The 208,526-nt window shown below is 42.5% G+C and carries 191 protein-coding genes, 5 tRNA genes, 5 pseudogenes and 3 other annotated features; of the genes and pseudogenes, 44 read left to right on the forward strand and 157 right to left on the reverse strand.

Annotation, left to right across the window (positions count from 1 at the left end; all coding sequences use genetic code 11):
- Positions 1-126: 126 nt before the first annotated feature.
- The 6 genes from PGU50_RS01945 to PGU50_RS01970 are packed head-to-tail and all read right to left on the reverse strand — an operon-like array spanning position 127 to position 4,860.
- A complete protein-coding gene (locus PGU50_RS01945) occupies positions 127-765 on the reverse strand; it encodes a hypothetical protein (protein WP_270246053.1) in 639 nt (212 codons plus the stop codon).
- Positions 766-816: 51 nt separating this feature from the next.
- Entirely contained in the window at positions 817-1,059 is a 243-nt protein-coding gene (locus tag PGU50_RS18065) for a helicase-related protein (RefSeq protein WP_334304137.1), read from the reverse strand.
- Positions 1,060-1,785 (reverse strand): hypothetical protein, encoded by a 726-nt coding sequence (locus tag PGU50_RS01955; protein ID WP_270246054.1) that lies wholly within the window; start codon positions 1,783-1,785, stop codon positions 1,060-1,062. It lies immediately after the preceding gene.
- Positions 1,786-1,798: 13 nt separating this feature from the next.
- A complete protein-coding gene (locus tag PGU50_RS01960; protein WP_270246055.1) occupies positions 1,799-3,262 on the reverse strand; it encodes a hypothetical protein in 1,464 nt (487 codons plus the stop codon).
- 5 nt (positions 3,263-3,267) lie between these two features.
- Entirely contained in the window at positions 3,268-4,359 is a 1,092-nt protein-coding gene (locus PGU50_RS01965; protein WP_270246056.1) for a hypothetical protein, read from the reverse strand.
- A 21-nt stretch (positions 4,360-4,380) separates the two neighbouring features.
- A complete protein-coding gene (locus PGU50_RS01970) occupies positions 4,381-4,860 on the reverse strand; it encodes a hypothetical protein (RefSeq protein ID WP_270246057.1) in 480 nt (159 codons plus the stop codon).
- 410 nt (positions 4,861-5,270) lie between these two features.
- Between PGU50_RS01970 and PGU50_RS01975 the strand changes: the two genes are divergently transcribed.
- The 5 genes from PGU50_RS01975 to PGU50_RS01995 are packed head-to-tail and all read left to right on the forward strand — an operon-like array spanning position 5,271 to position 10,480.
- On the forward strand, positions 5,271-5,810 hold the full coding sequence (locus PGU50_RS01975; RefSeq protein WP_173687711.1) for a helix-turn-helix domain-containing protein: 540 nt from the start codon (positions 5,271-5,273) through the stop codon (positions 5,808-5,810).
- Between the two features lie 21 nt (positions 5,811-5,831).
- Positions 5,832-6,905 carry an ABC transporter ATP-binding protein gene (locus PGU50_RS01980; RefSeq protein WP_117556198.1) on the forward strand — a complete coding sequence of 358 codons (1,074 nt, stop codon included), beginning with the start codon at positions 5,832-5,834 and terminating at the stop codon, positions 6,903-6,905.
- Positions 6,895-7,713 (forward strand): ABC transporter permease, encoded by an 819-nt coding sequence (locus PGU50_RS01985; protein ID WP_022220522.1) that lies wholly within the window; start codon positions 6,895-6,897, stop codon positions 7,711-7,713. The genes PGU50_RS01980 and PGU50_RS01985 overlap by 11 nt, the downstream gene beginning before the upstream one ends.
- The gene (locus PGU50_RS01990; protein ID WP_175305291.1) at positions 7,713-9,596 is read left to right on the forward strand and encodes an extracellular solute-binding protein; all 1,884 of its coding nucleotides are present in this window, start codon (positions 7,713-7,715) and stop codon (positions 9,594-9,596) included. The genes PGU50_RS01985 and PGU50_RS01990 overlap by 1 nt, the downstream gene beginning before the upstream one ends.
- Entirely contained in the window at positions 9,596-10,480 is an 885-nt protein-coding gene (locus PGU50_RS01995; RefSeq protein WP_270246058.1) for an RluA family pseudouridine synthase, read from the forward strand. The genes PGU50_RS01990 and PGU50_RS01995 overlap by 1 nt, the downstream gene beginning before the upstream one ends.
- 248 nt (positions 10,481-10,728) lie before the next feature.
- On the opposite strand, the gene PGU50_RS02000 is transcribed toward PGU50_RS01995, so the two are convergent.
- The 7 genes from PGU50_RS02000 to pap all read right to left on the reverse strand — a co-directional run bounded on the left by PGU50_RS02000 (position 10,729) and on the right by pap (position 19,488).
- Positions 10,729-12,402 carry a nucleoside kinase gene (locus PGU50_RS02000; protein WP_270246059.1) on the reverse strand — a complete coding sequence of 558 codons (1,674 nt, stop codon included), beginning with the start codon at positions 12,400-12,402 and terminating at the stop codon, positions 10,729-10,731.
- 70 nt (positions 12,403-12,472) lie between these two features.
- Entirely contained in the window at positions 12,473-13,270 is a 798-nt protein-coding gene (locus PGU50_RS02005; RefSeq protein WP_044999230.1) for a Nif3-like dinuclear metal center hexameric protein, read from the reverse strand.
- A 10-nt stretch (positions 13,271-13,280) separates the two neighbouring features.
- A complete protein-coding gene (locus PGU50_RS02010) occupies positions 13,281-13,997 on the reverse strand; it encodes a tRNA (adenine(22)-N(1))-methyltransferase (RefSeq protein ID WP_118198414.1) in 717 nt (238 codons plus the stop codon).
- 4 nt (positions 13,998-14,001) lie between these two features.
- Positions 14,002-15,117, reverse strand: coding sequence for an RNA polymerase sigma factor RpoD (gene rpoD, locus PGU50_RS02015; protein ID WP_008374891.1), 1,116 nt, complete (start codon positions 15,115-15,117; stop codon positions 14,002-14,004).
- A gap of 39 nt (positions 15,118-15,156) precedes the next feature.
- The gene (dnaG, locus tag PGU50_RS02020; protein ID WP_270246060.1) at positions 15,157-16,932 is read right to left on the reverse strand and encodes a DNA primase; all 1,776 of its coding nucleotides are present in this window, start codon (positions 16,930-16,932) and stop codon (positions 15,157-15,159) included.
- An 84-nt stretch (positions 16,933-17,016) separates the two neighbouring features.
- Complete coding sequence (locus PGU50_RS02025) at positions 17,017-18,021, reverse strand: deoxyguanosinetriphosphate triphosphohydrolase (protein WP_055155673.1); 1,005 nt, start codon at positions 18,019-18,021, stop codon at positions 17,017-17,019.
- Between the two features lie 3 nt (positions 18,022-18,024).
- Positions 18,025-19,488, reverse strand: a complete 1,464-nt coding sequence (gene pap, locus PGU50_RS02030; protein ID WP_270246061.1) for a polyphosphate:AMP phosphotransferase — start codon at positions 19,486-19,488, stop codon at positions 18,025-18,027.
- Between the two features lie 278 nt (positions 19,489-19,766).
- Between pap and PGU50_RS02035 the strand changes: the two genes are divergently transcribed.
- Positions 19,767-19,851: transfer RNA gene (locus tag PGU50_RS02035), tRNA-Leu, on the forward strand.
- A 39-nt stretch (positions 19,852-19,890) separates the two neighbouring features.
- A tRNA-Leu gene (locus tag PGU50_RS02040) sits at positions 19,891-19,975 on the forward strand.
- A gap of 435 nt (positions 19,976-20,410) precedes the next feature.
- On the opposite strand, the gene PGU50_RS02045 is transcribed toward PGU50_RS02040, so the two are convergent.
- The 10 genes from PGU50_RS02045 to PGU50_RS02090 all read right to left on the reverse strand — a co-directional run bounded on the left by PGU50_RS02045 (position 20,411) and on the right by PGU50_RS02090 (position 28,129).
- Positions 20,411-21,169 carry a prolipoprotein diacylglyceryl transferase gene (locus tag PGU50_RS02045; RefSeq protein ID WP_270246062.1) on the reverse strand — a complete coding sequence of 253 codons (759 nt, stop codon included), beginning with the start codon at positions 21,167-21,169 and terminating at the stop codon, positions 20,411-20,413.
- A 322-nt stretch (positions 21,170-21,491) separates the two neighbouring features.
- Entirely contained in the window at positions 21,492-23,564 is a 2,073-nt protein-coding gene (locus tag PGU50_RS02050; RefSeq protein WP_270246063.1) for a heavy metal translocating P-type ATPase, read from the reverse strand.
- A gap of 14 nt (positions 23,565-23,578) precedes the next feature.
- Complete coding sequence (locus PGU50_RS02055) at positions 23,579-23,899, reverse strand: DUF6110 family protein (protein WP_008374872.1); 321 nt, start codon at positions 23,897-23,899, stop codon at positions 23,579-23,581.
- 306 nt (positions 23,900-24,205) lie between these two features.
- Entirely contained in the window at positions 24,206-24,598 is a 393-nt protein-coding gene (locus PGU50_RS02060; protein ID WP_117823083.1) for a Fur family transcriptional regulator, read from the reverse strand.
- 27 nt (positions 24,599-24,625) lie between these two features.
- The gene (locus PGU50_RS02065; protein WP_117556224.1) at positions 24,626-24,994 is read right to left on the reverse strand and encodes a heavy-metal-associated domain-containing protein; all 369 of its coding nucleotides are present in this window, start codon (positions 24,992-24,994) and stop codon (positions 24,626-24,628) included.
- A gap of 1 nt (position 24,995) precedes the next feature.
- Positions 24,996-25,127 carry a hypothetical protein gene (locus PGU50_RS02070; protein ID WP_270203598.1) on the reverse strand — a complete coding sequence of 44 codons (132 nt, stop codon included), beginning with the start codon at positions 25,125-25,127 and terminating at the stop codon, positions 24,996-24,998.
- Between the two features lie 14 nt (positions 25,128-25,141).
- Positions 25,142-25,315 (reverse strand): FeoB-associated Cys-rich membrane protein, encoded by a 174-nt coding sequence (locus PGU50_RS02075; RefSeq protein WP_117823082.1) that lies wholly within the window; start codon positions 25,313-25,315, stop codon positions 25,142-25,144.
- A gap of 84 nt (positions 25,316-25,399) precedes the next feature.
- Complete coding sequence (gene feoB, locus PGU50_RS02080) at positions 25,400-27,577, reverse strand: ferrous iron transport protein B (protein ID WP_270246064.1); 2,178 nt, start codon at positions 27,575-27,577, stop codon at positions 25,400-25,402.
- A gap of 49 nt (positions 27,578-27,626) precedes the next feature.
- On the reverse strand, positions 27,627-27,845 hold the full coding sequence (locus PGU50_RS02085; protein WP_055260881.1) for a FeoA family protein: 219 nt from the start codon (positions 27,843-27,845) through the stop codon (positions 27,627-27,629).
- Positions 27,846-27,919: 74 nt separating this feature from the next.
- Positions 27,920-28,129 (reverse strand): FeoA family protein, encoded by a 210-nt coding sequence (locus PGU50_RS02090; RefSeq protein ID WP_022220531.1) that lies wholly within the window; start codon positions 28,127-28,129, stop codon positions 27,920-27,922.
- Between the two features lie 297 nt (positions 28,130-28,426).
- Here PGU50_RS02090 and PGU50_RS02095 point away from each other — a divergent pair, with 297 nt between their 5' ends.
- The gene (locus PGU50_RS02095; RefSeq protein WP_008374860.1) at positions 28,427-28,792 is read left to right on the forward strand and encodes a metal-dependent transcriptional regulator; all 366 of its coding nucleotides are present in this window, start codon (positions 28,427-28,429) and stop codon (positions 28,790-28,792) included.
- Positions 28,793-28,921: 129 nt separating this feature from the next.
- Here the strand turns inward: PGU50_RS02095 and PGU50_RS02100 are convergent, their stop codons facing one another.
- From PGU50_RS02100 to PGU50_RS02160, 13 genes and pseudogenes are all read right to left on the reverse strand, one after another.
- A complete protein-coding gene (locus PGU50_RS02100; protein ID WP_270246065.1) occupies positions 28,922-29,698 on the reverse strand; it encodes an ATP-binding protein in 777 nt (258 codons plus the stop codon).
- A 180-nt stretch (positions 29,699-29,878) separates the two neighbouring features.
- The gene (rplT, locus tag PGU50_RS02105) at positions 29,879-30,235 is read right to left on the reverse strand and encodes a 50S ribosomal protein L20 (protein ID WP_117556230.1); all 357 of its coding nucleotides are present in this window, start codon (positions 30,233-30,235) and stop codon (positions 29,879-29,881) included.
- Positions 30,236-30,269: 34 nt separating this feature from the next.
- Positions 30,270-30,467, reverse strand: coding sequence for a 50S ribosomal protein L35 (gene rpmI, locus PGU50_RS02110; RefSeq protein WP_022220532.1), 198 nt, complete (start codon positions 30,465-30,467; stop codon positions 30,270-30,272).
- Positions 30,468-30,500: 33 nt separating this feature from the next.
- Positions 30,501-30,995, reverse strand: coding sequence for a translation initiation factor IF-3 (infC, locus tag PGU50_RS02115; protein ID WP_270246066.1), 495 nt, complete (start codon positions 30,993-30,995; stop codon positions 30,501-30,503).
- A gap of 350 nt (positions 30,996-31,345) precedes the next feature.
- Entirely contained in the window at positions 31,346-33,868 is a 2,523-nt protein-coding gene (locus PGU50_RS02120; protein WP_270246067.1) for a heavy metal translocating P-type ATPase, read from the reverse strand.
- Between the two features lie 91 nt (positions 33,869-33,959).
- The gene (locus PGU50_RS02125) at positions 33,960-34,268 is read right to left on the reverse strand and encodes a metal-sensing transcriptional repressor (protein WP_117833980.1); all 309 of its coding nucleotides are present in this window, start codon (positions 34,266-34,268) and stop codon (positions 33,960-33,962) included.
- Between the two features lie 225 nt (positions 34,269-34,493).
- Complete coding sequence (locus tag PGU50_RS02130; RefSeq protein WP_118198424.1) at positions 34,494-35,852, reverse strand: RNA-binding domain-containing protein; 1,359 nt, start codon at positions 35,850-35,852, stop codon at positions 34,494-34,496.
- Between the two features lie 114 nt (positions 35,853-35,966).
- Positions 35,967-36,764: a carbon-nitrogen hydrolase family protein gene (locus PGU50_RS02135; RefSeq protein WP_270246068.1), complete on the reverse strand. Its 798-nt coding sequence runs from the start codon at positions 36,762-36,764 to the stop codon at positions 35,967-35,969.
- Positions 36,765-36,925: 161 nt separating this feature from the next.
- A complete protein-coding gene (locus PGU50_RS02140; protein ID WP_173824579.1) occupies positions 36,926-37,078 on the reverse strand; it encodes a hypothetical protein in 153 nt (50 codons plus the stop codon).
- A gap of 308 nt (positions 37,079-37,386) precedes the next feature.
- On the reverse strand, positions 37,387-37,821 hold the full coding sequence (locus PGU50_RS02145; RefSeq protein ID WP_195250758.1) for an NUDIX hydrolase: 435 nt from the start codon (positions 37,819-37,821) through the stop codon (positions 37,387-37,389).
- Positions 37,815-38,003 carry a hypothetical protein gene (locus PGU50_RS02150; RefSeq protein WP_147326313.1) on the reverse strand — a complete coding sequence of 63 codons (189 nt, stop codon included), beginning with the start codon at positions 38,001-38,003 and terminating at the stop codon, positions 37,815-37,817. Before PGU50_RS02150 ends, PGU50_RS02145 begins: the two co-directional genes overlap by 7 nt.
- Before the next feature lie 117 nt (positions 38,004-38,120).
- Positions 38,121-38,597, reverse strand: a complete 477-nt coding sequence (locus tag PGU50_RS02155; protein ID WP_270246069.1) for an adenylate kinase — start codon at positions 38,595-38,597, stop codon at positions 38,121-38,123.
- Positions 38,598-38,881: 284 nt separating this feature from the next.
- A pseudogene (locus tag PGU50_RS02160) lies at positions 38,882-39,103 on the reverse strand (AAA family ATPase); the annotation flags it as partial.
- A gap of 210 nt (positions 39,104-39,313) precedes the next feature.
- Between PGU50_RS02160 and PGU50_RS02165 the strand changes: the two are divergent.
- Positions 39,314-39,514 carry an aldo/keto reductase gene (locus tag PGU50_RS02165; RefSeq protein ID WP_179976194.1) on the forward strand — a complete coding sequence of 67 codons (201 nt, stop codon included), beginning with the start codon at positions 39,314-39,316 and terminating at the stop codon, positions 39,512-39,514.
- Positions 39,515-39,597: 83 nt separating this feature from the next.
- On the opposite strand, the gene PGU50_RS02170 is transcribed toward PGU50_RS02165, so the two are convergent.
- Positions 39,598-40,011, reverse strand: a complete 414-nt coding sequence (locus PGU50_RS02170; protein WP_117556244.1) for an EamA family transporter — start codon at positions 40,009-40,011, stop codon at positions 39,598-39,600.
- A 35-nt stretch (positions 40,012-40,046) separates the two neighbouring features.
- Positions 40,047-40,385 (reverse strand): winged helix-turn-helix transcriptional regulator, encoded by a 339-nt coding sequence (locus tag PGU50_RS02175; protein ID WP_008374833.1) that lies wholly within the window; start codon positions 40,383-40,385, stop codon positions 40,047-40,049.
- A gap of 539 nt (positions 40,386-40,924) precedes the next feature.
- Here PGU50_RS02175 and PGU50_RS02185 point away from each other — a divergent pair.
- Entirely contained in the window at positions 40,925-43,093 is a 2,169-nt protein-coding gene (locus tag PGU50_RS02185; protein WP_330672437.1) for a TaqI-like C-terminal specificity domain-containing protein, read from the forward strand.
- 74 nt (positions 43,094-43,167) lie between these two features.
- On the opposite strand, the gene PGU50_RS02190 is transcribed toward PGU50_RS02185, so the two are convergent.
- Together PGU50_RS02190 and PGU50_RS02195 are read right to left on the reverse strand one after the other, a co-directional pair.
- The gene (locus tag PGU50_RS02190) at positions 43,168-43,896 is read right to left on the reverse strand and encodes a restriction endonuclease subunit M (protein WP_117556247.1); all 729 of its coding nucleotides are present in this window, start codon (positions 43,894-43,896) and stop codon (positions 43,168-43,170) included.
- A gap of 25 nt (positions 43,897-43,921) precedes the next feature.
- Positions 43,922-44,788 (reverse strand): DegV family protein, encoded by an 867-nt coding sequence (locus PGU50_RS02195; RefSeq protein WP_117556249.1) that lies wholly within the window; start codon positions 44,786-44,788, stop codon positions 43,922-43,924.
- A 256-nt stretch (positions 44,789-45,044) separates the two neighbouring features.
- Between PGU50_RS02195 and PGU50_RS02200 the strand changes: the two genes are divergently transcribed.
- A complete protein-coding gene (locus PGU50_RS02200) occupies positions 45,045-46,403 on the forward strand; it encodes a spore germination protein (protein ID WP_117835228.1) in 1,359 nt (452 codons plus the stop codon).
- Positions 46,404-46,752: 349 nt separating this feature from the next.
- Here PGU50_RS02200 and PGU50_RS02205 read toward each other — a convergent pair whose 3' ends face one another.
- From PGU50_RS02205 to PGU50_RS02235, 7 genes are all read right to left on the reverse strand, one after another.
- Complete coding sequence (locus tag PGU50_RS02205; RefSeq protein ID WP_008374818.1) at positions 46,753-47,268, reverse strand: deoxyuridine 5'-triphosphate nucleotidohydrolase; 516 nt, start codon at positions 47,266-47,268, stop codon at positions 46,753-46,755.
- Positions 47,252-47,749: an anaerobic ribonucleoside-triphosphate reductase activating protein gene (gene nrdG, locus PGU50_RS02210; protein ID WP_008374816.1), complete on the reverse strand. Its 498-nt coding sequence runs from the start codon at positions 47,747-47,749 to the stop codon at positions 47,252-47,254. The genes PGU50_RS02205 and nrdG overlap by 17 nt, the downstream gene beginning before the upstream one ends.
- Positions 47,750-49,882, reverse strand: coding sequence for an anaerobic ribonucleoside-triphosphate reductase (gene nrdD, locus PGU50_RS02215; protein WP_117823054.1), 2,133 nt, complete (start codon positions 49,880-49,882; stop codon positions 47,750-47,752).
- 341 nt (positions 49,883-50,223) lie between these two features.
- Complete coding sequence (locus PGU50_RS02220; RefSeq protein WP_008374812.1) at positions 50,224-50,997, reverse strand: ABC transporter ATP-binding protein; 774 nt, start codon at positions 50,995-50,997, stop codon at positions 50,224-50,226.
- Positions 50,984-51,871, reverse strand: coding sequence for an ABC transporter permease (locus PGU50_RS02225; RefSeq protein WP_270246070.1), 888 nt, complete (start codon positions 51,869-51,871; stop codon positions 50,984-50,986). Before PGU50_RS02225 ends, PGU50_RS02220 begins: the two co-directional genes overlap by 14 nt.
- A gap of 30 nt (positions 51,872-51,901) precedes the next feature.
- Positions 51,902-52,921 (reverse strand): ABC transporter substrate-binding protein, encoded by a 1,020-nt coding sequence (locus PGU50_RS02230; protein ID WP_055158460.1) that lies wholly within the window; start codon positions 52,919-52,921, stop codon positions 51,902-51,904.
- Positions 52,922-53,103: 182 nt separating this feature from the next.
- Positions 53,104-53,354: a binding site (T-box leader), on the reverse strand.
- A gap of 71 nt (positions 53,355-53,425) precedes the next feature.
- Positions 53,426-53,719, reverse strand: a complete 294-nt coding sequence (locus PGU50_RS02235; RefSeq protein WP_117823050.1) for a hypothetical protein — start codon at positions 53,717-53,719, stop codon at positions 53,426-53,428.
- A gap of 125 nt (positions 53,720-53,844) precedes the next feature.
- On the opposite strand from PGU50_RS02235, the gene PGU50_RS02240 reads away from it, so the two are divergent.
- Positions 53,845-54,192 (forward strand): helix-turn-helix domain-containing protein, encoded by a 348-nt coding sequence (locus tag PGU50_RS02240; protein WP_117556257.1) that lies wholly within the window; start codon positions 53,845-53,847, stop codon positions 54,190-54,192.
- A gap of 150 nt (positions 54,193-54,342) precedes the next feature.
- Here PGU50_RS02240 and PGU50_RS02245 read toward each other — a convergent pair whose 3' ends face one another.
- The 8 genes from PGU50_RS02245 to PGU50_RS02280 form a co-directional block, all read right to left on the reverse strand.
- Positions 54,343-55,215, reverse strand: a complete 873-nt coding sequence (locus PGU50_RS02245) for a bifunctional 5,10-methylenetetrahydrofolate dehydrogenase/5,10-methenyltetrahydrofolate cyclohydrolase (RefSeq protein ID WP_117556259.1) — start codon at positions 55,213-55,215, stop codon at positions 54,343-54,345.
- Positions 55,216-55,240: 25 nt separating this feature from the next.
- On the reverse strand, positions 55,241-55,870 hold the full coding sequence (locus PGU50_RS02250; RefSeq protein WP_055246961.1) for a cyclodeaminase/cyclohydrolase family protein: 630 nt from the start codon (positions 55,868-55,870) through the stop codon (positions 55,241-55,243).
- A gap of 115 nt (positions 55,871-55,985) precedes the next feature.
- Entirely contained in the window at positions 55,986-56,912 is a 927-nt protein-coding gene (gene metA / locus PGU50_RS02255) for a homoserine O-acetyltransferase MetA (protein ID WP_118198437.1), read from the reverse strand.
- A 6-nt stretch (positions 56,913-56,918) separates the two neighbouring features.
- Positions 56,919-58,301, reverse strand: coding sequence for an AI-2E family transporter (locus PGU50_RS02260; RefSeq protein WP_270246071.1), 1,383 nt, complete (start codon positions 58,299-58,301; stop codon positions 56,919-56,921).
- Positions 58,302-58,608: 307 nt separating this feature from the next.
- Positions 58,609-58,929: a DUF1540 domain-containing protein gene (locus tag PGU50_RS02265; protein ID WP_117556263.1), complete on the reverse strand. Its 321-nt coding sequence runs from the start codon at positions 58,927-58,929 to the stop codon at positions 58,609-58,611.
- Positions 58,930-59,005: 76 nt separating this feature from the next.
- Positions 59,006-60,937, reverse strand: a complete 1,932-nt coding sequence (thrS, locus tag PGU50_RS02270; RefSeq protein WP_270246072.1) for a threonine--tRNA ligase — start codon at positions 60,935-60,937, stop codon at positions 59,006-59,008.
- A 37-nt stretch (positions 60,938-60,974) separates the two neighbouring features.
- A complete protein-coding gene (locus tag PGU50_RS02275) occupies positions 60,975-61,838 on the reverse strand; it encodes an aldo/keto reductase (RefSeq protein WP_270246073.1) in 864 nt (287 codons plus the stop codon).
- Positions 61,839-61,889: 51 nt separating this feature from the next.
- Positions 61,890-62,100: a binding site (T-box leader), on the reverse strand.
- Positions 62,101-62,169: 69 nt separating this feature from the next.
- Positions 62,170-62,679 (reverse strand): SEC-C metal-binding domain-containing protein, encoded by a 510-nt coding sequence (locus PGU50_RS02280; RefSeq protein ID WP_022220547.1) that lies wholly within the window; start codon positions 62,677-62,679, stop codon positions 62,170-62,172.
- Between the two features lie 136 nt (positions 62,680-62,815).
- Here PGU50_RS02280 and PGU50_RS02285 point away from each other — a divergent pair, with 136 nt between their 5' ends.
- On the forward strand, positions 62,816-63,037 hold the full coding sequence (locus PGU50_RS02285) for a hypothetical protein (RefSeq protein ID WP_022220548.1): 222 nt from the start codon (positions 62,816-62,818) through the stop codon (positions 63,035-63,037).
- Between the two features lie 4 nt (positions 63,038-63,041).
- Here the strand turns inward: PGU50_RS02285 and PGU50_RS02290 are convergent, their stop codons facing one another.
- The gene (locus tag PGU50_RS02290; RefSeq protein ID WP_008374787.1) at positions 63,042-63,200 is read right to left on the reverse strand and encodes a hypothetical protein; all 159 of its coding nucleotides are present in this window, start codon (positions 63,198-63,200) and stop codon (positions 63,042-63,044) included.
- A 268-nt stretch (positions 63,201-63,468) separates the two neighbouring features.
- Between PGU50_RS02290 and asnA the strand changes: the two genes are divergently transcribed.
- The gene (asnA, locus tag PGU50_RS02295) at positions 63,469-64,479 is read left to right on the forward strand and encodes an aspartate--ammonia ligase (protein WP_008374783.1); all 1,011 of its coding nucleotides are present in this window, start codon (positions 63,469-63,471) and stop codon (positions 64,477-64,479) included.
- A gap of 86 nt (positions 64,480-64,565) precedes the next feature.
- Here asnA and PGU50_RS02300 read toward each other — a convergent pair whose 3' ends face one another.
- Positions 64,566-65,849: an adenylosuccinate synthase gene (locus PGU50_RS02300; protein WP_117823944.1), complete on the reverse strand. Its 1,284-nt coding sequence runs from the start codon at positions 65,847-65,849 to the stop codon at positions 64,566-64,568.
- A 218-nt stretch (positions 65,850-66,067) separates the two neighbouring features.
- A complete protein-coding gene (gene cls, locus PGU50_RS02305) occupies positions 66,068-67,654 on the reverse strand; it encodes a cardiolipin synthase (protein WP_181974492.1) in 1,587 nt (528 codons plus the stop codon).
- Positions 67,655-67,904: 250 nt separating this feature from the next.
- On the opposite strand from cls, the gene PGU50_RS02310 reads away from it, so the two are divergent.
- Positions 67,905-68,234 carry a hypothetical protein gene (locus tag PGU50_RS02310; protein WP_270246074.1) on the forward strand — a complete coding sequence of 110 codons (330 nt, stop codon included), beginning with the start codon at positions 67,905-67,907 and terminating at the stop codon, positions 68,232-68,234.
- 152 nt (positions 68,235-68,386) lie between these two features.
- Here the strand turns inward: PGU50_RS02310 and PGU50_RS02315 are convergent, their stop codons facing one another.
- The 11 genes from PGU50_RS02315 to PGU50_RS02365 form a co-directional block, all read right to left on the reverse strand.
- On the reverse strand, positions 68,387-70,051 hold the full coding sequence (locus PGU50_RS02315; protein WP_195250380.1) for a glutamine--tRNA ligase/YqeY domain fusion protein: 1,665 nt from the start codon (positions 70,049-70,051) through the stop codon (positions 68,387-68,389).
- A 205-nt stretch (positions 70,052-70,256) separates the two neighbouring features.
- Positions 70,257-70,329 (reverse strand) — tRNA-Thr (locus tag PGU50_RS02320).
- A 72-nt stretch (positions 70,330-70,401) separates the two neighbouring features.
- On the reverse strand, positions 70,402-71,040 hold the full coding sequence (locus PGU50_RS02325; protein ID WP_117556275.1) for a sigma-70 family RNA polymerase sigma factor: 639 nt from the start codon (positions 71,038-71,040) through the stop codon (positions 70,402-70,404).
- Positions 71,041-71,052: 12 nt separating this feature from the next.
- On the reverse strand, positions 71,053-71,802 hold the full coding sequence (rlmB, locus tag PGU50_RS02330) for a 23S rRNA (guanosine(2251)-2'-O)-methyltransferase RlmB (protein WP_117556277.1): 750 nt from the start codon (positions 71,800-71,802) through the stop codon (positions 71,053-71,055).
- A 1-nt stretch (position 71,803) separates the two neighbouring features.
- Positions 71,804-72,271 (reverse strand): Mini-ribonuclease 3, encoded by a 468-nt coding sequence (locus PGU50_RS02335; protein ID WP_117823947.1) that lies wholly within the window; start codon positions 72,269-72,271, stop codon positions 71,804-71,806.
- Positions 72,256-73,662, reverse strand: coding sequence for a cysteine--tRNA ligase (gene cysS / locus PGU50_RS02340; RefSeq protein WP_270246075.1), 1,407 nt, complete (start codon positions 73,660-73,662; stop codon positions 72,256-72,258). The genes PGU50_RS02335 and cysS overlap by 16 nt, the downstream gene beginning before the upstream one ends.
- Positions 73,663-73,682: 20 nt before the next feature.
- Positions 73,683-74,357 (reverse strand): serine O-acetyltransferase EpsC, encoded by a 675-nt coding sequence (gene epsC / locus PGU50_RS02345; protein WP_008374760.1) that lies wholly within the window; start codon positions 74,355-74,357, stop codon positions 73,683-73,685.
- Positions 74,358-74,409: 52 nt separating this feature from the next.
- Positions 74,410-74,650 (reverse strand) — a binding site (T-box leader).
- Between the two features lie 59 nt (positions 74,651-74,709).
- On the reverse strand, positions 74,710-75,840 hold the full coding sequence (locus PGU50_RS02350) for a GNAT family N-acetyltransferase (RefSeq protein WP_270246076.1): 1,131 nt from the start codon (positions 75,838-75,840) through the stop codon (positions 74,710-74,712).
- 37 nt (positions 75,841-75,877) lie between these two features.
- Complete coding sequence (gene ispF, locus PGU50_RS02355; protein ID WP_008374755.1) at positions 75,878-76,429, reverse strand: 2-C-methyl-D-erythritol 2,4-cyclodiphosphate synthase; 552 nt, start codon at positions 76,427-76,429, stop codon at positions 75,878-75,880.
- 3 nt (positions 76,430-76,432) lie between these two features.
- Positions 76,433-76,960, reverse strand: coding sequence for a hypothetical protein (locus tag PGU50_RS02360; protein ID WP_270246077.1), 528 nt, complete (start codon positions 76,958-76,960; stop codon positions 76,433-76,435).
- A 103-nt stretch (positions 76,961-77,063) separates the two neighbouring features.
- Positions 77,064-77,408 (reverse strand): winged helix-turn-helix transcriptional regulator, encoded by a 345-nt coding sequence (locus PGU50_RS02365; RefSeq protein WP_270203336.1) that lies wholly within the window; start codon positions 77,406-77,408, stop codon positions 77,064-77,066.
- Positions 77,409-77,539: 131 nt separating this feature from the next.
- Between PGU50_RS02365 and PGU50_RS02370 the strand changes: the two genes are divergently transcribed.
- Entirely contained in the window at positions 77,540-78,112 is a 573-nt protein-coding gene (locus PGU50_RS02370; RefSeq protein WP_118217288.1) for a flavin reductase family protein, read from the forward strand.
- An 82-nt stretch (positions 78,113-78,194) separates the two neighbouring features.
- Here the strand turns inward: PGU50_RS02370 and PGU50_RS02375 are convergent, their stop codons facing one another.
- The 9 genes and pseudogenes from PGU50_RS02375 to PGU50_RS02415 form a co-directional block, all read right to left on the reverse strand.
- The gene (locus PGU50_RS02375; protein ID WP_270246078.1) at positions 78,195-80,591 is read right to left on the reverse strand and encodes a glycoside hydrolase family 2 TIM barrel-domain containing protein; all 2,397 of its coding nucleotides are present in this window, start codon (positions 80,589-80,591) and stop codon (positions 78,195-78,197) included.
- A gap of 16 nt (positions 80,592-80,607) precedes the next feature.
- Entirely contained in the window at positions 80,608-81,072 is a 465-nt protein-coding gene (locus PGU50_RS18070; RefSeq protein ID WP_270203355.1) for a fibronectin type III-like domain-contianing protein, read from the reverse strand.
- Positions 81,046-81,330, reverse strand: a pseudogene (locus PGU50_RS18075) (MFS transporter); the annotation flags it as partial. The gene PGU50_RS18070 and the pseudogene PGU50_RS18075, both read right to left, overlap by 27 nt.
- Positions 81,331-81,534: 204 nt before the next feature.
- On the reverse strand, positions 81,535-82,758 hold the full coding sequence (locus PGU50_RS02390) for a helix-turn-helix domain-containing protein (protein ID WP_270246079.1): 1,224 nt from the start codon (positions 82,756-82,758) through the stop codon (positions 81,535-81,537).
- A 70-nt stretch (positions 82,759-82,828) separates the two neighbouring features.
- Positions 82,829-82,902: transfer RNA gene (locus PGU50_RS02395), tRNA-Met, on the reverse strand.
- Between the two features lie 28 nt (positions 82,903-82,930).
- Positions 82,931-83,003 (reverse strand) — tRNA-Val (locus PGU50_RS02400).
- Between the two features lie 179 nt (positions 83,004-83,182).
- The gene (gene gdhA, locus PGU50_RS02405) at positions 83,183-84,517 is read right to left on the reverse strand and encodes an NADP-specific glutamate dehydrogenase (RefSeq protein WP_008374749.1); all 1,335 of its coding nucleotides are present in this window, start codon (positions 84,515-84,517) and stop codon (positions 83,183-83,185) included.
- A 311-nt stretch (positions 84,518-84,828) separates the two neighbouring features.
- A complete protein-coding gene (locus PGU50_RS02410) occupies positions 84,829-88,587 on the reverse strand; it encodes a phosphoribosylformylglycinamidine synthase (protein WP_270246097.1) in 3,759 nt (1,252 codons plus the stop codon).
- Positions 88,588-88,737: 150 nt separating this feature from the next.
- The gene (locus PGU50_RS02415; RefSeq protein WP_118217292.1) at positions 88,738-89,442 is read right to left on the reverse strand and encodes a TIGR01906 family membrane protein; all 705 of its coding nucleotides are present in this window, start codon (positions 89,440-89,442) and stop codon (positions 88,738-88,740) included.
- A gap of 128 nt (positions 89,443-89,570) precedes the next feature.
- Here PGU50_RS02415 and PGU50_RS02420 point away from each other — a divergent pair, with 128 nt between their 5' ends.
- On the forward strand, positions 89,571-90,449 hold the full coding sequence (locus PGU50_RS02420) for a LysR family transcriptional regulator (RefSeq protein ID WP_008374739.1): 879 nt from the start codon (positions 89,571-89,573) through the stop codon (positions 90,447-90,449).
- 8 nt (positions 90,450-90,457) lie between these two features.
- On the opposite strand, the gene PGU50_RS02425 is transcribed toward PGU50_RS02420, so the two are convergent.
- The 26 genes from PGU50_RS02425 to argC form a co-directional block, all read right to left on the reverse strand.
- Positions 90,458-92,830, reverse strand: coding sequence for an ATP-dependent DNA helicase (locus PGU50_RS02425; protein WP_270246080.1), 2,373 nt, complete (start codon positions 92,828-92,830; stop codon positions 90,458-90,460).
- A 156-nt stretch (positions 92,831-92,986) separates the two neighbouring features.
- Positions 92,987-93,823 (reverse strand): Mrp/NBP35 family ATP-binding protein, encoded by an 837-nt coding sequence (locus tag PGU50_RS02430; RefSeq protein WP_117823958.1) that lies wholly within the window; start codon positions 93,821-93,823, stop codon positions 92,987-92,989.
- A gap of 35 nt (positions 93,824-93,858) precedes the next feature.
- Positions 93,859-94,236: a RidA family protein gene (locus PGU50_RS02435; RefSeq protein WP_117556305.1), complete on the reverse strand. Its 378-nt coding sequence runs from the start codon at positions 94,234-94,236 to the stop codon at positions 93,859-93,861.
- Between the two features lie 84 nt (positions 94,237-94,320).
- Positions 94,321-95,685 carry an MATE family efflux transporter gene (locus tag PGU50_RS02440; RefSeq protein WP_270246081.1) on the reverse strand — a complete coding sequence of 455 codons (1,365 nt, stop codon included), beginning with the start codon at positions 95,683-95,685 and terminating at the stop codon, positions 94,321-94,323.
- Between the two features lies 1 nt (position 95,686).
- Positions 95,687-96,871, reverse strand: coding sequence for an iron-containing alcohol dehydrogenase (locus PGU50_RS02445; protein ID WP_181974493.1), 1,185 nt, complete (start codon positions 96,869-96,871; stop codon positions 95,687-95,689).
- Positions 96,872-96,945: 74 nt separating this feature from the next.
- Positions 96,946-97,494 carry a DUF6465 family protein gene (locus PGU50_RS02450; RefSeq protein WP_070097332.1) on the reverse strand — a complete coding sequence of 183 codons (549 nt, stop codon included), beginning with the start codon at positions 97,492-97,494 and terminating at the stop codon, positions 96,946-96,948.
- 351 nt (positions 97,495-97,845) lie between these two features.
- Complete coding sequence (gene dnaJ, locus PGU50_RS02455; protein ID WP_008374725.1) at positions 97,846-99,033, reverse strand: molecular chaperone DnaJ; 1,188 nt, start codon at positions 99,031-99,033, stop codon at positions 97,846-97,848.
- Between the two features lie 218 nt (positions 99,034-99,251).
- On the reverse strand, positions 99,252-101,126 hold the full coding sequence (gene dnaK, locus PGU50_RS02460) for a molecular chaperone DnaK (protein ID WP_008374721.1): 1,875 nt from the start codon (positions 101,124-101,126) through the stop codon (positions 99,252-99,254).
- A gap of 88 nt (positions 101,127-101,214) precedes the next feature.
- On the reverse strand, positions 101,215-101,862 hold the full coding sequence (gene grpE, locus PGU50_RS02465) for a nucleotide exchange factor GrpE (protein WP_022220706.1): 648 nt from the start codon (positions 101,860-101,862) through the stop codon (positions 101,215-101,217).
- Positions 101,863-101,898: 36 nt separating this feature from the next.
- Positions 101,899-102,960 carry a heat-inducible transcriptional repressor HrcA gene (gene hrcA, locus PGU50_RS02470; protein WP_008374717.1) on the reverse strand — a complete coding sequence of 354 codons (1,062 nt, stop codon included), beginning with the start codon at positions 102,958-102,960 and terminating at the stop codon, positions 101,899-101,901.
- 376 nt (positions 102,961-103,336) lie between these two features.
- A complete protein-coding gene (locus PGU50_RS02475; protein WP_008374709.1) occupies positions 103,337-103,783 on the reverse strand; it encodes an RrF2 family transcriptional regulator in 447 nt (148 codons plus the stop codon).
- A gap of 3 nt (positions 103,784-103,786) precedes the next feature.
- On the reverse strand, positions 103,787-104,719 hold the full coding sequence (cysK, locus tag PGU50_RS02480) for a cysteine synthase A (RefSeq protein ID WP_055157569.1): 933 nt from the start codon (positions 104,717-104,719) through the stop codon (positions 103,787-103,789).
- Positions 104,720-104,833: 114 nt separating this feature from the next.
- A complete protein-coding gene (gene hemW / locus PGU50_RS02485; protein WP_055157567.1) occupies positions 104,834-106,015 on the reverse strand; it encodes a radical SAM family heme chaperone HemW in 1,182 nt (393 codons plus the stop codon).
- A 209-nt stretch (positions 106,016-106,224) separates the two neighbouring features.
- A complete protein-coding gene (gene lepA, locus PGU50_RS02490; protein WP_008374702.1) occupies positions 106,225-108,036 on the reverse strand; it encodes a translation elongation factor 4 in 1,812 nt (603 codons plus the stop codon).
- A gap of 38 nt (positions 108,037-108,074) precedes the next feature.
- Positions 108,075-109,064 carry a DNA polymerase III subunit delta gene (gene holA, locus PGU50_RS02495; RefSeq protein WP_055157565.1) on the reverse strand — a complete coding sequence of 330 codons (990 nt, stop codon included), beginning with the start codon at positions 109,062-109,064 and terminating at the stop codon, positions 108,075-108,077.
- A complete protein-coding gene (locus tag PGU50_RS02500; RefSeq protein ID WP_270246082.1) occupies positions 109,061-111,295 on the reverse strand; it encodes a DNA internalization-related competence protein ComEC/Rec2 in 2,235 nt (744 codons plus the stop codon). Before PGU50_RS02500 ends, holA begins: the two co-directional genes overlap by 4 nt.
- A 4-nt stretch (positions 111,296-111,299) precedes the next feature.
- On the reverse strand, positions 111,300-112,226 hold the full coding sequence (locus PGU50_RS02505) for a GerMN domain-containing protein (protein WP_147356964.1): 927 nt from the start codon (positions 112,224-112,226) through the stop codon (positions 111,300-111,302).
- Positions 112,227-112,231: 5 nt separating this feature from the next.
- Positions 112,232-113,713: a sensor histidine kinase gene (locus tag PGU50_RS02510; protein WP_270246083.1), complete on the reverse strand. Its 1,482-nt coding sequence runs from the start codon at positions 113,711-113,713 to the stop codon at positions 112,232-112,234.
- Positions 113,658-114,347, reverse strand: a complete 690-nt coding sequence (locus PGU50_RS02515; RefSeq protein ID WP_008374691.1) for a response regulator transcription factor — start codon at positions 114,345-114,347, stop codon at positions 113,658-113,660. Before PGU50_RS02515 ends, PGU50_RS02510 begins: the two co-directional genes overlap by 56 nt.
- 13 nt (positions 114,348-114,360) lie before the next feature.
- The gene (locus PGU50_RS02520; RefSeq protein WP_270246084.1) at positions 114,361-115,023 is read right to left on the reverse strand and encodes a helix-hairpin-helix domain-containing protein; all 663 of its coding nucleotides are present in this window, start codon (positions 115,021-115,023) and stop codon (positions 114,361-114,363) included.
- A gap of 81 nt (positions 115,024-115,104) precedes the next feature.
- Entirely contained in the window at positions 115,105-115,536 is a 432-nt protein-coding gene (locus tag PGU50_RS02525; RefSeq protein ID WP_008374687.1) for a DMT family transporter, read from the reverse strand.
- 78 nt (positions 115,537-115,614) lie between these two features.
- Positions 115,615-116,796 (reverse strand): aspartate aminotransferase family protein, encoded by a 1,182-nt coding sequence (locus PGU50_RS02530; protein WP_118217300.1) that lies wholly within the window; start codon positions 116,794-116,796, stop codon positions 115,615-115,617.
- A 29-nt stretch (positions 116,797-116,825) separates the two neighbouring features.
- Positions 116,826-117,713: an acetylglutamate kinase gene (gene argB, locus PGU50_RS02535; RefSeq protein ID WP_008374684.1), complete on the reverse strand. Its 888-nt coding sequence runs from the start codon at positions 117,711-117,713 to the stop codon at positions 116,826-116,828.
- A 12-nt stretch (positions 117,714-117,725) separates the two neighbouring features.
- A complete protein-coding gene (gene argJ / locus PGU50_RS02540) occupies positions 117,726-118,949 on the reverse strand; it encodes a bifunctional glutamate N-acetyltransferase/amino-acid acetyltransferase ArgJ (protein ID WP_117823967.1) in 1,224 nt (407 codons plus the stop codon).
- Positions 118,950-118,964: 15 nt separating this feature from the next.
- The gene (locus tag PGU50_RS02545; protein WP_044999341.1) at positions 118,965-119,414 is read right to left on the reverse strand and encodes a GNAT family N-acetyltransferase; all 450 of its coding nucleotides are present in this window, start codon (positions 119,412-119,414) and stop codon (positions 118,965-118,967) included.
- Between the two features lie 43 nt (positions 119,415-119,457).
- On the reverse strand, positions 119,458-120,498 hold the full coding sequence (argC, locus tag PGU50_RS02550) for an N-acetyl-gamma-glutamyl-phosphate reductase (protein ID WP_022220715.1): 1,041 nt from the start codon (positions 120,496-120,498) through the stop codon (positions 119,458-119,460).
- Positions 120,499-120,849: 351 nt separating this feature from the next.
- On the opposite strand from argC, the gene PGU50_RS02555 reads away from it, so the two are divergent.
- The gene (locus PGU50_RS02555; RefSeq protein ID WP_270246085.1) at positions 120,850-122,181 is read left to right on the forward strand and encodes an MATE family efflux transporter; all 1,332 of its coding nucleotides are present in this window, start codon (positions 120,850-120,852) and stop codon (positions 122,179-122,181) included.
- Between the two features lie 81 nt (positions 122,182-122,262).
- On the opposite strand, the gene PGU50_RS02560 is transcribed toward PGU50_RS02555, so the two are convergent.
- From PGU50_RS02560 to PGU50_RS02570, 3 genes are all read right to left on the reverse strand, one after another.
- Positions 122,263-122,769, reverse strand: a complete 507-nt coding sequence (locus tag PGU50_RS02560; RefSeq protein WP_008374672.1) for a methylated-DNA--[protein]-cysteine S-methyltransferase — start codon at positions 122,767-122,769, stop codon at positions 122,263-122,265.
- Between the two features lie 269 nt (positions 122,770-123,038).
- A complete protein-coding gene (locus PGU50_RS02565; RefSeq protein ID WP_173685029.1) occupies positions 123,039-123,224 on the reverse strand; it encodes a hypothetical protein in 186 nt (61 codons plus the stop codon).
- A 293-nt stretch (positions 123,225-123,517) separates the two neighbouring features.
- The gene (locus PGU50_RS02570; protein WP_270246086.1) at positions 123,518-123,721 is read right to left on the reverse strand and encodes a hypothetical protein; all 204 of its coding nucleotides are present in this window, start codon (positions 123,719-123,721) and stop codon (positions 123,518-123,520) included.
- 319 nt (positions 123,722-124,040) lie between these two features.
- Between PGU50_RS02570 and PGU50_RS02575 the strand changes: the two genes are divergently transcribed.
- Positions 124,041-125,261, forward strand: a complete 1,221-nt coding sequence (locus tag PGU50_RS02575) for an argininosuccinate synthase (RefSeq protein ID WP_008374664.1) — start codon at positions 124,041-124,043, stop codon at positions 125,259-125,261.
- Between the two features lie 519 nt (positions 125,262-125,780).
- Here the strand turns inward: PGU50_RS02575 and PGU50_RS02580 are convergent.
- From PGU50_RS02580 to PGU50_RS02590, 3 genes are read right to left on the reverse strand one after another with little or no spacing between them, the layout of a single operon-like run.
- Positions 125,781-127,289 (reverse strand): ATP-binding protein, encoded by a 1,509-nt coding sequence (locus tag PGU50_RS02580; RefSeq protein WP_117556331.1) that lies wholly within the window; start codon positions 127,287-127,289, stop codon positions 125,781-125,783.
- Positions 127,286-128,590, reverse strand: coding sequence for a vWA domain-containing protein (locus tag PGU50_RS02585; protein WP_270246087.1), 1,305 nt, complete (start codon positions 128,588-128,590; stop codon positions 127,286-127,288). Before PGU50_RS02585 ends, PGU50_RS02580 begins: the two co-directional genes overlap by 4 nt.
- Positions 128,591-128,614: 24 nt before the next feature.
- Positions 128,615-129,604: a leucine-rich repeat protein gene (locus PGU50_RS02590; protein ID WP_117823971.1), complete on the reverse strand. Its 990-nt coding sequence runs from the start codon at positions 129,602-129,604 to the stop codon at positions 128,615-128,617.
- 203 nt (positions 129,605-129,807) lie between these two features.
- On the opposite strand from PGU50_RS02590, the gene PGU50_RS02595 reads away from it, so the two are divergent.
- Positions 129,808-130,143: a sporulation initiation factor Spo0A C-terminal domain-containing protein gene (locus PGU50_RS02595; protein ID WP_117556335.1), complete on the forward strand. Its 336-nt coding sequence runs from the start codon at positions 129,808-129,810 to the stop codon at positions 130,141-130,143.
- A 176-nt stretch (positions 130,144-130,319) separates the two neighbouring features.
- On the opposite strand, the pseudogene PGU50_RS18080 reads toward PGU50_RS02595, so the two are convergent.
- Positions 130,320-130,544 (reverse strand): annotated as a pseudogene (locus PGU50_RS18080) (manganese catalase family protein); the annotation flags it as partial.
- A gap of 228 nt (positions 130,545-130,772) precedes the next feature.
- On the opposite strand from PGU50_RS18080, the gene PGU50_RS02605 reads away from it, so the two are divergent.
- The 13 genes from PGU50_RS02605 to PGU50_RS02665 all read left to right on the forward strand — a co-directional run bounded on the left by PGU50_RS02605 (position 130,773) and on the right by PGU50_RS02665 (position 143,160).
- Positions 130,773-131,087 carry a YdcP family protein gene (locus PGU50_RS02605; protein ID WP_117514221.1) on the forward strand — a complete coding sequence of 105 codons (315 nt, stop codon included), beginning with the start codon at positions 130,773-130,775 and terminating at the stop codon, positions 131,085-131,087.
- Between the two features lie 21 nt (positions 131,088-131,108).
- Positions 131,109-131,486 carry a YdcP family protein gene (locus PGU50_RS02610; protein WP_103900070.1) on the forward strand — a complete coding sequence of 126 codons (378 nt, stop codon included), beginning with the start codon at positions 131,109-131,111 and terminating at the stop codon, positions 131,484-131,486.
- A 2-nt stretch (positions 131,487-131,488) separates the two neighbouring features.
- Positions 131,489-131,734, forward strand: coding sequence for a hypothetical protein (locus tag PGU50_RS02615; RefSeq protein WP_103900071.1), 246 nt, complete (start codon positions 131,489-131,491; stop codon positions 131,732-131,734).
- Between the two features lie 23 nt (positions 131,735-131,757).
- The gene (locus PGU50_RS02620; protein ID WP_103900072.1) at positions 131,758-133,155 is read left to right on the forward strand and encodes an FtsK/SpoIIIE domain-containing protein; all 1,398 of its coding nucleotides are present in this window, start codon (positions 131,758-131,760) and stop codon (positions 133,153-133,155) included.
- 151 nt (positions 133,156-133,306) lie between these two features.
- Positions 133,307-134,530, forward strand: coding sequence for a MobT family relaxase (gene mobT / locus PGU50_RS02625; RefSeq protein ID WP_118514885.1), 1,224 nt, complete (start codon positions 133,307-133,309; stop codon positions 134,528-134,530).
- 51 nt (positions 134,531-134,581) lie between these two features.
- Positions 134,582-134,803, forward strand: a complete 222-nt coding sequence (locus tag PGU50_RS02630; protein ID WP_002570387.1) for a hypothetical protein — start codon at positions 134,582-134,584, stop codon at positions 134,801-134,803.
- Between the two features lie 129 nt (positions 134,804-134,932).
- Positions 134,933-135,427 carry an antirestriction protein ArdA gene (locus PGU50_RS02635; RefSeq protein ID WP_103900082.1) on the forward strand — a complete coding sequence of 165 codons (495 nt, stop codon included), beginning with the start codon at positions 134,933-134,935 and terminating at the stop codon, positions 135,425-135,427.
- Positions 135,428-135,452: 25 nt separating this feature from the next.
- The gene (locus PGU50_RS02640) at positions 135,453-135,941 is read left to right on the forward strand and encodes an antirestriction protein ArdA (protein ID WP_390586778.1); all 489 of its coding nucleotides are present in this window, start codon (positions 135,453-135,455) and stop codon (positions 135,939-135,941) included.
- 91 nt (positions 135,942-136,032) lie between these two features.
- A complete protein-coding gene (locus tag PGU50_RS02645; RefSeq protein WP_005427021.1) occupies positions 136,033-136,425 on the forward strand; it encodes a conjugal transfer protein in 393 nt (130 codons plus the stop codon).
- On the forward strand, positions 136,409-138,859 hold the full coding sequence (locus tag PGU50_RS02650) for an ATP-binding protein (protein WP_103900076.1): 2,451 nt from the start codon (positions 136,409-136,411) through the stop codon (positions 138,857-138,859). Before PGU50_RS02645 ends, PGU50_RS02650 begins: the two co-directional genes overlap by 17 nt.
- Positions 138,859-141,234 (forward strand): CD3337/EF1877 family mobilome membrane protein, encoded by a 2,376-nt coding sequence (locus tag PGU50_RS18085; protein ID WP_106999710.1) that lies wholly within the window; start codon positions 138,859-138,861, stop codon positions 141,232-141,234. Before PGU50_RS02650 ends, PGU50_RS18085 begins: the two co-directional genes overlap by 1 nt.
- Positions 141,231-142,235 (forward strand): bifunctional lytic transglycosylase/C40 family peptidase, encoded by a 1,005-nt coding sequence (locus tag PGU50_RS02660; RefSeq protein WP_011861916.1) that lies wholly within the window; start codon positions 141,231-141,233, stop codon positions 142,233-142,235. Before PGU50_RS18085 ends, PGU50_RS02660 begins: the two co-directional genes overlap by 4 nt.
- 16 nt (positions 142,236-142,251) lie before the next feature.
- Positions 142,252-143,160, forward strand: a complete 909-nt coding sequence (locus PGU50_RS02665; RefSeq protein WP_103900078.1) for a conjugal transfer protein — start codon at positions 142,252-142,254, stop codon at positions 143,158-143,160.
- Between the two features lie 74 nt (positions 143,161-143,234).
- Here the strand turns inward: PGU50_RS02665 and PGU50_RS02670 are convergent, their stop codons facing one another.
- Positions 143,235-143,795 (reverse strand): TetR/AcrR family transcriptional regulator, encoded by a 561-nt coding sequence (locus PGU50_RS02670; protein WP_103900079.1) that lies wholly within the window; start codon positions 143,793-143,795, stop codon positions 143,235-143,237.
- 179 nt (positions 143,796-143,974) lie between these two features.
- On the opposite strand from PGU50_RS02670, the gene PGU50_RS02675 reads away from it, so the two are divergent.
- The 4 genes from PGU50_RS02675 to PGU50_RS02690 all read left to right on the forward strand — a co-directional run bounded on the left by PGU50_RS02675 (position 143,975) and on the right by PGU50_RS02690 (position 146,797).
- A complete protein-coding gene (locus tag PGU50_RS02675) occupies positions 143,975-144,670 on the forward strand; it encodes a hypothetical protein (protein WP_055058894.1) in 696 nt (231 codons plus the stop codon).
- Between the two features lie 285 nt (positions 144,671-144,955).
- On the forward strand, positions 144,956-145,867 hold the full coding sequence (locus tag PGU50_RS02680) for a DUF2268 domain-containing protein (RefSeq protein WP_074133956.1): 912 nt from the start codon (positions 144,956-144,958) through the stop codon (positions 145,865-145,867).
- Entirely contained in the window at positions 145,860-146,627 is a 768-nt protein-coding gene (locus PGU50_RS02685; protein ID WP_055058896.1) for a MerR family transcriptional regulator, read from the forward strand. Before PGU50_RS02680 ends, PGU50_RS02685 begins: the two co-directional genes overlap by 8 nt.
- Positions 146,628-146,632: 5 nt before the next feature.
- Positions 146,633-146,797: a cysteine-rich KTR domain-containing protein gene (locus PGU50_RS02690; RefSeq protein ID WP_308464100.1), complete on the forward strand. Its 165-nt coding sequence runs from the start codon at positions 146,633-146,635 to the stop codon at positions 146,795-146,797.
- A gap of 86 nt (positions 146,798-146,883) precedes the next feature.
- Here the strand turns inward: PGU50_RS02690 and PGU50_RS02695 are convergent, their stop codons facing one another.
- On the reverse strand, positions 146,884-147,240 hold the full coding sequence (locus PGU50_RS02695) for a helix-turn-helix domain-containing protein (protein ID WP_103900081.1): 357 nt from the start codon (positions 147,238-147,240) through the stop codon (positions 146,884-146,886).
- Between the two features lie 593 nt (positions 147,241-147,833).
- Between PGU50_RS02695 and PGU50_RS02700 the strand changes: the two genes are divergently transcribed.
- The 4 genes from PGU50_RS02700 to PGU50_RS02715 all read left to right on the forward strand — a co-directional run bounded on the left by PGU50_RS02700 (position 147,834) and on the right by PGU50_RS02715 (position 150,787).
- Positions 147,834-148,256, forward strand: a complete 423-nt coding sequence (locus tag PGU50_RS02700; RefSeq protein ID WP_022615780.1) for an RNA polymerase sigma factor — start codon at positions 147,834-147,836, stop codon at positions 148,254-148,256.
- Positions 148,253-148,492, forward strand: coding sequence for a helix-turn-helix domain-containing protein (locus PGU50_RS02705; RefSeq protein WP_009255079.1), 240 nt, complete (start codon positions 148,253-148,255; stop codon positions 148,490-148,492). The genes PGU50_RS02700 and PGU50_RS02705 overlap by 4 nt, the downstream gene beginning before the upstream one ends.
- Before the next feature lie 501 nt (positions 148,493-148,993).
- Positions 148,994-149,137 carry a hypothetical protein gene (locus PGU50_RS02710; RefSeq protein WP_005427045.1) on the forward strand — a complete coding sequence of 48 codons (144 nt, stop codon included), beginning with the start codon at positions 148,994-148,996 and terminating at the stop codon, positions 149,135-149,137.
- A gap of 78 nt (positions 149,138-149,215) precedes the next feature.
- Complete coding sequence (locus PGU50_RS02715; protein ID WP_055058898.1) at positions 149,216-150,787, forward strand: recombinase family protein; 1,572 nt, start codon at positions 149,216-149,218, stop codon at positions 150,785-150,787.
- Positions 150,788-150,871: 84 nt separating this feature from the next.
- Here PGU50_RS02715 and PGU50_RS02720 read toward each other — a convergent pair.
- From PGU50_RS02720 to ltrA, 32 genes and pseudogenes are all read right to left on the reverse strand, one after another.
- A pseudogene (locus PGU50_RS02720) lies at positions 150,872-151,279 on the reverse strand (manganese catalase family protein); the annotation flags it as partial.
- A gap of 3 nt (positions 151,280-151,282) precedes the next feature.
- The gene (locus tag PGU50_RS02725) at positions 151,283-151,555 is read right to left on the reverse strand and encodes a spore coat protein CotJB (protein ID WP_117556436.1); all 273 of its coding nucleotides are present in this window, start codon (positions 151,553-151,555) and stop codon (positions 151,283-151,285) included.
- Between the two features lie 5 nt (positions 151,556-151,560).
- Positions 151,561-151,878, reverse strand: coding sequence for a spore coat associated protein CotJA (locus PGU50_RS02730; RefSeq protein ID WP_243002763.1), 318 nt, complete (start codon positions 151,876-151,878; stop codon positions 151,561-151,563).
- Positions 151,879-152,140: 262 nt separating this feature from the next.
- On the reverse strand, positions 152,141-153,424 hold the full coding sequence (locus PGU50_RS02735) for a S1C family serine protease (protein ID WP_117835292.1): 1,284 nt from the start codon (positions 153,422-153,424) through the stop codon (positions 152,141-152,143).
- A gap of 160 nt (positions 153,425-153,584) precedes the next feature.
- A complete protein-coding gene (gene glmS / locus PGU50_RS02740) occupies positions 153,585-155,423 on the reverse strand; it encodes a glutamine--fructose-6-phosphate transaminase (isomerizing) (protein WP_117835294.1) in 1,839 nt (612 codons plus the stop codon).
- 129 nt (positions 155,424-155,552) lie between these two features.
- Positions 155,553-157,010, reverse strand: coding sequence for a hypothetical protein (locus PGU50_RS02745; RefSeq protein ID WP_117835296.1), 1,458 nt, complete (start codon positions 157,008-157,010; stop codon positions 155,553-155,555).
- A 179-nt stretch (positions 157,011-157,189) separates the two neighbouring features.
- Positions 157,190-159,142, reverse strand: a complete 1,953-nt coding sequence (locus tag PGU50_RS02750; RefSeq protein ID WP_182420302.1) for an LTA synthase family protein — start codon at positions 159,140-159,142, stop codon at positions 157,190-157,192.
- Positions 159,143-159,279: 137 nt separating this feature from the next.
- On the reverse strand, positions 159,280-159,504 hold the full coding sequence (locus tag PGU50_RS02755; RefSeq protein ID WP_207659767.1) for a hypothetical protein: 225 nt from the start codon (positions 159,502-159,504) through the stop codon (positions 159,280-159,282).
- 382 nt (positions 159,505-159,886) lie between these two features.
- The gene (locus tag PGU50_RS02760; RefSeq protein ID WP_201866714.1) at positions 159,887-160,300 is read right to left on the reverse strand and encodes an acyltransferase family protein; all 414 of its coding nucleotides are present in this window, start codon (positions 160,298-160,300) and stop codon (positions 159,887-159,889) included.
- A gap of 15 nt (positions 160,301-160,315) precedes the next feature.
- On the reverse strand, positions 160,316-161,062 hold the full coding sequence (locus PGU50_RS02765) for a hypothetical protein (RefSeq protein WP_117835297.1): 747 nt from the start codon (positions 161,060-161,062) through the stop codon (positions 160,316-160,318).
- A gap of 466 nt (positions 161,063-161,528) precedes the next feature.
- Complete coding sequence (gene glf / locus PGU50_RS02770) at positions 161,529-162,626, reverse strand: UDP-galactopyranose mutase (protein WP_117556348.1); 1,098 nt, start codon at positions 162,624-162,626, stop codon at positions 161,529-161,531.
- A 17-nt stretch (positions 162,627-162,643) separates the two neighbouring features.
- Positions 162,644-163,642: a glycosyltransferase family 2 protein gene (locus PGU50_RS02775; protein ID WP_117823974.1), complete on the reverse strand. Its 999-nt coding sequence runs from the start codon at positions 163,640-163,642 to the stop codon at positions 162,644-162,646.
- A gap of 22 nt (positions 163,643-163,664) precedes the next feature.
- On the reverse strand, positions 163,665-164,345 hold the full coding sequence (locus tag PGU50_RS02780; RefSeq protein WP_117556352.1) for a sugar transferase: 681 nt from the start codon (positions 164,343-164,345) through the stop codon (positions 163,665-163,667).
- Between the two features lie 9 nt (positions 164,346-164,354).
- Positions 164,355-165,548: a DegT/DnrJ/EryC1/StrS family aminotransferase gene (locus tag PGU50_RS02785; protein ID WP_055156569.1), complete on the reverse strand. Its 1,194-nt coding sequence runs from the start codon at positions 165,546-165,548 to the stop codon at positions 164,355-164,357.
- A 42-nt stretch (positions 165,549-165,590) separates the two neighbouring features.
- Entirely contained in the window at positions 165,591-167,420 is a 1,830-nt protein-coding gene (locus PGU50_RS02790) for a glycosyltransferase family 2 protein (RefSeq protein WP_117835299.1), read from the reverse strand.
- Between the two features lie 3 nt (positions 167,421-167,423).
- Entirely contained in the window at positions 167,424-169,229 is a 1,806-nt protein-coding gene (locus PGU50_RS02795; protein WP_270246088.1) for a glycosyltransferase, read from the reverse strand.
- Between the two features lie 12 nt (positions 169,230-169,241).
- A complete protein-coding gene (locus PGU50_RS02800; RefSeq protein WP_055156532.1) occupies positions 169,242-169,982 on the reverse strand; it encodes an ABC transporter ATP-binding protein in 741 nt (246 codons plus the stop codon).
- Between the two features lie 11 nt (positions 169,983-169,993).
- The gene (locus tag PGU50_RS02805; RefSeq protein WP_022220079.1) at positions 169,994-170,782 is read right to left on the reverse strand and encodes an ABC transporter permease; all 789 of its coding nucleotides are present in this window, start codon (positions 170,780-170,782) and stop codon (positions 169,994-169,996) included.
- A gap of 14 nt (positions 170,783-170,796) precedes the next feature.
- Positions 170,797-171,801 carry a glycosyltransferase family 2 protein gene (locus tag PGU50_RS02810; protein ID WP_022220080.1) on the reverse strand — a complete coding sequence of 335 codons (1,005 nt, stop codon included), beginning with the start codon at positions 171,799-171,801 and terminating at the stop codon, positions 170,797-170,799.
- 172 nt (positions 171,802-171,973) lie between these two features.
- The gene (locus PGU50_RS02815; protein ID WP_117835302.1) at positions 171,974-173,929 is read right to left on the reverse strand and encodes a polysaccharide biosynthesis protein; all 1,956 of its coding nucleotides are present in this window, start codon (positions 173,927-173,929) and stop codon (positions 171,974-171,976) included.
- Between the two features lie 66 nt (positions 173,930-173,995).
- Positions 173,996-175,573 carry a glycosyltransferase family 39 protein gene (locus PGU50_RS02820; RefSeq protein ID WP_147339263.1) on the reverse strand — a complete coding sequence of 526 codons (1,578 nt, stop codon included), beginning with the start codon at positions 175,571-175,573 and terminating at the stop codon, positions 173,996-173,998.
- 138 nt (positions 175,574-175,711) lie between these two features.
- Positions 175,712-179,047, reverse strand: coding sequence for a glucosaminidase domain-containing protein (locus PGU50_RS02825; RefSeq protein ID WP_117835305.1), 3,336 nt, complete (start codon positions 179,045-179,047; stop codon positions 175,712-175,714).
- A 159-nt stretch (positions 179,048-179,206) separates the two neighbouring features.
- The gene (locus PGU50_RS02830; protein ID WP_117835307.1) at positions 179,207-181,468 is read right to left on the reverse strand and encodes a GH25 family lysozyme; all 2,262 of its coding nucleotides are present in this window, start codon (positions 181,466-181,468) and stop codon (positions 179,207-179,209) included.
- A 32-nt stretch (positions 181,469-181,500) separates the two neighbouring features.
- Complete coding sequence (locus PGU50_RS02835; protein WP_055156542.1) at positions 181,501-182,295, reverse strand: glycosyltransferase; 795 nt, start codon at positions 182,293-182,295, stop codon at positions 181,501-181,503.
- Between the two features lie 5 nt (positions 182,296-182,300).
- The gene (locus tag PGU50_RS02840; RefSeq protein ID WP_117556366.1) at positions 182,301-182,717 is read right to left on the reverse strand and encodes a GtrA family protein; all 417 of its coding nucleotides are present in this window, start codon (positions 182,715-182,717) and stop codon (positions 182,301-182,303) included.
- Positions 182,718-182,724: 7 nt separating this feature from the next.
- Positions 182,725-183,669, reverse strand: coding sequence for a glycosyltransferase family 2 protein (locus PGU50_RS02845; protein ID WP_055246627.1), 945 nt, complete (start codon positions 183,667-183,669; stop codon positions 182,725-182,727).
- A gap of 18 nt (positions 183,670-183,687) precedes the next feature.
- On the reverse strand, positions 183,688-184,599 hold the full coding sequence (locus PGU50_RS02850) for a nucleotidyltransferase family protein (protein ID WP_117835308.1): 912 nt from the start codon (positions 184,597-184,599) through the stop codon (positions 183,688-183,690).
- Between the two features lie 154 nt (positions 184,600-184,753).
- Positions 184,754-185,365, reverse strand: a complete 612-nt coding sequence (gene rfbC / locus PGU50_RS02855) for a dTDP-4-dehydrorhamnose 3,5-epimerase (protein ID WP_055156550.1) — start codon at positions 185,363-185,365, stop codon at positions 184,754-184,756.
- Positions 185,366-185,380: 15 nt separating this feature from the next.
- Positions 185,381-186,322 carry a dTDP-4-dehydrorhamnose reductase gene (gene rfbD / locus PGU50_RS02860; RefSeq protein WP_117835310.1) on the reverse strand — a complete coding sequence of 314 codons (942 nt, stop codon included), beginning with the start codon at positions 186,320-186,322 and terminating at the stop codon, positions 185,381-185,383.
- 22 nt (positions 186,323-186,344) lie between these two features.
- Positions 186,345-187,364, reverse strand: a complete 1,020-nt coding sequence (rfbB, locus tag PGU50_RS02865; RefSeq protein ID WP_117835319.1) for a dTDP-glucose 4,6-dehydratase — start codon at positions 187,362-187,364, stop codon at positions 186,345-186,347.
- 19 nt (positions 187,365-187,383) lie between these two features.
- Positions 187,384-188,280 (reverse strand): glucose-1-phosphate thymidylyltransferase RfbA, encoded by an 897-nt coding sequence (gene rfbA, locus PGU50_RS02870; protein WP_055156554.1) that lies wholly within the window; start codon positions 188,278-188,280, stop codon positions 187,384-187,386.
- Between the two features lie 257 nt (positions 188,281-188,537).
- On the reverse strand, positions 188,538-189,827 hold the full coding sequence (gene ltrA / locus PGU50_RS02875) for a group II intron reverse transcriptase/maturase (RefSeq protein WP_117824797.1): 1,290 nt from the start codon (positions 189,825-189,827) through the stop codon (positions 188,538-188,540).
- A 671-nt stretch (positions 189,828-190,498) separates the two neighbouring features.
- Between ltrA and PGU50_RS18090 the strand changes: the two are divergent.
- From PGU50_RS18090 to PGU50_RS02895, 3 genes and pseudogenes are all read left to right on the forward strand, one after another.
- Positions 190,499-190,726 (forward strand): annotated as a pseudogene (locus tag PGU50_RS18090) (ATP-binding protein); the annotation flags it as partial.
- A gap of 199 nt (positions 190,727-190,925) precedes the next feature.
- Positions 190,926-192,536 carry a class I adenylate-forming enzyme family protein gene (locus PGU50_RS02890; RefSeq protein ID WP_117836246.1) on the forward strand — a complete coding sequence of 537 codons (1,611 nt, stop codon included), beginning with the start codon at positions 190,926-190,928 and terminating at the stop codon, positions 192,534-192,536.
- A gap of 113 nt (positions 192,537-192,649) precedes the next feature.
- A complete protein-coding gene (locus PGU50_RS02895; RefSeq protein ID WP_117836245.1) occupies positions 192,650-194,134 on the forward strand; it encodes a hypothetical protein in 1,485 nt (494 codons plus the stop codon).
- Between the two features lie 70 nt (positions 194,135-194,204).
- Here PGU50_RS02895 and PGU50_RS02900 read toward each other — a convergent pair whose 3' ends face one another.
- The 12 genes from PGU50_RS02900 to uvrB all read right to left on the reverse strand — a co-directional run bounded on the left by PGU50_RS02900 (position 194,205) and on the right by uvrB (position 208,131).
- Complete coding sequence (locus PGU50_RS02900; protein WP_117836243.1) at positions 194,205-195,386, reverse strand: MerR family transcriptional regulator; 1,182 nt, start codon at positions 195,384-195,386, stop codon at positions 194,205-194,207.
- Between the two features lie 7 nt (positions 195,387-195,393).
- Positions 195,394-195,657, reverse strand: a complete 264-nt coding sequence (locus tag PGU50_RS02905; RefSeq protein ID WP_008374578.1) for an HPr family phosphocarrier protein — start codon at positions 195,655-195,657, stop codon at positions 195,394-195,396.
- Positions 195,647-196,846 carry a CdaR family protein gene (locus PGU50_RS02910; RefSeq protein WP_167531630.1) on the reverse strand — a complete coding sequence of 400 codons (1,200 nt, stop codon included), beginning with the start codon at positions 196,844-196,846 and terminating at the stop codon, positions 195,647-195,649. The genes PGU50_RS02905 and PGU50_RS02910 overlap by 11 nt, the downstream gene beginning before the upstream one ends.
- A gap of 58 nt (positions 196,847-196,904) precedes the next feature.
- The gene (gene cdaA / locus PGU50_RS02915) at positions 196,905-197,792 is read right to left on the reverse strand and encodes a diadenylate cyclase CdaA (protein WP_117836241.1); all 888 of its coding nucleotides are present in this window, start codon (positions 197,790-197,792) and stop codon (positions 196,905-196,907) included.
- 55 nt (positions 197,793-197,847) lie between these two features.
- Complete coding sequence (locus tag PGU50_RS02920; RefSeq protein WP_117836239.1) at positions 197,848-199,014, reverse strand: hypothetical protein; 1,167 nt, start codon at positions 199,012-199,014, stop codon at positions 197,848-197,850.
- A complete protein-coding gene (locus PGU50_RS02925) occupies positions 199,014-199,409 on the reverse strand; it encodes a hypothetical protein (protein ID WP_117836238.1) in 396 nt (131 codons plus the stop codon). The genes PGU50_RS02920 and PGU50_RS02925 overlap by 1 nt, the downstream gene beginning before the upstream one ends.
- A gap of 54 nt (positions 199,410-199,463) precedes the next feature.
- On the reverse strand, positions 199,464-199,613 hold the full coding sequence (locus PGU50_RS02930) for a ComF family protein (RefSeq protein ID WP_270246089.1): 150 nt from the start codon (positions 199,611-199,613) through the stop codon (positions 199,464-199,466).
- A gap of 76 nt (positions 199,614-199,689) precedes the next feature.
- Positions 199,690-199,869 (reverse strand): double zinc ribbon domain-containing protein, encoded by a 180-nt coding sequence (locus PGU50_RS18100; RefSeq protein ID WP_270246090.1) that lies wholly within the window; start codon positions 199,867-199,869, stop codon positions 199,690-199,692.
- Positions 199,870-199,907: 38 nt separating this feature from the next.
- Positions 199,908-202,130: an SF1B family DNA helicase RecD2 gene (recD2, locus tag PGU50_RS02940; RefSeq protein ID WP_270246091.1), complete on the reverse strand. Its 2,223-nt coding sequence runs from the start codon at positions 202,128-202,130 to the stop codon at positions 199,908-199,910.
- Between the two features lie 61 nt (positions 202,131-202,191).
- Entirely contained in the window at positions 202,192-203,181 is a 990-nt protein-coding gene (locus PGU50_RS02945; protein WP_270246092.1) for a rod shape-determining protein, read from the reverse strand.
- Between the two features lie 96 nt (positions 203,182-203,277).
- Complete coding sequence (uvrA, locus tag PGU50_RS02950) at positions 203,278-206,118, reverse strand: excinuclease ABC subunit UvrA (RefSeq protein WP_270246093.1); 2,841 nt, start codon at positions 206,116-206,118, stop codon at positions 203,278-203,280.
- A 27-nt stretch (positions 206,119-206,145) separates the two neighbouring features.
- On the reverse strand, positions 206,146-208,131 hold the full coding sequence (uvrB, locus tag PGU50_RS02955) for an excinuclease ABC subunit UvrB (RefSeq protein ID WP_270246094.1): 1,986 nt from the start codon (positions 208,129-208,131) through the stop codon (positions 206,146-206,148).
- Between the last annotated feature and the right edge of the window lie 395 nt (positions 208,132-208,526).

The raw sequence follows: 208,526 nt of genomic DNA on the forward strand, positions 1-208,526 counted from the left end.
CTCAAAGTATCAACTCCTTTCAATAATATTCTAGTCTAATATCTTATAAAACTCAATATTTACTTATATGATTTTATAATTTATCTTTAACTGTTAATGACCCTCGTTCTATCCTTTGTTTAACACCTACTCAGCATACTTTTCAATCCAATTTTCGCCATCATATTCGTTAATTTGTTTTTCTAATCTTGCAAGATAATCTTGCAACCTGCTATCCTCTTCACTGGCATACCATACATTTGCCCGTCCAAATCCATAAGCCCAACCATTTGATTTTCTTGGGACTTCCCACTGAACCTTTCTTGATCTGATGCCCGCAGGAAGTAGAACACAATCAGACGAATTTGCAATTGCATTGTAATATTGTATATCTTCCGGAGCAAACACTGCCTCTTGATAATGTCTGAAAACTGTAGCATGTTTATACCATCCCACGACCGTCGTAAACTTATGTGCTGGATGTTTTGCACAATACACAACAAGCACATCATCTACTGATTCTTCTTTTTTTAATAGCTCACACCCCGCAATATTCTCAATTCGCATTTGATTGACATCTTTACCATTATGTGATTTTGTCTCGAAGAACCCCAGACAATATAACCCTTCCCTACCCTCCATATTCACCGGCGTAAAATTGTATTTTTCATGTGCGTCTCCTGTCTCGTCAACAAAACTTCCACCATTTAACGGAATATCCTTTCCATCTTCATTTCCTCGATACTCCTTCATCCACGCTATGTTACAAAAAAGTACTCTCATCATATCAACCTTCTTTCCCCTTTGAAAATGGACTCAAGTCGATAAACAGTTTCTTCAATCCGCTTGTGTCCTTGAATAAATACTCCAGAAATTCTTCCTGCCTTCTCTTTGTTCCAAATCTATGGGATTACTTGGAAGATTCCAGTGCATAATCACACAGCAATAATTATGAAAATCCAGACCCTCCTGACCAATAGACGTTGTGGCAAGCACAAATGGACGCATTGGTGAGTTAAAGGCATTTCTGATATTTTCTTTACGCATGACTACCTTGGAATTATCGCCTGCATATCTCATTTAATTTGGAATAATGTGGTATTTCATATGTCTGGCTTTAAACCAGCAGTATTCATCTGTAATTTCATTCACTTCGAGTTCTTCATCTACAAAATACACATATCCATCGAATAATAGTAGCGTAGAACATGACCAATATGGATCCCAGTATTCTGGATTTCTGCTGTCCGTACAATACTCCAAGTCATCCCAAAACCAAATTTCAACTTGACATCCCCATATCCCGGTGAACCTCAGATACAGTTCTCCACCATCTGATATTTTTTGTTCTTCAATACATGCATCATGAAAATTTCCGGTTGCCCAATCAAAGTCTTCAATATCTTTTTTCGTTTTAATCTCACGATACTCTTCATATGTATAAGATTCTTCAAATTTTATACATTGCTGCATAATATCATCAGGAACAACTCCTTCTGAAATAATTTTGTCTGCCAGTTCTCTTGGAAGGAATTCTACACCACCCGTGTCATCTTGTTCGTTTATAATCCACCCACTCTCATCAGAATCTATGATCAGTACCTGTTTTATTAAATATTCTGTATCGGGCTGTATCTTAAACCATTTTATCAATTTCGTTTTTTCTTCATTGAATACTACATAGTATGTGCTATGGATTCTTTCAAGATAACGCTGATAGTCATCTTCTGATTTTACATCACTATAATAGCCGAATACCGATGAAATATAATATTTTCCATTGCCTTGTCTTATTATTGCGTGCATATTACGCCTTCTTTTAATCCATAAAATATGATGCTATTTTTTCTTTGCTATCTAATATCTCGTCTACTGGTACGCCACATGATTTTGCCAAATCAATAGAACCTTCAAAGGCTACACGAATGTCTGGTGCAAATGCCCTGTGTAATAATTCCATGAACAGCTTCGTATCCTTACCAATTTCATCAACAAATTCCTGATACTGATCCTGTAATGAAACATCCAGCTGACGTACTGCTTCTGCATATTCTTCAAATATCTTCTGTTCTCTGGCTGACAGATTATCTTTTGCGATTTGATACATCATAGTTCCTACAGTATTGCCAATCACTGCACCAAGTACAGGAACTGGAATCAATATTTGACCTGCAAATGAAGAAAGTGCACTAACTGAAGCATCTAAACATAACATTTCTGTATTCTCAATAAATCTCTGTTCATTTACATTTCCCTGCTTTAATTGATATGCCTGTTCCGCAATACCAAATGTTGCTGTTACTATTGCGCTTGCTACAGCTGCCGGAGTTGCAGTAAAATTTGTCAATGTATAAATAGATGCTCCTCGTATACTACCTTTCAAGGTTCCCTTTCCTGTAGTAGCTGCAATCTCTTTCCAATCTTCCTCATCAAAAGCATTGAATTTCTTACCAGACTTTCTTTTTTCAGCTATTCCCAGGCACAACGCCATAGCACCTTCAATTGCAGCTGCGGCTGCTGTTGCTTTCGCTCCCTCAGATAACGTAGGTTTACTTTTATTATATGCCTGTTCTTTTCTTTCCTGATTTCGTTTTCTTAAACTATCCTTTTCTTTTGAAAAAGTTTGTTCATATGTGCCTTTCTGGACTTCAGAATATTTTAATTTAGACGGTTCTACTTTATCTAATGGAATATCACCATTTTTAAAAAATTCATGTACTTCCCTCCACTGTTTCAGAGAAAAATCGCCTGTTGAAGTCGGCATTTTATTTGCTTCTTTTTCTGAAATCGAAAGCAGCCACTTGATTTTCTCGTAATGGTCTTCCGGAATCTGATATACTCCGCCATTATCAAGGAAATCAGGATAAGCATTTAAATGCATACGAATTGCCTGTAGTGATAAATGCCCACCTCCGTTTACAAATTTCTGCTGGATTAGTGTTGCTCCCCTTCTCAAATCTTCAGGCCCATTATCATTAATCCATTCGTATATTGGTGCTTTTCCTTCTATCTGTTCTCTGGCATTTCCAATACCACATTCTGCAACTTCAGCAATAAATCCGTGCATTCCATATTGACCGCCTCGTCCTTTTCCATTATTCACGATATCTCTGCTAATAGTTTTAAGTGTTTCACCAATGGTAGACATCGCTTCGTTCAGATTTAATTCTTCTTTCTGCAATACTTCCATCAATCTGTCTAATCGCACCTGATTCAGGTAATTAATCCATGAAGCAACAGCTTGTTCTTGCCCACTTTTAATCATCTTTTTAGCTTCTATCATTTACTTTATTCCTCCACAGTTTCACCAAGCGTTGCTGCTAAAGATTTTGCATTGTTCACAAGTGTTCCCAATAACATTTGCCCTTCATCTGCTATTTCTATAAAGTTCTTTCCATAATAAGTCATACAATTTCCGTACTGATCATTCAACATACTTCTTAATTTGTCCGTCTTATCTAATAATGACTTCATTTTGACATTAACTTCACTAACTAATTCAACATTGTGTAATACTGCCTCAATCTCTTCTTTTTTTTCTTTACCAAGTTTGATTTTTTTATTTGCAAACAGAACAATTGATGCTAATAATGTAGCTCCTCCAATTGTCCAGCCTACTGGACCGGCCATTGCCAAAAATGCAGTTCCAGATACCATTCCACCTCCCCCGGCAGCGGCTGCGCCACCTCCAAGCCATGCTAAAGCTGCATTAGTAGCGGCTGCACCTGACAATGTTGATATAGCAGTTCCTGTAGAAGCTGTACCAAATGTAGTTGCTACCCACATAGCTGCACTCGGAGCCAAGCTGGCTACAGCCATACCGCCGGCTACTCCTGCACCTACACCTGCCATGGATTTCTTTGCTGCATCGAGTTCTTGTGTTGCATAATCACATACATCTTTGAATTCTTTTTTATAAAGTTGGATCTCCTTGAAATCTGCATCAAAATTCTTTGGATGATTTGCAATACTGTTTACTAAGTTTTCAACATTTTCCAGTAAGTCCACAGATCGTTCTCGCTGTCTAAGAATCGCTGAGCCGTTATTCTCAAACTCTGCATATGCCGCATTATACCTGTTTACTGCATCATGAAGTTGGTCATCAAGACTTCCCTGCTTTTCTTTGTTATTGTCTTGTATGCCCTGTTTTTTATGTTCAGCCACTACATTTTTTATCGTATCAGCACTTGTTTTTGCTCCATTTGTAATCTTTTCAGCTCCGTCCTTTACTCCGTTTGATACAAACACAAGACCATCTTTCGTCCCTTTAGAAATCTTCTCAAGCACCTCACTATCTTTTGCCTGTTTTTCTACCTCTGCAATAGTTCCACTAATAAAATCTCCTACATTTTTCAATTTATCTTTAAATGGTTTTCCCATAACAATTATCCTTCTTTCTTGTCAAAATAATGTTGGATCTGCTCCATACCATGTCTGCACGTCGTTTTCTGTTGTAACATTTTCAATCCATGCAATACCAAATACATACTTTATTGTCTTAGTTTCTTTCATAACCAAATATAAAACACCGTCTTCCATATACTCGTTATCGTAATCATATATATCTGAGATGCACATACCATCCGCATAATATCCTGATTCGCCTTCCATGCCTATTGACAATTTAGTATTGTCTTTGTAAAACGATTTCAATTCTAATCGCTCTCCTGGTTCTATTCCATCCTTTTTAGATGAAACATGTCCCTTTATTTTACAAGAGATTGTATGTATTTTTCCATCTGGGATAAAATCAATTTTAATGGCATATCTCCCACTAACGTCAGGACATAGTTTGTCTGACACTCTAATACTCTTTTCCATATATTCAACCTTGTTGTCATCTACATATATTTCAATATCTCCTAATGGTGTGGTTAGCATTAATTCTCCTCCAATCTGCTTCTATTATAACATTCAATCATTTTTTACGCACTAAAAAAGGATGTAGGAATCAACTTCCCACACCCTCATTAGTATCTTATCATTTGTCGCTTCCAAACATATGGAATCGACAAATCAAAACTTTCCGGTAATCAGCTAAAATCCCTCGAATTTTCTTTCGATTCGGAGGATTTTTTCATGCAATTTTTCAAAAGCGATCTGAAGATAATCTAAACTAAAATTAGTCATTTCTTACCCGCTTTTTATTTTTCAAAAAAACCTCTATTTTCCTTATAAAACGGTTGCTTTTTCTATAAACTATAGTATAATAAACCTTGTCGTGTGTATAGAAATACTAAACTCTAGGTTTATTTTTATTTTTACAAACAATTTACAGAAAGGAGCTATTTATGAACATCGGACAGAAAGTAAGGGAGCTCCGTATTGCGAAAAATCTTACCCAGGAAGAACTTGCAGACCGGAGTGAGCTTTCGAAGGGATTCATTTCCCAGCTGGAACGGGATCTTACTTCTCCTTCTATCGCCACACTGGTTGATATTTTGCAGTGTCTCGGCACCAATCTGAATGAATTTTTCAGCGATGACGAGGAAGAACAGGTTGTCTTCGGTGATGAGGATTATTTTGAAAAAAAGGATACTGATCTGAAGAATACGATTGAATGGATCATTCCGAATGCCCAGCGCAATATGATGGAACCGATCCGTCTTACCCTGGCTCCGGGCGGTGCAACCTACCCGGATCTTCCACACGAAGGTGAGGAATTCGGATATGTGCTTCAGGGTTCCGTCAAAATCCACGTAGGCAATAAGGTCTACAAAGCTAAAAAGGGAGAATCCTTTTATTTTACTCCCCGCGCAAAGCATTATATAGAAGCATCGTCTTCTTCCGGGGCACGCCTGATCTGGGTCAGCACTCCCCCAAGTTTTTAAGTACACAGGAGGATTATACATATGCCAAACAAACTGATTGACATTGTTGGTGTTTCCAAATCATATGGAGACAATCTGGTTCTGGACGACCTGAACCTTTATATCAGAGAAAATGAATTTCTCACACTTTTAGGACCTAGCGGCTGCGGAAAGACAACGCTTCTGCGTATCCTCGGCGGATTCGAAAATCCGGACTCCGGAAAAGTAATTTTCGATGGAAAGGACATTACATCCCTTGCACCGAATAAACGACAGCTCAACACTGTTTTCCAGAAATATGCGCTTTTCACCCATATGACCATTGCTGAAAATATTGCTTTTGGTCTGAAGATCAAAGGAAAATCAAAATCTTACATCGATGATAAGATTCATTATGCATTAAAACTGGTCAATCTGGAAGGTTACCAGAACCGTTATCCGGATTCTTTAAGTGGTGGTCAACAGCAGCGTATTGCCATCGCCCGCGCCATTGTAAATGAACCAAAAGTTCTTCTTCTGGATGAACCTCTCGGTGCCCTGGATTTAAAGCTCCGCCAGGACATGCAGTATGAACTGATCCGTTTAAAAAATGAGCTGGGAATTACATTTATCTACGTTACCCACGATCAGGAAGAAGCCCTCACCATGTCTGACACGATTGTTGTCATGAATCAGGGATACATCCAGCAGATCGGTACACCGGAAGATATCTACAACGAGCCGGAAAATGCTTTCGTAGCCGACTTCATTGGCGATAGCAACATTTTCAATGCCATCATGGTACGCGATAAGCTGGTCAATATTGTCGGTGCCGAATTCCCGTGTGTGGATACCGGATTCGGAACCAACAAACCGGTCGATGCGGTCATCCGTCCGGAGGACATCGATCTTGTAAAACCAGAAGAAGGCACATTAAAGGGTGTCGTTACCCATCTGATTTTCAAAGGAGTCCACTATGAAATGGAAGTCCTTGCCAACAACTATGAATGGCTGGTACACAGCACCGATATGTTCCCGGTTGGCACTGAGGTTGGAATCCATGTTGACCCGTTTGATATTCAGATCATGAAAAAACCGGAATCTGAAGATGAGGAGGCTGTAGGAATTGAAGAATAGCAAACGCCTCCTGGCAGGGCCATACCTTTTCTGGGCAGTTTCTTTCATTATCATTCCTCTGATCATGATCTTCTATTATGGTCTGACTGACAATGACGGAAAATTCACTTGGATGAACCTTGCCAAAATCACAACACCTGAGAATTTAAAGGCTCTGGGGCTTGCACTTCTGCTTGCATTTGTCAGCACAGTGATCTGCCTGATCCTTGCCTATCCTCTGGCAATGATCCTCGTCGGAAGAAATGTAAACCAGTCCAGCTTCGTAGTACTTGTTTTCATCCTTCCGATGTGGATGAACTTTCTGCTCAGAACTCTTGCATGGCAGAACCTCCTGGAGAAAAACGGTGTCATCAACTCCGTTCTCCATTTCTTCGGGCTGCCTTCATGGAACATTATCAACACACCGACAGCGATCATCCTCGGTATGGTCTACAACTTCCTGCCGTTCATGGTGCTGCCGATTTACAATGTACTTGTAAAGATTGACAAAGATGTTATTTCCGCAGCCAGAGATCTCGGTGCCGGAAATATCCAGACATTTACCAAGATCATCCTTCCGCTTAGTGTTCCGGGTATCATCAGTGGAATCACTATGGTATTTGTACCTGCACTTACAACCTTCGTCATTTCCAACCTCCTCGGTGGAAGCAAGATCCTTCTGATCGGAAATGTCATCGAACAGGAATTCCAACAGGGAAGCAACTGGCATGTAGGAAGTGGACTTTCACTTGTCCTGATGATCTTCATCATTGCAAGTATGGCTCTGATCGCCAAATACGATAAAGACGGGGAGGGCACAGCATTCTAATGAAAAAGAAATTACAGAATTTATATTTACTGCTGATCGTGATCTTCCTCTATGCTCCGATCATGACACTGATGGTTCTGTCCTTTAACAGTTCCAGAACCCGTGCCAAATGGGGCGGATTTACCGGAAAATGGTATGTATCCCTTTTCCAGGATGAAGCGATCATGAGCACCTTATACAACACCCTGATCATCGCACTTCTTTCTGCGCTGATTGCAACCGTGATCGGAACTTTGGCTTCCATTGGAATCCAGAGTATGAACCGCAAGTTCCGTACCTTTATGCTGGGTGTCACCAACATTCCGATGCTGAACGCAGATATTGTGACTGGTGTATCTATGATGCTGCTGTTCATCGCATTCCGTATGACCATGGGATTTTCGACAATCCTGATTGCACATATAACCTTTAATATCCCATACGTCATTTTAAGCGTCATGCCAAAACTAAAGCAGACCAACCGGCGAACCTATGAAGCCGCACTAGATCTGGGTGCTTCCCCGATCTACGCTTTTTTCAAAGTCGTATTTCCGGATATCCTTCCAGGAATTCTTTCCGGTTTCCTGCTTGCATTTACCATGTCGCTGGATGATTTTGTGATCACCCACTTTACCAAAGGACCTGGAATCGATACCCTGTCCACCAAAATTTACAGTGAAGTACGAAAAGGAATCCGTCCGGAAATTTACGCACTCTCAACGATCATGTTTGTAACGGTGCTCTTCCTTCTCTTCCTGATCAATTTAAAACCGGAAAAAGAAGTTCACGAAAAAGACGGCACGATCCGCAAGCCATCCCGTGCACGCCACACGATGCGTCTCGTCGTAACACGTGTCGTACCGGCACTGCTCGTGATCGTCATTACAGCCGGAGGATTTTTCTACAATTCAAAGACAAAGATTTCTGGCTCCGAAAAGGTAATTGTCTACAACTGGGGCGAATATCTGGATCCGGATGTTCTGGATATCTTTGAAGAAGAAACCGGTATCCAGGTAGTTTATGAAGAATACGAAACCAATGAGATCATGTACCCGAAGGTGCAGTCCGGCGCCATTTCCTACGATGTGGTCTGCCCTTCTGACTATATGATCCAGCGTATGATCGAGAATGATCTCCTCGCCGAGATCAACTGGGATAATATTCCGAATATCAAAAATATTGGACAGACTTACATGGATCAGTCCAAAGCATTTGATCCAGAAAATAAATACTCTGTTCCTTATTGCTGGGGAACTGTCGGGATCCTTTACAACAAAACCATGGTAGACGAACCAATTGATTCCTGGTCTGTTCTCTGGGATCCAAAGTACAAGGACAGCATTCTGATGCAGGACAGCGTCCGCGATGCATTCGGTGTTACCTTAAAATATCTTGGATATTCCCTGAACTCAACCGACCTGGACGAGCTGAACGAAGCGAAGAATCTTCTGATCAGACAGAAACCACTGGTTCAGGCATACGTCGTTGACCAGGTGCGTGACAAGATGATCGGAAACGAAGCAGCCATCGGTGTTATTTACTCCGGTGAAGCCATTTACACACAGAAAGAAAATCCAAACCTGGAATACGTGATCCCGAAAGAAGGATCCAATATCTGGATCGACTCCTGGGTAATTCCGAAGAATGCAGAGCATAAGGAAAATGCAGAAAAGTTCATCAACTTCCTCTGCCGTCCGGACATCGCACTGAAGAACTTTGAGTACATCACCTACTCGACTCCAAATGAAGCAGCACGGGAACTGATTGAAGACGAGTCCATCCGCAACAGCAAGATTGCATTCCCGGATGCAAGCGAGCTCTCCGGATGTGAGACCTTCAAATTCCTTGGAGATAAAAACGATGCTGTCTACAATGAATTATGGCGGGAAGTGAAATCAAAGTAATGTGGGAAAGAATTCTGAATTATACAATAACCGAACAGAAAACTTCCAATATCCATGAGTTTTTAAAAGCTCATGGATATTCTTCTTCTCTGATCCGGGCAATCAAAGAAGATCCGGAAGGAATCCGTCTGAACGGGGAACCAGTACTGGCACGCACCCTTCTTACTCCCGGCGACCAGCTTGCTATCCGGATTACCGAAACAAAATTCTCCGAAAATATTGTTCCGTCAGATCTGCCTCTTTCGATCGTATATGAAGATCCGGACCTGCTGGTCATCAATAAACCTGCCGGAATGCCAATTCACCCTTCCCAGGGAAATTATGACAACACACTTGCCAATGCCTGTGCATGGTATTTCAAAGAGAAAGGCGAGCCTTTTGTCTACCGCTGCATTAACCGGCTTGACCGGGATACCACCGGTCTTCTGATCATTGCCCGGCATCTTTACAGTGCCTCTCTCCTCTCTGCCATGATGGCACGCCGGGAAATCCACCGGGAATATCTGGCACTTGCCACGGGAATCGTCCCGGAAGACGGAATCATCACTGCTCCAATTGCCAGAAAAGAGGGTTCTACCATCGAGCGCATGGTTGATTTTAAACATGGTGAATATGCCTGCACCCATTACCGCAGGCTTTCCATCACAAATACAGATCCGGTCTACTCTCTGGTTGCCTTAAAGCTGGATACCGGACGCACTCATCAGATCCGGGTGCATATGAATTACATCGGTCATCCGCTTCCGGGAGATTTTCTCTATAATCCGGATTACAGCCATATCAGCCGTCAGGCACTGCACTCACATCATCTGCGTTTCCGGCATCCAATCACAGGAGAAGAAATGCATTTCACAGCGCCTGTGCCTGAAGATATGTTACTCTGATAAATATATTTAAGTGATTCCCATCCCCGGCACATAATACTCTTTTTATGGAAGAATTTTCCATATGTATTTTCCGGTCAAACAGAAGAAGAGCTTCTGAGAGAACAAAGATATTCATTCTCCCAGAAGCTCTTCTTCTGTTTATTTCTTATTTCTGACGACAAATCACACTAAAAAAACAGCGGAACAGATTCAAACTGCCTCTATAATCTATATCGCTCTCTTACCATGTGACCAGCTTCAACATTCTACAAATCGAAACATCCGCCTCCAATAAATTCCCTCAAAATCGAATTCTGCGGAACATACTCACTTCCGATCCCCACAAAATAATCCAGGAATTTGAGCAGTCTCTTCGCTTCCTGATATTCAGCGCAGTCCTTCTCAATTCCGAACAGGATCGGTTCTGCATAAGCTTTCAGAACTGCCAGCTCATAAAGAAGAGCTGAATTGAACATCACATCCGCGTCTTCCTGATACGGGAAAATATTGTTCTCTTCCCCTCTTCGCACCGACTGCCACATAGCGATCGTCTGCTTTGCCGAAGTACCTCTGGTTCTTGCATCACGCACCATCCGGCGGATCAGACGTCCATCTGTTGATGCGATCCGGTTATGCTCATCGATATTCAGCTGGGTCAGTGCACTGATATAGATCTTGAATTTATTTTCTTTTGGCAGATCATGAGTCAGCGCATCATTCAGACAGTGAATGCCTTCGATCACCAGAATATCCTGCTCGCCAAGCTGCATATGATGTCCGTTATATTCCCGTTTTCCGGTCTTGAAATTGAACGTCGGAAGTTCAATCCGTTCGCCTGCAAGCAGCTTTTTCAGATCGTGGTTAAAAAGTTCCACATCCAGCGCTTCCAGACACTCATAATTCGGCTTTCCTTCTGCGTCCAGCGGTGTATCCACACGGTTCTTAAAGTAATCATCCACCGAAATCGGATGCGGGACCAGACCGCTTACCCGGAGCTGGATGGAAAGCCGTCTGGAAAATGTAGTCTTTCCTGACGAAGAAGGACCGGCGATCAAAACAAACTTCTTCTGCGGATTTCCTGCAATCTGCTCTGCGATCTGCGCAATTTTTTTCTCCTGCATTGCCTCCTGTACCAGAAGCAGTTCCTTTGGATTGGCGCTGCCGCCTGTCACATAATCATTCAGTGCCCCTACCGTCTCAATTCCAAGCATATCACCGCCACGCGTAGACTCTTTCAGCACATGGAACAGCTTATTCTGAGGCTGAAACGGAGGTATCTTTTCCGGTTCAGCTGCCTCCGGCATCTGCACTACAAATCCCTCATCATATAAATATAATTTAAAATATTTTAGATAGCCGGTTGACGGAACCATATAGCCGTAATAGTAGTCCTCAAATTCATTGATACTGTAAATATTGACAGTAGACACTCTGCGATACCGGAACAAACGCTCTTTATCCTTCATACCGTACTTGCGGAACATTTCAACCGCTTCATCGGTATGAACCGATCTCTTCCGGATTGAAAGATCCATATCTGCCATTTCATGCATCCGTTCTTCAATCCTTGCAAGCAGTTCCTGATCCGGCTTCTGATCTCCTTTTATTGTACAATAATACCCTTTATCTACAGAAAAATGGATTCTCACCTGTTCTATCTTATCGTGTCCGATTGTATCATATACTGCCTTCACCAGCAGAAAACTTACACCACGGCGATAGGTAAGATTTCCAATGGTCTCGCCTGTCGTCACAAAATGGAGCGCACAGTCCTTTTTCAGCTTCTTTCCAAGCTCCTGAAGCTTTCCATTTACATATACAAGAACAATATCATGTGGGTATCTTTCCTGATATTCCCCGGCAATCTGCAGATATGTGGTTCCTGCCGGAAAACTTCTCTCTTCCCCGTCAATCTGTACTTTGTACATCTGCTGTTCCATATTTACCGCCTTCTTTCTGCCTTACGGCGCTTTGACAAATCTGTCTGTTTTCTCCCCGCTCCCAAACACCTTACGTCAAAACCCAGAATGGCTGCCGGATCTTTGCTGTCCGGATCTCTGCCTCTGGAAATTTCTCCCGGCAAAAATGTTCCATATCTGCAATAAAGATATGCTCCACGCCATAGTGTCCGGCATCAATTACTGCCATTTTTTGCGCAACCGCATCAATCCCCTCATGGTGATCAATGTCACCTGTCACCAGTACATCCACACCTTTTTCCAAAGATACGGAAATTGCGCTCTTCCCGGAGCCCGGAAAAACACCAAGGCGATGTACCTGCATATCCGGCTCTCCAAATATTTTCACATTCGGAAGATCAAATGCTTTTTTTACCATTTCCGCACAGGATTTTAAATCCATCGGCTGTGCCAGATCAGCAACTCTTCCGATTCCAACCGGAACTTCACCGGATTCTGAATGCATGCTTCCCGTCACTTCCAGAACCTCCGGTTCACTCAGTTCAAGTACCTTCCCAGCAAGCTCTGCCATTCCCATTACATCATAATTGGTATGCATCGCATAGTAAGAAATGTCATCCCTGATCAACTTCAGTACTCTTCTGCCAATAAAATCCTCGTCATTGATCTTTTTCATTGCTTTAAAGATCATCGGATGATGTGTGATCAGCATATCTGCGCCCCAGTCTGCTGCTTCTTCGATCACTTCATCCGTCGCATCCAGTGCAAGATAGATCCGCTTTACTTCTTTATCGCTTCTTCCGACCTGCAGTCCTACATTATCCCACTCCATAGCATAGTGCTTTGGAAAACGTGCTTCTATTTCTTTTATAATTTCTCTGCAAATCATCATTTTCCTCCTAAAAATACCGGTCAAGCAGGTCTTCTGCTCTCTTTATCATATGCAGAACCTCTGCACTTCTCTCCTTCGTGCGTTCACTCTCCTGCACCCGAAGCTTTTCATACACGCCCTGATTCACAGACAGTTCCTTTTTCAGATATTCTCCCATCACCGGGTGAGCCTTCTCTAATAAATATTTTCCATATTCAAGCTCTTCTTCTGCTGCCGGAACACCTTCCGCATAAAGACCTTTCTGCTCTGTCGGGATCACCTTCATCATCGGATAGTATTTGCCATCCTCTTCCACCATGTCCTCTGCAACGATACGAAATCTATGTTCTTCCAGATAACGGCGGACTTTCGCAAGCTCTGACTGCGGCTGCAGGACCAGTTCCTTTAAGCTTCTGGTTTTTGCCGGATCCTCATTCAAAATGTGTATGACAAGACCGCCGCCCATTCCGGCGGCGATCATTGTGTCAGCTTCTTCCATTTTCAAATTCACCAGACCATCAGAAAGACGGGTAGCGATCTTCCCATCCAGTCCATGTTCAAGGATATGTGTATCCGCTCTCTCTAATGGTCCTTTGTTAATATCCATGGCAATTGCGGATGGAACCAGCCCGTTCTGTGTCAGATAGATTGGGATGTAAGCGTGATCTGTTCCCACATCCGCAAGACGCATTCCCGGTGTGACAAGATCCGCCACTGCCTGTAATCTTTTTGATAATTCAGCCATCTTCTTAATCCAAATAATCTCTTAATTTTCTGCTGCGGCTTGGATGACGAAGCTTGCGGAGTGCTTTTGCTTCGATCTGACGGATACGCTCACGGGTGACATCGAACTCTTTTCCGACCTCTTCCAGTGTACGTGCTCTTCCATCACTCATACCAAAACGCAGGCGGAGAACCTTCTGCTCTCTCTCTGTCAGTGTACTTAAAACTTCATCCAGCTGTTCTTTCAGAAGTGTCTGCGCTGCTGCTTCTGCCGGAACAGGTACATTGTCATCCTGGATAAAGTCGCCCAGGTGGCTGTCCTCTTCCTCACCGATCGGAGTCTCAAGAGAAACCGGTTCCTGGGAAATCTTTAAGATTTCACGCACACGGTCTACCGGCATGTCCAACTCTGCAGCGATCTCTTCCGGCGTAGGTTCACGTCCAAGCTCCTGCAGTAACTGTCTGGATACACGGATCAGTTTGTTGATCGTCTCTACCATATGAACCGGTATACGGATGGTTCTCGCCTGATCAGCAATCGCACGTGTGATTGCCTGACGGATCCACCATGTTGCATAGGTACTGAACTTAAATCCCTTCTGATAATCAAACTTCTCTACCGCTTTGATAAGTCCAAGGTTTCCTTCCTGTATAAGATCCAGAAACAGCATACCACGTCCCACATAACGCTTTGCAATGCTGACTACCAGTCGCAGGTTGGCTTCTGCAAGACGCTTTTTCGCTTCTTCATCACCATCTGCCATTCTCTTTGCCAGCTCGATCTCTTCTTCTGCTGAAAGAAGCGGAACCTTACCGATCTCCTTCAGATACATACGAACCGGATCTTCGATGCTGATTCCGTCCGGAACAGACAGGTCGATCTTCTCCATATCCACTTCGTCTTCATCCGAAAGCATGATCTCCAGATCATCATCATCCACATTGGAGTCATCATTCATCTGAAGCACATCGATCCCATTGGCCTCCAGGTACTCAAATACCTTGTCCATCTGTGTCGGTTCCAGCTCCATATCCCGGAATGCATCATTGATTTCCTGGATTTCAAGAATGTTCTTCTTTTTCTTCGCAAGGGCAACCAGATTTTTTAATTTTTCCTGAAACTTTACTACGTTCTCTTCCATGTAGTGTCCTTCCTCTCATCGCTTGTTTATATTCTATCCCTAATTAATGGAAATATGCAGTTTATGAAGGTCCTGCACTGCCTTCTTCGCATTCATAAGCCTTTGCAGCCCCTGAATGTCTGTCGGATCCAGATTCCGGGTTGCGGTTTCGATACTGTACTCCTTTACCCGTAGAATCGTCTCCTTGATCGCTTTTTCCTGCTCTCCCGCAGTCGTCAGCTCTTTGATTCTCGTATTGAAAAGTGCTGCCACCGCGCGGTGTTCCTCTTCCTCTGTAAAATAATTCATGATCTGCGCAGGATTCAGTTCTCCTTTTGCATGCTGTTCATACAGAAGTTCAGCAACTTTCCGGTACAGCTCCACCGTAAAATCCTCCGGCGTAACATAACGGCTTACCTGATCAAACAGCTCTTCCCTGTCGATCAGCCAGGTAAGCAGAATCTTCTGTGACCGGATATGACCATCCTCTTTTGGCGTTTCCTGGCGGATCGTCTGTCTCGGCTTTGTGGCCGGAGCTGCCATTCCGCTCTGAACTGCTACCTTGACAACCAGCTTCTTAAGTTCTTCGTAGCCGACGTGATAAGTCTTTGCCACCGCTTCTATGTAATTGTCACGTTCAATTTCTTCTTCAAAACGTGCCAGCCTTCTCGCCGCCTCTCTGAGGAATTCCGTCTTTCCTTCCGGTGCATTCAGGTCATAACCTTTTTCCAGCATCTCAAGACCGAACATAAAGCTGTTCCTTGCTTTCCTGATCCGCTCTTCAAATGCCTCAGCTCCAAGATTCTTGATGAATTCATCCGGATCCTTGTACGGTTCCATCCGGATCACGCGGGTCGTCACACCGGCCTCCCGAAGGATCGGATCTGCCCGGAGTGCCGCTTTAGTTCCGGCTTCATCACTGTCATAGGTCAGATAGACTTCATTCACATACCGTTTGATCAATGCTGCATGTCCTGCTGTAAGTGCAGTTCCAAGTGATGCAACTGCATTGGTAAATCCCGCCTGATGGAGCGAAATTACATCCATATAGCCTTCACATACAATAAAATACGGCTTTCTTGATGTTCTCGCCCGGTGAAGTCCGTACAGATTCCGGCTCTTATCAAAGATCAGAGTCTCCGGTGAGTTCAGGTACTTTGGCTTCCCGTCACCCATCACACGCCCGCCGAATCCGATCACACGGTTATTCACATCCATAATCGGAAACATGACACGGTTCCAGAATTTGTCGTAAACTCCGTGCTTTTCATCGACATTTACCAGACCGGCTTTGATGATCATCTCTTCACTATAACCCTTCATCTTCAGGTATCGAAACAGATCATCACTGTATTTGCTGGAATATCCAAGTCCAAATGCGGTGATCGTCTCCTGGCTCAACTGACGGTTCTGCAGGTATTCTCTTGCCTGCCTTCCGCCCTCCGTCTTCAGCTGCGCATAATAATACTTGGCCGCCAGCTTGTTCATCTCAAGCAGCGCACTTCTCGTATCTGCTCTTTCTTTCGCTTCTTTTGAATATTCCTCTTGCGGAAGCTCCACGCCGGCACGCTGTGCCAGAAACTTGAGTGCTTCTACAAAAGAATAATTCTCATACTCCATAATGAAGGTAAATACATTTCCTCCCGCTCCGCAGCCAAAGCAGTAATACATCTGCTTATCCCTGCTCACAGAAAAAGAAGGAGATTTCTCACTGTGAAACGGACAAAGTCCAAAATACGAACTTCCCTGCTTCTTCAGCTTCACATATCCGGAAATCACATCTACGATATCATTTTTCGATCTTACTTCTTCTATAATCTCATCTGAATAATACATTATGTCCTACACCTTCCTGGCAGGGTTCGCGCACCTTGCGCAACCCCTACATAATATATATTCGACAAAACTTTTTTATTTCCTTTAAAATTTCCAAGATTGTGGAATAAAAATTTCTTCAAACTTTTTTACGGCAAAATTATCCGTCATTCCTGCTATGTAATCACACACTGCGATCTCCGGCATTTCCCCCTTCTGCAGCTGTTTCAGATACTGCTCCGGCATCTTTTCCATGTGCGTTTCATAATAAGAATACAGATCTTCGACCATTCGGATTGCTTTGTCCTCTTCGCCCTTTGCAAGTGGATTCTCATAAACATGGGTAAACATATATGCCCGCAGCTCCATCAATGCTTCACGGACTTCCTCTGACATGCAGATCTTCGGTTTGTCCATGCTGTTTACGATCACATCATGGGTAAGTGTGTTCAAACGCTCTCTTTTACTGTTGCCCAGAACTTTTCGCAGCTCTTTGGGCAGTTCCTCTTCATTCATGATCCCCGCCCTTACTGCGTCATCAATATCATGGTTCACATAAGCAATCTTATCAGACAGTCTGACGATCTGCCCTTCCAGTGTCGCAGGCATTCCCGCACTTTTGTGGTTGCGGATTCCATCGATCACTTCCCAGGTCAGGTTCAATCCCTCCCCCTGTTTCTCCAACACCTCTACTACACGGACACTTTGTTCATTGTGTTTAAATCCACACGGACACACATTGTTCAGAGCTCTCTCTCCTGCATGTCCAAACGGAGTATGTCCAAGATCATGCCCCAGTGCAATTGCCTCCACCAGATCTTCGTTCAGCCTGAGCGCCTTTCCGATCGTCCGGGCGTTCTGTGATACTTCCAGCGTATGCGTTAGCCGTGTCCTGTAATGGTCTCCGATTGGTAGGAGAAACACCTGCGTCTTCTGCTTCATGCGCCGGAATGCCTTACTGTGCAGGATCCGATCTCTGTCCCTCTGAAAAACCGGTCGGATGTCACACTGTGGCTCATTTCTCTTTCTCCCCCGGGAAGCCATGCTTAATGTGGCACAGGGGCTTAGATATTCCTTTTCTCTTTCTTCCATCTGTTCCCTGATTGTCATTTTTTATTTTCTCTCTTCTTTCAGTCGTTTCTCGATTGCTTCTGTCACGCATTCCAGAACTTTAATACGTGCATAGTATTTATCATTTCCTTCCACTACGATCCACGGTGCATGTGGCATAGAAGTCTTTTCCAGCATTTCTTCTACCGCCACCTCATACTGATCCCATTTTTCCCGGTTTCTCCAGTCTTCATCGGTGATCTTCCACTGTTTTTTCGGATTTTCCTGTCTGGCTTTAAACCTTCTCGCCTGCTCATCCTTGTCAATCTGCATCCAGAATTTCAGCACGATTGCTCCTGCATTTACCAGATCCTGCTCCATGGCATTGATTTCCCCATAAGCTCTCTTCCATTCTTTTTCGGTGCAAAATCCTTCAATCCTCTCTACCATCACTCTTCCGTACCAGGTTCTGTCAAATATCGCAATATGACCGGCTTTCGGCATTGCACGCCAGAAACGCCACAGATAATGATGTGCTTTCTCTGTATCACTCGGTGACGCTGTCGGATTCACCACATATCCCCTCGGATCCATATGTGAAGTCAGACGTTTGATCGCACCGCCTTTTCCTCCGGCATCCCACCCCTCAAAGCCAAGGACAACCGGGATTCTCCTGCGATAAAGCTCTCCATGCAGATGTTCCATCTTTTTCTGAAGCTCTTTTAAGCGTTCCTCATAAACCTCTTTTGGCATGGATTTGGAAAGATCCGTCTTTGCCAGAATGGATTCTGCTGTTTCCCTTTTCATTTCCGTTTTCTTTTCCAGACTGCCTTTTTCTTCCAGTTCCTTTCTTGCGACTGCTTCTTCCATTGCCTGGATCACCGCCTGATAAACAGCCACTTTGGCTTCTTTCTTCTTTGTAGCATTGATCACTGTCCACGGTGCGTAATCTGCATCCGTTTTCCGCAGCATCTCTTCATTGATTGCTTTATACTCTTTAAAATCATGGTTCCGCTTCAGATCGCCTTTGCTTACCCGCCATGCAGTATCCTTGGAAGCAAGCAGTTTCTCAAAGCGCTTTTTCTGTTCTTTCCAGTCAATCTTTAAAAACAGTTTGATGATCACCATTCCATCATCCGTCAGCTGTTTTTCAAACGCACGGATCGATGCAAAATCCTTTTCTAGCTCTTTTTCCGGTGTTTTTCCTTCAAAACGTTCAATCATAACTCTCCGGTACCAGCTGGTATCAAAAATCGCAATTCTTCCCTTTTCCGGGATCTTCGTCCAGAAACGCCACATAAAAGGATGCATCCATTCCTCTTCCGTTTCATTTTTTACCGCATATACTTTAAAGCCTCTTGGATCGAGTGCCTGGATCAGATTGCCAATCTGAAGTCCTTTTCCTGCTGCTCCATAACCCTCAAACGCGATCATCACCGGGATTTTTTTCTCCCTGCACACTCTTTGCAGTTCTCCAAGCTGCTCTCCCAGTTCTTTTATATCCTTCATTTTTATATTTTTATCCATAAAATGCCTCCATTTCACCAGTTTCTGCTCTTATTATCCCCAAATCCATTGATAAAACGCGCAATTAACGCATACAATTATATATCATATTACTATATTTTCTCATAATAAGAAAGTGGATTTGTAAAATTATTGAATTATTTATCTTTTCGATATTTTTCGTAATATATTGCGAATTAAAATTTCTTTTAAATTTTTGTTGACTTTGTGTTTGGAATATAGTATTATAGCTTTTGTCAGCGGCGAGCAGTTAAAAAATAAAGCTCACTGAGTGATATGCGGAAGTGTCGGAACTGGCAGACGAGCAAGACTAAGGATCTTGTAGGCATTGCGCCTGTGTGGGTTCAAGTCCCATCTTCCGCATTCGGATTTATCCGAATCCGGTAATTAAATATTGTTTGTGCGGAAGTGTCGGAACTGGCAGACGAGCAAGACTAAGGATCTTGTAAGCATTGCGCTTGTGTGGGTTCAAGTCCCATCTTCCGCATTATAAAAAGGAACCTCTGATTTTATCAGAGGTTCCTTTTTATAGTAGCGAAGCGTGACCTGAACCCATGGTTCAGGTCTTCGCTTCGCTACGGTCGGCGCAGGGCATTCGTCCACTGGACGAATTGCGCCCCATCTTCCGCTTCCTTCATTTTTCAAATTCTCCGTTTTTGTTAGAAATTCTTTTTTTATACCAACGTACAGCTTAAACCCATGGTTCAGGTCTTCGCTCCGCTACGGTCGGCGCAGGACATTCGTCCACTGGACGAACCTGGCCCCATCTTCCGCTTCCTTCATTTTTCAAATTCTCCGTTTTTGTTAGAAATTCTTTTTTTATACCAACGTACAGCTTAAACCCATGGTTCAGGTCTTCGCTTCGCTACGTCGGCGCAGGGCATTCGTCCACTGGACGAATCTGGCTCCATCTTCTGCTTCCTTACCTTTTATGCCTTTTTTTATTTACCAGATACAATACAATTCCACCTGCTACGATCACCATGGAGATCCACTGGGAGGTTGAGAACATCCCAACTCCCCCTCTGTTATCATTTCTTAAAAACTCAACAAGGAATCTTCCTACACCATACAGCAGCATATACAGAAAACCTACACTTCCCGGTGTACCGTCTTTTTTATTCTTTCTATAATATAGAAGTAACACGATCATGATCAGGAAATCGCCTGCAGACGAAATAAGCTGTGTAGGAATCAGTTTTACACCTGCCGGAGCAAGCCCGCCTTCCGGGAAGATCACACCAAATCTGGAGGTTGTCTCCCTTCCATAGCAGCATCCTGCAAGAAAACATCCGATTCTTCCAAATCCCTGTGCCATCGAAATACTTGCCACAGCGAGATCAAAATATTCCAGAAAATAAAGCTTCTTGATTCTGCAATATACAATTGCTGTCAGAAAACCGGCAATAATTCCACCATATACGACAAACCCTTCTGAACCGAGTACCGTCTTCGGATCCCTGATAAATGTCTTAAACTCCACGATCACATATAGAATTTTTGCACCTAAAAAACCGCCGATTACACCATAAATTCCAATATCCACAATTGCTTCCGGATCCAGTCCATTCTTTTTTGCGCGATAAGAAGCCATTGCCACACAACAAAGGATACCGATTGCGATCATCAGTCCATATCCATGTATCGTAAACTTTCCTATTGAAAACAGATCAATTTTCACGCTTTTTTCTTCCTCCCTTTTATCAATCTATTTATCATTGTATGGATTATCCCTTCATTTGTCAATCTTATCCTTTTAGATACTATCTGCTATTTTGTTACTGTTCACAGTACCTGCGACCAGCAACGCATCTCGCCATTTTAAATCGCCTTTGGCGATGGGCGAGATGCCATTCAAGATAAAACGTGCATCCTCCGTGCCAATCAGCGTAGTGATTGACACGGGAGTGAACAGTAACGCTATTTTGCCTCTTAATCCAGCAATGGGGCATGATTCAGAGAATCACCCCCCACGTTTAGAGCTATCATTACATTGTTCTGCCTTACAGAAGATTCTTCATACTCTTCAGCCCAATTGCCAGGGTTGAAGTATTGTGTAAAAGTGCTGATGTCGTCGGCTGAATCACACCGGTTACTCCAAGTACGATCAGACCGGAATTGAATCCAACGATAAAGCGGTAATTACTTTGAATTCTCTTCATCAGCTTATTGCTGAGACGTCTTAAGGTCACGATCTGTCCAAGATCATCTGCGCCTACCGTAATATCTGCAATCTCACGCGCAATCTCTGCGCCATTGCTGATCGCAATTCCCACATCTGCCGCAGAAAGCGCCGGAGAATCATTGATACCATCGCCGATCATAATAACTTTTCTTCCGGCTGCTTTTTCTTTTTCTACAAACGCAGCCTTATCTTCCGGCAGTACTTCTGAATAATATTCATCTACACCGACACGCTTTGCGATCGCCGAAGCTGTACGGTCGCTGTCACCTGTCATCATAACAATCTTTCCAAATCCTGTTTTCTTGAGCTCGGCAACTACTGTCTTCGCCTCTTCTCTCAATGGATCTTCAATACAGATCACTCCTGCAAGCTGATTCTCGATTGCAAGATACAGATGTGAATATTCTTCCGGAAGACTGTCAAATAACTCCTGTTTTCCTTCCGGAATTGTACATTTTTCATCTTCAAATACAAAATGAGAGCTTCCGATAATTACATTTCTATCATCAATCGTTGTAGAAATGCCATGTGCAACCACATACTCTACCTTGGAATGCATTTCCTCATGATCCAGATTTTTCTCTTTTGCTGCATTTACTACTGCTTTTGCCATAGAATGTGGAAAATGTTCTTCCAGACACGCTGCAATACGGAGCAGTTCATCCGGTGTTCTTCCATCAAAGGGAACCACATCCACCACGGTAGGTGTTGCTTTTGTAAGTGTACCAGTCTTGTCAAATACGATCGTATCTGCCTCTGCCACAGCTTCCAGATACTTTCCGCCCTTTACGGTAATATTGTAAAGGTTTGCTTCACGAATTGCAGACAGCACCGAAATCGGCATTGAAAGCTTAAGGGCACACGAAAAATCTACCATCAGGATTGAAAGGGCCTTTGTGACATTTCTCGTCAGCAGATAGGTAAGAGCTGTTCCACCAAGTGAATACGGTACAAGCCTGTCTGCAAGATGTTCTGCCTTGCTTTCTACTCCTGATTTTAACTTCTCAGATTCTTCAATCATCGTAACGATCTTATCAAAGCGGCTGTTTCCGCTTACCTGTTTGACTCCGACTGTGATCTCACCTTCTTCGACCACCGTTCCTGCATATGCATAGCTTCCAACCGTCTTGCGGACAGACACTGACTCTCCGGTAAGAGATGCCTGATTGATCATCGCTTCACCATCCACGATATCGCCGTCAAACGGAATCACAGTTCCCATACGAATCACAATTCGGTCTCCAGCTTTTATCTTGGATGCAGGAACCAGAACTTCCTGATCTTCTGTCTTCAGCCATACCTTACTTACGTTCAGAGACATGGTCCTTGCCAGGTCATCTACGGATTTCTTATGTGTCCACTCTTCCAGAATCTCACCGATTCCAAGCAGGAACATGACGGATCCGGCTGTACTGAAATCCCCACGTGCAACGGATACACCGATTGCAGTCGCATCCAGCACCGGAACCTCAATTTTGCGTGCCCACAGACACTTGATTCCCTTCCAGATATACTTCAGTGACATGACCGATGTATAGCATGCATTCAGTGGATACGGAAGGAACCATTTTCTTGCATAATGAAATACTACTTTATTGAACAGCTTTTCCTGATACTGCGCATTCACTTCACGACCGGAAGTTGCAAGTACGTCTGCCGGAACTTCCACTGTCTGATAGTGAAATTCCTGCAGAAGACGGATTACCTCTTTTTTGTCGCCGGTATAATTAATGACTGCATCACAGGTTCTGTCATATACCTTTGCTAATTTGACTGATTCATTGCAGAGCAGATAATACTGTAATATATCAGCCTGTTCATATGTCATTCTTTTTTGAGAAAGCCGGACTCTCATCCGGCCTTTCATTTCATGTTTAATTGTAAACTTCACGTTCAGTGCGCCTCTTACTCTGTTACTTCGTTGAACTCTGTATTTTCAGCTTCTTCAGCCTCTGCTGCTGTATCTGCATCAGAAAATTCTTCCATTTCAGCAGCTCTTTCTTCGTTGATGTTCTTAGCTTCAGCGTAAATATCCTCTGCATTTTCCTGGATATTTGTAGCTGTTTTCATAACACAGTCTTTTGCGCGAAGAACTGCTGCTGTGCAATTTGTGTACACGTTCTTAGCATCCTTGCTTGAAAGCGCTTTGATTCCAGCTGTTCCAAAAAGAACTCCTGATGCAAAAATTCCAACCTTTTTCCAATTTACTTTAGTAATATCAAACATATCTATGTACCTCCTGTTTTTTCATTAACGCCTATTATATGACACGAATCTGAAAATTTCCAGTCTTTTTTTGCTTCTGATAAATTTTCTCACTTTTGCGTAAAATCAGTTTTGTCAAACTTTTTTTCATTATATCTGACACGAATTCGCTATTTTCACCTTAATTTTTACACAACTTTTCACAGTTATCTATATCCATATTTATATAGAAGAAACTCATTTCCCGGTATCTTAAAGAGACAGATACAACCACGGTACCTGCCTCCATATCCGAACCGTTCCGTTTCAGAACGTTTTTTTACAATATTATGCTTCTTTGAGTGTGATGTTTCTCACATTCTGTCCACCCGAAAATCCACAGGCATCCAGACCAGATTTGATCACTGCCGTCCATTTATCCTCCGGAAGATCAAGAACTGTTCCGTCCTCCAGCTCGATCATGTATTCCATTTTACAGCCCTTATCCGAAATACGGTACATATTCTTGCGACTGATTGCTCCGATCTGTTCCAGCGTATTGACCATACGGTATACCGTCGCCGGTCCGATACTCGGATCCTTCTGAGACGCCTGATAATAAATTTCCTTGCAGCAATTACATTTTCCTTCCAAAATAATATCGATCAGCATGAGCCGCTGCTTCGTAACCCTGCAGCCACTTCTTTTCAGCTGCTCGATTATTCTTTCTTTCGCGTCCATGATAGCCCCTTTCCATGCTGTCACCTGTTAGGCTCTGATATCAACTACCTTAAATCCTGCTTCCTCGACAGCTTTTTTCAGATCATCATCATCGATTTCTCTGTCATAGCTTACAACCGCTTCTTCTTTTTTGAGATTCACCTTTGCAGATGCACCTTCGATTTTGTTGATCGCTTCCGTTACACATTTTACACAATGCTCACAATGCATACCGGAAATCTTCACTGTCTTTTTACCGATTGCCGGGTTATCCAGCATCTTATCTTCAATGTCTGTCACGATCGTTTCGGATCCGCCACCACAGCAAGGACTTTCCCCTTTAAAATGTTTCAGCGTACCCTTTAATGCAAAAATAAGAAGTACGATCACGATCAGAATAATAATTGCATCAACCATGTTATTCCTCATCCTTCCGGCGTTCACGCCATTTCTTTATCCACAAGACCAATTGATAAATACTGACTCCTACGAGATAAATGATCAGGATTGCACCGAAAGCATAGAACATAGAGCCTGATGAATTTCCCATATTCTTCCCGCCTTTCAGTCTTCCTTCTTCGGTGCGGTCTTACTGCTGCATCCGCTGCAGGAACTGCAATTTCCGCTACAGCCCGCGCATCCGACAGGTTTCCCTTCTTTATGGTTTTTATATCCTTTACGGATCAGAAAAATACAATATCCTGCAATCAGTGCGAGTATCACAATATTAGCGATCATAAACCTTCACCTGTTCTTTCTTTTACACTGGAAGCCGGACACAGGCTTCTGCATCCGGCTTCCGCCTTAAAGTTCTTATAAATCTTATGCGTTTACAGAACGTTTTGAATAAACTTTCTGATTTTTATACGGATCTGGTCTGAACAGCATGAAAAGGATTACGATAAGGAAAAGGAATCCAACTGCTGTACCAACTCCGAATGCTCCGCCTGTTACGAATGAACCGATCTGATATACACAGAGGCATACGATGTAAGCGAAGATGTTCTGGAAGAGAATTGCGAACCAGAACCATTTTCTTGACTGCATCTGCTGTGCCATTGTAGCAATTGCTGCAAGGCAAGGAGAATCAAGAAGGTTGAACATCAGGAATGTAAATGCTGCAATTGAGCTTGGGAACCAAGATGCAACACCAGCTGCTACGTTCACTGCATCTTCTGTATCACCAGATACATTTGCAAGTACACCCATTGTTGAAACAATTGCTTCTTTTGCTGTAAATCCAGAGATAGAAGCTGCTACCGGCTGCCACTCGCCAAATCCAAGTGGTGCAAAGAGCGGTGCGATCACGCCACCAATCATTGCCATAAGACTGTCTGCGCTGTCTTCTACCATGCCAAAGCTTCCGTCTACAAATCCGAATCCGCCAAGGAACCACATTACGACGCAGGCAAGGAACAGGATTGTTCCGGCTTTGATGATGAAGCCTTTCAGTCTTTCCCATACATGAAGGAGAACTGTCTTAGCCTGTGGAATATGGTACTGTGGAAGTTCCATTACGAACGGTGCCGGTTTTCCTGAGAACGGTTTTGTCTTCTTCAGAATGATCGCAGCCACAAGTACTGCAACAATTCCAATGAAATACATAAGCGGTGCGATAAATGAACTTTCCTGATATCCTGCTACTTCACCGGAAATAACACCACCCATCAAAGCGATAACCGGAAGCTTAGCTCCACACGGGATAAAAGTTGCTGTCATAATTGTAAGACGTCTGTCATTATCCTGTTCAATAGTCTTAGAAGCCATGATTCCAGGAATACCGCAGCCTGATGAAATCAGAAGCGGGATAAAGCTCTTTCCCGAAAGTCCGAAATGTCTGAACACACGGTCCATGACGAATGCGATACGAACCATGTATCCACAGTCTTCAAGGATAGACAAGAAAAGGAACAGAATCGCCATCTGTGGAACGAAACCAAGAACGGCTCCAAGGCCACCGATGATACCATCAACAACAAGTCCCATAACCATGTCACCGGCACCAATCGCTGAAAGTGCGCTTGTTGCTGCATCCTGAATTGCTACTACAAATACATCATTTGTCCAATCTGTTACAAAGGTACCGACTGTCGTTACAGAAACATAATATACGATCCACATTACCAGCATAAAGATCGGGATTCCGAGGAACCGGTTGGTAACGATACGGTCGATCTTGTCAGAAGTTGTAAGTTTTTCTTTTCCCTTCTGAACAGTTGTTGAAACAATCTTCTGGATGAATTTGTAACGTTCGTCTGTTACAATACTTTCCATATCATCGTCATGTTTCTTTTCAAGAGCTTTTCTCTGTGCTTCCACCGTCTGGGCTGCCGCACCGGAAAGTTTCATGCTCTCTACTACCTTGCTGTCGTTCTCAAGGAATTTAACAGCGTACCATCTCTTCTTCTCTTCTGAAACAGAATCCGGAAGAACACTCTTAACTTCTGCCACAGCACCTTCCAGTTCTGCCGAGAAGATATCTTTCGGAAGATCGATTTCTGACTTCTTAGCAACTTTTACTGCTTCATCAATCAGTTTGTCAAGTCCTTCACCTTTCAGCGCAGATGTCTCGATGATCGGACAGTCGAGTAACATTGAAAGTCTCTTCACATCAATCTTAATTCCTCTCTTCGCAAGAAGATCTGCCATATTCAGCGCAATAACAACCGGAACACCTGTCTCGATCAGCTGAGTTGTCAGATACAGGTTACGTTCAATATTGGTTGCATCCACCAGATCAATGATCACATCCGGATTTTCTTTCAGCACATAATCACGGCTGACAACCTCTTCCAGTGTATATGGAGACATTGAATAGATACCCGGAAGGTCAGTTACGATAACTTCTTCCTTTGTCTTTTTACTTTTTAATTTACCCTCTTTTTTCTCTACAGTAACCCCTGGCCAGTTACCAACATACTGGTTGGCTCCTGTGAGTGCGTTAAACATGGTAGTTTTACCGCAGTTCGGGTTTCCGGCAAGTGCAATTTTAATTGCCATTCCTTTTTACCTCCTTGTTGTACTACTCTCATGCATAATTATGTATATGCTATTTTACCTGCACACACTGTGCATCATCCTTTCTTACTGTAAGTTCATATCCTCTTACAGTAATCTCAACAGGATCGCCGAGAGGCGCAACTTTTCTGATGTACAGCTCGCTTCCTTTTGTTATGCCCATGTCCATAATACGGCGTTTGTAAGCTCCGTCTCCTTCAATCTTGGTCACAACAACAGTGCTTCCAACCTTTGCATCACCTAAAGTCATTGTTGTATATCTCCTTTCCTTTAAGCTTCGTAATACAGAATATATATACAGCGGACCCGCCGACCAGCCAGAGGCTAGATCATAATATGCCGCGCCATATCAGAATTAACCGCAACACGTGAATCCTTGATGTTCACGATCACGTTACCACCGATTGCAGAAACAACTGTAATCTCTGCACCTGCTACAAATCCGAGATTCGCAAGGAATCGCCTTGTTTCTTCATTTCCACCAATTCTCTTGATCTCATTTACTTCACCAATATTCGCCATCGTTAAAGGCATAATCCCTACCTCCTGTTCTTTTGCGTATTTGGAATTTCGAATGATAATTTTTTTCATTACCAACTTCGGTTCAATAGTTAGTATATGCTAACATTTGTGCGTTGTCAAGTGTTTTTTTAAGTTTTAAAAAACCTTTGTTTTTCCTTTCTCATTTTTACTGTTTAATGCTTACTTTTAATAGTTATAACTTCTACTTTTGCACAAAAAGCGCATTTACAGAACAATATTATTTGAAAAAAAATACAATCCATGGTATCCTATAAGGTATAAGAATGAATAGTGAGGTGACCGGAATAAATGGCTAAAAATGAATCATCCGAAAATTATCTTGAAGCAATATTGATGTTAAGTAAAAAATTACCTGTCGTACGCTCCGTAGATATCGCAAATGAACTTGGTTTCAAAAAATCAAGCGTCAGTATCGCCATGAAGAAACTTCGTCAGGAGAATCATATTACCGTAACAGATGCAGGTTTTATCTATCTGACCGATTCAGGAAAAGAGATCGCGAACATGATCTATGAACGGCATGAATTTATTTCAAAATGGCTGATCGAACTCGGTGTCCCAGAAGAAATCGCTACAGATGATGCCTGCCAGATGGAGCACGTGATCAGCAGAGAAAGCTTTAACGCAATCAAAGAATATGTACGAACACATTAGTAAATGCGTCAGAAAAGGCCGAAAAGTTTATAACTTTTCAGCCTTTTTCTTTGCCCTTTTGCAGACTCTACAAATTTACCGCAACATATTTCATATGCTGTTTTCCGTAATGAAATTACTTTACTGATATTATTCATCAAGGATCTGTCCGTCAAGCGATAAGGTCACGACCTGCCACGGAATAAATTTACCGCTTTCCTGAAGCGCTTTCTTAGCCGCCAGCTCAAGTCCGCCACAACAAGGTACTTCCATCCGCACAATCGTCACACTCTTAATATTATTATTCTTAATAATCTCCGTCAGCTTCTCCGAATAATCCACATTATCCAGCTTTGGACATCCGATCAAAGTCACATGCCCTTTAATAAAACGATTATGAAAATCTCCATAAGCATAGGCACTGCAGTCTGCGGCGATCAGAAGCTTCGCCCCGTCAAAATACGGTGCATTTACCGGTGCAAGCTTAATCTGTACCGGCCACTGGGAAAGCATACTCTTATTCACACTTTTCGCCGTCTCCCTGCCTTTCTCTTCGCTCTCCGCATTCTGCGTACTTCCCCCTCTGTTCATCATACGCATACGGGATCCAGGACATCCCCCTGCAAATGGTTTTACCGGTGCTTTCGGTCCTTCTCCCGCATTCTGCTTTGCAGCCTCTTCCTGCTGCTTTTTAAGCATATTCTGCTTCACAGCCTCCGCATCATAAGCCGCCGCCTCACGCTCTACAAAATGAATGGCATCCACCGGACAATTCGGCAAACAGTCTCCCAGCCCGTCGCAATAATCATCTCTCATCAGCTTTGCTTTCCCATTTACCATAGAAATAGCCCCCTCATGGCAGGCCTTTGCACAAGCTCCACACCCGTTACACTTCTCCTCATCTATCTGAATAATTCTACGAATCATATTCCTTTATATCCTCCTATTCGAAAAATTTGTATTCCTTTAACTTTACCAACTTATTTTAGCTTACAACCGCATTCTATTCTGTTGTTATAACAACAATCCACGTAAAAAAACCTTGCGGATTCTCTCCACAAGGTTTTCCCTCTTCTCTCAAACTCTATACGAAATCGTCTGATTTAATTATGCAAGTGCCTTTTTAGCAACTTCAGCTACAGCTGCGAATCCAGCTGCATCATTAACTGCCATTTCAGCGAGCATCTTTCTGTTCATATCTACACCGGCAACTTTAAGTCCGTGCATAAGCTTGCTGTAAGAAAGACCATTCATTCTTGCAGCTGCGTTGATACGAGCGATCCAAAGCTGACGCATCTGACGTTTTTTCTGCTTTCTTCCTGCGTATGCTGATGTAAGGGCTCTCATTACAGACTGTTTTGCAACTCTGTACTGTTTAGAGCGAGCTCCTCTGTATCCTTTAGCCAGTTTTAAAGTTCTATTGTGTTTCTTCTTAGCGTTCATTCCGCCTTTAATTCTTGCCATTACTTAATCCTCCTTCTATCTTTCCTGCCAAATCTTAGAGATATGGTAAAACTTTCTTCATGTTCTTTACATTTGTAGAATCTGTGATAGTTGACTGTCTAAGATTTCTTTTTCTCTTAGTAGACTTCTTTGTTAAGATATGGCTCTTGTAAGCTTTGTTTCTTTTAAGTTTACCTGTAGCTGTTGTTTTGAAGCGCTTTGCAGCAGCTCTATTTGTTTTAATTTTTGGCATGATGTTTTCCTCCTTAATATAGATAATTTATTTTTAACGTTTTTCAGTTAAAACCATGCTCAGGATTCTGCCTTCAAGTTTTGCCGGCTTTTCAATGACAGCAACATCTTTCATCTTCTCAGCAAAATCGTCAAGAATATGTTTACTCTGCTGCATATGAGCCATCTCTCTACCACGGAAACGAAGTGTAACCTTTACTTTATTTCCTTTTGAGATAAATTTTCTAGCATTATTCATCTTCGTGTTCAGGTCGTTGGTGTCAATATTTGGTGAAAGACGCACTTCCTTAACCTCGACAGTTCTCTGTTTTTTCTTTGCTTCTTTTTCTTTTCTTGCCTGTTCGTATCTGTACTTACCATAATCGATAATCTTACAAACCGGCGGTTTCGCTGTCGGAGCGATTTTAACCAGATCCAGTTCCGCTTCCTGTGCCAGCTTCATAGCCTCTCTTGCTGACATTATTCCTAACTGTTCCCCACTCTCGCTAACCACGCGTACCTCTCTGTCGCGGATTTGTTCGTTAATCATTAAATCGCTAATTGTTGTGCACCTCCAATAAATAAAAAATAGTGAATAGCTGCAGACTATCCACTATCTATTGCATACAATACTTATATTCGGTATTATAAATTCAATATCAAACCGTTAGTCGCCCGATTGCGCTAAGGTGAGAGTGGATACTCTTCTTTGTTGTTCGCTTTACGCAAGTTATAATTTACCACAGATTTTATATGGTGTCAACACTTTTTTTATTTTTTTATGAACCATTATTTTGATTGTTTTTTTCATAATAAATCAATCAAAATAATGGTTTTCTCCATGTTTTTCTTCTTTATAGTATTGTAATTTCTAACAATCTTTATTTTTCAGACTTAAACCTACTCAATCCCTGTCACCTTGTAATCTTTGTCTTCAACAGCTTTTTTCAGTACCTCATCAGCTACTTCTGCCGCAAGTGTTACTACCGCTGTTCCATTTTCATGGCTTACTTCTGCCGCCTCTACTCCTTCGATTGCTTCCAGAGTTTTCTTTACGGTTGCCTCACAGTGTCCACACATCATACCTTCGATTTTCATTGTTTTTGTCATTGTCTTTTCCTCCTCTATTTCTTTGACTTTTGACTTTATCTTCTTATCTTTGCTGGCATCATACATTTTAAACCAGTTCAGACGAAGTGCATTGGTTACGACACAGAAGCTTGAAAGACTCATAGCTGCTGCGCCAAACATCGGATTTAATTTCCATCCGGAGATTGGATACCAGATACCTGCTGCAAGCGGGATTCCGATCACATTGTAGAAGAATGCCCAGAACAGGTTCTCATGGATATTTCTTAAAGTTGCTTTACTCATACGAATGGCTGCCGGTACATCACTTAAACGGCTTTTCATCAGAACAACGTCTGCTGCATCGATCGCGATATCGGTTCCTGCACCAATCGCAATTCCCATATCGGCTCTGGTAAGTGCCGGCGCGTCATTGATTCCGTCACCAACCATGGCAACTTTTCCTTTTTTCTTTAATTTCCGGATAACGGCTTCTTTTCCGTCCGGAAGAACGTCTGCGATGACTTCATCTACACCCGCCTGACGTCCGATCGCTTTTGCGGTTCTCTCATTGTCACCGGTCAGCATTACCACATGGATTCCCATATTCTGCAGTTCTTTGACTGCCTTTGGACTGTCCTCTTTGATGACGTCTGCTACCGCAATGATTCCGATCAGCTGATCTTCTTTCGCAAAGAACAAAGGCGTCTTTCCTTCTGCCGCCAGATCTTCTGCCTTTTTCAGCGTTCCTGCATCCACAGAAGTCTTTGTCTGGATAAATTTCTTATTTCCACCATAAATCGTCTTTCCTGCAAGAACTGCGGAAAGTCCGTTTCCAAGTACTGCCTGGAAGTCTTCTACTTCCTCCGCATCCAGTCTGCGCTCTTGGGCTTCCTGCAAAATTGCATGTGCCAGTGGGTGCTCGCTCTTTCTTTCCAGTGCATAAGCAAATCCCAAAAGTTCTTCCTCCGAGATACCCTCTGCCGGTATCATATCCGTTACTTTCGGTTCCCCGCTTGTGATGGTTCCGGTCTTGTCCAAAGCTACGATCTGCATTTTACCGGTCTCTTCCAGAGATACCGCCGTCTTGAACATGATTCCGTTCTTTGCGCCCATTCCGTTACCAACCATAATGGCAACCGGTGTGGCAAGTCCCAGTGCGCAAGGGCAACTGATAACGAGTACGGAAATACCTCTTGCCAGTGCGAATCCAACACTCTGACCTGCGATCAACCATACGATAATTGTAATCACTGCAATCGTAATAACCGCCGGCACAAATATCCCGGATACACGGTCTGCAATCTTTGCGATCGGTGCTTTGGTTGCCGCCGCATCACTGACCATCTGAATGATCTGTGAAAGTGTGGTATCTTCCCCAACTCTGGTTGCCTCGCATTTGAGGAAACCGGACTGGTTCATGGTTGCAGCAGATACCTTGTCACCTTCTGCTTTATCAACCGGAATACTCTCTCCGGTAAGTGCTGCTTCATTGACTGCACTGGTTCCTTCCAGCACGATACCGTCTACCGGTATATTTTCACCCGGTCTTACTACAAAGATATCGCCTTTTTTCACCTGATCGATGGAAACCTCTGTCTCCACACCATTTTTCAGGACAACAGCTGTCTTCGGAGCCAGCTTCATCAAACTCTTTAATGCATCTGTTGTCTTTCCTTTGGAATGCGCTTCCAGCATCTTTCCGACTGTGATAAGCGTCAAGATCATGGCTGCTGATTCAAAATAGAACTCATGCATATAAGACATGACGCCTTCCATATCCATCTTCATCTGTGCATCGGTCATTGCAAACAATGCATAGGTGCTGTATACAAAGGATGCCCCTGATCCCAGTGCAACCAGAGTATCCATGTTCGGTGCACCATGAAGGAGTCCCTTAAATCCATTGATGAAGAACTTCTGGTTGATCACCATGATAATTCCGGTAAATAACAGCTGGATCAGTCCCATTGCTACATGATTGCCAGCCAGAAATCCCGGCAGTGGCCAGTTCCACATCATATGACCCATGGAAATGTACATCAGTGGAATCAGAAAACACAGTGATGCGATCAGACGACGCTTCATAATCGGTGTCTCCCTGTCTTTCAGGGCATCCTCGTCCATTGCTGCGCCCTTTTTGGCTCCTGCATCTGCTCCTTTTACCGAAGCACCGTATCCTGCTGCCTCAACAGCCGCAATGATCTCCGACTGGGATGCGGTCCCTTCTACTCCCATGGAATTCGTCAGAAGACTGACCGAACAGCTGGTAACTCCCGATACCTTCGATACTGCCTTTTCCACTCTGCTGCTGCATGCCGCACAGCTCATTCCTGTTACTGTATATTGTTCCACAAAAATCCACCTCACTTTTTGGCTTTATCTGCCATTTTTATATTGTAAAAATTTTCCTGCGCTTTTCACCTGAAAATCTATAACAATCCTGTTATTTCATCAGTTTCTGAAGCGTTACAACCAGCTCATCGATCGTCTCATCTTTTCCCTCGCGGATATCCTCTGCCACACAGGTACGGATATGATTCGCCAGAAGGACTTTATTAAAACTGTTGAGCGCCGCATTGATTGCCGACACCTGAATCAGAATATCCGGACAGTACGCATCTTCTTCTACCATACGCTTCACACCTCTGACCTGCCCTTCAATCCGGTTCAGGCGGTTGATCATGTCCTTGTATTCCTTTTCAGAACGCTCTTTCGTCTTATGACAGTGACAACATTCTTTCTTTTCTTCCATGCGTCTCACCTCTTATCTTTCCTCTTTACGAGGGTCATTATATACCCCATCAGGGTATATTGCAAGAAGAATTTTTCTCATTTTAAAATTTTATATATACAACAATGAATGCATCCTGGCACGTAGTATCTTTTACTTAACAGAAATTTTCTCAAGATTTCCTATGAAAGCCAAAAGAGAACCTGCAAGCTTTTCATCCACAGGTTCTCTCGTATTGTTTCTATTTTAATATTTTTGAAGTGTATAATAGGTGCTTCTCGCTTTTCCATTCCGTTTCAGGAAATTCTTTTCCACAAGTCCTCTTATCACTCTTGCTGCAGTTGATGCACTTACTTTAAGCAGACTCACAACATCGTTCTTTGTAAAATCCTCACAATTTTCGGCATACTCCAGAACTTTTTCTTCCTCATCGCTTAATTTCTGTGTATCCTCCTCATCCGTTTCTGGATTCTTTTCATCCTTCACTTCCGACTCCGGCGTATCTGTTTTTTCACATAGCACATTGATATTCGGTAATACAATTTTAAAAGTATTTCTCGTCGTCTCAATAACAGGTTTTTCTGCCATATCAGCGTAAGCCCCTATAATCTTACTGATTCCAGTACCATATGCTTCGATTAAATGCAACCGGTAAAAGACATTTGCAAGATCCGGATTTCTGCATATAGAAATACCTGCCATCACATCCTCCAGCTCAATTCCAGGCATCAATCCTCCGATTGATATAAATTCCATCCGGTCTTCATAAATACTGATCAATGCACTTGCACTAAACGCATAATCCCTGTGAACCAGCAAATTTAACAATGCTTCTCTGACAGCGATTTCAGGATAATCCCTGACATCTATCCGCAGCAACTTTTCAATTGTTGCATGTGTCTGATTATGAAAATCAATATAATCGTAGACATCATTCATCTGTTTCATCAATGCCCCTGAAAATTCTCTACGGTCTTTAAATACCGTCTGATCCTTTCCCTGAAAAACAGCTACTTTAATCGTGTGTACACACTGATCCGATAAAAGCATTGCAAGATTACTGTAAAGTCCATCCTTATCAATCAGTTTCAATGTCCGCATCTGCTGTATCCCAAACTCAACCTTACGAAGCTGAAATTCTTTCTCTGCCACTTCAAAAGTCAGTTCCTGATTCAGACTACGCATAGATTCAAAACGATCTCCATCTGTCTCTTTAATCATCTGGCGGATTGCCGCATCTGTAGCAGGAACAGCTGAATATCCCTGTCTGACATAGACTCCTTCTGGTCGCATTCCTTTTTTTGCAATATAATAAGGGCGATCCGTTCCACGTTGAATATCTACAACAACAATCTTTTTTCCATCTTCTTCTAATGTCTCATAATGTAAAAACATTGTGATATCCGGTTTGATCGCATCTCTGACCATATTACTGATCTGCAATGCAGTGCCATCTGGATTATCAAGACCAACTACCGTACCATCATCCTGTACACCAATATATAACTTGCCACCATTACAATTTGCAAAGGCAATAATTTCTTTTTTTATGTCATCAACTACTACTTCTTTAAGCTCTACTGTTTCACTTTCCCGAAAAATCATTTTATGCCCTCCTCAAATCATATAATATATTTATATTATATACAATCGTGTCAATTGTGTCAATCGTGTCATTTTTTAATGCAAGCAATCATATTTTGACACGATTCCGCCACATTATACATAAAACTCTTTTCTCCTAAGCCGAGTATAAGGTCTTTTCTCCCGCACTTTCCCGGATTTCTCCAAGTTAATATCCACATACACAATCTGCTCTGTGTCATCTGCCCGGGCAAGAATCTCTCCATTTGCATCGACAGCCATAGACTCCCCAGCAAAATCCATCTCCCCTTCCACCCCAACACGGTTACACATTGCGATCGCCACACTGTTCTGAAATGCCTGTACACGTACCTCCCATTCAAACTTTTCCGAAGGCTCTGCTTTGGTATTCACCGTCGGGATCAAGATCAAATCTGCCTCCTGCAGGCTTTCCGTCCGGATGCTTTCCGGGTAATGTCTGTCAAAACATACCACAATCCCGATCTTTCCGAATTCCGTGTTAAAGACATGAAATCCATCATCTGACGGGGTATAATAATCCTGCTCATAAAACTGCTCTACCTGCGCAACATGCACCATTTTCTGTATTCCTATGACTTCTCCACTGCGGTCGATCAGAATACTCGCATCGTATGTACCATTTGCTTCCCGCAGATATAAGTTTGGCACTGCCATAATCTGATGCTTTTTGCAGGCATCACAGAATTTTTTTACAATCTCATCTTCTATAGATACGGAATAACTGCTTACATCCCTTCCTAGATATTGCGGAAAAAATTCCGTAAGCTGCACTTCCGGGAACAGCACAAGCTCTGCTCCCTTTTCTGCTGCTTCTGCAATCGCATGCAGACTTTTTTCCATATTCTTTTCTACACTTCCCGAATTTGACATTTGTATCATCGCAAGCCTCATGTTAAATATCCTCCTTACCTCCTTTTACTCCAAAATCAGATATTTCTTCTTATCTGCTGAAGTAAGATTTTTTCCGTTAAGCAAAAAACGAACAGCGAGTTACCTCTTCACGATTTTTGTCGTTACAAGCGGCAACTCCCTGTCTTTTATCTTCTTACTGTTTATTTAAAAGAAACATTCTCAATAATCACCTGATCAAACATCCTATGAAGTACTCTGCCCTGTTCATCTTCTCCGTTTCCATTCTGATAAACATTTGCTGCATAAACATCATACAAAACTTCTGCTCGCTCCGCATCATCCAGTCCATTCAAGAATTCTGCGATTCCTTCATAAATGGCTCCTGCCAGATCTCCTTCCTGCGGATTATTTTCAACATACCACTCATAGTTTGTCTCGTTTTGTTCCTTCGCACTTTCTTTCTCTTCATCTCTTTTTCTCCCTGTTCATTACACTTCACCTTTAAATAAAAGCGTAAGCTTATTATACCCCCGGTAATTTTCGTCAATTTCTTATTATTTACAAGGCAAAAAGATTTACCACGGAATATTCTTCCATTGTAAAAGAATCCCGATTTCCTATATCGTAAGACAGGATCGCATATCTGCATGCAGCTACATTATCAAACGTGCCCTCTTCTTGCCGCTTCTTCAATCAGCTTCGGCTGAATTAAAGGATATGTCCAGTCTTTTATCAGTTCATCGCATATGACAATTTTCTCAATTTCACTATGTATCTCTTCAAATGAAAAAATATCTGCCACATAAAGCATTCCAAAGGTCTCTTTTTCTTCATCTTTGTTGACTCTCGTTTTCCCTTTTACGGAATATACGCAAACTGGCTCGATCTTAAAGTCCACCGCTCCTGTTTCTTCTTTTAATTCTCGATTTGCCGCTTCTTCAATGGTCTCTCCTGCTTCTCTGTGTCCTCCAGGCACTTCGTAGGTATCCCTTTCTTTGTGTTTGCAAAATACCCATTTTTCGCCAGTTCTGGCAATGATTACAGCAAAATCTAATTGCGAATCTTCTATTTTGTCATAAAATCTGACCTCTAGCATATTTCTTCCTCACAATTCCATTCAAGCATAAATTCTTCTATGTATGTCGTCATGAATTTTTCTCTTCTTTCTGCAATTTTTCTGGCACTATCCGTATTCATTAAATCTTTCAGTAAAAATAATTTTTCATAAAAATGATTGATCGAAGTCGTAGTTCCATTTTGATATTGTACTTTATTCATCCCAATCCTTGGAAGAATATCAGGATTATACATTTCCCGGTTATGATTTCCTCCATACGCAAATGCTCTCGCAATACCGATTGCTCCAAGCGCATCAAGTCGATCTGCATCCTGAACTCATTTCCATGCATCTATCTCTTCCCGCGATTTGAATATAATAATATTTTTATTCTTATATTTTCTTAACATCTCATTGATTTCCGGTATTTCATCCCTTGAAAAATTGATAATAAAATCTCTGAATTCTGCTGACAGTTCTTCTTCCTGCCATGGCATATCTTCTCTTTCACTTCCAATACGCCCTTCCGCGCCCGCAAGACACACATTTGTTGGCAGATCTAAAAAGAATACCGTATCACATTCTTCAAAACGCCTTTCAAGTGTTCTTCCATAATTACCATCGATAATCCATTCTTCCTGCTTTATAATCTCAGATAATTTTGCATCGAATTCCTGCTTTGTTATCGTTGTCCTGTCCGGCTTATGCCAGATCATATCAAGATAATACAATGGAAGTCCTGTTTTGTCTCTGATTTTTCTTGCAAATGTACTTTTCCCCGCACCGGGACACCCAAGTATCAGAACTTTTTTCATATTTATTTATCTCCTAATCCTTTTCCTAATTAAATGTTAGACTCGTTGATTCATTTTTTATTTTTGAAGTTTATAGTCATCATACACCGTTAAAGAAGCCAAACTCAGTATATCACAAATCCCCAGCGGCATTCCCCCACATATCTACTCTGGACATATGAACCATTTCCTTCATTCCGTACATATATCCGCCACTATACCATAAAATAAGCGAGCAAAACGAAATATTATAGCAATCTGATGCATGAATAATTTTAGAATCCTGTAATAAAACTGCACTTTTTTTAGAGTTGTTCAATCTTACATTCATGTTCCTTTGTCTTGCTGTTATAACTGATTCCAACAGCAAGAATGTGTCCTGTATATTCCTTTCTTTCTGCTGTTTTTCCCTGAAACCGCAAAGCGTACTCTTTTTCTTTTATCTGCGCAATTGCCTCTTCCGGCTTATGATCTACTTTCAGTTCCAGTATCATACAATCCTGATCATATCTGATTGGATAAAAAATATTTTGAATCTGATCCACATTATATCGGATATAAGTAAACACCGTCTTTCTTTTTTCTAACATTACGCCGTCTTTTAATTAGTCTTAACTAATTTCATTATATATAACCTCTTTATCCTGGCTTTTCAGCTCAATTCTTCGACATAAAATGTCACCTTCGCATGGGGACCATTTGCGGAAGGACGCAACGATATATTCACCAATCCGGTTCTGACAAAGATTGATGAAAAATACGGAAAAACTGCTGCACAGACAGCCCTTCGTTTCCTCCTTCAAAATGATGTGGTTATCATTCCGAAATCTGTTCACAAAGATCGTATGCAGCAGAACTTTGACCTCTTCGATTTCACACTGACCGCAGAAGAAATGGCAGAAATTGAAGTTCTGGATGGTGGCGAAAACTTCCATTAATAATTACAGTTTTCATATATCCTCCAACTATCGAATTATATACCCTTTTTATTTCACCAAATCTGTCCGATTTAATTAAAAATTTATAACACCATTATCAATGTACCTGCTCCTATCAAAATACAGCCAATGAGTGATTTTGTAGTAAACTGTTCATGTAAAAACACAAATGCCAATATAAGTGTGATTACCACACTCAGTTTATCTATTGGTACAACCTTTGATGCATCCCCCATTTGTAAAGCTTTATAATAGCACAGCCACGAAGCTCCTGTTGCTAATCCAGATAAGATTAAAAAAATCCAGCTTTTCTTACTGATTTCTGCCAGTCCATTCTGCGCATGAGTAAGAAAGACCATGCCCCATGCCATGATTACTACAACAATGGTTCGGATTGCAGTTGCCAGGTTGGAATTCACTCCTTCTATACCTATCTTGGCAAGAATTGAGGTTAACGCAGCAAATACCGCTGATAAAACAGCAAATATCATCCACATAATAACACCTTCTTTTCACACAAAATAAGAATTGATCATTTCACCAATCTGTTCTCTTCTCCCCAAATGCAAAGTTGATCCAGTACAGTCATCAATGACTTCCCTCTTTCTGAAAGGCTGTACTCCACCTTCGGCGGGATCTGCGGATATTCCGTCCTGATAATCAGGCGGTCTTTCTCCAGCTCTTTGAGATTGGTACTGAGCGTTTTGTCGGAAATAGTTTTCAGATACCGTTTTAATTCATTGAACCGTACCGTTTCAAACTCCATCAGACAGTATAGAATAACCATCTTATGTTTGCCGGAAATCAGGGACAATGTATAGGCAAATCCTGTATCTTCAAAATTTGCATTTTCGATATAGTTCTTTATCATAACACTTTCTCCTTAGATAGTACCTGTCTTTTTTGTTAGTACTTGAATTTAAAAATTGCTTGTATATAATTATAAGCAGAATAAATCATACTGTCAAATAAATTTCAAGGAGAATTTATTATGAGAGCGAAACTAGTTACTATTCACAGTTAATGTCATTTACTTAGGAAAATTTCTTATCAGAAAAGGAATTTTCCTTTTTTTACCTGTAACTCAAAAATCTCTTGACATTACATCAATTCACCTTCCAATAATCAGCATGAGTCAAACAATCGTCCAGTCCAAATTTGAATCCTTTTAAATTAATATTGCTTTCATTCGTATCGCCGTATATAATATTTATTATATGATACTTATTGACACGCCGAACACTGAAAACGAAATAAAATGATATGAACACGCCATTTTATGGGAGTTTGAGGTGTTCGAGGATTGCAGGAATCGCTTCGCAATGGAGCAATCCGATTACACCAGTGAGCGGCAAAATTTACTTTTGACACTCACATCATTATTATACAAAAAAAGGAGTCTGCACGACTATGGATTATATTTCTGTAAAAGAAACTTCGAAGAAATTCCATTTATCTGAACGCCGCATACAAAAACTCTGCGAAACCAACCGGATTGAGGGTTGCAAAATGGTCAGCGGCATCTGGTTGATCCCTGCCACGGCCATCAAACCTTCCGATGAGCGAATGACGAATTCCCCGAAAGATTCCGATTATCTCTCTTTAAAAGAATTATGTGATATACTTTCCATTTCGACCGCAACCGGGCGCAACTGGATCAAGCTTGGCAAACTTATTCCTGAATATACGGATAAAAGAAAGCCTTATTTTACAAAACAATATACCGAAAAGTTGAAAGCCGAATTGCAATCAGGCAAAAATCAATCACTGAAAAGCAGACGTAACAAGAAATTTGTCTGTGGAAATTCTCTTTACAGCGCCTATGTTTCTGAAAATTGTCAGAATATCGAACCACTGCAGCAGATTCTCCGAATTGTAACCAATGAATCCATTGCTCTTTCATCGGATGTGATTCAATATTTCATTGCTGACTGTGCCCTGCATTTGCTCGCCCAAAAATATGATCTTTCTTTCAAGCATGAAAAAGCGTTGCTGAGCAGATTTTTAAAAAAAGAAATCACCCTGTCTCTATACGACGAACTGATCTATGCTTTGATTGCAGATTCCGAGCATGCTCTGCTTTTCTGTGAAAAATATTCTCCGCTTTTTGATTTTGATTATGTATACGAACCTGCTGAAGATATTCTTGGTCTCATTTACATTTCCTGTAAAAATATCGGCAGCCGCAAAGCAACCGGCTCCTACTATACGCCTACCAAAATCGTCAAAAAGCTGATTGAGAAGCTGGATATTGCATCAGATGCCAGAATTCTGGATCCCTGCTGTGGAACTGGAAATTTTTTATTGCAGCTTCCAGCACATGTTCGTTTTGACCAGATTTATGGCAATGACACCGATACAATCAGTGTAAAAATCACCCGGTTGAACATGGTTTTGAAATATGACATTCTTTCTGTCAAAACTCTGTACGAGCATATAACCGAAGCCGATTATCTTGCATCTGATTTAAAAGCTTCTTACCAGTATATCATCGGCAATCCGCCATGGGGATATGAATTTTCCGAGTCGGAAAAGGAAAAGCTTCGCAAAAACTATCGGACTGCTTCCGGGAAAAATATAGAATCTTATGATTTGTTTATTGAAAAAGCACTACGTAATTTGTCCATAAACGGACAACTCTCTTTTATTCTTCCAGAGGCAATACTTAATGTAAAGGCACATACACCGGTCCGTACTGCCATTATGGAAAGTAATTCCATCCGATATCTTAATTTTTTGGGAAATGCCTTTGATAAGGTTCAGTGTCCCTGCATTATATTGCAGCTCATTCACACCGGAAAGCCACTTTCGACAGTCGGAATGGAAGTATCCGACTGTAGTCACTGTACAACCATTCTGACAAACCGTAAAATTTCAGCCGAATATTTCAGCTTTCATACAACGGATGCTGAATATCAGCTGCTTGAAAAAATTCGGCATATTCCTAAAACAAAATTCCTTGCCGGAAACGCCGATTTTGCTTTAGGAATCGTAACCGGAAATAATAAAAAATATATTTCTTCCGTGAAAAACAAAGATAACGAAGTTATTTTAAAAGGCTCCGATATCTTTAAGTACCATACTAATCCGAACTCAAACTATATCGTGTTTAACCCACAGAATTTTCAGCAGGTAGCACCTATAGAAATGTACCGTGCGCCAGAAAAGCTTTTGTATCGTTTTATCAGCAGCCAGCTTGTCTTTGCTTATGATGATAAACAAACACTTTCTTTGAATAGCTGCAACGTGGTCATCCCCAAGCTTGAAGGACTGCATATAAAATATATTCTTGCCATCCTTAATTCCAGAATTGCACAGTTTATTTACAAAATGGAGTTTCACTCCGTGAAGGTATTGCGTTCTCATATTGAAAATATTCCGATTCCGGATGTTAATGCCGGCATGCAAAACAGTATCATCCAAGCTGTCGAACCACTAATTAACGGACTGCCTCCTGAGGAAGCACAAATTGCCTACGAGCAACTTGACCAATTGATTTTTAAATTATTTAATCTTACCTCTAAAGAGCAGGATATCATTAAGCATGCAGTAGATGGAGAAAACAAATTTCTGTTCTGACAAACATAAAACCAGAGATATTCCTGGCTTCCCCTATTCAACAATAGGATTGCCAGGTCTGCTCTGGTTTTTTCTTATCTTCCTTTCTTCTTAACGACATTAAGGACATCTTTTTCAGCAACCCAAAATGGTCTTAGCTCCTCTTCTGTCATAAAAACCTGGCCTTCAAATACATCTGCTCCCGCAATTCCTGTATTTTCATTCCTATGCTGAGATCCAAGCTTTCCTGTTCTTTGAAGTTCCTCACTTGTAAGTACCCAATAAATCAGCTCATCACGGCAAACACCAATCCAGATAAACACATCACAGCATGATGGCTTCAACTGCTGATAATGATACTTAAACCCATTTGCAATTGCTTCTGAATGCAAATACGCTCTGCTGACAAGACTTCCACCCGCTTTTGTATCATTTGCCCTACACGCTTTAACTTCTACTCTTATTTCAGGAATCCACAGATCAAATTCTCCATCAAAATCAGGATAAACCGAAACCATATTCTCTTTTGTCGCTTTTACAAAAGCCGGAAACAATTTTAAAATATGCTGCTCACCCCAGGTTTCTCCGAATGTTCTTGGTACCATCTCAAACAAATACAGATATTGGTTTCTTTTCATATAACTTTCATATATTTCCTGATACTGTTCATATGTAATTGCCTGAGCATTCATCAGATACATCAAAATTCTGCTTTCCGCACTAAATGGAAACACTGCATTTTCCTGACTAAAAGCTTCTAAAACTTCAGCATCTGCTCCCGCCTGTTGCAGTAGCTCTTTCAATTGTCTCCGTAATTCTTTCATTTGTATGCCTCGTCTTCACAAAGTCTTATCTCTTATTCCCCATACAGAACACAGCCACAACCCCCGGACCTGTATGTGACCCAATCACCGTTCCAATGCAGTTAATCAAAATATTGTGGACTCCCATCTTCTTCTCCACCTGTCTTGCCACAAATTCCGCATCTTCTTTGCAGTCACCGTGTGTGATCATCACAATATCATTATCCCAACCTTCGGACTGCTTCACTGCCATATCCACGATATGCGTCAGTGCTTTTTTCCTTCCACGCTCTTTTCCGATAACCTTCAATTCGCCGTGATCGTCCATGTGGATGATCGGCTTGATCTGGATCATCGTTCCAACGATCGCAGAAGCCTTTGATACTCTTCCACCTCTATGTAAATGGAATAAATCATCAATCGTAACGTTGTGCATGATGTGAAGCTTGTTCTCCTCCACCCAGGCAGCCACTTCTTCCAGACTCTTTCCTGCACGCTTTAACTGAACAGCTTTGTACACAAGAAGTCCCTCACCCATGCATGCACAAAGCGAATCAATTATAATCAGCTTCTGCTCTGGATACTCTTCCTGCAATTCTTCTGCTGCCATCCGGATACTGTTATAAGTTCCGCTAAGTCCTGACGAAAAAGCAATATATAAAATATCCTTTCCCTCTTTCAGATACGGTTCCAGTGCTTCTCTTGCCTGCTCCGGATTGATCTGAGAAGTAGTCGGCATCGACCCTGCCCTGACTTTTGCAAAAAATTCTTCCCCGGTAAGTCCAATCATATCCTCATAAGACTGTCCATCGATCAGATAAGTAAGAGGAATATATGGAACCCCAAGCTCCTCGGTCAGGTATTCCTTCGGTAAATCCACTGTGCTGTCTGTCATGATCATATATTCACTCATAAGTGTGTCCTCCTTCATCCCTTTAGGGATTTATATATTACTTATAATTATGTACAGTATACCCTCTTTTCCGCAAGATAGCAAAATCTTTTTCCCATGCTAAAAAAATCTTAAGTTTCTTAATAACTTTTGTCATAATCCGGTATATTTTCCTTTTTTTGTGAAATGCTAAATCTATGCAGAATCCAGGCAGTAAAATATTTCCGGGATTCCAGATTTTCTTAACTTTAAATTATCTCTGAATGGAGGATTCAATATGGAAAAACATACTGTCAGTGCTTCCCTCACCGACAATACAAAATATATGAACCGGGCTCTTCCCGTAAAAAAAAGCTTTGATATTATCGAACGAACTCTGATCATCGGCGGACAAAATAGTGCCTTTTATTTTATTGATGGTTTCACCAAAGATGAAATCATACTGAAACTTATGGACTCCTTCCTCAATATTTCTGCCGATGATATGCCAGAGGATGCAACTTCCTTTTCTACAAGCTGCATCCCCTATGTAGAAGTTGATATTCTCGGTGACTTTGACAGCATTTTCAAAAATCTTCTGTCCGGTGTCACCTGTCTTTTTATTGACGGCTATGAAGCCGCTATTGCCATCGACTGCCGTACTTACCCGTCCCGCAGCATCGAGGAACCCGATAAAGACAAATCCCTGCGCGGTTCCCGTGATGGCTTTGTGGAAACAATCGTATTCAATACTGCCTTGATGCGCCGCCGGATCCGCGATCCGCATCTGATCATGGAAATGTATGAAGCCGGCACTTCCACACGCACCGACGTAGCTCTCTGCTATATGTCCGACCGTGTAGACCGCGAACTTCTGACCACGATCCAGAACAAACTGGAAGAAAGCAAATCCCAGGATCTGAAAATGAGCCAGCAATCTCTTGCGGAAGCTCTCTTTCAGCGCAAATGGTACAATCCATTTCCAAAATATAAATTTACCGAACGTCCAGACACAGCCTGCGCCTGCCTGATGGAAGGAAAAGTGATCATCCTTACTGATACCTCCCCATCTGCACTGATCCTGCCAACCTCCATCTTTGATATGATCGAAGAGGCAAATGATTACTACTTTCCGCCAATCACCGGAATCTACCTGAAAATATCCCGTGTACTGATCACACTGCTGACTGTCTTCATGGTTCCACTCTTTCTGCTCTTTATGCAGAACCCGGCATGGATACCGGAGATCTTCCGCTTCGTTCTGATCGAAGATACGGTCAACATCCCCCTGATCTTCCAGATCCTGATCCTGGAGCTTGCCATCGACGGACTCCGCCTCGCCGCCCTCAACACCCCCAGCATGCTCAGCACACCACTCAGCGTCATCGCCGGTATCGTCATGGGGGAATTCTCCGTCGAATCCGGCTGGTTCAACAGCGAGATCATGCTCTACATGGCATTCGTTTCCATCGCCAACTACACCCAGCCAAACTTTGAACTAGGCTACGCATTAAAATTCATGCGTCTCCTGCTCCTCATCCTCACCGCTATCTTCAACCTCCCAGGATTCCTCACAGGCTGCCTCATCGTCATCCTCTGTATCACCTTCAACAAAACCCTCTCCGGCCGTAGTTACCTGAACGTAAAATTAAACTAATCCCCTGTAGCCTGCAACAAAATTGCAGGCTACACCTACATAACCTTCACCTTTCCACAACTCCCCCTTCCCACCACTACCTAAATCTCCTCAACCGGTTATCAGTCCAGCCTTGTAAAAAAAACGCCTCTCTAATACAATAAATCCGGCAACCGGGATCAAAAAAATAGTGTTCAATTCACTTATTCTGCAATGGAGATGAAACTCAAAAATTGTGGAAGCCTTTGCTGACACAATTTTCGCTCTCAGAGGTTCATCGTAATGCCCTTGCACAATGGAATTGGACACCATTTTTTAATCCCGGTTGCCAATACAACCTATAATACCTTAGTCTCTCTTTTTTACACCCCTACTTCGTCGTACTTCCAAATCCCCCGTTTCTGACTGCTGTCGCATCGTCATCCACAGTAATTCCATACTCAACAAAAATCCCCTGCATAAAGCCTGTCCCTTTTCCAAGCTCTACCGTTTTATTCTCATTGGTATCATTCGTCAGTTTCGCAAAGATATGACCTTCATTATCAGAATAGAAATAATCGCTGTCAATAATTCCTACCGTATTATTCAGCTGCAGACGGAACTTGAATCCAAGTCCGCTTCTCGGATAGCATTTGAGCACCCAGTTTTCTTCCATTTCCACACGGATCCCTGTCGGGATCTTGATCGTCTTTCCCGGCTCGATCACAAAATCATCCGGTGCATAGAAATCATATCCTGCACTTCCTGCTGTTGCACGCTTCGGCAATTTGATTTCTTCATATAAAGCCTTGATCTGATCCTCTGTATACTGCTCACCAAAGGTATCCTTCCATCCTTCCATAAACTGTTCCAGACTTACTTTGTGAAATTTAGCAATTCTCTTCATGTAATACAATTTCTCCTTTTCCTAATGTCTCCGGTACGTTAATGACCATCTGGTTCGCGCTGCCTTTCCAGTGCAGATCCAGTTCTTTCTTCTCAACCTCGAATTCTCCGTCCACCAGAACGTCCAGATAATTTACAATATCCATATTCTTGATATCTTTCCATTCATAACCGGTGTAAAGCCAGATCGTCTTTGACGGAAATTTTTCTTTAATCTCTTTTGCCAGCATCATGACCTCATAGGCATTTGCCGAATGCAGCGGGTCGCCTCCACTGAATGTGATCCCACTGATATAATCCTTCTCCAGTTCTTCAAAAATCTCTGCCTTCGCCTTTTCATCGAAGAAAAGCCCACCATTTGGATCCCAGGTCACCGGATTGTGGCATTCCTTACAGCAATGGTCACATCCTGCAACCCAGAGGACAACCCGCAAGCCATCCCCGTTGAGCATATCATCTTTTGTTATATTATGGTAACGCATTTACATACTTTTCCTTTCCGCAATTTCTGCCATCTTGGCATCATTGAGTCTGGTATCTCCCTTGACTCTCGAATAAGACAGATATCCGTTCATACGGTCAATCTTTGTCAGATTCTTACTTCCACATACCGGACACACATCCATAGACAGCTCTTCATGACCGCAGTCATCACAGTAGGCAAGTGACAGATTAACACCCTCATAAAATCCCATATCCATTGCACGGCGTACCAGTGATTTGATAGCCTCTTTGTTATAATTGATCGGGTATTTTACATACTGGATCTTTCCACCGTTACACAGATCCCAGAAACGGTTTTCCAGATCCTGCTTTTCGATCGGTGTAATATCCTCGGTTACATGGCAGTGAAAACTGTTGCTCACATACGCCCTGTCCGATACATTTTCCACGATTCCATATTTTTTACGGAACTGCTGCACCTGCACACCACACAAATTCTCAGCCGGTGTTCCATAAATCGCATACAGATAGCCGTCTTCTTTTTTAAATTCATTGACCTTCATGTTGATATATTCCATGGTCTTGATGGCAAATGCTCCATCCTCTACCAGGGACTTTTTATTATAAAGCTGCTGGAATTCATTGAGCGCTGTAATTCCAAAGGAAGCGGTTGCCGATTTCAGCACCGGTTTAATCTTGTCATGGATCTTCAGATGTCCGCCATAGAAACCACCCTCACAGTAGGCAAGCGGATTCGTAGAAGCACGCAGCTCTCCGAGGTATTCGTAAGTACGGATATGAAGCTTCCGGATCAGTTCCAGGTAATAATCCAGTACTTCAAAGAAATCTCGGTTCTCCTGTCTGGATTTGGCAAGGATCATCGGAAGATGGAGACTGACCGCACCGATGTTGAACCTTCCGACAAATACCGGCTCATCCTTTTCGTCCACCGGATTCATACCGCCTCTTTCATACCATGGAGATAAGAATGCACGGCATCCCATCGGACTGATGACTTTTCCGTAGCGCTTGTAAATACTCGGCACATAGCCTTTTCCGGTAAGGCTGAGCCAGTCCGGATACATAGTCTTTCTGGAGCACTCAATTCCGGCTTCAAAAAGATCTTCTCCCGGCTTTCCAGGTCCATGTAAATTTTCATCATAAAGGAACACGATTTTCGGGAAAAGTACCGGTTTTTTATGTCCCGGCTTTCCCTGTCCTCCTGCTCTTACTTCCAGCATCGTCTTTGTGACAAGCTTTCCGTATTCGCTGATATCGGTTCCGCTGGTCATGGTAATAAATGGATAGTCTCCACGGCTTGAGGATACGGAGTTGAACTTATACTCCCATCCCTGGAATCCCTGCTCCATCTCTTTTTCCAGATCCTTCCAGGCAATCTCCTGTGCTACTTCTTCTGAAAGTCCGAGGCTTCTGTATTTGTTCAAATGATTTTCATGGGAACGCTTCGCATAAGGCTCCAGGATCTCATCTACGCTCGGCACGGTAAATCCTCCGTACTGCTGGCTTGCCGCACTCAGTACGATATCTCCGATCACATCAAATGCCGTATCCAGTGTCTTTGGCTCATTGTACCACAGATTTCCCATCTCAAATCCACCGGTCAGTACGCTTTTCACATCAAAGAGACAACAATTCATCGTATCTCTTCGGGCTGACATATCATGGATATAAATATATCCTTCCCGGATTGCCTGTAATTCTTCCACCGTCAGGAAAAATTTCTTATATAATTCTTTGTTCAGCTCATTGAAGATCAGGCTTCGCTTGGTCGATACCAGTGCACTGTCTGTATTACTGTTCTCTTTGTCCCCGATATACATGATCGACTGGCTTTTCTTATAAACCTCGTCAAGCATCTGCACAAAATCCTGCTTGTAATTCCGATAGTCCCGGTAACTTTTTGCCACGATCGGATTCACTTTCTCAAGCGCTCCCTCTACAATATTGTGCATCTCCGGAATCCGGATCTCATGCACTCCGAGTTCTTCTACCTTTTCTTCTACAAAATGACAGATAAAATCAATATCTTTCTGTGAAAATTTGATCAGTGCACGATATGCAGACTTATTGACTGCCACAACGACTTTTTGCACGTTAAATTCTTCTTTTGTCCCGTCTTTTTTTACAACTTTCACATTGTTTAAGCTCATCTTGTTCTCCTTTCTGATAACTACAATATATTGTATTCTATTTAAAATGTATACTATATCTTGACCGTTTTCCTCTATTTTAGCACTATCACAGCGAGAGCGTCAATCTGTGAAAATAACCAATTTTCCGACAGCCAGACAACCAAATCTTCTACAGGCATATTCCTGAAAATCCATTGACATTTTATACCGGACAGGCTTCTCCTTCTGTATTCAGACAATAGCCTTTCATTTTGAAAATCCTCGAATAATTTTTCCAAAACCTTTGGAGATACAAAAAGAGATAAGCCGAAACTGTTTCCTTTTCTGCTTATCTCTTTAATTCATAATCTTGTATTTTTTTAGTTTCCACACTCAATACTGATTTCATTGAACATCGTCAGGATTTCATCGATCGAGGTATCCTCTTTATCTTTTCCTGCCTTATCCATCACACAATGTCCCTGATGCATCATGATCAGACGATTACCGTATTCTACTGCATAGCGGAGATTGTGTGTGACCATAACCGTTGTCAGATTTTTTTCTTTTACAATCTTATCGGTCAGCTCCATGATCAGTTCTGCTGTCTTTGGATCCAGCGCAGCAGTATGCTCATCCAGGATCAAAAACTCGATTGGTGTCATCGTAGACATCAGCAGTGCCATCGCCTGGCGCTGTCCTCCGGAAAGTGATCCGACTTTGACATGAAGCTTATCTTCCAGTCCAAGACCAAGCTGGGCGAGCTGTTCTCTGTAATAATCAATACGTGCCTTATTCGTTCCCCGTCCAAGTCCGTAGAACCTTCCTTTATTGTCCGCAAGAGACATATTTTCCAAGATCGTCATGGACGGACAGGTTCCCATAGATGGATTCTGGTACACGCGTCCGATCTTCTGGTTTCTCTTGTATTCTTTTACCCTTGTGATATCTTTTCCATCGATCAGGATCTGTCCGGATTCTACCGGAATACTTCCGCAGATGATATTCAGCATCGAAGTTTTACCGGAACCGTTACTTCCTACTACGGATACAAATTCGCCCTGATTGATCGTCAGATTGAAGTCCTCAAAAAGACACATCTCATTGACTGTACCCGGATTATAATATTTGTGGATATTTCTAAGCTCCAGCATTCTTCTTCACCTTCTTCTTTCTCTCCATACTAAGCACCAGAATTACCAGGAATAATACGGCTGTGATCAGCTTCATATCCTGCGGTTCGAAGTTCTTCAGTGCGATTGCCACACAGGCCTTGTAAATGATAGAACCGATCAGTACAGCTGTCGTTGTTTTTACAAAACTGATTTTTTTGAAAATACTGGTTCCGATGATAACACTTGCAAGACCGATTACCATCGCCCCTGTACCACTGGAAATTTCAAATACACGTTCTTCCTGACAGAAAATACATCCCGCAAGCGAACACAGCCCGTTTGCGATCGCAAGTCCCAGGATTTTCACATTTCCTTCATCCTTTGCCATTGCAGTTACCAGTTTATCGTTATCTCCGACTGCGCGGAGCAGGTATCCGGACTTGGTATTCAGATAAAGGTCGAGAATGATTTTCACAATTAACGCAATGATCAGAATGATGAGCAATGTAGAGTAAGCGGAAAATCCTGACGGAAGCAGCTTATCCAGTGTATCATTTTTAAAGATTGTCTTCTGAGAAAACAATGGTACATTGGCTGTTCCTGCCACACGAAGGTTGATCGTCCAGAGCGCTGTCATCATAATGATACCTGAAAGCAGATCTCTTACCTTGCATTTGACATGGATCAGTCCGGTACAGATACCGGCTGCCACACCTGCTGCAAATGCAGCCGGAAGGGTCAGATACGGGTTCGCTCCTTTTGTGATCATAAGCGCCGTTATGGCAGCTCCTAATGGAAAGCTGCCATCTACGGTCAGATCTGGAAAATCCAGAATTTTGTATGTTATATAAATTCCCAATGCAAGGATTCCGTAAATCAGTCCCTGCTCCAAAATCGATACTGCAAAGCTCATTGCATTGCTCCTCACTTTTCTAATTCAAATTTAGTTTTCGCTGATAGAATCGTATGTCTCTACTGCGCTGTTTTTCAGATCGTCTTCCACTGTGATTCCAAGATTTTCTGCTACTTTTGTATTCAGGTAAAGTCCTGCTTCTGTGATCGTCTCAAATGGCATTTCAGATGCTTTCTTTTCTCCTTTGAGAACCTTTGCTGCCATCTTACCTGTCTGTTTGCCAAGTGCTACATAATCAAGACCTTCTGCTGCCAGGCATCCAAGCTTCACCTGTTCGATCTCACTTCCGAATACCGGGATATTTGCTGCATTTGCCTTATCCAGAATGGTTGCAAGCGAGCTTACTACCGTATTATCTGTCAGGTTGCTGATGCAGTCTACCTGTGACAGAAGATCGTCTGTTGCAAGTGCGATTTCTGATGTATTTGTAATTCCCTTTTCTACAAGTTCAAATCCATAGTCACCGACTTTTTCTTTGTATTCAGCAATTGCAGATACGCTGTTTGCCTCACTTGTTGTATAGAGGATACCAATCTTCTTCGCATCTGGAAGAAGTTCACGGATCATTTTCAGCTGTGCTTCAATCGGAAGTTTATCACTGGTTCCTGTGACTTCTCCAACCGGGTTCCCTTTATCATCTGCAAGCTCTGCTGCTTTCGGGTCTGTAACTGCAGTATAAATAACCGAAATATCCGTATCCATCGCAGCATTGTATGCTGTCTGTGCACTTGGTGTTGCGATTCCGCAGATCAGATCTACTTTATCGGATACAAAGCTGCTTGCGATCTGTGATGCAGTTCCCATATCTGCTGCCGAGTTCTTGTATTCAACATTCAGATTCTTTCCTTCCTCGATACCTTCTTCTTTCAGTCCCTCTAAAAATCCTTCACGGCAGTTATCTAAAGATCCGTGCTCTGCAAACTGGGAAATACCGATTGTATAGCTCTTTTCTCCATCTGCTGTCTTGGAATCCGACTTGCTTCCACATCCTGCCATCATTGTTGCTGCCATTGCCATTGTTAATAATACTGCGATTGTTCTCTTTTTCATAATTTTGTTCTCCTCTTCTTGATAAATAATTTTCTTTGTTAGCTTTCAAGAGAAGGTGTTTCTTGATTCCGCGCCGTACCACAACAGGAATACATATGTAACATCCTGCCGGAGACTTTTTATTTATTAGGAAGTCCCTTCGGAATTTCCTATGAAATAAAAAACGCCTCAATCCTTCTACGGATTGAGGCGACTAATATCTTCTACTAACGCGGTACCACTCAACTTTAACAGTTTCCTGTCCTCTTTTATGTACTAACATACATCCCTTATTGATAACGGGTTTGGTTCCCGACAAACCATACTCTCAATTGTCTGATTTCAGGCTGTCCTCGAAAGTCCATTCAATTATCAACTCCATACAGCAATCCCACCGCCTGCTGCTCTCTGTGATATCATTCGATAATCTACTCCTCTTTCTCAACGGTTTTACAATTTATGGTTAATATATTACCTCTTTATTCTCTGTTTGTCAACCTGATTTTTGGAATTTTTCAGATTTTTCTACTCTATTTCCTCCGCTCCCTGAAAAATATCCTGATAACATACTCCATAATTATCTAAAATCAATGAAAAGATTTTACGGTTCTTTTCATATTCCATCCCCAGTTCAAGATAGGCCTTAAGATGCAATAATGCCCCCAGAAGATAGACTCTGTCGTCTTCTGTTTTATAAAATTCATACAGACGGTAAATACTGATTATGAGGAGTTCTTCTTTATCCACTCCAAGTCTTTCACATTCATTCACCGCAAGCTTTATCGCCTCAAGATCTGTTCTGTACGATTCCCAATCCATTTCTCTACCCCCCTTTTTTTAATCATATTCTATCATGGCGTTTTTGTAAAGTTAACTTGCGTATAATATCATTCTTTTTTCAAATTGAAATGCTACACTACTTTTATGAAGGAGAGATAAACAGCATGGAAAAGAATTTCGGTATACGCGTTCGGCAGGCACGTCACAAAGCCGGTCTTACACAGGCAGCACTAGCAGAAAAACTAAATCTTGACGAGACAACGATAAGCCGGATTGAAAATGGCAGCCAGGCAACATCCTTTGCAACCATGCTTAATTTTTCAGAAGCATTAGATGTCAAATTTGATTATCTGATCTGTGACTACCTGGATGATTCAATTCATTCAAAGGATCCGATCAATGCCGAGATCCTGGATATGATCACACCGCTTCCTGATAATTATAAACGACTGATCCGTGATAATATCCGACAGTTGTTAGAAAAGATTCCACCAGAGATGGGCGAAAAATAAATGTAGTCTATGCCACCCCGGAGCCGGAGGAGAAAAAAATCCTATAGATTCAAGTTGAATCTATAGGATTTTTTCTCTTCCGGGGCGCTCTGGGTTACCGGTTGTAACTGTTCTTCGCCCATTTGTATTGTGTTCGACAGAGAGGCGGTGTTACCCTCTGCGTTGTCCGGGTTCGTTCTGACCTGTACGGGCGGCACGCAGCACGTGAGAGGCGAGTACAGAGGTTGTGACGTTTCCTACTCCTCCCGGAACCGGTGTGATATGGGATACTTTTTCCCGGACATTTTCGTAGTCCACATCTCCGCAGAGGGTTCCGTCTTCCAGTACGTTGATTCCGACATCCGCTACCACCGCTCCTTCGGCGATCATATCGGAGGTGATATGGTTTGCCCGTCCGATCGCAGCTACTATTATCTCTGCTTCGCGACATCTGTCCGCCAGATCTTTTGTGCGTGAATGGCAGATAGTTACAGTTGCATTCTGTCCAAGCATCAGCATGGAAAGCGGTTTTCCAACAACCATGCTTCTTCCGATGACGGTCACTCTTTTCCCCTGGAGTTCAATTCCATAGTGATTCATAATGTGCATCACTGCCTCAGAAGTGCAAGGCGCATAAGCAGTTCTGTCACCTTCGAATATTTTTGCAAGATTTACAGGACTCATTCCATCCATATCCTTTGCCGGGTCGATCATCTGTCTGATCTTCTCTACATCGAGCTGCTCCGGAAGCGGCTGGAACAAAAGAATCCCGTGAACCTCCGGATCTTTATTGATCTTACAGAAAGCATCCTCAAATTCTTCCTGTGAAATATCTTCTGGCAGTTCCGCAATGCGGCACTCGATTCCGATCATTTCCATTCTCTTTTTTGCTCCACGTTCGTAGGCAAGATCATTTTCTTTCGCTCCTACCCGAATGATCGTAAGGCATGGATTTACTCCCGCCGCATTCAACTCTTCTCTTTCTCTGATCAACTTTTCTTTCATGGCTTTTGCCACTTCAGCTCCTCGCATCTGTATGCTCATGTCTTCCTCCTGTCTGTCTTATCTGTTATGGTCTGATACCCTTAAGTACAGCATCATAAGTTGTCTCTTTCAGTTCTTTGCCTGTCGCAATCAGTTGATCAGCCAGATAATTCAGTCTTTCAGCTTCTTCCTGATCCTTCATCATCTTTGTATTGATAAAAATATTAAGAGAAGCTCCTTCAAGGGCTGCCTGTGCAAAGAGGATTGCAACTCCTGCATCGCTGACAGCAAGCCTGCTTCCTTTTTCCCCCAGCACCCGGATCATCTCCATAGTATCTACAATTGTTTTCATGATACACAGTGGTGCTTCTGCCGCATTTTTAAGTGCGGCCTCCATAACTTTTTCCTTCTCTGCCTGTTCTTCCTCTGTCTCTTTTGGCATTCTGTAAGCCTTTGCCAGTGGTTCAAAAGCCTCGGCATCTTCATCTACCATCCGGACCAGATCCTGCTTCTTCTGCTCAAGTTTTTCTCTTATCTCTAGAATTTCTTCTTCAACATCCGCATATTTCTTTTTTCCGACAGTCAGATTTGTAACCATAAGTCCCAAAGCTGATGCGAACGCTCCGACTGCTGCCGATGCACCGCCACCTCCCGGAATCGGTGCTGACGATGAGAGCTGTTCCAAAAAATCAGTTGTTTTCTGCTCCAATAACATATTTTTCCTCCCGCTTATTTTTGCTTTCCTATTATAGCAAAGGATTTCTCTTCTGAAACATAGTACTTTCTAATATGCCTTTCAGGATATCGGTATATGAAATTCTATCTGAATCCTAATGAAAATCCGGTGTCCCCACCATATCATACGGGGTTGCCTGGTAAACATAGTAATTCAGCCAGTTTGCATACATACAGTTACCATGTGCTCTCCATGTAAGAAGTGGCTTCTGTGTGCTGTCATTGTCTGGATAATAATTCTCCGGCATTTCAATCGGAAGTCCTTTGCTCAGATCCCGCTTATACTCCTGATCCAGTGTCACCCGGTCGTACTCCGGATGTCCCATCACAAAAATCTGTCTTCCATCCTGTGCCATGATAAGGTATGCTCCTGCCTTTTCCGACTCTGCCAGAATCATCAGTCTCTCATCTGCACGGATCTTCTCAATCGGCACATCTGTATGTCTCGAATGCGGTGCATAAAATACATCATCAAATCCACGTACCAGAGGAATCTTACGGTTCATAACCTTATGTTCAAAGATACCGAAAAGCTTTTTGTCCAGCTGTACTTTATTAATCCCATAATGATAATAAAGTGCTGCCTGTGCTCCCCAGCAGAGATGGATCGTTGAAGTAACATGCGTCTTTGTCCACTCCATGATCTCTACAAGCTCTTCCCAGTAATCCACCTCTTCAAAAGGCATCTGCTCTACCGGTGCTCCGGTTATGATAAATCCGTCAAATTTCTGATCTTTTACATTTTCAAAATTCTCATAAAACCGGTTCAGGTGATTCGCTGAAGTATTCTTTGAAACATGATTTTTCACTGCCAAAAACACAATGTCAACCTGCAGCGGTGTATTGGAAAGGGAGCGCAGAAGCTGAAGTTCTGTATCCTCTTTCAGTGGCATAAGATTCAGAAGTCCGATCTTGATCGGACGAATGTCCTGATGAACCGCACGGTTCTCATCCATTACAAATATATTTTCTTTTTCCAGTATTTCTTTTACCGGAAGGTCATTCTGTACACGAATTGGCATTTCTGCTTACTTCCTCTCTTTTTTATTTTCCCCGTTTTTTACCGCTGTATCATTTTCTTCCGGATTTTCTCTGACAAATCTTCCGCTATCATCCACATAACTCTTTTCCCCATACTCCGAAGTCTGAAGCGGAAGCTTTTTCTTCTCCAGCAAATGATTGATCAGCATTGTAATAATATAATAAACTACTGCAAATGTAGGCACGCCCATGATCATTCCTACAAATCCAAACAGACCGCCTCCGAGCAGGATTGAAAATACAACCCAGAATGCAGATAATCCGGTCGAATTGCCCAAAATCTTCGGTCCGATCACATTTCCATCAAGCTGCTGCAGCACAAGAATGAAGATCAGGAAATACAAGCCCTTGATCGGATCATTCAGCAAAATCAGAACGGCACTCGGAATAGCACCGATATACGGTCCAAAGAAAGGAATGACATTGGTCACACCAACGATTACACTGATCAAAAGTATGTACGGCATCTTCAGGAGCGTAAGTCCAAAGAAGCAAAGCACCCCGATAATCATGGAATCAATGATCTTTCCAATAATAAATCCACCGAAAATCTCATTGCTTTTCTTTGTCAGATGCAGGATCATATTGGCATGATCTGTACGTAATACTGCATAGACGATCTTTTTACTCTGTGCAGAAAATGTTTCCTTACTGAACAGAATATAGACTGATACAATAAGACCAATCAGAAAATTCAGGATCTCACTGACAAAATTGATGATCCCAACCGTCAGGTTTGACATCACTTCATTAACTTTGGTTAAAAGATCCTGTTTGATCCAGTTCTGTAATGCATCCGATCCCTTTTCTAACAGGTTACGTGCCATGACTCCGGCAGGACTGGTATCTTTCTGGATACTTATGATCTTCGTAACCATATCACTGATCTGTCCCGGCAGAGTCTGAACCATGTCACGGATACTTTTATAAAGTTCCGGAATCAGCATATTGCACAGTGCCAGGATCAAAGCAAGCAGCATAACCAGCGCTGCAAAAACACCGACACTACGCGAAACCTTCTTTGCCTTTTCCTGAGACATTTTCTTTTTTAATTGTGGAATCAGCCACCGGTCAATCTGCTTTACGATTGGATTCAGCAAATATGCGATCACCATTCCGTATAGGATCGGCTTTAACACATCAATTACTTTACTGACACCTACTGATATATCATCTATTCGGAGTAACAGAAAATAAAAGATCACACAAGCTGCAATTACAAGAAAAAAGGTAAGCCCCTTCCTGAAATGAAGCAAAATCTTTGATGGTCCTCTGTTACCAAATTCCGGACGCTTCTCATAATACGCCGCCGATTTCTTCTCTTCCGGCTTCTCCGAAACCTCTTTCTCTACATTGTCTTTTTTTTCCATTTAATTTCCCTGTCTTTCTTCAAAAGTCTAGTTTTTATTATACCTTCTTTCTAACACCCCCGTCAACCTTCCCAACCATCCTTTTCACACCTTTTCTCTCAATCTTGCTCCGTCTTTTCTGAATCACGCTCCCACTTGCAGCTCCACAGCCCGAAGATGGCTGTGGAAACCGTCCTCCTCCCAAATCATTCAACTCTCTTTTGGTTAGTGCAATGAAGTCCTATCGATTTGTTTTCCATTTTCTTCGTCCCTTCCTCACAAACAAAAACGGGTGCAGGAGAAACTCTCCCACACCCATCAATCTCATCTACGCACATCCGCAACTGAAAGTTGCACATTCCGTCTCATCACAGCTGCATGCCTGGCTGCCCTCCACACTGATCTTTCCTGCATGGCACTGGCATTCCTTATTATACTGGCACTCCGTGGCCTTGCAGTCGATCTTGCTTGTCGGACCCGCCTCACCGGTCACATTGCTGTAGGTTCCGCTTTTTCTTTCTTCAAAGCTGTCACAGCTTGTCTCTGCAGCTTTCCGTGCAGATTTTCCTCCCACCGTAATTGCGTTCAGATCACAATAAAAATCTTTGTTGTGCATACATGTCTGTACTGTACATTTTAATTCAGGCATAATGTTACCTCCTTTTTGAAAATCAGTATCATTATGCCCGAAAATTTTATTTCTTATTCAGATTTTATTTAAATCTCTATTTGTCGTCTTCTTTTTTTACTTCTCTTGCTGTCTTGGCCTGGATCTCCATCTTGATTGCCGCAAGGAAGTCAGCCAGTGTCTTCTTTCCTTCATCCCCTTCAAAACGGCTTCTTACAGATACCAGTCCGTCCTCTTCTTCTTTTGCTCCGACAACCAGCATGTACGGGATCTTCTTCATCTGTGCTTCACGGATCTTGTATCCGATCTTCTCTGCACGTGTATCAATCTCTGCACGAACACCTGAATTGTTCAGTTCATCCAGAACCTTCTGTGCATAATCCATATATTTGTCTGAAATCGGAAGTACCTTAACCTGTACCGGTGCAAGCCATGTCGGGAATGCTCCCGCAAAATGCTCGATCAGGATACCGATAAATCTTTCGATCGATCCGAAGATTACACGGTGGATCATGATCGGACGATGCTTCTCACCATCTGCTCCTGTGTATTCAAGGTTAAATCTGAGCGGAAGCTGGAAATCAAGCTGGATGGTTCCACACTGCCATGTTCTTCCGATAGAGTCTTCCAGATGGAAGTCGATCTTCGGTCCGTAGAACGCTCCATCTCCTTCATTTACTACATATGGAAGTCCCAGATCATCCAAGGCTCCGCGAAGAGCTTCTGTAGCCATATCCCAGTCTTCATCACTTCCCATGCTGTCTTCCGGCCTTGTAGAAAGCTCTACATGGTATTTAAATCCAAAGAGGCTGTAAACTTCATTAATCAGTTTTACAACTCCTTTGATCTCATCACGAACCTGTTCCGGTGTCATGAAGATATGTGCATCATCCTGTGTGAAGCATCTTACACGCATCAGGCCATGGAGCTGTCCTGATTTTTCGTGACGGTGAACCAGACCAAGTTCTCCCATACGAATCGGAAGATCACGATAAGAACGTGGTTCTGATTCATATACAAGAATTCCACCCGGACAGTTCATCGGTTTGATTGCAAAATCTTCATCATCGATCACAGTTGTATACATGTTGTCTTTGTAGTGATCCCAGTGTCCTGATGTTTCCCAAAGATGACGGCTTAACATGATCGGTGAGGAAATCTCCACATAGCCTGCTTTTTTGTGGATCTCTCTCCAGTAATCAAGCAGCTGGTTCTTCAGTTCCATTCCTTTTGGAAGGAAGAATGGGAATCCTGGTCCTTCTTCTCTCATCATGAAAAGTCCAAGTTCTTTTCCAAGTTTTCTATGATCACGCTTCTTTGCTTCTTCCATCATATGCAGATATTCTTCAAGTTCTGCTTTCTTCGGATAAGAAGTACCATAAACTCTCTGAAGCATCTTATTTTTTTCACTTCCCCGCCAGTAAGCTCCTGCAAGGCTTGTAAGTTTGAATGCTTTTACCGGTTTTGTGCTCATCAGGTGCGGTCCTGCACAAAGATCTGTAAATTCTCCCTGTGAATAGAAACTGATCACAGCATCTTCCGGAAGATCTTCAATCAGTTCTACTTTATATGGTTCATCTTTTTCTTTGAAATATGCAATTGCCTCAGATCTTGGCATTGTATACTGCTTGATTGGAAGATCTTCCTTCACGATCTTCTTCATCTCAGCTTCGATTTTTTCCAGATCTTCTGCTACAAGTGGAGTCTCACGATCGATATCGTAATAGAATCCATCCTCAATAGAAGGTCCGATTGCAAGCTTTGTATCCGGGTACAGTCTCTTGATCGCCTGTGCCATAATGTGGGATGTTGTGTGACGGAATGCACCTTTTCCTTTTTCATCATTGAATGTAAGAATGTTCAGCTCACAGTCTTTGTCGATCACAGTTCTTAAATCAACAACTTCTCCGTCAACTTCTCCTGCTGTTGCAACCCTTGCAAGTCCTTCACTGATATCTTTTGCAATATCAATTACAGACATGCTCTGTGCATATTCTTTGCTTGATCCATCTTTTAATGTGATTTTCATAGTCTTTTTGTTCCTCTCTTTATTTTATAATTTCTGATTATACAACATTTTTCTGTGCAAGCTCCGGATCCGGATGTTCTCCTGACCATCCTGCCTGTGGCATAGTTGCCAGTCTCGATACATCCTCTTCGCTGATCTCAAAATGGAACAGATCCATATTCTGTTTCATCCGCTCCATCGAAGATGATTTCGGAAGCGGAATGATATCATTCTGAAGCAGGAATCTCAGACACAGCTGCGCCGGTGAAACCTGATACTTTCCGGCAAGTTCAAGGATCAGTCCATCTTCCAGAATCCGCCGTCTTCCGATCGGGCTCCATGCCTGCATCTGAATACCATGCTCTTTACAATACTGCACAGCTGCCTGCTGCATATAACCCGGATGCAGTTCCAGCTGATTGACAACTGGTTTTACAGTTCCATTCTCCAGAATGTTCTTAATATGGTGCGGAAGGAAGTTGCTGAGTCCAAGTCCCCGGATTTTCCCTTTTTTCTGAAGTTCTTCCATCGCCCTCCAGGTCTCAAGATCCAGTTCTTTCCAGTTCTCACAGTCAGCCGACGGTCTTGGCCAGTGGATCAGATAGATGTCCAGATAATCGGTACCAAGTCTTTTCAGACTCTTTTCTAATGCATCCTTTGTCTGCTGATATCCCATTTCATCTTTCCACATCTTGGATACAAGGAAGAAATCCTCTCTTGGAAGATTGCTTTCACGGATCGCCTGACCTACAAACTCTTCGGTCTGATAAAAGGATGCGGTATCAAAATAGCGATATCCTGCTTCTATGGCAGTCTTTAAAATCTCCACGTTATTCCCTTCTGCCGCTTTGTAGGTTCCAAAACCAACGCATGGGATTTTCATATCATTGTTCAACTTGAAACAATCGTAAATACTTTCCATCAGATCATCCTTTCTGTAAACTAAAAAACCTCTGCAACAGAAATATCTGCTGCAGAGGACGAGTTACTTTGTATACCCGCGGTTCCACCCCGCTTGTCCTGATTTCCAGGACCTCTTTGTGGATGATAACGGTATCCAGCCGGACTGTTTTACAGCCGCTCGGAGGTGGTCTTCAAACGCTTCTGTAATAAGAGGCTCTCAGCCTAAGACCTCTCTCTCTGGGATTCTTCCTGCGTTCTACTCTTCTCTTCATCGCATTTGCTAACATTATACCATGGGATTTTCATTTGTCAACACGTTCAAAAAATGTATTGAAAATTTCTATCAGAACCTATTTGTTCTTACCACAGCATTTTTTATATTTTTTACCACTTCCGCACGGACATGGATCGTTTGGATAAACTTTCTTTTCCACGTGGATTGTACGTGCGTTTTTCTGTTCTTTGTAAAGGACTTTTTTCTTTTCTTCTGTAAAGATCTTATCCCACTGTGGCAGTTCATACAGCCAGTCAGCTTTTGCATCTACCATATTCTTGTAAAGCAGTTCTTTATCAAAAGCAAGACTTACCTCAGTGTCCTCATCCATTGTCTCAATTGGATTAGCCACTTTCAGGCTGTCGTTGATTCCATCAAGGAATCCTGTCATTGTAAATACATTAATGCCATATTTTTCAGCAAGTTCCTTTACAGTTCCTTTTACTTCTTCGTCTGGATTCTCAAGCAGCTTTTCATAGATCTCTTTTTCAGTCTGGAAATAGGTTCCCCAGAACTTCTGCAGAGAAGCTTTATCCATCTCTTTCGAGTAAGCGGTATCTCTCCACTGTTCTAATAATGTACTCATACTGTAAATTCTCCTTTTTATTCTTTATCACTCCATATATCATACAGCATTTTTCGACTGTTTGCAAAACATTTTCTTGTAGAAATTGTTTTTTATCTATATAATAGAGATAAAGTATAGTACGAAGGTGGTTGTTATGAAAAAATTCAAGCGTTTTGCAGCTCTTATCTGTGCAATTCTTCTGTTCCTGATGTACGTCAGCACTCTGGTATTTGCATTTATCGACAAATCCAGATCATTAGGACTTCTGAAAGCATCTGTTGCCTGCACGATTCTTGTGCCGGTTATGAGTTACGCCTACATCCTGGTTTATCGTCTGATCCACAGGAATGATGACGACTTTCACAGTGAATATTAACATCTCATACATAAAGCTCTGCCATCATCCAGGCAGGGCTTTTCTCTTCGCCGAATCTGCCACCGAATCGTTTTTTCTCCTGTTCTCTGATCTTCTGTCTCTTATTTAGATATTCTTCCATGGAAATGACTTCCTGTGTGCTGATATTCTTCTCTTTCTGCATATCTTGTTACCTCCTGTCTACAGTTTTTTCGTCTGTCTGCCTTCTGGTATAAGCCTCATCCGGCATTTCCCCGACATCTTTAATATATGTTCTTATTTTCTGATTTATGACTTTTTCTTTTTTATTTTAAGAGTATAGCCGTGTTCTGTGACCTTACTATGGAGATTCTCTAAAAAAATCATAAGTTGTTTCTTAAGAAAATATGATTGACAACACCACGTCAATTCACTAAACTAGACATAGTGAGTAGTAAGAAAGGAAGAACATCATGAACAATTTGCAGATACCGGAGAATTACCATTCTCCACTTACGATCCGCGAGACTGAAGTGGCTATCAAAGAAGTAAAAGACCACTTTGAACGCGCACTTGCCAAATCTCTGCATCTGACGCGTGTATCCGCTCCTCTTTTCGTCCGCCCGGAATCCGGACTGAACGATAACCTGAACGGAGTAGAACGCCCGGTTGCATTTGGCATCAAAGAACAGGAAGACCGCGAAGTTGAGATCGTCCACTCTCTTGCAAAATGGAAACGTTACGCCTTAAAGCGCTACGGCTTTCATTCAGGAGAAGGACTTTATACTGATATGAGCGCTATCCGCCGAGATGAAGATACTGACAACATCCATTCCATCTATGTTGACCAGTGGGACTGGGAAAAAGTAATTTCCAAAGAAGAACGCAACATGGAGACACTGGAATACACCGTAGGAAAAGTATACAGTGCACTCAAAGAAACCGAAGCCTACATGGCACGCCGTTACAATTATATTGAAGAATTCCTTCCGGATGAAATCAGCTTCATCACATCCCAGGAACTGGAAACCATGTATCCTGACAAGACACCAAAGGAACGTGAATACCACTTTGCCAAAGCCAAAGGTGCCGTATTCATCAAACAGATCGGTAAGACCCTTGCCTCCGGACAGCGTCATGACGGACGTGCACCGGACTACGATGACTGGGAACTGAACGGTGATATCATCGTCTACTATCCGGTACTCGATATCGCACTGGAGCTTTCTTCCATGGGTATCCGTGTCGATGAAGATGCACTCCGCCGTCAGTTAAAGGAAGCCGGCTGCGAAGAACGCGCCGAGATGGATTTCCAGAAAGCATTACTGAACGGAAAACTTCCGTACACAGTCGGAGGCGGAATCGGACAGTCCCGAATCTGTATGTTCTATCTCCGCAAAGCCCACATCGGAGAAGTCCAGTCCTCCATCTGGCCGGACGACGTCCTCGAAGAAGCCGCATCCCGCGGAGTGTACTTACTGTAATACATAACCAACCATTATCACAATTTGATAATTCGCCATAAAAAAATGAGGCAGGACTAAAAAAGTCCTGCCCTATTTTTACATTCCTATTTATTTCTGAAGATGATATCATGTCTTCCCGGTCCATTAGAAACCATTGTGATCGGATATCCGATCTCTTTCTCGATAAATTCGATGTAGTTTCTGCAGTTCTCCGGAAGATCTTCGTATTTCTTGATTCCTCTGATGTCGCATTTCCATCCCGGAAGTGTCTTGAGTACTGGTTTTGCTTTCTCAAGAAGATGTGTTGTCGGGAATTCTGTTGTAACTTCTCCGTCAATCTCGTATCCTACACATACCGGAATTTCATCCAGGTATCCAAGTACGTCGACAACAGTAAATGCTACATCTGTAGTTCCCTGCATACGGCATCCATATTTGGATGCTACACAGTCAAACCATCCCATACGTCTCGGACGACCTGTTGTTGCGCCGAATTCTCCGCCGTCTCCACCACGTCTTCTAAGTTCATCTGCTTCTTCGCCAAAGATCTCACTTACAAAGGCACCTGCTCCTACTGCACTTGAGTAGGCTTTACATACTGTAACGATCTGTTTGATCTCATACGGCGGGATTCCGGCACCAATTGCACCGTAAGCTGCCAGTGTAGAAGAAGAAGTTACCATTGGGTAAATTCCATGATCCGGATCCTTTAATGTTCCAAGCTGTCCTTCAAGAAGAATTTCTTTACCTTCCTTGAGTGCTTCGTTAAGATACAGAGAAACGTTACATACATACGGTGCTACCATTTCTTTGTATTCCATCAGTTCCTTATATAAATCATCAGGATTGATTAACGGTTTGTGATACAGATGTTCCAACATGACGTTCTTCTGTTCTGCTATGCGGTTTACCTTTTCTCTAAGTTCAGCTTCATCCTCGAAAAGCTCACTGATCTGGAAACCAATCTTTGCATACTTGTCTGAATAGAACGGTGCAATACCAGACTTTGTAGATCCGAACGACTTTCCGCCCAGTCTCTCTTCCTCATATGCATCAAAATTCTTGTGATAAGACATCACCATCTGTGCACGGTCTGACACCAGAATCTTCGGCATCGGAACATCTCTGTCAATGATTGACTGGATTTCCTTGAAAAGAACCGGGATATCTACAGCGACACCATTGCCGATGATACTGGTTGTATGTCCGTAGAAAACTCCTGACGGTAATGTATGAAGAGCGAATTTGCCGTAATCATTGATAATTGTATGTCCGGCATTTGCTCCACCCTGGAAACGAATGATAATATCTGCTTTTTCGGCAAGCATATCTGTGATCTTACCTTTTCCTTCGTCTCCCCAGTTCGCACCTACTACTGCTTTAACCATAATAAATCCTCCTGCGTGTTCTTGGCTATCTGTGAAATATCTCCACAGTGTCATCCCTCTTTTCATCGGGATAACTCCTACTTATAAATATAATCAATGTCCCTTATAAAGACACCGATTGAATTATACTACATTTCAAATAAAAAGTACACTCTTATTTTCAGCTACTTCCCGAAAATTCCGTATTTTTCTTGATTTTATGCTCCGTAACAGTCTTGCTACATCAGCGGTGCCACAAGTCTTAAAACCTGACCGTATATTTTCACAAAAGTACTCCGGTTTCTGACCTCCGTCATCGTCACCTTCTGACATTTTGCCAGTGTATCCTGGAAGTCCTTTTCAATATCACGCACAACCGGATTGCGGTAAATGAAAACACCGCATTCAAAATGCAGATAAAGACTGCGGTAATCCAGATTGATACTGCCTACTGTCGCCGTATCATCGTCTGAAGTAAATACTTTTGCATGAACAAATCCAGGCGTATATTCATAGATCTCTACCCCACCTGCGATCAGTTCCTCATAATAAGTCTTCGCAAGATAAAATGCATACGGCTTATCTGGAATATGTGGCATAATAATCTGCACTTCTATTCCACCTTTTGCAGCTCTTGTCAGCGCATCAATCATCTCATTGTCCAGGATCAGATACGGTGTCATAATATGCACATACTTCTTCGCATGATTCAGAATGTGGAAATACACTTCTTCTCCTACATTTTCATGATCGAACGGACTGTCTCCGTATGGGATGATATAACCATCTTTGCGGCTGAATCCCGGCTGCTTTTCTGTCAGATACTTTGCATAATCCTCCGGCTGTCTCTCCGTAATATTCCACATCTGCAGGAACATCATGGTAAAACTCTGCACGGCATCACCTTCGATTTTGATCGCTGTATCTTTCCAGTGTCCGAACCGGACTTTCTTGTTGATATATTCATCTGCCAGATTGACACCTCCGGTAAATGCAACCTTTCCGTCAATCACACAGATTTTCCGGTGATCCCGATTATTCTGGCTGGTAGAAAGGATGGGTACGATCGGTCCAAATTCCTTGCACTGGATTCCATATTCCCGGAGCTGCTTCGGATACTCATACGGCAAAAGGCTGATACTGCAGGTTCCGTCATACATCAGGCGTACTTCCACGCCCTCTTTCACCTTTTTACGCAGAACCTCCAGAACAGTGTCCCACACATATCCTTCTCCGATAATAAAATATTCCATGAAAATAAATTTTTCTGCCTTATTCAGTTCTTCGATCAGAACCGGAAATTTGTCATCTCCCAGTGGAAAATACTGTGCCTGTGAGTTCCCATAAGTCGGAAATCCCACCTGGTTATAAAGGAAATGTGACAGATTGGCGTTTGCAACCCTTCCACCTTTCATCGCATGGACGACATATTCATTCTGCTGCATATAAGGTTCAGTCTCCACTCGAAGCTTCTCCAGTCTGGCACCCAGATATTTGGTTCCGATTCCTGCTTTTGTAAACAGATAAAATCCAACTCCGACCACCGGGACAAGGAACACAAACAGGATCCACGTCATCTTAAACGCCGGATTCCCTTTTTCATTGAAAATATAAATCGCTGTGATAAAAGAAAGAAGCGATATCACTCCGTTCATATAGGTACTGTAATTTCCCAGATATGTAAAAGTGAGAACCATAATACCAATCTGAAGAAGAATCAGCAGAAGAATAATCGCGGTATGGCTGTACACTGCACCAAATACTTTTGTCTTGGCACGTTCTTTGACTGTCTTACTGGTATCATGGTATTTTGTAATTTCTCTCATGCGCGGTCTTCCTCTCTTTAGATACTATTTTATATCGTAACACAATTTTTATTCTTTCACAACATTCCAGCTGCTTATAATCGTACAACACTTCCTTATTTTTGTTGTTTTTCTGGTTCTTTTATAAATATTTTACTTTCCCTTTTCAAATAAAAGTATTACAATAAAATTATTCATGTATACTATATTTCATGACGAACTATCTCATCTGCCATATCTGACAGGACGAGATCAAGAAAGGAGCAGCAACATGGCTAAAAATTTTGGTAAAATCCTGCTCGGACTGACTGCCGCAGGCGCAGTTGGTGCCGGTGCATATTACTGGTTAAAGAACCGACATAATGAAGAACCGGAAGACGAGTTCGATGACTCTTTTGAAGAGGATGATTTTGAACTGGATGATGATCTTGGCGAAGTGCCTGAGCGTGGTTACACAACTCTTACTCCATCTTCTGCAAAGGAAGAAACCTCTGAAGAGTCTAAAGAAAAAACTGACGATGCAGAAGCCGGACCAGAAGCCGCTTCCCAGACACCGGAAACTGATTCCGAAGAATCCGATCCGGCTTCAGAAGAAGTTTAAGAAAGAACTTTTCTTACAGCTTATCATTTTCTGCATAAAACCAAAACCCGGAAGAATTTTTCATTCTTACCGGGTTTTTCATTGCCATTTCTTTTCAAAAACTGTCGACTAACACATTATTTACAATTAAATTCTGAGCAAGACTGCTTTCTTTATTTTGGCAGCTTGAATGAACTCTTCAGCGAAACGATTCTGTTAAATACCAGATGTTCTTTAGACGAATCATGAGAATCCACGCAAAAATATCCCTGACGTACAAACTGGAAGCTATCATATGCTTTTGCATCTGCAAAATTTGATTCTACAAAGATTTCTTTCTCTGCAAGAGAATTCGGATTCAGGTTCAGGGAACCGTCTTCTTTATTGTAGACACCCTTTTCTTCGTCGATCAGGTTCTCATACAGTCTTACGGTTGCCGGAAGTGCTGTACTTGCCTCTACCCAGTGGATCGTTCCTTTTACTTTTCTTCCTGTGAATCCGGAACCACTCTTTGTCTCTGGATCATAAGTACAATGTACAACAGTTACATTACCGTCTTCATCCTTTTCAAATCCTGTACAGGTTACGAAGTAAGCATTCATCAGACGTACTTCGTTGCCTGGGAACAGACGGAAATATTTCTTCGGAGGCTCTTCCATAAAGTCTTCTCTCTCAATATAAAGCTCTCTTCCAAATGGAAGCTGACGGCTTCCAAGTTCTTCATTCTCAAGATTATTCGGTGCATCCAGATATTCAATCTGTCCTTCCGGATAGTTATCGATCACAAGCTTGATCGGATCAAGGACTGCCATCATACGTGCTCTCTTAAGCTTCAGATCCTCACGGATACAGTATTCGAGCATTGCATAATCTACAGAGCTCTGCGCTTTGGAAACTCCGCACAGGTCAACGAACATCTTGATAGATTCCGGTGTGAATCCACGGCGACGAAGTGCTGCGATGGAAACCAGTCTCGGATCATCCCAGCCATCCACAATCTTATCTTCTACAAGTTTCTTGATATAACGCTTTCCTGTAACTACGTTCGTCAGATATAATTTTGCAAATTCGATCTGACGCGGTGGATTTGCAAATTCACATTCTCTTACTACCCAGTCATAAAGCGGTCTGTGATCTTCAAATTCCAGTGTACAGATAGAATGAGTGATTCCTTCGATCGCATCCTCGATCGGATGTGCAAAGTCATACATCGGGTAGATGCACCACTTATCACCGGTATTATGATGTGTCATACGGGCTACACGGTAGAGGATCGGATCTCTCATATTGATATTCGGTGATGCCATATCTATCTTCGCACGGAGAACCTTCTCTCCGTCTGCATACTTGCCTGCACGCATATTTTCAAAAAGCTCCAGGTTTTCTTCCACACTTCTGTCACGGTACGGGCTGTCCTTTCCCGGCTCTGTCAGAGTTCCTCTGTACTCTCGGATCTGATCCGCTGTCAGGTCACAGACATAAGCTTTTCCTTTCTTGATCAGTTTGATCGCATACTCATACATCTGATCAAAATAATCAGATGCAAAGTAAAGGTGATCTCCCCAGTCAGCACCCAGCCACTTGATATCCGCTTTGATAGACTCAACGAACTCTGTCTTTTCCTTTGTCGGGTTGGTATCGTCAAAACGCATATGGAAAGTTCCGTTATACTTCTGTGCAAGTCCGTAGTTTAAAAGGATAGACTTTGCATGTCCGATGTGAAGGTATCCGTTCGGTTCCGGTGGGAAACGGGTACATACATGATCGTATACGCCTTCTGCAAGATCTTTTTCAATTTCCTGTTCTATAAAATTCTTTGATACAGCTTCTTCTGCCATTGAAGTTCCTCCTCGCATCTCTCTATTACTTCATAATCTGCCATTATATGGCAGTCTTTTTTTGTCATGCATCTCAATCATTGTCCTGTGGACAGTTTTGATTCATGTCCTTTAGTTTATCACACTTTCTACACACGGACAAGTGAAAAAAAAGCAGACATTGTACCTTCCAACCGGAAATACAACTCTGCTTCTTAAATATATAAGCTGCCTAGCGGAATCGAACCGCCGACCTCCGCCTTACCAAGGCGACGCTCTACCGACTGAGCCAAGGCAGCCTGCGCATTTTCGCGACTCATTTAATATAGCACATCACTGCTTTGCTTGTCAATATTTTTAAATTTTTATTTTTACTTTTTTTCAGACCGGCGTTTTTCTTCCAGAAGCTGGCGTGCTTTCGCTTTGATCCGCTGCAGGGCATTGTCGATCGTCTTCGGACTTTTGTCCATAAATTCTGCAATCTTCAGATATTCCATTCCCTGCAAATGAAGATACAGCACCTTTCGCTCCAGCTTACTTAATTTTTCTTTCAGTTCCTCTTCAAATGCATTCGTATACTCTTCTCCAAGAATCATCAGCTCCGGATTACTCTCTTTCCCTGCTTCGATCGTATCTACTATGGAAAGCCCGTTCTCCTCCGGATTGTCACTGGCAGATGCGTAAATCGACACATAGGAATTGAGCGGCAGATGTTTTTTCCGCTGTGAAGCCTTAATCGCCGTATACATCTGGCGTGACACACAAAGTCCGGCAAAACTTGAAAAGCTTGCACCTTCTTTCGGCTCATAATCCTGCACCGCTTTAAAAAGACCGATCATCCCCTCCTGGATCAGATCATCATTTTCTCCGCCCCACAGATACATGGCACGCGCTTGTTTGCGTACCATGTCTTTGTATTTTTCCATCAGATAATCCGTGATCTCGGTCTTACCTTCCCGAAGCAGTTCAATCAGCTGCTCATCCGTCATTTTCCCCAGATCCATTTTCATTCTCCGATTTTCCTAACTCATGCGCTGACGCACGATCTCATAGGCAAGGACACCTGCTGCCACAGACGCATTCAGGGAGTCAATATCTCCCTTCATCGGAATGGCTGCCGTCATATCACAGGTTTCTTTTACCAGACGTCCAACACCTTCGCCTTCGTTTCCGATTACCAGACCAATCGGTCCTTTCAGATTCACGCGGTACATCACATCCCCATCCATATCTGCACAGACGAACCAGAGTCCCTTTTCTTTCAGTTCTTCCATGGTTTTCACCAGATTGGTGACTTTTGCTACCGGTGTGTAATTCAGCGCACCTGCTGATGTCTTTGCAACGATTGCAGTAAGACCTGCTGCGCGGTGCTTCGGAATGATCACACCATGCGCACCTGCAAGATTGGCAGTACGGATGATCGCGCCGAGATTATGTGGATCCTCAATATTGTCCAGAAGGATCAGGAAAGGATCTTCCCCTTTCTGTTTTGCAAGCTCCAGCATATCTTCCACCTGCGCATACTCGTAAGCCGCTGCCTGTGCAATGACCCCCTGATGTCTTCCGGTCTCTGAAATCTGGTTCAGACGTTCTTTGGTTACAAAATTCAGGATCGTATCATGCTTTTTTGCTTCTCTTACGATACTTCTGATCGGTCCGTCCTGACATCCGTCAAGAATATATACTTTGTCAATCGGTTTCCCGGAGCGAAATGCTTCCATTACTGCATTTCTTCCCTCAATCTGCTGACTGTTCATCTTTTTTTCTTCCATTCTATTTCTCCTGCTTCTTTTCTTCTTCGCATTCGCTTAAGTGATCCAGACCGATCTTGATCAGATCTGCCATTCTTTTCCATTCTCTTTTCAGGTAAAGCCATCCCATCAACGCTTCAAATCCGGTTGCACGTCGGTAATCGGTCAGTGACTGGTTCTTTGCCGGCGATACTGATTTAGCATTTCGGCCTCTTCTGTAAACAGCATGCTCTTCTTCAGTAAGCAATGGCTGAAGGACACGCATCATCTCTGACTGGGCAGACGCCTGCACCATACTGCTTGTCTCCTGATGTAATTTTTTTACCTGTTTATTGCCTTCGCTGATCACCTTTGTCTTGATGACCAGATCATAAATGCTGTCCCCTATATAAGCCAGGGTAAGAGGTGAATAGCCTTCCGGCTCCACCTCTTTCATCTCAAGCACTTCTTTTATATAGTCAGCAATTTCAAATTCTACGCTTTTTTCCATTGTACTCCTTCTCTGGTATCCTTCAGGATAATTCCCTTTTCCAGAAGCTCGTCACGGATCGCATCGGCTCTTGCAAAATCTTTTGCTTTTCTTGCTGTCTGACGCTCTTCGATCAGTTTCTCAATATCTGCATCCAGAAGTTCTTCCTTCTTATCCAGGATCAGTCCCAAGACATCACCGAGTTTTACGATTCTGTCCAGTAATCCCCGGAGATATTCCTTTGAGCTTTCTGCTGTCGCAGTGGTATTTGCATATTTTACAAGTTCAAAGATTGCTGCGATTGCGTCTGCTGTATTGAAATCATCATCCATTGCTTTTTCAAATTCTTCTACATATGCATCAGTTTTTGAAAATGCTTCTTTTTCTTCGGCACTCATCTCTTCTGCTGCCACAGAAGCGATAAGATGTTTCAGATTATCGGTTGCATTGAGAATTCTCTCCAGACCGTTCTTGGATGCTTCCATCAGCTCTGCACTGAAGTTCAGCGGGCTTCTGTAATGTGCGCTCAGCATGAAGAAACGAAGCACCTGGAGGTCATACTGCTCGCTGATCTCTCTTACCGTACGGAAGTTTCCGAGTGATTTTGACATCTTGCGGTTGTCAATGTTCAGGAATGCATTGTGCATCCAGTATCTTGCAAATTCTTTACCGTTAGCGGCTTCGCTCTGTGCGATTTCATTTTCATGATGTGGGAATATCAGATCTTCTCCACCTGCATGGATATCAATCTGTTCGCCAAGGTATTTCCTCGACATCACAGAACACTCAATATGCCATCCCGGACGTCCATCTGACCAAGGTGACTTCCAGAAAGGTTCTCCTTCTTTTTTCGGCTTCCAGAGTACGAAATCCAGCGGATCTTCTTTTTCATCCTCACCGCTTACCAGAAGAGAACGTCCACCGGAACGGAGATCATCCAGATTCTTGTGGGATAATTTTCCATAGTCTTTAAACTTTCTTGTGCTGAAATAAACGGTTCCGTTTTTCTCGTAAGCATAACCTTTTTCAATCAGCTCGGAAATCATCTCAACCATGCCGCAGATCTCCTCTGTTGCAAGCGGATGCTTGGTTGCAGGCTTTACATTCATTCCTGTCATATCCTTTTTGCACTCTGCAATATAGCGCTGTGAAATTTCCTGCGCGGATACCTGTTCTTCGATTGCCTTTTTGATGATCTTGTCGTCAACATCCGTGAAGTTCGATACATAATTGACATCGTATCCTTTGTATTCAAAATAACGGCGGACGGTATCAAATACGATCATCGGTCTTGCATTACCGATATGGATGTAATTGTATACGGTTGGTCCGCAGACATACATTCTTACCTTTCCTTCTTCCAGAGGAACGAATTCTTCTTTCTTTTTCGTAAGTGTGTTAAATACTTTCATAAAGCTACTCCTTCTTTTTTCTATGCTTCCTCGATTATTTTTTCTTTCGCGAGTTTTTCTTTCAATGCTTTCAGTTCTTTCTTCAGACGGATATTGTCAGTCTGAAGCTGACGGATATCATTCAATACCGGATCTGGCAGATGGATCTGATCCAGGTCAGCACTCGGAACTTTCTGGTCACCCATGCGGACAATTCTTCCCGGGACACCGACAACAGTACAGTTCGGAGGTACTTCCTCTATAACAACAGATCCTGCTCCGATCTTGGAATTCTTTCCGATCGTAAAGGAACCGATGACCTTCGCACCGGCACTGACCATGACGTTGTCTTCCAGCGTTGGATGGCGCTTGCCCTGCTCTTTTCCTGTACCACCCAGGGTTACTCCCTGATACAGTGTAATATTATCGCCCAGGATTGCAGTCTCGCCGATGATAACGCCGCTTCCATGGTCGATGAAAAGTCCTTTTCCAATGGTTGCTCCCGGATGGATCTCGATTCCTGTTTTTCTTACACCACGCTGCGATACCCAGCGCGCCAGAAAATAATGCTTTTTCAGATACAGCTTATGTGCGATCCTGTAATGAAGCATTACCTTAAAGCTTGGATACAGAAGTACTTCTATATCCGATTTGATAGCCGGATCTCGTTCTTTTACTACTTTGATTTCTTCTTTGATATAGGAAATAACTCCCATTTCATTCACCTCTGATTTGGAATTTCCTGTGAAATAAAAAAACTCCGTCTCAAAAAGAGACGAAGTTTCCGCGGTTCCACTCTAAATTAAAAGCAGCTCTCCTGCTTTTCTCTCACGGCCTGTAACGTCTGCCACACGTACCCGGCTACTTGTGAAATCTTCACTTTCACGTTCGCCCGGTCAACTCCCGAATGCACTTCATCATCCCTGCTCCTGGATCTGCTTTCAGCCGATGACAGATCCTCTCTGATGGAACTCTGAGGATAACTACTCTTTTCGTTCTCCGTCTTTTCAGTTTTATTCATATCTAGTACATATAGTATGCGATTTTTTCTTTTTTGTCAACCGCTTATCAGACAATCTCGTTGATAAAAACAGGAGAAAACGGCATCAGTTTACTGATTTCTTCTTTGAATTCTGCTGAAAAAATCTCCTTTTCTTCCTCTTCAATCTTTTCCAGCTCTTTATAGCCAAATACGATCGATGTAAGCGCATCAACACTAATCTTCTGCACAGCATCATCTTTGCCGGTGTGCGCTGTCCTTGTCCGGACTACAAGATGTTCTTCATTGCCTTTTAGCATAAACAGACGGTTATTCTCCCGGATAACCGGATCATACAGAACAAACTCCAGATTCATCTCTTCTCTGCACACCATTGAAGACAGAAGACTTTCTATATTCAAAAGCCGTGCCATAATCAACGGTTTTTTCTTTTCTTCTTTTTTGAGGATGACTCCTGCCTTATCAAAAACATCTTCATATCCTTTTCGGATCAATGGCTCTCTTACTGCAAGCCCATCTTCTTCATCAAAAACAAGGATTCCTCGCATCTCTCCATCCTGCTCTGCGATCAGGATTCCGCCTTTTTCACTTTCCTGTTCCTTCAAAAGGCGCATATAATAAGCTGCATCCCGTTTGGTATATACCTGTATTTTCTGTTTTTCCAGAACTTCTTCCGCAAAATCCCCCAGCTTTTTACAGTCTTTTCCCTCTGCCTTTCTGAGTGTCACGCCAGAATCGTTCTGTAATTCCACGATCTTCTGTATTGTCAGTTCTTCCCCGTCTGTTCCTTTTACACTCCACACATCGGCTGCATAGATAAACCGGTAATTATGTGGATAATAAATTTTCTCACTTGCGGGCATCAGGAAAAAGAATGGCATTTTTTGCTGATACAGATCTCTTGCTGTCTTGCTTAATAATTCCGCCATATAACCTCTGTGCCGGTAAAGAGGCTCTGTTGCAACTGCAACAATGTATCTGCTCTCTATTGCCTTTTTCCCCATCTGTATTACATAAGGATTCAGCTGCATCATCGCCCGGATATCGTGATCCGTCTCGATCACATAGATTTCGTTATTCTTCGTCTTTTCTGTGTAATAATAGTCCAGAAATTCTTTTGTATCTTCTGTAAATACTTGTTCCCACAGTGTTCTTGTAAGCCCACGCTCTTCCGGCTTCAGTTTTTTCAGTATCTTCATTTTACTTTTTCGCCGTACCTTTCCATTCAGACTTGATCTACATCTGTCTTGCTGCACAACCTCCACAGCCTGCGCAGCCACCTGCAGGTGCTGCTACGTCTACACTGCTGAAATTAGTCAGTTTTTCGATTGCACAGATTGCCTGGGAAGAAATTCCTTCCCCACTTCCGGTAAATCCAAGACCTTCTTCCGTCGTTGCCTTGACATTTACCTGATTCGTTTCAATATGCAGTGCTTCTGCAATATTCTTTTCCATCTGCTCGATATGCGGGCGCATCTTCGGTCTCTGCGCAATGATCGTCGCATCAATATTCTCAATTACATACATATGATCATCCAGCAGCTTTCCTACATGCTCCAGAAGCTTAATACTGGAAATTCCTTTGTATGCAGGATCTGTATCCGGAAAATGCTTTCCGATATCTCCAAGTGATGCCGCCCCAAGCAGAGCATCCATGATCGCATGCAGAAGTACGTCTGCATCCGAATGTCCAAGAAGTCCCTTTTCGTATGGGATCTCCACTCCGCCAAGAATCAGTTTTCTTCCTTCCGTCAGTTTATGAACATCATATCCCATTCCAACTCGCATTTTCTATTCTTTTTCCTCCTGTTTTTCATCTGATGAATCAGTTTCTTCTGATATCTTCTCTTCACCAGACTTTTCTTCATCCTCATTGTCTTCCTGTTTTTCATCTGATGATAGTTCTGATTCAGACTCTGCATTTTTTTCTTCTGAACTCTGTGCTTTTCCAAGATCAACTTCTACTTTTTTCTCTGTCTTATCAGATTCCTTTGTACCTGCTCCCACCTGAACATCTACAACACCTTTTCCTGTCACAGATTCCTTTTCTGTTTCTTCGCTTTCCTCGGCATCCGTATCGGAATTCTCCTCTGTTTCTGCTTCCGTAGCTTGGATCTCTGCCTTTGTCGCCTTTACGATAATTCTGATATTATGAACAATCGTAGCCAGTCCGAATATTGCAAAAAATACTCCCGCCAGAATAAACAAAATCTGGTTCTTCGGTTCCCCGTCTATCGTCTCACGCACCAGAGATACGCCGGTATACACCAGATACGCTCCAACCGCCGCCATGATCACCTGCTTTGATTTTGATGTCATATGATAGTCCTCCATTTTGTCGTAATTTAGTTGTATTTTATCACATATTGGAGAAATTGACTACTTATCAGAAAGCGCAAGTTTTCATTTTCTCCGCAATATTTTATTTTCGATTCTCCGTTCCCCAAATACAAAGCTGGTCCAAAACCACCATCAGAGATTTTCCACGCTCTGTCAGAGAATACTCCACCTTCGGCGGAATCTGCGGATACGCTTCCCTGTGGATCAATTCATCTTTCTCTAATTCCTTCAGATTCTGACTTAACGTCTTATCCGAAATCTTCCCCAGATAACGCTGCAGCTCGTTAAACCTGACCGGCTGATATTCCATCAGACAGTAGAGAATGATCATCTTATATTTACCAGAAATCAAAGACAAGGTATAACTAAACCCCGTCTCTTCAAAATCTGCATTTTCAATATAATCTCTCATTTTACACTCTTTCATTCTTTATCTACACTTCCTTTCAGGTAAGTACCTAACCTAAAAGATGGTACTTGTTATTTCTTCACATCTTTACATAATTATAAATAGGAGCTCTTAAAAAAGCAAGCGAATCATAGTACGGAGGTATGAAAATGAAAAAAGATTTAGGTGTCGTTCCTGCAGTTTATCCTATGCCGGTGCTGATGGTAGCTGCATATGACGCAAATGAAAAAGTAAACGTAATGAATGTTGCCTGGGGACAGATCTGCGATATGGATAAGATCATCCTTTTCATCGGAGAAGGCAAAAAGACCTGGTTAAATATCAAGGAAAGCAAGGCATTCACTGTAGCACTTGCTGACGAAGCGCATGTAGACGTGGCAGATTTCTTCGGAATCGCTTCCGGCAATAAAATCGATGACAAATTTGAGCGTACCGGATATCACGCTGTAAAAAGTGATAAGGTACACGCTCCGATCATCGAAGAATTTCCTGTTGTAATGGAGTGTGAGCTTTTGGAATTCGTCGATACGGAGCACATCTCAGGAATCGTTGGCAAAATCGTCAATGTAAAAGCTGAGGAATCTGTTCTCTCCGAAAATGGAAAGGTAGATCCGAAAAAACTGCAGGCTCTGATGTTTGATCAGTTCCAAAGTGGATACTATTCTACCGGAAAGCGCGTTGCTACCGCCTGGAAAGCCGGAGCGGGATTGATGAATAAATAATTTCACCTAAAAAGAGGACATCTCACTTTTTCTCAAAGTGATGTCCTCTTTTCTTATTTCATCTATACATACAAACAGGTATTTATACCACTTCAATCACAGCTTCTCCGCGGGAATGTTCTCCTTCTGCTTCCACACGGATTGTTCCGGTTTCTGGCGTATAGACGACCGCCTGTGCCCTTCCATAATATGTCTTAAATTTTCCTGTATCATATGCCTCTGTGGTACATGGATCTGCACTTCCAAATCCCAGAAGCACGCCTCCCTTTACCCTGCAGTTCAGCTGCTCATCAGCTGCCGACTCTACCACGCCATTTGCGCCTTTGACAGAGATATCCACATAGACAATATCTCCTACTTTCACCTGCTTCTCTTCCGGGCAAACCGAAATTCGCTTTTCCCCCTCTGCCGAAAGGAGTCTGCTTCTTCCGATTTCTTTTCCCTGCGCGTCGTATTGGATGGCACATAAGCTTCCGGACTTATATTTTACAGAGAACAATGCCTTACACTGCTTCAGCTTCTTTTTGCCGATCAGTTTGTTATTCAGATACAATTTTACCGTCGCACCGTTTCCGTAAACCTCTACGATCGTCTTATTCCCTTCACAGCCTGACCAGGACCAGCTTTCTATCGCATTCGTCCCTCTCCAGACCGACTTGCTGACACGTACTCCCGGATGATTTGCCGGTCTGACTCCGATGACTGGTTTACTATTTTTCTCCCAGACGACTGCCGCATACCGACATGAGGCATCTGGATTTCCAAGAATATCGATCACCCCGGCACCTCCGAGCAGCCACGGATACGGACGGTTAAACGGCATACCTCCGGTATAGCTCCACGCTCCGATTCCTGCTTCACCAAGATAATCCCATGCTGTCCACATAAAATCACCGATCAGATACGGATATTTTTTTACCATTTTCCAGTTTTTCCAGATATCCTGTGGAAAAGTCTCGCTTCCAAACACAATTCTCTCCGGATGTGCTTTCCCTTCCAGCGGATATCTTCCGGAGCCGTAATTATAACCTGCTATATCCAGACAATCCAGGAACGGACTGGAGATCGCATCCACCTTTTTTGAATTTCCGCCCTTATTCATGCCGCTTCCGATAAACGAAGCCATAATATTAAACGCCAGGCTGTTATTGCTTTCTTTCTTTTGTTCTTTGGATGAGGATGTCGTATTTGTCTCGCCATCCTGATAAATCCCCTGCCCCTTTGCAGCTCTGCCCATCACCATCAGATTGGTTCCACAGGTAACCGGACGAGTATGGTCATGACTGTGTATGCATTCTATCATAGCACTTCCAACCTGAAGTCCCTTCTTTTCACAAGGTTCTGCAACCTCATTTCCGATCGAATATAGAATGACCGAAGGATGATTATAATCTCTCTCGACCATGGCAGTCGTATCCGCTTCCCACCATGCTTCAAAATCACATCCATAATCATATTTATTTTTTCGGTTGTACCAGGTATCAAAGGTTTCATCCATAACATACATTCCCAGTTCATCACACGCTCTCAGCATTGCTTCACCGGCAGGATTATGAGAGCTTCGGATGGCATTAAATCCGGCTTCTTTCATGATCTTCACACGTCTTCTCTCACTTTTTTCCCAGCTTGCCGCTCCCAGGATCCCATTGTCATGATGGACACAGCCGCCTCTCAGAAGCGTCGCTTTTCCATTTACAAAAAATCCCTTCGTACTCCAGGAAAGCTTACGGATACCAAACCTCTCTTCTGCTGTATCCAGTATTTTTTCGCCCTCTTCAAGTATGATCTTAGCAAGATAAAGATTCGGAGATTCCCCATCCCAGAGCCTTGCCTCTGGCAGCTCGATCTCTGCTACAGCAGTCGCTTTTTCATTCCCTGATTGCGCAGCATTTACCTTTACAAACTTTTCTGCTATGGTAGTTTCTCCGTCCTGTATCTGCATACGGACACCATATTCTTTCGCACTGTCAATTCCTTCCAGCTTTCCTTCTATCCTTATCTTTGCCGGTTTGCAGGACAGCGTCGTGATTTTTACCCCTTGATAACTAATATGTGTCCTCTCAGACAGATACAGATTCACCGGACGGTAAATTCCGCTTCCTGTATACCACCGGCTGTTCGGAAGCTTCGAGTTATCTGCAATTACAGTCAGAAGATTCTCCTCCCCATAGTTTGCATTCTCATCTAATCGTACCAGAAACGGAACATAACCATACGGTCTTTCATAAAGCTTTTTCCCATTCAGAAAGACCTCTGCGTTTTTGTATACGCCCTCAAACTCTACCGCCAGATATTTCTCCTTCCACTCTGCCGGAATAAAGAATTTTTTCTCATAGGTATATATCCCTCCCGGAAAATATCCGTGCGCACTGCCCCCTGCTGCATCTGCAGTTCTCTTTTCATGGATCATCGCATCATGCGGCACGATCACAGACGTCCCATTACATGTCCAGTTTTCAGTAAATGCTGCTTTTTTCATTATTTCACCCCGTTTGTTAATCTACGATATTACTCTTGGCATAAAAGCCTCTTGTTTTTCCATCAATCACTGCAGTATCTGTGATCACAAATTTTCCGGTGAGCTGTATCTCTTCCGATGAACCACCCACTCCAACCGTGATTTCTCCGGCTTCCACGATCCACTGCATATGCGAATCTAAAAATGCCGTCTGATCGGTATTCATAGAAAAATGAATTCGTTTGCTCTCTCCTGCTTTGATAAAGACTCTGCAAAATCCTGCCAGCTCCTTCGCAGGTCTTATCATGCTTGCCACTTCATCTGTAAAATATAGCTGTACGACTTCCTCTCCATCTCTTTTTCCTGCATTGGTAAGTGTACAGAACACATCAACCTTTCCCCGGCTGTCGGTCTCTTCTGTAACAGAAAGATCCGAATAAGTAAACTCTGTATAGCTCTTTCCTTCGCCAAAGTAAGCAAGCGGTATTGCCGAAAAGAACATCCACGGTCTTGCCTTTCCCATTTTGCTGTGTGTCTTATCGATCAGACTGCCGAAAAAGACATCAGTAACCCCATCCAGCAGTTTACTCACCATCATAAGCGTTCCTACAACGCCTGCATTTAATCCGACAGAATCTGTCAGATACAGCATCATAAACGATGAAACCAGCATATAAAAGAAATTCGATCCAAAGTCCCCCGAACCATATGCTATTTTCTTTGGAACTGATAAATATTTTTTGTTTGCTTCATTCTCCATCCGTATCTCTCTCCTTTTTTTCATGATCATTTCAGTTTTCTCTTCTACAAAAGGTTTCCGGAATACACTTTTATAGTTATGCAATCAAAATTGGTTCACTGAACCAATTATTGATATGCTTGGCAATAAAAAACATCCATTGGATACGATTATCATAACCGTATCCAATGGATGTTTCTGTCATATATGTTGCTTTTTTATCATTTATGTCTGTTTGCTTAAAAAATGTATATTTTTATTCTGTTTCCGATATTCGGACGGAGAAATCCCGTTTTTCTTTTTAAACTCTCTGCCAAAATGACTCTGTGATGAAAAACACAGATAATCTGCAATGTAAGAAATCGAAGCCTCAGAATATTTCAGCATATTCTCAGCCGCTCGGATTCGTATCAGAATGCTATACTGTGAAATGCTCATCCCAACCTGTTCGGAAAATTTTCCGGACAAATAGGTTCTGTTTACCCCTATCTGTTTTGCCAGTTCTTCCACCGTGATTCTTTTATGGAAATTTTGTGTCAGATAATCCTTGCACTGTTCGACATAATTTGAATTTTTCTTCTCTTTCTTCCGTTCCTGAACCATTTTCACATAGGTTCGCTGTATCTCAGAAGAGAGCTGATACATCTCTTTCTGTGTTTTACACTTTTCCAGCCTTTGATAAAACACATCGCTCACCGCATAAGCTTCTGTCGGCGATACGCCTCCTTCCATTGCTGCCCGTGAGATCAACGCAAGTCCTGCCGCAACCATATACTCCGCCTGCTTAAGGCCTCCCTCAGCCAGCTTTCCAATTTCATCATACAGATGCAGCTTGTCATACATCGGACCTTTGAAATAATCACTATCTCCTCTTTTTATCGCATCGTAGTATTTTTTTTCATATTCATATGTTACATGCTTTCGTTCATTTTCTGAAGAATCAAATTTATAGTTAACCAGTTCCCCTTCTATTTCGCTTTTCTTACCTGTTTCAATCCGACTTAATTCCATCAACTCTGCTTCACTTATTTCAAGACCACACAGAGAAAAAAGAGACATAGACAAAATACCGGCAAGTTTCATGATCGACATTCTGGGGATATTCAATTTATGCTGCGAAAGCTGATGTCTGCGCCTGTAATGATACAGTCCGCTTTTTTCTTCCTTATCCGTCGCCAGACTCACCGGTCCTCCGATATAAAAATTGTTCTCTGCATCAGAAAATGCCATGTAAGCCACCCAGCCGTCTTCTATCGTAAGGACAGGCGCCCTTTTTTCTTCATACATCTTACGCAGATTTTCTTCTAAATACGGATCTGTCAAGAACGGATCCTCTTCATTTTCTCCGATGCCGATAACTTCCAGTATATCTTTCTCGGCATAATAAATGTGCGAGGAAATCTTACTATTTACATAGAGTCTCTCCGCCCAGAATCGTGTCTTATCCATCTTCCTTACTCCATCACTTCATTTCTCATATAGTAAAAAAGAAGCCCTACACAAGGACTCCTTCTTCAAGTAGCGGGAACTGGATTTGAACCAGCGACACCGCGGGTATGAACCGCGTGCTCTAGCCAACTGAGCTATCCCGCCATATTCAATTATGCAACTTTCATTGCAATGGGACCAATAGGGCTCGAACCTATGACCCTCTGCTTGTAAGGCAGATGCTCTCCCAGCTGAGCTATGATCCCATATGTTTGTCCGTCTCACAACCGACTTTGTTATTATACAATTATAATCACTGAAATGTCAACTGTTTTTTTACTTTTTTTGACACTTTTTTTAACAGATTTTTACCCTTCCTAAGCAAAAGCCCCCGGAATTTACTTCCGGGGACTTTTGGTTTATATTTTTACATAGAGGATATGTCTTATACAATTCCCTGAGCCTGCATTGCGTCTACAACTTTTTCAAATCCGGCAATGTTAGCACCTACTACATAGTTTCCTTCTGCTCCGTAACGTTTTGCTGCGTCTGCTGCGTTGTGGCAGATATTTACCATGATGTTCTGAAGTTTTGCATCAACTTCTTCGAATGTCCAGCTGAGACGTTCGCTGTTCTGTGACATCTCAAGTGCTGATGTGGCAACACCACCTGCATTAGAAGCTTTACCAGGTGCAAATAATACACCGTTCTCCTGCAGATACTGTGTAGCTTCCAGTGTGGTAGGCATGTTAGCTCCTTCTGCTACTGCGAAGCATCCGTTTGCAACAAGCTGTTTTGCATCTTCCAGATGAAGTTCGTTCTGTGTTGCACAAGGAAGAGCAATATCAACTTTTACTGACCATACACCACGTCCTTCATGATATTCTGAATTTGGACGGTAGTTCTTGTATTCTGTAAGTCTTGCTCTCTTCACTTCTTTGATTTCTTTCAGTGCTGCAACATCGATTCCTTCCGGATCATAAACCCATCCAGTAGAATCGCTGCATGTTACAACTTTGGCACCCATCTGCTGTGCTTTTTCGATTGCGTAGATTGCAACGTTACCTGCTCCAGAAACAGCAACTGTCTTGCCAGCGATGTCTTTTCCTGCAAGTTTGAGCATCTCGCGTGTGAAATACAGAAGTCCGTATCCTGTAGCTTCTGTACGTGCAAGGGATCCACCGTAGCTGAGTCCTTTACCTGTCAGAACACCTTCTGATAATCCACGGATTCTCTTGTACTGTCCGTACATATATCCGATCTCTCTTGCACCTGTTCCGATATCTCCGGCTGGTACATCTGTGTCTGCTCCGATATATTTGCAAAGCTCTGTCATAAAGCTCTGGCAGAATGCCATAACTTCACGATCTGATTTTCCTTTCGGATCGAAGTCTGATCCACCTTTTCCTCCACCGATTGGAAGTCCTGTCAGAGAGTTTTTGAAGATCTGTTCAAATCCAAGGAATTTGATAATTCCGATATTTACTGAAGGATGGAGACGTAATCCTCCTTTGTATGGTCCAATTGCACTGTTAAACTGTACACGGTATCCTGTATTAACCTGAACCTGACCTTTATCATCTACCCACGGTACGCGGAATTTGATCTGTCTTTCCGGCTCAACGAGTCTTTCAAGAAGAGCGTCTCTTCTGTATTCTTCTTCATGAGCTTCTACAACTGCACGAAGAGATTCCAGAACCTCTTTTACTGCCTGATGAAATTCTGGTTCATCTGGGTTTTTCTTTACTACAAGTTCAATTACTTCATCAACATAAGACATACTACTCAATACCTCCTGAATGTTCTTTTACAAAAATGTGACTTTGCACACTTCTTTGCTAAAAAAAGAGGGACAAACAAATGTCTGTCCCTCCGGAACACCTTTGTTCTTTAACAGAGTAAAGCATTCAGGCGCCTGTGTCAAGATTTTTTTGCATATTTTTCAATTTTTATGAATTTCCACTACATTTTTGTTTCAAATACAGCTGATTTTCATTTTTTTTCTTGATACTTCTTCTCTTTTTTGCAAGTTTGTGTCGACAATCTTGCATTTTCGTCTCATTCGAAGCATTTTATTCCAGATTTCCCGTCTTATTTGAAATATTTCACACCGGATTCAAAGATCTTCATATCCTGCTCACCATAAATATTGATTGCCACGGAATCTGCACGACGTTCTGAATGTGCCATCTTACCAAGCACACGGCCATCCGGACTTGTGATACCTTCAATTGCGCGATAAGAGCCATTGACGTTCCATTCTTCGTCCATAGATACATTTCCGTCAAGGTCACAGTACTGTGTTGCAACCTGTCCGTTTGCAAAGAGCTTGTCAAGCCATTCTTCACTTGCAACAAAACGTCCCTCTCCGTGGGATGCCGGATTGGTATAAACTCCGCCAAGCTCTGCTCCCTGCAGCCATGGTGACTTGTTGGTAACAACTTTCGTGTAAACCATCTTGGAAATATGGCGTCCGATGGTATTGTAGGTCAGTGTCGGAGAATCCGGTGTCTGTCCCACAACTTCTCCGTAAGGAACCAGACCAAGTTTAACCAGTGTCTGGAATCCGTTACAAATACCAAGTACAAGACCATCTCTTTCGTTCAGAAGTTTTTCTACTGCTTCTTTGAGTTTTGCATTCTGGAATGCAGTTGCAAAGAATTTTGCTGAACCATCTGGTTCGTCACCAGCTGAGAATCCGCCCGGGAACATGATGATCTGGGATTTTGCAATTTCTTTTTCAAATGTATTCACAGAATCTACGATATCTGCTGCATCCATGTTACGGAATACTTTTGTGATGACCTTTGCACCTGCTCTTTCAAATGCTTTTGCACTGTCATACTCGCAGTTTGTTCCCGGGAATACCGGGATAAATACAGTCGGCTGTGCAATCTTGTGTCCACAGATTACAATGTCTTTTGTATCATACAGCGGAGATTCTACCTTTTCGTCAGAAGCTTCGTCAGATACCGTACGGAATACCTGTTCCAGAGTTCCTGTCCATGCATCTTCTGCTTCTTTCAGTGTGATTTCTGTATCTCCAAATGCGAATTTCGCATCATCTGTCACTTCACCAATCACAGTGTAAGAAATGGAGAGTTCTCCAACCTTGTCTGCTGGAACTTCTGCTACGATGTCACCGAATGCAGGTGCAAAAAGTTCTCTTGCATCCATGCTGTGTTCGATCTTCACACCCATTCCGTTACCGAATGCCATCTTGCTGACAGCTGCGATCACTCCATGGCGGTCAAGTGCGTAAGCCGATACAATCTTTCCGTTGTGGATATCATCAGCGAACTTACCGTACTGATCCATTACCTGTTCATATACCGGAAGCTCATATTCATCTTTTTCAATCTTCATCCATACAAGTTTATTACCTGCTTTTTTCAGTTCCGGAGTAATGATATCTCCTTCTTTGGCAATGTCAACTGCAAAGGATACCAGTGTCGGCGGTACATCGATATGTTCAAATGTTCCGGACATGCTGTCCTTTCCTCCGATTGACGGAAGTCCGTAAGCAATCTGTGCCTTATATGCACCAAGCAGTGCTGCAAATGGCTGACTCCATCTTTCCGGATCCTCTGTCATTCTGCGGAAATATTCCTGGAATGTAAAACGGATCTTGCTGTAATCTCCACCACAAGCCACGATCTTAGCCATAGACTCTGTGACAGCATAGACAGCTCCGTGATACGGACTCCAGCTTGACAGATACGGATCAAATCCATAACTCATCATCGTAACGGTATCGCATTTACCATGCATAACCGGAAGCTTTGCAACCATACTCTGCGTCTCTGTCATCTGGTATTTTCCACCGTGAGGCATGAAAACCGAACCTGCTCCGATGGATCCGTCGAACATCTCAACCAGACCTTTCTGCGAGCATACATTCAGATCTTTCAGAGTATCCAGCCATTTTTCTTTTACATCGCCAACCTCAACCTGTTTCTTAAGGATGGTATCTTCTCTTGAAGGAATATCAACTTTAACCGTTGTCTCCTGGTGTGCACCGTTGGTGTTCAGGAAGGCACGGGAAATATTTACAATCTCTTTTCCTCTCCAGGAAAGAACAAGTCTCGGATCTTCGGTAACAACTGCAACCTTTACCGCCTCCAGATTCTCTTCTTTTGCATAGCCAAGGAATTCATCTACATCCTTCGGATCTACCACAACAGCCATACGCTCCTGGGATTCAGAAATTGCAATCTCTGTTCCGTCAAGACCTGCATATTTTTTCGGTACTTTGTCCAGATTGATCTGAAGACCATCTGCAAGTTCTCCGATTGCAACAGATACTCCGCCTGCTCCGAAGTCATTACACTTCTTGATCAGCTTGCTGACTTCTTCTCTGCGGAACATTCTCTGGATTTTACGTTCGGTCGGCGCATTACCCTTCTGAACCTCAGCTCCACATGTCTCGATGGATTCTTCGGTATGAACTTTGGAAGAACCGGTTGCTCCACCACAGCCATCACGTCCGGTACGTCCTCCAAGAAGAATGATGATATCTCCCGGATCCGAATTTTCACGGATAACTGCACGTCTCGGAGCAGCACCCATAACCGCACCGATCTCCATTCTCTTTGCCATATAATCCGGATGATAGATCTCTTTTACCAGTCCGGTTGCAAGTCCGATCTGATTACCATATGAGCTGTATCCATGTGCTGCACTACGCACCAGTTTCTTCTGCGGCAGTTTTCCTTTCATCGTCTCTTTTACAGATACGGTCGGATCTGCTGCACCGGTTACACGCATTGCCTGGTATACATAAGTACGTCCTGACAGCGGGTCACGGATTGCTCCACCAAGGCAGGTAGCTGCACCACCAAATGGTTCGATCTCGGTCGGATGGTTGTGCGTCTCGTTCTTGAAGTTGACAAGCCACTCTTCTTCCACACCATCTACTTCAACCGGGACAACGATACTGCAGGCATTGATCTCATCGGATTCTTCCTGATCCTGAAGTTTGCCTTCTTTTTTCAGCTTCCGCATTGCCATCAATGCAAGATCCATCAGGCATACAAATTTGTCTTCGCGTCCTTTAAAGATCTCACTGTGTGTCTGAAGGTATTCTTTATAAGTATCTTCCATCGGCTTTCTGTAATCGCCATCACCGAAGGATACTTCTGTAAGTTCTGTTGAGAATGTAGTATGACGGCAGTGGTCAGACCAGTAAGTATCCAGAACACGGATCTCTGTCATAGATGGATCTCTGTGTTCCTCCCCTTTGAAATAATTCTGGATGTGCTGGAAATCCTTGAATGTCATAGCAAGTCCAAGAGAACTGTATAACTCTTTCAGTTCCGCTTCCGGCATATCTTTGAATCCGTCAAAAATCTTTACATCTGCAGGTTCCTCGAATTTCGTAACCAGTGTCTCCGGTTTTTCAAGTCCTGTCTCTCTGGAATCCACCGGGTTAATGCAGTGCGCCTTGATAGCTTCCATCTCTTCTTCGCTGATCTCACCTTCGATCACATAAGTGGTCGCTGTCTTGATAACCGGCAGCTCATCCTCTTTGATAAACTGTACGCACTGAACAGCAGAATCTGCTCTCTGGTCAAACTGTCCAGGAAGAAATTCTACAGAAAAAATGTGGTCACTTTCTTCGCGCGGGAAGTCCTCTCTGTAAAGCACATCTACCGGTGGTTCTGCAAACACACCGTTGCATGCTCTTTCAAATGTTGCATCAGAAAGATTTTCCACATCATAGCGGATCAGTACACGTACATTCTTCACCGTCTTAATTCCAAGATAACTCTTCACCTCATGGCGAAGTTCTTTAGCCTGTACTGCAAATTCTGGTTTTTTCTCCACATATACACGTTTTACGCCCATAATTTCCTCCATTAGCTTTGGTAGTAATATTGAAACCGCATGCCTTGATCCGGCATAACGGCAGTTTCCTCGATTTTTATTTTACCACATCACCTTTTATAAGTACAATAAATATAACTAAATCTTTTTATAAGTATATCTTATTTATTACAATTACCGTGAACCGCATCTCTTATTTATCTTTTTCTGAACAATACTGCAGACAAGAGATATGATTAAAAACACAGCAAAAATACTTCCGATCCTCATCACCATATCATAGAAAAAGCCCTCCGGAAGCATCCGGATCATATAGTCTTCTGCCGGATCAAGGATCCATAAGTTATTGTTAAAGAAAATATGATGAAAGATCACGAAATATTTGTTAAAGTCTCTTGAGAACAGAAATCCTGCCACCGCGGTAAGTGCCAGAAATACCGCCAGCACCCGCTGATACATCTGCGGGATCAGTCTCTTCCAGTCTGCTTTCATAAGCACAAGTGCCGCCATTGAAAAAAGCAGTACGATGATCGCTCCCCTCCGGATTGCAAGTCCGCCAAGAAAAAGTCCCTGCACATCTGCCATATGAAGCCGGTCCTTCTCATTGAAAAAATCCTGTATATTTCCTTCCACTTCCGTCTCGATACTCAGTTTCTTCTCGTTGCCCCGCAAATAAGACATCATGAATTTTGTCACCTTCATAATATCCGGCATCTCCATATAAAGTTCATCCGCTACCTTATATTTTTCATATTCTTTTTCATAAAAATTCCAGTCTCCGTATGCACCAATCTCAAAACTGCTGATCAGCAGGATCACGATCAGTGAAATACTCGGCAAAATCGCCAGGATTTTATGCAGCCATTTCTTTTTTGCCATCCTTTTTCTCCTTCTCTTTTTTGTCTATAGTTTAGCAACCCTGTCTTCATTTGTCAAAAATGGTTTTCTCTTGAAATTTCATTTTTTATCACTTATAATACTAATAGGTTTTATAAGGAGGACTAATAATGGATATCAACTATGAATTATATAAAGTATTTTATTATGTTGCAGACACGCTCAGCTTTTCTGAGGCTTCCAAGCAGCTCTTTATTTCACAGTCCGCTGTCAGCCAGTCCATTAAAGCACTGGAAAAGAAACTGGATCAGGTTCTTTTCATCCGAAGCACAAAAAAAGTTCAGCTCACCCCGGAAGGCGAGATCCTTCTGCGTCATATCGAACCGGCGATCAATCTGATCAAGCGCGGGGAATCCCAGATCATGGAAACAGCCTCTACCGGCGGTCAGATCCGCATCGGTGCCAGCGACACCATCTGCCGGTATTTTCTGGTCCCTTATCTGGAACGTTTCCACAAAGCTTTCCCTAACGCACATATAAAAGTGACCAATGCCACTTCGATCAAGTGTACGGAACTTCTGGAGAACGGTCAGGTAGATCTCATTGTCGCTAACTATCCGAACGTTTACCTTGGCAGTCTTGCCTCCTTCCGAAAGATCCGTGATTTTCACGATGTCTTTATCGCAAACCAGTCCTTTGCGGAACTGCAGGGGAAAAAGCTTTCCCTCAAAGAACTGCAGCGTTATCCGATCATCATGCTGGACAGAAAAAGTACAACCAGTGAATTTCTGCATTCTCTCTTCCAGCAGCATCAGTTGGATCTGGTTCCTGAAATCGAGCTGAGCAGCAACGATCTTCTGATCGATCTCGCACGGATCGGACTTGGCATCGCTTTTATTCCGGACTACTGTGTACCAAAGAATTCCGACCAACTCTTTGTCGTCCAGACCGAAGAACAACTTCCAAAGCGTCAGCTGGTTGCCGCGTGGAACGGACATGTTCCGGTTTCCCGCGCGACACAGGCATTTCTGGATTACTTTAATGCATAAAAAGTTTCTTAATTATCCGTCTGTTTTTCCCAGAACAGACGGATTTTTTCTTCCACAATGTCTAACCGGCATCTTTCACAGTCCGCCCATTCTTTCGGGAAAATCTCTTTCCCCTTCTCCCTCTGAAAACGCTCATCCAGAAGAAGTATCACTCCGCGGTCATCCTCTGTGCGGATCACCCTTCCTGCTGCCTGCAAAACCTTGTTCATCCCCGGATACCGGTAAGCATAGTCAAATCCGTAAAGTCCCTTCTGGTCAAAATAGCTTTTCAGGATTTCCCGCTCATTACACACTTGCGGCAGCCCTGTTCCGATGATCAGTGTCCCGATCAGCTTCTCATTTGTCAGATCGATTCCTTCTGAGAAAATCCCGCCAAGAACTCCAAAACCGATCAGACTTTTCTCTCTTCCCATTTCAAATGCACGCAGGAAATTTTCCCGTTCTTCTTCATCCATGTGCTTCTGCTGAATAACCAGTTCCATCTCTTCTTCATCTGATGCAAGAAGCTGTGTAAATTCCTGATACACATCTTCCATAAACCGGTAAGACGGGAAAAAGATCAGATAATTCCCCATTTTTGCTTTCACTACCCGGAAAATGTATGTCGCATATCGTTGATACATTTCCCTGGAACGCATGGCGTAACGGGTACTCACATCCACACCATTCATAAGCAGTCTCTTCTTTGTATCAAACGAAGAATCAATGTAGACCGCATAGTTATCTTTTTCCGTACTCAGAAGTCTTTTGTAATACTGGATTGGCAGAAGTGTTGCCGAAAAGAATACAGCACTGTTCCCCTTATCCAGACATTTCTGCAGATTTGCCGCCGGGTTAACACAAAACAACTTCAGAACAAATCTTCCATTCTCCTGATACTCCGTATAGATGACATAGTTCTCATCCAACCCATCATATATATTCAGGAAAGATCTCACTTGAAAATAAAAATCCAATACGGTTTCCCGGACTTCTTTATCCACACATTCCTCGAGATACCGGTCTGTCTCAGATAGTACATTCATAAGCTGGATTCCAAAATGCGAAATATTGTCCAGCACCTTATAGTTTTCACACTCTTTTTTCATTGCCAGAAGAATCTTATTGCATGCCTCCAGTCTTTTTGCAAACCGCGGTGCTTCTCCCTTTACCAGTTTCTTCACCGCAAGAAAGTCCTCCTTGCATAACTCTGCACTGTACATCTGCCGTCCACGTTCTACCAGATTGTGTGCCTCATCGATCAAAAACAAATATCCTCCAGCGCCACCTTCTGCAAAGAAACGCTTGAGCCGGGCATCCGGATCAAACACATAATTATAATCGCAGATCACACCATCCACCCAGGTTGACACATCCAGTGCCATTTCAAATGGACAGACCTTATGTTTTCTTGCCTGCGCTTCCAACACTTCCCGGCTCATCACATCTTCCTGCATCAAAAGCTCATAGACCGCATCATTTACCCGATCAAAATGCCCTTTGGCATATGGGCAGTCATCCGGATTGCAGCTTGTCTCCTCACAGAAACAGATTTTTTCTTTCGCCGTTAAAGTGATCACTTTGAACTTCAGATTCTGTTCCCGCAAGGTTTCGAATGCCTGCTCCGCCACCGTCCGGGTGATTGTTTTTGCCGTCAGATAAAAAATCTTCTCGCCCAGTTCTTCTCCAACCGCTTTCACTGCCGGAAATACCGTTGAAATCGTCTTCCCCACTCCGGTTGGTGCCTGGATGAACAACTTTTTCTTCCGAAGAATCGTCCGGTAAACAGATACCGCAAGATCTCTCTGCCCTTTACGATATGGAAACGGAAATTCAATCCCTTTAACAGATGCATTTCTTGCCTTTCTCCATTCAATCTGGAACTTTGCCCATTTTTCATACTGTCGGATCACTTCATCGAACCAGACTTTCAGTTCATTACTCCGATAAGAATACTGAAACCTTTTCACCTCTTCCGTCTCCATCTGGCAATAGGTCATCTGTACCCCGATCTCATCCACCCCTTCCTGTTCTGCTACCATGCTGGCATAACATTTTGCCTGTGCCAGATGAATGCCTGCCGGCTCCTGCACCCGGTCAAGTTCCCGCAGAACACCCTTGATCTCATCTACCATGACCTGCTCTTTTGTATGAATCAGTCCGTCGGCACGTCCTTCTATTTTCAAAGTAAACCCATCACAGACGATCTCTGTCTTAAGAGGTACCTCCGCCTGATAATCCGATCCCATCTGTCTCTGGATCTTCCGGTGAATCCGGCTTCCCATCTGCATATTCTCCGGATCTTGTCCGCCTCCTGTTCGATTGTCAATATTCCCTTCTCTTAAAATAAACTCCACAAGGTTTCGCACCGAAATCCGGATCATCGGGAGATTCTCGTCCATGTTCTTTCTGCCTCCGCTTTTTGCTACCTGTTATCATACCATAAACACATGTTCCTTGCCAATTGTATCCGTCCTGTCATGATATGGCTTTTCACATTTTCCGTACCTCTATAGCTAAAAAGCCCCGGCGATCATCATCTCGCCGGAGCTTTCTTCTTAATTGAACTTGTCAATGATGTTTTTAAGATACTGGTTGTCTGCCTCATAGAACTTCTCCTGTTCTACAATTTCGGCAAGTTTCGGATCGATCGGCATCTTTCCGAGTACTTCTACCCCAAGTTTTTCTGCAATCTCGTCAATGTGGCTTTCCCCAAATACAGATATTTTCTTTCCACAGTCCGGACATTCCAGATAACTGTAGTTTTCCACCAGTCCGAGAACCGGTATGTTCATCTTCTTTGCCATATTGTAAGCTTTCTCTACGATCATCTGTACCAGATCCTGTGGCGAAGTCACGATCACAACGCCGTCTACCGGAAGTGACTGGAATACCGTAAGAGGAACATCCCCTGTTCCCGGCGGCATATCAACAAATAAGAAATCCAGATCTCCCCACATTACATCAGTCCAGAACTGGGTTACTACTCCTGCGATCACCGGTCCTCTCCAGATGACAGGATCTGATTCGTGTTCCAGAAGCAGATTGACCGACATGATCTTCGTGCCGTCTTTTGCAACGCACGGGAACATTCCCGCCTCGCTTCCGACTGCACTTCCATGCACTCCATACATCTTCGGGATAGATGGTCCTGTGATATCCGCATCCAGAATACCAACTGAATATCCCTGCTGTACCATCATACGTGCAAGAGATGCTGTCACCATTGATTTGCCGACTCCACCTTTACCGCTGACTACTCCAATTACTTTTTTTACCTGTGAATACGGATTTGCCGGTGCTTTCAGATCTTTCTTCGCACTGCTGCATGAACCCGCATGCGCACAGGAAGAACACGATTCCGGCGAACATCCGCTGTTCTGCTCTTCTGCCATAACGCCATCCTCCTAATTTTCAGGATTTATAAATCCTATTCTTCTACTGCTGCTATCACTTCAATTTCGCAAAGAAGGTTCTTTGGAAGTGTCTTAACAGCAACACAGCTTCTGGCTGGTTTTGATGTGAAATATTTCGCATAAACTTCGTTAAATGCGGCAAAATCTCCCATATCAGCAAGGAAACAGGTTGTCTTTAATACTTTGTCAAAAGAAGTTCCTGCTTCTTCAAGGATTGCTCCGATGTTCTTACATACCTGGTCAGCCTGTCCTTCGATGGTATCAGCTTCTACAGTATCTGTAGCCGGATTGATCGCAATCTGTCCTGCTGAATAAAGGATTCCCCCATGTACATATCCCTGGGAATACGGTCCAAGTGCTTTTGGTGCTTTTTCTGTTGATACTAATTTCATGTTGCAAATCTCCTTTTCAAATATATTCTTTCTATATCATATCACATCTGCCTCAAAATTCCAAATTTATTTTCGCATACAATGTTATGCCAGCTCTGCTTTTTCTCTCGTCACATTCTGAATCCATTTATAGCTTCGGTAGCGCATGACTGTGATCGGTACTTTGATCACCTCATCACTCATCAGAAGGATATAAACAACCTGCACCGGCGCATGAAAGACAAAGGCAGCGATCATACCCAGCAGAATAGAGCATCCCCACATGGTAGACACATCCAGGATCAGACCAAACCTGGTATCTCCTCCTGCCCGGAATACACCCACCACAAGGGTCGTATTGATCGCCTGGCAGAGTGTAAAGTAAGACATAACAAAAAACATAAAATAAAGATACCCCTGCGCTTCCTTTGAGAGTGTCATCACATGATTTGCAATCGGAGCAGCTATCAGAATGATGCCGCCTCCTACCGCACCAGTAATAATACTCAGCCACAAAAATCTTTTTCCATACTCTTTTGCCAGATGAAACTCTTTTGCACCGATGGTCTTACCAAGATAAATGGCAGTCGCATTGGATACACCAAAGGCAACCACCGTTGCCAGCTGTCTTGCAACCTGAGCAACAGAATTTGCTGCCACCGCAGCACTTCCCAGATGACCGATCACTGCTGTATTCGCTGTAGAACCAAGTCCCCACATCATTTCATTCAAGATCACCGGACTCGCATAAATCAGAAAGTCTTTTAGAAGCACCTTGTCGATCTTACGCATATAGACCGGGTGAAATCTAACGTCATGGTTTTTTACTTTTGCATACCAGATTACAATGATAAGTTCTACGATCCTTGCTGTCAGAGTTCCGATTGCCGCACCCATAATTCCCATCTTCGGTAAACCAAATAAGCCAAAAATAAGAAGCGCATTTACCAGGACATTACAAACTAGTGACGCGCTGTAAACAACCGTTGCGATCACAACCTGCTCGATACTCCGCATAATGTAAAGATAGACCTGCGTTGCCGCCATCAGAACATAGGAAAGCGCCACGATCCGCAAATATTTCACACCTTCTGCGATCACGGCCGGGTCACTGGTATAGATATGAAGCAGCACTTCCGGAATGATTTCCGCAACAATGGTAAAAAGAGCTGCACAGCTGACACCGATGGTCATTCCCATTCCAAGGATTTTTTCAATCGTCTGTGTATCTTTCTTTCCCCAGTACTGTGCAGTCAAAACCGTTGCACCTGATGTTGTACCAAAAAGGATCAGTGTCATGACAAACTGTATCTGCCCTGCAAGGGATGCACCTGAAAGAACTTTTTCGCTGACTCTTCCAAGCATCAGCACGTCTGCCGCCGTCACACCCACATTGATCAGATTCTGAAGTGCCATTGGGATTACAAGTGCGAACACTTGTCTGTAAAATTTTCTCTTATTTATTTCCATCTTATTTTTCTGCCGCTTTCCGGAAAATCTGGTATACATCTTCGGCAGTAAGTTCTTTGATTTTTGAAAGTTTTACGGTATCATTTAATGTCGCAGCCATAGAAAGTTCCCGCAGATCTTCCTCTGATACTTCTCCGATCTCCAGTTCCTTTAAATTTGTCGGCATATGAATCTCACGGAAATATTCTACAGTCCGGCGAATTCCCTCTTTTGCGGCTTTCGCCACATCTTCTTCCTCTACGCCCCATACTTTTTTTGCGTAATGCGCAAATCTTTCTTCATCGTTTTTATAGACATATTCTGCCCAGGATCCCCAGACAGCTGAAAGGGTTGCACCATGCGCCTTATCATATTTTGCACCAAGTGCATGTCCGAGCTTATGTACAGAAAAATCTTTTGCTCTTCCGAGACCTGTCAGACCATTATGGGAAAGGCTTCCTGCCCACATGATTTCACTCATGGCATCGTAGTCTGTCGGATTCTCCAGACCTTTCTTTCCATTTTCAATCACAACCCGCAGAACTCCCTCTGCAATCTCATCTGTTATCTGATTTCTCGTATTTGGAATAAAATATCGCTCCAGTGTATGCATCATGATATCCACGATTCCGCACGCAATCTGATATTTTGGAAGCGTATAGGTAAGAACCGGATTCATAATCGCAAACTTCGGGCGGTTCAGGCTAGTGCTGATTCCTCCCTTTTTCCTTGTTTCTTCGTTTGTCAGAACTGCGGAATCGCTTGTTTCACTTCCTGCTGCCGCAATCGTAAGTACGCATCCTACCGGTGTCGATCTGGTAAGTATGATTTCACCTCCCCAGATTTCCTCCAGAGACCAGTCCGGGTTTGCCACACCATGGGCGATTGCCTTTGCTGTATCAATAGAACTTCCACCGCCTACTGCAAGAAGAAAATCCGCACCGAACTCAATTGCTTTCTCAACGCCTTCCTGTGCATATGCCATCCGGGGATTTGGCTTTACTCCGCCAAATTCCGCATAAGCAAGTCCTTCTTTTTCCAGGGCTTCTTCTACCTGCGCAAGAAGTCCGCTTTTCTTTACACTTCCACCGCCATATACGATAAATACACGGCTTCCGCCCCATTTCTTAACTTCTTTCCCAACTTCTGCCTGTGTGTTTTCTCCAAACAGGATTTCTGTCGGGGTATACTGTATAAACTTTTGCATTTTACCTCTCTCCTTAAAAAAATCCGAACCGTTCAATAAAGATTGCGGTTCGGACTAAATCTTTCAGTCTTATCTTATAACCATACTTTTCCGGTATGTTCGCCATTGATTACATAGTATACTGCATAATCTTCCGGTTTTACATAAAGCTCAATACTCTTGATCTCGGAAATTTTATGTTTCTGTTTTGTCCAGTCTTTTTTTACTGAAGCAATCATATCTTTTGTGTTTACTTCTTTTTCACCATACTGAAGAACAACTTCTGTTTTGATTTCTTTCTTTGCCGCAGATTTTTTTGCTGTTGTTTTTGGTGCTGCTTTCTTTACTTCTTTTGTAACTTTCTCTGCAGTTTTCTTCACTTCTTTTGCAGCTTTTTCAGCTGTTTCTTCTACTGTTTTTTTCACTTCTCCTGCAGCTTTTTTTACCTCCTGCGCTTTCTTTTCAACAGTAGCCTTTACTTCTTTCGGCTGTGCTTCTTTTTTAGCAGTTTCTTTTACTTCTTCTACTTTTTCGCTGACTTTATCTTCTGCTGCTTTAACTGCTGTTTTTACTTCTTCTTTAGTTTCTGCCGCTGCCTTTACCTCTGCTGCCTTTGTTTCTTTTATCTGTTTTTTCAGTGCCATATTGGTTTGCCCTCCTTAACCGCTAAGCCTTACTATTTTAAATCCGCAAAACTGACAATACGCTGTGTTATCATTTGCTCTTTGACATTATAGCATACTAAATGAAAAAAGTCACATTTTTTCATTTAATTTTACTTGCCTCCGTGTTATACTATAAAAAGACGAGAAAAGGAGGTACGTGTTATGGGTATTTTAGTAGCACTGATCGGTGTAGCAATCATCGCCGCTGTCGTTGTTGCTTCTTTCACTGCCGTTCTCGGAGGTGTCATCGGAGGAGAACTGGAAGACGAAGAAGAATAAAAAAAGGTGGCTGTGAAAAATTCAATCGAGTTTTTCACAGCCACCTTTTTATTATTCTTCAAATGTTTCTTTTAACTTATCCATGAACCCTTTTTTCTTAGCTTTACCCTTCGATTCAGAAGCCGGCTCTTCCTGGTTCAGTGTATTTCCTGTCAACTGATCAAAATGTCTAAGCACTTCTTTGGCTTCCGGACTTAATTTTTCCGGAGTCTGAATAACCAGCGTCACGTAATGATCACCTCTGACCTGAGGATTTCTCAAAGAAGGTACCCCTTTTCCTTTCAGGCGTACTTTTGTATCAGTCTTAGTTCCCGGTTTTACGGTATAGATCACATCACCATCAACCGTCTTGATTCGCACATCACCACCAAGTGCTGCCTGCGCAAACGAAATTGGTGCAGTTGAGAAAATATGAACATCCTGTCTCTGGAAGATTGGATGTCTGGAAACCGTAACTTCTACCAGAAGGTCTCCCCTCGGTCCGCCATTCACACCCGGTTCACCTTTTTCACGGATTCTTACGCTCTGACCATTGTCAATACCTGCCGGGATTGTGACTTTGATCTTCTTGCGGCTTGAAGTATAGCCTGTTCCACCACAGTCCGGACATTTCTCACGAATGATCTTACCCGTTCCATGACAGTCCGGACAGGTCTGCACATTCTGCACCGTTCCGAAGAACGACTGTGATGTATAAACAACCTGACCTTTTCCACCACATTTTGAACAGGTCTCCGGACTTGTTCCCGGTTTTGCTCCTGTTCCGTTACACTTTGTACATGGATCTTTCAGAACGATATCCAGTTCCTTCTCGCATCCAAAAATTGCTTCCTCAAATGTAATCCGGACACCTTTACGGATATTGGCGCCTTTCATCGGACCATTGTTCGCACGTCCGCCTCTTCTGCCACCGCCAAACAGATCACCGAAGATATCACCAAAAATATCACCAAAGTCTGCCCCGTTAAAATCAAAACCGCCATATCCACCGGCTCCGCCTGCACCGCCTTCAAACGCTGCATGACCAAACTGATCGTACTGACGCCGTTTGTCTGCATCACTCAGAACAGCATAGGCTTCAGAAGCCTCCTTGAACTTCTTTTCGGCTTCTGCATCTCCTGGATTCATATCCGGGTGATATTTTTTCGCCAAAGCTCTGTATGCTTTTTTCAGAGTCGCATCATCCGCATCTCGTGATACGCCCAGGATCTCATAATAATCCCTTTTTGCCTCTGCCATAATCCTACCTCACTTAGATATTTCTCAAAGTATTTTAATACAGAATGTACCCTGGCACATTCTCATGCCCGCGCCGGCTCTCTGCAACATCTTCTTTGCACATGCAGTTCACCTAACCGGAGGCTTTTTATGTCATAAAAAACTATTTTTATTTATGATACATGAAATCTGCAAGACGGTATAATGCCGCCTTGCAGTTTCTCATCTTATCTTACGGATTAAACTTCTTTGTAATCTCCGTCAACTACGTCATCTCCGTTAAATCCTTCCGGAGCCGGTCCTGCTTCTGGTGCAGGTCCAGCCTGTGGTCCTGCCTGACCAGCCTGTGCGCCTGCCTGTTCGTAAACCTTTGTGAACAGTTTCTGAGCGCTTTCCATCAGTTTTTCTTTTCCTGCTTTGATTTCTGCAACCTGAGCATCTGTAAGTTCTTCTGTATTCGCTTTCGCAAGCAGATCTTTCAGAGCCTGTACGTCAGCTTCTACTGCTGCTTTGTCTGCTGCATCGATCTTATCTCCAACTTCGCCAAGTGCTTTTTCTGTCTGGAATACCATAGCGTCGGCATCGTTCTTAGCATCGATTGCTTCTTTACGTTTCTTATCCTGAGCTTCAAATTCAGCAGCTTCTTTTACAGCTTTGTCGATATCTGCATCAGACATATTAGATCCTGCTGTAATTGTGATGTGCTGTTCTTTTCCTGTTCCCAGATCTTTTGCAGATACATTTACGATACCGTTTGCATCAATATCGAATGTAACTTCGATCTGTGGGATTCCACGTGGAGCCGGCGGAATTCCATCCAGTCTGAACTGTCCGAGGGACTTGTTATCTCTTGCAAACTGTCTTTCACCCTGTACAACATTGATGTCAACGGCTGTCTGGTTATCAGCTGCTGTAGAGAAGATCTGGCTCTTCTTTGTCGGGATTGTTGTGTTTCTCTCGATCAGTCTTGTAGCTACACCACCCATTGTTTCGATAGAAAGTGAAAGTGGAGTTACATCAAGAAGAAGGATGTCGCCTGCGCCTGCATCTCCTGCAAGCTTACCACCCTGGATAGAAGCACCAAGTGCTACACATTCATCCGGGTTAAGAGATTTACTTGGTTCTTTTCCTGTCAGACGTTTTACTTCTTCCTGAACTGCCGGAATACGTGTAGATCCACCAACAAGAAGTACCTGACCTAAGTCTGCTGCTGTAAGTCCTGCATCAGAAAGTGCACGTCTTACCGGTTCCTGTGTCTTTTCTACAAGGTCACGTGTCAGTTCATCGAATTTAGCTCTTGTAAGAGTCATATCAAAATGCTTCGGTCCTTCAGCTGTTGCTGTGATGAACGGAAGGTTGATGTTTGTTGTTGTTGCAGAAGAAAGTTCTTTCTTTGCTTTTTCAGCTGCTTCTTTCAGTCTCTGAAGTGCCATTCTGTCTGTTGACAGGTCTACGCCTTCTTTTGCCTTGAAATCTGCAAGCATATAATCTGTGATCTTCTGGTCGAAGTCATCTCCACCAAGTCTGTTGTTACCAGCTGTAGAAAGAACTTCGATAACGCCGTCACCGATCTCGATAACAGATACATCAAATGTACCACCGCCAAGGTCGTATACCATGATCTTCTGTTCTTTTTCATTGTCAAGTCCATATGCAAGAGCTGCTGCTGTAGGCTCGTTGATGATACGTTTTACATCAAGACCTGCAATCTTACCTGCATCTTTTGTAGCCTGACGCTGAGCATCGTTGAAGTAAGCCGGAACAGTGATAACTGCTTCCGTAACTTTTTCTCCAAGATATCCTTCTGCATCTGCTTTCAATTTCTGAAGGATCATAGCTGAAATTTCCTGTGGAGAATATTTCTTTCCATCGATGTCTACTTTATGATCTGTACCCATCTCACGCTTGATAGATGAGATTGTCTTTTCTGCATTTGTTACTGCCTGACGTTTTGCAGGTTCACCTACAAGACGTTCTCCTGTCTTTGTAAATGCTACTACAGATGGTGTAGTTCTTGCTCCTTCTGTATTTGCGATTACGACCGGCTGTCCACCTTCCATAACCGCTACACAACTGTTTGTTGTACCTAAGTCAATACCAATGATTTTGCCCATTATGAAGACCTCCTGTTAATATAATAAAAATTGTATTTTGCTTTGTTATTTATATAAAGTGTATCGTAAATGCGGTACACGGTATATCTTAGTTTGCTACCTTTACCATGCTGTGTCTTACGACTGAGTCACGGTACATATATCCTTTCTGGAATTCCTCAGCTACTACATTTTCACCAAGTTCTTCATCCTCCACATGCATCACTGCATTGTGGAAATTCGGATCGAATTCCTGACCAACTGCTTCGATCGGTTTTACTCCGATTCCTTCCAGTGTGCTCATCATTTGTTTATAGATCTTATCCATTCCATCTACGAACGGATCATCTTTCTTTTCTTCCGGTACGGACTGAAGTCCGCGTTCAAAGTTGTCTACAATCGGAAGAATTTTTTCTACAACATCTTTGGCTCCGATCTCATACATCGCTGACTTTTCTTTTTCAGTACGCTTTCTGTAATTATCGAACTCAGCCATGTGTCTCGTAAGTTTGTCTGTCAGATCTGCGATCTGCTCATCCTTTTTATCTTTTTTATTTTTCTTTTCAAACAACTTCTTTTTCTTTGGTTCTTCAGCATCTTCGGAATTCGTCTCTTTACCAACAGCTTCTTCCTCTGTTGCTTCGGTTTCTTCCGCGTCTTCCGGTTCCTGCCCTTTTGCCTCCTGCTCTTTGGCTTCTGCCTCCGCAGCTTTCTTTGCTTCTTCCACTGCTTCTTTTACCATTTCTTCATTACTCATCTTTTTATCCAATGGTTCTTCCACCTTTCTTACTTCTTATTCGAGCTTTTTCGGCTCATCCCTGTGGAATATGTCATCCAGCTCTGCCATCAGTGTCTTAAGCGTCTTCATGACATGTTCATAATCCATTCGCTTCGGTCCGATGATTCCGATGGTTCCCTGCATGCCCTCGCCCAACTCATATGTTGCTGTGACTACGCTGCAGTCTTTCATGTTCTCCACATTCGATTCATCTCCGATGTATACCTGGATGTCTCTGTCTTCACCGCCGTTTGCCATTGACTTTGTTACCAGAGCGGCAAGCTGCTGCTTTTCTTCAAAAGCACTGATGATCTCCTGTGCGCTCTGCTTATCACTAAGCTCCGGATACTTGAAAATATTCGTCGCGCCACTGGTGTAAATCTCCATGTCGTCATCCAGCTGGATCACATTCGCTACTGCATCCAGAACACTGCTCATCACACCACTGTGGATCCCTGCCTGTTCTTTCAGTCTTGCGATCACTCCCAGATTGATCTGCTCTAGTGAAGTTCCGTTCAGCGAAGTATTCAGAAGCATATTCAGCTTCAATAGTGCTTCATTGCTGAGCGGCTCATCCAGTGTCACGATCTGGTTCTTTACAATGTTGCCTTCCATCACGATCACAACGATCAGCTGATGGTCATCAACCTGTGAAAGCTGGATAAATTTTAATTTGTTCCCGTTGTAAGTCGGAGTCGAAATCATCGTCGCATAATTCGTGTTGTTCGCAAGAACCTTTGCAACCTGCTTCAGAAGTTCTTCCATCTTGTCAGCCTTCTCAAGCATCTGACCTTTGATTTCGGTAATCTCCTGTTCTTTCTGGCTCATCAGCATATCCACATACCATCTATAACCTTTATCCGACGGAATCCTTCCTGCTGATGTGTGAGGCTGCATGATATAACCAAGCTCTTCGAGATCTGCCATCTCATTTCGGATTGTTGCCGAACTTAAATTCAGATCCGTATACTTGGAAATCGTTCTGGATCCCACAGGCTCTCCGGTCTCAAGATAGTTCTTAATGATTGCATGTAAGATCTTCGTCTTCCGCTCACTAAGTTCCTGTATGGCTTCCATATGCTACCTCCTTTTTGTTATTAGCACTCGTTATGTATGAGTGCTAATATTTTCTACGCTTATAAATGTACCACTTACTATTCACTTTGTCAACAGGGTTTATGATTTTTTTATTTTTAGTCCGGTTCCACCTGGATATGCTGTCGGATTCCAATTCAATCGGCAAACCATTCCGATGAGACTCAAATCATTGTGGAAGCCATTGCTGACACAATGATTGTTTTCGGAGGCTCATCGGAATGGTTTGCCGATTGAATTGGAATCCCTTCTTTTCTGCCTGAACCGCCTGCTCCCTTCCTCCCAAACTCCCCACCCGACCGTCAAACCAAAAAATACACACCCCAGCCTCCCGGTCTGATGGTGTGCATTTCTTCTATTATATATAGTACATATCCTGACTGTATTCACTGTATTCCTGATATTTTTGTTCGAGGTCAGAGAGAAACAGATTCTCAAGGATATCCTGTAGTCCTCTGTTCAGACGTTCGATAACTTCACTCTGTACAGCCTGAGCCGCAGCTCTTCCGTTCTCGGCGCCTTCTACATCCTCTTCTTCGATGAGATAATCACCTTCCAGCGCACGTAATATTTCCGCAACCGAAATCTTTGTGGCAGGCTTCGCCAACAGGTATCCCCCCTGCGGTCCTTTCACGCTTTTAATGATTCCGGCTTTTCTGAGTGCCGCAAATACCTGTTCCAGATACTGCGGTGAAATACTGTTACGCTCTGCAATTGCTGCAAGTGCAACATGGGATTCTTTCGAGTATACGGACAGGTCGATCAGTGCCCGAAGTCCGTATCTGCTTTTCTTTGAAAAATTCATATTCTACTCCGTGAAGAGCGGTGTGGAATAATATCTGTCTCCGGTATCCGGAAGCAGTGCCACAATCGTCTTTCCTTTGTTTTCCGGACGTTTTGCAAGTTCGATCGCTCCATAAAGTGCGGCTCCCGAAGAAATTCCTACCAGGATTCCCTCTTTCTTTGCAAGCAGCTTTCCTGTTGCAAAAGCGTCATCATTTTCTACAGTAAATATTTCATCATATACAGTTGTGTTGAGTACGTCCGGTACAAATCCTGCTCCGATTCCCTGAATTTTGTGAGGACCACCTTTTCCTGTAGAAAGTACCGGTGAACTTGCAGGCTCCAATGCAACGATCTTCACATCCGGATTCTGAGATTTCAGATATTCGCCGACACCGGTCAGTGTTCCACCTGTACCAACACCTGCGATAAACAGATCTACTTCTCCGTCTGTATCCTTCCAGATCTCTGGTCCGGTTGTCTTTCTGTGTACTTCCGGATTAGCCGGATTAACAAACTGTCCAGGGATATAGCTGCCCGGGATCTCTTTTGCAAGTTCATCTGCTTTTTCAATCGCACCCTTCATTCCCTTTGCGCCTTCTGTCAGAACAATCTCTGCTCCGTATGCTTTCAGGATGTTTCTTCTTTCTACACTCATTGTCTCCGGCATAGTAAGAATGATACGGTATCCTTTGACTGCTGCAATCGATGCAAGACCGATTCCCGTATTTCCCGAAGTAGGCTCAATGATAACAGAACCTTCTTTTAATAATCCTTTTTCCTCAGCATCCTCGATCATTGCTTTGGCAATTCTGTCTTTTACACTTCCGGCCGGGTTAAAATATTCCAGTTTCACAAGGATTCTTGCCTCTAATCCTAATTCTTCTTCAATATTTTTCACCTCTACAAGAGGAGTATTTCCAACAAGCTCTAAAGCACCATTATAAATTTTTGACATCGTAAGTTCTCCTTTCTTTCCTACTGTTTTGATAGGTTTAACTCGATGATGTCATTATATGCCTATAAAACCTATTTGTCAAGTATACTTTATATTTTTCTGATTTTCCAAATTTTACTCTTCCAGCAGAAACTCTACAAACACACTGTTGCTGACATCGATCCCCCGTTTTGTAAGCCATACTCTGTCATCATCCTGCTCAAGAAGCTTTAAGCTTTCCAGTTTGCAGATCGGTTCACCGTAAATATCCTCCAGACTCTTCCCAAAATACTCTGAAAATTCTTTTTTTGAGATTCCGTTCATTTTCCGCAGTCCAAGAAACATAAATTCCTCCATCTCCTCAGTTTCTGTCAGAAGCTCTGCTTGAAATTTGTTCCTGTAGGAATGTGCATACTCCCTTAACTGATCCGGGTTCGTGTAGCGACTCATTTTTCCTTCCAGCTTCCTGCATTTTCCAATCAGATCCCCGGGAACCAGGGATGCCGCACCAATTCCAAATCCCAGATACGGAATTCTCTCCCAATATCCCAGGTTGTGCCGGCAGGCATATCCCTCCTTAGCATAATTGGAAATCTCGTAACGGTGATATCCGTTCTTCTCCATCAGCGTTTCCGTATCCCAGTACATCTGACGCTCCGCATCCTCATCCGGAAGCTTTGGCCCTTCTTTTGCCTCGTCTTCTACATATTTTTTATAGAAAGTTGTTCCCTCTTCCAAGATCAGACTATATGCAGAAATATGCTCCGGGGAAAGTGCCATTACCTGCTCCAGTGTACGCCTCCAGCTTTCCACCGTCTGCCCCGGAATTGCCGAGATCAGGTCTACATTGATATTTGAAAAACCATTGGCTCTCGCCAGATGATATGCTTCCCGAAATTCTTCATAAGTATGGATTCTTCCAAGCAGACGAAGTTCCTCATCATTGACCGACTGCAGACCGATACTCAGACGGTTCACCCCTGCCTGTCTGTACTTTCGCAGTTTTTCTTCCGTTACCGTTCCCGGATTCATTTCCATAGTGATCTCTGCGTCCTCATCCAACGTAAATATTTCCCTGACCGTATCCATCAGCCGCCCAATCTGCTCACCGGTAAGAAGAGATGGGGTTCCGCCTCCGAAAAAAATGGAAATCACCCTGTAATTCTGCACTGTATCCGGACAGTTTCTGATCTCGTCGACCAGCATTTTCACATATTCCTCTTTTTCCTTTTCTCCGGCCGGACCGGAAAGGAAATCACAATATGCACATTTTTTCACACAAAACGGAATATGAATATATAGTTCTAAAGGCTGCATCTGCTTTTCTCCTTTTCTGTGCAAAAGGCAGGAACTTTTCCCTCGGAAACCGCTCCTGCCTTTTTGTGTATACGATGAGCCAAGTACAGATTTGTGCTTGCACAAGAATCTGTACTTGGCGAATGTACATCATCGAGCTGTTAAGCGAGATAGTGTACAAAGTATACGAATCGAGTAGGAGTCAGCCTGCTCGATTATCCTTTGTCTGTCTATTTGTCGTCCAGTTTTAATACACTCATAAATGCCTTCTGTGGAATTTCTACATTTCCAACCTGGCGCATACGCTTCTTTCCTTCCTTCTGCTTTTCCAGAAGCTTCTTCTTACGGCTGATATCACCGCCGTAGCACTTGGCAAGTACGTCCTTACGCATGGCTCTTACTGTTTCACGGGCAATGATCTTGCTTCCGACAGCTGCCTGGATCGGAATCTCAAAAAGCTGTCTCGGAATCTCTTCTTTGAGCTTCTCACACATCTTTCTTCCTCTCTCATAAGCACTTCCCGCAAATACAATAAAGGAAAGAGCATCCACTTCTTCTTTGTTGATCAGGATATCCAGCTTGACCAAATCAGATTTGACATAGCCGAGCATTTCATAATCAAAAGACGCATAACCGCGGGATCTGGATTTGAGCGCATCAAAGAAATCATAGATGATCTCATTCAGAGGCAGGTGGTATTTCAATACCGCTCTGGTCTCTTCGATGTATTCCATTCCCTGATATTCGCCACGTCTTTCCTGACACAGATCCATGATCGCACCGATAAATTCGGATGTCACCATAATCTCTGCTTTTACCATCGGCTCTTCCATAAAATCAATTTCTGACGGATCCGGAAGATTAGACGGATTGGTCAGGTCGATCACTTCTCCGTTGGTCTTGTGCACCTTGTAGATAACGCCCGGCGCAGTTGTCACCAGATCCAGATTGTATTCTCTTTCCAGTCTCTCCTGAATGATCTCCAGATGCAAAAGTCCAAGGAAACCACAGCGGAAACCAAATCCCAGCGCAAGAGAGGTCTCCGGTTCAAACTGAAGTGCCGCATCGTTGAGTTGCAGTTTTTCCAGTGCATCTCTCAGATCCGGGTATTTGGAGCTGTCTGCCGGATACATTCCGCAGTACACCATCGGGTTGACCTTTTTATATCCCGGAAGAGGCTCAGAACATGGATTTTCCGCACCTGTTACGGTATCACCCACACGGGTGTCCTTTACATTTTTCAGGCTGGCTGTAAAATATCCAACCATTCCTGCTGAAAGCTCATCACAAGGGATAAACTGTCCGGCACCAAAATATCCAACCTCCACAACATCAGCAGTTGCACCTGTCGCCATCATATGAATCGGCATTCCTTTCGTGATACATCCTTCTTTGATACGGCAGAATACGATAACACCTTTATACGGATCATAGAGGGAATCGAAAATCAGTGCCTGAAGCGGTGCATCCGGATCTCCTGTCGGAGAAGGGATCTTTGTCACGATCTGTTCCAAAACCTGATCTACATTAAGCCCTGTCTTTGCCGAGATCAGTGGTGCATCCTGCGCTTCAATTCCGATCACATCTTCAATCTCTTCGATCACACGCTGCGGCTCTGCGCTTGGAAGATCGATCTTGTTGATAACCGGCATGACATCCAGATCATGGTCCAGTGCCAGATATACATTTGCCAGTGTCTGCGCTTCTACGCCCTGTGCCGCATCAACGACCAGGATCGCTCCATCACAGGCTGCAAGACTCCGTGACACTTCATAGTTAAAGTCTACGTGTCCCGGAGTATCGATCAGATTAAAGATATATTCCTCCCCATCCTTTGCCTTATAAACCGTGCGGACTGCCTGTGATTTGATTGTGATACCACGTTCTCTTTCCAGATCCATGTTATCCAGCACCTGTGCCTGCATCTCTCTGCTGGTCAGAAGACCTGTCTGTTCGATAATACGGTCCGCCAGTGTGGATTTTCCATGGTCAATATGTGCAATAATACAAAAATTCCGAATCTTTTTCTGATCCATATGCATATTTTCAGTCTCTCCTTTTTCTTCTTATCTATATCTGATTACTTTTCCCGTTTGCTACTATACTGCACCAGAAAGAGTTCCACCGAGAGGATATCTCCCATCTTTCCGGTTTTTACATCTTCTTCCGTCTGTACACCGGCTTCTACGATCCCACGCAGCTCTTTCCTGGTAAATGCCTTCGCCTGTGCCCGGTACTTTCCTACCAGGAATGGCATGATTCCCACCTTGGCGGCAATCTCTTTTGGCGGAACCCCAGTACGGTCCATCTCTTTTACCTCCATCAGGATACGGAACTGTCTGGTCAGCAGGTAGAGGATCCGCATCGGCGGTTCCTTCAGTGTCAGAAGATCATAATAGTAATCCAGCGCTTTTTTCTGCTCTTTTGCCGCAACCGCATCTACCATATCAAAAATATGGTTTCCGATCTGCGTAGTACAGATTTCATCAATATCTGCTGCCGTGATCTCCGTGTGGTTCATGCAGTAACAGAATAATTTTTCCAGCTCCTGCCCGAGATTCTCCATGTCATTACCAGTCTTTGCAAGCAGATAGCGCACTGCTGCCTCCGACATCTGAAGCTTCTCCTTTTTCGCCATCCCAAGGATCCAGCGGATCAGTGTCTTTTCATCCTGCCGCTTCAGTTCTACAATATGACCTTTCTCCTTGATCGCTTTGTAGAGCTTTCCTCTCTTATCCAGCTCTGATTCCACAAAGATCATATAAGTGGTCTCCGGCATGTTCTTCAGATATTCTGCCAGCTCCGGTGTCGCATTTTTCAGAAAACCGGTATTTTCCAGAACGATCAGCCTGCGCTCTGCAAAAAAAGGTAAGGTCTCGGCAAGGTCGATAATCTCCTTCGGGTTCGTGTTCTTTCCCTCAAAATAACGATAATTCATCGTGTCACCTTCCGGAACCATCGCTTTGACGAAACGGTTTTTATATAATTTTTTCAGATAAGCTTCTTCGCCGTACAGAAGATAAATCTGCTTAAACTGTCCTGTCTTTAAATCTTCATTCAAACTTTTCATGGACTTTGGATACCATATTCCCTTCCATCTGTATACATACTGACAGCACCTCTGTCTTTCGTATTATATAGGCTTACGCCCCATTTTGCAAGTCTTTCCAGTGTTTCCGCATGCGGATGTCCATAACGGTTTTCTTTTCCGGATGAACAGAATGCTACCCGTGGTCGGATCACTTCCAGAAGCTCTTCGCCGGTCGCATTTCTTGATCCGTGGTGTCCGACTTTCAGCAGATCATAACACGCCGGAAGTTCTCCTTTTTTCCGGAGATTCTTTATTCTCTCTGCCAACAGCTCTTCTCCGGTATTTTCCAGATCTCCGGTAAAAAGCATGGTAATTTTTCCATATTGCAGGTGAAGTACCAGAGAATTTTCATTTCCATTTTCAGATGGCTCACCTTCTCCAGGCCAGAGACAACGCATCTTCAATTTTCCAGACAGAAAAATAGTATCCATCTCCATTACCCGTACCTTCGTTCCTGCCTCTTCTGCCAGATTACATAATTTAATAAGCCTTTCATCCCAATATTTCTGTTCCGGAAAAATCAGATACTGGATTTCTACTCCATACTTTCTCCGTTCCAGAAGTTCTTCCACTGCATTTAAGTGATCCACATCCCCATGCGTCACCCACACATAATCCAGCCTCTTCACGCCCCGGAATTTTAAAAATGGTTCCAACCGGTATCTTCCTGCTGCATCTACCGAACTGCTTCCGCCGTCGATCAGGTAATTTTTTCCGTTTCCGTCCCGAAAGAAAAAACAGTCGCCCTGTCCCACATCCAGCATAGTCAGCTCCATCTGCCCTCGTTTCCACTTTGGGATCCCGAGCAGGATGAGCAGGATCCCAGCTGTCACAAGCTGTCTTACCACCTGTTTCCCGGTTTGTCTACCCTCTTTCTTTTCCTTCCTTTTTCTCCACAAATAAAGTAGAAGAACCCCATAATAACAGGCAATCTGCCAGAGCCGTGGTCTTCCCGGAATCCACCTTGCCCCCGGAAGTTCCAGGAGCAGACCGCTCCCTTTTTCATAAAAAAGCAAAATCCACTCTGTTATTTTCCAAAGTGCGCTCTGCATTATATCTCCTGCCCCACACGGAATCAGCATGACTGCCATCCCTGCACTCCCGCAAAACAGAAGCACGGATGCCATCGGAATTACCAGAAGATTCCAGGCTGGCGCATACAGGCAGGTTTCATAATAGTGCCACAATGTAACTGGCAGCAGAAAAAGCCAGAGCCTCACCGACATCCGGACACTGTCTGAAAATCTGCCTTTTTTATTTCCCAAACCAATCAGATAGATACCGAGAACCGCAGCAAAAGAAAGCTGGAACCCTGCCGTAAAAAGCCGCAACGGATTTGCCAGAAGCAAACCAATTTCCGCAATCCCAAGTGCCGTCAATCCATCGTATTCCCTTCCTGTCAGCTCTGCTCCCATCCGGATCAGAAACATGGTAAACGCCCGCAGTGCCGAAACACTCATTCCAGTCATCACCACATAGCTCCCAAGAAGCAGACTTCCCACTACACCGGCCTGTAAAATAGAAAATCCGGTTTTCCTAAGCCCCCGGTAAAGTCCGTTGCCAAAAAAAGAAATATGCAGACCGGATATAGCCAGCAGATGCCCGATCCCTGCCACCCGGTAAAGTTCTTTCACTTTCTCTTCTGTATAAAAAGAATCTCCCAGAAGAACCGCACACAAAATACCCCCTCGACGCTTTCCCATCTCTCTGCAGATCTCATCTGCGGTCCGGTTCCTAAACTGCCACAGCTTTTCGCGGAAGGAAGTCTTTTTCACCTGTTTTTCCAGAACCTTCCCTTTCCATAAGACTGCCTGGATATTCTGCTGCTTATAATAATTTTTCTGGTCAAAATTGCCCGGATTGGCCGCCGGATCAAAAAATCCCACATTGCCTTTAACCAGAATCCGCTGTCCGATTTCCGGACCATTTCCCTTTTCATCCAGATAGACAAGCAGCCTCTCGTCAGCGACTGCTTTTCCATTCCCCATCTCTCTGATCTGTATTTTTTTCAGATACAGGATCAGTTTTTCTTCTTTTCTGGTTTTCTGATAAACCTCTCCTTCCACCATCACTTCTTCCGACTCTTTCCAGAGCTTCTCACACCTTGACACACCGAGTCTTCCAAAAATCTTTCCTCCCCCTGTCAGATACAGTACCAGAATCAGTCCTGCCAGAAGTATTCCGGCAAAACCAAGTCTTCGCTTGATCAACCGATCAATCCTCCTTTATCATTTCCTGGTTTCTGCTCAGAGGTTCATCCAGCTTTATACTCTCCTGATATACAATACTGCTGTCTCCGTTGATTGAAATCTGTACTTCAGAGACATTTCCACCATCGATCACTGAATTTACGATGGAATAGATCACCGTCTCCGGACTGACTCCCGGAGCAATGTTCCGAAGTCCTTCATCAAAATTCAGATAGCAGATATGATCTTTGATCGACACACCCAGCAGCTTTGTTCCTTTTGGTATGGTAGCAAGCAGTCTGTTATTGGATGGTCCTCGCATCAGCTGTTCCACTACAACCCGTTCCTTCGACTCATTGCTGTTATACCGCACCGTATCCTCTTCCTTTTGCAGCTTTTCTCCAGATGAATCTGCATAATACAGCGTAAGCTTCATCTCCTGGAAAGAGTTAATAGAAGAGCCTGTGTTCTGTACAAAATCTTCTGCCTGCTGGTATCCATAAGTATTCCCCTTTTTATCCGTAAGTGGCGTTCCATCTACACAGATCATCACCAGATCCACTCCGTCGATCTGCGTCAGTGAACGGACAAGCGCTGCCCTGCACAGAACCTCTCTTACCGTATCCATCTTTCCGTAAACAGCATTATAGTACAGGATCAGCTTTTCATCCTCCAGAGTGTATCTCTCCAGTTTTACCTTTTTCGGCAGTGCCGCCTGTGCCTTCACCTCGTCATCACACTTCTGCAGCGCAGACAGCATTCCTTTTACTTCTTCGTCCGCCGACTTTCCTGTTCCATCATAGCCGTTCGGAACCAGCGCCGTTCCGCTCTGGTTAATCTGGTAAATCGTGTATTTTGCATCTGCTTTCTGCTCCTTTTTTCTGCATCCCACAACGCCTGTAAGAAGACACACTGCAAGAAGAATGCTTATGATCTGGTAATTTTTTTTCATTCTTCTCACCCTTCCCTCTTGATATAAGTAAGCGGGATCCGGACTGTAAATGTCGTTCCCTCTCCCGGTTCACTGTAGACCTTGATCGCACCGCGGTGCATGACAACCGCATTTCTTGCAATCGAAAGCCCAAGACCAGTTCCGCCGATCTCACGAGAATGGGATTTGTCCACACGGAAAAACCGCTCGAATATATGATCCGTATCTTCTTTCGGAATCCCGATTCCAGAATCCGCAACCTTCAGATAAAAATACTTATGATCCGCATTTAAAGACACGTGTACCCATCCGTTCTCTTTATTGTACTTGATCGCATTTTCCACCAGATTCGTGATCACAAGTGCAATCTTTACCTCATCAATCTCCGCTGTCACCGGACGAAAACTCTCAAATACCAGTTCAATATTACTTTTTGCCGCAAGTGGCTGTAATCTTTTGAGAATCCGTTCTACCAGTTCATTAACATCCTGACTCTTAATATTTAAGTTTGCACCCTTCTTATCCAGTTTTACAAGATCCAGAAGGTCATTGATGATCTTATTCTCCCGCTCGATTTCTTCGGACAAATCACCCATGAATTCCCGGTAAATCTCCGTCGGTGCATCCGGCTGCATCAACAGTGAATCCGCCAGCACCTTCATAGAGGTCAACGGTGTCTTCAACTCATGGGATACATTTGCCACGAACTCTTCTCTCGATGCATCCAGTACTTTATAGCGGTCCCACAGCTTATTAAATGCATTGGAAATCCGTTCCGTTTCATCATAAGCATTTTCATGGAGATAATTATCTCCATAGCCTCCTGCCATCTCCTCGATCGATTGAGACATCCTTTTCAGCGGCCTTACAAGCAGCATACCGATGATTGCTGATAAAAAGATCCCGATAATACTGATTGCAACCGTTGCAATTCTTGCCTTTGACTGCAATGCCTCTACATTGTCACGCAGACTGTCTGTAGAAACACTGACCAAAATCATTCCTTTTACCGGCTCTTCCCCTTTTTTGACCGGGACTGCCACTTCAATGTACCGGCTCTTTCTGTCATAACTTGCCGGCTTCTCGCCGCGGAAGCATTTGACTACATCCTCGGAAATGATCGTCTTTCCCTCCTCCAGATCATAGGTATCTTCCACAATCCGGAATTCATCATCAATAACAAGCACTCTTCCATTGTAAATATTGGATAATTGTGATAGTTCTGTATCGATCACATCAGAAACTCCCGTTTTCAGATAATCAGAATTGACCAGCTGATTACTCAGAATCATACACTGGTTTTGAATCTCTGCTGTGCGCACGGATACGGTTCTCTGATCATAGCTTTGCAGAATCGCATTCATCAGGATCACACTGGATAATATGACAAATACGCTCAGGATCACCGTTACCCGCACTTGCAGACTTTTTATGAATTTTGGTACAAAAAATTTAACCCCTGAAATAATAGCCAACTCCCCACTTTGTGTAAACGTATTTCGGATCACTTGGATTTACTTCAATCTTCTCGCGCAGTCGTCTGATATGTACATCTACCGTTCTTGCATCTCCCGGATACTCATATCCCCAGACAATATTCAAAAGACTTTCCCTGCTGTAAACCTTGTTCGGATTCATCGCAAGAAGCTCCAGAAGATCAAATTCTTTTGCGGTAAGATTCAGTTCCCTGTCCCCGGAAAAAACTCTCCGACTTTCACAGTCGATCTTCAGATCTCCCTTTACCACAACTTTACCGCTCGCGCTCATCCCGTCTTTTTTAGCGACCCTGCGCATGATTGCCTTCATTCTGGCCTTAACCTCAAGAATGTTGAACGGCTTTGTGATGTAATCATCTGCGCCATATTCCAACCCGAGGATCTTGTCCATATCCTCGCCCTTCGCAGTGAGCATGATGACCGGTACATCTGAGAAATCACGGATCTGTCTGCATACTTCAAATCCATCGTATTTTGGAAGCATGACATCCAGAAGAATCATATCATACTCTTTTCTTTTTACCATCTCAAGTGCTTCCTCACCGTCGTATGCGCAGTCAACTTCCATATCATCCTGTTCCAGGCTGAATCTCAGTCCTTTCACGATCAGCTTTTCATCATCTACTACCAATACTTTTCTGCCCATCTTGCGCACTCCTCTACTCTACCGTTATCTGCTCCCGGATCTTCTGAAAGATTCCTTCCTTGATCCCGTCCACTTTCTTCAGATCCTCTATCTTCCTGAATCCACCGTTTGTCTCTCTATAAGCAATAATTGCTTCCGCGCGGGACTCGCCAATCCCGCTTAAGCTTAAAAGTTCAGCCTTTGTCGCGGTGTTCAGGTTTATTATTCCTGTGTCTTTTCCCATCCCGGCATCTGCCATATCCGATGGTGAACCTTCTTCTTTCAAAGTCTGTTCTTCTTCTCTGGATGGCACATAAATCCTTTGTCCATCTGCCAGATGTGCTGCCTGATTCAGATAAACCTGTCCTGCTGCCTCCGTCAGACCTCCCGCTGCTTCTATGGCATGCGTGATGCGGTCTCCTTCCTGCAGTTCATATACACCGGGTGATGCCACCTCGCCACATACATACACCCAGATCGAACCTTCTTTTTCTTCACCACCCGGATCTGCTTTTGCCTTATCCGGCTTTTCTTCGGCAGCCTTTGATTCTGCCTCGTTTTTCTTATCCCCGGCATCCGCTTCTGCAGCAGCCACACTGGTAAAGGTCTCTTCTTTTTCATGGCATGCTGACAGCATACAGCTGATTCCAAGGAAAATTCCACATATTTGATATAAAATCCGTCTTCTTTTCCGCATACATACTCCTTTTCCGCAGAGCATGTCCCCTCGTACTTCCAAGACATGATTATTGTAACGAATTTTTTTCCAAAAGACAACCTATTTCCACTGAAAAATTGTCGTGCCGATCAGAGCGATCCCCATACCGATCACTTTTCTCCAGGAAAATGGCTCTTTTTCCACACCAAATAATCCCACCAGTTCAATCAGATACGCCACAATAAGCTGAGACATAACGATCAGAAGTGCCGCCTTTGCAGGCCCGAGCTGCGCCATACTTTTGATCACGGTCCAGGTGATCCCTGCTCCGATCACACCGCCAAGCAGCATATATTTAGGCTGCACCTCTCCTATCGTGGCAATACTGTCCCTTCCCATGATCAGCCACATTACCAGGCAGATGGCAAATGCACTAAGCTGCACCCAGGCATTGCTCACCCACATTCCTGTCGTCTTTGTTACCTGGGTGTTAAATACCCCCTGCACACTCATCAGCGCTCCCGACAGCAGGGCAATAAAAAATCCGGTCATCTTTCATACCTCCTTTTCTTCTGAAAGTATATCCGATGACCGGCTCTTTTATTCTCTTATTTTTATCAGGCACCGACTTTATGCAAGTGCTTTTTTCAGGATCTCTGCCATCTCATCTACCTGTTCTTTACCGATAACAAGCGGTGGGATCATTCGGATCACATCTGTTCCAGCTCCGATGATCAGAAGTCCTTCTTCCAACGCTTTGGCTGTCACTTCACCCAGCGGCTTGGTGATCTGAAGTCCCTGGATCAATCCTCTTCCCTTTACTTTAACGGCTGCATCGCAGGTATCCACGATTTCCTGCAGTTTCTGTGTCAGATATGGTGCGATTTCATTGACATGATCGAGCATATGCTCTTTTTCAAAGATCTCAATAGTCTTGCTGACCGCTGCACAGCAAAGTGGGTTTCCACCATATGTAGTTCCGTGATCTCCCGGTACCAGCGAATTATCTGCAACTTCTTTTGTCATCGCAAATGCGCCGACCGGAACACCGCTTCCGATTGCTTTCGCCATTGTCATGATATCCGGTGTGATTCCCATCTGCTGCCATGCAAACCATGCACCGCTTCGTCCCATACCACACTGTACTTCATCGCAGATCATCAGGATTCCGTTCTCATCACAGATCTTACGGATTCCCTGCATAAATTCTTTTGTCGCTGCGTTGATTCCGCCTTCGCCCTGGATTGTTTCCAGAATGATCGCGCAGGTCTTATCATTTACCAGTGCTTTTACACTGTCAAGATCATTGTAGATTGCAAAATGTACACCAGGCATAACCGGTTCAAATGGCTCTCTGTATTCTTTGTGTCCGGTAAGTGCAACTGCACCCATACTTCTGCCGTGGAATGAATTCTCCATTGCAATAAATTCATAACGTCCGGTTTTTTTTGTGTACGCATATTTTCTTGCAGTTTTGATCGCACCTTCGATTGCTTCTCCACCACTGTTTGTGAAGAATACCTTGTACATACCGGTGATCTTTTTCAGATCTTCTCCTGCTTTACCGCAGGTTGTATTATAATACAGGTTTGATGTATGGATCATCTTGTCAATCTGAGCCTTTAATGCATCATTAAATTCCTTGTTATTATATCCCAGAGAAGATACTGCATATCCTGCTGAGAAATCCAGATATTTCTTTCCTTCCGGATCATAGAGGTATGCGCCGTCTCCATGGTCCAATACAACCGGATAACGGTTATAAGTTTTTAAAATCGCGTCGTCCTCTTCCTGCATATACTGATTTGCCATAAGAATTACCTTCTTTCTTTGTCTTCCCTTTAATCTTCTTCACCGTTTCTTAAAATTGCAGTTCCGATACCCTTCTTCGTGAAAATCTCAAGAAGCAGGCAGTGCGGAATTCTTCCATCCAGAATATGGACTCTGGACACTCCGTTTTCAATCGCTCCTACACAGTTCTGCAGTTTCGGAATCATTCCTCCGGAAATTGCTCCGCTTTCGATCAGTTCATTCGCCTGATCTACAGTAAGAGCTGTGATCAGAGAAGATTTATCCTCGTAGTCTCTATATACCCCTTCAATATCAGAGAGGAACGCAAGCTTCTCAGCATGAACCGCTTTTGCGATTGAATAAGCCGCATCATCCGCATTGATATTATAAGTGTTGTAATCATCATCGATTCCGACCGGGCATACGATCGGGAGAAAATCTTTATCCAGAAGATCCAGAAGAACCTCTGCATTGACCTTCTTGATATCTCCTACAAATCCAACGTCCTGTCCTGTCATGGAAAGCTTTTTATCAACTCTTAAAAGTCCGCCGTCTTTTCCACTGACACCGATAGCACGGACACCAAGTTCTTCGACCATACGAACCAGATTTTTATTAACCTTGTTCAGTACCATCTCTGCAATTTCCATGGTCTCTGCGTCCGTCACACGAAGTCCGTCGATGAATTTCGGCTCCATTCCGGCTTTACTTACCCATTTACTGATCTCTTTTCCACCGCCGTGAACGATGATCGGTTTGAATCCAACCAATTTCAAGAATGTAACATCCTTGATGACATTTTTCTGGAGTTCTTCGTCCAGCATTGCACTTCCACCGTATTTTACAACGATGATCTTACGGTTGAAACGCTGAATATAAGTAAGCGCCTCAATCAGAACTTCTGCTTTGTCCAGATACTGCTGCATATCCTGATCCATTTTGCTTACCTCCTAGCTTCTGTAATCTGCATTGATGTCAATATATCCGTGAGTCAGGTCACATCCCCATGCTGTTGCGCTTTCGCTTCCCATCTTCACATCAGCAACTGCTTTTACTTCTTCCTGTGAGAGGATCTCCGTTGCTTTTTCTTCACTGTAATCTACCGCTGTACCATTTTCGATGATCTGGATCTTTCCTGCCTTGCTCTCGAAGAACAGATCCACCTTTTCCGGGTCAAACTGTGCTCCGGAATATCCCATTGCACAGAGGATTCTTCCCCAGTTTGCATCATGTCCTGCAATTGCTGCCTTGGTAAGATTTGAGCATACAATTGATTTTGCAAGTGTCTTTGCAGTCTCTTTTGTATCTGCACCAACTACAGTTACTTCAAATAAAGCAGTTGCTCCTTCTCCGTCCCCTGCGATCTTCTTTGCAAGGTATTCGTTGATCTCATGCAATGCTTCCGCAAAGGTCTTATAGCTTTCACTGTCTACCGTGATCACTTCATTTTCAGCCATTCCGTTTGCAAGAAGAACTACAGAATCATTTGTAGAAGTATCTCCGTCTACGGAAATCATATTGTATGTATCATTGACATCATCACTGAGGGCTTTCTGAAGTGCCTCTTTTGTGATTGCTGCATCTGTTGTGATAAAGCTGAGCATGGTGCACATATTCGGATGGATCATACCAGATCCTTTTGCCATACCACCGATGGTAACGGTCTTTCCGGCAACCTCGATCTCTACTGCGATCTGTTTTTCACAGGTATCAGTCGTCATGATTGCTTTTGCTGCCTCAGTTCCGTTTGCCAGTGTATCATTTTTCTTTTCAGCAAGAGCCTTTACCCCTGCCACGATGCGATCAATTGGAAGCTGCTTTCCAATGACACCGGTCGATCCGATCAGTACACCGTCTGCATTAATTCCAAGAGCTTCTGCTGCCGCATCTGCTGTGTCCTTGCAGTAGCCAAATCCTTCCGCACCGGTACATGCATTGGCAATTCCGGAATTGACGATCACAGCCTGTGCTTTCGCACCACTCTTTACAACCTGCTGATCCCATTTTACGCATGCTGCCTTTACAACGTTTGTAGTAAATGTTCCTGCACATTCACATGGAACCTGGCTGTAGATCATTGCCATGTCGGTTCTGTCCTGATATTTGATCTTTGCTGCTGTTGATGCTGCCTCAAATCCTTTTGCTGCGGTCACACCGCCTTCGATAATCTTCATCGTATATAGCCTCCTTTAGCCCTCTTCGATAAATGCTGTAATATTTTCCTCATTTAAAACAAACTCATAGTAGTTGACATCCGGTCTCTTGGTCCATCCGATCGTATTCCAGAACGTATTGCCGATATCATTCTTGGTAAATGCGATCAGTGTGATCTTGTTGATATGTTCCTCTTTCAGAGCTGACATTGCATAGGCAACCATGCTCTTTCCGATCCCATGACAGCGGTACGCCGGATCTACACATACATGATAAAAACATCCGGTTCTTCCGTCGTGTCCGCAGAGGATTCCTCCTACTACTTTTCCGTCTATTTCGGCGATCACACTGGTTGTCGGATTCCTTTTCAGGAATCGTTCCACGCCTTCTTTTGAATCATCTATGCTCCGGATTCCAAATCCTTTGATCCGCATCCAAAGTGCATGAAGCTGGTCATAATCTTCTACTGTCATCGCACGAATAATTGTTGTCATATATTTTCCATTCCTTTTCTTTTTCTGCCATGTTCTACGGGAACATCGGAACCAGATCAAGACCTTCACTTTCCGGAAGTCCAAAGATCAGGTTCATGTTCTGTACAGCCTGTCCTGCTGCACCTTTTACCAGGTTGTCGATCGCACCCATCATAATGATACGGTTTGTTCTCGGATCGATCTTAAATCCGATATCGACATAATTGCTTCCTTCTACCCATTTTGTTTCCGGGTAAACATCTTTCTCCAGAACGCGGACAAATTTTTCATTTGCATAATATTTATCGTAAACTGCTTTTACTTCTTCCCAGGTAACATCCTTTGTAAGCTTCGCGTACTCTGTTGCCAGGATTCCTCTGTTCATCGGAACCAGATGCGGTGTAAAGTTAATCACAACCTCTTTGCCGCTCGCATATCCAAGCTGTTCCTCGATCTCCGGTGTATGTCTGTGTGTTGCCACACCGTATGCTTTCATATTCTCATTGACTTCACAGTACAGGTTCGGAACCTTTGCCCCTCTTCCTGCTCCGGATGTTCCGGACTTGGCATCAATGATCAGCGTATCCATATCGATCAGTCCTTCTTTTGCCAACGGATAAGCAGTCAGGATGGAGCATGTTGTATAGCATCCAGGATTGGCGATCAGTCTTGCGCCTTTGATATCTTCTCTGTTCACTTCACACAGTCCGTAAACTGCTTCTTCGATAAACTGCGGGCTCTTGTGCTCAATACCGTACCATTTTTCGTAAGTCTTGACATCTTTGATACGGAAATCTGCGCTCAGGTCGATGATCTTAACCTTTGATAAGATTTCTTCATTAACTAATGATGCGCACAGTCCCTGTGGAGTTGCTGTGAAAATCACATCTACCTGATCTGCAAGTTGTTCCATATTATCATCTAAACATACCGCATCTACGATCTGAAACATATTGCGGTATACATCTGCATATTTCTTATCGATATAGCTTCTTGAGCCAAACCATTTAATTTCTACGTCTTTATGTCCTGTTAAAATGCGAACCAGTTCTCCTCCGGCGTAACCGGTAGAACCGATGATTCCTGCTTTAATCATGTAAACCATCCTTTCGTAAATGCCGTATTTGTGTATAGATAGGCATAATCATAAATACTATAAACCCATTAATCCCTATTGTAAAGGGGTTCGCGGTAATTGGGGGAATGTTTTCCGATTGGTTCAGTATACATGGTTTTATTTTGGAAAGCAAGTGGTTTTTTGATTTTTATGCATGTTTCTGTGTATTTTTATGTATAATTTCTTATTTTTATGCATTTATATTTATTTTTATGCATTGTTATGCATTTTTATTATTATAAGATGTATTAAGTCTGTATTCTTTTTATTGACTATTTTAGGAAAATTCAATTAGTATTAAGGAAGTGATTGTAAAGGAGTTGTTATTTTATGGAACGGGATCTTACTTCGGGGAGTGTTTTTCGGAATGTGATTTATTTTTCGCTGCCTTATTTTTTATCTTATTTTTTGCAGACGCTTTATGGGATGGCGGATCTTTTTATTGTTGGGCAGTTTGATGGGGTCGCCAGTACAACAGCGGTTTCGATTGGGAGCCAGGTGATGCATATGTTGACGGTGATGATCGTGGGGCTTGCGATGGGGGCTACAGTTTCAATCGGGCAGTCTATTGGAGCGGGCGATAAGAAAAGGGCTTCTGTGTTTGTGGGAAATACGGTAATTTTGTTTATGGGGATTTCTCTGGTGCTGGCGGTTTTGCTTCTGTTTTTTGTGAAGCCGGCTGTTGCCGTGATGTCTACACCTGCGGAGGCTGTGTCAGAAACGGCAGCTTATCTGACGATCTGTTTTCTCGGGATTCCTTTTATTACGGCGTATAATGTGATCAGTTCGATTTTCCGCGGACTGGGGGATTCTAAAAGTCCGATGTATTTCATCGCAGTTGCATGTGCGGTGAATATTATACTGGATTATCTGTTTATCGGATTTTTCCATCTGGGAGCTTCCGGTGCTGCGCTTGGCACAACACTTTCCCAAGCGTGCAGTGTTCTGTTTGCACTGATTGCCATTAAACGTAAGCAGACCGGACTTTCTCTTTCCGGAGACTGTTTCCGCCCACAAAAAAAACCGCTTGGCAAAATTCTGAATATTGGGATTCCGGTAGCACTTCAGGACGGATTTATTCAGATTGCTTTCATTATTATTACGATCATTGCCAACCGGCGCGGACTGAACGCAGCCGCTGCTGTCGGCATTGTGGAAAAAATCATCAGCTTTCTGTTCCTGATTCCGTCTTCCATGCTTTCGACTGTTTCTGCACTCGCAGCTCAGAATATCGGTGCCGGAAAGTATGACCGTGCAAAGCAGACGCTTCGCTATGCCATGATGATCGCCATTGGATTTGGTCTGGTCGTCTCTATATTGATCCAGTTTATCGCAGCTCCGGTTGTCGGACTTTTCACTGCAGACGCAGCCGTTATTCTTCTCGGCGCACAGTACATTCGCGGATATATCTGGGATTGTATTTTTGCCGGCGTTCATTTCAGTTTCAGCGGATACTTCTGTGCATGCGGAAGATCTGGAATTTCATTTTTACATAACCTGATCGCTATTTTATGCGTGCGTATTCCCGGTGTTTATCTGACTTCAAAAATTTTCCCGCATACACTGTTTCCGATGGGACTCGCAACCGCTACCGGCTCCTTATTGTCTGTGATCATCTGCATCATTGCTTACCGATGGTTATGTGAAAAATCCGGAAAATAGAATACAGGATCGGACTCTTACGAATTTCTCCAGATCATCAAAAATGGTGACTCACTACGAGCCACCATTTTTGATGATCACTTATCTGATATGCGCTTCTTCATGTGCAAGCAGCCATTCTTTCTTTTCAAGTCCACCGGCATATCCGGTCAGGCTTCCGTCGCTTCCGATGACCCGGTGACATGGAATAATCACAGAGATCGGATTATGTCCGACCGCACCTCCGACTGCCTGCGGCGAGATACTTTTCGCGCCCCGTTTTACTGCAAGGATCTTTGCGATCTTTCCATAAGTAATGGTACATCCATATGGGATTTTTGCGATAATCTTCCATACTTCTTTTCGGAAATCACTTCCTGCAGGTGCAAGAGGAAGTTCTTCCGGATCCGGATCCTGCCCTGCAAAATACCGATCCAGCCAGTACTCTGCCTGATCCAGTACCGGCAAGTCTTTCTTCTCCTCAAAATCTTCTATAATCTTGTCCATATAGTATTTCTGTCCTTCAAACCATGCACCGACAAGTACATCCTCCCGTGCTCCAAGCGTAATTTTCCCGATCGGCGAATCATAGTAGCTTACATACAGCATTTTTCATTCTTCCCCTTTTTCATCCGTCCTGATACCCATGTTTTTGAGGATTGCGAGAGTGTAAAGCACGTAGCAATCTGGTATCAAAGGGGTCAAAATACCTTTGGACCCCAACATCTTAAAAATAAAAACAAAATTCCTTAACTTTTGTATCATTCAAATTATAAAATGGAGATTTTTTCCTGTCAATCTTCTTATCCGCGAATTTGTCCATTTCCAAAGATCACATACTTTTTCGTGGTAAGGGCTTCCTGCCCCCAGTCGCTTTCCTATGCCCAAGCGATCCGCTCATCAATCTGCCTTGCTGCTTCGTCTCCCCGGATCTCTACCCCTTTTGCCGAAAGCCGGTCACAGATCACCGGAAACGCCTCCTCTGCAATTTTCCGGATTCTGTTTTCATTTAGAAGAAGCCGGTCGATCAGTGGCTCTGTCATCTTATTTTTTCTTGCAAGCATAATATCCTTTTGGTTTTCTTCTATTATATATGCCTGTTTGACAGAACCAGCCGGCTTCTCACTGATTCCAAGGACATTTTTTCCGATACCGACTGCACCGGAAGATACTACGATTATTTCTTTTCCTTTAGAGTGGCTCTTAATTCCATTTCGTTTTTCCTCTTTTCAATTCATATTCTTAGTAGGTATAAATAAAAGAAGCAGAAAAAGAGTATGCGGCGATACCTTTTTCTGCTTCTTTTTTCACTATCGAATCATAATACTTCAATGACTGAACAAAACCTATCACTTTTTCATTCCATCCGAAATGAACATTTTAAGCTGTATACATTGGATACACGCATTCCCTGATCTGCAATATTGAATTTTCTGTTCTGTGCCCTTGAAGGACACGGTCGATGCGGGAATGTAGGAATGAAAAATACACTGCCTTCTACCGGCAATGTCAGAACGAAATCAAATATGTTATTCTTATTCATTTTATGCATATCACTCATCTCGCCGGTTCCTTTCTTCCTTTAGCGTGTTACCTTGTTACTTTTTGTTATATTTTACGGATTTTTGTGCAAATGTCAAGTATTTTTCTGATTTATCTTTATATTTTCTGTTTAATCTTCTTCTATCCTTCTTTTTTCTTATTACTCTCTTTCCTTTTTTATACATAATTATGCATATTTTATGTATATTTTTACTTTTATTTGCATAAAATAACATTTTTAAAAGTTTTTTCATTTTATTATTGCATAAATATAAAAAATGGTGTATAGTGGGTTGTGAATTGAATACAAAAGAAAATTTTTAGGAGGTTTATATACAATGAAAGAAAAAGTAGTTCTTGCATATTCTGGTGGTCTTGATACTACCACACTGATCCCTTGGTTAAAGGAGACATTTGATTACGAAGTTATCTGCTGCTGTATCGACTGCGGACAGGGCGAAGAGCTGGATGGTCTTGATGAAAGAGCAAAACTCGCAGGTGCTTCTAAATTATACATCGAAGATATCACTGATGATTTCTGTGATAATTATATTATGCCATGTGTACAGGCAAATGCTGTTTACGAAAATGCATACCTTCTCGGAACTTCTATGGCTCGTCCGGCAATCTCCAAGAGACTTGTTGAAGTAGCAAGAAAAGAAGGTGCTACTGCTATCTGCCACGGTGCTACCGGAAAAGGAAATGACCAGATCCGTTTCGAGCTTTCTATCATGGCTCTTGCCCCGGACCTTAAGATCATCGCTCCTTGGAGAATGACAGATCTGTGGACACTTCAGTCACGTGACGATGAGATCGCTTACTGTAAAGCCCACGGAATCGATCTTCCGTTTGACGCAAGCCACAGCTATAGCCGTGACCGTAACTTATGGCACATCAGCCACGAAGGACTGGAACTTGAAGATCCATCCTGCGAACCAAATTACGCTGATCTTCTTGTTCTTGGAAATACACCGGAAAATGCACCGGATGAAGATGAATATGTAACTATGACATTTGAAGAAGGTGTTCCGAAGACAATCAACGGCGAAGCCATGAAGGTTTCTGATATCATCCGCAAACTCAACGAACTTGGCGGCAAGCATGGTATCGGTATCGTTGATATCGTTGAGAACCGTGTTGTTGGTATGAAATCCCGTGGTGTTTATGAAACTCCTGGTGGAACAATCCTGATGGAAGCTCACAAACAGCTTGAAGAACTGGTTATCGACCGTGCTACCATGGAAGTTAAGAAAGATCTTGGCAACAAACTCGCTCAGGTTGTATACGAAGGAAAATGGTTCACACCACTTTGTGAAGCTCTTCGTGCTTTCGTAAAATCTACCCAGAAATATGTTACAGGTGAAGTTAAATTCAGACTTTACAAAGGAAATATCATTAAAGCCGGAACTACTTCTCCATACTCACTTTACAATGAATCTCTGGCAAGCTTCACAACTGGTGATATGTACGATCATCATGATGCAAGCGGATTCATCACTCTGTTCGGACTTCCGCTGAAGGTTCGTGCGATGAAGAATCTTGAGGTAAACAATAAATAATTGTATATCCCAATACTGACAGATTTAAAGGACGTTGATATGAAATTATCAGCGTCCTTTTTCTGAACAAGCCAACGCTTAAAAGGTTCCGCTTTTGGCAAGGGTCTACATGAAATGTAAGTTTCACTCCAACAGGCTCGTCAGGCATAAAATGTCATTTTTATAATTATGCTATAGTAGTTATCAGCCATTTATGATTCATATAAAGGCATATCCACCCCGTATTCTCTATCAATCCCCATACAGATCTGCTCAAATATCTGATTTGGCAGATATACACCTTACTTTCCGCTTTCAGGCAGCTCTCCCAGTGATAGTTTCCCCGGCACAACGCAGTTCCAAGACCGGGAGACGCGCGCAAAGTGAGATCATATTTCAGGCGATACTCCCCTGGTTTTATTTCGGGAAGTTCCTTACAAAATTGCAGATCTGGCATGAATTTCATTCCCATTTCTTCTGCTTTCTATCATTATATGATACCACAGGCACAGTCGTTCTTATTCTGTCAATTCTTGCTCTTTAATCTTCAACCAGTCCTCTTTCCACTACATTTTCCACGGCATCCATCTGTTCCAGGATTTCTTCACGGCGTTCATCCAAAAGTAAACCTTTGTTGTATTTGTAATACATCGCACAGTCATTTTCCCGCAGGAACGCAATGCTGTACACATTACTGTTGAGTTCCGTGACAAATACTGCCATTTCCTGGCTCTCGCCGAAAGCAGATTCCAGGAATTCAAAGCAGTGATTCAGCGTTTCCAGTGTCTTATCTGCCATTTGCTCTCTCTGCTCTTCTTCGCTGTCAAATGTGGCCTTTACAGACTCAAATTCCGGAGCTTTCTGGTATTCTTCCAATTTGCATAAAATACGCTCCATACGGTGCATTTCCGCCTTTGTAAGCTGTCCGGCGGCCTTCTTCTGTTCAACTTCCCGCCTAAGAGACTGAATTTTCGCAGCAAGGACTTCTCCCGGAACTGCACCTTCCTTTTGCAATTCCTCTTTATAAGCACACAGCTGAGCAAACAGTCCCTCCACAAATTTTTCCATCTCATATTCTTCTTTAAAAAGTTCTGCCATCTTTCCGACCAGAAGATTTACCACACTCAGTCGCTCATCAAACGACGCAAATTTCAAACGTTCTAAGGTATCTTTTTCATAATATCCTGCAAGGATCCGCTCCAGTCCATACTCCTTCTGATACTTTCGGTAAAGCTCCAGATAATTTGCAAAATCCTTCGCTGTCTTCCAGTGCTGGAGGTACTGATGCACAACCTCACGATCCACCTCTTTACCAAGCTTTTCATAAACCTGGATCAATCTTGACAGGTCTTCCCATCCTCTGGCTGTGACAAACATTTTTCCATCTACTGTATTTTCCATACGATAGAAATTCTCTTTTCGAAGTTCCAGATAAGAAAGCACTGCAGGATGGATTCCAACCTGATACGCATATTCCTTCCAGACATCAAAATCAGCTTCCACATCGATCCGCTTGATCCGGTCCAGTGTCACCACATCAAATTCCCGCACCGACTTATTATATTCCGGCGGATTTCCTGCCGCCACAATGATCCATCCCTCCGGCACACTCTGATTACCAAACATCTTGCACTGTAAAAACTGCAGCATAGTCGGCGCCAACGTCTCTGAAACACAGTTGATCTCATCGATAAACAGGATTCCCTCTTTCATGCCGCTCTGCTCTATCTTTTCATATACAGCAGCAATGATCTCACTCATCGTATACTCGGTTACCGAATACTCTTTTCCACCGTAGATCTTTTTCTGAATAAATGGAAGCCCGATCGCACTCTGTCTGGTATGGTGCGTGATCGTATACGCAACCAGTCCGATCTCACATTCCCTTGAAATCTGCTCCATGATCTGTGTTTTTCCAATTCCCGGAGGTCCCATCAGAAGGATCGGTCTCTGATGGATTGCCGGAATCTGATATTCTCCATATTCATCCTTCATCAGGTATGCCTGCACCGCATCCTTGATTTCCTGTTTTGCACGTTTAATATTCATCTATTTCTCACTCCTCTCAAATCTTCTTCATCCAGAACCAGTTTCATCGCCCACGGCGGAACTTCCTGTTCTTCTGCCCCGTCGTCCATAAATACAAACGCGGTTTGGTACAAAGGCATTTTCTGCGGATAAATCCCCTGTCCATCGGTAAAATAGATCACACCCTTCAGTTCAGTGAACCGGTGCGTCGCGATCAGCTCATCAATATAGGCAAACGCCGGTCTGAAATCCGTTCCACCTTCCCCGACAAGATCCAACTTTTCCATATATTCCTGTAATTCTTCTTTACAGGTAATCTTCCGGTCCGACTGCACCTGGTCATCACATTGTATAATGTGGATATTGACTCTCTGAAAAAAGCTCCCTGCTTCACTTAAAATGCCATAGGTCTCCTCCAGAAATTTTTTTACCAGATCTCCTGAACAGGACATGGAAGTATCGATCACGATTGCAAAATCCTCCACTTTTTTCACTTCTTTCCACTCCTGCGGCTCGATCAGAGGCATATTTCCATAAAGGCGCAATCCATAACTGTAAAATACATAATCAAAGCTGTCATCATCCACGGTAACCTCTTCCTTCAGCACAGCAAATTTGCGCAGAAAGCTGCGGTAGTCATATCGCTGTCGGTTCTCAACCCGGACCTGATCCAGAAAATGCCCGGTATTTGATGCTGCTTCTTTCGAAAAAGTTTCCATATCGGTCTGCATTTTCTCGCTGATATCCTGCCACCTCTGGTTCATCTCACTTTTCCGGTCATCATCCTCATCTTTTGCCCAGTACTTGTGATCATCCACGGTAAATTCCCGAACCATGCGCTCCATTTCCCGGTTCGAAAGCTTCCATCTTACCAGTACTCCATAAATTTTTTCCGCTGTAAATACCTTGATTTCTTCTTTCAGATCCCGGTAAGTTCTCTGTCTGATCCAGGACTGGCTTTTTCGTATATTCTGGAGGTTCCAGTCGTCAATCACAGATTCTACCGCAATATCCGCCGCCAGATTCCACATAAGCTCTTCCCGTCCATTTCTGCGAAATACATGTCGGAAAATGCAGTGCAGAACCAGATGTAGATAGGCGCGATTTACCCCGATCCGGTTTTGCCTGTACTCACCTCCCAGCATCTGCCCGTTAAAATACATTGTCTCTCCGTCTGTAGCAAGAAGGTCTACCGAAAAATCCTGTACATAATAAAACGCCGAAAGCGCCACATCCATAAATCTCATCTTCATATACAGTTCGTTCCTCGTCAGAACCAGTATTTTATGTCCGATTTCTTCCAGACCCTGTTCTAATGACATTTCTTCCAATCTTTCCACCTTCTTTTACAATACAAACTTTTTCTTCTTTTTTGGAAAACTACGGTAACGCTCGTCCATCAAAATAGCTGAAATCTCGGTCTGTCCTGCATCTGCCGCATAAGTAATCGTTTTTCCCAACGCTTGTTCATCAAAATAATGCTCTCTGCAGCAAAAAAGCAGAACCTCCTGCGGATCTCCGGCGGCGATTTCGCGTCTTTCTTTCACCGCATGGATACAGCTTTCTCCAATTTCTTCCATATGCGCCTTTACATAATTTTCATAGCGCAGCTTCGCCGCATCTTCCAGCTTCCACGGATATCGCAGACGCGTCAGAGCCACACTGAAAATTGCCTCTTCCGAATCTCTTGCTTCAGAAAGTGCAAACAGCCGGTCGTATTTTCCATAATCCAGTTCCCGCCGGTAAAAGCACTCCCTGTACTCTCCACCGGAACCATAATAATGCGTCTCCACGATCCGCGCCGGCGTATTTTCCACCGCATCTGCGTAATATTCCGGAAACAGGATCTTCGTCTCCGTTCCCTGATAACGCAGTGTTGCAATGATCTGATACCGGATCTCCGTCAGAATTTCCTTAAGACAGGACTTATTTCCATCCATAAAATCAATCTCCACCTTCTCCAGACGGCATCCGGTAAATACCCCGCTACCCATCCGCACGATTGCATCTGTCCCATGGAAAAGTTTCAGATTCATACATCCATAAAACGCATAATTTCCAATTGACTGTACGGTAGACGGAAGATGGATCTCCCTTACTATTCCACCACAGCAGAGTTCTTCCGGCTGCGCAAAACGATCATCTTCTTCATCTGTCTCTGTCTGATAAACAGATGCATTTTTCTCTTCTTCATCTTTATGCAGTGAAAATGTATATGGAGCAATGCGGATGACAGGAATTCCCTCTATCTGCTCCGGTACTTTTATGATTCCTGAATCCTGCCAGATCCTGAGAATTTCAAGTCCGTTTTCTATTTTCTGATATTGTATCTTCATAAATTTCACTCCTGAAATTGATTCTGTCTGTTCTATCCAATTAAGGATTATAGCAAAAAAAAGCAGATTTTTCCATTATCCACTTCACACAATATATCGAAATTTCACGAAATGTATCGTTATGAACAAAATTATTTACATATCTATAGAATTCCTTTATTCTATAGTTAGATAGTCGGTATGAATATTTGAAGGAGGTACTTATGTATGACGTCAGGCATGTATTAAGAAAAGCCGGTCTCCGTTCCACCTACTCTGGTTATAACTATCTTGCTTCAGCAGTCGCTCTCGTTCTCAAAGATCAGGAATTTTATATGAAGAACGTAACCTCTAATCTCTACCGTGTTGTCGGCGAGCAGTATGGCGTTTCCAACATGTGCGTTGAAGCCGCCATCCGCACAATGATCAACAGTTATTGGAATCAGAATTCTAATAAAATTTTAAGCCCGCTGCTTGGTTATCCTGTATTTGACAAACCGACCGCATCCGAATTTATTTCGATGCTGGCGGATTATATCCAGGATCATTCCCCTCGTTAATTATAAGATACTGCGTAGAATTTATGCATTATCGCATATCAGCATGGTATATACAGAATAACATTAGTAGGCCGGCATTAAACAAGGTGCAGCCTATGAGGTTGCACCTTGTTTATCGAACCGGATTTTTATAACATATTTTTTATAATTGGGGACGTTTTTCCATACTCGCTGTTTTAGTTGCCACAGCTACAATTTGAATCCTTATCAAACTCCGGATTGATTGCATAAAAGTTCTTACTGTTCAGATTATCCTGAACGATTCTTAAACTTTCTCCAAATCTTTGGTAATGTACAATTTCCCGCTTTCTCAAAAAACGAATCGGATCACATACTTCCGGGTCTTTTACAAGCCTTAAAATGTTGTCATACGTCGTCCTGGCTTTCTGTTCTGGGGCGACCTTGTAAGTACAACATATACAAAAATATAGAGGGTAAAGCAGATATTCCGCCTTTCCAGTGTATCAATTCAGACGTTCAGAAATGAGCGTCTATTTTTTTACCCTAAAGCCAGAAAGGATGTGATACCACGAAGAAATCACCACCGCCGGAGCGTTCCCCTCCGCTTCCAGACCGTAACCCGAAACCAACCATCAAACACAACATTCAGAAAGGACAGGTACATCTATATGGAATTAAAATTCGTTATCCCCAACATGGAAAAGACATTCGGCAACTTGGAGTTTGCCGGAGAAGACAAAACAGAACAGAGAAGAATCAACGGACGCATGGCGGTACTTTCTCGCAGCTTCAATCTTTATTCAGACATACAGAGGGCAGATGATATTGTGGTTATTCTCCCTGCCGAAGCCGGAGAGAAGCATTTTGACTTTGAGGAACGTGTGAAGCTCGTCAATCCCCGTATTATCGCAGAGGGCTATAAAATTGGCACAAGGGGCTTTACTAACTACATTTTACACGCTGACGATATGGTAAAAGCGTAAGGAAAAGGAGGACATCAGACTATGAGATTAGCAAACGGAATTGTGATTGACAAGGAAGCAACATTCGGGGCATTGAAATTTTCTGCCCTCCGCCGTGAGGTTCACCTCCAGAATGAAGACGGCTCGGTATCAGAAGAAATCAAGGAGCGTACCTATGACTTAAAATCCAGAGGACAGGGGCGTATGATTCAGGTTTCTATCCCTGCCAGCGTGCCATTAAAGGAGTTCGATTACAACGCAGAGGTGGAAATTATCCATCCTGTGGCAGATACCGTGGCAACGGCTACCTTTCAGGGAGCAGAGGTGGACTGGTACATCAAGGCTGATGATATTGTTCTGAAAAAAGGTGCTGCCATGAATCCGCAATCACCAAAGAAAGAACCGCCAACAGAAAAATAAGTATGGACGCAATTACTGGATATGAAGAATACGAACAGGACTTCCGGCTGGTTTCTCTGCCGGAATACTGCTGGATGGCAGGTCAGCTTCTTATCGAAGCCCTAGAAGATTATCAGCCGCCGGAAAATCTGGCAGTTTATATGCCGGAATGTCTGTGCAGGGAGTTGTCCGGCTATACTTTTTTATTTCAAGCCCATATGGAAGACAACAAGAAAGGATATTCGCTGCTTTATATGGGCTATTTTTAATCACGGAAAGGAGGATTGTTCCCATGAAACAGCTTTTCCCCCGTGGAAAACGTATCCGCCCCACGGATAAAGACCTTGTGTTCCATACTGCCCTTGCCGCCCTGTTCCCTGTCTTCCTGCTGGTTGTCCTGCTGTTTCATATCCGGCAGATTGCCGGAACCAACTGGCAGGAAGTGTCCCTTTCCCAGATAGCACAGGACATAAATATCCCTTACCTGTTATTCAGCATGGGCGTGGCAGGGCTGGTGTGTCTTACAGCAGTTCTTCTGTTCTGGCGATACCGCAGGGACGAAGTAAAGCAGCTCATCCACCGCCAAAAGCTGGCAAGGATGGTGTTGGAAAACAAGTGGTATGAATCGGAGCAGAGAAAGGAAGACGCTTTTTTCAAGGACTTGTCTTCCAGCCGTTCCAAAGAAACCATCACTTATTTTCCCAAAATCTACTACCGGATGAAACAGGGCTTGCTCCATATCCGTGTGGAAATCACCTTGGGGAAATATCAGGAGCAGCTCTTACACTTGGAGAAAAAGCTGGAAAGCGGCTTGTACTGTGAGCTGACGGATAAGGAATTAAAGGATTCCTATGTGGAGTACACCCTGCTTTATGATACCATTGCCAACCGTATTTCCATTGAGGATGTACAGGCAAAGGACGGCAGGCTCCGGCTTATGGAAAATGTCTGGTGGGAGTATGACAAGCTCCCCCATATGCTCATTGCCGGAGGAACCGGCGGCGGAAAGACCTACTTTATCCTGACCCTCATTGAAGCCCTGCTCCGCACCAACGCCGTCCTGTTCGTATTAGACCCGAAGAACGCCGACCTTGCAGATTTACAGGCGGTTATGCCGGATGTGTACTACAAAAAGGAAGATATGCTCGCCTGCATTGACCGTTTCTATGAAGAAATGATGAAACGCAGCGAAGACATGAAGCTCATGGAGAATTACCGGACAGGGGAAAACTACGCTTACTTGGGGCTTCCGGCAAATTTCCTTATCTTTGATGAATATGTGGCATTTATGGAAATGCTCGGCACAAAAGAAAATGCCGCTGTCCTCAACAAATTAAAACAAATCGTTATGCTTGGGCGGCAGGCTGGCTTCTTCCTGATTCTCGCCTGCCAGCGTCCGGACGCAAAGTATCTGGGGGACGGAATCCGTGACCAGTTCAATTTCCGTGTGGCTCTGGGGCGGATGTCGGAAATGGGCTATGGAATGATGTTCGGGGAAACCACAAAGGATTTCTTCCTAAAGCAGATAAAAGGGCGTGGCTATGTGGATGTGGGAACCAGTGTTATCTCAGAGTTTTACACGCCCCTTGTGCCAAAAGGACACGATTTCCTCAAAGAAATAAAAAAGCTCATAGACAGCAGGCAGGGAGTGCAGGCGGCGTGCGAAGCGAAAGCCGCAGAAACGGACTGACCTGCTGTGGCTGGTGTGCCGCAAGGCACGCCAGCATGAACCCCTCGTATCTAACAGAGGGGTACAAATCGACAGGCAATAACCAAACAACAGGGCAGAATCCCACGGTACACAAGGGATTTTCCCATATCCGGCGTATGTCAACAAGGCTCTGAAAGTTGACATACGCTTTTTTAGACAGGAGGGATTTTCACTGAATGAAGAAACATGGGTACGGAACATCAAAGAGAAACGGGAAAGTTACGGTATCTCACAACAGAAACTTGCCCTAGCTGCCGGAATCACCCGTCCGTACCTGAGCGATATTGAAACGGGCAAGGCTCACCCATCCGAAGCATTACAGGAAACCATCACGGAAGCTCTGGAACGCTTTAACCCAGACGCTCCCCTTGAAATGCTCTTTGACTATGTGCGGATTCGCTTTCCCACTACAGATGTGAAGCATATCGTGGAAGACGTGCTGCGGCTAAAGCTGCCTTACTTTATCCATGAAGACTACGGCTTCTACTCTTACACGGAGCATTACTATCTTGGGGATATTTTCGTTTTGGTATCGCCGGAACTGGAAAAAGGGGTGCTGCTGGAACTGAAAGGGCGTGGCTGCCGCCAGTTTGAAAGCTATCTGCTGGCACAGGAACGGAGCTGGTATGAATTTTTCATGGACGTTCTCATGGAGGACGGCGTGATGAAGCGGCTTGACCTCGCTATCAATGACAAAACGGGAATCCTGAACATTCCCCATCTGACAGAGAAGTGCCGGAATGAGGAATGTATCTCGGTCTTCCGCAGCTTCAAAAGCTACCGCAGCGGCGAACTGGTACGGCGTGAGGAAAAAGAATGTATGGGGAACACCCTGTATATCGGTTCCCTCCAAAGTGAGGTGTACTTCTGCATTTACGAAAAGGACTATGAGCAGTACAAAAAGCATGATATTCCCATTGCGGACGCAGAGGTAAAGAACCGCTTTGAAATCCGGCTGAAAAATGAGCGTGCCTTTTACGCCATCCGTGACCTGTTAGAACATGACAATCCAGAACGGACAGCTTTTCAAATCATCAACCGCTATATCCGGTTCGTGGACAGGGACGATACGAAGCCCCGTTCTGACTGGCGTATCAATGAGGAATGGGCGTGGTTTATGGGGGAACACAGGGGAAGTCTGAAACTGACAACGAAACCGGAACCCTATTCCTTTGAACGCACCCTGCACTGGCTCTCCCATCAGGTAGCCCCCACGTTAAAGCTGGCTCTCCGTCTGGATAAGATGAACCACACCCAGATTGTCCATGACATCATCACCCATGCAAAGCTGACGGAGAAGCACGAAAAAATCCTGAAGCAGCAAGCCGCCGCTGCAAAGGAGGTGGTACTTTAACGGTGGCAATTTTGGAACCTAAGAACTCTTACAGGAAAGAAAGGAGCTTTTATGAATTTCGGACAGAATCTTTACAACTGGTTTTTATCCAACGCCCAGTCCCTTGTGCTGCTGGCAATCGTGGTGATTGGACTGTACCTCGGATTTAAGAGGGAATTTTCCAAACTTATCGGCTTTTTAGTAGTGTCCCTTGTAGCGGTTGGTCTGGTCTTCAATGCGGACGGTGTAAAGGACATCTTACTGGAACTGTTTAATAAGATTATCGGTGCATAGGAAAAAACATATTACACTTCCGTTATGGAGCAAGCTCTGATTGCTTCATGGCGGAAGTCCACTAGGGGCTTGGGGAGCGTAACTCCCCAAACAACCTGACAGAGAAAGGACGTGATACTGATTGAGGAAATGAAAATCTACATCCTGAACACCACAAGGTTTTACCATGAGGATTTTGAGGAATATCCGGGGGCATGGTTTTCCTGCCCCGTGGATTTTGAAGAAATCAGGGAACGTCTTGGGGTTCAGAGTGAGGAAGAAATCGAAATTGAAGACTATGAGCTGCCGTTTCCATTGGAGGGCAACACAAGGCTCTGGGAAATCAACGCCCTTTGCCGGATGGTACAGGAAATGCAGGGAACGCCTCTCTATTATGAAATGGATGTGGTACAAAAGCGGTGGTTTTCCAGCTTTACGGAATTTATCGACCACAAAGACCAGATACGCTGCTATCCGGTGCAGGACGGAGAATCCCTCGCCCATTATCTGGTGCAGGAGATTCAGGTATTCGGAGAAATACACCCAGACTTAATGAACCATATCGACTACGCTGCCATTGGTCGGGAGCTGGAAACCAGCGAAAACTACCTGTTTACGGACAATGGTATCTTTTATTACCGCTAAAAGGAGGTGAAGGAACTTGGAAGAAATGCGGATTTACATTGCCAACTTAGGAAAATACAATGAGGGCGAACTGGTAGGGGCATGGTTCACGCCGCCTGTGGATTTTGAGGAAGTCACGGAACGTATCGGCTTGAATGATGAATATGAGGAATACGCCATCCATGATTATGAGCTGCCCTTTGCGATTGACGAATATACCCCCATTGAGGAAGTCAACCGCCTGTGTGAAATGGTGGAGGACTTACCGGAATATATTCAGGAGGAACTATCAGAGCTGCAATCCTACTTTGGCAGTATCGAAGAACTCTGTGAGCATGAAGACGATATTATCTGCCATTCCGGCTGTGACGATATGGCGGATGTGGCTCGCTACTATCTGGAAGAAACCGGACAGCTTGGGGAACTTCCGGCACACTTACAAAACTATATCGACTATGCCGCCTATGGGCGTGACATGGAATTGGAGGGAACCTTTGTTGTCACGAACCACGGCGTATATGAAATCATACGGTAGACCCGTCTGTATCTCTTTCAGGAAATGCAGGCGGATTTTTTGATTCAGGGGCGGCTTTTGCTGCCCCCATCTTTTAGAAAGGACGGACAACATGAAGAAAATACGAAGCTATACCAGTATCTGGTCGGTGGAAAAGGTACTCTATTCCATCAATGATTTTAAGCTGCCATTCCCCATCACGTTCACACAGATGGCGTGGTTCGTGGTGTCGGTGTTTGCGGTTATGCTCTTGGGGAACCTCCCTCCCCTTTCGTTCATTGACGGGGCATTTTTGAAATATTTCGGCGTACCCTTTGCCCTCACTTGGTTCATGTGCCAGAAGACCTTTGACGGGAAGAAGCCTTACGGCTTCCTGAAATCCGTACTGGCATATCTGGTACGCCCGAAACTGACCTATGCAGGAAAGCCCGTGAAGCTGGAAAAGGAATATCCGGCACAGCCCATCACGGCAGTTAGGAGTGATATTTATGGCATATCCGATTAAGTATATCGAAAATAACCTTGTGTTCAACCATGACGGGGAGTGCTTCGCTTACTATGAGCTGCTTCCCTACAACTATTCTTTTTTAAGCCCTGAACAGAAATATCAGGTACACGATTCGTTCCGGCAGCTTATCGCCCAGAACAGGGACGGGAAGATTCACGCCCTGCAAATCAGCACCGAATCCAGCATACGGGCGGCACAGGAACGCTCCAAACAGGAAGTAACAGGCAAGCTAAAGGACGTTGCCTGTGCAAAGATTGACGCACAGACCGAAGCCCTCATTTCCATGATAGGGGAAAATCAGGTAGACTACCGCTTTTTTATCGGCCTTAAGCTGCTTGTCAATGAGCAGGAAGTCACCATGAAGCAGTTTCGCAGGGAAGCAAAGACCGCTGTTTCCGACTTCCTCCATGAAGTCAACCACAAGCTCATGGGGGATTTTGTTTCCATGAGCAATGAGGAAATCTGGCGGTTTCAGAAGATGGAAAAACTGTTGGAGAGTAAAATCTCACGCCGCTTCAAAGTCCGGCGGCTTAACAAGGACGATTTTGGCTATCTGATTGAGCATTTATACGGGCAGACCGGAACCGCCTACGAAGATTATGAGTATTATCTTCCGAAGAAACGGTTTCAGGAGGAAACGCTGGTGAAATACTATGACCTCATCAAACCTACCCGTTGTCTGATAGAGGAAAACCAGCGGTATCTGAAAATCGAACAGGAAGACGGGACAGTTTATGCCGCCTACTTTACCATCAACAGCATTGTAGGGGAACTGGACTTCCCATCCTCGGAAATCTTTTACTATCAGCAGCAGCAATTCACTTTTCCCATTGATACCTCTATGAATGTGGAGATTGTGACAAACCGGAAAGCCCTCTCCACGGTGCGGAACAAGAAAAAAGAGCTGAAAGATTTGGACAACCACGCATGGCAGAATGACAGTGAAACCAGTACAAACGTGGTGGACGCTTTAGACAGCGTAAATGAGCTGGAATCCACCTTAGACCAGAGCAAGGAATCTATGTATAAGCTGTCCTATGTGGTGCGTGTGACGGCTCCCGACTTGGAAGAACTGAAACGCCGCTGCAATGAGGTGAAAGATTTTTATGACGATTTGAACGTGAAGCTGGTTCGCCCCTTTGGGGATATGCTGGGGCTGCATGGGGAATTTCTCCCTGCCAGCAAACGGTATCTGAACGATTATATCCAGTATGTCACCAGTGACTTCCTTGCTGGTCTTGGCTTCGGGGCAACCCAGATGTTAGGGGAACCGGAGGGCATTTATATCGGGTACAGCCTTGATACAGGAAGAAACGTGTACTTAAAGCCTGCCCTTGCCAGTCAAGGGGTAAAAGGCTCCGTCACCAACGCCCTTGCTGCCGCTTTTGTCGGCTCCCTCGGCGGTGGAAAATCATTCAGCAACAATATGATTGTCTACTACTGTGTATTATTTGGGGCACAGGCACTCATTGTTGACCCGAAAGCGGAACGGGGACGCTGGAAAGAAACCCTGCCGGAAATCGCCCATGAAATCAATATCGTAAACCTGACTTCGGAGGAACAGAACAGGGGCTTACTCGACCCGTATGTGATTATGGAGAACCCAAAGGATTCTGAATCACTGGCAATCGACATCCTGACCTTTTTAACAGGCATTTCCAGCCGTGACGGGGAGAAATTCCCGGTTCTTCGGAAAGCCATCCGTGCGGTGACAAACAGTGAGGAACGAGGGCTTTTCAAAGTGATTGAGGAACTACGGGCAGAGGGAACCACCATCAGCACCAGCATAGCCGACCATATCGAATCCTTTACGGACTATGACTTTGCACACCTGCTCTTTTCGGATGGGGATGTCACACAGTCCATCAGCCTTGAAAAGCAGCTCAACATCATTCAGGTGGCGGATTTGGTGCTGCCGGATAAGGAAACCTCGTTTGAAGAATACACCACAATGGAGCTGCTTTCCGTGGCAATGCTCATTGTAATCAGCACCTTTGCCCTCGACTTCATCCATACTGACCGCAGCGTGTTTAAGATTGTGGATTTGGATGAAGCATGGAGCTTCTTACAGGTGGCACAGGGCAAGACCCTCTCTATGAAGCTGGTTCGTGCCGGACGTGCCATGAACGCAGGCGTTTACTTTGTCACCCAGAACACGGACGATTTGCTGGATGAAAAGCTGAAAAACAATCTGGGCTTGAAATTTGCGTTCCGTTCTACGGACATCAACGAAATCAGGAAGACCCTCGCCTTTTTCGGGGTGGATTCCGAAGATGAAAACAACCAGAAACGGCTCCGTGACTTGGAAAACGGACAGTGCCTTATCAGTGATTTGTACGGGCGTGTGGGAGTGATACAGTTCCATCCTATCTTTGAAGACCTGTTCCATGCCTTTGATACCAGACCGCCCGTGAGAAAAGAGGTGGAATGATGGTGATACATAGAACTTCCAACGGGCAGCAGCTCCCTGTTCCCTATTCAGCAAAAAAGGGCTTGTCTTGGAAAATAGCAGGAAAAGTGATTGGCAGGGTGCTTCTGGCACTCCTGCTCATCCTCCTGCTGCTTGCAGTCTTCGGAACAGCCGCCCACGCTGCCGGACTGGTGGATGATACGGTGGACGCTGCCAACGAATACAGCAAATATCCTCTGGACAACTACCAGCTTGATTTTTATGTGGACAGCGGATGGGACTGGCTCCCGTGGAACTGGCTGGACGGTATCGGAAAACAGGTGATGTACGGGCTGTATGCCATCACAAATTTTATCTGGACAATCAGCCTGTACCTTTCCAACGCTACGGGGTATCTGATTCAGGAAGCCTACTCGCTGGACTTCATTTCCTCTACAGCGGATTCCATTGGGAAAAATATGCAGACCCTTGCAGGCGTTACCACAGGCGGCTTGTCCTCGGAGGGATTTTATATCGGGTTCCTGCTGATTCTCATTCTGGTGGTGGGGCTTTACGTTGCCTACACAGGGCTTATCAAACGGGAAACCACAAAAGCCATCCATGCCGTTGTCAATTTTGTGGTGGTGTTCGTGCTGTCCGCTGCCTTTATCGCCTATGCCCCTGATTATATCGGGAAAATCAATGAATTTTCCGCAGACATCAGCAATGCCAGCCTGACCCTTGGTACAAAGATTGTGCTGCCGAACTCGGAAAGTCAAGGAAAAGACAGCGTGGATTTGATACGGGACAGCCTGTTTTCCATTCAGGTCAAGCAGCCGTGGCTCCTGCTGCAATACGGCAACTCGGATGTGGAAAGCATTGGGGCTGACCGTGTGGAAAGTCTGCTCTCAACCAGTCCAAACGAAAACAACGGGCAGGACAGGGAAGAAATCGTGGTGGAGGAAATCGAAGACAGGGAAAATACCAACCTTACCATCACAAAGACCATCAACCGCTTGGGAACCGTCTTCTTCCTGTTCATGTTCAACATGGGTATCTCCATTTTTGTATTCCTGCTCACAGGGATAATGATTTTCTCACAGGTGCTTTTTATCATCTACGCCATGTTCCTGCCTGTGAGCTTTCTCCTTAGCATGGTTCCCTCTTTTGAGGGGATGTCAAAACGTGCCATTACAAAACTGTTCAACACCATCCTTACCAGAGCCGGAATCACCCTGATTATCACGGTAGCGTTCAGTATTTCCACCATGCTCTACAACCTGTCTGGGGAATATCCGTTCTTCCTGACGGCGTTCTTACAGATAGTGACCTTTGCCGGAATTTATTTCAAGCTGGGGGATTTGATGGGGATGTTCTCCTTACAGAGTGGGGATTCCCAAAGCATGGGGAACCGTATCATGCGAAGACCCCGTATGCTCATGCACGCCCATATGCACCGTTTACAGCATAAGTTGGGACGTTCTGTGGCAGCTCTTGGGGCTGGAACGGCTGCCTACCATGCAGGAAAACAGGCTGGCTCAGACCAGAGAACTACTTCAACATCTGGTTCTTCCAAACGGACGCAGGCAGACCACAGCAGACCAGATGGACAGGCAGCACCGGAAAAGGAATCCGCATGGAAACAGGCTGGTTCTGCGGTGGGTACGGTGGCAGATACCAAAGATAAGATAGTTGATACTGCCGGACAGCTTCGGGAGCAGGCAAAGGATTTGCCTGTCAATGCAAAGTACGCCCTTTATCACGGGAAAACACAGGTATCAGAGGGAGTACGGGATTTTACTTCCAGCGTGACCCAGACCCGAACTGCCAGAGCCGAACAGCGGAACGCACAGGCAGAAAGCCGCAGACAGACCATTGCAGAACGCAGGGCGGAACTGGAACAGGAAAAACAGCCGCAAAAGACAGCTTCCGAAGCCCCCAAAGGGGCGGCTCCCGTCCATGAACGCCCTGTTACTGCAAAGCAGCCGGAAGATTTCCGAAACCATGCAGATACCATTCATGCAGGAAAACCAGCCATGCAGCCTGTTTCCCCATCCATCAGGGAACGGGGACAGGTTCCTTATGGGGGAACTGTGGCAGAACGGGCTTCGGTTCCGGTGGTAAAAGCGGCTTCCATCCACCATGAACAGACACCGCCTGTAAGGACAGAACGCCAGATAGCCCCTCCGGCTCCCCCAGACAAACCAGAGGAAAGACAAAAGACAACTACTACACCTGCTGCTCCCCGTCCGGCAAGACCTGTCCAGAATGATACGGCTCCTGTGATACCGGAAAGAAAACGGGCTGCCCCTGTGGTAAAAGAATCGAACTTTACCATCCGGCGTACCACCGCCAGAAAGGAGTGGACAAAAACGGAAAAAACGGCTTCCAAACAGAAGAAAGGGGAGAAACCATGAAGTTAAGACACCTTTTCTTCGCCTGTTCCGGCGTGTTCGTGATGATGTTCTCCCTACTCCTTTTGGTGGTGATTGTCTTCTCGGATGAGGAAGACGGAGGAAGCGGCGGAAACCTTATCTATGGGGGCGTGAGCGTATCACAGGAAGTCCTCGCCCATAAACCTATGCTGGAAAAGTATGCAAGGGAATATGGCATAGAGGAATACTTAAATGTGCTGCTCGCCATCATTCAGGTGGAATCCGGCGGCACACTGGAAGACGTTATGCAGTCCTCGGAATCTCTGGGGCTTCCCCCGAACTCCCTTAGTACAGAGGAATCCATCAAACAGGGCTGCAAGTATTTCTCGGAACTGCTCGCAGCGGCAGAAACAAAGGGCTGTGACTTAAACAGCGTGATTCAATCCTATAATTACGGCGGCGGTTTCCTAGACTATGTGGCAGGACACGGAAAAAAATACACCTTTGAACTGGCAGAGAGCTTCGCAAGGGACAAATCCGGCGGAAAGAAAGTCACCTACACCAACCCTGTTGCGGTAGAGAAAAATGGGGGCTGGCGGTATTCCTACGGAAATATGTTCTATGTCCTCTTGGTATCGCAATACCTGACCGTGGCACAGTTTGATGATGAAACGGTACAGGCTATCATGGAGGAAGCCTTAAAGTATGAGGGATGGACATATGTGTATGGGGGCGATTCCCCCTCCACTTCCTTTGACTGTTCGGGACTGGTGCAGTGGTGCTATGGCAAGGCAGGAATCGCCCTGCCACGGACAGCACAGGAACAGTACAATGTGACGCAGCACATCCCCCTGTCCGAAGCAAAAGCAGGGGATTTGGTCTTTTTCCACTCCACCTACAACGCCGGAACCTACATCACCCATGTGGGGCTGTATGTGGGAAATAACCGGATGTACCATGCCGGAAATCCCATTGGTTACGCAGACCTGACAGGCTCCTACTGGCAACAGCACCTTGCCGGAGCCGGACGAATCAAACAATAAGAAAGGATGAACCGATATGATTCAGATTAGAAAAGAGGATAACCAGAAAAAGCAGAAAGAAAAGAAACTGAAAGTTTACAAAGTCAATACCCACAAAAAAACCGTGATTGCCCTGTGGGTGCTGCTGGCAATGAGCTTCCTGTTTGCCGTCTATAAGAATTTCACGGCGATAGACATTCATACTGTCCATGAAACCAAAGTGATTGAGGAAACCATCCTCGACACTCACAAGATAGAAAACTTTGTGGAGAATTTCGCAGAAGTCTACTATTCATGGGAACAGTCTGCCGCTTCCATTGATAACCGGACAAACGCTTTAAAAGGGTATCTCACCGGAGAACTGCAAGCCGTGAATGTAGATACTGTCCGAAAGGACATCCCCGTATCGTCTGCCCTCACCGACTTCCAGATATGGGAAATCACAGAAGAAAAGGAGCAGCATTATCAAGTAACCTATACGGTGGAACAGCGTATCACAGAGGGAGAATCCAGTAAAACCGTCCGTTCCGCCTATCAGGTGACCGTCTATGTGGACAGTTCTGGGAACCTGACGATTATCCAGAACCCAACCATTACCAGCGTTCCCGTAAAATCCGGCTACACTCCAAAAGCGGTACAAAGTGACGGTACGGTGGATTCCATCACCACGGAGGAAATCAACGAATTTCTCACTACCTTTTTCAAGCTGTACCCTACGGCAACCGCAAAGGAGCTGACCTATTATGTGAATGAGGGCGTGCTGAACCCTGTGGGGAAAGAATATATCTTCTCGGAACTGGTAAATCCTGTCTACAACCGAAACGGAAATCAGGTGACAGCTTCCCTTGCAGTAAAATATCTGGATAACCAGACCATGACAACACAGGTATCGCAGTTTTACCTTGTGCTGGAAAAGAACGGGGAAAACTGGAAAATTGTGAAATAGTTATAGAGAAACGTGCATTTCTCATTTGGAGATTTGCACGTTTCTCTTACAAAGTATTTAAAAGAAATTTTCGTTTAATCTTTATATTTTTGATTAGCTCCCAGCAGTAGTGTATCAATTGCTTCGGATAATTCTTTTCTTACTTTATCAGGATTTGAAAAGGCATATCTTAATTGTAATGTTGTATAACCATGAAGCATACCTGTTACCATGCTCAAAATTTCAGTGGTCTTATCTGGATTAAAGCCACATGAGCAAATAAGTGTTTTAAGTAAAGATAGATAATCATTAAAAATGATTGCTGTTTCCTCTGTTCCATTCCAACTAGCCCATTGAATTATTTCATACACACCGGGATGTTCAATCATATAATTAAGATATTCAACTGCCACTAATTTTAACGCTGAATCCCCTGTCTTACCGATTGCTGCACGAATCATTTTTTCATTCATAGTACGCATACCACTATGTGCTATCTCCCTAAGAAGTTCATCCAAACTTCCTATATGATTATATAAGGAGGGGGTACGAATCCCTAAATTTTCAGCAATAGCTTTCAAAGAAACATTATGAAGTCCATTTCTATCAGCCATATCAGACGCTGTTTTTATAACTTCGGCTCTTGTAACTCGCATATTCATTTTCCTCTTTCTTCACATCATTTACCTCATTTTAAGTAATTAAATTAGCGAAGTCAATAATTAGGTTAGAAAAAAAGAACTTTTATATTGACAAATTGTCTTATAATATTTAATATTACTAATATAATTAGTTTTAATACTACTATAATTAGTTTATGAAAGGAACTACAAATATGTGTACAAGATTTGTGTATAATGGGAAAGAAACCATTGTTGGGTTCAATTTTGATATTGACCTTTCTGAATGGGAACATACCGTAATTGCTGAAAAAGACCGTTTTTTTATAGGGATAAAAATGTCCGATAATAAGTATCACTCTTTTCACGGAATCAATAGAAATGGGAATGTTGGCACATTGTTGTATGTACATGGAAATGACAATGCACAATTTTGCGGTAATGAATCATGCTATACAATAGCTGATTTGACAGAAAATTTTATAAAAGGCAACCTCTCTTTTGATGATTCATTGGAAATAGTGAAAAAAAAGAAAATTACTTATGCTCCTGACACTACTATGCAGGCTATGTTTTCAGATAGAACTGGGCGTGTTCTCATTATTGAACCGGGGATTGGGTATCGTTTGGAAAAAGAAAAATATTCCTTAATAACAAATTACTCCATTTTAAAACCAGAATTGACTAATCCATATGTTTTATCTGGGGATAACAGATATGAAAAGGCAAAGGATTTACTGCAAGGATATGGAGAAAACTTCTCTATTTCCAACGCCTTTGATGTACTTAGGTCAGTACGTCAGGAAGGACTTTGGGCAACCAGAGTTTCTTTTGTATATTCCGTTACTAAAAATAAGGTATATTATGTGTTGAACAATGATTTCAAAAATATTGCAGAGTATCAATTCTAATATCACTGCAATTATAAGCAAAAGTGGAGGATTTACATTTCCCCCACTTCCTTAGATTTGACAATACCATCTGCCTATTGCAATTTTTATTTACTTTTCCATCAATATTTCAAACAACAATTTCTACTTCGACAATCAAGTTAATTTATGTTGTTTAACCTCTATTTCCTTTGTCTACTAAGACATTTAATTATTTACCATACATCTGTGATAATTTTTAATTTGCCTATTGACTTTAACGTTACGTCATAGTATATGATAAAACCAAAAGGAGGAACTAGAATTATGAAAATATCCGCTATCCGTTCTGACAAAGTTTATTCAAAAATTATGAATGCACCGTTAGACAAAAAAAATGACATTTATAGATATGAACTTATGAAGCCTTTTGAAAAAAAGTGGGCTTGTTATAGTGTTCCTATGAAAGCTCTAACGCCTAATGGATATGATGTAATTATGGCAAGCGAAATGCTTGGACATATCGCCCCAACCGCTGTTGACCAAAAGCAACAAAATAATATTAAGCTAATTTCTGATAATACACTCTGGGAAAAATGTGAGTTATCCATTCAGCAGTCGTTGAATTGCTTTGTTGAACACGGTGTTAATCTACCCATTAAAGAATATGCGTTTACAATTTTACTTGCAAATGCTAAAAATCCTTACATTATTTTAAATGATGGTTACTGTGGTGATGGTGGTATTCCAGGATATATTTTTTCTTGGTTACTACCTAATGAATACACTTTATCACATCTTCATGTAGCATTAGCACATGAAACTAATCACAACGTACGATTTCAATTTATTAAATGGAAGAATGACATCACTCTTGGTGAAATGATAGTCAATGAGGGATTGGCAGAAAACTTTGCAACATTTCTGTATGGTGAAGATAAAGCAGGTCCTTGGGTAACAAAAACTGATATAGAAACCTTAAATGAATATATTAAGCCTATTATTCGGGACGGTTTAAATGTTCAAGGATTAGAAAATCTGAATGCATACCTTTATGGTGATGAAATGGCAGCATTACAAAACTATCCTCAGGTCGGATTACCCTATTGTTCCGGATATGCGTGTGGCTATCACTTGATTAAACACTACTTGCAAAAGACTGGAAAAAACATTGTCGAAGCAACTCTATTACCTGCAAAAGAAATTTTAAATGCTACGGAGGATTTTTGGAATGAATGAAAAAGCTAAAACAGTCCATGAAGTTGCTAAATTAACAGGTATTACTGCTCGAACACTACATTATTATGATGAAATTGGTTTATTAAAACCATCTATTATAACCGAAGCAAAATACCGTCAGTATACAGACGACGATTTAACTAGGCTTCAGGAAATTTTGTTTTTTAGAGAAGTTGGATTCGCCCTAAAAGAAATTAAGGAACTGCTGGATTCACCTCATTATGTTCGTTCAGAAGCATTAGAGCGTCATGTACTGATTTTGGAAGCTCAGAAAGAACGAATAGAAGCTTTGATTTCACTTGTAAAAGACACAATCAACGGAAATAAAGAAATTAAATTTTCTGCATTTTCAAATGCAAAAATACTTGAGTTACAATCGCAATTTCAAGAAGAAGTATTAGAACAATGGGGAAATACTGAAAGTTTCAGAGAATACAAGACTATGTTTTCTTCCCATTCAAAGCAAATACAAGAGAAAGAAATAGAATCTTTTTATTCAATGGCTCGCAATATTTTTGAAAAACTAGCTATGTATGAAAATAGTCCTGCGGAAAGTTCAGAAGTACAAGCAATAGTACATGAATGGCAACAATATATTTCTGAACACTTTTATGAATGTAATAAACAAATTTTATCTAATTTGGGAGTTCTCTATATTACAGATGAAAGATTTACCACTTTTATAAATAGATTTAGTAGTGGAAATCTTGCAGCTTTTTTTAATGAAGCAATACAAATTTTTTGCAGAGGTTCAGAATGAATATGATGGAGTGGGTTATTTGTCCTATATGCAACAATAAAACAAGGATTAAAATACGAAAAGATACACAGCTAAAAAACTTTCCGTTGTATTGTCCAAAATGTAAAAAAGAAAGTTTGATATGCGTAAATAACTTCAAAATAGAAATTATCAAAGAGCCAGACGCCTAGACGCAGAGCCGATAATTTATAAGCTATATAGCTTATAGACTATCGGCTCATTTTAATTTCAATCTTATTCTTGCAGGCAATAGAAGTTATTTATCTTCCATTTCCTTGTATTTGACAATACCATCTGCAACGCTTTCCATGATAACAAGGTCTGCGTCTGTAAAATTGTCAATTTTGCTTTCAAGCTGTCTTCGTCTGCTGCTTTTTGCCAGACTATCAGAGGATAAAAAGAACTCATCCACTGATACATTCAGCAGAGATACAAGGTCGTACAGCACCTGTAAACTTGGGTGCTGCCCTTTATTCTCAATATTGGTTAAATAGCGTGGGTCAATTTCAATCATTGCTCCCACCTGTTCACGGGTCAAACCCTGTTTTTTGCGGGCTTCTTTTATGGCAAGCCCAAACGCCCTGAAATCATATTTATCTTCTTTTTTACGCATAATACACCACCTCTGTACATTTTACTGTTCCTGTTGTAATAGCGACAGGTATAGAAAAACGTATTACATAGTTGTACAGTTCCTATTATGCGTATCAAAGATAAAACTATGCTGCCGAAACGGAAATAAAAAAAACCGTTATTTGGCAGCATACTTTCCCTGCGTCAAAATCACATCATCTTTTCCAGACGACGGTTTAACAAAAGCCGCCGTCTTTTTTTGCATGAAATATAGATGATTTTTAAAGTCTACTACTTTATACAGACAGCGGCTTACAGGAGGAAGCCGCTATGCAAAATATTTTCTTAAATATATCTACATTCGGTAAACCGTTAAAAAAAGCCATCCACCTACGCTAGAAAAGTCTGACCTGCAATATGGTTTTTTACAATACATAGTAAGAACTATCGAAGCACACAAGCAGAAATATCGTCTGTTTGCGTGCTTTTTTAGTTGGAAGAAAAAGTTTTTAAATTTTTCTTCTCAAAACGCAACTGCACCCCCTGTCCTGTCGGGACTAAGAGCGAAAAGGGGGAAAGAAGCAGAAATTCCTATCAACTCGCTCCCTTTCAAGGCTGGAAAGGGGGTGAGCAATGATGAAGCCATCTGAATTTCAGACAACCATAGAGAACCAGTTTGATTATATCTGTAAAGTCGCTATGGAGGATGAACGCAAAGACTATCTCAAAGCGTTGTCCAGACAGTGTAAACGGGAAACCCTGTTCTGTGATATGGACGATTACACCGTCAATCTGTTTTCTTCCGAAGACACCTATCCCTCCCATTTCCATACTTTTGAAATGGATGGATTTACTGTCCGCATTGAAAACAGCCTATTAGCAGAAGCATTAGAAAATCTGGATGGAAAGAAACGTGACGTTATCCTGAGATATTATTTCCTCGGATTTGACGATACGGAAATTTCAAAAATTCTGGAAGTCAACCGTTCTACCATCCAGAGAAGAAGACACGCCGGACTGGAATTTATCAAAAAATTTATGGAGGAAGAAGCATGACAGCAAAGCACCCTATGATTCCGTTTCCTGTGATTGTCAGGGCTGCGGACGGCGATATTGAAGCAGTCAACCAGATTGTACGCCATTACAGCGGTTTTATTGCCAGCCGTTCCATGCGTCCCATGAAAGACGAATATGGCAATACCCACATGGTTGTAGATGAAACCCTACGCCGCCGGATGGAAACACGTCTGATTGCAAAGATTTTATCTTTTGAAATCAGGGAACCAAAGTAAAAATAACGCTCTCCTGTGGAAGCATGGACAAGCCCATGCTTCCCAGACAGAGCTTGCCAGTCTATTAAAGTGCATTATCACCAGTGCATTTTAACAGGCTGACAAAGCCAGATTGTTCCTTGAAAAAGAAAGCGTCTAATCAACGCAGCATAAAGCAGCCGAATACGTTTCGATAGAAAGAGAGCCGTTGGGCTGGCACGCCGTAACCCACCAAAGGAGGGATGAAACCGGATAGCGATTCCTGCCAGCGTTCCATAAGCAGCTTACCGCAATAGCTGCCGCCATGACCTTTCTATCGTGATAATGATACTTCCGTACAGCCTTAGTCCGTGTGATGATGTAGCACCGCTGGCAAAGGGTACGGCTGGATGAGAACCATGCAGGGGTGAGATTCCCATGAGCTTTAGCGGAAGCTGTTCGGTTTGCTAAGGATGATTCTTTCATAATGAACAAGCATTTTTGCATAGTCTGTAAACATAGTAAAGACTGTGAGGTGGAATTATGCCAAAAGAAGCAGAAATTTCCTGCAAAAATGTATTTAAGTGTGAAGATAAGTCGGCATTAAAAAAAGAGTTCAATCAGAAATGGATAGAACTCATCAATCAATTAGAAAAATCCAAAGGACAGGTATTACCTGTAAAATGATAGACAAACATTTCTCAACACGGTATAATAAGTGTAGGTGGAATGTTTGTTTTATCTTCTCTTTAAGGGAGATAAAATATGATGAACACAAAGTCAAAAGTTGCTATTTATTGCCGCTTATCAGAAGAAGATAGAAACAAACAACATGAAACTGATGATAGTAACAGTATTCAAAATCAAAAATCCATGCTGATTCAATATGTATTGGAACAAGGTTGGGAAGTCTACAATATATACAGTGATGACGATTATACTGGTTCAGATAGACGAAGACCAGAATTTAACAAACTGTTAAATGACGCTGAACACCGAAAATTTGATATTATCCTCTGTAAAACACAATCCAGATTTACCAGAGAGTTAGAGTTGGTGGAAAAATACATACATGGATTGTTTCCTATTTGGGGGATTCGTTTTATCAGTATTGTAGATAATGCAGATACCGCTAATAAAGGAAACAAAAAATCAAGACAAATCAATGGTCTGGTTAATGAGTGGTATTTAGAGGATATGTCAGAAAACATCCGCAGCGTATTGACTGACCGCCGGAAGAATGGATTTCATATTGGTGCATTTGCTCTTTATGGTTATAAAAAAGACCCCGAACAAAAGGGACACCTGATTATTGACGAAGAAGCTGCTGCTGTTGTCAGAGAAGTTTTTACTTTATTTTCACAGGGATATGGCAAAACAGCGATTGCCCGTATGCTGAATGACCGTGGGATTCCAAACCCTACGGAATATAAACGGCTTCATGGTTTACGCTATAAGCAGCCTACCAGAAAAAATAGTACCTTATGGAAATATTTTGCTATTTCCGATATGCTGACAAATGAAATTTATATCGGAAATATGGTTCAAGGAAAATACGGCAGTGTTTCGTATAAGACAAAACAAAATAAGCCCAGACCTAAAGAGGAATGGTACAGAGTAGAGGGAACACACGAACCGATTATTGACCGTGAACTTTGGGATAGAGTACAATCTATGGTAGCTGAAAAAGCAAAACCATTTACAGTAGGAACCATAGGGCTGTTTGCCAGAAAAGCTCGCTGCATGAACTGTGGCTATACCATGCGTTCTAATAAGCAGACAGATGGAAGACATTATTTACAATGTTCAAATCGCCATGTTGCAAAGGACGCTTGCATAGGCTCATTTATTTCTGTGAAGAAGTTGGAGCAGGCAGTTATTTCTGAACTGAACAAGTTATCACAAGAATATCTTGATAAAGATGAATTGGAACAGAACGTGGAATTTCACTCCAACGTAAAGGAGAAAAAAACTGCTTTAGAAACACAACTTGCTACTTATCAAAAAAAGATTGAAGAAGACGCAAAGGTAATCAGAGAACTTTATCTTGATAAAGTAAAAGGGATTCTTTCCGAAAATGATTTCCTGAATTTGTCAAAAGACTTCACAAATGACAGAGAACGGCTTGAAAAGCTGGTGATTGAAACGCAAAAACAGCTTGATGTAATTGAGAGAAAAATCCAGACAGGCGATAATCGCCGCCAGCTTATTGAGCAATACACAAATCTTGAACATTTAGACAGAGAAACCGTTGAAACTCTAATTGATTATATATTAGTAGGAAAACGGATTCCAGGGACAAGAAATGTCCCGATTGAAATACATTGGAATTTCTAAGTTCTGTAAAATCTGGTGTCTGGCACACCAGATTATATAGAACTTCTACTTAACACTTCTATGTTGCACTTATGCAGTTGCACCATCCGCAGCCATATCTTCATGTAAATCTGTAATTGGGTCACCCTTGGACTGAAAATAAGTTGCTGTCCACGGTGTTCCACTGGCTGCCTGCGGCCAAAGTGCAAGTGTGTGGTCCACATAATATTTATCAAAACCAGAAGCCTTAATTTCCTCCGGAGATAAATCCTTGGTAAGCTGGTAAACAATGGCACATATCATTTCCATGTGGGCAAGTTCCTCTGTGCCAATATCGGTTAAAATTCCTGTCACTTCTTTGTACGGCATGGTGTACCTCTGTGATAAATAACGCATGGACGCAGCTAATTCTCCATCCGGTCCACCGAACTGACTGATGATTACCTGGGCCATCTTCGGATTGGTCTGGGTAATTTTTACGGGATATTGTAAACGTTTTTCATAATTCCACATAAACTAACACCCTCCTTCCTGCCACGGCCATGGCTCGTTGATCCAGTTCCATCTGTCTGAGCAGGAAGGAACAGCGGTATCTACTGTGAGTGGTCCATAATATTTTGCATATTCTTTCAACAACTGGTTCCTTTTTTTATTATATTCATAAAAATAGTCCATTGCTTCCTGATCACGAGGATGAGTGTCCAGATAAAGCTTCACATCATCTACCGCAAAGCTCGCATGACCAATCTGCATCAGGAGATCTTTTCTACAAGGTTTGGAATTTGGCATTTCATTCATGCATTACATCCTCCTTTCCCCTTAAACGGAAGATCAAGCTCTTCGAATATGGTTCCTCTGTGGAATCCTTTTCCGGCTTCGTATATGTGTCTCCAGCTCTGCCATGGCACATAAGCCATTGCGATCGGCATTCCATCTAACGCATCATCCCGGTCGCTACATCCAGATCGTTCTCGGTAAACAGGTACTGCCATCGATGGATTTCTTCCATCATTGTTCGCCATACATGAATTACTATTACAGCTATTGTTATTATTGCCACACCCACAATTTGCACGTCTCATATATGGATTATTATTTCTGCAATTTTGCATTGTTTTGGCTCCCCTTTCTTATATCTGCAATATTATTGTATGGTAATTTTTTAAAAAGGGTTCTGACTTTTGCATTCGGTATAATCTGATGCCCGTTTCCGTTTCAAACAGGTCGTAACATCAATAATGCCGCCAGACCATTTCTGATCTGACGGCATCTTTCTTTAGTATTTTATGATGTAACCGGATTGCTCCATTGCTATGCAATTCCCGCAATCCTCGAACACCTCATACTCCCATAAAACGGCGTGTTCACATCATTTTATGAATTTTTACCAAGTGTAACCTTGATATCTTTCTCTGTATATTCACCATTCTTATCCGGGATCTGTACAGTAAGTGTTACCTCTTCCCCGGCTTTATAATACTGAAGCTGTTCCTGAAGAGAGCTCATACTGCTGATGGAACTTCCCTCAAAACCAGTAATGATCGATCCTTTTGTAAGACCGGCTTTCTCAGCTCCGCCACCACTCATAACTTCTTTGACATAAACACCGGTCGGCATATTGTACATCTGTGCACCTTCTTCAGATACATCGTATCCCTTGATTCCAAGATATCCTCTTTCTTCATCTGAAACCTTGCTTCTTGTCTCTTTATTCATCAGATTCTGGATAACATCACTTGCATCTGAGATCGGAATCGCAAATCCCATACCCTCTACTGCCGAGCTGTTGATCTTTGCAGAGTTGATACCGATTACCTCACCATTTGCATTCAGAAGAGCTCCACCACTGTTACCAGGGTTGATTGCTGCATCTGTCTGGATGTATTCTCCGTCAAATCCATCAATTGTTCGTCCGGTTGCACTGACGATACCAGTTGTAACAGACTGCCCATAGCCAAGCGCATTACCGATTGCAATAGCAGGTTCTCCAACCTTCAGAGAATCTGAATCTCCAAGTGTTGCAACCTTAATCGCATTCATTGTATCGTCTGAAATTTTATCAAGCGGAACAGCTACGACTGCAAGATCCCTTGCGGAATCTGTTCCTTTAATCTGCGCTTCCACGCTGTTACCATCATTAAATGTAACAGTAAGTGTATCGCTTCCTTCTACAACATGGTTATTGGTAACAACCAGGAGTTCTGAATCATTCTGGCTGATGATGATACCGGATCCGGCGCTTTCACTCTCCTGCTGGCTGATTCCTCCGAAGAAATTCTGTACTTCCTGTACGCTCATATTGGTAATAGAAACAATTGATGGAAGTGTATTTTCAACGATATCTGATACATCAGATGTCACTGTACTGGTAGATGTTGTAAGCTTTGCGTTCGATACAGTCTTTGTTGTGCCTACGGTACTCTTTGTATTCTTTCCAAGCAGCTTACCAGTCAGATAACTGGTTCCCTGCATCGTCACACCGCCGACTGCCCCAAATAATACGGCTGCTCCTACAACAAGTGCTACTTTTTTCATGTAACCTTTTTTCGGCTTTGAAGTCCTCGGATCCTTCTGTGGTCCTGCTCCGAATCCCTGCTGATTGCCTGCTCCTCTATTTTCATCTGAATCTGGTCTGTAATAATTGTACTGATTGTCCATCATTCAAGACTCCTTTCTTTTCCTTTTCTATAGTTAAGAGTTTAGCCCATAATTGTGATGAAAGTGTGATAAAATATGAAAAAAAAGATGAACGGCACATTTTTATGTCGTCCATCTCGTTTATTCAACAGGAAATTCCGCTGGAACTTCTTGCATCACTTTATTCAACCGTTACAGATTTCGCCAGATTACGCGGCTTATCTACATCCAGTCCCTTTGCAACGGATACATAATATCCCATCAGCTGCAGCGGAATCACTGCAAGCGATGCCTCAAAATGCTCATCTGTCTTCGGAATGTAAACCACAAAATCAGCAGTATCCTCAATGCTGTAATTGCCATAAGTTGTAAGTCCCATCAGATATGCACCACGGCTCTTGCACTCTACCATGTTGCTGATCGTCTTTTCATATAATTCCGGCTGTGTCAGCACACCGATCACAAGCGTTCCATCCTCTATCAGAGAAATGGTTCCGTGCTTGAGTTCTCCCGCTGCATATGCCTCTGAATGAACGTAACTGATCTCTTTCATCTTCAGGCTGCCTTCCATACAGATTGCATAATCAATTCCACGTCCGACAAAAAATGCGTCCTTTGCGTTTGCCTGCTTTGCTGCAAACCACTGGATTCTTTCTTTATCTTCAATAATCTTTTCAATCTTCTCCGGGATTGCCTGTAATTCGGCAATATAATTTTCATACTGCTCTTCAGTGATTGTATTTTTTACTTTGGCAAACTCAATTGCAAGGATGTAAGAAGCCATCAGCTGTGTACTGTACGCTTTCGTTGTTGCCACAGAGATCTCCGGTCCTGCAAGAGTATAGAATACCTTATCCGCTTCTCTTGCAATAGAAGATCCGACTACATTGACAATTCCAAGTGTACGGATTCCCTGTGCTTTTGTCTCACGGAGCGCTGCAAGACTGTCTGCGGTCTCTCCTGACTGGCTGATAATGATCACCAGACCATTTGGATCCAGAATTGGCTTACGGTAACGGAATTCAGAAGCCAGCTCCACACGAACAGGAATCTTCACCAGATCCTCGATCACATACTGTGCCACCACACCTACATGGTAAGCAGAACCACATGCTACAATGTAAATCTGGCTTGTTCTCCGGATATCCTCTTCCGCTAATCCGATATCTGTCAGATCAAACTTTCCGTCTTTTAATACAGAATTCAGAGTATCCTTAACCGCTCTTGGCTGCTCATGGATCTCTTTCATCATAAAATGCTCATAACCGGCTTTTTCAGCTGCTTCCGCATCCCATTCGATGGTCTTCATCTCCTTCTGGATTTCTTCACCATCCAGATTGTAGAAGGTAATTTCCTCTTTGCTGACCTTTGCCATCTCCAGGTTGCCAATATAGTATACATTTCTTGTATATTTCAAAATAGCCGGCACATCTGATGCAATAAAACTCTCTCCATCTCCTACGCCAAGAATCATCGGACTGTCTTTTCTTGCCACATAAATTTCTTCCGGATAATCCTTGAACATCACAGCAAGCGCATAAGATCCACGAATACGGACCAGAGAATGGTTGATCGCATCTACCGGTGTTCCTTCATACTTTTTATAATAATAATCGATCAGCTTAACAGCAACCTCTGTATCCGTCTCAGAGTAGAATGTATATCCTTTGCGGAGCAGCTTGTTCTTTAACTCCTGATAGTTTTCAATAATACCGTTGTGTACAGCAACTACATTGCCATCGTCACTCATATGCGGATGCGCATTGTTCTCTGACGGTTCCCCGTGTGTTGCCCATCTGGTGTGACCGATTCCACAAGTTCCCGGAACGGCTGCACCACCATTGGTCTTCTCAAACAGTACTTTCAAACGGCCTTTCGCCTTGATAACTTCTGTCTCTTCTGTTCCATTACGAACAGCAAGTCCTGCTGAATCATATCCACGATACTCCAGCTTTGACAGTCCATCCAGTAAGATCGGAGCCGCCTGCTGCGATCCAACATATCCTACGATTCCACACATTTATCTATATCCTCCAGTCTTTTTTGCGAAAATAAATTTTACTCTTTTCGTTACATTGTAGCAAACATGGGACTTTTTGTAAAGAATAAGCGGGAATAACAATCGTCATCCCCGCCTTTCTCCTTAATCCTAATCCAGATCAATAAAATCCATTTCGAAAGTATCACCTTTTTTACGCTTTTCTTTCTTGATATTATAATCATCGAACGAATCAAAGTCGTCATCATCAAAATAGTCATCAAACTCATCAACGCTGCGAGTATCATCACTTATTCCTTCGTCATCATAATCATCGTCGAAGTCATCATCATAATAATCATCATCGTCGAAATCATCATCGAAGTCGTCATAATCATCTTCGAAATCATCATCCTGTCTCTTTTTGAACTGTGATTTCTTTTCTGCCTTAACAGGCTGGATCGGTTTTACCGGATTACGTTGCGGCTCATCGTCCAGTTCATATTCATCATACAGATCATCCAACTCTCTGTTGCGGTTATGTAACTTCACAACGGAAACAAGAAGGAAGATTACCAGAAGAATAACGATAACTGCTGCCGCTGCTACAAACCAGATCAGATGATCGGAAATCTTTTCTAAAATTGCGTCAAACTTGCTTGCACTCTTCTTATCCGGTGTAGTCGCAGACTTCGGAGTCTCCATTCTCTGATAAGTATGCTCTACAGAGTCATATAAATAGAGGGATTCTTCACCGTCATTATTTACTGCATATAATACATAGAAACCATCGCGGTCCGGTTCATCCCAGATTTCAAAAGTCTTGCCGTTGATCTCCAGATTTCCTTTTGAATACTTTGATGGCATAGACACTTTACTGCCTGCATCAAAAATTACGATAGAATAAGTATCTGAAATCACAACCTGTTCTGCCGGTGAGAAGCTGCTGTCAGATGAATCATACATCCAGAAATCGCCTTTTCCATCACCGTCTACCAGGTAAGCCATCTGAAGTCCTGTCTTTTCCTGCACAGCACCTTTATACGTCGAATCATTATAAGTAATCTCTCCTGCTGTAAATCCAGCTGGAATCATGCTGTCTGAGAAATCACCGGATAAGGTATACTCCTGACCATCAATCGTGACACTTGTTCCACTCGCAACATCCTTGATCTTGCTCGGATCTCCTGCTCCGATCGTAACATCCGCATATCCTTCTTCACATGCCACACTTGATCCAGCGCTGTCTGTAACCGTCGCATCTCCCTGTTCAAGTCTTGTACTTCCTTCCTGGAGAGCCTGGAATTTCATTGTAAACTCAATCCGGTCACTACTTCCGTCACCTGAACCTTTAAATGTCAGATTACCATCCGTGTCTGCATTCACTCCGTCTCCCTCTTCAAATCGCATATAAGAAGGATCGTAAGTCATATGAATCGTCGCGTCTCCGATTACATCTCCGCTGACAACTGCTGTACCTGTGATCGTAAATTCATCCCCGACACTTGTCTCAAGATCAGAAAAGAATATCACACCATTTGCAGCTAGCGCCATCACAGAAAAACATGGTACGATCAGACATACAGACAAAAGAATTGTCGCTATTTTTTTCGTAAACTTCATCTTCATGTACTTTCCTCTTTCTAACCATATTAATTGTAAGTATAAATACTCTTAGATTCTATCTTACACTTTTTATGGGGAAATGTCTACTTGTTTGTAGAAATTCCCATTGTATCAATTTACGGACAACTCCGTTCTGCTTTATTTATCCGAAGAAAAACCCCGGCATAAACCGGAGTTCTTCTCTAATTTGCATTTTCAGTTGTTCCGCCTGCTTCGCTTTCTGCGCCTCCACCAGGATCCGGGGTTGGTGTTGGATCCGGTTCCGGATCTGGCGCTGGATCCGGTTCCGGCGTTGGAACTGGAGTCGGTTCCGGCGTTGGAGCTGGAGTTGGTTCCGGCGTTGGTGTTGGTTCTACATAAGTATTATCATCATATCCTCCATTCCATGAATTGTCCCAGGAATTTCCTCCGTCATACCAGTAATCATTCGATCCGTCATTATAATTATACTGATAATTATCCTGCGTATACCCCTGCCATGCATCCGGCGTTTCAATACCACTTGTATCTACACCTGCATCTGGCTGATTCATTGGCTGGTCCTGATTATCGGTATTTTCCTCCTGCTGGTTTTCAGCCTCTTCAGCTCTTTTCTTTTTCAAAATGTTAATATCTACATCGTTAATCAGCATATCGTAGAATGTAGATTTCTTTTTCAGTTCCTTATCTAATTTTTCTCTTCCGCAGTGTTCTGTAAGAGTCTCCACACCTGAAAATAAATTCACACCAAGACCAAGTTTCTCTCCTGTAATCTCTGCTCCCAATGCTGCAAGTGTCGTTGGAAACATATCCATTGTAGAAAATTCTCGATTATGTGTTTTTTCAAAAGAAGTATCAAGATTTTCTGGTAAATTTATAAATGCATTATATACACTTCTCTCATAATCGTTACTCACATCATTACAAAAATCAGAATCCATTGTTAAATGATCCCCACTTATTATAATTGTTGTGTTCTCATAAAACGGCTGTTTCTGAATCCATTTAACAAATGCATCAACCTGTCTGCTTGAACATGCCATTACATTTGCGTATCGATTATCTCCAAATTCATTTTGGCACTGCTCACATACATATCCGTCTTCAAAATGTGTATCTACCGTCAACATCGTAAAATTAAATGGCTCATCCTTTATTCCTATTTCGCTTAACTTTTCTTTTGCATTTTCAAATAACTTTTTGTCTTCATACCCCCACCATACCCAATAACCTTCTGGGATTTTTCCTTCTTCTACCGCCGTAGTATAATCAAATATTTCTGTTTTACCATGGCTCTCAAAGTATGTTCTTCTTCCTCCAAAAGTAGCATCTGATCCAATCATAAAATATTGATTATATCCTTCTTCTGATAAAATATCTTCTAAATTTTTTGCTTTTGAAGAAAAGGATGTCTGCTGCGCTAACGTATCATTAATATCTTCATTCACATTTCTAATATCTTCTGTATTTTTTATTGGAATTCCAGATGTCTGGGCGAAAATTCCTCCCATCGTCCATGTGCATCCATACGCAGGATATCCACCACCCAATTTATCTGAATTGGAAAAATTAGTATTTTCTTCTGCAAGAGTCGTCAATTCCGGAATACAGTTGAAATCCATTCCACCGCCATCTTCTTTTGACGCATAAGTGGATTCCATCGACTCCAGATAAATATAAATCAGATTTCTTTTTTGTTCTGGAAATGTAATCTTCGTTGTACGTGGATCCACATAATTCTGTTCAATAAAATGCGATTCTTTCTTCTGACTCGCAAGATATTCTTTTACATCCAGTTCATCATATACTTTACAAGCTGCTTCACCTGCACTTCCACAGGCAATCACAGCTACAAGAAATAACGCAATCATACATTTTCCATGCTTATTCCTTAATCCTATAATCAGGAAAATAGATAAAAATAATACTAATACTGCCAATGGTACACATGCATTGATCCCATCCAGTACTACATCTGAGTTTGTCCCATCAAGCGGTACTTTCAGATGAAAAATAATTTCATCGATAGACAACAGCCCCCACGTGTCTAATACCCAGTTTCCCAGATTATAAAGAATAAATCCAAGAACCGATATTATGATCATTAGAATACAATAAAATCCATATCCGATACTCTTTATCTTTGGTTTTTTCATTTTCCTTTCATTTCCTTTACTTAGTATTTGCAAACATACATAATATAGTAAAGCATAAATATAAAAAAATTGCAATATTCACAAGCAATACAAATTCTAAAAAATGTTTTATTCTGTCATTGCTTAATAACTTACACTTAGTTTTTAAAGCCAAAAATTTTTCTAACCAAAGTAATCTTTGATAAAACAAATGCACCCCCTAAATCTAAAAGCACTTTACCGGCAATAATCAAAATCAACTGAATATTTGCTGACATTCCATTCACAACATATTTTTCTGTTATCTGCCACCACGGAAGAAGATCAAGTTCTACAATATGCACACACAATATCAACAAACTATATCTTCCAAGATATGCCAAACTTCCACCAATATATTTCGTCCTACACTCAATAATTTGGAGATTAAAATAACAATCACACATGCACATATACAGCCAAAAATATCTATTATCCCTCGTCCAATATCACAATGCACTAACCAGAACAATTGGAAATTTTTTATAAATGAAATCCAAGTAAGTAGTGCAAAAAGAACTGAAAAGATTTTCACTTCCTTTGGCAACTCACTAATTTTAGTCTTTGCGCCCCTCCAGAGATATCCCATATAAATGAACATTGTAGCACATGCTCCTGCCTGTATGCTAAAAGGAAACCAAAATATTCTTCTTGAAAAATATCCTACTGCAAACAAACCCACTATAAATAACAATCTAATATATTTATCAAACTTGAACGATATTCTCAAGAAAATACTCCCCCAGAAAGTTGCCCACAAAAACCATATTGCACCAATTCCCGGTATCCAGAATGGCTCTGTATATGTATCACCTGCCCCATATAAAGCTGCATAACACCAGTTTTGAAATTCATCAAAAGCATTTTCCACCATACGCCCTTTAACGTTCCAATAATGATTATGACTATGCTGGTTATTATATATGGAACAAGCAATGTTTTTGCCTTATTTTTTATAAAACCATTCAAATCGCGCTTCTTATTCGTAAAATATCCTGTAATAAAGAAAAAAATAGGAACATGAAATGTAAACACAATTCGATTAATACTGGCATTTCCTAAATGGCCTAATATAATACAGATCATTGCTATCCCTTTAGCTATATCTATATATTGCAGTCTGGTACTTTTTGTTTTCATAACATTTATCCCCACTCAATTTCCACATTTTCTCTGTCTTTTTCCGATATCCTTCACATCAAAATTCGCAAACGGAAGCATCAAAAACACATCATAATACGCTTCAAATATATGATGCTCCATTACTGAATGAATGCAGACAATTGCCATAGCCATTAACATATATGGAAGATTTAAGTTTTTGATCATTATAATTGAAATAATCAGCATAACCAGTATAAATACCACCAGTCCTAACCTCATCAAAATATTCACATAAGAACTATCAATAAAGAAATAGTCTGCTACCACTTCTGTTGATCCTCCATTTCCACGCATTGGAATGCCCTGTCCCCATATCTGAACATCATACCTGTCAAAAACTTCTTTTCCTAAAGAAAGTCTCGTTGAAAAAAGAGTATTTAATTTTGCCATCCATTCTATATCTGGTCGATAAAATCTTGATACTAAGATCATAAATCCAGCTAAACCATATGGTGCCACCAGACATAAAATTTTTAGTAATAGTGATGGTATATATCCCTTTCCTTTCTTTGCAGCTAATTTGTTTCTAATTTTCAAATAAACAACACATATAATCAAAATCATCATTACAATTTCACTATTCCGTACATCACAATATTTTTCAAACAGAACCACACTGATTATCATCATTCCAATTTCTATCCATGTGCATCTTGCCTGTCGGAGTACAATCCATGCTGTTATCATAAAAACAATGCCCGCCGCAAAATCTGTAGGATAAATAAACCCAAATGACATCCGCACCTGATCTCTCCTATGGTAAACCAAATTCGTGATAACTCCTGTATATCCTGCAATCAATAATCCCGTTTCAAGCAATCATCAGCTCCAGAATATCTCCTTGCAATTACAAATGATCCAATAATCAGAAATACAAATAATATTTTCTTTATATCCACTGGTCTCATCACCATATACCGGAACAATACTACCAGTCCAATCCCTATCTGAACACAGAAATAAAAAAAGGTGGCCACGGAATATGTGCCATCGTTGTCCAGCTGTAAGTCAAAACCAGCCATACGGCATAAATTCCAAGAAAAAATATTTCTGATAAATTACATTTGAATTCATAAGATGAATTTATCCATTTCCCCTCTACCTTATTGTTAATTTACTTTATCCAATTCATTTTATTTCCTCTCTTTACAGACAGTTTAAATCAGGATATGCTTTGCAACATATCCTGATTTATCCAAACCTTTTATAATTCCTCAGCCACCATCTCCAGTGCCGCCTCAATTACCTTATCCATATCATAATACTTATAATTTCCAAGACGTCCACCAAAGATCACATTCTTTTCCTGCTCTGCAAGCTTTCTATATTCTTCAAACAGCCTATTGTTCTGTTCGTTATTTACCGGATAATACGGTTCCATTCCTACTTTCCATTCGGAAGAATACTCTTTGGAGATAACAGTTTTTTCCTGTTTTCCAAATTCAAAATGCTTGTGTTCGATAATACGTGTATAAGGAACTTCTCTTTCTGTATAGTTCACAACTGCATTTCCCTGATAGTTATCTGTATCAAGTACTTCTGTCTCAAATCTTACCGAACGATATTCCAGTGCTCCAAGCTTGTATCCGAAATATTCATCAATCATTCCGGTAAACAGTGTCTTCTCTGCGATATCCGGATTTTCTTTGATAAATTCAAAGTAATCGGTATCTGTCTTTACTTCGATTCCGTCCAGCATCTTTTCAATGATCTTTGTATATCCTCCGATCGGGATTCCCTGATATCTGTCATTGAAATAGTTGTTGTCAAATGTAAATCTTACCGGTAAACGTTTGATGATGAATGCCGGAAGGTCTTTGCAGGCACGTCCCCACTGTTTTTCGGTATAACCTTTTACCAATTTCTCAAATACATCTTTTCCTACAAGAGATAATCCCTGTTCTTCCAGGTTCTTCGGCTCTGTGATTCCAGTCTCTGCAACCTGTTTTGCGATCATATCTTTTGCTTCCTGCGGTGTCTTGATATTCCACATTTTGCTGAATGTATTCATGTTGAACGGCAGATTGTAAAGCTCATCCTTGTAAATTGCTACCGGTGAGTTAATGTAATTATTGAACTCTGCGAACTGATTGATGTAATCCCAAACCTTTTTGTTGGATGTGTGAAAAATATGTGCTCCGTATTTATGAACATTGATCCCTTCAATATTTTCACAGTAAATATTTCCACCAATATGCGGACGTTTGTCAATTACCAGGCAGGTTTTTCCTTTTTTCTTTGCTTCATAGGCAAAGACTGCTCCGTATAATCCTGATCCAACTACTAAATAATCGTACTTCATAACACTAATTCCTCTCTTTATTTCTTTGTGAATTTATCTTTTATCATCTTTGTCATTCCCACAACACTTCCCACTCCATAACTCAAATGGAGTAAAAAGAAGATTCCCGGAAGTAAAAGCTGACAGATATGTTTAGCTTCATTTTTGACCGCAAGCACTGCCATACCGATTGCACCACACCAGTATGTGATCCACATGGTGATTGCAAGAAATGGCTTTTTCACCGCTGCCAGAATCGTTGTTACGATAATCGCAAGTACAAATGCAAATGGCACAAAATGATAAATGCTAAGGCATCCCGGACACACGCCTAAGGTTCTCGCTACCCATTCTCCATTTCCATATTTCTGTTTCATCATTCCCGGAACGGAACTTCTCACATACTGCCAGGAATGGATCTGTGGATCATAACACAGACGGTATCCCGCCTTGCGAATGCGGTAATGCATTTCATTATCTTCTGTCCTTCCAAGATTCTCATTGAAAAGGCCTACTTTTTCAAATACTTCCCTGCGATAAGCAGCATGAAACATGGACTTGACGTATTTCTTTTCATTTTTCCTGCGAAAACCGGCAATCCCACTTCCAAACATTGAACTTTCTGCACTTAAAAGAAGTCGCTGCCACGGTGTGTCCTTTTCCGGAAGATTTGGTCTTGGTCCTCCGGTAACATCTTCTCCGCTTTCCATGCATTCCACATTTTTCGATACAAAATCTGTCGGAATACGACCATGGGCATCCAACCGGATAATGATATCTCCCGTTGAGGTCCGGATTGCCTGATTCCAGCCGGATGCCTGGTTATCTCCCGGATTCTCCGTAACAGTGCAGTTATAAAACTGAGAATTTTTTTCTGCAAAGTTTTCCATGATTCCTCTGGTTCCATCTTTTGAACCACTGTCTACCATCACAACTTCGATCTGTCCGGCCGGGAAATCCTGCTTTGTAATATCATCCAGCAGATGTGGAAGATATCCTTCTTCATTTCGCGCAATCGTACAAATTGATACTAACATATGCTTCTCCTATAAATTTGCCCTATCGCAACACCGCAAAAACTGTCATGAACATTGTCATAAAATCTCTCCAAAGACTGTATTTGCGCAGGTCTTCCAGATTATAGCTCATCTTTTCCGGAAGCACTTCATGAATATATGCGTGATCGACATCTTCTACATGTTCCAGCATCTCGCCTTCATCTTTATAGCAGACACTCGCTCTTGAAGTAATTCCTGCCGGAAGTAGAAGCGTAGCATACATTTCCTTCGTATAACCCTTCACATATTTCACAACTTCCGGTCTGGTTCCGACGAAACTCATCTCTCCGCGAAGTACATTGATAAGCTGCGGAAATTCATCAATCCTGCATCCCCTGATCACTTTTCCAACACGGGTCAGTCTTGCATCCTGACTGATCGTGATCTGAGTTCCCATCTTGTCTGCATTCTGTACCATAGTACGAAATTTTAAAATGTAAAATTTCTTTCCGTACTGTGTTACACGAACCTGTCTGTAAATTACCGGTCCCGGTGAATCCAGCTTGATTGCAATACTTATAACTAACATGATCGGTGATAAAATGACAAGCAAAATCATCGAAAGCAGAATGTCAAAATAACGTTTTAATTTTAATTCTTTTTCATGTCTGATCAGGATATCATAATATTTTTTTACTTCGTCCGTTCTCATAAACTTCGGAAGTTCTTCCCATTTTCTCATACAGCATTCCTATCCGATGCATTCCTTTAATACATCTGTCACGTATTTTACCTCTTCATCGGTAAGTTTCGTATGAAGCGGTAATGTAATTGCATTTTCAAATAAAGCATAAGCATTTGGATAATCTTTAATATCAAATCCCATATTTTTGTATGCAGATAACAACGGTAACGGTTTGTAATGCACATTCGTTGCTACGCCATGCTCTGCCATTTTCGTAATGATCTCATTACACTCTTCCCGCATTTTTCCCTGAACACGGATCAGATACAAATGTCCGCTGGACTTATGATCTGTATCAAAATGATTCAGTACACTCACAGGAAGACTTTCCAGTGCTTTATCATACATTCCTATGATTTCCCGACGACGTGCCAATAATGCATCATAGCGCTTTAACTGTACCAATCCAATAGAAGCCATGATATCGGTCATATTGCATTTGAAATAAGGTGCCACAACATCATACTCCCATGCGCCAAGCTGCGTCTTAGCAAGCGCATCCTTGGACTGGCCATGCAGTGAAAAGAGCATATATTTTTTATAAATGTCATCATCATCCACACCTTCAATCGGGCGCCATGTGACTGCTCCTCCTTCCGCTGTGGTAAGATTCTTTACTGCATGGAAGGAAAAGCTTGTGAAATCTGCAGCCTGTCCACATTTCTTTCCTTTTCGCTCTGCGCCAAATGCATGTGCAGCATCTGCCACCACAATCACTCTGCCAAACTTCTCCTGAAGTTCATTTGCCGGATGGAAAAGTGATTTCTTTGCTTCTACAATTTCAAATATCTTATCATAGTCACACATAATTCCGGCAAGATCTACCGGAATTATGACTTTCGTCTTTTCATTGATAGCGTCTGCCAGTTTTTCATAATCCATCTCATAGGAATCTTTCGCCACATCAATCAAAACCAGTTTTGCGCCCACATGTGAGACAACACTTGCTGAGGCACTATAGGTATAGGCTGTCGTGATCACTTCATCTCCAGGTCCGATTCCCAGAAGACGCAAAGTCATCTCCAGACAGGCTGTGGCTGAATTCAGGCAAACAACCCGGTTAGTTCCCATATACTCGGCCAGCTTCTTTTCAAAGAGCTTCGTCTTTGGTCCGGTGGTGATCCAGCCACTTCTTAAAGTATCCACAACTTCTGCTATCTCCTCCTCTGTGATATCCGGAGGAGAGAAAGCGATATGCATGTTTTTCATAAAAAAACTTCTTTCTTCATAAATTTTAGATCTTTATTGATACTTTTCTAATTCTAAATACTCTTTCCAGAACTTATAAGATGTCAAATATTTTCTTCTGTTATAATACGCTTTATCTACTTCTTTGTGAATTTTTTTATAACGCTTCACTGTTTCAAGATAGTATTTCATGACCTGTCTGAATTTTTTCTTATCCAGATATCTAATTTCTGCAGTATATGCATTTGGATTAATCGCAATGACACTATCTACAAGGCATTGTCTCTGTGGATTATAGAACCAGTCATGAGCAACCGCCGCCGGCCCTTTCCGTAACCATTTTTTTGGCCATAAAAACTGTCCATTAAAAGTCAGACGATAAAAAATGGTATCCTTCAGACTTCTGTGATCTGTTTGATAAATAGAATCAATATCCACCCCATATTCATCAAATTCTGCAAGATCTGCCATATTTGCATTTTTTGCGGACATTGTTTTTAATCGTTCCTGACATTTTTCCGCTTCAATAAAAGCAGGTCCTTTTAAATAATCTCTGATTGCATCAACAATGATTTCTGCAGCATCATAATTAAAGCGCAGTATTTCCGTTAAAAACATACCATTAAAACGTTTCCAGATACGTTCTCTTCTGTTTCTGGACGGATTACATGCCTCTTCAATCAAAAAGTTACGGAATACTTGATAATATTCCATGAAATAATTGAACTTTAAAGTAAAGCCCATATGCCATACGCAAATACCGTTCATGGTAATAAATTTAGCATTATTACGGAAACTGAATTCCGTATCATCAACACGGATAAACAATGGTAATGCAAATCCGTTTTTCTCGATCATTGTTACCGGTACACAACAATACCACCAGCCAGCATAGGAATCAGCCTTTTTCGTTTTTGCTTCCTCTTTTTGAAGCATTTCAGCCATCTCTACAATTTTTCCATGACCTTTTGAAGAATTCTGTCCTCCATCTACTCCTAAAAATCCCACATCTTCATGGAAAACATCCATCTCTTCATAACAAAGCATGGCACCACTGATAATATAATCTTTATATTTTTCTTTTGCCAGTAACAATAATAAATATGTTCTTTTTATACTTTCTGATAAAACAACAACATCATCATCCATCAATAATACATGAGTCGCCTTTGGTTTCTGGCGAATAGATTCGATCATTCCTCGTGTAAATCCACCTGAACCGCCTACATTTTTATTTCTGTGATAATAAATATGCGGACCTTCAAATTCTTCCGCCGACAATACTCGACCCTCATCATTATCAACGATGTGAAGATAAACATTTTTTCCAATGATATCATCCTGAGTTAAAATTTCATCCTTGATCATTTTAACATTTTTACGAATAAAGTCTTCTTTTTTAAATGTTGTCGTTGCGATTGAAAGTCTCACTTCATTGAAATCACTTTCATTTACCTCAGCGTAATAACCGCCACCATATACACAGCACTCTGAATACATACGCAGTTCAAATGCAACCAATGTGTCCTTATTTGATGGAATATCAACAATAATTTCTGCTTTTTGATCACAATGGTATTCTTTCTTTAACAAAACGTTTCTTTTTGCCGAATTTTCAATTCTATGATATCCGGACAGAACCAGTTCAAAGTCACCTTTAATTACAAGCTTTAACATCGTTCTGCCGATTTTTGTATGTTTTTTCCATTTTTTCATAGAAAAGGCATTTAAATATGCCCCAAAATCACATGCACTATATTTTGAAAATACAAAACATTTTTCTTCAGCATCACGGATTCCTAATCCACCCTTATAAAAAAGATCGGCATTATCTGTATATTCTTCTTTATCTGGAAATAGAATACTTTGTAATTTTAACTCCATTGTTTACATCTCCTTATTTTGTACTTCTTTTAACTCTAAATAACTGCTCCAAAAATCCTTGCTTTCAAGTTTCGAATGATTTTTTCTATATTCTTCACAAACCTTGTCATAATGCAAATCTATTAATCGAAATACTTTCAACATTTTTATATATGCTTTTAGTAGTTCTATCCTGCTCCGCTTCACACAAATTGCATTTCCTGCTGCATCAGCATACACAACCTCATTGCAGCGGAACAAGTCATAAATATTCGGATTTGGTCTGGCTACTTTTGTCGCTCTGTTTTTATATGCAGGCAGGAAATGACCATTCATTGACAACATGATCAATATTCGTTTTAATTTACACGGTGGTTCAGCCTCCGGTCTACCACATGGATCCATATCTTCCGACCTGATTCCATTATGTCCTATAAATTCTTCTGCCGACATAGACTGATAATTATATTTTTTTAATCCATCATGCACACCTAAGGTATCCGAATTATAAAACCACTTAAAACCTCTTAAAAAATCAACCGCACCTTTCAAATTCAGATCCACATATTTATATCTGTATTTTCCGATATTACTGCTGACCTGCACGAAAAGCATCTTTTTAAAATCCTTTGCAGCAAACTGCGGATTATGGATTGCATTCGTAATTGCCAGATTTCTGACATCATAATACTCCAGGAAACCAGGTAATTTATTTTCAAAAGCTTCATGCCAGATCGTTATTCCATTTAAGAAAATAAACTGCCCCTTTGCCCTCAATCCATATTCTATATCATCTCTATGGATAAAAAACGGCAAAGGATAATGCATTTCCTTAATAAACGGAACCGGAATACACGAATACCACCAGCCTGTATACTCTGCTTTTTGAATCTGCTCATTTATCACAACATTTTTTAATTGTGTCATGTCAAAATTATGGTTATTCGCAACAATATCACCATCATTCCAGCAGGCACCACATTCATACTGCAGAGTTGGCAAATCTTCTCTTAATAATGAGCCTCCGATTACTGCCATTCTATATTTCTCTTTAAGCAGGGTCAATAATGTATAAGTTCGTTCTATCGCTTCAGGAGAAATCACTGCATCGTCATCCATCAATAAAACATGTGTAATACTATCATCTCGCATATGTTCGAACATAGTTCTGGTAAATCCACCCACTCCACCAAGGTTTTTATTCTTAACAATGCGAATATGTTCATCCTCGATTTTTTCTCTTACTAATGTACCGCCATTATCGGATATGCATACCGACAAATGTCCATAAGATAAGGCATTCTCATTGTTAAGCAAATTTTCTTTTAATACTTTCATATTTCGCTCAACATACTTCTCACGTTTGAAAGTACAAATGCCTATTCCTATTTTAACTTCCTTCTTTTCCCTCTCTTCATCAGTCATATAACTTGCTGCATAGAGGGCTGTATCCTCCTCAGCGATTATGGATACACCTACTACTCCACTCTCCGGTAAAGCAAATATTGGAGTATTCACGGAATCTTCGCCTTTGCTTTCCATTGGAAATTGCATAATTATCTTCGAACATACTTTTTTATTCTTGCAGGATAAGGCATATATGACAACCTTTATTTTTCCTTTAAAATTAACAGACACACAAACCGATTGAATACCTGTATACTTTCTCCATTTTTCAGCAGAAAAAATATTCATATATGTCAAGAAATCTGCTTCACCACCTGCATTAAGCAATATTCCACTCTCTGACTTAATTCCGTTTTTTAATTTATAGTATAATTCTGGTTCCTCAACAGACTGTTGATTCCATACAATTTTTTGTAATATCATGCTTTTCACCACTTACTGATTCATATGCATATATTCAGTTGTTACTTCTTCTACCAGACCACTCATTCGAACATTTCCTTTGTCAATCCAAATAGCATGATCACATAACTGTCTGACAGAATTTATATCATGAGAAACATATAACAGAGTTGTTCCTCCACTCAACATCTGCCCCATTCTCTCATAACATTTCTGCTGGAACTGGTAATCACCAACGGATAAGATTTCATCAACCACGAGAATATCCGGTCTCACCATGGTAGCTATTGCAAATCCAAGTCTTGCCTGCATACCAGAGGAAAAATTCTTAATCGGAACATCCAAGAAATCCTGCAATTCTGCGAATTCAATAATTTCATCAAAATGCTCTTCCATAAATTTTCTTGAATGTCCAAGTACAGTTCCATTCAAAAACACATTTTCTCTAGCCGTCATATTCATATCAAACCCGGCACCCAATTCAATCAACGGTGCAATGGTCCCTTTTGTAGTAACTGAACCTTTGTATGGTTTTAAAATTCCACAGCAGGCTTTTAAAAGCGTTGACTTTCCGGATCCGTTTGTTCCGATCAGTCCCCACGCCTCTCCTCTTTTTACTTTTAAATTGACATCTTTTAACGCAAGAAATTCCTGGAACATCAATTCGTGTTTGATCAGTTTGATCACATATTCTTTCAGGTTATCTACCTTTTCAGATGCCATGTTGAACCGAATCGTCAGGTTATCAACATCTACAATATATTCTTCGCTCATTCGCCCTTCTCCTAGATATATAAAATGAAGTTATCCTGTGTTTTCTTAAATACACCAAGTCCAATTGACAGCATGATAAAAGCCATTACCCAGCAACCAATAAAGATTCTTGGAGTTGTAAAATGTCTGTATAAAACAAGATCTCTGAAGAACTGGATATAATAAAACATTGGATTACAGTATTCTACCAGCTTTCTGAGCCAGTCCGGAAGCAGCTCGATCGGGTAAAACATTGGGGTTACATACATCCATGCTACTGTGATGGCATTGTAGATATACTGAATATCTCGAAAGAAAACATTCGCAGCAGAAAGGAAAAAGCCCAATCCGCATACAAAGATATACAGCGGAATCACTACCAATGGAAAAAGCAGGATATATGGTGAAAACGGTGCTCTGGTGATCAGCATAACCAGAATCAATGCTCCCATTGAAAAAATAAGGTCGATCAGGGAACTTGTTACTTTTGATAAGGTAAAAATATATTTAGGTACATATATTTTCTTGATCAAAGCTCCATTATCCAACACAGAATACATAGACATATGGGTTGCATTATTCATAAAATCAAATAATGCCTGACCTGTCAGCAGGTAAACCGGAAAGTTTTCGATTCCGCGCTGGAACATTTGGGAAAATACCAGTGTCATTACAAGCATGATCAGCAGCGGATTCAAAATACTCCACACATATCCCAGAAAACTTCTTCTGTATTTTAATTTCACGTCTCTGACTACCAGTTCTCTTAATAAATCTTTATATCTAAAAAATGTATTTATCCTATCTCTTGTTACGCTCATTATTCTTCTCCAATTTAATATGAATCTCTTCGGCCTTTAAATGCAAGTACAGCTAACGGGAATGCAGCATATCTTGTTTTCCGTAAAAACAACACTGCCGGATTCTTTACTCTGTCATACACTTCTCTGTTTTTATGATAAAAATATGCATCTAATTTCATTGCTTCTTTTCGCATACCATTCTTCAGAGGAAAGCTGATATAAATTTTCATCTGACTGGTAAGGATTGTTGCTGTCAATTCCCTGATATACTCCAGATTTGCCTTTGGAGCCGTCTTCTCGACTTTTTTGCAGTACTGATTGAGCCGCATAAGAACCCGCAGATGATTCTTCAGATTCTTCTGCATCTTTTCAATGGACATACTTTGTCCCGGAAGTCCCAGACGATATTGGTAAACAGGGTCTTCCATAAAATATACTGTCTTCACGTAAGGAATCGGAAATGCAATAAACTCTACATCTACATAAAAAGTGTGTTCATCAATCTGTTCATTTGCTTTCCTGAAAAGCTCCGTCTTCACAGTCGTGGCATGCATATCTATGATGGTCTTACCAACAATCTCCTCAAACTGGTAGAGCTTGTTATACTCGATTTTTTCAAACGGATATTCCTGCCTCTTTTCCGGCAGCCGTGTCGTATGGTTGATCCAGGTATAATTCGATGCAACGATATCAGCATCAATTTCTTTTAAAAGTTTCACCAGTCGGATGAAGCTTCTGGTGTCTACCCAGTCATCTCCATCAACAACTTTAAAATATTTTCCTCTTGCCTCACGAGCTCCTGTGTTGATGGTGGAACCATGTCCGCCGTTTTCTTTATTGATCAACCGGAACGTATTTTCATACTTTGAAACATATCTTTCCGCAATTGTTGCAGTATCATCGCTGGAACCATCATTCACGATCAAAACTTCAATATCATCCATGACTTCAGAATTCACAAAGGATTCCAGACAGTCTTCCAGATATGCCTGCACATTGTAACTTGGGACAGTTACTGTTAATATTTTCTCGTCCATTGTTCTCCTAACCTGATTTAATACTATTTTTCTCAAAAAAAGTTGGTTTTACAGATATTTAGTTCTATCTGAATCACCAACTTTTATTCTGATTACTAAAATATTATACTACACTTTTCTTTAGATGGAAAGATTATATCAAATGCTCGCATCTTTGTCAAATCTGCCCACTTTATATACCACTGTGTTTTTCATCTACAATGGGTCCTTCATGACTGATCCTCCCTAAACTGACCAGTTCCTGAAAAGCCTCACTGTCTCTTTTTTTATCTTCCGGTCTGATATGATAAGTAGAAATCATATCTGCAACTTTTTCTTTAATATCCGGACTTTCTTCCATTGCTGCCTTTTCCAGCTCTTGCAGCTGGCTGAGGAAATGTACTTCATCGAACTCAAGAGGTTTGCCGATAAAAATCAGGTTGTTCGCTGTTTTCTGTAGTCCCTCTTCTTTTGTCAGCAATTCCTCATACAGCTTTTCCCCCGGTCTAAGACCGGTATACTTGATCTCCATATTCACACCAAGTGTATATCCGGAAAGTCGGATCAGATTCTTTGCCAAATCAGCAATCTTCACAGGCTCTCCCATATCCAGCACAAAGATTTCTCCGCCATGGGCATAAGCTCCCGCCTGAAGTACCAGTGAAACTGCTTCCGGTATCGTCATAAAATAACGGATAATATCCGGATGCGTAACTGTCACAGGACCTCCTGCCTCCATCTGTTTTTTAAACAGCGGAATAACGCTTCCATTACTTCCCAACACATTCCCGAATCGTACGATCACGTATTCTGTTCTGGAATATTTGCTGAAGGTCTGTACGATCATTTCACACATACGTTTCGATGCACCCATGATATTGGTAGGGTTTACTGCTTTATCCGTAGAGATCAGTACAAATTTCTTTACCCCGTACTTGTCCGCAGCTCTTGCTGTCTTATAAGTACCAAACACATTGTTTTTAATGGCTTCATTCGGGCTGTCTTCCATAAGTGGCACGTGTTTATGGGCTGCCGCATGAAAAACAACATCCGGTCGATAATGCTCCATGACGCTTTCAATTCGACTTGTATTTCGAACAGAACCTATCAGTACTTCCAGCTTCAGATTTGGATACTTACGAACCAGTTCCTGCTGAATGTCATAGGCATTGTTCTCATAGATATCAAAAATGATAAGAAGCTTTGGATTGTGGGAAGCGATCTGACGGCATAATTCACTTCCGATGGAGCCGCCGCCTCCCGTAACCAATACTCTTTTATTTCTCACATACTGCCCAACGCTTTCCATATCAATTTCAATAGTATCTCTTCCGAGAAGGTCTTCGATGGATACTTCCCGCAGGTTTGACACTCCTACATCGTCATTGATCAGCTGATACATTCCCGGTAATATCTTAAGTTTACAATCTGTAAGATTACAGATTCTTAAGATATCTCTGGTATTTTTTGTTCCTGCCGAAGGAATTGCAAGGATAATTTCTTCTGCATCATACTTCTTTGCTGCTTCCTGAATCTTATCTCTTCCTCCGACAATGCGGATTCCATGAATGTATTTTCCTTTTTTGGAAGGATTATCATCAATCACGCAGACAACCTTCTGATTCAGGTATTTACTGCTTTTTAATTCTTTGATGATCATATTTCCGGCTTCGCCGGCACCGATCACAATGGTGTTACGGCTATGCCTGGTTGATTTCTTCAATCCATTTTCCATAGTATGCAAAATGCGATAAGAAAATCGAGTGATGATCGTTGTGATACTTAACAAAATAAAATAGAAGAAATAATAACTTCTCGGAACCTGCAGATACAACAAACTGAAACCGAAAGCCTGAAAGACCGTTGACAGCATTGTTGCACCAAGAATGGCAAGCATCTCATTTATGCTGGCATAAGACCATACCCGGTTATACAGATTAAGTACCAAAAAAATGACTACCGTTGTGATAACATTGATGACCATATAGCTCTCGACACTGTACATATACTCTGCCGGTACCCAGATATTATCCAATTTAAAACGCAAAATAATTGCCAGATAAGAATCCAGGATCACACTTAAGATATCTACAATAAACAGTGCGATCATCCGACTTCTGGAATTTTGCAATCCCCATGTTTTTTTCATAAGCGACCTCCATTTGTACAACATAATACTGTCACAAAATATTACCGTTCTCTAACCAATCTCCGCTTAGTTATATAACTCATATACATATGCCTTTTCATCCTGATACAATTCCTTTGAATTTTTAAGTCCGGTTAATTTTTGTATCTTTTCTAAGCATTTTTCAGGATCCATGGTTACCTTTTCACCGAGATCATCATATTTTTTATCAAGTATTCGATCCAAATATACAACTAATTTGGAATTTTCTATTGAAACGTCCGGTACTTTTATATCCAGATCTTTGTAATACATTTGATATAAACGTTGGTAATTCTGTAATTCTAACCCTTCGTTAATCATTATATAAGACGTTGTATAAACATACAAGCATGTTGTATCTGTATATTCTTTACTGATTGCAATATTATTCTCTCCTTCCGGATATAAATAACAAGGATCATTTACATAATACGTCAAGCCTCCTATCAGCATCATTGAAATAACCATTGCAATCTGAATCTTTGCTTTATTTTTTATCCATAACTTATAGATAAAATAAAGCAGGTAGCAAAACAGCAGAGACAGAAAAGGAAACAAATTCATGATATACCTGTTCACCTGCCATGGCGAGATTTTTGCCGAAATAACAAATACAAAAGCACAAGTAAGTATTATATCACAGATCAAATATGTTTCTCTTTTTACTTTTACATAAACAGTTTTTGTGTGTTCTTTATTATTCACTGCAATTTCATAGTGATCTGCATGATATTGCAGCTTCATTTCCCACAAAACCTGTGTGATAAGATATGCAAGAATTCCAAGGCAGCAGACAATCAGGAGCAGCATGAAGACACCGCCGAACATCTCTTCACTGACTATAACCCAGAATTTTCTGATTCGTGACGTCCAATCTGAAAAATTATGCATATTCTGAAGTGTTTTCTGGCTATGGCTCACTCCTGTACCTGTCAGATTCTTAAGAATTGCAGGGTATAACGCAACAGCACAAACTCCGCCAACGCCTCCGCTCACTACATATTTTCCGGTCATTTTAAAGTCTTTTCGCATGATCATCCAGATCATCTGAAAGATCACCATAGGAAATGCAAAAATCACAAAATAGTAATGTGTAAATACACCGCCAAAAGTAGCAAGCAAAATACTAATCAAATTTTTCATTTTGATTTTTCTTGATGCCATCATTTCCAAATGTTCATATGCGAAAATGGTACACCACATGGTTAATAACATATACATTCGAATATATGTCACCATATTTACCGCTGCAATACTAAATCCAAAAAACAAAACCGGAAAGAAAGCAAAATAGTTATCTTTTTTGATTAATTTCCCTATTTTATACAAAAATATAATTGTTACTGCATAATACAACAAGTTAGGAATGAGACCAAACCATTTACTGAATTGTCCCGGAAAGCATGAACTGATCGCATGCAAAACCATATAAAAAAGAGGTGGATGGGAATCATGGGTCTGATTATAGATAACAGATCCAAATTTGAAGGCTTCTCCCTCATTGACTGTCATATATTCCTTAAACATATCCGGACTGATTTCCGGATTATCTAATGCTCCATCTTCCCAGATCTGTGCGTGGTAATAACTGTTAGAAAGTCCATAGGACCATAACTCATCCACAAAATATCCTTTTTTCATATCACAATAAAAAATCATAAAAATGATCTGTATAAGCAGAACACATATGAATATAATATGACTGCTCTTATCTCTCAAAAACTTTATCATATTCCTACCTTTCCATTGATTCCTGTATTTTTATTTTTTGACAAATGCTTCTTTGCCCATTTCCGGAGCAGTATCTCCCTTTGTAACAACTTTGATCTCAATTGCTTCTATTCTTTTTGAAAGTCCTTCTGTACCTGCAGGATTACCATTTTTTGTCCATCCGAGCCAGCCATAATCCTGTGCGTGGACACGGTAATACACATCACATGATTCAGAAAGCGTTCCGGTAAGATTAATCTTGATCGCTTCTACTCGTTTTCCTTTTCCAGTGGTTCCGGCAAGGGCTCCGTCTTTTACAGACTTCTGCCAGCCGATATCCTGTACATGGGCACTATATTCCACACTTCCCTCTGCTTTTTGACCTGACAGGGATATTTTGATTGCTTCTACTCGTTTACTTTCCCCGGTAGTTCCGGCAAGAGCCCCGTCTTTTACATTATTCTGCCAGCCAATATCCTGTACATGAGCAGAATAGACGATGGAGGTCCATTTTTTGCTGAAGCACTGTTCCGTTGTTCCCGGAGCCTGTGCACCTTTTTTTACAATTTCAATCTGAATGGCTTCTACACGGTAACCATAGCCTTCGGTTCCGGCAGACTCTCCATTCTTGGTCCATCCCATCCAGCCGAAATTCTGCGCATGGACACGGTAATAGATATCATATCTTTCTTCCATTTCTTCTGTCAGTCTGATTTTTACAGCTTCTAGCCTCTTCTGGCCATTTGCGGTGCCGCTTACTTCACCTTCTTCTTTCCAGCTGTCCCAGCCAATATCCTGTATATGTGACATATATAGAATGGTTCCTGCGTAGCCTTTATCACGCAAATTAACTTTGATTCCACCTAAAGCCAAGGACTTTCCTGTTGTACCGCTGGTTTCTCCATTTTCAACCGGACTCATCCATCCTTCACCATTGACATATGCAGTATAAGAAACGGTCGGATCCTTCTCCACAAATGCATTTTCTGTACTTCCGGGAGCATCCATTCCTTTTTTGCCTGCAACGATCTGGATGGCTTCTGCCTGGCAGTCATAACCTTTAGTTCCTGACTCCTCATCATTCTTTGCCCAGCCAAGCCAGCCATAATTGCTTGTATAAACACGATAGTAAATATCGTAATTCTCTGCCTGCGTTCCTTTTAATCTGATTTTAATAGCTTCGATTCTTTTTGGATCGTCATTTGCTGTCGATTCCTTTCCATCTGCAGAACATTCCTGCCAGCCTGCATTTGGCACATAAGTTGAATATTCCACATTAAGGTCTGCAAGATTGGCATTAATCTTTATACTTTGGATTGCTTTCGACAAACCTACTGTACCACTTTGTTCTCCATTTTTCACCTGACCGGTCCAGCCAAGATCCTGCACAGAAGTACTGTAAGAAAGGAGGTCTTTATTCTCAACATCTACATCCTTTTCTTTTTTCAGCAATACGATCTGGATTGCCTGTAAATCCTTCGATTCTCCGGTTGTTCCTGCAATCTCATCTGTTGTGACATAATTCTGCCATCCATCATTTGCCACATGGGCACGATATAAGATCTGGTATTCGTCTTTCTTTTCGCCTGTCAGACGAATCTGAACTGCCTGTATTGCTTTGCTCTGCCCGGTTGTTCCTGCCTGTTCACCGTCTGCAACATAATCCTGCCAGCCATCATCCGCCACATGGGCACGATATTCGATACCCAGACCATCAATTCCTGATATCTGCATTTTCATGGCCTGCATTGCGTATCCAAGGCCTACAGTACCTGCCTTTTCACCATTTCCGGTTTCATCTAACCATCCAAGATTTGTTACGTGTGCCGAAACAGATAAGGCATCCTTCACTTCATCCGGTACTGCTACCGGCTCTACCTCTTCCCCTGTATCCGGCTTGTTATTTTCAGGCGGCTTCACATTTGAAGAAGATCCATTTCCTTTCTGAATAAGTGAAATGTAATCTGTACTGGCATATCCATACATATCATGAAAATTATAGTTACCGGTACTGCTGTCTACTCCGTTTCTTCCCTCTGTAAGGACACCATCGCTCTGAACCCGGTAAAATCCATTCGCTGCTTCACCATTATCCAAAAGTAAAAATGCATACTGTGACTGAGCAGCTGTCTTATACAGCACATCAGAAGAAGTATTGCTTTCTTTTCTGACATTCAGCGTGGTATGTTCACTGTTTATCAAATCCTTTATTCCAATGGAATATTTTCCATAATCCTTTGATCCATTTGTCCTGTCGAGGCTCCACATCAAATTGGCGATCTTCTCACCCCAAAACGGATCGGATGCATAGTGGACGTTAATTCCACTTCCTTTATTACCCAGATAGGCTCCTTTATAGGTTCCACATCCCGGTCTTAAATATTGCTTCGACATATAAGTTTCCGCAAAATCCTTGAGACAGGTAGAGACATCCTTGTAGCTATTGGCACTCTCTCCAGGAGAGGTATCTACAGCATTTAAACCGAAAAGATTATTCTTTTCCTTTGCAATACTACTCTTTCCCCATCCGCTCTCAAGGGCTGCTGTTCCTGCCATCATCAGGGCATTTACACCGTATGTATCCTGATTTTTCGCAAACTGTGCACCGGTATCCCACATTTTAGAGTCCGAATCAGTCTTTGCATTGATGATAGAATTCAATTCATCTGCACTATAATTGCTCTGACTGCGAAGCGGCAGATACTGAAAATAATTATAATATGGAGCAGACGGATTCACAGAATGTGAACGGTCACCGTTTTGATAATCTTCCAGCATATTTTCAAAATTATCGTAGGTGTAAAAATAATGTCCGTCATAACTATAATAATCGGTGCCCTCTGCAAGATACTCCGGTGCCGGTCCATTGTCCAGACGGGCATTATAATCATTATTCGTTACGTTTCCAACGATATTATGATAGAGTCTTCCGGATGAGACCTGATAACAACTAAGGGATTCAGCCTGGGAAATATCTACGACCTGTACTTCATCCGGATCGATTTCTCCGATCACGCCTGAAAGCATAAACCGCACTTTTCCATCGCTGGTTCCAAGATAAGCAGCGTCCGCACCGTACGCACCGCAGGTATATCCCTGGGCGCCGGTTTCTGCTTCTGTGTATTCTGTAACCACAGCACCTTTTGTGTTAAAGTTAACGATTTGGGCAGAAGAATCTCTTGCCATTCGAATACTTTTGTCTTCTTCAACTAATCCTATTTCCGGTTCTATTTCATACACGTTTCCATATTCGTCTGTTTCTATCAGCTTTTCTTCGACCTTCTGAGGTTCTTCTTCGGCATATACACGAAGCGGCATTTCTGTCATTCCTGTTATCACAGCACCTGCCATAAAAAGTGCAGCCATTTGCTTTGATTTCTTTCCCATAGTATTCTCCTTACTTATTCATCAGATCCCCCACTGTTTCAGTCTTAGTATAGCACCCACATTCTTAGAGTAGCAACATTTTTATAACTTTCAAGGCAGAAAAACGCTGAAGTTCATGGCAAATCACTTCAGCGTCTCTTCTATTCCTTATGCTTCTTTTTATCCTTCTGTCTTCGGCACAAGTTTAATCTCCAAGGATTCCAGTCTGTATCCCTTGCCTGTAGTCCCGGCTTCTTTTCCATCTTTTACCCACTCCAGCCAGCCAAGTTCTTCAACCTGTGCACGATAATAAATATCGTAATGATCCGCCATCTCACCGGTCAGTTTTATCTTAACCGCTTCCATTTGGAGTTTTTCTCCGACTGTACCGGATATCTCGCCATCTTTTTTCCAGTCCTGCCAGCCAATATTCTGAACATGGGCGCTATAGGTAACATCTCCCAAATACAATGGCTTATATAAATCCAGTTTCAAAGCCTCCATGCGGAGTCCCTGACCAACGGTTCCAATCGTCTCTCCATTATAGACCTCATCCTGCCAGCCAATATTTTGAACATGGGCACTGTAAACAGCCTGGGTATCAAAGGTTTTTGAGGAAGTTCCTACCGGTGTCAGCCCTTCTCCGTCTTTACGAACCAGAGCAATCTTTATTGCTTCCATCCGATAACCATAGTTAACCGTTCCTGCAATTTCTCCATTCTTCGCCCAGTCAAGCCAGCCAAAGTTCTGGACATGGACGCGGTAATACACATCATATTCCTTTTCTATCTCACCGGTCAGCCAGATTTTTATTGCTTCAATCCTCTTATTCTGTCCGGTTGTCCCTGCCGTTTCTCCATTTGAAACTTCTGATTGCCATCCAATATCTTCCACATGGGTACTATAATGAATGTCTCCTGAAAATCCACGACCAGACAAACTTATTTGCAAAGCTTCCAGACGCTGGTTTTTCCCGATCGTTCCTGCTGTTTCCTGATTGCAGCAAGTCGGCTGCCAACCGACATTTTGCACATGGGCAGTATATTTAACTGACGGGTTATTCCACTCTTCGTTAAAACGATACGCATCTGCCGTTTCTCCAGGAGCAGCGCTTCCCTTTGGCAAAACAGCAATCTGTACTGCCTCTATCGCATAGCCATACTCTTCTGTTCCAGCTTTCTCTCCATTTTTCGCCCAGCCAAGCCAGCCAAAATTACTGCTATGTACCCGGTAATAAATATCGTAATTCTCTGCATCATCTCCGGTCAGATTAAGTTTAATAGCCTCCAGAGCTCTGCTCTGACCTTCTGTGCCAAGCATTGCGCCGGTTTGAACTTCATCAGTCCATCCATACCCAGCCACAAGTCCGGTATAACTTACTCCCAGATTTTCGCTGTTTGTCTGGATTTTCAGTGCCTCCAGACGCAGGCTCTTTCCAATTGTTCCAAGGGCATGCCCGTTCTTCTTCCAGTCTGTCCAGCCATCATTTTGAATATTTGCACAATAGCTGATAAGGTCGGTATCACCTACTTCTACAACCGGTGTATTCACATCTGCATCACTTAACAGATCACCATAGTAAAAGCTGACATCCACATCTGTACTGATTCCATCCACCTGTGCCTTGCTGGTGCACTGCCACATATCATAATTCCCGTTATAATCACATTGATAATTATACTGTGCCACCCAGCGATGCCAGTTGTTATAGACACTGCCTGTCAGGTAATTGTTCCACCAATTCAGATTCGCATACACACCTACCTGATATCCTGCATTGCTGATCTTATTGCAAAAGGTTTCAGCAAACTTCTGGATCGTGTCATTTCCAAGGCTGACCTGGCTGTTATCCTCCAGATCATAATACACCGGATATGCCAGATTGTATCCCTTGATCAGTCGCAGTACGTGATCCGCTTCACTTTCAGCTTCCGTTGTATTCTCAGCGTAAGAATAGATATAAACTCCGAAAGGAATTCCTAATCTTGTACACTCAGATACATTATACTGCCATTTTTTATCATCTTGATAAGAAACATCATTTCCATATCCAACACGGAGAATTGCAAAATCGACATCTGAGTTCTTTACTTTTTCCCAGTCAATATCCTGGTTGTGTTCACTTACGTCGATGACCTTTCCGATTGCCCTCTCAACCGGTTCTCCCTGTGAATTATAGCAAACGCCATTGATTTTTTTATAGGCATTCGATGTATCACTGATGGCATACGCACCGGCTGACCTCTTTTGGATCGGCTGTCCGTTGGAATAACGGAAACTGTTCTCCACAAATCCGCTCTGATCCCTCAGTTCTTCACTCTCTGCTGTTTCGTTTGATACATTTTCTGTTTCATTTGGCACATCTTCTGCCAGAACTGCCATTGGCTGACTTCCTATAAAAATTACTGCCATCAGCACTGCAAATATTCTATTTATTTTCATTTACTTACTCCGCCATTCTAAACTGTCTGTTCCTAATTGTAAGTATCATAAGCCTTTTTGTAAAAAACCATAATGATCTTTGTTAAAAAAGAAGGCCAGAATTTATTAAACATATCGGTATCTTCTTTGATTCTTCTGTGATCGACGATAAATTCCTTGCTTGTTGCCCCGTCATGAATTCGATAATAAATGATAGGTGTATCACAATAAGCAAAATGTGAATTTTTAATCTCTGCACATTTCAAAAAAGTATCCCAGTCAATACAGAACTTCATCTTGGAAGTAAAGATTGGAAGTCCTACCACACTTTTATTATAGGTAACTCCCGGACAGCAGATGCTGTTCCCCAGAGATAGAATCCTTCTTCTCCACCACTTTGAGGCAGCAAGTTTTTTACATCTCATAGGCTGTCTCAAAAACTTCCGGAGCTTACTGTTTATATCTCGCTTTCCGACTTTTCCGCCTTTCAGTGGCAGATAATCTGCGATAAAGATCGACATCTTTTCATCCGGAATATGTTTCAAAAGTTCTTCCACATAATGTTCATTATACACATCATCCTGATGCGCAACTGTCACATAATTCGTTTTTGTACATGCAACAGAAAAATTCCAGTCATCACAAATATCGCTCTTTCCTTCCCTTACATAATAGGGAAGGTCATATTTTTTTGCCATATTCTCGATAAACTCACAAGGTGTCGACGTACAAACGATAATATTACTTTTTACCTTCTGGTTTACAAGCGATTTGATGCAGCTTTCCAGGTACGGCGATTCCTTGTATGCGCACACTGCAAATGTGTGATCTGTATTTTGATATTCCATTCCATTTATCCCTTCTTAGCAAATGTCCAAAATTTATTCATCAAAAAATTAATCGGCGTTGTGATCATAATATTGATAATCGGTGCCACAGCCTGTGATATTCCCAGGATGTTAACCTGTAAATAAAGTAAAAGAGTACTGAGGATGAAGCTGAATCCATAAGAAATATAGGTTTTTACCAGGGATTCTTTTTTATTGCCACTCTCTTTTGCTTCTTCTTTAAATACGAATTTGCTGTTCCAATAATATGCATTCAGCGTTCCTGTCACAAATCCAAGTGCATTCGCGATGAGATAATGCACACCAAAAAATGTAAACAAATAATAAGTTGCCAGTGAAACAACCGTATTACTTACTCCTACCATGCCAAATTTAATAAACTGAACTCCGATTTTATCCCATAATTCTTTTAATTTCTGCATTCTACTTCTACCCTAAGAATTTTTCTACTCTGAAGCGTGGTCTTCCTTTTGCTTCCATATAAATCTTTCCAATATACTCTCCGACAACGCCCAGACCTAATAAGATGAGTCCTCCAAAAAGCCAGATGGAAATAACGATGGTTGCCCAGCCCGAAACTGTGTTTCCTCTGACTGCTCCGATAATAAACCAGATGATCATCAGCGCACTGGCGCATAAGGCCCCTACACCGAGAGTTGTGATCAGACGGATTGGTTTAATACTGAATGAAGTAATTCCATCAATAGCAAAGGCAAGCATTTTTTTCAGCGGATATTTGGATTCTCCAGCAAAACGTTCTTTTCTTGCATATTCTACGGTATCGCTTTTGTATCCGATCAGCGGAACGATTCCACGCAGAAACAGATTTACTTCTTTATATTCAGATAAGGCATCTAATACGGTTTTACTCATCAGTCGATAGTCTGCATGGTTAAATACGATGTCTACTCCCATCGCCTGCATGATCTTGTAAAATCCTTCTGCAGTCGTTTTTTTGAAGAACGTATCCGTTGCACGGGAATTTCTGACTCCATATACAACTTCACAGCCTTCTTTGTATTTTTCAACAAATTTGTCTACTACATCGATGTCATCCTGTAGATCCGCATCCATGGTAATCGCCATATCACACAGATCTTTTACTGTCATAAGACCGGCCAGAACTGCGAACTGATGACCTCTGTTGTGTGCCAGCTTGACACCGCCAATTCTCGGATTCTCACTGTGATATTTTTCGATGAGTTCCCATGTTTTGTCTTTTGATCCGTCGTCTACAAAAATAATTCTGCTCTTTTCGGAAACAGCACCAGCTGTAATCATTGTTTCCAGCTTATTGCCCAGTTCTTTTTGCGTTTCCGGAAGAACCGCTTCTTCGTTGTAGCAAGGAACTACTATATATAATACATCACCCATTTATTCTTTTCCTCTTCCTTAATTCTCTGGATATAGCCCTTTTTCTATCAGAGCTTTTACTTCTCTTACGACAAGGTCTTTGTCTTCTTTATAGGTAACCCCAAACCACTTGTCATGGGATTTTAACACTTTTACCGAAACCTGATCTTTTTCCAGAAGATCTCCGATAATGGTCGGAAGCAAATATTCTCCTTTCAGATTGCCTGCTTCTTGTTTGTCAAGGAATTTAGCAAAACCACTCTCTAAAATACCAAAAAATTCTGGTGTAAGTCCCCACATATTCATAGAAACCGGAGTATCCGCATTAATGATTTCTTCCTTTCCATCAGCTAAAACTGCGGCACCTGTTTCTGTTTTCACGATATTGGAGGTTTCCACGATCTTGGTCAGCATCTGGTTCTCATCCACCTTGCAGACTCCTCGTGTCACACCGCCATTCTCACTCAATGTATTCTTAAGAACAAAGCCTACCATGCTGATCTGCATCTTGTCTGACTTTTCTTCTTCCTTCGTCAGTTCACGAAAAGCTTCTGCATAAGCTTCTTTTCCATAATAATCATCCGCATTTATTACAAGGAATGGTTCTTTTACTACATCCTTACAGCATAAAATGGCCTGACCGGTTCCCCAAGGTTTCGTTCTTCCGGCAAACTTTTCTTTATATTCTGCCGGTATATCATCCACCTCCTGGAAAGCATACTCGACTTTGATTTTTTTCTCGATACGGTCTCCGATAATTCTACGGAAATCTTCCTCCAAGTCTTTTCTGATAACGAAAACAACTTTATCAAAACCTGCCTGTATTGCATCATAAATGGAATAGTCCATAATGATCTCGCCCTTTGGTCCTACCGGCTCTAACTGCTTAATGCCACCGCCAAATCTGCTTCCAATCCCAGCTGCCATAACAACTAATGTAGCTTTATTCATAATAATTCCTCCATTTGTATATAGCAAAATTTTAACATTTACCTCTGATTATAACACATACAAGGTTCAATTAAAACATTTTTCCTTTTTTTTAAGATTTTTCTTATAAAATGAAAATCCCCGGCACAACTCGTGCCGAGGATAAGTATTCCTGTTATTCAAATCGGAAGGTATCTTTCAAACCTTTCCATAATACATCTTTTTCACTTAAATTCAGTTTGGTTCCATCTGTCAATGCATAACCTTCGCCGCTTGCTGTACCATGATATTCTCCCGTCAGCTCCGGCCATTCGATGCCGATTTCCGGATCATTCCATGCAAGTCCGCCTTCATCTCCCGGATGATAAAAATCTGTACACTTGTAGCAGAATTCTGCCAGGTCAGATAACACCAGGAATCCGTGAGCGAATCCTTCCGGAATATAGAACTGTTTTTTATTTTCTTCTGTCAGTTCTACTCCAAACCATTTCCCATAGGTTTCGGATCCGCTTCTCAAGTCCACAGCGACATCAAAAACGCTTCCTTTTACAACACGGACCAGTTTTCCCTGAGGAAACTGTTTCTGAAAATGCAGACCTCTGAGTACTCCTTTGGTAGAAGAAGACTGATTATCCTGTACAAAGGTCATTGTAAGTCCTGCTTCTTCCATATCTTTCTGATTGTAGGTCTCCATAAAATATCCGCGCGCATCACCGTGTACGGTTGGTTCGATCACGCAAAGTCCTTCGATTCCACCTGCATTTTTTTCTACTTTAATCTGTCCCATTTTTCCGCTCCTTACCTAGAACTCAATTTCTTTCAAATATCTCTTCAAAGCATCCTGCCATGTCGGGAGAGGTACAAAACCATTTTCCACCAGCTTCTTCTTATCTAATCTGCTGTTGAACGGTCGTTTTGCCTTGGAAACTCCGTATTCTTCCGTTGTAACCGGAAGCACTTTCACAACATCCTCGGCATATTCTGTCCTTCCCATCTCTACGGCCTGTCGGAATATTTCCTTAGTAAAATCATACCAGCTGATATAGCTGCCTTCGTTTGTCGCATGATAATAACCATATTTGTCGGTTTCGATCATATCCACCAGCAAACGTGCCAGATCATAGGTATATGTCGGGGTACCGATCTGGTCATTTACAACTTTCAACGTATCATGTGTTTTTGCTACATTCAGCATCGTCTTAATGAAATTCTTTCCATTTACTCCAAATACCCATGCAATACGAACGATAAAGTAGCGTTCAAGATTGCTGCTGACCGCCTGCTCACCTTCCAGCTTTGTCTGTCCGTAAACATTCAGGGGCTTATAAGCAGTGCAATCCGGCTGCCATGGTTCTGTTCCCTGTCCGTCAAATACATAGTCTGTGGAAATGTAAACCATCTTGCAGTCAAGCTTTTTGCAAACCTTTGCAATATTTTCTGTCCCTCCGGCATTGATAGCACGAACCTTTGCCATCTTATCCTCATCTTCTGCAAGATCTACCGCAGTCCATGCAGCACAGTGGATCACAACATCCGGTCTGCATTCTGTGAGAACTTTTTCTACTGCTTCTTTATCTGTAATATCTAAAGGAACATATGGCATTGTGGTAACAGCACTTCCGTCCTGCACTCCTGCATATTTCGGTGCAAGATCGGAACCGATGCCCTCATAGCCTCTTTTTTTCAATTCATTCATGACATCATGGCCAAGCTGACCTGCCACACCTGTTACAAATACTTTCATTCGACTATCGCTCCTACTATTCTTATCTGTTGCCATACATTTTTTCATAGTAATTCTGATATTCGCCGGAAATGATTGTCTCCCACCATTCCTTGTTATCTAAGTACCACTGAATGGTCTTTTTAATTCCATCTTCAAATTTGGTTTCCGGAAGCCATCCAAGTTCATTGTGGATCTTAGTTGGATCGATGGCGTAACGCATATCATGTCCTTTACGGTCGGTTACATGTGTGATCAGACTTTCCGGTTTTCCAAGTTCTTTGCAGATGATCTTTACGATGTCGATATTCTTCATTTCATTATGTCCGCCGACATTGTACACTTCTCCGACACGTCCTTTATGAATGATAAGGTCTATGGCACGGCAATGATCCTCAACATATAACCAGTCACGTACATTTAAGCCTTCTCCATAAACCGGAAGCGGCTTATCAGCTAATGCATTGGCGATCATCAGCGGAATCAGTTTTTCCGGGAAATGATATGGGCCATAGTTGTTGGAGCAACGGCTAATGGTTACAGGAAGTCCATAGGTTCTGTGATAAGCAAGAACCAGAAGGTCTGCTCCTGCCTTGGAACTGCTGTACGGAGAGCTTGTGTGGATCGGTGTTTCTTCTGTAAAGAAAAGGTCCGGTCTGTCCAGCGGAAGATCACCATATACTTCATCTGTACTTACCTGATGATATCTCTGGATTCCATATTTACGGCAGGCGTCCATCATAACAGCAGTTCCCTTGATATTGGTATCCAGGAATACTTCCGGATTCTCGATGGAACGGTCTACATGGGATTCTGCTGCGAAGTTTACAACCATGTCCGGATGTTCTTCTTCAAACAATTGATAAATTGCCTCTCTGTCGCAGATATCAATCTTACAGAAACGGAAGTTCGGATTATCCATGACCGGTGCCAAAGTAGATAAGTTTCCTGCATATGTCAGCTTATCTACACACACAATTCTATAGTCAGAATATTTTTCCAGCATATGAAATACAAAGTTACTTCCTATAAATCCGGCTCCTCCGGTTACAATTATCGTCATTCTTATTTCCTCACCTTTCTTAATACAAATGTTCCTGATATTTTCCATCTAATACATCTTTCAGGTACTGTCCATACTGATTTTTCTTTAAAACTTCATAAACCTCAAGAACTTCTTCCTTTGAAATCCATCCGTTCAGATATGCGATTTCCTCGAGACACGCGATTTTTCTATGCTGATGCTGCTCTACTGTCTTTACAAAATTCGTTGCATCTACCAGTGATTCATGGGTTCCTGTGTCAAGCCAGGTAAATCCCTGTCCAAGAAGTTCCACATTCAAGCTGTTATCTTCCAGATAAATGCGGTTCAGATCCGTGATTTCCAGTTCTCCTCTTGCACTTGGTTTTAAGTTCTTTGCGTATTCAACAACACGGTTATCGTAAAAATAAAGACCTGTTACACAATAATTACTCTTTGGATGTTCCGGCTTCTCTTCAATAGAGACAGCTTTTCCATTCTTATCAAACTCTACAATTCCAAAACGTTCCGGATCATCTACATAATATCCGAAAACGGTTGCCCCTTTCCCTGTTTCTGCATTTTCTACTGCGGCTTTTAATCTCTTCTTCAAGCCATGTCCGGCAAAAATATTATCTCCTAAAACCATTGCCACCGGCTCATCACCAATAAAGTCTGCTCCTATGATAAATGCCTGTGCCAGTCCATCCGGACTTGGCTGTACAGCATACTGAAGATTTACGCCAAACTGGTGTCCATCTCCTAACAGATCCTGAAATCTCGGTGTATCTGCAGGTGTCGAAATAATCAGAATATCTCTAATCCCCGCATTCATAAGCACTGACATTGGATAATAAATCATTGGTTTGTCATAAATCGGAAGTAGCTGTTTCGATGTTACCATGGTTAATGGATAAAGTCTTGTTCCTGATCCACCAGCAAGAATGATTCCTTTCATCTAAAATTCTCCTCTCTGTACACGATCTTGTCTGTATGCAGCAATTTAGTTCTATTATTTACAATTACTATTATAAAAGATGACGTTACGTTACCTTCAAGTCTTTTTTTATGATATATTTAAGGATCTAGATTAATACATATAATATAATTGTGTAGAGTAGGTTAGAGGGCATCCGCCCTCTTTCCCCTCATCAAACCGTGCATGAGGTTCTCCCTCACACGGCTTTCCGACATTCTTCTTTCTACAGCATTACGTCATGCTCTAGCCATTTTCTTTAATCCTTTTTCGTAAATGCTATTCCTAACAAATCCCACTTTCGACATATGATTTCGGCTTTGGTGTTTCTTGTTGTACCATCTTGTGAAAGTACAAATAATGTACCAGTCCAATGCCTGCATCCATTTCTCATTTGTTTTGGTAGAATAATAATTCTTCCATCCTATGATTTTCGGATTCAGATTCTTTATTAAATCTTCTTCCTTTGCAACTAGCAGGCTTCGACTGTTTACATTCCTCTTGATTTCGGCTTTCATTTTCTTCATAGCTTTTCTGCTGGGGTACTGGTACGTTTCCTTGTACAGTTGTCCTTTGCGTGTTTCCGTTGTCATTCTTCTGTGGTGCATTCCGAGAAAGTCAAACCCCTCTTTTCCGTCCCACATGCTGACGATTTTTGTTTTCACTGGATGTAACTTTAAATCCAGTTTTGCCATGATATACTGCAATAAGCTCAGTGCGTGATTTGCGCTTTTCTTATTCTTGCAAATGATTACCGTATCATCTGCGTACCTTACAAGAATTCCGTGAGTAAGTCCATGCTTTTCCCACAATCTGTCCAGTGTGTTTAGATAAATGTTTGCCAGTAACGGAGATATGACTGAACCTTGGCTTGTTCCCAATTCAGAGATTGCCAGTACATTTCCGTATAATACTCCTGATACTAACCATTGTTTTATCAGCTTCAATATCCTACGGTCTGATATTCTCTGCTCTACCAGTTTCATCAGCTTTTCTTGGTTTACATTGTCAAAGAACTTTTCAATATCTGCGTCTACTACATAATAGCCCTTGTTGTTACACGCTTTCCTTACTACTTCCAGTGCTTGTTTTGCACTTCTTTTCGGTCGGAATCCATAGGAACATTCTCTAAAGTCAGCTTCGAATACTGGCTCTATTGCTATCTTTGTAGCCATTTGCACGATTCTGTCCTTGACCGTTGGTATTCCAAGAGGTCTTTCACTTCCGTCTGGTTTTGGTATCATAACCCGCTTTACTGGAGATGGTTTATACTTTCCATTCATCAGTTCTGATTTGATTTCTGACAGGTATTTTTCAATTCCCATCGCTTCAACATCCTCGATTTTGATACCATCCACACCACTGGAACCTTTGTTAGCTTTTACCCTTTTCCATGCCTCAAAAAGTACATCATCCCGATATACCTTATCGTAAAGTGCATGAAATCTTCGGCTGTCACACTTCTTGGCTGTCAGATATAGTTTGTTTTGAAGTTGTCGAACTTTTTCTTTGGAGTTATTAGTCTGCATGACATTCTCTCACTCTTACCCTCTCTACAAACATGAATGAAGCAAGGAACCTTCCCATAGACTGCGTTTTCTTGCACTGTCATTATCGGTACTATGTTCCTCTCCGACTCCCTCCCGTCAGAAATACGATTTCGCCAAGCTTATACGCTTTCTTTTTACCTTTCGGTGATGGGTAGGGTCTCTCCAGTTCCGAACCACACTTTTCATACATACCGTTTCCTATATACCGAGGGGTTCTTTTGTGCTGCTTTCCAGTTTCTTCGCACATTCCATGGTTTTCGCCCATATTCCCAAGGCTCAACTCCCCTTTCTTCTCTTTTCAGAGACCTTTTTAACGATACGGCAGAATTCACTTAATGTTACGGTCTGTATGATTGCTTGCACCTTTTATCAAGATTACTTTATCCACTCGCTTAGCACCCTGTATTACTACAGCGCACCGAGTTTAGCTACACGGCTCACTGGCGATTACCGTGACCGGACTTACACCGGCAAGTGTGATCCAGCTTCGCTGGACACACAGAATAGAAAATGCAACATGTTGCAAAAATCTTTCGCAAGGAGGTTTTAAGATGGAGATTCACAAAGATTTTTATTTTGAAGCTGTTCTGAATGACTACCTTCGTAAAGATAATATGGATGTATTTGTGACTGGAAGATCTTCTTAACATTCTTTCCTAATTGAATCAGCGCAAAGATATGACATTAAAGGAAAAGCATATATTGAAACACCAAAGAAATATTACTTTTCCGATCTTGGGCTTCGCAATGCCAGAATCAATTTCCGTCAGTTTGAACAGACTCACTCTATGGAGAATATAATTTATAACGAACTTCGTATGCATGGCTACAGCGTGGACGTAGGTGTAATACCGATTGCGGAACGAGATCAGGAAGGTAACAGCTCCGACAGTTCGGATTGATTAAAGTAAGCTGTATTTTCATAATAGCGTCTGCCGAACTCTTTCACAATCCTAGTCTTACCCACTCGACGTACACCCTTTAAGATTTAAAGCTTGCGGTAGGAAGAATTCTTCCAAGCCAGCACCTTTTTTAAGACAAATCGTTCCATAGAATCGCTCCTCACATTTTCTGAAAATGAAAAATCCGGATGATTCAAAAATTGCATTTGAATATTATGGAAATAAAATCACATGGAAGACACTTTGGGAAGAAGTAGACAAAGCTGCCAAATCATTAAAGGTTTTAGGCTTTGGAGATGGGAATCGTCTTCCAATGTTCTTACCAAGCACACCGGCACACTATATCATCTTACTTGCTGCCGAGAGAATCGGAACAGCTATTATCTGTAGAGATGATATTCCGGAAGAATTATGTTTCGCGATCAGAAAGTCTAAATCCAACACTGCTTTTGTAATGGATTATACTTCAAAAGAAGATGAACAGCTTTTCCGTGAGACAACTCCGATGACACGTATGATCAAAGTGTCTCCTTATTGCTACGCTGACAAAGCTTCTGTTCCGGATTATGTAGAAAAAGAAATCGCTTCCAGATATGTAAATCCTACGGATTCTACAGAAGGCGTTCTTACATGGGACGAATTCATGGCATTAGGCGAAAACTATACAGAAGACTACAGAGCTGAAAGAAATCCTAACAGAGCTGTATTCGGGGCTTACACAAGTGGATCTACAGGAATTTCCAAACTGGTTATCCATTCTTCTTCAAATATGGTAGCCGTTGCATTCCAGATGTCCATCTTTATCCCGCCGTCACCGGTACAGGAAAAATGGTGGTTACCGATTTTACCACCTGCACTCATCGCAGTTACTGTATCTATGACACTGTTCCCGCTGTCAGCAGGGCTGATCGTTGTATTAGATCCATTCTGCCCGATCTCTGATGTGGACATTGCATTTATGGAACAGAAACCGAATTTCTGGGCATTGGTTCCATTCCTCTGCGAAATCCTGATGAAGAGTGACAGAATTCCGGAAGATTATGACATGTCTCATCTGAGAACACTCGGAACCGGCGCAGAAGCCATGAATGAAAGAAAAACCCAGGAAGTAGAAGCATTCTTCCACAAACATGGCGTAAAAGCTACTTTAAGTGCAGGATACGGACAGAGCGAAGGATGTTCTAACTTCACACTTCCAAACCCGATGTTCCCTCTGGTAGATGGTTGTGTTGGTATGCCGATGCCGGCAACTGTTCTTGGTATCTTTGATAAAGATAACAACGAACTTAACTACGGTGAAATCGGTGAATTATGTATGACAGGTCCATCTATCATGCTCCACTACGCAGGATGGATGGGTGAAGAAATGACAGAACGTACTCTAATCACTCATGACGACGGAAAGTGCTGGCTCCACACAGGCGATATTGCTTACATCAAGGAAACTGGTATGGTTTACATTCTTGGACGTGGACATTCTGAACGTTTCGGCGGCGGAGAATTATATATGATGAGAATGGAAACAAAAGCCGTTCGCGTTCCTGGCGTACAGGATGGTTTCTTCTGTATCGTACCGGATAAGGAACACGAAGGATTCTTCGTTCCTTATCTCTTCATCATTCTTGACGGAAGCAAGACTCTTGACGAAGTAAAAGCCGGTCTTAAAGAAGCATTAGAAGATTACGAATATCCGGTAGACATCCGTGTCATCGAAGAAAGACCATATTTCCACTTCAAAACAAACCGTAAAGAATTAACAGAAGCTATTCTTGCAGAAAACAACTAATATAAGTTATACTATGTATAAATTAAAAAAAGAATCCCCATATCTTTTGTCACAAAAGATATGGGGATTTGGTGTTACATAAATAGCAGAATAAAATGAGGAGGGAACGCGTGATGTCTGTTCATCACGCAAGAAAAAATATGAAAGATAAAAACCGGTTCAGTGTACTTTTAAAGCATCTGACATCTATGGCTAATTTAAAAAACTATGCGCTCGCCAAATCTCTGCAGTACGACGAGTCTTATATCAGTAAGTGGATCAGTGGAAAACTACTTCCTTCTGACAAAAACCATGAGCTAATCCTTCAGGCAATCAGCGAATGCATCGTCCAGTCTCTGACACCTGAAACAATTCCCGTGTTTCTGAAAGAATATCAGGTGAGAGATATTACCGATCTTCAAGCCGCTGTCTATGAACATCTGGAATCTGAATATAACTATGTCAAAGAACTGCAGACCTCGACAGGTTCTGAAGTAGCTTCCAAGATTTTCTATTATCCAGAACTGACTTTGGATCAGTTTATTTTCAAAATGAAACATCCGTCTCTTCGTAAAGTAGATTCCGTCAACTGCCATGCCATGGTAGATATTTTAAATATTGACACCAATTATCAGATGTTGATCGCAGAAATGAATGGTCTTCACAATGATCGAAAATTGGTTCTTCCGGGTGTTCATTTTTCCCTTATGCTGGATCTGGAACACACAGATTTAAGCAATTCGAAAATTGCAGTGTTTTTAATCGATCTTCTTTCAAATCTTGCCAATATTGATTTCAATCTTTATTATGGCACCCAGGCAGAAAAGAAGCTTATCTTTTCCGTAAAAGATATTTACTCTATTTCCGGAATGCTGATGGACCAAAACCATTGTTTATCAGTCACTACCATAGAAGATGAAACTCTTTCCTCGGAGCTTTATCATAAATTAAAGTCTCTTTGTAACAAAGAGTCTCTCTTGATCCGCAAAACAAGTATTGAAGCCATGATTCGCAGTCACGAGTACGAGCATGCTCTCTTTGCTCAAAATCCAGCCTGTCTTCTCGCTCATTTTACGGAGCATTTTCTTCCGGACGATTTACATGAAGAGCTCTTAGAAACCTTCGAACCGGTTTTGGATCAAGCAGACCCAAACACCTTAAGACACTTACATTCTCTGACAAAACAATTATTATCCTCTGCGCCGATTAAAATATTATTCTATGCTTCGGTCTTTAATGACTTTGCGATTTCCGGCGAAATGGATTTTTACGGATGCCGTGTTCAGCTTACTCCAAAACAGAGGCTTGTCCTTATGAATTATATTGATCGGTTATACCACAATAATCACAATTTTGATATCCGAGTACTTCCGGACGGTGTTCTGTCAGATTATCAGCACATACCAAGACCTAGTGTTATTTTTGCAGACACATTTTGTTCCCTGCGTCTCAAGCGAAATACACCGGACTATGGTATCTGTGTCACAAATAAGTTCTTTTTGAATGAAATTTTCTCAGACTTTTACTATGAAATCTGGAATTCAGATTCTCTGATCAAGGCAGATTCTCTGATTTCACATTCCATACTTTCTTTGGAAATCCTGATTTCAGAAGTCTAGCCTCTTGACCGGATTTATCCTAATATTATTTATCCTGTTCTCAAGATAGAAGCAGACATTTTTGCACTGTTTATTTCCTGCAGACAAAAATGCCTGCTTCTTTTGTCACATCGTATCCTTTGCCAGCTTTTTGTTTTACATAATCTCTGAACTCCTGGTATCTGCTCAAGATGTATTGATTCTGATTGCCATGGCAGGAAAGGATATATGCGATCAACGGTTCTGCATCCTGAATTTCCAGCTTATCTTTATATTCCTGCCACGAAATTTCATGAAAATATGGTTTCAAGATTTCTTTTCCGTTTTCTTTCCCAAATTTCTCATACAGATTGTCAGCTGACAGTACAATCCGATTGTCAAATCCTTTTGCCAGCTCACTTACTTCTTTCATATGTTTTTTTCCATAGGTACTGCATATGAATCTTCCGGATTTCTTTAATACTCTTGCCACTTCCCTGCAGGTCTGACTCAGATCTTCACAATAAAACAGCATATGATTGGCGATCACCAGATCAAAGGTTTCTTCCATAAAGGGAATCTTTTCTGCATCTAGGATTTTAAATTCAAATCTCTTATCCTTTTGACCGATGTTTCTTCTGGCATCTCTTAACATACCCTCGGACAGGTCAGAAAGTGTTATGCTGATGCTGTCTGGTATTTTCTGTATATTTTCTTTCCAAAGCATTCCGTTTCCACAACCGATTTCTAAAACCTTCAGTCCATTTTTCAATTCAAGATTTCGATAGATCCAGGGGAACCATCCCTCTTTATTTACCGAATATAATCGGTGCAGGCGGATTCGGGAAGCAATATTGGTGGCATTTTGATACTGCTTCTTTACCGCATTTTCCATTCCTGTAAGATGAATCAGTTCCAGCATTTTGTTCCAGTTTACCGTATGATACTCTCTGATCTCACCAGAAGTATCTTCAATTGCCTTTTCAACCAGTTGCAATTGTTCGATCTTATCACGAACCAGTTTTAATTGTACTTCCAGCGAATCTGACAAAAAATGATAATCCATATCTCCGATAGTCATATTTTTGATATCATTCAGCGAAAAACCCAAAAACTTCAGCAGAAGTATCTGCTGAAGTCTTGTGAAATCCTCATCTGTATAAAAACGAGCTCCTGATTCATTTACAAAAGACGGTTTTAATATATCATGGCTGTCATAATATCTGATGGTACGCACGGTGACATGTGCCATACGGGCAAATTCTCCCGATGAATAAAATCCCTCTTTTTTCATTTATCTCTTACTCTCCAATCCCACTTTCCACTAATTCTACCATCGCTTCAAGTGCCTTCTCTTCATCTTTTCCCTCACACACGATCTCAATCGTATCTCCGGACTTAATGCATGCACCAAGCACGCTCAGAACACTTTTCGCGTTTCCTTCCGTATCCCGGTAATGAAAAGTGATCTTACTTTCATATTCCAGTGCCATCTTGCAGAAAAGTCCTGCCGGTCTCAAATGCAATCCCGTCGGATTTTTGATCGTTACCTTTTTACTGATCATTTTCTCCTCCACTGCTCTTTGTCAATGTGATCTGTACATTGATCGTATCTTCAAGTTCAATTCCGTCAGGAAGTGTAACCTGGATCGGAACATTATAGGTTCCCGCTGTCTTGCAATCGTTCAGATTGATTGACACGTTTCCTTTTTCAAGAGTAAAATCATCCAGATCCTCTTTAGAACCACGCACAACAATTTCCAGATTGCCCTGTTCTGCATATGACACCTTGTAATCCTTTGGTGCATTCAGTAGCGCAATGGAATTGTATGGGAATTCGACTGTCTTAGTTCCGAATTTCTCTACCTGGATCTTTATAACGATCGGTACGCCTCCTGCGCTGTCCTGGTCTGTCTTTGCCCAGTACGGAAGATAATTGGCGATATCTACTGTCTTCTCTATTGTCTGGTCCAGACCATCTTCTGCCAGCTCTTCTGCCGGAATTTCAATTGAATCCACTGTTTCCAGCTGCTCCTCTGTGCCTACGATCTGAATGCTTTCCGGCTGGATACTGATTCCGCTGAAATGATATCCGCTCGCAGTACCGATCAGTGAAGTATCAAATTCTACCGGAATACTCTTTGTCTGAAGCATGGTGATTTTTACCTTCAGTCCTTCGTCTCCCAGGTTATTCTCAATCTGTGTCGAATCTATGATCTTTCCATTGTTATCATAAAGAATCAGCTCTGCTTCTTTTTCCTCATCTTTAGACTGTCCTGAAACATCAACAAGTGCTACCACCTTGTCGATTGAATCGATTACTGATTCTGGCCCGCTGATCTTAATCTTCTCCGGATTTGCTTTCAGCTCACCCACCTGATATCCGTCTCTCGGTGTTCCCGAACTGGTTGCTGTGATCGGGAAAGTCTCTGATTTTCCAAGTTCAATGCTTACTCGCAAATTGATCGGGTTGGCAGTCGCCTCAAACCTTCCTGCATAAGAAGGGATCGATATATCGATTGGGATCAGGGATCTGGTTCTGACATCCAGATTCTTCATATCCGCTGTTGCCCTGATATCATCAGTTTTAATTTTATTTAAAATAGAACGTTTTGCCTTTACTGTTACGGATACCGTCCTGCTGTCATCCAGAATCTGATATGTATTGCCCGGATTTGTTACGATTTCCGGATGTGTCACTGTCACCTGGATTCCGGAAAATGTCCGTTCGTCCACCGGATCTTCAATATTCATAACAATTATCCATAAAAGGACAGAGAATACAAATGCCAACAACTTAAGACCCCAGTTTTTAGTCAACGCCCTTTTCATGCGATCTCCATCCTTTCCATATTTTTTTCAAACGTCCAATCTCCACACTCTTCTTACTGATAGATTCCAGACGTTTTTTCAGATATTCCGGTGTAACATTGCGCACAAGCTGTCCGCCCATCGCTACAGATACATACCCGGTCTCTTCTGATACGGTGACGATCAGAGCATCACTCACCTCACTCATTCCGACTGCTGCACGATGTCTGGTCCCCAGCTCCTTACTGATTCCCATATTGTCTGACAATGGAAGATAGCAGGTCGCTGATACGATCCTGTCTCCACGGACAATGATCGCGCCATCATGAAGTGGTGTGTTGTGTTCAAAAATATTGATCAATACCTGCGGTGATACAATACAGTCCAGCGCGATTCCGGTACTCTCGTATTCTGTCAACATGATTGCCTGCTCTACGACGATAAGCGCTCCTGTCTTCACTGCTCCCATCGCAAAGGATGCTTCTACGATTCCATCGATCGTTTTCTGGCTGAAACGTACATTATCTTTTCCTCTTTTATCCAGTGTTACCATATTGGGAACAAATTGTTTTTCCCCCAGTTTTTCCAATGCTCTTCTGAGCTCAGGCTGGAAAATGATCACGACTGCGGTTGCCATGACCGGAAGTGAATTCTGTGCAATCCACAAAATCGTATACATTTTAAAAACTGCAGCCACCAGAATAAACAATGCAACAACCAGAATCCCCCTCAGCAGCATCCAGGCTTTTGTATTCTTTATCCAGAGAATAATCTGATAGAATAAAAATGTAATAATCAGTATCTCAACAGCATCTACTACCCGGATCTGCGGGAAGTACCACGATTCTGATACAAATCTTTTTAAAACCTGTGTTAATACTGTGTTCAACAGTGTACCCCCTTTTCTATCCGTTATTTATACCCCTGTTTTTTATAATATTTCCCTATTTGTTATCGCTATTCAGTTCATTTTCCACAATGCTCTGAATATCCAGTTCTTCCTTCAGGCTCTTTGCAAGAAGGATTTCATCTGTATTGCCCCCAACTCTTGTCGGTCGCTGAACTGCCGGACTCTTTGGCCGTTTTACCTTAGAAGCCGTTTTTGTTTTGCGTACTGCCGGTTTCTCCGTCTGCCCACTCTTCGACCTCTGTCTTCTCTCCGGTTCTGTTCCCGCAATCTCACCTGTTTCTTTCCGCTCATTGATATGTTTAACCGTCTTCTCCGGAGCTGTCATCGAAATCTTAGGGATGGCTTTTACATAATAATAATATTCATCATCCTCAAACTGGAGACGTTCTGTTCTGGAATAATCCACCGAGAACAGGAAAAATTCCATGATAAAACCAATCACGACTGCTGCAATATTTCCAATGATCAGCATATTATAAGAAGTATGTATATCGAATACAATATCTCCGATCACAATTACAACAATATTCACAACCGCACCGGATGCTGCTGCGATTTTCCACGCATGATCTACCGAAAGCCGGCGCACTGTATATACCACAAAAATAGAGATAATAAATGCGATCACAGTGATCCACAGAGTCTTATCCTGGAATACCGTCTTCACAAACAGCGAAATCTGCCTAGTAATTCCATCCGCACTGGTGATCGCTGTTGCCGAAGTTCTCACACATTCGATCATATAGTAAATGATCGTTCCAAATACAACCGGTACTGCTGAAATCGGTCCAAGTACAAGCGCACAGGCAACCGGCACCACATACGGAACATGAAGCATAAATGCTACCGGTGTGACCAGAAGAAGAAGTGCCTTTTTCGGAGTAAATCTGCAGTAAAAGATAAACATTACCACAAAGATCAGTGCCGCTGCCGCTGCCACTCCTATAGACAGTTTGAACAGATGCACAATTACAAGTCCTGCCGCCACATACGCCGTTACAACCGGTGGAAGAAAGGTGCAGATCACTGCCAGTGCCACCGCTACAACCGGTGTCGCCACCGCTTTCATCAGTCCAATATTCTGGTTGATCATAAGAAATGTGACCAGTGCCAGAACAAACTGCACAGCTTTATCAATATAGATTGATTTTATCGCGTATAATTCCTGTAATTTATCTCTCCATACTATCAGATCATTCATTATCGTTTCTCCCTTTCATACATTCTGTTCAGTCTTGTAAGATCGTGATTGAATTGTTTCACACGCTTTCTTGCTTTTTCATGTTTGGTTCCGTAAAAATGGGAAGCAACGATTCCATAAAAAATAACAAGTACCAGATATCCAATTATCACAGCTGCCGCAAGCATCACAAGAAACTGCATATTCAGATTTTTCATCAGTTCATCCAGAAAAGCAATAACTCCGATTCCCACTGCAACAGCATAGCCGACCGTGACCCATATGATCGTAGCAATGGTGTGAAAGCTCCGGTAATCTTTCTTATAATAAGAACTGATCTTAAAATCTTCCTCTCCCTGTTTGCTTTCGTACATCGCCATCCTTGTCATCAGCTTAACTTTGCTTTCATTTAACATTTTGTCACCTCATACGTTTTATTCGTATATGCATTACTTTCAGTATAACAAATATCAGATTCCTTGTCCAATACTTACCGTCAAAAAGTATACATTTTCGGCTCCTGCCTTTTTCAGCACTCTCGCCGCTTCGTCTAAGGTACTTCCTGTCGTATAAATGTCGTCGATCAAAACGATATTTTCTCCTTTTACATTTTTCTGCACTGCAAATGCTCCCCTGATGTTTCGTTTTCTCCCTTTATCGCCCAGCTCTTTCTGAGGACTAGTCGCCTTAATTCTCTTAACAGCACATGCATCTTACTTCACCAATATAAGGAAGTTTTTCACGACACGCCTTGCAGATTCCATTGTGTTCCGTAGAATGTTTCTTTCCTGCACTTACAATTTCTCCACAAAACGGACATTTCGAGGGATAAATTAGTTCCAGAATTGTTTCTTTGACCTTTTTTAAGTTTTCCATCCGCTTTTCGGATTTGATTTTCTACATTTTCAGTGTAACTATCCGCAGAATTCCCGGATCCGTTCTGCCAGACTGGTGTTCCGGTTGTGTTCATTGGTATTCCGGATCATCTCATGGAAGGTCTGGTCACTCCCGACAATTGTCACACATTTTCTGGCTCTTGTGATCGCCGTATAAAGAAGATTTCTGTGAAACAGCTGTCTTGGTCCGCTCAGAAGCGGGATGACAACCGCCGGATATTCGCTTCCCTGCGACTTGTGAATGGTGATCGCATAGGCGAGCTCCAGTTCTTCCAGCAATTCAAACGGATACTTTACCTTTCTTTTTTCATCGTATTCGACTTCCAGTGTTTCAGTATATGTATTGATCTCGGTGACAATTCCCATATCGCCATTGAAAATTCCCATTCCTTTATCCACCGTCAGTCCATACTTGGTTGTGATCTCCCATTCAAGCTGATAGTTATTCTTGATCTGCATCACCTTGTCGCCCACGCGGAATTTGTGATCGCCATATTCTTTTTCCGCTTTTCCCGGCTCCGGTGGATTCAGATACTCCTGCAAAATACTGTTCAGCCTTTCCACTCCCAGCAGTCCTTTCCGCATCGGTGTGAGTACCTGGATATCATATGGTTTTGCATTGACATATTTAGGAAGCTTCTTCTGGATCAGTGTCAGCAGAACACTGATGATCACATTCGGATCCTGTCTTTTCAAAAAGAAGAAATCCCGGCTTTTATTATCCAAAAGGACCGGTTCTCCCCGGTTGATCTTATGTGCATTTACCACAATATCACTCTCCTGTGCCTGTCGGAAAATCCGGGTCAGCATGACGACTGGAAAACATTCCGATGCGATGAGATCCTTCAAAATACTTCCCGGGCCTACTGATGGGAGCTGGTTACAGTCCCCTACCAGGATCAGCCTTGTCCCCGGTACAATTGCGGTAAGAAGTGCATTCATCAGAGGCAGGTCTACCATAGACATCTCATCGATGATGATCACGTCGGTTTCCAGTGGATTGTCTGCATTTCTTGCAAATCCGTTCCGGTTCGGGTTCTCATCCACCTCCGGATTACCGTTCACCTCCAGAAGCCGGTGGATCGTCTGCGCTTCCCATCCGGTTGCCTCTGTCATTCTTTTTGCGGCACGCCCGGTTGGTGCCGCCAACATAATTTCCATATTCTCACCGTGAAAATATTCGATCATGGCATTGATTGTTGTCGTTTTTCCGGTTCCGGGACCTCCTGTTAGAATCATAATTCCATTCCGCACAGCCGCCATGACCGCATTTTCCTGCTTCTCGTCAAGCTGCATTTCGGCTTCTTTTTCAATCTGATGGATCTTTTTTTCGATCACTACATTGGCTTCTTCATATTCCAGATTCAGATCATGCAGCATTTTCGCAGTATTGAGTTCCAGATAATAGAAGTGGGACACGTATACCCGCAAACCTTCTTCAGATTCTTTGAGTACGATTTTCTTTTCCATCGACAGATCCATCAGGTATTTCTCAATATCCTTGATCTCCACTTCCAAAAGTGCAGATGCCCGGCGAAGCAACACGTCCTTTGTCAGATAGACATGCCCTTCGGCAACACTCTGCTGTAAGGTATAAAAAATACCACTCCGGATACGGAAATCCGAGTCTGAATGGATGCCGATCTTCGTTGCGATTTCATCAGCGATCTTAAATCCGATCCCCTGAATCTGATCTGCAAGCTGGTATGGATTTCCTTCCAGTACCTGATAGGTCTTCGGACCGTAAAACTGATAAATCTTTGCTGCAAGTGTCGTCGAAATCCCAAATTTCTGAAGATAGATCATTGCCTTCCGCATATCTTTTTTCTCTTCTACCTGTACAGCGATCTCTCTTGCCATACGTTCGCTGATCCCACGCACCTCCGCAAGTCTTTCTGGTTCTTCTTCGATGATACGGAAGGTGTCTTCCCTGAATTTTTTCACAATCCTGCCGGCAAGAGATGCACCAACCCCTTTGATTGCCCCTGATCCCAGATAGCGTTCAATCGAAAGCAGATCTTCCGGTGCTTTGATCTCATAATTCAGCACTCGGAGCTGTGTTCCGTATACACTGTGAACCACATATTCTCCGTTCACCTCAATCAGCTCTCCCTCTGATAAATAGTTAAAGTTTCCGACACAGGTCAGATCGCCATCATCATTATTCAAATTAAATACGGTATATCCATTGTCTTCATTGCGAAATACAATGTGTTCTACGTAACCTTTTACTGTTTCCATACTTTTTTCCTTTTTAAAAAGGCTGTCTCTCTACAGAAACAGCCTTCTCATGTGCTTATCACTAGAAATCTTTTTTTCCGTTCATAAACTCCACATACTGACCGGTACCGATTGCAACAACCTTCATCGGGTCTTCCGCTGTCATCGTATTAATGCCTGTCCTTTCTTCGATCAGTTCTTCCAGCCCGCGAAGCAGCGCACCTCCACCTGTCAGTACAATTCCACGATCCAGAATATCCGCGGAAAGTTCCGGCGGTGTTCTCTCCAGAACCCCAATGACCGCTTCGACGATCTGACTTGTAGTCTCATGCAGTGCTTCTTCGGTCTCAGAAGCCGTTACCGTGACCGTCTTTGGCAATCCTGTTACCAGGTTCCGCCCCCTTACTTCCATTGATTCATCTTCTACAAGAGGATATGTCGTTCCGATCTTGATCTTGATATCTTCTGCTGTCCTGTCTCCGATCAGCAGAGTGTGCTTTTTCCGGACATAACGGACGATTGCTTCATCAAAATCATCACCTGCAACTTTTAATGATGTATTCACAACAGTTCCTCCAAGGGAAATCACCGCAATGTCGGATGTACCACCACCGATATCCACGATCATGTTGCCGCATGGTTTTGAAATATCTATTCCGGCTCCGATTGCCGCTGCAACCGGTTCCTCAATCAAATGTACTTCCCGCGCACCGGCTGCAAAAGCAGCCTCTTCTACCGCCTTTTTTTCAACCTCTGTAACACCACTTGGCACACAGATACTGATATTCGGCTTCTTAAATGTACGCTTTCCCAGTGCTTTCTGAACAAAATATTTGATCATTTTTTCTGTGACAATGTAATCGGAAATAACGCCCTGTCTGAGAGGTCTTACTGCAACAATGTTCCCCGGTGTCCTTCCAAGCATCAGCCTTGCTTCTTCACCGATTGCTTTTATCATATTGGTATCTCTGTCAAAGGCAACGACTGAAGGTTCTTTCAGTACAACTCCCTTTCCTTTCACATAAACGAGGATACTTGCTGTTCCTAAATCAATTCCTAAATCTATTGACATCACGATTCCCCTTTCACATACTCACCTTATTATAATCAAATCTTTAATAAATAGAAAGTCTTTTTTTCAAGTTCAGGATTTTTTAAGATTTCTGTATCATTTTCTGTCCAGCATCATTTTGATGTATTTTCCTGTATATGAATTCGGGTTTTCTGCCACTTCTTCCGGTGTACCGCACGCAACAACTGTGCCCCCCTTGTCACCGCCTTCCGGTCCGATATCGATAATATAATCTGCTGTCTTGATCACATCCAGGTTATGTTCGATCACGATAACCGTATTGCCATCTGCCGCGAGTCTGCGCAGGATTTCCGTCAACTTGTGCACATCTGCAAAATGAAGTCCGGTTGTTGGTTCGTCCAGAATGTACACTGTCTTCCCAGTGCTTCTCCGGCTCAGTTCAGTTGCAAGCTTGATCCGCTGTGCTTCACCGCCGGAAAGGGTTGTAGACGGCTGGCCAAGACGAATATAAGAAAGTCCTACATCGTAAAGTGTCTCCATTTTTCTACGGATACTCGGTACATTTTCAAAGAAATGAAGCGCCTCTTCTACTGTTATATTCAGAACATCATAAATGCTTTTTCCTTTATATTTTACCTCCAGTGTCTCACGGTTGTAGCGTTTTCCGCCGCATACCTCACACGGCACATATACATCCGGAAGGAAATGCATCTCGATCTTGATGATTCCATCTCCGCTACACGCTTCACAGCGTCCGCCCTTGACGTTAAAGCTGAATCTTCCTTTTTTATAGCCTTTCGCCTTCGCATCCGCGGTTGCCGCAAACAGATCCCGGATCAGGTCGAATACTCCGGTATATGTCGCCGGATTGGATCTTGGCGTCCTTCCGATTGGAGACTGGTCAATGTCGATCACTTTGTCCAGCATTTCCAGTCCTTCAATCCGCTTATGCTTTCCAGGAATCACACGGGCACGGTTTAGCTTTTTCGCCATACTCTTGTAAAGGATTTCATTCACCAATGAACTCTTGCCGGAACCAGATACGCCGGTTACACAGGTCATCACGCCAAGTGGGAACTTCACGTCAATATTTTTCAGGTTGTTCTCTGCTGCACCTACAACTTTGATCCAGCCGGTCGGAACTGCGCGGGTTTTCGGAACCGGGATCTTGATCTTTCCGCTTAAATATGCACCTGTGATCGACCGTTCTACTTTCATGATCTCCTGTGCCGTTCCCTGGGCAACCAGTTCTCCACCATGTTCTCCGGCTCCCGGTCCGATATCGATTACCTGGTCTGCCGCAAACATGGTATCTTCATCATGCTCAACCACGATCAGTGTATTTCCAAGATCACGGAGATGCTTGAGTGTTGCGAGAAGTTTGTCATTATCTCTCTGGTGCAGGCCGATACTTGGCTCATCCAGAATATAAGCCACACCCACAAGACCGGAACCGATCTGCGTCGCAAGCCGGATTCTCTGTGCTTCTCCACCGGAAAGAGTTCCTGTTGCACGGGCAAGTGTCAGATATTCCAGACCCACATCCAGAAGAAACTGCAGGCGCGCTTTGATCTCTTTTAATATCTGTCCGCCGATCATCTGCTGCGTCTTTGACAGTTCCAGACTGCTGATAAACCGCTGAAGCCGTTCAATCGACATTGCTGTTACGTCTGAAATATTTTTATCTCCGACCGTTACCGCAAGTGCACCCTTTTTCAGTCGCTGTCCGCCACATTCTCGGCAAGGTGTGATCTGCATAAAACTCTCATATTCTGCTTTCATAGTCTCCGATCCCGTTTCACGGTATCTTCGCTCCACATTTCGGATCAGCCCATCAAATGCAACGTCATAGATCCCTTCCCCGCGTTGTCCTTTATAATAGACCTTGACTTCTTTTCCATTAGTCCCACGAAGTAAAACATCCTGGATTTCTTTCGGATACTGTTCAAACGGCGTATCCAGGTCAAAATGATATTCCTTGCAGAGTGCTTCCAGAATCGCGTGAGTAAAACTGCTCTTATCGGTACAGGACTGCCATCCTGTCACCACGATTGCTCCTTCATTGATACTGAGTAATTTGTTCGGAATCATCAGGTCTTCATCAAACTCCATTTTATATCCGAGTCCGAAACATACCGGGCAGGCACCAAATGGATTGTTAAATGAAAAGCTTCTCGGCTCGATCTCATCAATACTGATTCCGCAGTCCGGGCAGGCAAAATTCTGGCTGAAATTCAGCGGTTCCCCTCCGATCACATCCACAACCAGAAGCCCCTCCGCAAGACTTAATACACTTTCTATGGAATCTGCAAGTCTTTTTTCAATCCCCGGCCTGACAACCAGACGGTCTACAACAATCTCAATATTATGTTTGATATTCTTGTCCAATGTGATTCCTTCGGAAAGCTCATACATATTTCCGTCAATCCTTACACGGACATAACCGCTTTTCTTTGCTCTGTCCAGAAGCTTGACATGGGTTCCCTTTCTCCCCCGCACAACCGGTGCCATCAGCTGGATCTTTGTCCCTTCCGGAAGTGCCATGATCTGATCGGTCATCTCATCTGCCGTCTGCTTCTTGATCTCTCTTCCACACTTCGGACAATGCGGAATCCCGATTCTCGCATACAGCAATCGAAAATAATCGTAAATCTCCGTCACAGTTCCGACTGTGGATCTCGGGTTGCGGTTCGTAGACTTCTGGTCAATGGAAATCGCCGGTGAAAGTCCTTCAATACTTTCTACATTCGGCTTCTCCATCTGCCCAAGAAACTGTCTTGCGTAAGAAGACAGAGATTCCATATATCGTCTTTGTCCCTCTGCATAAATTGTATCAAATGCAAGGGATGATTTGCCGGAACCACTGAGACCGGTCAGTACTACCAGTTTGTTCCTCGGAATATCTACATCAAGATTCTTCAGATTGTGCTCGTTCGCACCTCTGATCTTTATCAGTTCTTTCTTTTTTTCAGCCATCTGTTCTTCCTCTTCTATCTCTTCGCTTTACTCCATCTCATTCAAATGCTTTTTCAGCTCGATCAGCTTATCACGCAGCTCTGCTGCCGCCTCGAAATTCAGCTCTGCTGCCGCTTTCTTCATCTGCTTTTCCAGCTTCTTGATCAGCTTCTCCAGCTCTGCCACACTCATGGATTCCGGATCTTTTTCCAGCCTCATCTCTTCTGCTGCAACCTTCTTTGAAATACTGATCAGATCACGCACCGACTTCTTGATCGTCTGTGGCGTGATTCCATGTTCTTCATTGTATTTCATCTGAATCTCACGACGGCGCATCGTCTCATCAATCGCCATCCGCATCGAATCCGTCATGTTATCCGCATACATGATAACATGCCCCTCTGCATTTCTCGCCGCACGACCAATGGTCTGGATCAGTGAAGTTTCCGAACGCAGGAAACCTTCTTTGTCCGCATCCAGAATCGCTACCAGTGTGATCTCCGGAATATCCAGGCCTTCTCGAAGCAGGTTGATTCCAACCAGTACATCAAATACATCTAGGCGCATATCCCGGATGATCTCTGTCCTTTCCAGAGTATCAATATCCGAATGTAAATATTTCACACGAATGCCAAGCTCCCGCATATAATCGGTCAGATCTTCTGCCATACGCTTTGTCAGTGTTGTGATCAGTACCTTATTCTTCTTCGCTGTTTCTTTATTTACCTCACTGATCAGATCATCAATCTGTCCTTCGATCGGGCGCACTTCTACTTCCGGATCCAGAAGACCTGTCGGTCGGATTACCTGCTCTGCCCGCAGCAGTTCATGAGACTCCTCGTACTCTCCCGGTGTCGCCGATACAAACAGTACCTGGTCAATCTTACTTTCAAATTCCCCAAAGCTGAGCGGTCTGTTATCCTTTGCCGATGGCAGACGGAATCCATAATCTACCAGTGTTGTCTTTCTCGACTGATCGCCGTGATACATGGCTCCAATCTGTGGAATCGTCTTATGCGACTCGTCGATCATGATCAGAAAATCATCCGGAAAATAGTCAATCAATGTACATGGCGGCTCCCCTGCTTTCTGCCCGGTCAGATGCCTCGAATAGTTTTCAATTCCGGAACAAAATCCTGTCTCTCGCATCATTTCTATATCAAAATTCGTTCTCTCAGAAATACGCTGTGCTTCCAGAAGCTTATCTTCCCCTTTAAAATAACGGATCTGCTGCTCCAGTTCTTCTTCAATCTCCCCGATGGCACGCTCCATATTCTCCTTGGACACTACATAATGAGATGCCGGGAAAATTGCCACATGCCCAATCACATTCAACACTTCACCGGTCAATGTATCAATCTCTGTTATTCTGTCTATCTCATCACCGAAAAATTCAACTCTGTATGCAATTTTTTCCGAATACGCCGGGAAAATCTCAACCACATCTCCTCGCACCCGGAACGTTCCACGCTTGAAATCCATATCATTGCGGTCATACTGGATCTCAACCAACTTCTTCAGAACTTCATCCCTGTCTTTGATCATGCCCGGTCTAAGTGAAATCACCATTTCCTTGTAATCAATCGGCGAACCCAGTCCGTAAATGCAGGACACACTTGCCACAATGATGACATCATTCCGCTCAGAAAGCGCTGCTGTCGCAGAGTGGCGGAGCTTGTCGATCTCATCGTTGATGGCAGAGTCCTTGGCAATGTAAGTGTCGGATGACGGAACATAAGCTTCCGGCTGGTAGTAGTCGTAGTAGGATACAAAATATTCCACTGCGTTATCGGGGAACATCTCCTTGAACTCTCCGTATAACTGAGCCGCTAACGTCTTATTATGAGCGATGACAAGTGTCGGCTTCTGTAATTGCTGAATCACATTTGCCATCGTAAAAGTCTTTCCAGAACCCGTAACCCCTAGTAAAGTCTGGCATTGATTGCCTTCCTTGAACCCTTTCACAAGCTCTGCAATCGCCTGTGGCTGGTCTCCGGTTGGCTCGTATGGGGCTTTCAATTTGAACTCATTCATGGTAAATTCCTCCATTTGTGACTTTTACTATGACCACTATCAGCCAAAAATTCGTAATCAGATTCGTAACGAAATGCCCATTTTTGTCTCGAATAGAGGTCATTTTTGTCTCGTTACGAATAAAAGTCACAAAATTCATATTTGCGGATAAAACAGCACTCGGAAATGCCTGATGATACTAGGCTCCGGTTCTGTCATATTTTTACTGTTTGTTCTTGTAACAGTCCCTATTATATCAAACATTTTTTTGAAAGTATATAGATGAAAGCAAGAAAAAAGTACAAATGTTCGATTCTCATTTGTACTTTTCTATCTTACTACTATTCTACTACAATAACTTAAATGAAAAACTAAATTCCGGTTTTGGACCAAATGCAAGAGTAAATTCCATATAG

Source organism: Coprococcus sp. AM11-30B, assembly GCF_027674365.1.
GTDB lineage: Bacteria > Bacillota > Clostridia > Lachnospirales > Lachnospiraceae > Allocoprococcus > Allocoprococcus comes.

What these genes read in the sequence shown, in the direction of transcription:
- PGU50_RS01945 (WP_270246053.1), bottom strand. Translation starts at nt 765, where the DNA reads ATGATGAGAGTACTTTTTTGTAACATAGCGTGGATGAAGGAGTATCGA.
- PGU50_RS18065 (WP_334304137.1), bottom strand. Translation starts at nt 1,059, where the DNA reads ATGAGATATGCAGGCGATAATTCCAAGGTAGTCATGCGTAAAGAAAAT.
- PGU50_RS01955 (WP_270246054.1), bottom strand. Translation starts at nt 1,785, where the DNA reads ATGCACGCAATAATAAGACAAGGCAATGGAAAATATTATATTTCATCG.
- PGU50_RS01960 (WP_270246055.1), bottom strand. Translation starts at nt 3,262, where the DNA reads ATGATAGAAGCTAAAAAGATGATTAAAAGTGGGCAAGAACAAGCTGTT.
- PGU50_RS01965 (WP_270246056.1), bottom strand. Translation starts at nt 4,359, where the DNA reads ATGGGAAAACCATTTAAAGATAAATTGAAAAATGTAGGAGATTTTATT.
- PGU50_RS01970 (WP_270246057.1), bottom strand. Translation starts at nt 4,860, where the DNA reads ATGCTAACCACACCATTAGGAGATATTGAAATATATGTAGATGACAAC.
- PGU50_RS01975 (WP_173687711.1), top strand. Translation starts at nt 5,271, where the DNA reads ATGAACATCGGACAGAAAGTAAGGGAGCTCCGTATTGCGAAAAATCTT.
- PGU50_RS01980 (WP_117556198.1), top strand. Translation starts at nt 5,832, where the DNA reads ATGCCAAACAAACTGATTGACATTGTTGGTGTTTCCAAATCATATGGA.
- PGU50_RS01990 (WP_175305291.1), top strand. Translation starts at nt 7,713, where the DNA reads ATGAAAAAGAAATTACAGAATTTATATTTACTGCTGATCGTGATCTTC.
- PGU50_RS01995 (WP_270246058.1), top strand. Translation starts at nt 9,596, where the DNA reads ATGTGGGAAAGAATTCTGAATTATACAATAACCGAACAGAAAACTTCC.
- PGU50_RS02000 (WP_270246059.1), bottom strand. Translation starts at nt 12,402, where the DNA reads ATGGAACAGCAGATGTACAAAGTACAGATTGACGGGGAAGAGAGAAGT.
- PGU50_RS02005 (WP_044999230.1), bottom strand. Translation starts at nt 13,270, where the DNA reads ATGATTTGCAGAGAAATTATAAAAGAAATAGAAGCACGTTTTCCAAAG.
- PGU50_RS02010 (WP_118198414.1), bottom strand. Translation starts at nt 13,997, where the DNA reads ATGGCTGAATTATCAAAAAGATTACAGGCAGTGGCGGATCTTGTCACA.
- rpoD (WP_008374891.1), bottom strand. Translation starts at nt 15,117, where the DNA reads ATGGAAGAGAACGTAGTAAAGTTTCAGGAAAAATTAAAAAATCTGGTT.
- dnaG (WP_270246060.1), bottom strand. Translation starts at nt 16,932, where the DNA reads ATGTATTATTCAGATGAGATTATAGAAGAAGTAAGATCGAAAAATGAT.
- PGU50_RS02025 (WP_055155673.1), bottom strand. Translation starts at nt 18,021, where the DNA reads ATGACAATCAGGGAACAGATGGAAGAAAGAGAAAAGGAATATCTAAGC.
- pap (WP_270246061.1), bottom strand. Translation starts at nt 19,488, where the DNA reads ATGGATAAAAATATAAAAATGAAGGATATAAAAGAACTGGGAGAGCAG.
- PGU50_RS02055 (WP_008374872.1), bottom strand. Translation starts at nt 23,899, where the DNA reads ATGTTTGATATTACTAAAGTAAATTGGAAAAAGGTTGGAATTTTTGCA.
- PGU50_RS02060 (WP_117823083.1), bottom strand. Translation starts at nt 24,598, where the DNA reads ATGGACGCGAAAGAAAGAATAATCGAGCAGCTGAAAAGAAGTGGCTGC.
- PGU50_RS02065 (WP_117556224.1), bottom strand. Translation starts at nt 24,994, where the DNA reads ATGGTTGATGCAATTATTATTCTGATCGTGATCGTACTTCTTATTTTT.
- PGU50_RS02070 (WP_270203598.1), bottom strand. Translation starts at nt 25,127, where the DNA reads ATGGGAAATTCATCAGGCTCTATGTTCTATGCTTTCGGTGCAATCCTG.
- PGU50_RS02075 (WP_117823082.1), bottom strand. Translation starts at nt 25,315, where the DNA reads ATGATCGCTAATATTGTGATACTCGCACTGATTGCAGGATATTGTATT.
- feoB (WP_270246064.1), bottom strand. Translation starts at nt 27,577, where the DNA reads ATGGCAATTAAAATTGCACTTGCCGGAAACCCGAACTGCGGTAAAACT.
- PGU50_RS02085 (WP_055260881.1), bottom strand. Translation starts at nt 27,845, where the DNA reads ATGACTTTAGGTGATGCAAAGGTTGGAAGCACTGTTGTTGTGACCAAG.
- PGU50_RS02090 (WP_022220531.1), bottom strand. Translation starts at nt 28,129, where the DNA reads ATGCCTTTAACGATGGCGAATATTGGTGAAGTAAATGAGATCAAGAGA.
- PGU50_RS02095 (WP_008374860.1), top strand. Translation starts at nt 28,427, where the DNA reads ATGGCTAAAAATGAATCATCCGAAAATTATCTTGAAGCAATATTGATG.
- PGU50_RS02100 (WP_270246065.1), bottom strand. Translation starts at nt 29,698, where the DNA reads ATGATTCGTAGAATTATTCAGATAGATGAGGAGAAGTGTAACGGGTGT.
- rplT (WP_117556230.1), bottom strand. Translation starts at nt 30,235, where the DNA reads ATGGCAAGAATTAAAGGCGGAATGAACGCTAAGAAGAAACACAATAGA.
- rpmI (WP_022220532.1), bottom strand. Translation starts at nt 30,467, where the DNA reads ATGCCAAAAATTAAAACAAATAGAGCTGCTGCAAAGCGCTTCAAAACA.
- infC (WP_270246066.1), bottom strand. Translation starts at nt 30,995, where the DNA reads ATGATTAACGAACAAATCCGCGACAGAGAGGTACGCGTGGTTAGCGAG.
- PGU50_RS02125 (WP_117833980.1), bottom strand. Translation starts at nt 34,268, where the DNA reads ATGGAAGAAAAGAAAGAATGTTGTCACTGTCATAAGACGAAAGAGCGT.
- PGU50_RS02130 (WP_118198424.1), bottom strand. Translation starts at nt 35,852, where the DNA reads ATGATTTTTCGGGAAAGTGAAACAGTAGAGCTTAAAGAAGTAGTAGTT.
- PGU50_RS02135 (WP_270246068.1), bottom strand. Translation starts at nt 36,764, where the DNA reads ATGAGGCTTGCGATGATACAAATGTCAAATTCGGGAAGTGTAGAAAAG.
- PGU50_RS02145 (WP_195250758.1), bottom strand. Translation starts at nt 37,821, where the DNA reads ATGCTAGAGGTCAGATTTTATGACAAAATAGAAGATTCGCAATTAGAT.
- PGU50_RS02150 (WP_147326313.1), bottom strand. Translation starts at nt 38,003, where the DNA reads ATGAATAAAGTACAATATCAAAATGGAACTACGACTTCGATCAATCAT.
- PGU50_RS02155 (WP_270246069.1), bottom strand. Translation starts at nt 38,597, where the DNA reads ATGAAAAAAGTTCTGATACTTGGGTGTCCCGGTGCGGGGAAAAGTACA.
- PGU50_RS02170 (WP_117556244.1), bottom strand. Translation starts at nt 40,011, where the DNA reads ATGTGGATGATATTTGCTGTTTTATCAGCGGTATTTGCTGCGTTAACC.
- PGU50_RS02175 (WP_008374833.1), bottom strand. Translation starts at nt 40,385, where the DNA reads ATGATAAAGAACTATATCGAAAATGCAAATTTTGAAGATACAGGATTT.
- PGU50_RS02185 (WP_330672437.1), top strand. Translation starts at nt 40,925, where the DNA reads ATGGATTATATTTCTGTAAAAGAAACTTCGAAGAAATTCCATTTATCT.
- PGU50_RS02190 (WP_117556247.1), bottom strand. Translation starts at nt 43,896, where the DNA reads ATGAAAGAATTACGGAGACAATTGAAAGAGCTACTGCAACAGGCGGGA.
- PGU50_RS02195 (WP_117556249.1), bottom strand. Translation starts at nt 44,788, where the DNA reads ATGAGTGAATATATGATCATGACAGACAGCACAGTGGATTTACCGAAG.
- PGU50_RS02200 (WP_117835228.1), top strand. Translation starts at nt 45,045, where the DNA reads ATGGAAAAACATACTGTCAGTGCTTCCCTCACCGACAATACAAAATAT.
- PGU50_RS02205 (WP_008374818.1), bottom strand. Translation starts at nt 47,268, where the DNA reads ATGAAGAGAATTGCTAAATTTCACAAAGTAAGTCTGGAACAGTTTATG.
- nrdG (WP_008374816.1), bottom strand. Translation starts at nt 47,749, where the DNA reads ATGCGTTACCATAATATAACAAAAGATGATATGCTCAACGGGGATGGC.
- nrdD (WP_117823054.1), bottom strand. Translation starts at nt 49,882, where the DNA reads ATGAGCTTAAACAATGTGAAAGTTGTAAAAAAAGACGGGACAAAAGAA.
- PGU50_RS02220 (WP_008374812.1), bottom strand. Translation starts at nt 50,997, where the DNA reads ATGCTGGAGCTTAGAAATATCCACAAATATTATAATCCGGGTACAGTC.
- PGU50_RS02225 (WP_270246070.1), bottom strand. Translation starts at nt 51,871, where the DNA reads ATGAGCTTTGCAGTATCGATTTTGGAGCAGGGACTGATTTACGGAATC.
- PGU50_RS02230 (WP_055158460.1), bottom strand. Translation starts at nt 52,921, where the DNA reads ATGAAAAAGAGAACAATCGCAGTATTATTAACAATGGCAATGGCAGCA.
- PGU50_RS02235 (WP_117823050.1), bottom strand. Translation starts at nt 53,719, where the DNA reads ATGGATTGGGAATCGTACAGAACAGATCTTGAGGCGATAAAGCTTGCG.
- PGU50_RS02240 (WP_117556257.1), top strand. Translation starts at nt 53,845, where the DNA reads ATGGAAAAGAATTTCGGTATACGCGTTCGGCAGGCACGTCACAAAGCC.
- PGU50_RS02245 (WP_117556259.1), bottom strand. Translation starts at nt 55,215, where the DNA reads ATGAGCATACAGATGCGAGGAGCTGAAGTGGCAAAAGCCATGAAAGAA.
- PGU50_RS02250 (WP_055246961.1), bottom strand. Translation starts at nt 55,870, where the DNA reads ATGTTATTGGAGCAGAAAACAACTGATTTTTTGGAACAGCTCTCATCG.
- metA (WP_118198437.1), bottom strand. Translation starts at nt 56,912, where the DNA reads ATGCCAATTCGTGTACAGAATGACCTTCCGGTAAAAGAAATACTGGAA.
- PGU50_RS02260 (WP_270246071.1), bottom strand. Translation starts at nt 58,301, where the DNA reads ATGGAAAAAAAAGACAATGTAGAGAAAGAGGTTTCGGAGAAGCCGGAA.
- PGU50_RS02265 (WP_117556263.1), bottom strand. Translation starts at nt 58,929, where the DNA reads ATGCCTGAATTAAAATGTACAGTACAGACATGTATGCACAACAAAGAT.
- thrS (WP_270246072.1), bottom strand. Translation starts at nt 60,937, where the DNA reads ATGAAAATCACATTAAAAGATGGATCAAGCAAAGAATATGCACAGAGC.
- PGU50_RS02275 (WP_270246073.1), bottom strand. Translation starts at nt 61,838, where the DNA reads ATGGAAAGTATTTACGATTGTTTCAAGTTGAACAATGATATGAAAATC.
- PGU50_RS02280 (WP_022220547.1), bottom strand. Translation starts at nt 62,679, where the DNA reads ATGAGTACATTATTAGAACAGTGGAGAGATACCGCTTACTCGAAAGAG.
- PGU50_RS02285 (WP_022220548.1), top strand. Translation starts at nt 62,816, where the DNA reads ATGAAAAAATTCAAGCGTTTTGCAGCTCTTATCTGTGCAATTCTTCTG.
- PGU50_RS02290 (WP_008374787.1), bottom strand. Translation starts at nt 63,200, where the DNA reads ATGCAGAAAGAGAAGAATATCAGCACACAGGAAGTCATTTCCATGGAA.
- asnA (WP_008374783.1), top strand. Translation starts at nt 63,469, where the DNA reads ATGAACAATTTGCAGATACCGGAGAATTACCATTCTCCACTTACGATC.
- PGU50_RS02300 (WP_117823944.1), bottom strand. Translation starts at nt 65,849, where the DNA reads ATGGTTAAAGCAGTAGTAGGTGCGAACTGGGGAGACGAAGGAAAAGGT.
- cls (WP_181974492.1), bottom strand. Translation starts at nt 67,654, where the DNA reads ATGAGAGAAATTACAAAATACCATGATACCAGTAAGACAGTCAAAGAA.
- PGU50_RS02310 (WP_270246074.1), top strand. Translation starts at nt 67,905, where the DNA reads ATGGCTAAAAATTTTGGTAAAATCCTGCTCGGACTGACTGCCGCAGGC.
- PGU50_RS02315 (WP_195250380.1), bottom strand. Translation starts at nt 70,051, where the DNA reads ATGGCAGAAGAAGCTGTATCAAAGAATTTTATAGAACAGGAAATTGAA.
- PGU50_RS02325 (WP_117556275.1), bottom strand. Translation starts at nt 71,040, where the DNA reads ATGAAAATGGATCTGGGGAAAATGACGGATGAGCAGCTGATTGAACTG.
- rlmB (WP_117556277.1), bottom strand. Translation starts at nt 71,802, where the DNA reads ATGGAAGAAAAAAAGATGAACAGTCAGCAGATTGAGGGAAGAAATGCA.
- PGU50_RS02335 (WP_117823947.1), bottom strand. Translation starts at nt 72,271, where the DNA reads ATGGAAAAAAGCGTAGAATTTGAAATTGCTGACTATATAAAAGAAGTG.
- cysS (WP_270246075.1), bottom strand. Translation starts at nt 73,662, where the DNA reads ATGAAAGTATTTAACACACTTACGAAAAAGAAAGAAGAATTCGTTCCT.
- epsC (WP_008374760.1), bottom strand. Translation starts at nt 74,357, where the DNA reads ATGGGAGTTATTTCCTATATCAAAGAAGAAATCAAAGTAGTAAAAGAA.
- PGU50_RS02350 (WP_270246076.1), bottom strand. Translation starts at nt 75,840, where the DNA reads ATGAAGATACTGAAAAAACTGAAGCCGGAAGAGCGTGGGCTTACAAGA.
- ispF (WP_008374755.1), bottom strand. Translation starts at nt 76,429, where the DNA reads ATGCGAGTTGGAATGGGATATGATGTTCATAAACTGACGGAAGGAAGA.
- PGU50_RS02360 (WP_270246077.1), bottom strand. Translation starts at nt 76,960, where the DNA reads ATGACATCAAAATCAAAGCAGGTGATCATGGCGGCGGTTGGAGCGTAT.
- PGU50_RS02365 (WP_270203336.1), bottom strand. Translation starts at nt 77,408, where the DNA reads ATGAAAGAGTGTAAAATGAGAGATTATATTGAAAATGCAGATTTTGAA.
- PGU50_RS02370 (WP_118217288.1), top strand. Translation starts at nt 77,540, where the DNA reads ATGAAAAAAGATTTAGGTGTCGTTCCTGCAGTTTATCCTATGCCGGTG.
- PGU50_RS02375 (WP_270246078.1), bottom strand. Translation starts at nt 80,591, where the DNA reads ATGAAAAAAGCAGCATTTACTGAAAACTGGACATGTAATGGGACGTCT.
- PGU50_RS18070 (WP_270203355.1), bottom strand. Translation starts at nt 81,072, where the DNA reads ATGTTCTTTTCGGCAATACCGCTTGCTTACTTTGGCGAAGGAAAGAGC.
- PGU50_RS02390 (WP_270246079.1), bottom strand. Translation starts at nt 82,758, where the DNA reads ATGGATAAGACACGATTCTGGGCGGAGAGACTCTATGTAAATAGTAAG.
- gdhA (WP_008374749.1), bottom strand. Translation starts at nt 84,517, where the DNA reads ATGTCTTATGTTGATGAAGTAATTGAACTTGTAGTAAAGAAAAACCCA.
- PGU50_RS02415 (WP_118217292.1), bottom strand. Translation starts at nt 89,442, where the DNA reads ATGGCAAAAAAGAAATGGCTGCATAAAATCCTGGCGATTTTGCCGAGT.
- PGU50_RS02420 (WP_008374739.1), top strand. Translation starts at nt 89,571, where the DNA reads ATGGATATCAACTATGAATTATATAAAGTATTTTATTATGTTGCAGAC.
- PGU50_RS02425 (WP_270246080.1), bottom strand. Translation starts at nt 92,830, where the DNA reads ATGGACGAGAATCTCCCGATGATCCGGATTTCGGTGCGAAACCTTGTG.
- PGU50_RS02430 (WP_117823958.1), bottom strand. Translation starts at nt 93,823, where the DNA reads ATGGCAGAAGAGCAGAACAGCGGATGTTCGCCGGAATCGTGTTCTTCC.
- PGU50_RS02435 (WP_117556305.1), bottom strand. Translation starts at nt 94,236, where the DNA reads ATGAAATTAGTATCAACAGAAAAAGCACCAAAAGCACTTGGACCGTAT.
- PGU50_RS02440 (WP_270246081.1), bottom strand. Translation starts at nt 95,685, where the DNA reads ATGGAAATAAATAAGAGAAAATTTTACAGACAAGTGTTCGCACTTGTA.
- PGU50_RS02445 (WP_181974493.1), bottom strand. Translation starts at nt 96,871, where the DNA reads ATGCAAAAGTTTATACAGTATACCCCGACAGAAATCCTGTTTGGAGAA.
- PGU50_RS02450 (WP_070097332.1), bottom strand. Translation starts at nt 97,494, where the DNA reads ATGGCACTGAAAAAACAGATAAAAGAAACAAAGGCAGCAGAGGTAAAG.
- dnaJ (WP_008374725.1), bottom strand. Translation starts at nt 99,033, where the DNA reads ATGGCAGAGGCAAAAAGGGATTATTATGAGATCCTGGGCGTATCACGA.
- dnaK (WP_008374721.1), bottom strand. Translation starts at nt 101,126, where the DNA reads ATGGGCAAAATCATTGGTATTGACTTAGGTACAACAAACAGTTGTGTA.
- grpE (WP_022220706.1), bottom strand. Translation starts at nt 101,862, where the DNA reads ATGAGTAATGAAGAAATGGTAAAAGAAGCAGTGGAAGAAGCAAAGAAA.
- hrcA (WP_008374717.1), bottom strand. Translation starts at nt 102,960, where the DNA reads ATGGAAGCCATACAGGAACTTAGTGAGCGGAAGACGAAGATCTTACAT.
- PGU50_RS02475 (WP_008374709.1), bottom strand. Translation starts at nt 103,783, where the DNA reads ATGAATTTTTCAAAGAAAAGCAGATACGGACTTCGGGCACTGATCGAC.
- cysK (WP_055157569.1), bottom strand. Translation starts at nt 104,719, where the DNA reads ATGTCAAAAATTTATAATGGTGCTTTAGAGCTTGTTGGAAATACTCCT.
- hemW (WP_055157567.1), bottom strand. Translation starts at nt 106,015, where the DNA reads ATGCAGCCTTTAGAACTATATATTCATATTCCGTTTTGTGTGAAAAAA.
- lepA (WP_008374702.1), bottom strand. Translation starts at nt 108,036, where the DNA reads ATGCATATGGATCAGAAAAAGATTCGGAATTTTTGTATTATTGCACAT.
- holA (WP_055157565.1), bottom strand. Translation starts at nt 109,064, where the DNA reads ATGAAAAGTTTGAATGAAGATTTAAAGACAGGACAGTTTAAGCAGATT.
- PGU50_RS02505 (WP_147356964.1), bottom strand. Translation starts at nt 112,226, where the DNA reads ATGAAAAAAAATTACCAGATCATAAGCATTCTTCTTGCAGTGTGTCTT.
- PGU50_RS02515 (WP_008374691.1), bottom strand. Translation starts at nt 114,347, where the DNA reads ATGGGCAGAAAAGTATTGGTAGTAGATGATGAAAAGCTGATCGTGAAA.
- PGU50_RS02520 (WP_270246084.1), bottom strand. Translation starts at nt 115,023, where the DNA reads ATGCGGAAAAGAAGACGGATTTTATATCAAATATGTGGAATTTTCCTT.
- PGU50_RS02525 (WP_008374687.1), bottom strand. Translation starts at nt 115,536, where the DNA reads ATGACCGGATTTTTTATTGCCCTGCTGTCGGGAGCGCTGATGAGTGTG.
- PGU50_RS02530 (WP_118217300.1), bottom strand. Translation starts at nt 116,796, where the DNA reads ATGGCAAATCAGTATATGCAGGAAGAGGACGACGCGATTTTAAAAACT.
- argB (WP_008374684.1), bottom strand. Translation starts at nt 117,713, where the DNA reads ATGGATCAGGATATGCAGCAGTATCTGGACAAAGCAGAAGTTCTGATT.
- argJ (WP_117823967.1), bottom strand. Translation starts at nt 118,949, where the DNA reads ATGAAGATTATCGAAGGCGGTGTGACCGCAGCAAAAGGATTTGAGGCA.
- argC (WP_022220715.1), bottom strand. Translation starts at nt 120,498, where the DNA reads ATGATTAAAGCAGGAATCATCGGTTCTACCGGTTACGCCGGAGGAGAA.
- PGU50_RS02555 (WP_270246085.1), top strand. Translation starts at nt 120,850, where the DNA reads ATGGAACGGGATCTTACTTCGGGGAGTGTTTTTCGGAATGTGATTTAT.
- PGU50_RS02560 (WP_008374672.1), bottom strand. Translation starts at nt 122,769, where the DNA reads ATGCTGTATGTAAGCTACTATGATTCGCCGATCGGGAAAATTACGCTT.
- PGU50_RS02565 (WP_173685029.1), bottom strand. Translation starts at nt 123,224, where the DNA reads ATGCTTGCAAGAAAAAATAAGATGACAGAGCCACTGATCGACCGGCTT.
- PGU50_RS02570 (WP_270246086.1), bottom strand. Translation starts at nt 123,721, where the DNA reads ATGAGTGATATGCATAAAATGAATAAGAATAACATATTTGATTTCGTT.
- PGU50_RS02575 (WP_008374664.1), top strand. Translation starts at nt 124,041, where the DNA reads ATGAAAGAAAAAGTAGTTCTTGCATATTCTGGTGGTCTTGATACTACC.
- PGU50_RS02580 (WP_117556331.1), bottom strand. Translation starts at nt 127,289, where the DNA reads ATGAATATTAAACGTGCAAAACAGGAAATCAAGGATGCGGTGCAGGCA.
- PGU50_RS02585 (WP_270246087.1), bottom strand. Translation starts at nt 128,590, where the DNA reads ATGTCATTAGAACAGGGTCTGGAAGAAATCGGACATAAAATACTGGTT.
- PGU50_RS02590 (WP_117823971.1), bottom strand. Translation starts at nt 129,604, where the DNA reads ATGAAGATACAATATCAGAAAATAGAAAACGGACTTGAAATTCTCAGG.
- PGU50_RS02595 (WP_117556335.1), top strand. Translation starts at nt 129,808, where the DNA reads ATGTATGACGTCAGGCATGTATTAAGAAAAGCCGGTCTCCGTTCCACC.
- PGU50_RS02605 (WP_117514221.1), top strand. Translation starts at nt 130,773, where the DNA reads ATGGAATTAAAATTCGTTATCCCCAACATGGAAAAGACATTCGGCAAC.
- PGU50_RS02610 (WP_103900070.1), top strand. Translation starts at nt 131,109, where the DNA reads ATGAGATTAGCAAACGGAATTGTGATTGACAAGGAAGCAACATTCGGG.
- PGU50_RS02615 (WP_103900071.1), top strand. Translation starts at nt 131,489, where the DNA reads ATGGACGCAATTACTGGATATGAAGAATACGAACAGGACTTCCGGCTG.
- PGU50_RS02620 (WP_103900072.1), top strand. Translation starts at nt 131,758, where the DNA reads ATGAAACAGCTTTTCCCCCGTGGAAAACGTATCCGCCCCACGGATAAA.
- PGU50_RS02630 (WP_002570387.1), top strand. Translation starts at nt 134,582, where the DNA reads ATGAATTTCGGACAGAATCTTTACAACTGGTTTTTATCCAACGCCCAG.
- PGU50_RS02635 (WP_103900082.1), top strand. Translation starts at nt 134,933, where the DNA reads ATGAAAATCTACATCCTGAACACCACAAGGTTTTACCATGAGGATTTT.
- PGU50_RS02640 (WP_390586778.1), top strand. Translation starts at nt 135,453, where the DNA reads ATGCGGATTTACATTGCCAACTTAGGAAAATACAATGAGGGCGAACTG.
- PGU50_RS02645 (WP_005427021.1), top strand. Translation starts at nt 136,033, where the DNA reads ATGAAGAAAATACGAAGCTATACCAGTATCTGGTCGGTGGAAAAGGTA.
- PGU50_RS02650 (WP_103900076.1), top strand. Translation starts at nt 136,409, where the DNA reads ATGGCATATCCGATTAAGTATATCGAAAATAACCTTGTGTTCAACCAT.
- PGU50_RS18085 (WP_106999710.1), top strand. Translation starts at nt 138,859, where the DNA reads ATGGTGATACATAGAACTTCCAACGGGCAGCAGCTCCCTGTTCCCTAT.
- PGU50_RS02660 (WP_011861916.1), top strand. Translation starts at nt 141,231, where the DNA reads ATGAAGTTAAGACACCTTTTCTTCGCCTGTTCCGGCGTGTTCGTGATG.
- PGU50_RS02665 (WP_103900078.1), top strand. Translation starts at nt 142,252, where the DNA reads ATGATTCAGATTAGAAAAGAGGATAACCAGAAAAAGCAGAAAGAAAAG.
- PGU50_RS02670 (WP_103900079.1), bottom strand. Translation starts at nt 143,795, where the DNA reads ATGCGAGTTACAAGAGCCGAAGTTATAAAAACAGCGTCTGATATGGCT.
- PGU50_RS02675 (WP_055058894.1), top strand. Translation starts at nt 143,975, where the DNA reads ATGTGTACAAGATTTGTGTATAATGGGAAAGAAACCATTGTTGGGTTC.
- PGU50_RS02680 (WP_074133956.1), top strand. Translation starts at nt 144,956, where the DNA reads ATGAAAATATCCGCTATCCGTTCTGACAAAGTTTATTCAAAAATTATG.
- PGU50_RS02685 (WP_055058896.1), top strand. Translation starts at nt 145,860, where the DNA reads ATGAATGAAAAAGCTAAAACAGTCCATGAAGTTGCTAAATTAACAGGT.
- PGU50_RS02690 (WP_308464100.1), top strand. Translation starts at nt 146,633, where the DNA reads ATGGAGTGGGTTATTTGTCCTATATGCAACAATAAAACAAGGATTAAA.
- PGU50_RS02695 (WP_103900081.1), bottom strand. Translation starts at nt 147,240, where the DNA reads ATGCGTAAAAAAGAAGATAAATATGATTTCAGGGCGTTTGGGCTTGCC.
- PGU50_RS02700 (WP_022615780.1), top strand. Translation starts at nt 147,834, where the DNA reads ATGATGAAGCCATCTGAATTTCAGACAACCATAGAGAACCAGTTTGAT.
- PGU50_RS02705 (WP_009255079.1), top strand. Translation starts at nt 148,253, where the DNA reads ATGACAGCAAAGCACCCTATGATTCCGTTTCCTGTGATTGTCAGGGCT.
- PGU50_RS02710 (WP_005427045.1), top strand. Translation starts at nt 148,994, where the DNA reads ATGCCAAAAGAAGCAGAAATTTCCTGCAAAAATGTATTTAAGTGTGAA.
- PGU50_RS02715 (WP_055058898.1), top strand. Translation starts at nt 149,216, where the DNA reads ATGATGAACACAAAGTCAAAAGTTGCTATTTATTGCCGCTTATCAGAA.
- PGU50_RS02725 (WP_117556436.1), bottom strand. Translation starts at nt 151,555, where the DNA reads ATGCCAAATTCCAAACCTTGTAGAAAAGATCTCCTGATGCAGATTGGT.
- PGU50_RS02730 (WP_243002763.1), bottom strand. Translation starts at nt 151,878, where the DNA reads ATGCAAAATTGCAGAAATAATAATCCATATATGAGACGTGCAAATTGT.
- PGU50_RS02735 (WP_117835292.1), bottom strand. Translation starts at nt 153,424, where the DNA reads ATGGACAATCAGTACAATTATTACAGACCAGATTCAGATGAAAATAGA.
- glmS (WP_117835294.1), bottom strand. Translation starts at nt 155,423, where the DNA reads ATGTGTGGAATCGTAGGATATGTTGGATCGCAGCAGGCGGCTCCGATC.
- PGU50_RS02745 (WP_117835296.1), bottom strand. Translation starts at nt 157,010, where the DNA reads ATGAAGATGAAGTTTACGAAAAAAATAGCGACAATTCTTTTGTCTGTA.
- PGU50_RS02750 (WP_182420302.1), bottom strand. Translation starts at nt 159,142, where the DNA reads ATGAAAAAACCAAAGATAAAGAGTATCGGATATGGATTTTATTGTATT.
- PGU50_RS02760 (WP_201866714.1), bottom strand. Translation starts at nt 160,300, where the DNA reads ATGAAAACAAAAAGTACCAGACTGCAATATATAGATATAGCTAAAGGG.
- PGU50_RS02765 (WP_117835297.1), bottom strand. Translation starts at nt 161,062, where the DNA reads ATGTCATTTGGGTTTATTTATCCTACAGATTTTGCGGCGGGCATTGTT.
- glf (WP_117556348.1), bottom strand. Translation starts at nt 162,626, where the DNA reads ATGAAGTACGATTATTTAGTAGTTGGATCAGGATTATACGGAGCAGTC.
- PGU50_RS02775 (WP_117823974.1), bottom strand. Translation starts at nt 163,642, where the DNA reads ATGTTAGTATCAATTTGTACGATTGCGCGAAATGAAGAAGGATATCTT.
- PGU50_RS02780 (WP_117556352.1), bottom strand. Translation starts at nt 164,345, where the DNA reads ATGAGAAAATGGGAAGAACTTCCGAAGTTTATGAGAACGGACGAAGTA.
- PGU50_RS02785 (WP_055156569.1), bottom strand. Translation starts at nt 165,548, where the DNA reads ATGCATATCGCTTTCTCTCCTCCGGATATCACAGAGGAGGAGATAGCA.
- PGU50_RS02790 (WP_117835299.1), bottom strand. Translation starts at nt 167,420, where the DNA reads ATGGAGTTAAAATTACAAAGTATTCTATTTCCAGATAAAGAAGAATAT.
- PGU50_RS02795 (WP_270246088.1), bottom strand. Translation starts at nt 169,229, where the DNA reads ATGATATTACAAAAAATTGTATGGAATCAACAGTCTGTTGAGGAACCA.
- PGU50_RS02800 (WP_055156532.1), bottom strand. Translation starts at nt 169,982, where the DNA reads ATGAGCGAAGAATATATTGTAGATGTTGATAACCTGACGATTCGGTTC.
- PGU50_RS02805 (WP_022220079.1), bottom strand. Translation starts at nt 170,782, where the DNA reads ATGAGCGTAACAAGAGATAGGATAAATACATTTTTTAGATATAAAGAT.
- PGU50_RS02810 (WP_022220080.1), bottom strand. Translation starts at nt 171,801, where the DNA reads ATGGACGAGAAAATATTAACAGTAACTGTCCCAAGTTACAATGTGCAG.
- PGU50_RS02815 (WP_117835302.1), bottom strand. Translation starts at nt 173,929, where the DNA reads ATGAAAAAAACATGGGGATTGCAAAATTCCAGAAGTCGGATGATCGCA.
- PGU50_RS02825 (WP_117835305.1), bottom strand. Translation starts at nt 179,047, where the DNA reads ATGGGAAAGAAATCAAAGCAAATGGCTGCACTTTTTATGGCAGGTGCT.
- PGU50_RS02830 (WP_117835307.1), bottom strand. Translation starts at nt 181,468, where the DNA reads ATGAAAATAAATAGAATATTTGCAGTGCTGATGGCAGTAATTTTTATA.
- PGU50_RS02835 (WP_055156542.1), bottom strand. Translation starts at nt 182,295, where the DNA reads ATGGAATATCAAAATACAGATCACACATTTGCAGTGTGCGCATACAAG.
- PGU50_RS02840 (WP_117556366.1), bottom strand. Translation starts at nt 182,717, where the DNA reads ATGCAGAAATTAAAAGAATTATGGGATAAAATCGGAGTTCAGTTTATT.
- PGU50_RS02845 (WP_055246627.1), bottom strand. Translation starts at nt 183,669, where the DNA reads ATGGGTGATGTATTATATATAGTAGTTCCTTGCTACAACGAAGAAGCG.
- PGU50_RS02850 (WP_117835308.1), bottom strand. Translation starts at nt 184,599, where the DNA reads ATGAATAAAGCTACATTAGTTGTTATGGCAGCTGGGATTGGAAGCAGA.
- rfbC (WP_055156550.1), bottom strand. Translation starts at nt 185,365, where the DNA reads ATGGGACAGATTAAAGTAGAAAAAAATGCAGGTGGAATCGAAGGACTT.
- rfbD (WP_117835310.1), bottom strand. Translation starts at nt 186,322, where the DNA reads ATGAAAGTATTTGTAACAGGTGTGGCAGGTCAGCTTGGCCATGATGTC.
- rfbB (WP_117835319.1), bottom strand. Translation starts at nt 187,364, where the DNA reads ATGACGATAATTGTAACCGGAGGAGCCGGATTTATAGGAAGTAACTTT.
- rfbA (WP_055156554.1), bottom strand. Translation starts at nt 188,280, where the DNA reads ATGAAAGGAATCATTCTTGCTGGTGGATCAGGAACAAGACTTTATCCA.
- ltrA (WP_117824797.1), bottom strand. Translation starts at nt 189,827, where the DNA reads ATGCAGACTAATAACTCCAAAGAAAAAGTTCGACAACTTCAAAACAAA.
- PGU50_RS02890 (WP_117836246.1), top strand. Translation starts at nt 190,926, where the DNA reads ATGAAAAATCCGGATGATTCAAAAATTGCATTTGAATATTATGGAAAT.
- PGU50_RS02895 (WP_117836245.1), top strand. Translation starts at nt 192,650, where the DNA reads ATGTCTGTTCATCACGCAAGAAAAAATATGAAAGATAAAAACCGGTTC.
- PGU50_RS02900 (WP_117836243.1), bottom strand. Translation starts at nt 195,386, where the DNA reads ATGAAAAAAGAGGGATTTTATTCATCGGGAGAATTTGCCCGTATGGCA.
- PGU50_RS02905 (WP_008374578.1), bottom strand. Translation starts at nt 195,657, where the DNA reads ATGATCAGTAAAAAGGTAACGATCAAAAATCCGACGGGATTGCATTTG.
- PGU50_RS02910 (WP_167531630.1), bottom strand. Translation starts at nt 196,846, where the DNA reads ATGAATATTGAAGATCCGGTGGACGAACGGACATTTTCCGGAATCCAG.
- PGU50_RS02920 (WP_117836239.1), bottom strand. Translation starts at nt 199,014, where the DNA reads ATGAATGATCTGATAGTATGGAGAGATAAATTACAGGAATTATACGCG.
- PGU50_RS02925 (WP_117836238.1), bottom strand. Translation starts at nt 199,409, where the DNA reads ATGTTAAATGAAAGCAAAGTTAAGCTGATGACAAGGATGGCGATGTAC.
- PGU50_RS18100 (WP_270246090.1), bottom strand. Translation starts at nt 199,869, where the DNA reads ATGGAAAACTTAAAAAAGGTCAAAGAAACAATTCTGGAACTAATTTAT.
- recD2 (WP_270246091.1), bottom strand. Translation starts at nt 202,130, where the DNA reads ATGGAAACAGTAAAAGGTTACGTAGAACACATTGTATTTCGCAATGAA.
- PGU50_RS02945 (WP_270246092.1), bottom strand. Translation starts at nt 203,181, where the DNA reads ATGTCAATAGATTTAGGAATTGATTTAGGAACAGCAAGTATCCTCGTT.
- uvrA (WP_270246093.1), bottom strand. Translation starts at nt 206,118, where the DNA reads ATGGCTGAAAAAAAGAAAGAACTGATAAAGATCAGAGGTGCGAACGAG.
- uvrB (WP_270246094.1), bottom strand. Translation starts at nt 208,131, where the DNA reads ATGAATGAGTTCAAATTGAAAGCCCCATACGAGCCAACCGGAGACCAG.